The 225,184-nt window shown below is 55.7% G+C and carries 227 protein-coding genes, 2 tRNA genes, 1 other RNA gene, 1 pseudogene and 1 other annotated feature (2 of these 232 running past the window's edge); of the genes and pseudogenes, 123 read left to right on the plus strand and 108 right to left on the minus strand.

Annotated features, from left to right (window positions below; all coding sequences use genetic code 11):
* The 4 genes from abgT to uspE all read left to right on the plus strand — a co-directional run.
* Window positions 1–884 carry the 3' portion of a p-aminobenzoyl-glutamate transporter gene (gene abgT, locus F153LOC_RS03500; RefSeq protein WP_102103593.1) on the plus strand. 643 nt of this gene lie to the left of the window's left edge, so the window shows 884 of its 1,527 coding nt (coding positions 644–1,527); the start codon falls outside the window, past its left edge; its stop codon occupies window positions 882–884.
* Window positions 885–894: 10 nt separating this feature from the next.
* Window positions 895–1,407, plus strand: a complete 513-nt coding sequence (ogt, locus tag F153LOC_RS03505; RefSeq protein ID WP_100780345.1) for a methylated-DNA--[protein]-cysteine S-methyltransferase — start codon at window positions 895–897, stop codon at window positions 1,405–1,407.
* 184 nt (window positions 1,408–1,591) lie between these two features.
* A complete protein-coding gene (gene fnr / locus F153LOC_RS03510) occupies window positions 1,592–2,344 on the plus strand; it encodes a fumarate/nitrate reduction transcriptional regulator Fnr (protein WP_014070017.1) in 753 nt (250 codons plus the stop codon).
* Window positions 2,345–2,480: 136 nt separating this feature from the next.
* Complete coding sequence (gene uspE / locus F153LOC_RS03515; protein WP_100780346.1) at window positions 2,481–3,431, plus strand: universal stress protein UspE; 951 nt, start codon at window positions 2,481–2,483, stop codon at window positions 3,429–3,431.
* A gap of 111 nt (window positions 3,432–3,542) precedes the next feature.
* On the opposite strand, the gene pntB is transcribed toward uspE, so the two are convergent.
* The gene (gene pntB / locus F153LOC_RS03520) at window positions 3,543–4,931 is read right to left on the minus strand and encodes a Re/Si-specific NAD(P)(+) transhydrogenase subunit beta (RefSeq protein ID WP_100780347.1); all 1,389 of its coding nucleotides are present in this window, start codon (window positions 4,929–4,931) and stop codon (window positions 3,543–3,545) included.
* A 10-nt stretch (window positions 4,932–4,941) separates the two neighbouring features.
* Entirely contained in the window at window positions 4,942–6,471 is a 1,530-nt protein-coding gene (gene pntA, locus F153LOC_RS03525; protein ID WP_100780348.1) for a Re/Si-specific NAD(P)(+) transhydrogenase subunit alpha, read from the minus strand.
* Window positions 6,472–7,003: 532 nt separating this feature from the next.
* On the opposite strand from pntA, the gene ydgH reads away from it, so the two are divergent.
* From ydgH to folM, 3 genes are all read left to right on the plus strand, one after another.
* Window positions 7,004–7,948: a DUF1471 family protein YdgH gene (gene ydgH, locus F153LOC_RS03530; protein WP_100780349.1), complete on the plus strand. Its 945-nt coding sequence runs from the start codon at window positions 7,004–7,006 to the stop codon at window positions 7,946–7,948.
* A 184-nt stretch (window positions 7,949–8,132) separates the two neighbouring features.
* On the plus strand, window positions 8,133–9,515 hold the full coding sequence (locus F153LOC_RS03540) for an amino acid permease (protein WP_100780351.1): 1,383 nt from the start codon (window positions 8,133–8,135) through the stop codon (window positions 9,513–9,515).
* A 40-nt stretch (window positions 9,516–9,555) separates the two neighbouring features.
* The gene (folM, locus tag F153LOC_RS03545) at window positions 9,556–10,278 is read left to right on the plus strand and encodes a dihydromonapterin reductase (RefSeq protein ID WP_102103592.1); all 723 of its coding nucleotides are present in this window, start codon (window positions 9,556–9,558) and stop codon (window positions 10,276–10,278) included.
* Here the strand turns inward: folM and F153LOC_RS03550 are convergent.
* Window positions 10,275–10,610 carry a GlpM family protein gene (locus tag F153LOC_RS03550; RefSeq protein ID WP_102103591.1) on the minus strand — a complete coding sequence of 112 codons (336 nt, stop codon included), beginning with the start codon at window positions 10,608–10,610 and terminating at the stop codon, window positions 10,275–10,277. The two genes, folM and F153LOC_RS03550, sit on opposite strands and share 4 nt — an antisense overlap.
* Window positions 10,611–10,737: 127 nt before the next feature.
* Here F153LOC_RS03550 and rstA point away from each other — a divergent pair, with 127 nt between their 5' ends.
* On the plus strand, window positions 10,738–11,454 hold the full coding sequence (gene rstA, locus F153LOC_RS03555) for a two-component system response regulator RstA (RefSeq protein ID WP_100780354.1): 717 nt from the start codon (window positions 10,738–10,740) through the stop codon (window positions 11,452–11,454).
* Here the strand turns inward: rstA and F153LOC_RS03560 are convergent.
* Window positions 11,421–12,074, minus strand: coding sequence for a CatB-related O-acetyltransferase (locus F153LOC_RS03560; RefSeq protein WP_102103590.1), 654 nt, complete (start codon window positions 12,072–12,074; stop codon window positions 11,421–11,423). The two genes, rstA and F153LOC_RS03560, sit on opposite strands and share 34 nt — an antisense overlap.
* A gap of 606 nt (window positions 12,075–12,680) precedes the next feature.
* Window positions 12,681–12,854 (minus strand): GnsA/GnsB family addiction module toxin, encoded by a 174-nt coding sequence (locus F153LOC_RS03565; protein ID WP_100780891.1) that lies wholly within the window; start codon window positions 12,852–12,854, stop codon window positions 12,681–12,683.
* Window positions 12,855–13,128: 274 nt separating this feature from the next.
* Between F153LOC_RS03565 and rstB the strand changes: the two genes are divergently transcribed.
* A complete protein-coding gene (rstB, locus tag F153LOC_RS03570; RefSeq protein ID WP_102103589.1) occupies window positions 13,129–14,427 on the plus strand; it encodes a two-component system sensor histidine kinase RstB in 1,299 nt (432 codons plus the stop codon).
* Between the two features lie 5 nt (window positions 14,428–14,432).
* Here the strand turns inward: rstB and nikR are convergent, their stop codons facing one another.
* From nikR to nikA, 6 genes are read right to left on the minus strand one after another with little or no spacing between them, the layout of a single operon-like run.
* Window positions 14,433–14,834 (minus strand): nickel-responsive transcriptional regulator NikR, encoded by a 402-nt coding sequence (gene nikR / locus F153LOC_RS03575; RefSeq protein WP_100780361.1) that lies wholly within the window; start codon window positions 14,832–14,834, stop codon window positions 14,433–14,435.
* Window positions 14,835–14,845: 11 nt separating this feature from the next.
* Entirely contained in the window at window positions 14,846–15,622 is a 777-nt protein-coding gene (gene nikE, locus F153LOC_RS03580) for a nickel import ATP-binding protein NikE (RefSeq protein WP_102103588.1), read from the minus strand.
* Window positions 15,619–16,383, minus strand: coding sequence for a nickel import ATP-binding protein NikD (nikD, locus tag F153LOC_RS03585; protein ID WP_102103587.1), 765 nt, complete (start codon window positions 16,381–16,383; stop codon window positions 15,619–15,621). Before nikD ends, nikE begins: the two co-directional genes overlap by 4 nt.
* Window positions 16,383–17,216 (minus strand): nickel ABC transporter permease subunit NikC, encoded by an 834-nt coding sequence (gene nikC / locus F153LOC_RS03590; protein WP_100780364.1) that lies wholly within the window; start codon window positions 17,214–17,216, stop codon window positions 16,383–16,385. Before nikC ends, nikD begins: the two co-directional genes overlap by 1 nt.
* A complete protein-coding gene (gene nikB / locus F153LOC_RS03595; RefSeq protein WP_102103586.1) occupies window positions 17,213–18,157 on the minus strand; it encodes a nickel ABC transporter permease subunit NikB in 945 nt (314 codons plus the stop codon). The genes nikC and nikB overlap by 4 nt, the downstream gene beginning before the upstream one ends.
* Window positions 18,157–19,728, minus strand: coding sequence for a nickel ABC transporter substrate-binding protein (nikA, locus tag F153LOC_RS03600; protein WP_102103585.1), 1,572 nt, complete (start codon window positions 19,726–19,728; stop codon window positions 18,157–18,159). Before nikA ends, nikB begins: the two co-directional genes overlap by 1 nt.
* Before the next feature lie 239 nt (window positions 19,729–19,967).
* Between nikA and tus the strand changes: the two genes are divergently transcribed.
* Window positions 19,968–20,897 (plus strand): DNA replication terminus site-binding protein, encoded by a 930-nt coding sequence (gene tus, locus F153LOC_RS03605; protein ID WP_102103584.1) that lies wholly within the window; start codon window positions 19,968–19,970, stop codon window positions 20,895–20,897.
* On the opposite strand, the gene fumC is transcribed toward tus, so the two are convergent.
* Together fumC and fumA are read right to left on the minus strand one after the other, a co-directional pair.
* Entirely contained in the window at window positions 20,898–22,292 is a 1,395-nt protein-coding gene (fumC, locus tag F153LOC_RS03610; protein ID WP_102103583.1) for a class II fumarate hydratase, read from the minus strand.
* Between the two features lie 146 nt (window positions 22,293–22,438).
* Complete coding sequence (fumA, locus tag F153LOC_RS03615; protein ID WP_100780369.1) at window positions 22,439–24,085, minus strand: class I fumarate hydratase FumA; 1,647 nt, start codon at window positions 24,083–24,085, stop codon at window positions 22,439–22,441.
* Window positions 24,086–24,285: 200 nt separating this feature from the next.
* Between fumA and manA the strand changes: the two genes are divergently transcribed.
* Both manA and F153LOC_RS03625 read left to right on the plus strand, forming a co-directional pair.
* Window positions 24,286–25,461, plus strand: coding sequence for a mannose-6-phosphate isomerase (gene manA / locus F153LOC_RS03620; RefSeq protein ID WP_102103582.1), 1,176 nt, complete (start codon window positions 24,286–24,288; stop codon window positions 25,459–25,461).
* Window positions 25,462–25,546: 85 nt separating this feature from the next.
* The gene (locus F153LOC_RS03625) at window positions 25,547–27,073 is read left to right on the plus strand and encodes a YdgA family protein (protein WP_102103581.1); all 1,527 of its coding nucleotides are present in this window, start codon (window positions 25,547–25,549) and stop codon (window positions 27,071–27,073) included.
* Window positions 27,074–27,147: 74 nt separating this feature from the next.
* Here the strand turns inward: F153LOC_RS03625 and F153LOC_RS03630 are convergent, their stop codons facing one another.
* Window positions 27,148–27,663 (minus strand): phospholipase D family protein, encoded by a 516-nt coding sequence (locus F153LOC_RS03630; protein WP_102103580.1) that lies wholly within the window; start codon window positions 27,661–27,663, stop codon window positions 27,148–27,150.
* A 273-nt stretch (window positions 27,664–27,936) separates the two neighbouring features.
* Between F153LOC_RS03630 and F153LOC_RS03635 the strand changes: the two genes are divergently transcribed.
* Window positions 27,937–29,043 carry a serine hydrolase domain-containing protein gene (locus tag F153LOC_RS03635; protein WP_369804779.1) on the plus strand — a complete coding sequence of 369 codons (1,107 nt, stop codon included), beginning with the start codon at window positions 27,937–27,939 and terminating at the stop codon, window positions 29,041–29,043.
* 9 nt (window positions 29,044–29,052) lie between these two features.
* Here the strand turns inward: F153LOC_RS03635 and F153LOC_RS03640 are convergent, their stop codons facing one another.
* Window positions 29,053–30,081 carry a Mal regulon transcriptional regulator MalI gene (locus F153LOC_RS03640; protein ID WP_100780374.1) on the minus strand — a complete coding sequence of 343 codons (1,029 nt, stop codon included), beginning with the start codon at window positions 30,079–30,081 and terminating at the stop codon, window positions 29,053–29,055.
* Window positions 30,082–30,259: 178 nt separating this feature from the next.
* Between F153LOC_RS03640 and malX the strand changes: the two genes are divergently transcribed.
* From malX to add, 3 genes are all read left to right on the plus strand, one after another.
* Entirely contained in the window at window positions 30,260–31,852 is a 1,593-nt protein-coding gene (malX, locus tag F153LOC_RS03645) for a maltose/glucose-specific PTS transporter subunit IIBC (protein ID WP_100780375.1), read from the plus strand.
* Window positions 31,853–31,902: 50 nt separating this feature from the next.
* The gene (locus tag F153LOC_RS03650) at window positions 31,903–33,075 is read left to right on the plus strand and encodes a MalY/PatB family protein (RefSeq protein WP_102103578.1); all 1,173 of its coding nucleotides are present in this window, start codon (window positions 31,903–31,905) and stop codon (window positions 33,073–33,075) included.
* Window positions 33,076–33,171: 96 nt separating this feature from the next.
* The gene (add, locus tag F153LOC_RS03655; RefSeq protein ID WP_102103577.1) at window positions 33,172–34,170 is read left to right on the plus strand and encodes an adenosine deaminase; all 999 of its coding nucleotides are present in this window, start codon (window positions 33,172–33,174) and stop codon (window positions 34,168–34,170) included.
* A gap of 35 nt (window positions 34,171–34,205) precedes the next feature.
* Here the strand turns inward: add and F153LOC_RS03660 are convergent, their stop codons facing one another.
* Complete coding sequence (locus F153LOC_RS03660; RefSeq protein ID WP_102103576.1) at window positions 34,206–35,246, minus strand: oxidoreductase; 1,041 nt, start codon at window positions 35,244–35,246, stop codon at window positions 34,206–34,208.
* Between the two features lie 245 nt (window positions 35,247–35,491).
* Between F153LOC_RS03660 and blr the strand changes: the two genes are divergently transcribed.
* From blr to gstA, 12 genes are all read left to right on the plus strand, one after another.
* Window positions 35,492–35,617, plus strand: a complete 126-nt coding sequence (gene blr / locus F153LOC_RS03665) for a division septum protein Blr (protein ID WP_181827939.1) — start codon at window positions 35,492–35,494, stop codon at window positions 35,615–35,617.
* A 228-nt stretch (window positions 35,618–35,845) separates the two neighbouring features.
* Window positions 35,846–36,061, plus strand: coding sequence for a transcription modulator YdgT (ydgT, locus tag F153LOC_RS03670; RefSeq protein WP_064325909.1), 216 nt, complete (start codon window positions 35,846–35,848; stop codon window positions 36,059–36,061).
* Window positions 36,062–36,147: 86 nt separating this feature from the next.
* Window positions 36,148–36,588, plus strand: a complete 441-nt coding sequence (locus F153LOC_RS03675) for a DUF2569 domain-containing protein (RefSeq protein ID WP_100780380.1) — start codon at window positions 36,148–36,150, stop codon at window positions 36,586–36,588.
* 76 nt (window positions 36,589–36,664) lie between these two features.
* Complete coding sequence (gene rsxA, locus F153LOC_RS03680) at window positions 36,665–37,246, plus strand: electron transport complex subunit RsxA (RefSeq protein ID WP_100780381.1); 582 nt, start codon at window positions 36,665–36,667, stop codon at window positions 37,244–37,246.
* Window positions 37,246–37,821 carry an electron transport complex subunit RsxB gene (gene rsxB, locus F153LOC_RS03685; protein ID WP_100780382.1) on the plus strand — a complete coding sequence of 192 codons (576 nt, stop codon included), beginning with the start codon at window positions 37,246–37,248 and terminating at the stop codon, window positions 37,819–37,821. The genes rsxA and rsxB overlap by 1 nt, the downstream gene beginning before the upstream one ends.
* Window positions 37,814–39,922, plus strand: a complete 2,109-nt coding sequence (gene rsxC / locus F153LOC_RS03690; RefSeq protein ID WP_102103575.1) for an electron transport complex subunit RsxC — start codon at window positions 37,814–37,816, stop codon at window positions 39,920–39,922. Before rsxB ends, rsxC begins: the two co-directional genes overlap by 8 nt.
* Window positions 39,923–40,975 (plus strand): electron transport complex subunit RsxD, encoded by a 1,053-nt coding sequence (rsxD, locus tag F153LOC_RS03695; protein ID WP_102103574.1) that lies wholly within the window; start codon window positions 39,923–39,925, stop codon window positions 40,973–40,975. It abuts the gene before it with no gap.
* A 10-nt stretch (window positions 40,976–40,985) separates the two neighbouring features.
* A complete protein-coding gene (gene rsxG, locus F153LOC_RS03700) occupies window positions 40,986–41,606 on the plus strand; it encodes an electron transport complex subunit RsxG (protein ID WP_100780385.1) in 621 nt (206 codons plus the stop codon).
* A 2-nt stretch (window positions 41,607–41,608) separates the two neighbouring features.
* Window positions 41,609–42,295 carry an electron transport complex subunit E gene (locus tag F153LOC_RS03705; protein ID WP_102103573.1) on the plus strand — a complete coding sequence of 229 codons (687 nt, stop codon included), beginning with the start codon at window positions 41,609–41,611 and terminating at the stop codon, window positions 42,293–42,295.
* Window positions 42,292–42,927, plus strand: coding sequence for an endonuclease III (nth, locus tag F153LOC_RS03710; protein ID WP_102103572.1), 636 nt, complete (start codon window positions 42,292–42,294; stop codon window positions 42,925–42,927). Before F153LOC_RS03705 ends, nth begins: the two co-directional genes overlap by 4 nt.
* Window positions 42,928–43,547: 620 nt before the next feature.
* Window positions 43,548–45,056: a dipeptide/tripeptide permease DtpA gene (gene dtpA / locus F153LOC_RS03715; protein ID WP_100780388.1), complete on the plus strand. Its 1,509-nt coding sequence runs from the start codon at window positions 43,548–43,550 to the stop codon at window positions 45,054–45,056.
* 109 nt (window positions 45,057–45,165) lie between these two features.
* The gene (gstA, locus tag F153LOC_RS03720) at window positions 45,166–45,771 is read left to right on the plus strand and encodes a glutathione transferase GstA (protein WP_100780389.1); all 606 of its coding nucleotides are present in this window, start codon (window positions 45,166–45,168) and stop codon (window positions 45,769–45,771) included.
* A gap of 49 nt (window positions 45,772–45,820) precedes the next feature.
* On the opposite strand, the gene pdxY is transcribed toward gstA, so the two are convergent.
* The 5 genes from pdxY to anmK all read right to left on the minus strand — a co-directional run bounded on the left by pdxY (window position 45,821) and on the right by anmK (window position 50,404).
* Entirely contained in the window at window positions 45,821–46,681 is an 861-nt protein-coding gene (pdxY, locus tag F153LOC_RS03725; RefSeq protein ID WP_102103571.1) for a pyridoxal kinase PdxY, read from the minus strand.
* Window positions 46,682–46,746: 65 nt separating this feature from the next.
* Entirely contained in the window at window positions 46,747–48,021 is a 1,275-nt protein-coding gene (tyrS, locus tag F153LOC_RS03730; protein ID WP_100780391.1) for a tyrosine--tRNA ligase, read from the minus strand.
* Window positions 48,022–48,146: 125 nt separating this feature from the next.
* Complete coding sequence (gene pdxH / locus F153LOC_RS03735; RefSeq protein ID WP_100780392.1) at window positions 48,147–48,803, minus strand: pyridoxamine 5'-phosphate oxidase; 657 nt, start codon at window positions 48,801–48,803, stop codon at window positions 48,147–48,149.
* Window positions 48,804–48,860: 57 nt separating this feature from the next.
* The gene (gene mliC, locus F153LOC_RS03740) at window positions 48,861–49,184 is read right to left on the minus strand and encodes a C-type lysozyme inhibitor (protein WP_100780393.1); all 324 of its coding nucleotides are present in this window, start codon (window positions 49,182–49,184) and stop codon (window positions 48,861–48,863) included.
* A 95-nt stretch (window positions 49,185–49,279) separates the two neighbouring features.
* Window positions 49,280–50,404, minus strand: coding sequence for an anhydro-N-acetylmuramic acid kinase (gene anmK / locus F153LOC_RS03745; RefSeq protein ID WP_102103570.1), 1,125 nt, complete (start codon window positions 50,402–50,404; stop codon window positions 49,280–49,282).
* Between the two features lie 255 nt (window positions 50,405–50,659).
* Between anmK and slyB the strand changes: the two genes are divergently transcribed.
* A complete protein-coding gene (gene slyB, locus F153LOC_RS03750) occupies window positions 50,660–51,127 on the plus strand; it encodes an outer membrane lipoprotein SlyB (protein WP_100780395.1) in 468 nt (155 codons plus the stop codon).
* A gap of 203 nt (window positions 51,128–51,330) precedes the next feature.
* On the plus strand, window positions 51,331–52,692 hold the full coding sequence (locus F153LOC_RS03755; RefSeq protein WP_102103569.1) for a GGDEF domain-containing protein: 1,362 nt from the start codon (window positions 51,331–51,333) through the stop codon (window positions 52,690–52,692).
* A gap of 36 nt (window positions 52,693–52,728) precedes the next feature.
* Here the strand turns inward: F153LOC_RS03755 and slyA are convergent, their stop codons facing one another.
* Window positions 52,729–53,169: a transcriptional regulator SlyA gene (gene slyA, locus F153LOC_RS03760; RefSeq protein WP_100780397.1), complete on the minus strand. Its 441-nt coding sequence runs from the start codon at window positions 53,167–53,169 to the stop codon at window positions 52,729–52,731.
* 176 nt (window positions 53,170–53,345) lie between these two features.
* Here slyA and F153LOC_RS03765 point away from each other — a divergent pair, with 176 nt between their 5' ends.
* Genes F153LOC_RS03765 through F153LOC_RS03775 form a run of 3 tightly spaced genes read left to right on the plus strand, consistent with a single transcriptional unit; the run spans window position 53,346 to window position 56,478 of the window.
* Window positions 53,346–53,582 (plus strand): DUF1656 domain-containing protein, encoded by a 237-nt coding sequence (locus F153LOC_RS03765; protein WP_100780398.1) that lies wholly within the window; start codon window positions 53,346–53,348, stop codon window positions 53,580–53,582.
* A gap of 2 nt (window positions 53,583–53,584) precedes the next feature.
* Window positions 53,585–54,445 carry an HlyD family secretion protein gene (locus F153LOC_RS03770; RefSeq protein WP_100780399.1) on the plus strand — a complete coding sequence of 287 codons (861 nt, stop codon included), beginning with the start codon at window positions 53,585–53,587 and terminating at the stop codon, window positions 54,443–54,445.
* A complete protein-coding gene (locus F153LOC_RS03775; protein WP_102103568.1) occupies window positions 54,445–56,478 on the plus strand; it encodes an FUSC family protein in 2,034 nt (677 codons plus the stop codon). The genes F153LOC_RS03770 and F153LOC_RS03775 overlap by 1 nt, the downstream gene beginning before the upstream one ends.
* Here the strand turns inward: F153LOC_RS03775 and sodC are convergent.
* The 3 genes from sodC to F153LOC_RS03790 all read right to left on the minus strand — a co-directional run bounded on the left by sodC (window position 56,457) and on the right by F153LOC_RS03790 (window position 58,240).
* On the minus strand, window positions 56,457–56,975 hold the full coding sequence (sodC, locus tag F153LOC_RS03780) for a superoxide dismutase [Cu-Zn] SodC (protein WP_102103567.1): 519 nt from the start codon (window positions 56,973–56,975) through the stop codon (window positions 56,457–56,459). The genes F153LOC_RS03775 and sodC overlap by 22 nt on opposite strands.
* 80 nt (window positions 56,976–57,055) lie before the next feature.
* On the minus strand, window positions 57,056–57,952 hold the full coding sequence (locus tag F153LOC_RS03785; protein WP_100780402.1) for an aldo/keto reductase family oxidoreductase: 897 nt from the start codon (window positions 57,950–57,952) through the stop codon (window positions 57,056–57,058).
* 48 nt (window positions 57,953–58,000) lie between these two features.
* Entirely contained in the window at window positions 58,001–58,240 is a 240-nt protein-coding gene (locus F153LOC_RS03790; RefSeq protein ID WP_100780403.1) for a DUF1289 domain-containing protein, read from the minus strand.
* A gap of 148 nt (window positions 58,241–58,388) precedes the next feature.
* On the opposite strand from F153LOC_RS03790, the gene eptA reads away from it, so the two are divergent.
* The 5 genes from eptA to rnt all read left to right on the plus strand — a co-directional run bounded on the left by eptA (window position 58,389) and on the right by rnt (window position 63,060).
* Window positions 58,389–60,017: a phosphoethanolamine transferase EptA gene (eptA, locus tag F153LOC_RS03795; protein WP_102103853.1), complete on the plus strand. Its 1,629-nt coding sequence runs from the start codon at window positions 58,389–58,391 to the stop codon at window positions 60,015–60,017.
* Between the two features lie 39 nt (window positions 60,018–60,056).
* Window positions 60,057–60,656 (plus strand): TetR/AcrR family transcriptional regulator, encoded by a 600-nt coding sequence (locus F153LOC_RS03800; RefSeq protein WP_102103566.1) that lies wholly within the window; start codon window positions 60,057–60,059, stop codon window positions 60,654–60,656.
* A 53-nt stretch (window positions 60,657–60,709) separates the two neighbouring features.
* Window positions 60,710–61,807, plus strand: a complete 1,098-nt coding sequence (locus F153LOC_RS03805) for an alkene reductase (RefSeq protein ID WP_102103565.1) — start codon at window positions 60,710–60,712, stop codon at window positions 61,805–61,807.
* 99 nt (window positions 61,808–61,906) lie between these two features.
* Entirely contained in the window at window positions 61,907–62,314 is a 408-nt protein-coding gene (gloA, locus tag F153LOC_RS03810; protein ID WP_012017189.1) for a lactoylglutathione lyase, read from the plus strand.
* A gap of 95 nt (window positions 62,315–62,409) precedes the next feature.
* Window positions 62,410–63,060, plus strand: a complete 651-nt coding sequence (gene rnt, locus F153LOC_RS03815) for a ribonuclease T (protein ID WP_102103564.1) — start codon at window positions 62,410–62,412, stop codon at window positions 63,058–63,060.
* A gap of 46 nt (window positions 63,061–63,106) precedes the next feature.
* Here the strand turns inward: rnt and grxD are convergent, their stop codons facing one another.
* Window positions 63,107–63,454: a monothiol glutaredoxin 4 gene (gene grxD / locus F153LOC_RS03820; RefSeq protein ID WP_095281803.1), complete on the minus strand. Its 348-nt coding sequence runs from the start codon at window positions 63,452–63,454 to the stop codon at window positions 63,107–63,109.
* A 340-nt stretch (window positions 63,455–63,794) separates the two neighbouring features.
* On the opposite strand from grxD, the gene F153LOC_RS03825 reads away from it, so the two are divergent.
* Together F153LOC_RS03825 and sodB are read left to right on the plus strand one after the other, a co-directional pair.
* Window positions 63,795–64,577 (plus strand): C40 family peptidase, encoded by a 783-nt coding sequence (locus F153LOC_RS03825; protein WP_102103563.1) that lies wholly within the window; start codon window positions 63,795–63,797, stop codon window positions 64,575–64,577.
* Window positions 64,578–64,699: 122 nt separating this feature from the next.
* Complete coding sequence (sodB, locus tag F153LOC_RS03830) at window positions 64,700–65,281, plus strand: superoxide dismutase [Fe] (protein ID WP_102103562.1); 582 nt, start codon at window positions 64,700–64,702, stop codon at window positions 65,279–65,281.
* 38 nt (window positions 65,282–65,319) lie between these two features.
* Here the strand turns inward: sodB and F153LOC_RS03835 are convergent, their stop codons facing one another.
* Window positions 65,320–66,486 carry an MFS transporter gene (locus F153LOC_RS03835; RefSeq protein ID WP_102103561.1) on the minus strand — a complete coding sequence of 389 codons (1,167 nt, stop codon included), beginning with the start codon at window positions 66,484–66,486 and terminating at the stop codon, window positions 65,320–65,322.
* A gap of 169 nt (window positions 66,487–66,655) precedes the next feature.
* Window positions 66,656–66,745, minus strand: coding sequence for a YnhF family membrane protein (locus tag F153LOC_RS03840; protein WP_100780411.1), 90 nt, complete (start codon window positions 66,743–66,745; stop codon window positions 66,656–66,658).
* Between the two features lie 296 nt (window positions 66,746–67,041).
* Here F153LOC_RS03840 and purR point away from each other — a divergent pair, with 296 nt between their 5' ends.
* Window positions 67,042–68,067 carry an HTH-type transcriptional repressor PurR gene (gene purR, locus F153LOC_RS03850; RefSeq protein WP_100780412.1) on the plus strand — a complete coding sequence of 342 codons (1,026 nt, stop codon included), beginning with the start codon at window positions 67,042–67,044 and terminating at the stop codon, window positions 68,065–68,067.
* Between the two features lie 16 nt (window positions 68,068–68,083).
* Here purR and punR read toward each other — a convergent pair whose 3' ends face one another.
* Window positions 68,084–68,995 (minus strand): DNA-binding transcriptional activator PunR, encoded by a 912-nt coding sequence (punR, locus tag F153LOC_RS03855; RefSeq protein WP_102103560.1) that lies wholly within the window; start codon window positions 68,993–68,995, stop codon window positions 68,084–68,086.
* 116 nt (window positions 68,996–69,111) lie between these two features.
* On the opposite strand from punR, the gene punC reads away from it, so the two are divergent.
* Window positions 69,112–70,311 carry a purine nucleoside transporter PunC gene (gene punC, locus F153LOC_RS03860; protein ID WP_102103559.1) on the plus strand — a complete coding sequence of 400 codons (1,200 nt, stop codon included), beginning with the start codon at window positions 69,112–69,114 and terminating at the stop codon, window positions 70,309–70,311.
* Window positions 70,312–70,607: 296 nt separating this feature from the next.
* Entirely contained in the window at window positions 70,608–71,756 is a 1,149-nt protein-coding gene (gene cfa, locus F153LOC_RS03865; protein ID WP_102103558.1) for a cyclopropane fatty acyl phospholipid synthase, read from the plus strand.
* A gap of 31 nt (window positions 71,757–71,787) precedes the next feature.
* Here the strand turns inward: cfa and F153LOC_RS03870 are convergent, their stop codons facing one another.
* Entirely contained in the window at window positions 71,788–72,429 is a 642-nt protein-coding gene (locus F153LOC_RS03870; protein WP_100780416.1) for a riboflavin synthase subunit alpha, read from the minus strand.
* A 227-nt stretch (window positions 72,430–72,656) separates the two neighbouring features.
* On the opposite strand from F153LOC_RS03870, the gene mdtK reads away from it, so the two are divergent.
* From mdtK to F153LOC_RS03890, 4 genes are all read left to right on the plus strand, one after another.
* On the plus strand, window positions 72,657–74,030 hold the full coding sequence (mdtK, locus tag F153LOC_RS03875) for an MdtK family multidrug efflux MATE transporter (RefSeq protein ID WP_102103557.1): 1,374 nt from the start codon (window positions 72,657–72,659) through the stop codon (window positions 74,028–74,030).
* Between the two features lie 153 nt (window positions 74,031–74,183).
* Window positions 74,184–74,260, plus strand: a tRNA-Val gene (locus F153LOC_RS03880).
* A 19-nt stretch (window positions 74,261–74,279) separates the two neighbouring features.
* A tRNA-Val gene (locus F153LOC_RS03885) sits at window positions 74,280–74,356 on the plus strand.
* A gap of 403 nt (window positions 74,357–74,759) precedes the next feature.
* Window positions 74,760–76,370, plus strand: coding sequence for an FAD-NAD(P)-binding protein (locus F153LOC_RS03890; protein WP_102103556.1), 1,611 nt, complete (start codon window positions 74,760–74,762; stop codon window positions 76,368–76,370).
* 32 nt (window positions 76,371–76,402) lie between these two features.
* Here the strand turns inward: F153LOC_RS03890 and hisD (F153LOC_RS03895) are convergent, their stop codons facing one another.
* From hisD (F153LOC_RS03895) to F153LOC_RS03910, 4 genes are all read right to left on the minus strand, one after another.
* Entirely contained in the window at window positions 76,403–77,713 is a 1,311-nt protein-coding gene (gene hisD / locus F153LOC_RS03895) for a histidinol dehydrogenase (protein WP_102103555.1), read from the minus strand.
* On the minus strand, window positions 77,713–78,855 hold the full coding sequence (locus F153LOC_RS03900) for an ester cyclase (RefSeq protein ID WP_102103554.1): 1,143 nt from the start codon (window positions 78,853–78,855) through the stop codon (window positions 77,713–77,715). The genes hisD (F153LOC_RS03895) and F153LOC_RS03900 overlap by 1 nt, the downstream gene beginning before the upstream one ends.
* 151 nt (window positions 78,856–79,006) lie before the next feature.
* Entirely contained in the window at window positions 79,007–79,978 is a 972-nt protein-coding gene (locus F153LOC_RS03905) for a nuclear transport factor 2 family protein (protein WP_102103553.1), read from the minus strand.
* Window positions 79,975–81,045: a LacI family DNA-binding transcriptional regulator gene (locus tag F153LOC_RS03910; RefSeq protein WP_102103552.1), complete on the minus strand. Its 1,071-nt coding sequence runs from the start codon at window positions 81,043–81,045 to the stop codon at window positions 79,975–79,977. The genes F153LOC_RS03905 and F153LOC_RS03910 overlap by 4 nt, the downstream gene beginning before the upstream one ends.
* Before the next feature lie 341 nt (window positions 81,046–81,386).
* Here F153LOC_RS03910 and F153LOC_RS03915 point away from each other — a divergent pair, with 341 nt between their 5' ends.
* From F153LOC_RS03915 to F153LOC_RS03940, 6 genes are all read left to right on the plus strand, one after another.
* The gene (locus tag F153LOC_RS03915; protein ID WP_102103551.1) at window positions 81,387–82,622 is read left to right on the plus strand and encodes an MFS transporter; all 1,236 of its coding nucleotides are present in this window, start codon (window positions 81,387–81,389) and stop codon (window positions 82,620–82,622) included.
* Window positions 82,623–82,698: 76 nt separating this feature from the next.
* A complete protein-coding gene (gene hisD / locus F153LOC_RS03920; protein ID WP_102103550.1) occupies window positions 82,699–84,021 on the plus strand; it encodes a histidinol dehydrogenase in 1,323 nt (440 codons plus the stop codon).
* Window positions 84,022–84,023: 2 nt separating this feature from the next.
* A complete protein-coding gene (locus tag F153LOC_RS03925; RefSeq protein ID WP_102103549.1) occupies window positions 84,024–84,788 on the plus strand; it encodes an SDR family NAD(P)-dependent oxidoreductase in 765 nt (254 codons plus the stop codon).
* 8 nt (window positions 84,789–84,796) lie between these two features.
* Window positions 84,797–85,534 (plus strand): alpha/beta fold hydrolase, encoded by a 738-nt coding sequence (locus F153LOC_RS03930; protein WP_102103548.1) that lies wholly within the window; start codon window positions 84,797–84,799, stop codon window positions 85,532–85,534.
* Window positions 85,521–86,312, plus strand: coding sequence for an HpcH/HpaI aldolase/citrate lyase family protein (locus F153LOC_RS03935; RefSeq protein ID WP_102103547.1), 792 nt, complete (start codon window positions 85,521–85,523; stop codon window positions 86,310–86,312). The genes F153LOC_RS03930 and F153LOC_RS03935 overlap by 14 nt, the downstream gene beginning before the upstream one ends.
* 13 nt (window positions 86,313–86,325) lie before the next feature.
* Window positions 86,326–87,495 (plus strand): cupin, encoded by a 1,170-nt coding sequence (locus tag F153LOC_RS03940; protein ID WP_102103546.1) that lies wholly within the window; start codon window positions 86,326–86,328, stop codon window positions 87,493–87,495.
* A gap of 38 nt (window positions 87,496–87,533) precedes the next feature.
* On the opposite strand, the gene F153LOC_RS03945 is transcribed toward F153LOC_RS03940, so the two are convergent.
* Both F153LOC_RS03945 and F153LOC_RS03950 read right to left on the minus strand, forming a co-directional pair.
* On the minus strand, window positions 87,534–88,169 hold the full coding sequence (locus tag F153LOC_RS03945) for a carbonic anhydrase (RefSeq protein ID WP_102103545.1): 636 nt from the start codon (window positions 88,167–88,169) through the stop codon (window positions 87,534–87,536).
* A 72-nt stretch (window positions 88,170–88,241) separates the two neighbouring features.
* A complete protein-coding gene (locus F153LOC_RS03950; protein ID WP_102103544.1) occupies window positions 88,242–89,033 on the minus strand; it encodes an MBL fold metallo-hydrolase in 792 nt (263 codons plus the stop codon).
* Window positions 89,034–89,159: 126 nt separating this feature from the next.
* Here F153LOC_RS03950 and F153LOC_RS03955 point away from each other — a divergent pair, with 126 nt between their 5' ends.
* Window positions 89,160–89,300: a hypothetical protein gene (locus F153LOC_RS03955; RefSeq protein WP_095281773.1), complete on the plus strand. Its 141-nt coding sequence runs from the start codon at window positions 89,160–89,162 to the stop codon at window positions 89,298–89,300.
* A 66-nt stretch (window positions 89,301–89,366) separates the two neighbouring features.
* Here F153LOC_RS03955 and F153LOC_RS03960 read toward each other — a convergent pair whose 3' ends face one another.
* The 4 genes from F153LOC_RS03960 to F153LOC_RS21655 all read right to left on the minus strand — a co-directional run bounded on the left by F153LOC_RS03960 (window position 89,367) and on the right by F153LOC_RS21655 (window position 92,162).
* Window positions 89,367–89,846: a heme-binding protein gene (locus tag F153LOC_RS03960; RefSeq protein ID WP_102103543.1), complete on the minus strand. Its 480-nt coding sequence runs from the start codon at window positions 89,844–89,846 to the stop codon at window positions 89,367–89,369.
* A gap of 88 nt (window positions 89,847–89,934) precedes the next feature.
* The gene (locus F153LOC_RS03965; RefSeq protein WP_102103542.1) at window positions 89,935–90,546 is read right to left on the minus strand and encodes a response regulator transcription factor; all 612 of its coding nucleotides are present in this window, start codon (window positions 90,544–90,546) and stop codon (window positions 89,935–89,937) included.
* The gene (locus F153LOC_RS03970; protein WP_102103541.1) at window positions 90,539–91,867 is read right to left on the minus strand and encodes a sensor histidine kinase; all 1,329 of its coding nucleotides are present in this window, start codon (window positions 91,865–91,867) and stop codon (window positions 90,539–90,541) included. Before F153LOC_RS03970 ends, F153LOC_RS03965 begins: the two co-directional genes overlap by 8 nt.
* A gap of 130 nt (window positions 91,868–91,997) precedes the next feature.
* Complete coding sequence (locus F153LOC_RS21655) at window positions 91,998–92,162, minus strand: hypothetical protein (protein WP_164971748.1); 165 nt, start codon at window positions 92,160–92,162, stop codon at window positions 91,998–92,000.
* A gap of 244 nt (window positions 92,163–92,406) precedes the next feature.
* On the opposite strand from F153LOC_RS21655, the gene F153LOC_RS03975 reads away from it, so the two are divergent.
* The 4 genes from F153LOC_RS03975 to F153LOC_RS03990 are packed head-to-tail and all read left to right on the plus strand — an operon-like array spanning window position 92,407 to window position 95,510.
* On the plus strand, window positions 92,407–93,237 hold the full coding sequence (locus tag F153LOC_RS03975; protein ID WP_102103540.1) for an ABC transporter substrate-binding protein: 831 nt from the start codon (window positions 92,407–92,409) through the stop codon (window positions 93,235–93,237).
* A 1-nt stretch (window position 93,238) separates the two neighbouring features.
* On the plus strand, window positions 93,239–94,054 hold the full coding sequence (locus tag F153LOC_RS03980; RefSeq protein WP_102103539.1) for an amino acid ABC transporter ATP-binding protein: 816 nt from the start codon (window positions 93,239–93,241) through the stop codon (window positions 94,052–94,054).
* Window positions 94,054–94,827 (plus strand): amino acid ABC transporter permease, encoded by a 774-nt coding sequence (locus F153LOC_RS03985; protein WP_102103538.1) that lies wholly within the window; start codon window positions 94,054–94,056, stop codon window positions 94,825–94,827. The genes F153LOC_RS03980 and F153LOC_RS03985 overlap by 1 nt, the downstream gene beginning before the upstream one ends.
* A complete protein-coding gene (locus F153LOC_RS03990) occupies window positions 94,824–95,510 on the plus strand; it encodes an amino acid ABC transporter permease (RefSeq protein ID WP_102103537.1) in 687 nt (228 codons plus the stop codon). The genes F153LOC_RS03985 and F153LOC_RS03990 overlap by 4 nt, the downstream gene beginning before the upstream one ends.
* Here the strand turns inward: F153LOC_RS03990 and fumD are convergent.
* From fumD to F153LOC_RS04010, 4 genes are all read right to left on the minus strand, one after another.
* Window positions 95,491–95,700, minus strand: a complete 210-nt coding sequence (gene fumD, locus F153LOC_RS03995) for a fumarate hydratase FumD (protein ID WP_014069945.1) — start codon at window positions 95,698–95,700, stop codon at window positions 95,491–95,493. The two genes, F153LOC_RS03990 and fumD, sit on opposite strands and share 20 nt — an antisense overlap.
* Window positions 95,701–95,805: 105 nt before the next feature.
* The gene (locus F153LOC_RS04000; protein ID WP_006174916.1) at window positions 95,806–96,618 is read right to left on the minus strand and encodes a MetQ/NlpA family ABC transporter substrate-binding protein; all 813 of its coding nucleotides are present in this window, start codon (window positions 96,616–96,618) and stop codon (window positions 95,806–95,808) included.
* Window positions 96,619–96,638: 20 nt separating this feature from the next.
* Window positions 96,639–97,307, minus strand: a complete 669-nt coding sequence (locus F153LOC_RS04005; protein ID WP_100780438.1) for a methionine ABC transporter permease — start codon at window positions 97,305–97,307, stop codon at window positions 96,639–96,641.
* Window positions 97,300–98,322 carry a methionine ABC transporter ATP-binding protein gene (locus F153LOC_RS04010; protein ID WP_102103536.1) on the minus strand — a complete coding sequence of 341 codons (1,023 nt, stop codon included), beginning with the start codon at window positions 98,320–98,322 and terminating at the stop codon, window positions 97,300–97,302. Before F153LOC_RS04010 ends, F153LOC_RS04005 begins: the two co-directional genes overlap by 8 nt.
* 399 nt (window positions 98,323–98,721) lie before the next feature.
* Here F153LOC_RS04010 and F153LOC_RS04015 point away from each other — a divergent pair, with 399 nt between their 5' ends.
* The 4 genes from F153LOC_RS04015 (at window position 98,722) to F153LOC_RS04030 (ending at window position 103,595) form a co-directional block, all read left to right on the plus strand.
* Window positions 98,722–100,092 (plus strand): cystathionine beta-synthase, encoded by a 1,371-nt coding sequence (locus F153LOC_RS04015; protein WP_102103535.1) that lies wholly within the window; start codon window positions 98,722–98,724, stop codon window positions 100,090–100,092.
* A gap of 12 nt (window positions 100,093–100,104) precedes the next feature.
* Window positions 100,105–101,250, plus strand: a complete 1,146-nt coding sequence (locus tag F153LOC_RS04020) for a PLP-dependent aspartate aminotransferase family protein (protein ID WP_102103534.1) — start codon at window positions 100,105–100,107, stop codon at window positions 101,248–101,250.
* A gap of 378 nt (window positions 101,251–101,628) precedes the next feature.
* The gene (pykF, locus tag F153LOC_RS04025) at window positions 101,629–103,050 is read left to right on the plus strand and encodes a pyruvate kinase PykF (protein WP_100780441.1); all 1,422 of its coding nucleotides are present in this window, start codon (window positions 101,629–101,631) and stop codon (window positions 103,048–103,050) included.
* Between the two features lie 308 nt (window positions 103,051–103,358).
* Window positions 103,359–103,595: a major outer membrane lipoprotein gene (locus F153LOC_RS04030; protein WP_095281761.1), complete on the plus strand. Its 237-nt coding sequence runs from the start codon at window positions 103,359–103,361 to the stop codon at window positions 103,593–103,595.
* A gap of 59 nt (window positions 103,596–103,654) precedes the next feature.
* On the opposite strand, the gene F153LOC_RS04035 is transcribed toward F153LOC_RS04030, so the two are convergent.
* The 7 genes from F153LOC_RS04035 to sufA form a co-directional block, all read right to left on the minus strand.
* Entirely contained in the window at window positions 103,655–104,674 is a 1,020-nt protein-coding gene (locus F153LOC_RS04035) for a L,D-transpeptidase family protein (protein ID WP_100780442.1), read from the minus strand.
* A gap of 97 nt (window positions 104,675–104,771) precedes the next feature.
* Window positions 104,772–105,188, minus strand: a complete 417-nt coding sequence (gene sufE / locus F153LOC_RS04040; RefSeq protein ID WP_102103533.1) for a cysteine desulfuration protein SufE — start codon at window positions 105,186–105,188, stop codon at window positions 104,772–104,774.
* Window positions 105,189–105,200: 12 nt separating this feature from the next.
* Complete coding sequence (gene sufS, locus F153LOC_RS04045; protein WP_102103532.1) at window positions 105,201–106,421, minus strand: cysteine desulfurase SufS; 1,221 nt, start codon at window positions 106,419–106,421, stop codon at window positions 105,201–105,203.
* Window positions 106,418–107,689: a Fe-S cluster assembly protein SufD gene (gene sufD, locus F153LOC_RS04050; protein ID WP_102103531.1), complete on the minus strand. Its 1,272-nt coding sequence runs from the start codon at window positions 107,687–107,689 to the stop codon at window positions 106,418–106,420. The genes sufS and sufD overlap by 4 nt, the downstream gene beginning before the upstream one ends.
* Entirely contained in the window at window positions 107,664–108,410 is a 747-nt protein-coding gene (sufC, locus tag F153LOC_RS04055) for a Fe-S cluster assembly ATPase SufC (protein WP_095281756.1), read from the minus strand. Before sufC ends, sufD begins: the two co-directional genes overlap by 26 nt.
* A gap of 9 nt (window positions 108,411–108,419) precedes the next feature.
* Window positions 108,420–109,907 (minus strand): Fe-S cluster assembly protein SufB, encoded by a 1,488-nt coding sequence (sufB, locus tag F153LOC_RS04060; RefSeq protein WP_102103530.1) that lies wholly within the window; start codon window positions 109,905–109,907, stop codon window positions 108,420–108,422.
* A gap of 8 nt (window positions 109,908–109,915) precedes the next feature.
* Window positions 109,916–110,284 (minus strand): Fe-S cluster assembly scaffold SufA, encoded by a 369-nt coding sequence (gene sufA / locus F153LOC_RS04065; protein WP_095281754.1) that lies wholly within the window; start codon window positions 110,282–110,284, stop codon window positions 109,916–109,918.
* 409 nt (window positions 110,285–110,693) lie between these two features.
* On the opposite strand from sufA, the gene F153LOC_RS04070 reads away from it, so the two are divergent.
* Window positions 110,694–110,966, plus strand: a complete 273-nt coding sequence (locus tag F153LOC_RS04070; RefSeq protein ID WP_102103529.1) for a YqjD family protein — start codon at window positions 110,694–110,696, stop codon at window positions 110,964–110,966.
* A 60-nt stretch (window positions 110,967–111,026) separates the two neighbouring features.
* Here F153LOC_RS04070 and F153LOC_RS04075 read toward each other — a convergent pair whose 3' ends face one another.
* Both F153LOC_RS04075 and F153LOC_RS04080 read right to left on the minus strand, forming a co-directional pair.
* Window positions 111,027–111,758, minus strand: a complete 732-nt coding sequence (locus F153LOC_RS04075; protein ID WP_100780448.1) for a MerR family transcriptional regulator — start codon at window positions 111,756–111,758, stop codon at window positions 111,027–111,029.
* Between the two features lie 157 nt (window positions 111,759–111,915).
* Entirely contained in the window at window positions 111,916–113,133 is a 1,218-nt protein-coding gene (locus tag F153LOC_RS04080; protein ID WP_102103528.1) for a diguanylate phosphodiesterase, read from the minus strand.
* A gap of 344 nt (window positions 113,134–113,477) precedes the next feature.
* Here F153LOC_RS04080 and ycgZ point away from each other — a divergent pair, with 344 nt between their 5' ends.
* The 4 genes from ycgZ (at window position 113,478) to fdhF (ending at window position 116,940) form a co-directional block, all read left to right on the plus strand.
* Complete coding sequence (ycgZ, locus tag F153LOC_RS04085; protein ID WP_100780450.1) at window positions 113,478–113,717, plus strand: regulatory protein YcgZ; 240 nt, start codon at window positions 113,478–113,480, stop codon at window positions 113,715–113,717.
* Between the two features lie 170 nt (window positions 113,718–113,887).
* Window positions 113,888–114,208, plus strand: coding sequence for a hypothetical protein (locus tag F153LOC_RS04090; protein ID WP_100780451.1), 321 nt, complete (start codon window positions 113,888–113,890; stop codon window positions 114,206–114,208).
* Between the two features lie 35 nt (window positions 114,209–114,243).
* A complete protein-coding gene (locus F153LOC_RS04095) occupies window positions 114,244–114,522 on the plus strand; it encodes a biofilm development regulator YmgB/AriR family protein (protein WP_100780452.1) in 279 nt (92 codons plus the stop codon).
* Window positions 114,523–114,789: 267 nt separating this feature from the next.
* Complete coding sequence (fdhF, locus tag F153LOC_RS04100) at window positions 114,790–116,940, plus strand: formate dehydrogenase subunit alpha (RefSeq protein ID WP_102103527.1); 2,151 nt, start codon at window positions 114,790–114,792, stop codon at window positions 116,938–116,940.
* 68 nt (window positions 116,941–117,008) lie between these two features.
* On the opposite strand, the gene F153LOC_RS04105 is transcribed toward fdhF, so the two are convergent.
* The 3 genes from F153LOC_RS04105 to F153LOC_RS04115 all read right to left on the minus strand — a co-directional run bounded on the left by F153LOC_RS04105 (window position 117,009) and on the right by F153LOC_RS04115 (window position 120,761).
* A complete protein-coding gene (locus F153LOC_RS04105) occupies window positions 117,009–117,203 on the minus strand; it encodes a YdiH family protein (protein WP_100780454.1) in 195 nt (64 codons plus the stop codon).
* A gap of 94 nt (window positions 117,204–117,297) precedes the next feature.
* Entirely contained in the window at window positions 117,298–117,708 is a 411-nt protein-coding gene (gene menI / locus F153LOC_RS04110; RefSeq protein WP_102103526.1) for a 1,4-dihydroxy-2-naphthoyl-CoA hydrolase, read from the minus strand.
* Complete coding sequence (locus F153LOC_RS04115) at window positions 117,705–120,761, minus strand: FAD-binding and (Fe-S)-binding domain-containing protein (RefSeq protein WP_102103525.1); 3,057 nt, start codon at window positions 120,759–120,761, stop codon at window positions 117,705–117,707. The genes menI and F153LOC_RS04115 overlap by 4 nt, the downstream gene beginning before the upstream one ends.
* Before the next feature lie 254 nt (window positions 120,762–121,015).
* Here F153LOC_RS04115 and ydiK point away from each other — a divergent pair, with 254 nt between their 5' ends.
* Window positions 121,016–122,131 (plus strand): AI-2E family transporter YdiK, encoded by a 1,116-nt coding sequence (ydiK, locus tag F153LOC_RS04120; protein WP_100780457.1) that lies wholly within the window; start codon window positions 121,016–121,018, stop codon window positions 122,129–122,131.
* Window positions 122,132–122,307: 176 nt separating this feature from the next.
* Window positions 122,308–122,415, plus strand: an RNA gene (gene rprA / locus F153LOC_RS04125) — antisense sRNA RprA.
* 17 nt (window positions 122,416–122,432) lie between these two features.
* On the opposite strand, the gene F153LOC_RS04130 is transcribed toward rprA, so the two are convergent.
* The 3 genes from F153LOC_RS04130 to ppsA all read right to left on the minus strand — a co-directional run bounded on the left by F153LOC_RS04130 (window position 122,433) and on the right by ppsA (window position 128,816).
* A complete protein-coding gene (locus F153LOC_RS04130) occupies window positions 122,433–124,808 on the minus strand; it encodes a glycoside hydrolase family 3 N-terminal domain-containing protein (protein ID WP_102103524.1) in 2,376 nt (791 codons plus the stop codon).
* Between the two features lie 3 nt (window positions 124,809–124,811).
* Window positions 124,812–126,212, minus strand: coding sequence for an MFS transporter (locus F153LOC_RS04135; protein ID WP_102103523.1), 1,401 nt, complete (start codon window positions 126,210–126,212; stop codon window positions 124,812–124,814).
* Between the two features lie 225 nt (window positions 126,213–126,437).
* Entirely contained in the window at window positions 126,438–128,816 is a 2,379-nt protein-coding gene (gene ppsA, locus F153LOC_RS04140) for a phosphoenolpyruvate synthase (protein WP_100780460.1), read from the minus strand.
* A 335-nt stretch (window positions 128,817–129,151) separates the two neighbouring features.
* On the opposite strand from ppsA, the gene F153LOC_RS04145 reads away from it, so the two are divergent.
* From F153LOC_RS04145 to F153LOC_RS04180, 8 genes are all read left to right on the plus strand, one after another.
* Entirely contained in the window at window positions 129,152–129,985 is an 834-nt protein-coding gene (locus F153LOC_RS04145) for a pyruvate, water dikinase regulatory protein (protein ID WP_100780461.1), read from the plus strand.
* A gap of 152 nt (window positions 129,986–130,137) precedes the next feature.
* Window positions 130,138–131,184 carry a 3-deoxy-7-phosphoheptulonate synthase AroH gene (aroH, locus tag F153LOC_RS04150; RefSeq protein ID WP_102103852.1) on the plus strand — a complete coding sequence of 349 codons (1,047 nt, stop codon included), beginning with the start codon at window positions 130,138–130,140 and terminating at the stop codon, window positions 131,182–131,184.
* Window positions 131,185–131,365: 181 nt separating this feature from the next.
* Window positions 131,366–131,554 (plus strand): hemin uptake protein HemP, encoded by a 189-nt coding sequence (gene hemP, locus F153LOC_RS04155; RefSeq protein WP_100780463.1) that lies wholly within the window; start codon window positions 131,366–131,368, stop codon window positions 131,552–131,554.
* Between the two features lie 79 nt (window positions 131,555–131,633).
* The gene (locus F153LOC_RS04160) at window positions 131,634–133,619 is read left to right on the plus strand and encodes a TonB-dependent hemoglobin/transferrin/lactoferrin family receptor (RefSeq protein ID WP_102103522.1); all 1,986 of its coding nucleotides are present in this window, start codon (window positions 131,634–131,636) and stop codon (window positions 133,617–133,619) included.
* A 47-nt stretch (window positions 133,620–133,666) separates the two neighbouring features.
* Window positions 133,667–134,695 carry a hemin-degrading factor gene (locus F153LOC_RS04165; RefSeq protein WP_102103521.1) on the plus strand — a complete coding sequence of 343 codons (1,029 nt, stop codon included), beginning with the start codon at window positions 133,667–133,669 and terminating at the stop codon, window positions 134,693–134,695.
* Window positions 134,692–135,513, plus strand: a complete 822-nt coding sequence (locus F153LOC_RS04170) for a hemin ABC transporter substrate-binding protein (protein WP_102103520.1) — start codon at window positions 134,692–134,694, stop codon at window positions 135,511–135,513. Before F153LOC_RS04165 ends, F153LOC_RS04170 begins: the two co-directional genes overlap by 4 nt.
* Window positions 135,513–136,505, plus strand: a complete 993-nt coding sequence (locus F153LOC_RS04175) for an iron ABC transporter permease (protein WP_102103519.1) — start codon at window positions 135,513–135,515, stop codon at window positions 136,503–136,505. Before F153LOC_RS04170 ends, F153LOC_RS04175 begins: the two co-directional genes overlap by 1 nt.
* Entirely contained in the window at window positions 136,498–137,277 is a 780-nt protein-coding gene (locus tag F153LOC_RS04180) for a heme ABC transporter ATP-binding protein (RefSeq protein ID WP_102103518.1), read from the plus strand. Before F153LOC_RS04175 ends, F153LOC_RS04180 begins: the two co-directional genes overlap by 8 nt.
* On the opposite strand, the gene selO is transcribed toward F153LOC_RS04180, so the two are convergent.
* The 14 genes from selO to thrS form a co-directional block, all read right to left on the minus strand.
* Window positions 137,274–138,716, minus strand: a complete 1,443-nt coding sequence (gene selO / locus F153LOC_RS04185; protein ID WP_102103517.1) for a protein adenylyltransferase SelO — start codon at window positions 138,714–138,716, stop codon at window positions 137,274–137,276. The two genes, F153LOC_RS04180 and selO, sit on opposite strands and share 4 nt — an antisense overlap.
* Window positions 138,717–138,777: 61 nt before the next feature.
* A complete protein-coding gene (locus F153LOC_RS04190) occupies window positions 138,778–139,491 on the minus strand; it encodes an EAL domain-containing protein (protein ID WP_102103516.1) in 714 nt (237 codons plus the stop codon).
* Window positions 139,492–139,776: 285 nt separating this feature from the next.
* The gene (locus F153LOC_RS04195; protein WP_100780471.1) at window positions 139,777–140,241 is read right to left on the minus strand and encodes a C40 family peptidase; all 465 of its coding nucleotides are present in this window, start codon (window positions 140,239–140,241) and stop codon (window positions 139,777–139,779) included.
* A 74-nt stretch (window positions 140,242–140,315) separates the two neighbouring features.
* Entirely contained in the window at window positions 140,316–141,071 is a 756-nt protein-coding gene (btuD, locus tag F153LOC_RS04200) for a vitamin B12 ABC transporter ATP-binding protein BtuD (RefSeq protein ID WP_102103515.1), read from the minus strand.
* Window positions 141,071–141,622, minus strand: a complete 552-nt coding sequence (locus F153LOC_RS04205) for a glutathione peroxidase (RefSeq protein WP_102103514.1) — start codon at window positions 141,620–141,622, stop codon at window positions 141,071–141,073. Before F153LOC_RS04205 ends, btuD begins: the two co-directional genes overlap by 1 nt.
* Before the next feature lie 35 nt (window positions 141,623–141,657).
* A complete protein-coding gene (btuC, locus tag F153LOC_RS04210; RefSeq protein ID WP_102103513.1) occupies window positions 141,658–142,638 on the minus strand; it encodes a vitamin B12 ABC transporter permease BtuC in 981 nt (326 codons plus the stop codon).
* Window positions 142,639–142,739: 101 nt separating this feature from the next.
* Window positions 142,740–143,039 (minus strand): integration host factor subunit alpha, encoded by a 300-nt coding sequence (ihfA, locus tag F153LOC_RS04215; RefSeq protein WP_003857805.1) that lies wholly within the window; start codon window positions 143,037–143,039, stop codon window positions 142,740–142,742.
* A 4-nt stretch (window positions 143,040–143,043) separates the two neighbouring features.
* Window positions 143,044–145,431, minus strand: a complete 2,388-nt coding sequence (pheT, locus tag F153LOC_RS04220; RefSeq protein WP_102103512.1) for a phenylalanine--tRNA ligase subunit beta — start codon at window positions 145,429–145,431, stop codon at window positions 143,044–143,046.
* Between the two features lie 15 nt (window positions 145,432–145,446).
* Window positions 145,447–146,430: a phenylalanine--tRNA ligase subunit alpha gene (gene pheS / locus F153LOC_RS04225; protein ID WP_100780476.1), complete on the minus strand. Its 984-nt coding sequence runs from the start codon at window positions 146,428–146,430 to the stop codon at window positions 145,447–145,449.
* A gap of 40 nt (window positions 146,431–146,470) precedes the next feature.
* Window positions 146,471–146,594 (minus strand) — a sequence feature (Phe leader region).
* Window positions 146,545–146,589, minus strand: a complete 45-nt coding sequence (gene pheM, locus F153LOC_RS04230; protein ID WP_001386830.1) for a pheST operon leader peptide PheM — start codon at window positions 146,587–146,589, stop codon at window positions 146,545–146,547. Its footprint overlaps the feature before it by 45 nt.
* Before the next feature lie 74 nt (window positions 146,595–146,668).
* Window positions 146,669–147,025 carry a 50S ribosomal protein L20 gene (rplT, locus tag F153LOC_RS04235; protein ID WP_012017122.1) on the minus strand — a complete coding sequence of 119 codons (357 nt, stop codon included), beginning with the start codon at window positions 147,023–147,025 and terminating at the stop codon, window positions 146,669–146,671.
* A gap of 54 nt (window positions 147,026–147,079) precedes the next feature.
* A complete protein-coding gene (rpmI, locus tag F153LOC_RS04240; RefSeq protein WP_001124225.1) occupies window positions 147,080–147,277 on the minus strand; it encodes a 50S ribosomal protein L35 in 198 nt (65 codons plus the stop codon).
* 96 nt (window positions 147,278–147,373) lie between these two features.
* Window positions 147,374–147,916: a translation initiation factor IF-3 gene (gene infC / locus F153LOC_RS04245; protein ID WP_071818735.1), complete on the minus strand. Its 543-nt coding sequence runs from the start codon at window positions 147,914–147,916 to the stop codon at window positions 147,374–147,376.
* Window positions 147,917–147,919: 3 nt separating this feature from the next.
* Window positions 147,920–149,848 carry a threonine--tRNA ligase gene (gene thrS, locus F153LOC_RS04250; RefSeq protein ID WP_100780477.1) on the minus strand — a complete coding sequence of 643 codons (1,929 nt, stop codon included), beginning with the start codon at window positions 149,846–149,848 and terminating at the stop codon, window positions 147,920–147,922.
* Between the two features lie 314 nt (window positions 149,849–150,162).
* On the opposite strand from thrS, the gene yncL reads away from it, so the two are divergent.
* Window positions 150,163–150,255 (plus strand): stress response membrane protein YncL, encoded by a 93-nt coding sequence (yncL, locus tag F153LOC_RS04255; protein ID WP_102103511.1) that lies wholly within the window; start codon window positions 150,163–150,165, stop codon window positions 150,253–150,255.
* Window positions 150,256–150,323: 68 nt separating this feature from the next.
* Complete coding sequence (gene yniD, locus F153LOC_RS04260) at window positions 150,324–150,434, plus strand: small membrane protein YniD (protein WP_100780479.1); 111 nt, start codon at window positions 150,324–150,326, stop codon at window positions 150,432–150,434.
* A gap of 197 nt (window positions 150,435–150,631) precedes the next feature.
* On the opposite strand, the gene F153LOC_RS04265 is transcribed toward yniD, so the two are convergent.
* Both F153LOC_RS04265 and F153LOC_RS04270 read right to left on the minus strand, forming a co-directional pair.
* Window positions 150,632–150,865 (minus strand): hypothetical protein, encoded by a 234-nt coding sequence (locus tag F153LOC_RS04265; protein ID WP_100780480.1) that lies wholly within the window; start codon window positions 150,863–150,865, stop codon window positions 150,632–150,634.
* Between the two features lie 266 nt (window positions 150,866–151,131).
* Window positions 151,132–151,890, minus strand: a complete 759-nt coding sequence (locus F153LOC_RS04270) for a YdiY family protein (protein ID WP_100780481.1) — start codon at window positions 151,888–151,890, stop codon at window positions 151,132–151,134.
* Between the two features lie 293 nt (window positions 151,891–152,183).
* Here F153LOC_RS04270 and pfkB point away from each other — a divergent pair, with 293 nt between their 5' ends.
* From pfkB to F153LOC_RS04285, 3 genes are all read left to right on the plus strand, one after another.
* Entirely contained in the window at window positions 152,184–153,116 is a 933-nt protein-coding gene (pfkB, locus tag F153LOC_RS04275; protein WP_102103510.1) for a 6-phosphofructokinase II, read from the plus strand.
* A 99-nt stretch (window positions 153,117–153,215) separates the two neighbouring features.
* A complete protein-coding gene (ghoS, locus tag F153LOC_RS04280) occupies window positions 153,216–153,506 on the plus strand; it encodes a type V toxin-antitoxin system endoribonuclease antitoxin GhoS (RefSeq protein ID WP_100780483.1) in 291 nt (96 codons plus the stop codon).
* Between the two features lie 105 nt (window positions 153,507–153,611).
* Window positions 153,612–154,472 (plus strand): fructosamine kinase family protein, encoded by an 861-nt coding sequence (locus tag F153LOC_RS04285; protein ID WP_102103509.1) that lies wholly within the window; start codon window positions 153,612–153,614, stop codon window positions 154,470–154,472.
* A gap of 36 nt (window positions 154,473–154,508) precedes the next feature.
* On the opposite strand, the gene F153LOC_RS04290 is transcribed toward F153LOC_RS04285, so the two are convergent.
* Entirely contained in the window at window positions 154,509–155,045 is a 537-nt protein-coding gene (locus tag F153LOC_RS04290) for a YniB family protein (protein ID WP_102103508.1), read from the minus strand.
* 147 nt (window positions 155,046–155,192) lie between these two features.
* Between F153LOC_RS04290 and hxpB the strand changes: the two genes are divergently transcribed.
* The 4 genes from hxpB (at window position 155,193) to F153LOC_RS04310 (ending at window position 158,974) form a co-directional block, all read left to right on the plus strand.
* Complete coding sequence (gene hxpB / locus F153LOC_RS04295) at window positions 155,193–155,861, plus strand: hexitol phosphatase HxpB (protein ID WP_102103507.1); 669 nt, start codon at window positions 155,193–155,195, stop codon at window positions 155,859–155,861.
* A 147-nt stretch (window positions 155,862–156,008) separates the two neighbouring features.
* Window positions 156,009–156,770 (plus strand): 2-dehydro-3-deoxy-D-gluconate 5-dehydrogenase KduD, encoded by a 762-nt coding sequence (kduD, locus tag F153LOC_RS04300; RefSeq protein ID WP_102103506.1) that lies wholly within the window; start codon window positions 156,009–156,011, stop codon window positions 156,768–156,770.
* A gap of 94 nt (window positions 156,771–156,864) precedes the next feature.
* The gene (locus F153LOC_RS04305) at window positions 156,865–157,455 is read left to right on the plus strand and encodes a metal-dependent hydrolase (protein WP_100780488.1); all 591 of its coding nucleotides are present in this window, start codon (window positions 156,865–156,867) and stop codon (window positions 157,453–157,455) included.
* Window positions 157,456–157,582: 127 nt separating this feature from the next.
* A complete protein-coding gene (locus tag F153LOC_RS04310; RefSeq protein ID WP_102103505.1) occupies window positions 157,583–158,974 on the plus strand; it encodes an L-cystine transporter in 1,392 nt (463 codons plus the stop codon).
* 57 nt (window positions 158,975–159,031) lie between these two features.
* Here F153LOC_RS04310 and cedA read toward each other — a convergent pair whose 3' ends face one another.
* Complete coding sequence (cedA, locus tag F153LOC_RS04315) at window positions 159,032–159,268, minus strand: cell division activator CedA (RefSeq protein WP_100780490.1); 237 nt, start codon at window positions 159,266–159,268, stop codon at window positions 159,032–159,034.
* Between the two features lie 221 nt (window positions 159,269–159,489).
* Between cedA and katE the strand changes: the two genes are divergently transcribed.
* Window positions 159,490–161,751, plus strand: coding sequence for a catalase HPII (gene katE / locus F153LOC_RS04320; protein WP_102103504.1), 2,262 nt, complete (start codon window positions 159,490–159,492; stop codon window positions 161,749–161,751).
* A gap of 37 nt (window positions 161,752–161,788) precedes the next feature.
* On the opposite strand, the gene chbG is transcribed toward katE, so the two are convergent.
* From chbG to osmE, 7 genes and pseudogenes are all read right to left on the minus strand, one after another.
* Window positions 161,789–162,547: a chitin disaccharide deacetylase gene (gene chbG, locus F153LOC_RS04325; RefSeq protein ID WP_102103503.1), complete on the minus strand. Its 759-nt coding sequence runs from the start codon at window positions 162,545–162,547 to the stop codon at window positions 161,789–161,791.
* 11 nt (window positions 162,548–162,558) lie between these two features.
* Window positions 162,559–163,908 carry a 6-phospho-beta-glucosidase gene (locus tag F153LOC_RS04330; protein ID WP_102103502.1) on the minus strand — a complete coding sequence of 450 codons (1,350 nt, stop codon included), beginning with the start codon at window positions 163,906–163,908 and terminating at the stop codon, window positions 162,559–162,561.
* Window positions 163,909–164,022: 114 nt separating this feature from the next.
* Window positions 164,023–164,856 (minus strand): annotated as a pseudogene (gene chbR, locus F153LOC_RS04335) (transcriptional regulator ChbR); the annotation flags it as partial.
* Between the two features lie 12 nt (window positions 164,857–164,868).
* Window positions 164,869–165,216, minus strand: coding sequence for a PTS N,N'-diacetylchitobiose transporter subunit IIA (chbA, locus tag F153LOC_RS04340; RefSeq protein WP_100780495.1), 348 nt, complete (start codon window positions 165,214–165,216; stop codon window positions 164,869–164,871).
* A 45-nt stretch (window positions 165,217–165,261) separates the two neighbouring features.
* Entirely contained in the window at window positions 165,262–166,620 is a 1,359-nt protein-coding gene (chbC, locus tag F153LOC_RS04345) for a PTS N,N'-diacetylchitobiose transporter subunit IIC (RefSeq protein ID WP_100780496.1), read from the minus strand.
* A 79-nt stretch (window positions 166,621–166,699) separates the two neighbouring features.
* A complete protein-coding gene (gene chbB / locus F153LOC_RS04350; RefSeq protein WP_100780497.1) occupies window positions 166,700–167,020 on the minus strand; it encodes a PTS N,N'-diacetylchitobiose transporter subunit IIB in 321 nt (106 codons plus the stop codon).
* Window positions 167,021–167,279: 259 nt separating this feature from the next.
* Window positions 167,280–167,624: an osmotically-inducible lipoprotein OsmE gene (osmE, locus tag F153LOC_RS04355; RefSeq protein ID WP_100780498.1), complete on the minus strand. Its 345-nt coding sequence runs from the start codon at window positions 167,622–167,624 to the stop codon at window positions 167,280–167,282.
* Between the two features lie 231 nt (window positions 167,625–167,855).
* On the opposite strand from osmE, the gene nadE reads away from it, so the two are divergent.
* Both nadE and cho read left to right on the plus strand, forming a co-directional pair.
* On the plus strand, window positions 167,856–168,683 hold the full coding sequence (gene nadE, locus F153LOC_RS04360; protein WP_100780499.1) for an ammonia-dependent NAD(+) synthetase: 828 nt from the start codon (window positions 167,856–167,858) through the stop codon (window positions 168,681–168,683).
* Between the two features lie 134 nt (window positions 168,684–168,817).
* Window positions 168,818–169,723: an excinuclease Cho gene (gene cho, locus F153LOC_RS04365; protein ID WP_100780895.1), complete on the plus strand. Its 906-nt coding sequence runs from the start codon at window positions 168,818–168,820 to the stop codon at window positions 169,721–169,723.
* On the opposite strand, the gene ves is transcribed toward cho, so the two are convergent.
* The 7 genes from ves to F153LOC_RS04400 form a co-directional block, all read right to left on the minus strand.
* A complete protein-coding gene (gene ves, locus F153LOC_RS04370; protein ID WP_102103501.1) occupies window positions 169,701–170,258 on the minus strand; it encodes an environmental stress-induced protein Ves in 558 nt (185 codons plus the stop codon). The two genes, cho and ves, sit on opposite strands and share 23 nt — an antisense overlap.
* A 297-nt stretch (window positions 170,259–170,555) precedes the next feature.
* A complete protein-coding gene (spy, locus tag F153LOC_RS04375) occupies window positions 170,556–171,044 on the minus strand; it encodes an ATP-independent periplasmic protein-refolding chaperone Spy (protein WP_102103500.1) in 489 nt (162 codons plus the stop codon).
* A 327-nt stretch (window positions 171,045–171,371) separates the two neighbouring features.
* On the minus strand, window positions 171,372–172,337 hold the full coding sequence (gene astE / locus F153LOC_RS04380) for a succinylglutamate desuccinylase (protein WP_102103499.1): 966 nt from the start codon (window positions 172,335–172,337) through the stop codon (window positions 171,372–171,374).
* Window positions 172,338–172,346: 9 nt separating this feature from the next.
* Entirely contained in the window at window positions 172,347–173,672 is a 1,326-nt protein-coding gene (gene astB, locus F153LOC_RS04385; RefSeq protein ID WP_102103498.1) for an N-succinylarginine dihydrolase, read from the minus strand.
* Window positions 173,659–175,146: a succinylglutamate-semialdehyde dehydrogenase gene (gene astD, locus F153LOC_RS04390; protein ID WP_102103497.1), complete on the minus strand. Its 1,488-nt coding sequence runs from the start codon at window positions 175,144–175,146 to the stop codon at window positions 173,659–173,661. The genes astB and astD overlap by 14 nt, the downstream gene beginning before the upstream one ends.
* Complete coding sequence (gene astA, locus F153LOC_RS04395; protein WP_102103496.1) at window positions 175,143–176,177, minus strand: arginine N-succinyltransferase; 1,035 nt, start codon at window positions 176,175–176,177, stop codon at window positions 175,143–175,145. Before astA ends, astD begins: the two co-directional genes overlap by 4 nt.
* Window positions 176,174–177,394, minus strand: coding sequence for an aspartate aminotransferase family protein (locus tag F153LOC_RS04400; RefSeq protein ID WP_102103495.1), 1,221 nt, complete (start codon window positions 177,392–177,394; stop codon window positions 176,174–176,176). The genes astA and F153LOC_RS04400 overlap by 4 nt, the downstream gene beginning before the upstream one ends.
* Window positions 177,395–177,827: 433 nt before the next feature.
* Between F153LOC_RS04400 and xthA the strand changes: the two genes are divergently transcribed.
* The 6 genes from xthA (at window position 177,828) to F153LOC_RS04430 (ending at window position 184,010) form a co-directional block, all read left to right on the plus strand.
* The gene (gene xthA, locus F153LOC_RS04405) at window positions 177,828–178,634 is read left to right on the plus strand and encodes an exodeoxyribonuclease III (RefSeq protein WP_102103494.1); all 807 of its coding nucleotides are present in this window, start codon (window positions 177,828–177,830) and stop codon (window positions 178,632–178,634) included.
* A 6-nt stretch (window positions 178,635–178,640) separates the two neighbouring features.
* On the plus strand, window positions 178,641–179,321 hold the full coding sequence (locus tag F153LOC_RS04410) for a TVP38/TMEM64 family protein (protein ID WP_102103851.1): 681 nt from the start codon (window positions 178,641–178,643) through the stop codon (window positions 179,319–179,321).
* A gap of 21 nt (window positions 179,322–179,342) precedes the next feature.
* Entirely contained in the window at window positions 179,343–180,506 is a 1,164-nt protein-coding gene (locus F153LOC_RS04415; RefSeq protein WP_233210347.1) for an ABC transporter substrate-binding protein, read from the plus strand.
* Complete coding sequence (locus F153LOC_RS04420) at window positions 180,479–182,014, plus strand: ABC transporter permease subunit (RefSeq protein WP_102103492.1); 1,536 nt, start codon at window positions 180,479–180,481, stop codon at window positions 182,012–182,014. Before F153LOC_RS04415 ends, F153LOC_RS04420 begins: the two co-directional genes overlap by 28 nt.
* Window positions 182,014–182,631, plus strand: coding sequence for an ATP-binding cassette domain-containing protein (locus tag F153LOC_RS04425; protein WP_100780510.1), 618 nt, complete (start codon window positions 182,014–182,016; stop codon window positions 182,629–182,631). Before F153LOC_RS04420 ends, F153LOC_RS04425 begins: the two co-directional genes overlap by 1 nt.
* A gap of 77 nt (window positions 182,632–182,708) precedes the next feature.
* Window positions 182,709–184,010, plus strand: coding sequence for a sulfurtransferase (locus tag F153LOC_RS04430; protein ID WP_102103491.1), 1,302 nt, complete (start codon window positions 182,709–182,711; stop codon window positions 184,008–184,010).
* Here F153LOC_RS04430 and F153LOC_RS04435 read toward each other — a convergent pair.
* Complete coding sequence (locus tag F153LOC_RS04435) at window positions 184,007–184,624, minus strand: CDP-alcohol phosphatidyltransferase family protein (RefSeq protein ID WP_102103490.1); 618 nt, start codon at window positions 184,622–184,624, stop codon at window positions 184,007–184,009. The two genes, F153LOC_RS04430 and F153LOC_RS04435, sit on opposite strands and share 4 nt — an antisense overlap.
* A complete protein-coding gene (locus F153LOC_RS04440) occupies window positions 184,617–185,186 on the minus strand; it encodes a carboxymuconolactone decarboxylase family protein (protein ID WP_100780513.1) in 570 nt (189 codons plus the stop codon). The genes F153LOC_RS04435 and F153LOC_RS04440 overlap by 8 nt, the downstream gene beginning before the upstream one ends.
* 75 nt (window positions 185,187–185,261) lie before the next feature.
* Between F153LOC_RS04440 and F153LOC_RS04445 the strand changes: the two genes are divergently transcribed.
* Window positions 185,262–185,678, plus strand: a complete 417-nt coding sequence (locus F153LOC_RS04445) for a pyrimidine (deoxy)nucleoside triphosphate diphosphatase (RefSeq protein ID WP_102103850.1) — start codon at window positions 185,262–185,264, stop codon at window positions 185,676–185,678.
* Here F153LOC_RS04445 and F153LOC_RS04450 read toward each other — a convergent pair.
* On the minus strand, window positions 185,638–185,910 hold the full coding sequence (locus F153LOC_RS04450; RefSeq protein WP_102103489.1) for a YnjH family protein: 273 nt from the start codon (window positions 185,908–185,910) through the stop codon (window positions 185,638–185,640). The genes F153LOC_RS04445 and F153LOC_RS04450 overlap by 41 nt on opposite strands.
* Window positions 185,911–186,226: 316 nt before the next feature.
* Here F153LOC_RS04450 and gdhA point away from each other — a divergent pair, with 316 nt between their 5' ends.
* The gene (gene gdhA / locus F153LOC_RS04455) at window positions 186,227–187,570 is read left to right on the plus strand and encodes an NADP-specific glutamate dehydrogenase (RefSeq protein ID WP_102103488.1); all 1,344 of its coding nucleotides are present in this window, start codon (window positions 186,227–186,229) and stop codon (window positions 187,568–187,570) included.
* Window positions 187,571–187,653: 83 nt separating this feature from the next.
* Here gdhA and F153LOC_RS04460 read toward each other — a convergent pair whose 3' ends face one another.
* The 3 genes from F153LOC_RS04460 to F153LOC_RS04470 all read right to left on the minus strand — a co-directional run bounded on the left by F153LOC_RS04460 (window position 187,654) and on the right by F153LOC_RS04470 (window position 191,276).
* Window positions 187,654–189,561, minus strand: a complete 1,908-nt coding sequence (locus F153LOC_RS04460) for a DNA topoisomerase III (protein ID WP_102103487.1) — start codon at window positions 189,559–189,561, stop codon at window positions 187,654–187,656.
* Between the two features lie 4 nt (window positions 189,562–189,565).
* The gene (gene selD / locus F153LOC_RS04465; protein WP_102103486.1) at window positions 189,566–190,609 is read right to left on the minus strand and encodes a selenide, water dikinase SelD; all 1,044 of its coding nucleotides are present in this window, start codon (window positions 190,607–190,609) and stop codon (window positions 189,566–189,568) included.
* 115 nt (window positions 190,610–190,724) lie between these two features.
* The gene (locus F153LOC_RS04470) at window positions 190,725–191,276 is read right to left on the minus strand and encodes an NAD(P)H nitroreductase (protein WP_100780518.1); all 552 of its coding nucleotides are present in this window, start codon (window positions 191,274–191,276) and stop codon (window positions 190,725–190,727) included.
* A 167-nt stretch (window positions 191,277–191,443) separates the two neighbouring features.
* Between F153LOC_RS04470 and sppA the strand changes: the two genes are divergently transcribed.
* The 5 genes from sppA to F153LOC_RS04500 all read left to right on the plus strand — a co-directional run bounded on the left by sppA (window position 191,444) and on the right by F153LOC_RS04500 (window position 196,941).
* The gene (sppA, locus tag F153LOC_RS04480) at window positions 191,444–193,300 is read left to right on the plus strand and encodes a signal peptide peptidase SppA (protein ID WP_102103485.1); all 1,857 of its coding nucleotides are present in this window, start codon (window positions 191,444–191,446) and stop codon (window positions 193,298–193,300) included.
* A gap of 62 nt (window positions 193,301–193,362) precedes the next feature.
* A complete protein-coding gene (ansA, locus tag F153LOC_RS04485; RefSeq protein WP_100780520.1) occupies window positions 193,363–194,379 on the plus strand; it encodes an asparaginase in 1,017 nt (338 codons plus the stop codon).
* A gap of 10 nt (window positions 194,380–194,389) precedes the next feature.
* A complete protein-coding gene (gene pncA / locus F153LOC_RS04490; RefSeq protein ID WP_102103484.1) occupies window positions 194,390–195,031 on the plus strand; it encodes a bifunctional nicotinamidase/pyrazinamidase in 642 nt (213 codons plus the stop codon).
* Between the two features lie 42 nt (window positions 195,032–195,073).
* Window positions 195,074–195,418: an HNH nuclease YajD gene (gene yajD / locus F153LOC_RS04495; protein ID WP_100780522.1), complete on the plus strand. Its 345-nt coding sequence runs from the start codon at window positions 195,074–195,076 to the stop codon at window positions 195,416–195,418.
* A 269-nt stretch (window positions 195,419–195,687) separates the two neighbouring features.
* Complete coding sequence (locus F153LOC_RS04500) at window positions 195,688–196,941, plus strand: glycoside hydrolase family 18 protein (RefSeq protein ID WP_102103483.1); 1,254 nt, start codon at window positions 195,688–195,690, stop codon at window positions 196,939–196,941.
* A 40-nt stretch (window positions 196,942–196,981) separates the two neighbouring features.
* On the opposite strand, the gene F153LOC_RS04505 is transcribed toward F153LOC_RS04500, so the two are convergent.
* Both F153LOC_RS04505 and msrB read right to left on the minus strand, forming a co-directional pair.
* Window positions 196,982–197,260 (minus strand): YeaC family protein, encoded by a 279-nt coding sequence (locus F153LOC_RS04505; protein WP_102103482.1) that lies wholly within the window; start codon window positions 197,258–197,260, stop codon window positions 196,982–196,984.
* Window positions 197,261–197,301: 41 nt separating this feature from the next.
* Window positions 197,302–197,715: a peptide-methionine (R)-S-oxide reductase MsrB gene (gene msrB, locus F153LOC_RS04510; RefSeq protein WP_100780525.1), complete on the minus strand. Its 414-nt coding sequence runs from the start codon at window positions 197,713–197,715 to the stop codon at window positions 197,302–197,304.
* Window positions 197,716–198,055: 340 nt separating this feature from the next.
* Here msrB and gapA point away from each other — a divergent pair, with 340 nt between their 5' ends.
* Entirely contained in the window at window positions 198,056–199,051 is a 996-nt protein-coding gene (gapA, locus tag F153LOC_RS04515) for a glyceraldehyde-3-phosphate dehydrogenase (RefSeq protein WP_100780526.1), read from the plus strand.
* 74 nt (window positions 199,052–199,125) lie between these two features.
* Window positions 199,126–200,010 carry a D-hexose-6-phosphate mutarotase gene (locus F153LOC_RS04520; RefSeq protein ID WP_100780527.1) on the plus strand — a complete coding sequence of 295 codons (885 nt, stop codon included), beginning with the start codon at window positions 199,126–199,128 and terminating at the stop codon, window positions 200,008–200,010.
* Between the two features lie 37 nt (window positions 200,011–200,047).
* On the opposite strand, the gene F153LOC_RS04525 is transcribed toward F153LOC_RS04520, so the two are convergent.
* Together F153LOC_RS04525 and F153LOC_RS04530 are read right to left on the minus strand one after the other, a co-directional pair.
* Window positions 200,048–200,902, minus strand: a complete 855-nt coding sequence (locus F153LOC_RS04525) for an aldo/keto reductase (protein ID WP_102103481.1) — start codon at window positions 200,900–200,902, stop codon at window positions 200,048–200,050.
* 92 nt (window positions 200,903–200,994) lie between these two features.
* The gene (locus F153LOC_RS04530; protein WP_102103480.1) at window positions 200,995–201,741 is read right to left on the minus strand and encodes a MipA/OmpV family protein; all 747 of its coding nucleotides are present in this window, start codon (window positions 201,739–201,741) and stop codon (window positions 200,995–200,997) included.
* 435 nt (window positions 201,742–202,176) lie between these two features.
* Here F153LOC_RS04530 and yeaG point away from each other — a divergent pair, with 435 nt between their 5' ends.
* The 3 genes from yeaG to F153LOC_RS04545 all read left to right on the plus strand — a co-directional run bounded on the left by yeaG (window position 202,177) and on the right by F153LOC_RS04545 (window position 206,310).
* On the plus strand, window positions 202,177–204,111 hold the full coding sequence (gene yeaG, locus F153LOC_RS04535; protein WP_100780530.1) for a protein kinase YeaG: 1,935 nt from the start codon (window positions 202,177–202,179) through the stop codon (window positions 204,109–204,111).
* 121 nt (window positions 204,112–204,232) lie between these two features.
* Window positions 204,233–205,513, plus strand: coding sequence for a YeaH/YhbH family protein (locus F153LOC_RS04540; protein ID WP_102103479.1), 1,281 nt, complete (start codon window positions 204,233–204,235; stop codon window positions 205,511–205,513).
* A gap of 296 nt (window positions 205,514–205,809) precedes the next feature.
* Window positions 205,810–206,310: a YbaK/prolyl-tRNA synthetase associated domain-containing protein gene (locus tag F153LOC_RS04545; RefSeq protein ID WP_102103478.1), complete on the plus strand. Its 501-nt coding sequence runs from the start codon at window positions 205,810–205,812 to the stop codon at window positions 206,308–206,310.
* Window positions 206,311–206,331: 21 nt separating this feature from the next.
* On the opposite strand, the gene yoaI is transcribed toward F153LOC_RS04545, so the two are convergent.
* The gene (yoaI, locus tag F153LOC_RS21735) at window positions 206,332–206,436 is read right to left on the minus strand and encodes a small membrane protein YoaI (RefSeq protein WP_228483420.1); all 105 of its coding nucleotides are present in this window, start codon (window positions 206,434–206,436) and stop codon (window positions 206,332–206,334) included.
* A 286-nt stretch (window positions 206,437–206,722) separates the two neighbouring features.
* Here yoaI and F153LOC_RS04550 point away from each other — a divergent pair, with 286 nt between their 5' ends.
* From F153LOC_RS04550 to F153LOC_RS04560, 3 genes are all read left to right on the plus strand, one after another.
* Complete coding sequence (locus F153LOC_RS04550; protein WP_102103477.1) at window positions 206,723–208,057, plus strand: glycoside-pentoside-hexuronide (GPH):cation symporter; 1,335 nt, start codon at window positions 206,723–206,725, stop codon at window positions 208,055–208,057.
* 15 nt (window positions 208,058–208,072) lie between these two features.
* The gene (locus F153LOC_RS04555) at window positions 208,073–210,109 is read left to right on the plus strand and encodes a TIM-barrel domain-containing protein (RefSeq protein WP_102103476.1); all 2,037 of its coding nucleotides are present in this window, start codon (window positions 208,073–208,075) and stop codon (window positions 210,107–210,109) included.
* Window positions 210,110–210,216: 107 nt separating this feature from the next.
* Window positions 210,217–210,663, plus strand: a complete 447-nt coding sequence (locus F153LOC_RS04560) for a DUF441 domain-containing protein (RefSeq protein ID WP_003857881.1) — start codon at window positions 210,217–210,219, stop codon at window positions 210,661–210,663.
* On the opposite strand, the gene F153LOC_RS04565 is transcribed toward F153LOC_RS04560, so the two are convergent.
* On the minus strand, window positions 210,647–211,438 hold the full coding sequence (locus F153LOC_RS04565) for a helix-turn-helix transcriptional regulator (protein ID WP_102103475.1): 792 nt from the start codon (window positions 211,436–211,438) through the stop codon (window positions 210,647–210,649). The genes F153LOC_RS04560 and F153LOC_RS04565 overlap by 17 nt on opposite strands.
* A gap of 99 nt (window positions 211,439–211,537) precedes the next feature.
* On the opposite strand from F153LOC_RS04565, the gene F153LOC_RS04570 reads away from it, so the two are divergent.
* Window positions 211,538–212,725: a CynX/NimT family MFS transporter gene (locus F153LOC_RS04570; protein WP_102103474.1), complete on the plus strand. Its 1,188-nt coding sequence runs from the start codon at window positions 211,538–211,540 to the stop codon at window positions 212,723–212,725.
* A 30-nt stretch (window positions 212,726–212,755) separates the two neighbouring features.
* On the opposite strand, the gene F153LOC_RS04575 is transcribed toward F153LOC_RS04570, so the two are convergent.
* Entirely contained in the window at window positions 212,756–213,463 is a 708-nt protein-coding gene (locus F153LOC_RS04575; protein WP_102103473.1) for a CTP synthase, read from the minus strand.
* A gap of 157 nt (window positions 213,464–213,620) precedes the next feature.
* On the opposite strand from F153LOC_RS04575, the gene F153LOC_RS04580 reads away from it, so the two are divergent.
* Both F153LOC_RS04580 and F153LOC_RS04585 read left to right on the plus strand, forming a co-directional pair.
* On the plus strand, window positions 213,621–214,124 hold the full coding sequence (locus F153LOC_RS04580) for a DUF523 domain-containing protein (protein ID WP_102103472.1): 504 nt from the start codon (window positions 213,621–213,623) through the stop codon (window positions 214,122–214,124).
* The gene (locus tag F153LOC_RS04585) at window positions 214,111–214,464 is read left to right on the plus strand and encodes a DUF488 domain-containing protein (RefSeq protein WP_102103471.1); all 354 of its coding nucleotides are present in this window, start codon (window positions 214,111–214,113) and stop codon (window positions 214,462–214,464) included. Before F153LOC_RS04580 ends, F153LOC_RS04585 begins: the two co-directional genes overlap by 14 nt.
* On the opposite strand, the gene F153LOC_RS04590 is transcribed toward F153LOC_RS04585, so the two are convergent.
* On the minus strand, window positions 214,450–214,755 hold the full coding sequence (locus tag F153LOC_RS04590; RefSeq protein WP_100780540.1) for a hypothetical protein: 306 nt from the start codon (window positions 214,753–214,755) through the stop codon (window positions 214,450–214,452). The genes F153LOC_RS04585 and F153LOC_RS04590 overlap by 15 nt on opposite strands.
* Window positions 214,756–214,837: 82 nt before the next feature.
* A complete protein-coding gene (locus tag F153LOC_RS04595; RefSeq protein WP_102103470.1) occupies window positions 214,838–215,080 on the minus strand; it encodes a DUF333 domain-containing protein in 243 nt (80 codons plus the stop codon).
* A 308-nt stretch (window positions 215,081–215,388) separates the two neighbouring features.
* Between F153LOC_RS04595 and F153LOC_RS04600 the strand changes: the two genes are divergently transcribed.
* From F153LOC_RS04600 to yoaJ, 3 genes are read left to right on the plus strand one after another with little or no spacing between them, the layout of a single operon-like run.
* On the plus strand, window positions 215,389–216,417 hold the full coding sequence (locus F153LOC_RS04600; protein ID WP_102103469.1) for a sensor domain-containing diguanylate cyclase: 1,029 nt from the start codon (window positions 215,389–215,391) through the stop codon (window positions 216,415–216,417).
* A 42-nt stretch (window positions 216,418–216,459) separates the two neighbouring features.
* Window positions 216,460–216,558, plus strand: coding sequence for a YoaK family small membrane protein (locus tag F153LOC_RS04605; RefSeq protein ID WP_041689378.1), 99 nt, complete (start codon window positions 216,460–216,462; stop codon window positions 216,556–216,558).
* Entirely contained in the window at window positions 216,559–216,633 is a 75-nt protein-coding gene (gene yoaJ, locus F153LOC_RS21860; RefSeq protein ID WP_107704291.1) for a protein YoaJ, read from the plus strand. It abuts the gene before it with no gap.
* Between the two features lie 54 nt (window positions 216,634–216,687).
* On the opposite strand, the gene F153LOC_RS04610 is transcribed toward yoaJ, so the two are convergent.
* A complete protein-coding gene (locus tag F153LOC_RS04610; RefSeq protein WP_100780542.1) occupies window positions 216,688–216,936 on the minus strand; it encodes a GlsB/YeaQ/YmgE family stress response membrane protein in 249 nt (82 codons plus the stop codon).
* Window positions 216,937–217,421: 485 nt separating this feature from the next.
* On the opposite strand from F153LOC_RS04610, the gene F153LOC_RS04615 reads away from it, so the two are divergent.
* The 3 genes from F153LOC_RS04615 to F153LOC_RS04630 all read left to right on the plus strand — a co-directional run bounded on the left by F153LOC_RS04615 (window position 217,422) and on the right by F153LOC_RS04630 (window position 221,148).
* Window positions 217,422–218,990: a methyl-accepting chemotaxis protein gene (locus tag F153LOC_RS04615; RefSeq protein ID WP_233210340.1), complete on the plus strand. Its 1,569-nt coding sequence runs from the start codon at window positions 217,422–217,424 to the stop codon at window positions 218,988–218,990.
* A gap of 570 nt (window positions 218,991–219,560) precedes the next feature.
* The gene (locus tag F153LOC_RS04625; protein WP_199174632.1) at window positions 219,561–220,148 is read left to right on the plus strand and encodes a TetR/AcrR family transcriptional regulator; all 588 of its coding nucleotides are present in this window, start codon (window positions 219,561–219,563) and stop codon (window positions 220,146–220,148) included.
* Window positions 220,141–221,148, plus strand: a complete 1,008-nt coding sequence (locus tag F153LOC_RS04630; RefSeq protein WP_199174630.1) for an NAD(P)-dependent oxidoreductase — start codon at window positions 220,141–220,143, stop codon at window positions 221,146–221,148. Before F153LOC_RS04625 ends, F153LOC_RS04630 begins: the two co-directional genes overlap by 8 nt.
* 203 nt (window positions 221,149–221,351) lie before the next feature.
* Here F153LOC_RS04630 and icd read toward each other — a convergent pair whose 3' ends face one another.
* Entirely contained in the window at window positions 221,352–222,602 is a 1,251-nt protein-coding gene (icd, locus tag F153LOC_RS04635) for an NADP-dependent isocitrate dehydrogenase (RefSeq protein ID WP_102103468.1), read from the minus strand.
* Window positions 222,603–222,710: 108 nt separating this feature from the next.
* Between icd and rluE the strand changes: the two genes are divergently transcribed.
* The 4 genes in view from rluE to hflD are tightly spaced (at most 40 nt apart) and all read left to right on the plus strand, a layout consistent with a single transcriptional unit that may run on beyond the window.
* On the plus strand, window positions 222,711–223,373 hold the full coding sequence (rluE, locus tag F153LOC_RS04640) for a 23S rRNA pseudouridine(2457) synthase RluE (protein WP_102103467.1): 663 nt from the start codon (window positions 222,711–222,713) through the stop codon (window positions 223,371–223,373).
* Between the two features lie 9 nt (window positions 223,374–223,382).
* Window positions 223,383–223,856, plus strand: a complete 474-nt coding sequence (locus tag F153LOC_RS04645; RefSeq protein WP_100780546.1) for an NUDIX hydrolase — start codon at window positions 223,383–223,385, stop codon at window positions 223,854–223,856.
* 40 nt (window positions 223,857–223,896) lie between these two features.
* Complete coding sequence (gene mnmA, locus F153LOC_RS04650; protein ID WP_102103466.1) at window positions 223,897–225,009, plus strand: tRNA 2-thiouridine(34) synthase MnmA; 1,113 nt, start codon at window positions 223,897–223,899, stop codon at window positions 225,007–225,009.
* A 27-nt stretch (window positions 225,010–225,036) separates the two neighbouring features.
* On the plus strand, window positions 225,037–225,184 hold the beginning of the coding sequence (hflD, locus tag F153LOC_RS04655; RefSeq protein ID WP_100780548.1) for a high frequency lysogenization protein HflD. The gene runs 482 nt beyond the window's last position; the window shows 148 of its 630 coding nt (coding positions 1–148); it begins with the start codon at window positions 225,037–225,039; its stop codon lies off the right edge, out of view.

Raw genomic sequence — 225,184 nt, forward strand, 5'->3', positions numbered from 1 at the left:
ACTTTATGGCAAGCTCAGTGATTGTGCTGACGATTGTGGGCGGCCTGATCACCGATAAGATCGTCGAACCGCGTCTGGGTCAATGGGAAGGCAGCCGTGATGAAAAGCTGGAGGCACTGAGCAAGGAACAGCGCCACGGCCTTCGCGTCGCCGGAGTCGTCTCGCTGCTATTTATCGCGGCGATTGCGCTGATGGTGGTGCCTGAAAACGGTGTCCTGCGCGATCCGGTAAAACATACGGTCCTGCCGTCGCCGTTTATTCAGGGCATTGTGCCGCTGATTATTCTGTTCTTCTTTATCGTTTCTCTCGCCTACGGCATTGCCACCGGCAAAATTCGCCGTCAGGGCGATCTGCCCCAGCTGATGATCGAGCCGATGAAAGAGATGGCGGGTTTTATCGTGATGGTGTTCCCGCTGGCGCAGTTTGTGGCGATGTTTAACTGGAGCAACATGGGCAAATTTATGGCCGTTGGCCTGACCGATGCCCTGGAGTCCGCCGGACTGAGCGGCGTACCGGCGTTTGTCGGGCTGGCGCTGCTGTCATCCCTGCTGTGTATGTTTATCGCCAGCGGGTCCGCCATCTGGTCGATTCTGGCGCCGATCTTTGTGCCGATGTTTATGCTGCTCGGCTTTCATCCGGCGTTCGCCCAGATCCTGTTCCGCGTGGCCGATTCGTCGGTAATCCCTCTCGCCCCGGTGTCGCCGTTTGTGCCACTGTTCTTAGGCTTCCTGCAACGCTATAAGCCCGAGGCGAAACTGGGTACCTACTATTCGCTGGTGTTACCGTATCCGCTTATCTTTTTAGGGGTATGGCTGGTGATGTTAATCGCATGGTATCTTGTGGGGCTGCCAATTGGACCGGGGATTTACCCACGGCTTAATTAAGGGACAAAGGATGCTGAGATTACTCGAAGATAAGATTGCCACGCCGCTTGGCCCGCTGTGGATCATTGCCGATGAGCAGTTCAACCTGCGCGCGGTGGAGTGGGAAGAGCATAGCGACCGAATGGTGGAACTGCTGAATATCCACTATCGCGACGGCTATGAGCGCATCAGCGCAACGAACCCTGGCGGGTTGAGCGCGAAAATGGCGGACTACTTCGAGGGCGATCTCGGCATCATTGATACCTTACCGACCGCCACGGCAGGCACGCCTTTCCAGCGCGAAGTGTGGCAGGTGTTGCGCACCATTCCCTGCGGGCAAATTATGCATTACGGTCAGCTTGCCGAACAGTTAGGCCGCGCGGGTGCCGCGCGTGCCGTCGGTGCAGCCAACGGCTCAAACCCGGTCAGCATTGTGGTGCCCTGCCATCGCGTGATTGGCCGTAACGGCACTATGACCGGCTATGCCGGTGGTGTGCAGCGTAAAGAGTGGTTATTGCGCCACGAAGGCTATTTGCTGTTGTAGAAATCCAGGCTTTTAGTGCTTAATTTTCTATGATTTAGGTCATTATTCCACAATCAAACTGTGGAATTTCAAGAAGATGGCGACACAATGTCGCCACTTGCCGCTATTGATGGTTTCCCAGGCTTACGCACACTCCAAAAAGATGTTAAAATTGACCAATATCAATTAAGGCTTGAGCAGACCTATGATCCCGGAAAAGCGAATTATACGACGCATTCAGTCTGGCGGTTGTGCTATCCATTGCCAGGATTGCAGCATTAGCCAGCTCTGTATCCCGTTTACCCTGAATGAGCATGAACTCGATCAGCTTGATAATATCATCGAGCGCAAAAAGCCTATTCAGAAAGGGCAAACGCTGTTTAAAGCGGGAGACGAACTGAAATCGCTCTATGCGATCCGCTCTGGCACCATTAAGAGCTACACCATTACCGAGCAAGGGGATGAGCAGATCACTGGCTTCCATCTGGCGGGCGATTTAGTGGGCTTTGACGCTATCGGCACCGGCCATCACCCGAGCTTCGCTCAGGCGCTGGAAACCTCCATGGTTTGCGAAATCCCGTTTGAAACGCTGGACGATCTGTCAGGCAAAATGCCTAACCTGCGTCAGCAGATGATGCGTCTGATGAGCGGTGAGATCAAAGGCGATCAGGACATGATCCTGCTGCTTTCCAAAAAGAATGCGGAAGAGCGTCTGGCAGCCTTTATCTATAACCTGTCGCGTCGCTTTGCTGAGCGTGGTTTCTCCCCGCGTGAATTCCGTCTCACCATGACCCGTGGCGACATCGGTAACTACCTGGGCCTGACCGTTGAAACCATCAGCCGCCTGCTGGGACGTTTCCAGAAAAGTGGCATGCTGGCGGTGAAAGGCAAATATATCACCATAGAAAACGGTGAAGCACTGGCGGTTCTCGCCGGTCACTCCCGCAACGTCGCTTAAGCCTCGCTTCTCTTCAGCCGGATCGATAAATTTTCGTGATTTATTGATCTGGCAAAACCTTATCCCCTGTTTCATTCAACATATATAGGTTACTCTTTTAATTACAGACTGTGGTGACAGTAGTAAGGAGACCTGTATGGCAAAGTATCAAAACATGCTGGTGGCCATCGATCCTAATCAGGACGATCAACCGGCGTTACGGCGAGCTGTCTATTTACATCAACGGATTGGCGGCAAAATCAAAGCGTTTTTGCCGATCTATGACTTCTCATATGAGATGACCACCCTTCTGTCGCCTGACGAGCGCACTGCTATGCGTCAGGGAGTGATCAGCCAGCGGACCGCGTGGATCCGCGAGCAGGCTAAATATTACATTGATGCCGGGATCCCCATCGACATCAAAGTCGTGTGGCATAACCGTCCTTTCGAAGCCATTATCCAGGAAGTGATCAGCGAAAAACACGACCTGCTGCTGAAGATGGCGCACCAGCACGACAAGCTGGAAGCGGTGATTTTTACCCCAACCGACTGGCACTTGCTGCGTAAATGCCCTTGCCCGGTGTGGATGGTGAAAGACCAGCCGTGGCCAGAAGGCGGTAAGGCGCTGGTGGCCGTAAACCTCGCCAGCGAAGAGAATTATCACAACGCGCTGAACGAAAAACTGGTTAAAGAGACAATCCAGCTTGCCGAACAGGTTAACCATACGGAAGTCCATCTGGTCGGTGCGTATCCGGTTACCCCTATCAATATCGCTATCGAACTGCCTGAATTTGACCCGAGCGTCTATAACGACGCTATTCGCGGTCAGCACCTGCTGGCCATGAAATCCCTGCGCCAGAAATTTAGTATTGACGAGAAAATGACGCACGTAGAAAAAGGGCTGCCTGAAGAGGTGATCCCGGATCTGTCGGAGCATTTGCAGGCGGGGATTGTGGTGCTTGGCACCGTTGGGCGCACCGGTATTTCCGCAGCGTTCCTTGGTAATACGGCGGAACAGGTGATCGATCATCTGCGCTGCGATCTGTTGGTCATCAAACCGGATCAGTATCAAACCCCGGTGGAACTGGATGACGAAGAAGACGATTGAGTAGTGTTAGACAGAAAAAGCCGCCAACGATGGCGGCTTTTTTATGCCGGTTTGTCCGGCACTGAGGTTCGTCAAAGGCCCGGCAGCTAGCGCCGCCAGGCAATAGCACCATTACAGCGCTTTCAGAATCGCATCCACGCTGGCTTTCGCATCGCCAAACAGCATGTGGGTGTTCTCTTTGAAGAACAGCGGGTTTTGTACGCCAGCGTAACCAGTGTTCATCGAGCGTTTGAAGACGATAACGTTCTGCGCCTTCCACACTTCCAGAACCGGCATACCGGCAATCGGGCTGCCTGGATCATCCTGCGCCGCCGGGTTCACCGTATCGTTGGCGCCAATCACCAGTACTGTGTCGGTGTCGGCGAAATCATCGTTGATCTCGTCCATTTCCAGCACCACGTCATAAGGCACCTTGGCTTCCGCCAGCAGCACGTTCATGTGACCAGGCAAGCGCCCTGCCACCGGGTGAATACCGAAACGCACTTTGATCCCACGCGCACGCAGCTTCTCGGTGATTTCTGCCACCGGATACTGCGCCTGCGCTACCGCCATGCCGTAGCCTGGGGTGATGATCACTGAATGGGAGTTTTTCAGCATATCCGCCGTGTCTTCCGCCGTGATTTCACGGTGCTCACCCACTTCTTCGTCACCGCTGGATGACGCGCCGTCCGTACCAAAACCACCGGCAATAACGCTGAAGAACGAACGGTTCATCGCCTTACACATAATGTAAGACAGAATCGCACCCGACGAGCCCACCAGTGCGCCGGTAACGATCAGCAGGTCGTTGCTGAGCATAAAGCCCGCTGCCGCCGCTGCCCAACCGGAGTAGGAGTTCAGCATCGATACCACGACAGGCATATCCGCACCGCCGATAGAGGCCACCAGATGCCAGCCAAACGCAAGCGCGATGACGGTCATCACCAGCAGCGCCAGCACCTGCATGCCGGTGCTTTCGGTACGCACGAACACCACCAGCAGCAGGAAAGAGACCACCAGCGCCGCGAGGTTCATTTTGTGACGGTTTGGCAGCATCAGCGGCTTAGACGAGATTTTGCCGCGCAGTTTGCCAAAGGCCACGATTGAGCCGGTAAAGGTCACCGCACCGATGAAGATCCCGAGGAATACTTCGGTCAGATGGATATTGACCAGAATCGGTTCCATGCCCGGTTCGTGGTACAGATAGCTGTTAAAGCCGACCAGCACCGCCGCCAGACCGACAAAGCTGTGCAGAATCGCCACCAGCTCTGGCATTTCGGTCATTTCGACGCGTTTTGCGAGGCGAATACCAATCGCCCCACCGATAATCATCGCCACTAGGATCCACGCGACGTTGCCGGTATCTGGCCCGAAGATGGTGGCAATCAGCGCAATCGCCATCCCCGCGATACCGAAGTGGTTCCCGCGCTGCGACGTTTCGTGCTTGGAAAGCCCCGCCAGACTGCAAATAAACAGGATTGCGGCAACAATGTATGCAGCTGTTACTAATCCTCCAGACATATGCTACCCCTTAGCCTTTACGAAACATTTTCAGCATGCGCTGAGTCACGGTGAAACCACCGAAAATATTGATACTGGCGATAAGCACCGCGATGAAGCTCAGGAAGCTGATCCAGCCGCCGTGACCAATCTGCAGTAACGCCCCCACCACGATGATCCCTGAAATGGCGTTCGTTACCGACATTAAAGGCGTGTGCAGTGCGTGAGAGACGTTCCACACCACGTAGTAACCGACAACGCAGGAGAGCGCGAACACGGTGAAGTGGCCGAGGAACTCTTTCGGTGCCACGTCAGCGAGCCAGCCGAACAGAATAATCACCAGCGCCATCAGCGCGTATTTACGCCATGGAGAGACCGGTTTCGGCGGCTCTTTGGGTGCCGGTGCGGCTTTCTGCGCCGCCTGAGGCTGCGCGGAAACCTGAATTGGCGGAGCCGGCCAGGTGATTTCGCCGTCACGAATCACCGTCACGCCGCGCACTACCACATCGTCAAAATCAACGACCACGTTGCCGTCTTTCTCTTTACACAGCAGCTTTAGCAGGTTCACAAGGTTCGTGCCGTACAGCTGGGAAGACTGCGTTGGCAGGCGACCTGGCAGATCGGTGTAACCGATGATTTTCACACCGTTTGCGGTGGTCATCACTTCGTTCGGTACGGTGTATTCACAGTTGCCGCCGTTCTGCGAGGCCAGATCGACAATCACGCTCCCGGCTTTCATGGAATCGACCATTTCACGGGTGATTAGCTTCGGCGCGGGTTTGCCAGGGATCAGCGCCGTGGTGACGATAATATCGACATCTTTCGCCTGCGCCGCGAAGAGTTCCATTTCCGCTTTGATGAACGCTTCGGACATCACCTTAGCGTAGCCATCTCCGCTGCCCGCCTCTTCCTTGAAGTCCAGTTCAAGGAACTCGGCGCCCATACTCTGCACCTGCTCTTTCACTTCAGGACGCGTATCAAACGCACGTACGATCGCACCGAGGCTGTTCGCCGCACCGATCGCCGCAAGACCCGCGACACCCGCACCAATCACCATCACTTTTGCCGGTGGGACTTTCCCTGCCGCCGTGATTTGACCGGTAAAGAAGCGACCAAATTCATGGGCAGCCTCAACGATGGCACGGTAGCCAGCGATGTTCGCCATAGAACTCAACGCATCCAGCGACTGCGCGCGGGAGATACGCGGCACGGAATCCATCGCCATGACGGTGACGCCACGCGCGGCCAGTTTCTCCATCAGCTCCGGATTTTGCGCAGGCCAGACGAAGCTCACAAGCGTGGTGCCCGGATTTAACAGGGCGATTTCGCTCTCGGTTGGCGCATTCACCTTCAGAATTACCGGTGCCTGCCAGATCTCAGACCCGCTCACCACCTCAGCGCCCGCCTGAATAAATGCCTCGTCATCGAAGCTCGCCAGTTTGCCCGCGCCGCTTTCAACCGCGACGGTAAAACCCAGTTTAAGCAGCTGCTCGACCGTTTTCGGCGTGGCAGCAACGCGGGTTTCATTGGCTAACCGTTCTTTTGGTACCCCAATACGCATAGTTTTCCCTTCCATCGGTTCTTGATGATGGTTTGTCGATAAATGACCGCGATTTGCATAAGCGTCGTCAGGGAGAGCCCTGACGGGTAAATAACCACGGAAAATAAAACAGTAACAAACTTTCTATAACCTACTGAAAATACCGCTTGTGATCTACAGCAAGAAAACACTATTTCTGACTTTATCTGTGAAAAATAAGTGATCGCGGTCTCTGACAGCGATATTTACCTTATTTTCCTCGCCAGGGCCGATAAATAGCTCAAGCGAAGCGGTAAAACATGATATAGCGCCGTATTAGAACAACCCATTAACATTAAATTAACTTGTAAAAGTCATATGCTTAATCAGTTTTACTGCTCAAACGCTTGTTTACTCGACATATCAGTAAATGTTATCGAATTTGATCCTGTCGTGAGCACAGGGAGTGAAAAATCGCGCAGACAGCGACGGGTTTTAAATGCCATAATCGGCGACGAATTCAAATTAACAACAACACCAGTACCTGGTTTGCGCAAGGCGAAGGATTATTTTTATGAAGCTTAAGAACACTCTCCTGGCGTCCGCACTCCTTTCTGCGATCGCCCTGTCCGCTAACGCCGCGACAGAGTTAACGCCGGAGCAAGCGGCAGCGTTGAAACCTTACGATCGTGTGACGGTTACCGGTCGTTTTAACGCCATTAGCGATGCAGTGCGAGCAGCGTCACTTCGCGCTGATAAAGAGGGTGCCGCCTCTTTTTATGTCGTTGATACATCTGATTACGGTAGCGGCGGCAACCTGCGCGTCGTGGTCGATCTCTACAAGCAAGATGCGAAAAAAGCGGATGCGCCGAAAAACCGCGTCATTAATGGCGTGATGGAGTTGCCCAAGGATCAGGCGATTGCGCTTGAGCCGTATGACACCGTGACCGTCCAGGGCTTCTACCGCAGCCAGCCTGAAGTGAACGATGCCATCACCAAAGCCGCGAAAGCGAAAGGGGCTGCCTCTTTCTATATCGTGCGTCAGATTGACGCTAACCAGGGCGGTAACCAGCGTATTACCGCTTTCCTGTACAAAGCCGATGCTAAAAAACGCGTTCTGCAAAGCCCGGATGTGATCCCTGCGGATTCTGAAGCCGGTCGCGCAGCGCTGGCAAAAGGCGGCGAAGAAGCGAAGAAAGTGGAAATCCCGGGCGTGGCAACCACCGCGACCCCAAGTGCTGACGTCGGTCGTTTCTTTGAAACTCAGACCACCAAGGGCGGCCGTTACACTGTCACCCTGCCGGACGGCACCAAAATTGAAGAGCTGAACAAAGCCACTGCCGCGCAGATGGTGCCTTTCGACAGCGTCAAATTCACCGGTAACTACGGCAACATGACCGAAGTCTCCTACCAGGTGGCGAAGCGTGCAGCGAAGAAAGGTGCGAAGTATTACCACATCACCCGCCAGTGGCAGGAACGTGGTAACAACGTGACCATCAGCGCAGACCTGTACAAGTAAATCAGCAGGTGTGAAAAGGCGGCGCAATGCCGCCTTTTTTGTAACTTTTCTCTAATTTCTGCCTCACATCATTGCATGCCTGCAAGACACTCCGTAAAATCCCGCGCCTTAGTGTGATCCACCATTTTTATGCGCTTGTGCGAAATAATTATTCTGGATTTGGACCTTTCATAACAGGAAGCCAATGGAAAAGAAACTTGGCCTGAGCGCTTTAACTGCGCTCGTTTTAAGCTCCATGCTGGGTGCAGGCGTATTCAGTTTGCCGCAGAATATGGCGGAAGTCGCCAGCCCCGCGGCGTTGCTCATCGGCTGGGGGATCACCGGTGTCGGGATCCTGCTGCTGGCCTTTGCCATGTTATTGCTCACGCGCATCCGCCCGGATCTGGACGGCGGAATATTCACCTACGCCCGCGAGGGGTTCGGCGAGCTGATCGGCTTCTGCTCGGCCTGGGGCTACTGGCTCTGCGCGGTGATCGCCAACGTCTCCTATCTGGTGATCGTCTTCTCTGCCCTCAGTTTCTTTACCGATACGCCTGAACTGCGCTTCTTTGGCGATGGCAATACCTGGCAATCCATCGTCGGAGCGTCGGTGCTGCTGTGGTTAGTTCACTGGCTGGTGCTTCGCGGCGTGCAGACGGCGGCGAGCATTAACCTGGTGGCGACGCTGGCTAAGCTGGTTCCGCTGGGCCTGTTTATCGTGCTGGCGTTTATCGCGTTTCGTCTTGATGTTTTCAGCCTCGATTTCAGCGGTGTCGCGCTTGGCGTACCGGTCTGGGAGCAGGTGAAAAACACCATGCTTATCACCCTGTGGGTGTTTATCGGCGTCGAAGGCGCAGTGGTGGTCTCGGCGCGCGCCCGTAATAAGCGCGACGTAGGCCGTGCCACGCTGCTGGCGGTACTGGCTGCGCTGAGCGTCTATCTGCTGGTGACGCTGCTCTCTATCGGCGTGGTGGCGCGTCCTGAGCTGGCTGAGATGCGTAACCCGTCGATGGCGGGCCTGATGGTCAGAATGATGGGTTCCTGGGGCGACGTGGTGATTGCGGCTGGGCTGATTGTTTCTGTCTGCGGCGCTTACCTGAGCTGGACCATTATGGCGGCAGAAGTGCCCTTCCTGGCCGCGACGCATAAGGCTTTCCCGCGCCTGTTTGCGCGTCAGAACAAAAACAGTGCACCGTCGGCGTCCCTGTGGCTGACCAACATCAGCGTGCAGGTCTGTCTGGTGCTGATCTGGCTCACAGGTTCTGACTATAACACCCTGCTGACCATTGCCTCCGAGATGATTCTGGTACCCTATTTCTTAGTCGGGGCTTATCTGTTAAAAATAGCCAGCCGCCCGGCACATTACATGGTCGGTGTTGGCGCTTGTCTCTACGGATTATGGTTACTCTATGCCTCAGGCCCTATGCATCTGCTGCTCTCTGTGGTGCTGTATGCGCCGGGTCTGCTGGTGTTTATCTACGCTCGCCGCACGCATCAGTTAGGTCACGCGCTCAAGCGTCGTGAAATGGCGTTGATTGGCATGTTACTGGTTGCTGCCGTACCGGCAACGTGGATGTTGATGGGATAAGCGCGATTTTTCCCATCGTTGAACTCTCAAGGAAAATACGATGGGAAATGCACCGCAACGCCCGATTCTGATTACTGGCGCTGGCCGACGCATCGGCCTCGCCCTTGCTCACCATTTTCTTAGCCAGCATCAGCCGGTGATCGTCAGTTACCGAACAGAATACGACGCTATTGAAGGACTGAGAAAAGCCGGTGCCGTCTGCATCCAGGCAGATTTCGCCACCGACGACGGGATTCTGGCGTTTGCCGACAAGGTAAAATCAACCACCGACGGTCTGCGCGCCATCGTGCATAACGCCAGTGCCTGGCTGGCGGAAACCCCGGAAACCTCGCTGAGCGAAACCCTCGCGGCGATGATGCAGATCCACGTCCACGCCCCCTATTTGCTCAACCACGCCCTGCAGGATTTGCTGTGCGGGCACGGTCACGCCGCGAGCGATATTATTCATTTCACCGACTATGTGGTGGAGCGCGGAAGCGACAAACATATCGCCTATGCGGCGAGTAAAGCGGCGCTCGACAACATGACGCGCTCGTTCGCCCGCAAGCTCGCGCCAGAGGTCAAGGTGAATGCTATCGCCCCGTCGCTGATTATGTTTAACGATCATGATGATGCGGAATACCGCCAAAAAGCGCTCAATAAATCACTGATGAAAATCGCGCCGGGCGAGAAAGAGGTGATCGATCTTATCGACTACCTGCTGAGCAGCCGCTACGTCACAGGCCGTTCTTTTGGCGTAGATGGCGGTCGCCCGCTGAATTAGTGAAAGCGGCTCCAGAAGAAGATCAACACCCAGGCGCTGAGGCTCCAGCATACTACCGCCCCGCCAAGCGCCAGGGGTAAGCGCATCATGGCCGTGAAATACCACAGCGACAGAAGATAGATAAAATAGGGAATGATGGACCACATGCCAAAAACGATGGTGGTGCGCAGCGCGTCAATGCCACGCTCTGACGCCACGATATAGTGGGCAATGAGCGCAAAGGTCGGGAATAACGGAATCAGCCCGGCGATATAGTAATTTTTCGTCTTCGCTAAAATGCCAATCAGCACCACGACCAGCGCACCCAGCGCGGCTTTGATTAAGAGCGCCATTCTTTTCCCTTAACAATCAACTAACAATACCGGTCAGAATAACGGAACTCGGGTTAATTTAGAAAGATTAATGGAAGGTTAAGGTTACGCGGTGTATGTTGGCTTTTTTCACGAAAACAGACGTTGTATGAATAAGATCGTTTTTGTTGAGGACGAACCCGAAGTCGGCCAGCTGATTGCCGCTTATCTGGGAAAACACGATATGGACGTTATCGTTGAGCCGCGTGGCGACCGCGCTGAAGAGGTGGTGCTCCGCGAGAAACCGGACCTGGTCCTGCTCGACATCATGCTGCCCGGCAAAGACGGGATGACCGTGTGCCGCGACTTGCGCGCGCAATGGGACGGCCCGATAGTGCTGCTCACCTCCCTCGACAGCGACATGAACCATATTCTGTCGCTTGAAATGGGCGCGAACGATTATATTCTCAAAACCACGCCGCCAGCGGTGCTGCTGGCCCGTCTGCGCCTGCATCTGCGCCAGCGCGTTGCCACGGAAAACCAGACAGCCTCTGCCGCACTCACGCCCCACAAAGCCATGCGCTTTGGCACCCTGTCGATCGATCCCGTTAACCGCCAGGTGCTGCTTTCCGGGGTAGATATCGCGCTGTCGACCGCTGATTTTGACCTGCTATGGGAACTGGCTACCCATGCCGGGCAAATTATGGATCGCGATGCGCTGCTGAAAAACCTGCGCGGCGTCAGTTACGACGGTATGGACCGCAGCGTCGACGTCGCCATCTCGCGGCTGCGTAAAAAGCTGCTGGATAACGCCACCGAGCCGTACCGCATCAAAACTGTGCGTAACAAAGGCTATTTGTTTGCGCCGCATGCCTGGGAAACCTGATAACCCGACACGCCCCGTTCGAGCGCTGAAATATCCCCAGACGACAACAGCGGCTGCAGTTCCATCAGCGTCTCTTCCGGCAGCTGATACAGATTCAGCGCCAGCAGCCGCGCAATATCCTCTTCCGGCAGTCGATATTTCAGTATTTTTGCCGGATTGCCACCGACCACGGCGTACGGCGGCACATCCTTCGTCACAACCGCTCCCGCCGCGACCACAGCCCCTTCGCCGATGGTGACGCCAGGCATGATCATGGCCCGCATTCCCAGCCAACATCCATCCTGCAGCACCGTATCCCCACGCGGCTGATAGGCCTCTTTGATGGATTCCATAAACGGGTAGAGGCTGAGCCAGTCCAGACGATGGGTGCTGTTCCCGCCCATCAGAATCACACACTCCGCACCGATACAGACAAAGTTACCGATGAAGAGCTGGTCCAGCTCTCCAAGCGGTTCCCAGTTTCTGCTTACCTCATCGCCGAGCAGATACCGCACCACCGAGCGCTCAAAACCCTTGTCCCAGCAGTCGCTGTAATAACTGTGCGTGCCTTTGATGTGAATATTGGGGTTCGTCACCGTCTGGTGAAGATATTCCGTCCTCGACCAATGTTTATCTGACATGTTTGACATCCTTTTCTGATGATATGAATGGCCTGATTATGCGCGATGGCGCTGTAACCGACTATCAACCACCCTCTAAACCACGGAAATAAAAAACCGCCCGTAGGCGGTTAGTAGCAAGCTACCTGAGCGGTGGATCAACATCATCAGGTATGATGGGGTCAACGGGGTCAGTATCACCCGGCAGAGGGTCATCTACCGGTACAGGATCAACCCAATCTCGACGTTCAGTCACATTAACCTCCGACGAACGGTGTGTCAGGCACAGCCTGAGTCACTACTTTTTGCTTTTCTGCGGGCTCTTATCGTTGTCTTTCGGCGTATTATCCGGTTTTTTCGGCGTGTCTTTGTTGACTTGCGTAGAATAGTTTTTCACGGCTTACTCCAGTAGGGTATGCAGCCATTCACTGCAGACTAAGTATAGGTCGGTGACCTCAATAAGCCATGCGAAGCGGCACTTCAGGCGGGTTCTGACCCCTTCAAAAATCCCCCGCGTGGAGGGCGTTGATAAAAAAAAGCCACCCGCCGAAAGCAAGCAGCTTAACTGTTATCTGTGATGTGATGATGCTAAAAAGCGAGGAATAGCAAAGTCATGTCGCGTGGTCATCAGAGAAGATTGATCTTTACCTCGTAACCTTCCAGACCGGTCATTGTTTCACGCTCAGTAAAATCTATGCCAGACACCTCTTTCCCGGTTTTTTTCCGAAGCTCTATGATTTTCTTTGAGATAAGTGCAGAAATCTCTTCCTCGGCTTTTCTTTTAAGATCATCAGCAGTCATAATTTCACCTCTTCTGTCCATCTACAGTGTCATATGGTAAATATGAGGCCCATCCCTGACAGTTTCAAGTAACTCTATAAAAATTATAGACTATTCTGGTCTAGTTTTGCGCGTCATCGTATTTGGACCACGCCATGCGTTTGCATGTTGTCAGCCGGGGCAAACCCTGCTTTCATAGCCACTTACCTGGGGCATTGATGAACACAACACTGCCGGCCTGGTGCCCCAAAGGTAAAATCAGTTAGCTAACTCATTGTGTTAATGGTGTGATTTCATGAAAAAGCTGTTTGTGCAGTTTTATCTTTTGCTGTTTGTCTGTTTTCTGGTGATGACCATGCTGGTCGGGCTGGTTTACAAATTCACCGCCGAGCGTGCGGGCAGGCAGTCGCTTGATGACCTGATGAAAAGCTCGCTCTATCTGATGCGCAGCGAATTACGTGAAATCCCCCCGCACGACTGGGCGCGAACGCTGAAAGAGCTGGATCTGAATCTGTCGTTTAATATGCGCATCGAGCCGCTCAAGAACTACAATTTAGACCCCCAGACCACGCAGCGCCTGCGCGATGGCGATATCGTGGCATTAGACGATCAGTACACCTTTATTCAGCGTATTCCGCGCAGCCATTACGTGCTGGCGGTCGGCCCGGTCCCTTATCTCTATTTTTTGCATCAGATGCGCCTGCTGGATATCGCGCTGCTGGCGTTCATCGCCATCTCGCTGGCCTTTCCGGTATTAATCTGGATGCGGCCCCACTGGCAGGATATGTTGCGTCTGGAAGCGGCGGCCCAGCGTTTTGGCGACGGTCACTTTACCGAGCGCATCCACTTTGACAGCACCTCCAGCTTCGAGCGCCTGGGTGTGGCCTTTAACCAGATGGCCGATAACATCAATGCGCTGATCGCCAGTAAAAAAGCGCTGATTGACGGCATCGCCCACGAACTGCGCACGCCGCTGGTGCGTCTGCGTTATCGCCTGGAGATGAGCGAAAACCTGACGGAAGCAGAATCCCTTGCGCTCAATCGCGATATTGGCCAACTGGAAGCGTTGATCGAAGAGCTGCTCACCTATGCCCGTCTGGATCGCCCGCAGAATGAACTTAAGCTCAGCTCACCCGATCTGTCGGCATGGATACGTAGCCATATTGACGATGTGCAGAGCGTGAATCCGCAGCGCACATTGCTGCTGGATAACAGCCCCGGTGATTACGGCGCGCTGGATATGCGTCTGATGGAGCGCGTGCTGGATAACCTGGTGAATAACGCCCTGCGCTACAGCGAAAGCAGGCTTCGCATCAGCCTGCATCTGAACGGCAGCGAGGCCAGTTTAGCGGTGGAAGACGATGGCCCTGGTATCGCCGCCGCCGAGCGTGAACGGGTGTTTGAACCCTTTGTGCGTCTTGACCCCAGCCGCGACCGTGCCACCGGCGGCTGCGGGCTGGGGCTGGCGATTGTCCACTCTATCGCTCAGGCGATGGGCGGGCGCGTCAGCTGCGACGAAAGCGATCTCGGCGGTGCAAAATTCTGTTTTAGCTGGCCGATCTATCGCCACATCACCCTGCCTGTCACGGCCTGATGACGTTACTTCTCATCAGGTAACGCCTGTAGATGCCCATGCCGCACGCCGCGCTGGGCAATCACATCATCGGCGAAATGCTGAATGTCTCCCATATCGCCTTTCAACACCGCGATCTCCAGGCAATCTTCGTGGCTGACATGGACATGCAGCGTAGCGACCGAAAGATCGTGGTGATGGTGCTGCGTCGAGACCAGACGCCGGGCCAGATCGCGTTTCTCGTGCTCATACACGTAAGAAAGTACCGCGAATCCCTGCCTGCCGTGCTCCTGGGTGGTCTCCTGTGCCAGCGTGCCGCGCAAAATATCACGGATGGCCTCTGAACGGTTATTGTAACTACGGCGCTGACTAAGACTGTCCAGCATCTCCAGCAAATCATCATCAAGCGTAATTGTGACACGTTGCATCTGATGTAACCTCAAAGTCTGGCGCGACGGCGCACGGGAAATGCGGGAAGGACCGCGTTTTGTAGTGTTTGTCCGGCAGCGGACGCAAAGGTTAATCGCTCACCGACGGTTTGCGTCTCCACGATGTTCCCGGCCTCCATCACCATTACCCGGTCGCAAAAGCGCTCGACCAGGCGTAAATCGTGCGTGATAAACAGGCAGGCGGTACCGAACTGCTGCTGGAGTTTTTTGAGCAGGCGAATCACGTTTGCCTGCAGCACCAGATCGAGATTCGACACGGCTTCATCAAGGATCAACAGCCTTGGTTCAACGGCCAGTGCCCGCGCCAGGCACACGCGCTGAAGCTGGCCGCCGCTTAGCTGCGGCGGGCGCTGAGTGAGTAGCGTGTCATCCAGCTCAACCGCCCGCAGCAACTCACGGGCGCGGACCATCTGCTCTACTTTAGACAGGGACAAAAGATGGCGCATCGGTTCGCGCAGGATTTCACTCACCGTTTTACGCGGATTCACCGCGCTGATGGCATCCTGAAACACCATCTGAATTTCACGGCGAAACGCTTTTTTCCGGGATCGGTTGAGCTGTGAAAGCGGTGCGCCCTGCCAGAAGACGTCGCCCTGGCTCGGGGATTCCAGCCCTACCAGCAGGCGCGCAAGCGTACTTTTCCCGCAGCCGCTGCGGCCCAGTAGCGCCACGGTTTCACCGGTTTTAAGACTCATGGCGACGTTGTTCAGCACCCACTCTGAGCGAGCGTATTGATGTGAAAGCGCAGATACGGAAAGCAGTGTCATTGGGTCAACTCCATGCCATACAGGGCCAGATGAGCCGACACCAGCCCGCGCGTCACCGGATGCTGTGGCGCGCGAAACAGCATCTCCACGTCGCCCTGCTCAACGATGACGCCGTTGTCCATCACCGCCACGTCATCCGCAAGGCGCGCCACGACGCCCATATCGTGCGTCACCAGCAGCATACCGGGCGCGCGGGTTTGCATGATGTCATCCAGCAGATTCAAAATACGCGACTGGGCCACGGCATCGAGATCGGTGGTCGGCTCGTCGGCGATGATAAACGGCGCATCGCACAGCACGGCCATGGCGATCATCATCCGTTGCAACATGCCGCCGCTCATCTCGAAGGGATAGAGCTTCAGCACGCGTTCCGCCTCGTCCAGCCCGACGGCCTTTAATGCGGCGATAAGCGCGGTGTCATCGGAATTTTTACCCAGCGCCTGACAGGTCTCCCTGGCGTGGGTAGCCATGGTATGCAGCGGATTAAAGGCGCTGCGCGGGTTTTGCATAATGGTCGCGATCTTCATCCCTCGCAGGGACGCTGGTGCCACCGTCTCGCCGTCGGCCAGAATCCGTCCTGCCGTCTGACGCACACCGGCAGGCAATACGCCGAGCGCGGCGGCACAGGTCAGGGATTTCCCGCTGCCGCTGCCCCCCACCAGCGCCAGCACCCGCCCGCGTTTGAGCGTCAGCGAGACGCCGTTGACTAACGTGCGATCCGCCTCGAGTACGATATTCTTCAAATCAATCTGCTTTGGCATCAGTGGGCATGCTCCGTGACCAGATGAGGATCGAGGTGATCGCGCAGGGCGTCACCCACCAGATTAAACGCCATCACGCTGATAAACAGCGCCAGCCCCGGCCAGAACATCTGTAACGGCTGCGTCCAGATATACTGACGTGCATCGTTGATCATCACGCCCCACTCGGGCGTCGGGGCCGTCACGCCCAGTCCGAGAAATGACATCCCCGCGACGTGCAGCATCATATGACCGATATCAAGCGTCGCCAGCACCAGCAGCGACGGCAGCGCCGCCCCTGTCAGGTGGTCGACAAAAATACGCACATGCCCGGCCCCCGACAGCCGCGACGCAAGGACAAACTCCCGCTGACGCAGCGCGATCACCAGGCTGCGCACCATCCGCGCGTACCAGGCCCAGTGGGAAAGCGCGATGGCGATGATGACGTTAGTCAGCCCCGTCCCCAGCACGCCCACGAGAAAGAACGACAGAATCGAGGTTGGAAAGGTCATGAACATATCTGCGATGCGCATGGTGAACTGATCCACGCGCCCGCCAAGCAGCCCAGCCGCCCCGCCGATGGTCATTCCCAGAATCAGCACCAGCAGCAGACAGGCCATCACCGACCCCAGAGAGACGCGCGTTGCCGCCAGCAGACGCGAAAAGATATCGCGCCCCAGATGGTCGGTGCCGAGCCAGTGCTGGCTGTCGGGTGACAGAAGCCGCGACGGCAGATCAATCGCCTGCGGATCGTACGGCAGCCACCACTGGCTGGTGAGGGCAATCGCCGCCAGCAGGGCAATCATCATCATCGCCAGCCGGACAGGCCAGCGTGCAGAACGGTAAAAATTCACGCGTGCGCTCCTTCATGACGACGAATGCGCGGGTCAAGCGCTGCATTCAGCACATCCACCGCCAGATTGCAGAGGACAAAAACCACCACCATGATCAGCGTAAAACACTGAATGACCGGATAGTCGCGGTTAAAAATCGCCGAGACGGCGTAACGCCCTACGCCCGGCCAAGCGAAGATGTTCTCGATGATCATCGTCCCGCCGATCAGCTCGCCGATGTGCATTCCCACCGCCGTGATCATCGGCAGCGAGGCGTTGCGCAAAATATGGCGGCGCTCGGTCTGTTTATGGCTCAGGCCGCGCAGACGCGCCCAGGTGACGTGCCGCTGCCCGGCAACATCCAGCATGCTGGCGCGCAGCAGCCGGGCGTTAATCGCCAGCGACATAAAGGCAATCGACACGGCGGGCAGAATCAGATGCTGCCAGTCGCCGTAGCCCATCGCCGGGAGCCATTTGAGATAAACCGAAAAGAACATCACCAGCAAAAACGCCAGCCAGAAGTTGGGCATAGAGACGCCCAGGAAAGAGATCACCCGGACGATGAAATCCGGCAGCCGATCGCGATGGCGCGCGGCCCAAATACCCAGTGGCACGGAGGTAAACAGGATCAGCACCAGCGCCGCACCGGCCAGCAGTAGCGTCGCGGGCAAAAAGTGCATAACGTCGTCCAGCACCGGGCGCTGGGTGGCGAAAGAGATGCCAAAATCCAGGTGCATCGCCCGCCACAGCCAGGTGCCGTACTGCGCGATTAACGGCTGATCCAGGCCAAGCATCACGCGGGTAGAGGCCACCATCTCCGGCGTGGGCGGCAGATTAGAGAGACGCAGATAATCCAGCGCCGGATCGCCGGTGCCGAGTCTCAGCATCAGAAAGATAATCACCGAAGCGGCGAACACCATCGGGATCAGCAGCAGTATGCGCCGCAATATATAGCGCCACATCAGGGTTTCACCGGCTGGATAAGTTCAAATGGAATGTCGGACGCAATGGGCGCAAACGGGATCACCCCAAGTTCAGGCTTCGCTACCACCATCATCGACACATAGCTAATCGGCAGATAGACCGCGTCGTTGTGCAGGCGGGTCAAAATATCGCGGTATAACGCCTGACGCTGTGATTCATCGCGGGTGGAAAGCACTTCACCAATCTCTTTATCAATGACGGGCTTATCTGCGAGCCCCAGCTGCGCCTGATAATCGGCGTGGGACGGCACGCGCATCGAGCTCATAAAGGCATGCGGATCATAAGGCGCGCCCCAGGTGCGGTTGAAAATCATGCCGAATCGACCGTCACGCTGGCGGGCGTAGATACTGCTCTCCTCTTCCCCCACCAGCGCCACATCGACGCCCACCTGACGCATGTCGGCCTGAATGATTTCCGCCATCGATTTGCTCAGGGCATCGGTGCCGATATAGGCAAGCTCAACCCGCAACGGCTGACCATTTTTCTCGCGGATGGCTTTTCCGCTCACAGTCTTCCAGCCCGCCTGTTCCAGCAGCGTTGTAGCCTGCTTTGGATCGTACTCGCGCGGCTTGAGACCGATGTTTGCATAAGGCACTGACGGTGCGAACAGCGTGTCCGCCACTTTTTGCGTACCGTACAGGGCGTTATCGATCAGGGATTTTTTGTTCACCGCATAGTTCAGCGCTTCGCGCACCGCCAGATCGTCCGTCGGCGCTTTGGAGGAGTTCAGCGCCAGCATGACCGTTTCAACGGGCTGGGATAGCTGGGTGCGGTATTGTGGGCTTTGGCTGAAGCGGGCGAAGGTATCGAGAGGCAGCAGCCCTTCGTTACCATACAGCAGGTCAATATCACCTGTTTCAAACGCCACGGCGCGAGTCGTCGGGTCCGGAATCACCTTCACGGTGATCTGTCGGATGGCGGGCTTTTTACCCCAGTAGCGATCGTTGCGCACCAGCACATCAATCTGGTTAAGCCTGGATTCTTTCAGCACCCACGGTCCGGTTCCGATTGGCGCGTTAATGCCGTTCATCGTTTCATTATTTTTAAACTGCGACGGGGCGATAAAGCGGAAAGGACGCGGCAGCGCGAGTTCCTGTAAGAAAGGGTAATAGGCGCTTTTCAGGGTGATTTGCAACTCAGAGTCGCTCAGGGCTTTAACATCCGTGATCTGCCGGGCCAGCTCCAGCCAGGCGTGGCGCTGGCGGTTATCGAGCACAGCGCGGAAGTTCTCGGCGGCGGCCTGCGCGTTAAAAGGTTCGCCGTTGGAAAACGTGACACCGTCACGAAGCGTAAATACCCAAGTTTTGCCATCCGCCGTGTGGGTCCAGCTTTTCGCAAGCCAGGGTATGACCGAACCATCGGCCTGATACTTCACCAGCGGTTCGTACACCATGCTCTGGGCGAACATTTGATTGGGTGTATAAAGATGGGGATTGAGCGGTCCTACATTGACGGGCCACGCGGTTGTCAGTTCGTCGGGGGCGGCTGCCTGTGCGAAGAAAGACGCGCACGCCAGCAGCGCGCAGACAATACGGCCAGGTCTGGACAAGGATTGCCTCTTACCATTTAGGGGTAGATAAAACGTGTGACGATTTTAGGTTTTCATCATACTTTTTACCTGTTCTGGATCAACCGAGGGGCCGCAAGAGACGGGAAGTATACAAATTTCGTATATTTAACCCCCAATTGATAAGCATCCATTGCCCCTGCCAGACCCATTCCGCACCGTAGCCTGACCCGGCGCACTGTGCTATATAATAAGTATGTTGTAACTACTGCGAGCGTTTTATGGCGACCTATGATCTTCTCGAGCGGCTGAACTCCACCTTTCACCAGATAGAACACGAACTGATGAGCCTGAGCGAACGGCTAAAAACCTGTCGGCTGCTGGCCGCACGGGTTTTCACCCTGCCGGACGTGGTAAAAGGCGCAGAGCACGATCCGCTGGATGTGATTGAGGTGAAACAGCACATCGGCAAGGAGGCGTTGGATCTGACGCTGGCGCATTATCGCCATCTGTTTATTCAGCAGCAGTCAGAAAACCGCAGCAGTAAAGCCGCCGTGCGTCTGCCTGGGGTAATTTGTCTCCAGTGCGACAAACCCCTGCGAGAACAGCTTGAAAGCCAGATTGCGCACATTAATTCCCTTAAAGCCGCGTTTGAGAAGATCGTAACCGAAGAGTCGGGTCTGGCCCCTGCCGCGCGCTTTGAGTGGGTGCATCGCCAGTTGCCGGGCCTGATTACCCTCAACGCCTACCGCACGCTGACGCTGCTGCGTCATCCGGCGACCCTGCGCTTTGGCTGGGCGAACAAACATATCATCAAAAATTTCACCCGCAATGAGGTGCTGTCACTGCTGGAGAAGAGCCTGAAATCGCCGCGCACCATGGCACCCTGGTCGCGCGAGCAGTGGATTGAGCGGTTAGAGCAGGAGTACGAGAATATCGCCGCGCTGCCTGCCGATGCGCGCCTTAAAATCAAACGTCCGGTAAAGGTGCAGCCGATTGCACGCGTCTGGTATGCGGGGGAGCAAAAGCAGGTGCAGTACGCCTGCCCGACGCCGCTGATTGCCCTGTACGATGCAGACCAGGGAGCGATGGTGCCAGACATTGGCGAACTGCTGAATTATGATGCGGACAATATTCAGCATCGTTATAAACCTCAGGCGCAGCCGCTGCGCTTGATCATTCCACGGCTGCACCTGTATGTGGCGGAGTGATTACTTCAGGCTGCCTACCATCTCTTCCGGGCGCACCCAGGTATCGAACTCGGCCTCCGTCAGATAGCCCAGCGCCAGCGCTGAGGCTTTCAGCGTCAGTCCCTCTTTGTGCGCTTTTTTGGCGATTTCAGCCGCTTTGTCGTAGCCGATATGCGTGTTAAGCGCAGTCACCAGCATCAGCGACTCATTCAGTAGCTGGCTGATACGGTCGCGGTTCGGCTCGATGCCGGTCGCGCAGTGCTCGTTGAAACTCTCCATGCCGTCCGCCAGCAGGCGCACCGATTGCAGGAAGTTATGGATCACCATCGGGCGATAGACGTTCAGCTCAAAGTTGCCTGACGCCCCGCCGAGATTCACCGCGACGTCGTTGCCGATCACCTGACAGCAGAGCATGGTCATGGCTTCGCACTGAGTCGGGTTCACTTTGCCCGGCATGATGGAGCTGCCCGGCTCGTTTTCCGGAATGCTGATTTCACCGATCCCGCAGCGCGGCCCGGAGGCCAGCCAGCGCACGTCGTTGGCGATTTTCATCAGCGAGGCCGCCAGCCCTTTCAGCGCACCGTGGGCGTGGACAAGCGCATCGCAGGTACCGAGCGCTTCAAATTTATTCGGCGCGGTCACAAACGGCTGCCCGGTGATCGCGGCCAGCTCTTTCGCCACGCGTACGGCATATTCCGGATGGGTGTTCAGCCCCGTCCCCACCGCTGTACCGCCCAGCGCCAGCTCCGAGAGGTGCGGCAGGCTATGGTCGATATGCTTGAGGTTGTGTTCCAGCATCGCTACCCAGCCGGAGATCTCTTGTCCGAGGGTCAGCGGCGTGGCGTCCTGCAGATGGGTACGACCAATTTTGACGATGTCAGCGAACGCCTGCGATTTTGCCGTCAGGGTCTGAGTCAGCACTTTCAGCTGTGGAATGAGATGCTCGCGCAGGCCGATGATCGCCGCCACGTGCATCGCGGTCGGGAATACATCGTTAGAACTTTGGCTTTTATTGACGTCATCGTTCGGGTGTACTTTGCGCTCCATCCCGCGTACGCCGCCCAGCAGTTCGCTCGCGCGGTTCGCCAGCACCTCGTTCATGTTCATGTTGCTTTGGGTGCCGGAGCCGGTCTGCCAGATGGCAAGGGGGAATTCGTCCGGGTGTTTATCGGCCAGCACTTCGTCGGCGGCGCTGATGATAGCGGTGGCTTTTTCGGCGGACAGCAGGCCCAGATCCTGGTTAACCTTCGCGGCTGCGCGTTTGGTGAGCGCCAGGGCGTGGATCAGCGAGACGGGCATTTTCTCCGTCGAGATGCGGAAATGTTCCAGCGAGCGCTGAGTTTGCGCGCCCCATAGCTTGTCAGCCGGGACGTCGATTGCGCCCATGGAATCTTTCTCGCGGCGTTGCGTTGTCATTACTTTCTCCTTGATAACAATGAAATGGGGGACATTGCTCACATGCTGGATTAAGTATTGTTTGCTTCAGGAAAACGGTATGGCGCTTTGTGCGCTCTTGTGGTGAGTCATGCCGGGTGAAGCGAAATCGCCACCCGGCACAAAAACTACTTAACGCACGCTGAACACTGGGACGACTGGATCTGTTTGAAGAAGTCGTTGCCCTTGTCATCCACGAGGATAAACGCCGGGAAATCTTCCACTTCAATTTTCCAGATGGCTTCCATCCCCAGTTCCGGATATTCCACGCACTCCAGGCTCTTAATACTGCCCTGTGCCAGCACCGCTGCCGGGCCGCCGATGCTGCCGAGATAGAATCCGCCGTGTTTGTGGCAGGCATCCGTCACCTGCTGGCTGCGGTTGCCTTTGGCCAGCATGATCATGCTCCCACCGTTGGCCTGCAGCTGATCCACATAGGAATCCATGCGCCCTGCCGTTGTCGGGCCGAGTGAACCAGAGGCATAACCTTCCGGGGTTTTCGCCGGCCCTGCGTAGTAGATCGGATGATCTTTCACGTACTGCGGCAGACCTTCGCCCTTATCCAGACGCTCCTGCAGTTTCGCGTGAGCGATGTCGCGGCCAACGATAATGGTGCCGTTCAGCGACAGACGCGTGGAGACCGGGTATTGCGACAGCTGGGCCAGGATTTCACTCATCGGACGGTTGAGATCGACATGCACCGCTTCACCTTCACCGGCCTGACGCAACTCCTGCGGAATGTATTTCCCCGGATTGTTTTCCAGTTTTTCGATCCAGATACCGTCGCGGTTGATCTTCGCTTTGATATTACGATCCGCAGAGCAGGAGACGCCCATCCCGACCGGACAAGACGCACCGTGGCGCGGCAGGCGGATGACGCGGATATCGTGAGCAAAATATTTGCCGCCGAACTGAGCGCCTAAGCCTAAGTTCTGCGCTTCTGTCAGCAACTCCTGTTCGAGCTGAACGTCACGGAATGCCTGACCGTGTTCGTTCCCTTCCGTTGGCAGGCCGTCATAGTATTTGGTCGATGCCAGTTTGACGGTTTTCAGGGTGCTTTCCGCCGACGTCCCGCCGATAACAAACGCGATGTGGTATGGCGGACAGGCTGCCGTGCCAAGCGTGCGCATCTTCTCGACCAGGTAATTTTTCAGCTTGCCCGGCGAAAGCAGCGCTTTGGTTTCCTGGTACAGATAGGTTTTGTTCGCGGAGCCGCCGCCTTTGGCGATGCACAGGAATTTGTACTCGTCGCCATCGACGCTGTAGAGGTCGATTTGCGCCGGCAGGTTAGTGCCGGTGTTCACCTCTTTATACATATCCAGCGCCGCGTTTTGCGAATAGCGCAGGTTATCTTCGATGTAGGTGTTGTAGACACCGTGCGCCAGCGCCGCTTCGTCACCGCCGCCGGTCCAGACGCGCTGGCCTTTTTTACCGGTGATGATCGCCGTGCCCGTGTCCTGGCAGGTCGGCAGAATGCCTTTCGCAGCAATATCGGAGTTACGCAGGAACTGCAGCGCGACATATTTGTCGTTTTCGCTGGCCTGCGGATCGCTCAGGATATCGGCAACCTGCTGCTGATGCGCGGGGCGCAGCATAAAGGAGGCATCGTGGAAGGCGTGCTGCGCCAGTAAGGTCAGCGCCTGCGGGTCAACTTTGAGAATCTCCTGCCCTTCGAATTCAGAGACAGAGACGTGATCGGATGTTAACAGATAGTATTCGGTCTGATCCTTTGCCAGCGGGAAAGGATCTTGATAATGAAAGGGTTTGTTCGACATTGTTCTCTCACTTACTGCTTCGGTCTGGTTATTTAAGAGCAGATGTTCCGCTGCCCTGCTTAAAAGCGAGTTTGCTTATCCTACACAATTTTTTAACAAAAACTGAGACTAGTACGACTTTTTACATGCGCAGGTTACTTCCGGGCGGTTTATTGCTTTAATACGCGAAGATAATTCCACATTTGAAACAGGGCTTGATAATGCAAAAACTCATCAACTCAGTGCAGAACTATGCCTGGGGAAGTCAAACTGCGTTAACGGATCTCTACGGTATCGCCAATCCTGACAACCTGCCGATGGCAGAGCTGTGGATGGGCGCGCATCCGAAGAGCAGCTCAAAAATTGAAGACGCCAGCGGCCAGGTACGCGCTCTGCGCGAGGTGATCGACGCGGACAAAGCGACGCTCCTGGGCGATGCCGTGGCGCAGCGTTTCGGCGAACTGCCGTTCCTGTTCAAGGTGCTTTGCGCCGCGCAGCCGCTCTCCATTCAAGTGCACCCGAACAAGAAAGCGTCTGAAATAGGTTTTGAGAAAGAGAATAAAGCCGGTATCCCACTGGATGCCGCCGAACGTAACTACAAAGATCCGAATCATAAGCCAGAGCTGGTGTTCGCGTTAACGCCGTTCCTGGCGATGAACGCCTTCCGCGAGTTCTCGGAGATTGTTTCGCTGCTGCAGCCGGTCGCGGGCGCCCATCATGCTATTGCCCATTTCCTCGAAAACCCGGACGCCGCAGGCTTAAGCCAGCTGTTTGCCAGCCTGCTGAATATGCAGGATGACGAGAAATCCCACGCGCTGGCAGTGCTGAAAGCCGCTCTCAATAACCAGCAGGGTGAACCCTGGCAGACCATTCGCCTGATTTCTGAGTTCTACCCGAACGACAGCGGCCTCTTCTCTCCGCTGCTGCTGAACGTGGTGAAACTGAATCCGGGCGAAGCGATGTTCCTGTTTGCGGAAACCCCACATGCCTATCTGCAGGGTGTGGCGCTGGAAGTGATGGCGAACTCCGATAACGTACTTCGCGCTGGACTGACACCAAAATATATTGATATCCCGGAGCTGGTGGCAAACGTCAAATTCGTCGCCAAACCTGCCGCAGAGCTGCTGACTCAGCCGGTGAAAAACGGCGCAGAGCTGGACTTCCCGATTCCTGTCGACGACTTCGCTTTTGCGCTGCACGACCTGAGCGCGACGGAAACCGCGGTCTCACAGCAGAGTGCGGCAATCCTGTTCTGTGTTGAAGGCGAAGCGGTGCTGAGCAAAGGCGAACAGCGCCTGGTGCTCAAACCTGGTGAGTCGGCGTTTGTCGCGGCGAATGAGTCCCCGATCGCTATCAGCGGAAATGGCCGCCTGGCAAGGGTCTTCAATAAGCTATAAGTTTATCGACTCTCTTGCTAAGCTAGTGGAAGACTTAATCACCAGGCGGTTTTTACCGCCTGGTTTCATTTTATGGACAATCATGATGAAAAAATCGGTTATAGCGGTTGGTGTTGTTGTCGCATTAGGGGTGGTCTGGACGGGCGCCTCCTGGTTTACGGGCAAACAGCTGGAGAGTCGTCTGGCAGAGATGGTGGCGCAGGCTAACAGCGAAATCAAACGCACGGCGCCGGAAGCCGGGCTGGAATTAAGCTATCAGAACTATCAGCGCGGCGTCTTCAAAAGCCATATGCAACTGGTGGTTAAACCCGTTGCGGGCACCGAAAATGGCTGGCTGAAAGACGGTCACAGCGTGGTATTGGACGAAGTTGTCGATCATGGCCCGTTCCCGCTGGCACAGCTGAAGCATTTCAATCTGATTCCGTCCATGGCGTCGGTAAAAACCACTCTGGTCAACAACGAAGCGTCTAAACCGCTGTTTGAACTGGCGAAAAATGAGTCGCCGTTTGTGGTGGATACACGCATCAGCTACGCCGGCGATACAAGCTCCGATATCGCCCTGAAAGCGCTGAATTATGAAAAAGGCGACGAAAAAGTGGCCTTCAGCGGCGGCGATTTCAAACTCGACGCGGATCGCGACGGTAACGTGTTTACCCTGAGCGGCTCGGCAGAAAGTGGCCTGGTCAACGCGGTTAACGAATACAATCAGAAGGTTCAGCTGACCTTCAATAATCTTAAAGCCGACGGCAACAGCCGTATGACCACCTTTGGCGAGCGCATGGGCGACCAGCAAATCAGCCTGGGTAAAATGGCGATTGCCGTGGAAGGCAAAGAGATGGCCGTTCTGGAAGGTATGGAATTGGTCGGTAAATCCGATCTCTCCAAAGACGGTAAGAGCGTCAACAGCCAGCTGGATTACAGCCTGAATAGCCTCAAAGTGCAGAGCCAGGATCTGGGTTCCAGCAAACTGACCCTGAAACTCGGTAACATCGACGGCCAGGCCTGGCATCAGTTCAGTCAGCAGTATCGTGCGCAAAGCCAGGCACTGCTGGCCGATAAAGAGCTGATGACCAAAAATCCTGAGCTGTATCAGCAAAAAGCAATGGATGCCCTGTTAAGCAACCTGCCGCTGCTGCTGAAAGGCGAGCCGGTTATCACGATCGCCCCACTGAGCTGGAAAAACAGCAAAGGCGAAACCAACTTCAACCTGTCCCTGTTCCTGAAAGATCCGGCCACCGCGACCGGTGAAGCGCAGACGCTGGCGCAGGAAGTGGATCGCAGCGTGAAATCCATCGACAGCAAACTGACGATCCCGATGGATATGGCGACCGAGTTTATGACCCAGATTGCGAAGCTCGAAGGTTATAACGACGCCGATGCGGCTAAGCTCGCCAGCCAGCAGGTGAAAGGCATGGCGGCCATGGGCCAGATGTTCCGCATCACCACGCTTGAAGACAACGTGATTAGCACCAGCCTGCAGTATGCGAATGGTCAGGTGACGTTAAACGGTCAGAAAATGCCGCTGGAAGACTTTGTCGGTATGTTTGGTATGCCAACGCTTGGGATGCCAGAACCGGCTGAACCTGCGGCTCCAGCAGTACCGCAGCAGTAATACAGGCATTTCCCGGCTCGTTGTTCGCCGGGCATTTGCCTTACCCGCCGGGTGCGCTGTGCCACCCGGCAGTTTTACGCAGAGAAATCCACCCCTTGCTGCCAGCGGTTTTCCCAGTGCGCAAGATACTCCGCCACCAGATCCGGCGCGTTGTGAATCACAATCACGTTTTCCGAATTCTTAGACTCCGCCGTTTTGGCAAAATTAAATGACCCGGTTTCGACCGTACTCCCGTCTACAATAATCACTTTATCGTGTTGAATACGGTAGTGATTATCCGTTCTGAGCTTAACACCGTTGTGTGCCACATAGCGCATCGCCTGCAGGCTTTTCCCACTAACGTTGCCGTTCTGATCAATCACGATTTGCACATCGACGCCGCGCTTCTGCGCCGCCACCAGCGCGTTCATGATATCCGGGGCGCTAAACGAAAAGGCCATCATGCGGATCGATTTTGTCGCGTCATTGATGGTTTTGAGCACCAGCTCCTGGGCGCCCCCTTCCGGTGAAAAACCGACTTCTATATTGCTGGCGGCAAAGGAGATGGCGGGAACAATGGCTAAAGCGAGCAGGGTTTTACAGAGTTGCATGGCGGTAATCGTTTTACAGAACTTAACAGGAGCGCAGAATATGCCTCGTAAGGCGGGCAAAGCTCTTGATCTGGATCACCGCCTCCTGATGCCCTCTGCCTAAAAGCGTGAAAAACAGGCGCCTGCCGGGCCGCATTTTTGTATACTGCGCGCTCTATTTTTCCTGGACAGCGGCACAGTCAGCTTTTAAGAATGAACATTAAAACACCATTACTGCTTTTGTCCCTGTTGGTGTTAGCTGGCTGTGGAAACAGTACGTTATCGCAAATGGATATGCCGGAACAAAAGAGTACCCGCGTTGTAGTCGGATACTACGGTCGCGGGATCGACCCGATGATCCAGCAGTACATGCAAGAAAAAGAGGTGACCGGGATGATTGTCGCCATTATTCAGCATAACGGCCCCACCGAATTTCACAGCTACGGCGTAACCGACGCAAAAAACCAGTACCCCGTCACCCCGGATACCCTCTTTGCACTCGGCTCACTGAGCAAAGGTGTCACCGCCGAAGTCACGACCCTGCTGGTCAATGAGGGCAAACTCCGCTGGACGGATACGCTCGCGACCCTACTGCCTGAAGGCACACCCTTAAGTGCTGACGCGCAAAACATCACCCTGTTGCAGCTGGTCACTCACACCTCTGGTTTACCGCGCCAGCCGATGGATCTGTTGACCCTCGAAAATCTTGTGCGCTATTTCAGCACCGGCGAGAACTTCTATTCAGAACTCGACAGCAATAACGTGCTCAATTACCTGCGCGATTTCTCTGCGCCTGACTCACACGAACCGCAGTATTCAAACATCGGCTACGCCCTCCTCGGCTATATTCTGCACAGAAAGACGGGGGAATCGATCGAAGCCCTGGCCCAGCGGCTGATTTTTCAGCCACTCGACATGCAAAACTCCAGCTATACGCCGGAAATACTGGCGGCATACCCGAGGCGTGCGCTCGGCCACGCAGGGGATCAACCCAAATTTATACGCCGTGGCGAACTGACGCCGGACTGGCATTTTCAGCACAACATGACCGCAGCGGCAAGCCTCTACAGTAGCGCCCGCGATCTGGCGGCCTACGCCCGGGCGCACATCAGCGCGACGCAGGATAAGGCGATCAACCACGCTTTCAAAGACGTCACCCGTACTTACTATTATCGGCACAAAGAGGCCGCCAATATCGCGTGGGTGAGTGACGAGACGGACGGCCATAAAATGACCTATCAGGTGGGGTATATTGGCGGGTATTCCAGTTACATTGGCTTTGATAAACCAAATCAAAATGCGGTGATTGTGCTGCAAAACAGTTTCAACTGGAGCAATTACATCGGCCAGACGATTTTGACTCATCTGGCGAAAAAGCCGCAAAACCGTGCGGTACGTTGATTCACATCGTTATTTCGTCGTGACCAGTCGCGCCGACACGATCTGATGCCCGGCCTGGACGTCTGATTTCTCAATTCGCTGCATCATGCGGTCTGCCAGGGTGTAACCCATCTCCCGCGCGGGCGTTGTCGCCCAGACAATAGGCAGATCGTCCAGCGCGTTTTCCCCGACATCCGCAAAAGCACCAAGCGCCACCTGCTGGTCGAAGAAGGTCTCTACGCCACCCTCACCGCTCTGACGTCCGGCGCGGAGCAGGCCAAACCAGGCCCCCATGGCGATAATATCGTTGTAACAGATCACCGCGCTGATGGTGGGATTACTGCGCAGCAGCGCGCCCATCGCTTCGGCGGCTTTTTTCTGGCTTGATTCGCACTCAACCACCCATTCGCTGTGGAAAGGCAGACCGTATTTGATCAGCGTCGAGCAGTAACCGCCCACGCGTTCCGCGCGCGTAAGGGACGAACTCTTGCCGCCCAGCCAGGCGATGCGCTGATGCCCGCGACGAATCAGATGCTCGGTCAACATTTGTGCGGCCTGCATGTTATCGGGGCGCAGGGTATCGGCTTCATCGAGATAGCTGGCGCGTGAGGCAAATACCAATGGAACGCCCTTCTGTGCCGCGCGCTCGCACAGCTCGCTCCCCACGCCAGACGCCCCCGCGATAATCACGCCGTCCACGCCCTGCGTCAGCAGCATATCCAGCCGGGAGAGCAGTTGATCCGCTTCGCGCCCGCCGTGGAGTAAAAAGACCATCCGCCCCTGCGCTTCCAGTGCTTCTGTTAGCCCGGCGGTGAGTTCTGCATAAAACGGCGACGTCAGATCGCGCACGATCAAGCCAATCACGCCGCTCTGCCCGCCGCGCAGAGACGCTGCCTGGCGATTACGCACAAACCCCAGTTGCTCAACCGCCTCGTTCACGCGCTGGCCCGTCGCGGGAGAAATGCGCCCTTTTCCGCTTAAGACCAGCGAAACGGTGCTCACCGATACCCCGGCCGCCAGCGCAACATCATTGATGGTGATCTTCTTCGCAACAGACATGTGAACGCGCAACTCCCTGATGTGCAGTCAGATAAAACGTTTTATCAATAGGTTCTATTTATACTGCTAATTAAAGCATGAGAATGTGATTCAGCGCGCACTAAAGTTTGGTAAAACGTTTTATCTTCTCGCCACAGTGAAACAGATAAAACCCTTTTAACCATCAAGGAGTCGTTTTATGACGGCGAAAGCAGCACAAAAAATATCGCTGTGGGAGTTTTTCCAGCAACTGGGTAAAACCTTTATGTTGCCGGTGGCTCTGCTCTCTTTTTGCGGGATCATGCTCGGGATCGGCAGCTCACTCAGCAGCCATGATGTCATTACCCTGATCCCCTTCCTCGGCAACCCGGTGCTGCAGGCGATCTTCATCTGGATGAGTAAAGTCGGCTCCTTTGCCTTTAGCTTCCTGCCCGTCATGTTCTGTATCGCTATCCCGCTGGGGCTGGCACGCGAGAACAAAGGCGTGGCGGCGTTTGCCGGTTTTGTCGGCTACGCGGTGATGAACCTGGCGGTGAATTTCTGGCTGACCGCTAAAGGCATTCTGCCCACCACCGACGCGGCAGTGCTGAAAGCGAACAACATTCAGAGCGTGCTGGGTATTCAGTCGATCGACACCGGGATCCTCGGTGCGGTTATTGCCGGTGTGATTATCTGGATGCTGCACGAGCGCTTCCACAATATCCGTCTGCCGGACGCCCTGGCCTTCTTCGGCGGTACCCGCTTTGTGCCGATTGTCACCTTGGTGGTCATGGGTCTGTTTGGTCTGGTGATCCCCCTGATCTGGCCGGTCTTCGCGATGGGGATTACGGCGATTGGCCGCATCATCAACAGCGCAGGCGATTTCGGCCCGATGATTTTCGGTACCGGTGAACGTCTGTTGCTGCCGTTCGGTTTACAGCACATTCTGGTCGCGCTGATTCGCTTTACCGAAGCGGGCGGCACGATGGACGTCTGCGGCCACGACGTGAGTGGCGCGCTGACTATCTTCCAGGCGCAGCTGAGCTGCCCGACCACCCACGGCTTCTCTGAAAGTGCGACCCGCTTCCTGTCCCAGGGTAAAATGCCGGCCTTCTTGGGCGGCCTGCCGGGTGCGGCGCTGGCGATGTACCACTGCGCGCGTCCTGAAAACCGTCATAAAATTAAAGGCCTGCTGATCTCCGGCGTCATCGCCTGCGTGGTAGGCGGAACGACTGAGCCAATCGAGTTCCTGTTCCTGTTCGTTGCACCGGTGCTGTATCTCATTCACGCGGTACTGACCGGTCTGGGCTTCACCGTGATGGCGGTGCTGGGTGTGACCATCGGTAACACCGACGGCAACGTGATTGACTTCGTGGTGTTTGGCATCCTGCACGGTCTGTCGACCAAGTGGTATCTGGTACCGGTTGTGGCGGCTATCTGGTTTGCGGTGTACTACGGTATCTTCCGCTTCGCTATCACCCGCTTTAATCTGAAAACACCGGGCCGCGATACCGATACCGCCAGCAGCGTGGAACAAGCCGTTGTGGGTACCGTCGGTAAATCCGGCTACAACACGCCAGCGATTCTGGCGGCACTGGGCGGCGCGGATAACATCACGTCTCTCGATAACTGCATCACCCGCCTGCGTCTGTCGGTGAACGATATGTCGAAGGTGGATACCAACGCCCTGAAGGCCAACCGGGCCATCGGCGTGGTACAGTTAAATCAGCATAATTTGCAGGTGGTGATTGGGCCGCAGGTCCAGTCGGTTAAAGATGAGCTATCGACGCTGATGCGTACGGTAGAAGCCTGACACCTCACCCCCTTCTGCCGAAGGGGGTTTTGACTTTAAGGACGAGCGCTATGTTTGATTTTTCAACCGTCGTCGATCGCCACGGGACCTGGTGTACCCAATGGGATTACGTTGCCGACCGTTTCGGTGCCGACGATCTGCTGCCCTTTACCATTTCCGATATGGATTTTGCCACCGCACCGTGCATCATCGACGCACTGAATCAGCGCATCAGTCACGGCGTGTTTGGCTACAGCCGCTGGAAAAATGACGAATTTCTCGCCGCCGTTGCGCACTGGTTCCAGCAGCGTTTTCACAGCCAGATTGATACGAACACCCTGGTGTACGGTCCGTCGGTCATTTATATGGTTTCCGAGCTGATTCGCGTGTGGTCGAAACCCGGCGACGGCATCGTGGTGCATACCCCCGCCTACGATGCATTTTACAACGCCATCCAGGGCAACGATCGCAACGTCGTTCCGGTCGCAATGCAAAAAAACACAGCCGGCTGGGAGTGCGATATGGCCAGCCTGGAAGCCGCGCTGGCGAAACCGGAAAACACGATTTTATTGCTGTGCAGCCCGCAAAATCCGACCGGTAAAGTCTGGACGCGCGACGAGCTGAACACCATGGCCGAGCTGTGCGCGCGCTACGATGTGGCGGTGATCAGCGACGAAATCCACATGGATATGGTGTGGGGCGATCACCAGCACACGCCATGGAACGAGGTGGCGCGCAGCAAATGGGCGCTGCTGACATCAGGCTCCAAGAGCTTTAATATTCCGGCGCTTACCGGGGCGTACGGGCTGATCGGTGACGATGAAAGTCGCGCAAGCTATCTTAACGCCCTGAAGGGCCGCGACGGGCTTTCATCTCCGTCCGTGCTGGCACTGACGGCGCATATCGCCGCCTATCAGCAGGGCGAGCCGTGGCTGGATGCCCTGCGCGCCTATCTGGAGGCGAATTTGCGCTATGTGGCTGAGCAACTCAACGCTGCATTCCCGCAGCTGAACTGGCAGCCACCGGAAGCGACCTATCTGGCATGGATTGATTTGAGCGCGCTCGGTATCGACGACAAAGCGCTGCAGAACGTACTCATTGAGCAGCAAAAAGTCGCGATCATGCCAGGTTACACGTACGGCGTGGAGGGTAACGGGTATGTACGCCTGAATGCCGGATGTCCACGCAGTAAACTGGAACAGGGCGTTGAGCGGCTGATTGCGGGGATTCATTCTCTGCTCTGACAGGTTGCGCAATGGAATATTCCATTGCGCAAATAGCTTTTTCCCCGCAAATGTTTTTATAATGTGGCGCACTTTAACCAGAAAATGAGTGCGACCATGATTGATACCCGCCTTCCCCTTACCGATATTCACCGTCACCTTGATGGCAACATTCGTGCCCAAACCATTCTCGATCTTGGCCGCCAGTTTAATTTGTCCCTGCCCGCTCAAACTATTGAGACACTTATTCCCCACGTCCAGGTGACGGCGAACGAACCGGATCTGGTGAGCTTCCTCAGCAAGCTGGACTGGGGCGTGAAAGTGCTGGCGTCGCTAGATGCCTGCCGTCGCGTGGCGTTCGAGAATATCGAAGATGCGGCGCGCAATGGCCTGCATTATGTCGAGCTGCGTTTTTCTCCAGGCTATATGGCGATGACCCACAATCTGCCCGTCGACGGCGTGGTGGAAGCGGTTATCGCAGGCGTGCGCGAAGGCTGTAAGGCGTTTAACGTTCAGGCGAATCTGATTGGCATTATGAGCCGTACCTTCGGTGAAGCGGCCTGTCTGCAGGAGCTGGAAGCGCTGCTGGCCCATCGCGATCAGATCACCGCCGTCGATCTGGCGGGTGATGAACTTGGCTTCCCCGGCAGCCTGTTCCTCTCTCATTTCAACCGCGCGCGCGACGCGGGCTGGCATGTTACCGTTCATGCGGGCGAAGCGGCCGGTCCGGAAAGCATCTGGCAGGCAATTCGTGAGCTGGGTGCCGAGCGTATCGGCCACGGTGTGAAAGCCGTTGAAGACCGCGCGCTGATGGATTTCCTGGTCGAGCAGCGCATCGGCATCGAATCCTGTCTGACGTCTAACATTCAGACCAGCACCGTAGCGTCACTGGCGCAGCATCCGCTGAAGACGTTCCTCGCGCACGGCGTGCTGGCAACGCTGAACACCGACGATCCGGCCGTTCAGGGTGTCGATATTATTCATGAGTATAATGTTGCCGCGCCGCAGGCGGGACTGAGCCGCGAAGAGATTCGACAGGCGCAGATCAACGGCCTGGAAATTGCGTTCTTGAGCGCAGCTGAAAAACAGGCCCTGCGCGATAAAGTCGCAGGCTAAGAAGTAAAAGGCCGGCAAATTTGCCGGCCTTTTTATTACGCCAGACAGAGCGTCGAGCGGTGTTTCGCTGATTCGATGCCCAGCTCAATCAGTTCCATAATCTGAATCGCCTGGCTTGCCGGAACCGGGTTTTCGCCCGTGCCGTTCAGGGCATCGCGGATCGCCGCATAATAGGCCGGATAGTTCCCCGGCAGGGTCAGCCAGGTTTCCTGCACCTGCTCCTCCCCTTCGACACGCGTTAACACGCCGTCACGCATATCGTAGCCCCAGTCTTCCTGCGGCAGGCGTTCGCCGTTTTTCAGACGGTCTTCCTGCGGGTCCAGACCAAACTTCACGTAGCTCCCGCGCGTGCCGTGCACGATATAGCGCGCAGATTCGGCCGCCGCCAGCATGGTGCCGTGCAGCACCACTCGACGCTGCGGATAGGTCAAAATCGCGTGGAAATAGTCCGTGGCCTGCGCACCCGGGCGCAGCTGTGCCAGATCGACCGTCACGCTGACCGGCAGACCAAACAGATTCACCGCCTGATCCAGCAAATGCGGGGCCAGATCGTACCAGATACCGCTGCCCGGACCGGCCTGCTCGCGCCAACGGTTACGTACCTGTGGGCGGAAACGATCGAAATGGGATTCGAAGTACGCCACTTCACCCAGCGTCCCTTCGTTCATCAGCGCCTTAAGTGTGAGGAAATCACTGTCCCAGCGACGGTTGTGGAACACCGACAGCAGACGTCCCAGACTTTTTGCCAACGCGTCCAGTTCGCGTGCCTGAGACAGCGTCACGGTAAAGGGCTTATCCACCACCACATGCTTACCGGCTTCCAGCGCCGCTTTTGCCAGCGGGAAGTGGGTGTCGTTTGGCGTGGGGATCACGATTAAATCGATATTCGGATCGTTAAACAGGTGCTTAGGTTCAGACACTACCGGAACCGCAGGCCAGTCGGCATGCACTTTCGACGCATCGCTGCTTGAAACCGCCGCCAGCTCCATTCCAGGCGTACCGGCAATCAGCGGCGCGTGAAACGTCTTGCTCGCATAACCATAACCAATTAATCCGACGCGGATTTTGTCACTCATGTCGTTGCCTCTCGTCTTGTCTTTCACTCATTTCACACTATCAACAAGCCTGTCACAACCGTTTTGTAATGGATTACAAAAAGTAAAACAGCACGACTGACCAGCGGTCTTTGTTACAATTATATAACCTGCTGAATTCATACATAGAAACCGTTCCCAAAGGACTTGCGATAGCGGAAATCGCGCTGTAACATTCTCAATCTGTATTTATGGATAAATCACAAACAAGAATCATGACGTCAATTATCAATCGAATCGTTGAATTAGCAGGATGGGTTGTCCTGGGTGTTTCCGTCATTTTACTCGGCGTTGCCAGCCATATTGATAACTACCAGCCACCAGAACCGGTTGCGGCGTCTCAGACCAAATAAGTTCTGCTGGCAAAAGAGTGACATATCCTGTCAGTTGCCGGTTGCCAGCCACGGTCATCAGAGTTAACCTTCTTCTGCAGGCGTCGTCCGACGCCTGAAACTTTCAAAGAAAACTCCTAATTTAGTCTTAACCCTTAAGTGGGTTGTTTACGTCTTTATTTATCCGTTTATTATTCGAGCGAATTACCCTACTGATAAAATTTACTTTTAAAAATGGAAGCTTATTAAATGACAGTTCAGGATTATTTATTAAAATTTCGCAAGATCAGTTCTCTCGAGAGCCTGGAAAAACTGTTTGATCATTTGAACTACACGCTGACCGATAATCAGGACATCATCAATATGTACCGCGCTGCCGATCATCGTCGCGCAGAGCTGGTTTCCGGCGGTCGTTTGTTCAATATCGGCGAAGTCCCTAAATCAGTTTGGCGCTACGTGCTGTAAGACGGTAGCCATCGGCGCGAAATGTTATATACTCACGCCCCGGTAAATTTGCCGGGTATCATTTCGTGCAGACTGAGGGAGATAACATGACCGCATCGCCTGGAGAAAAAATCGGAGGCTGGTTACTCGCCCCGCTCGCCTGGTTACTGGTGGCTTTGTTAAGCGCATCGCTTGCGCTGCTGCTGTATACAACGGCTCTCGTGACGCCGTATGCGCTTAAGAATCTGACCTCCCAGAGCACAATGAATATTGCGCTGTGGTTTATCTCCTTCGGTTTTGCCATTGCCATGTGGTATTACACCCTTTGGCTGACCATTGCGTTCTTTAAACGCCGTCAGAAAGTGCCTAAGCACTATATTATCTGGCTGCTGATCTCTGTGCTGTTGGCGATCAAGGCCTTTGCCTTTTCACCGGTTTCAGACTTACTGGCTGTGCGCCAGCTGCTGTTCCCGCTGCTGGCCGCTGCGCTCTTCGCGCCCTACTTCAGGCGTTCCGCCCGGGTCAAAAAGACCTTCGTGAACCCGTAATAACCCTACAGTTATCCTGTTGTCGCCCGTTGTGGTTTATCCGATAATAGGCGGCTTTTTTATTTCAGGCTAAATAATGACCGATTACTTACTGCTCTTTGTCGGAACTGTGCTGGTGAATAACTTCGTGCTGGTGAAGTTCCTTGGCCTGTGCCCGTTCATGGGGGTTTCCAAAAAGCTGGAAACCGCAATGGGCATGGGACTGGCAACCACCTTCGTGATGACACTGGCCTCTATTTGCGCATGGTGGATTGACACCTGGATATTGATCCCCCTCGGCCTGATCTATCTGCGCACGCTGGCGTTTATTCTCGTGATTGCCTTTGTGGTGCAGTTTACGGAAATGGTGGTGCGCAAAACCAGCCCGGCGCTCTATCGCCTGCTCGGCATTTTCCTGCCGCTGATTACCACCAACTGCGCCGTGCTCGGCGTGGCGCTGCTCAACATCAACCTTGGGCATAATTTCCTGCAATCGGCCCTGTACGGTTTCTCCGCGGCGGTCGGTTTCTCGCTGGTCATGGTGCTGTTTGCCTCTATTCGTGAACGCATGGCCGCTGCCGATATTCCGGCGCCTTTTCGCGGTAACGCCATTGCACTGGTCACCGCGGGTTTGATGTCTCTGGCCTTTATGGGCTTCAGTGGTCTGGTGAAGTTGTAATGAATGCTATCTGGATTGCCATCGCCGCCATCAGCGTGTTGGGGCTGTTTTTTGGCATTATTCTGGGTTACGCCTCGCGCCGTTTTGCGGTTGAAGGCGATCCTGTCGTCGAAAAAATCGATGACCTCCTGCCGCAAAGCCAGTGTGGGCAATGCGGCTATCCTGGCTGCCGTCCCTATGCTGAGGCGGTAGGCAACGGTGAAAAAATTAACCGCTGTGCGCCGGGTGGCGAAGCCGTGATGTTAAAAATCGCGGCGCTGCTTAACGTCGATCCGCAGCCTGTTGATGGCGACGAGAGCGCACAAGAACCTGCGCGCGTGCTGGCGGTCATCGACGAAGAAAACTGCATCGGCTGCACCAAGTGTATTCAGGCCTGCCCGGTGGACGCCATTGTTGGCGCAACCCGCGCGATGCACACCGTGATGGCGGATCTCTGTACGGGCTGCAATCTTTGTGTGGCCCCCTGCCCGACGCAATGCATCGAGCTGCGTCCGGTCGAAACGACTCCCGACAGCTGGAAGTGGGATCTTCAAACCATTCCGGTTCGTATAATTCCTGTGGAACACCATGTTTAAGTTATTTTCTGCGTTCAGAAAAGAGAAGATTTGGGATTTCGACGGCGGGATTCATCCGCCAGAGATGAAAACCCAGTCCAGCGGCACGCCGCTGCGGCAGATCCCATTAGCAAACCGGTTCGTCATGCCGCTGAAACAGCACATCGGTGCGGAAGGCGAGCTGTGCGTGAAAGTCGGTGACAGCGTGCTGCGCGGTCAGCAACTGACCTTTGGACGCGGGCGTATGCTCCCGGTCCACGCACCAACCTCCGGAAAAGTGGTGGCGATTGCCCCTCACACGGTTCCCCACCCTTCGGCACTGGCCGAATTAAGCGTCATGATCGAGCCGGACGGTGAAGACCGCTGGATCGACCGCGACGGCTGGAGCGATTACCGCGCCCAGAGCCGCGAAGCCCTGATCGAGCGCATCCACCAGTTCGGCGTGGCCGGTCTTGGCGGCGCAGGCTTCCCGACCGGCACCAAGCTGCGCGGTGGTGGCGATAAAATTCAGACCCTGATTATCAACGCCGCAGAGTGCGAGCCTTACATCACCGCTGATGACCGCCTGATGCAGGACTGCGCCGCGCAGGTCGTCGAAGGGATTCGCATCCTCGCCCATATTTTACAGCCGCGCGAAGTGCTGATCGGCATTGAAGATAACAAACCGCAGGCGATCTCCATGCTGCGTGCGGTGCTGGCGGGCAGCCACGACATTGGCCTGCGCGTTATTCCCACTAAATACCCGTCCGGCGGCGCAAAACAGCTGACGCAAATTCTGACCGGGAAACAGGTTCCGCACGGCGGCCGCTCTTCTGACATTGGCGTGCTGATGCAGAACGTCGGTACGGCTTACGCGGTGAAACGCGCGGTGATCGACGGGGAACCGTTGACCGAACGCGTAGTGACGCTGACAGGCGAGTCCGTTTCGCAGCCGGGTAACGTCTGGGCGCGGCTGGGTACGCCAGTGCGCCATTTGCTGGAGCAGGCCGGGTTCTGTCCGGGCAGCGATCAAATGGTCATCATGGGCGGGCCGCTGATGGGCTTTACCCTGCCCTGGCTGGACGTTCCGGTCGTCAAAATCACCAACTGTCTGCTGGCCCCTTCAGCAAGTGAGATGGGCGAAGAGCAGGAAGAAAAAGGCTGTATCCGCTGTAGCGCCTGCGCCGACGCCTGTCCGGCCGATCTGCTGCCGCAGCAGTTGTACTGGTTCAGCAAAGGCCAGCTGCACGATAAAGCCACAGCCCACAATCTGGCCGACTGCATTGAGTGCGGGGCCTGTGCCTGGGTCTGCCCAAGCAGCATTCCGCTAGTGCAGTATTTCCGCCAGGAAAAGGCCGAGATCTACGCCATTTCGCTGGAAGACAAACGTGCCGCCGAAGCCAAAGCCCGCTTTGAAGCGCGTCAGGCGCGTCTTGAGCGTGAGAAACTGGCGCGTCAGGAACGTCACAAAAAGGCTGCCGTTCAGCCAGCCGAAAAAGATCAGGATGCAATTAACGCCGCGCTGGCGCGGGTGCGTGAGAAGAAAGCCTCTGCCGCACAGCCGGTGATTATTCCGGCCGGTGAAAAACCAGACAACAGCGAAGCCATCGCCGCACGTGAAGCGCGCAAAGCGCAGGCCCGCGCCCGTCAGGCAGAAAAAGCTCAAGACGCACAGCCGAACGCTGAGAGCGATCCGCGTAAAGCAGCGGTTGAAGCGGCGATTGCTCGCGCCAAAGCGGAGCAACAGGAAAAGAGCGTCGAACAGGAACCGCCTGTCGATCCGCGCAAAGCCGCCGTTGAAGCAGCCATTGCCCGCGCCAAAGCGCGCAAAGCGGAGCAACAGGAAAAGAGCGTCGAACAGGAACCAACTGTCGATCCGCGCAAAGCCGCCGTTGAGGCCGCTATTGCCCGCGCCAAAGCGCGTAAAGCAGAGCAACAGGAAAAGAGCGTCGAGCAGGAACCGTCTGTCGATCCGCGCAAAGCGGCCGTTGAAGCCGCCATTGCTCGCGCCAAAGCGCGTAAAGCGGCCCAGCAGGACCCCGAACCCGCCGCCAATGACGACCCACGCAAAGCCGCAGTCGCCGCCGCGATTGCACGCGTTCAGGCTAAGAAAGCCGCACAGCAGGCAGTAAACGAGGATTAAATGGTTTTCAGAATCGCAAGTTCCCCTTACACCCATAACCAGCGCCAGACGTCGCGCATTATGATGCTGGTCTGCCTGGCAGCCTTACCGGGCATTGCCGTGCAGTTCTGGTTTTTTGGCTGGGGGACGCTGTTTCAGATTGTCCTCGGCTGCGTCAGTGCGCTGGCCGCCGAAGCGCTGGTGCTTAAGCTTCGCAAAATGCCTGTTCCCCGCATTCTCGCCGATAACTCAGCCCTGCTCACCGGTCTGTTACTGGCGATCAGTATTCCGCCGTTTTCACCCTGGTGGATGGTGGTGCTGGGCACCGTTTTCGCGGTTATTATTGCCAAACAGCTGTACGGCGGCCTGGGGCATAACCCGTTCAACCCGGCGATGATCGGCTATGTGGTCTTACTGATCTCCTTCCCGGTGCAGATGACCAGCTGGCTGCCGCCGCACGAGATTGCCGCGACGGTACCGGGATTTATGGATGCGCTTCAGGTGATCTTCACCGGCCACACGGCAACGGGCGGCGACATGACCACCCTGCGTATGGGCGTGGATGGTATCAGCCAGGCGACGCCGCTGGACACCTTTAAAACGTCGTTGCATGCCGGTCACAGCGTAGAGCAGATCATGGCGTACCCAATCTACAGCGGCATGCTGGCGGGCGCTGGCTGGCAGTGGGTTAATATCGCCTATCTGCTGGGCGGCGTGTTCCTGCTGTGGAAGAAGACGATTCGCTGGCACATTCCGGTGAGCTTCCTGGTGACGCTGACGATCTGCGCCACGCTCGGCTGGATGTTCTCGTCCGAGCCGCTGCCAAGCCCGCAGATGCATCTGCTCTCCGGTGCAACCATGCTGGGTGCCTTCTTTATTCTGACCGACCCGGTGACCGCATCGACCACCAACCGTGGACGCCTCATTTTTGGCGCGCTGGCGGGGCTGCTGGTCTGGCTGATCCGCAGTTTTGGCGGCTATCCGGATGGCGTGGCGTTCGCCGTACTGCTGGCCAATATCACGGTGCCGCTCATCGACTACTACACGCGTCCTCGCGTGTATGGCCACCGCTAAGGGATTCGCCATGCTGAAAACAATGCAAAAACACGGCGTGACGCTGGCGATCTTCGCCGCTGCCCTGACGGGGCTGACCGCGCTGGTGAATGAAATGACCAAAACGACGATTGATGAACAAGCATCGAAACAGCAAAAGGCGCTGTTCGATCAGGTGATTCCGTCAGATTTCTACGATAATGACCTGCAGAAAAGCTGCTTTATCGTGCAGGCGCCGCAGTTAGGCAAAGGTGAACACCGCGTTTTCATCGCCCGTAAAGGGGATACCGCCGTGGGTGCCGTGATGGAAGCGACCGCACCGGACGGCTACTCTGGCGCGATTCAACTGCTGGTCGGCACCGACTTCTCTGGTACGGTTCTCGGCACCCGTGTGACGCAGCACCACGAAACGCCTGGTCTGGGGGATAAAATCGAGCTTCGCCTCAGCGACTGGATTTTACATTTTGCCGGAAAAGTGATTCATGGTGAGAATGACACCGCCTTTGCCGTCAAAAAAGACGGCGGTGAGTTCGACCAGTTTACCGGCGCGACCATCACGCCACGCGCCGTGGTGAATGCGGTGAAACGCGCGGGGCTGTACGCCGAAACGCTGCCTGCGCAAATCAACAATCTTCCTGCCTGTGAGGAGTAATCATGAGCCAGGTTAAAGAGGTTATTGTCCAGGGTCTCTGGAAGAACAACTCCGCGCTGGTCCAGCTGCTGGGGATGTGCCCGCTGCTGGCGGTGACATCCACTGCCACGAACGCCCTCGGCCTTGGACTGGCGACCACGCTGGTGCTGACCCTGACCAACCTGTCGATCTCCGCCCTGCGTCGCTGGACACCGTCGGAGATTCGTATTCCGATTTACGTGATGATCATCGCCTCGGTGGTGAGTATCGTGCAGATGCTGATCAACGCCTACGCGTTCGGCCTTTATCAGTCGCTGGGGATTTTTATTCCGCTGATTGTGACCAACTGTATCGTCGTGGGCCGTGCGGAAGCTTTCGCGGTGAAGAACGATCCGCTGATCTCGGCGCTGGATGGCTTTGCCATCGGCATGGGTGCCACCTGCGCGATGTTTGTGCTGGGCTCGATGCGTGAGATCCTCGGTAACGGTACCCTGTTTGACGGCGCTGACGCACTGCTGGGCGGCTGGGCGAAGTCCCTGCGTATTGAAGTCTTCCACACGGATACGCCGTTCCTGCTGGCGATGCTGCCACCGGGCGCATTTATTGGCCTTGGTATGATGCTGGCGTTAAAATACCTCATTGATGAGAAACGTAAACGCCGCGCTGCAGAGCGTAGCGTGCAGGAAGGACTCCCAGAGAAGGCTGTATGAATAAAGAGAAACGCATCACGATCCTGACTCGTCTGCGTGATAACGACCCGCATCCGACAACGGAGCTGAATTTTAACTCCCCTTTTGAGCTGCTGATCGCGGTGCTGCTCTCCGCCCAGGCCACCGACGTGAGCGTCAACAAAGCGACGGCGAAGCTCTATCCTGTCGCCAATACGCCGCAGGCGATGCTGCAGCTGGGCGTGGACGGTGTGAAGTCGTACATCAAAACTATTGGCCTGTTTAACAGCAAGGCCGAGAACGTGATTAAAACCTGCCGTATCCTGCTGGAACAGCACGGCGGTGAAGTACCGGAAGACAGAGCCGCGCTGGAAGCGCTGCCTGGCGTGGGGCGTAAAACCGCCAACGTGGTGCTCAATACCGCTTTCGGCTGGCCGACCATTGCCGTGGATACGCATATTTTCCGCGTCTGTAACCGCACGAATTTCGCACCGGGTAAGAACGTCGAACAGGTCGAAGAAAAGCTGCTGAAGGTGGTGCCGGCGGAGTTTAAGGTGGATTGCCACCACTGGCTGATCCTGCACGGACGTTATACCTGTATCGCCCGTAAACCCCGCTGCGGTTCGTGTCTGATCGAAGATTTATGCGAATATAAAGAGAAAGTGTACGCCTGAATTTCCGTCACCTGCCTCCTCTGCTCAGTATATCAATCCCTTACTAAAGGAAGGTCTAACCGTAAACCTTCCTTTTGCCCATTTATTATCCGCTTCGTTCACTTTCAGACCTCTTGATTGTTCGGTTCATTAACACCCTGGCAGGTTAATTGTTTTTTCGTCAGCGAAATTTTCTATACATCTGTGATCGCGATCACTCTGATAACGTCATGTTGGATTTTTGTATATAAAAACCCACTAAGCCCTTGCGCGAACAAGCTATGACCGATCGTTCACAACAGATTAAACCAGTTGATTTTCAGAATATGGACCATATCACTGCCACAATGACCATATAGCAGAACATATCGCCATACAGCCCTTTTTTACGGGTCTCAGTAGTGAAAAAAACCACCAATTCTCATGCTGAAAGATTTAACGCTAAATAACATTTGTCTGACCCGCGTATTATACCGCCCTGGTTATATGTAACAGAGTATTACAAACACCTTGCCAGATGGGTCAGGATAGTGAACATTACCCGCCGTTTCCCCTCCCAATATAACTATAAGGCGAATGGACTCCGGTCAATTACGCTATGAACAGCCCCGTTAATATGGGATGTAAAAAAAGAGGTATATGTGTCTACTGCAAACAATAAACCAACAGAAGAGAGCGTAAGTTTAAACGCTTTCAAACAGCCTAAAGCGTTCTATCTCATCTTCTCTATCGAGTTATGGGAGCGTTTTGGCTTTTACGGCCTGCAAGGGATTATGGCTGTTTACCTGGTTAAACAACTGGGTATGTCCGAAGCGGATTCCATCACGCTGTTCTCCTCTTTCAGTGCACTGGTTTACGGCCTGGTCGCCGTCGGCGGCTGGTTAGGCGATAAAGTTCTTGGCACCAAACGCGTGATCATGCTCGGCGCCATCGTTCTGGCTGTCGGCTATGCGCTGGTTGCGTGGTCCGGTCACGATGCTGCGGTTGTCTACATGGGTATGGCGACAATTGCCGTTGGTAACGGGCTGTTCAAAGCAAACCCGTCCTCCCTGCTTTCTACCTGCTACAGCAAAGATGACCCGCGTCTCGACGGTGCATTCACCATGTACTACATGTCGGTGAACATCGGTTCCTTCTTCTCTATGCTGGCAACACCGTGGCTGGCAGCGAAGTTCGGCTGGAGCGTAGCGTTCTCACTCTCCGTTGTCGGTATGCTGATCACCGTGGTTAACTTTGCCTTCTGCAAACGCTGGGTCAAAGACTACGGTTCTAAACCTGACTTCGAACCGGTTCACATGGGCAAACTGCTGGCGACTATCGTGGGCGTTGTGATCCTCGCTACCATCGCCACCTGGCTGCTGCACAACCAGGGCGTTGCTCGCGCGGTACTGGGCGTGGTTGCTCTGGGTATCATCTGCATCTTCGCGAAAGAAGCGTTCGCTATGCAGGGCGCTGCGCGTCGTAAGATGATTGTGGCCTTCATTCTGATGCTGCAGGCGATTGTCTTCTTCGTGCTGTACAGCCAGATGCCAACCTCCCTGAACTTCTTCGCCATTCGTAACGTTGAGCACGCCATTCTGGGTATCGCGTTCGAACCTGAGCAGTTCCAGGCACTGAACCCGTTCTGGATCATGATTGGTAGCCCGATTCTGGCCGCTATCTACAACAAGATGGGCGACCGTCTGCCGATGCCGCACAAATTTGCCATCGGTATGGTGCTGTGCTCTGGCGCATTCCTGGTACTGCCGCTGGGCACCAAGTTCGCGACCGACGCGGGTATCGTGTCTGTTAACTGGCTGATTCTGAGCTACGCGCTGCAGTCTATCGGTGAGCTGATGATCTCGGGTCTGGGTCTGGCAATGGTTGCACAGCTGGTTCCACAGCGTCTGATGGGCTTCATCATGGGTAGCTGGTTCCTGACTACTGCGGGTGCCGCTATCATCGCAGGTAAAATTGCAAACCTGATGGCCGTTCCAGAAAACGTCACCGACCCTCTGGTCTCCCTGGAAGTGTACGGTCGCGTATTCATGCAAATCGGTATCGCCACCGCAATTATCGCCGTGCTGATGCTGCTGACTGCACCTAAACTGAATCGTATGACCCAGGACGACGACAAAACCGCTAAAGCGACGGATACCGCTACCGCGTAATTGTCATCGGGAAACGACTGAAGAGAAGCCGCTAACTGTGCGTTAGCGGCTTTTTTTTTATTCTGCCGCGCATTACCATGACCTTAATCTCAGCAAAAAGGAGTTACCGATGAAACTGTTCTACAAACCAGGCGCATGCTCTCTTGCTTCACACATCACCCTTCGCGAGAGCGGCAAGGATTTCACGCTCGATAGCGTCGACCTGATGAAAAAGCGTCTGGAGAATGGCGAGGATTATTTCGCGATTAACCCGAAAGGACAGGTTCCGGCTCTGGCGCTGGACGACGGCACGTTGCTCACTGAAGGCGTCGCCATTATGCAGTTCCTGGCCGATTCAGTACCCGATCGCCATCTGCTGGCACCGACGGGCAGCATTTCCCGCTATAAAACCCTCGAGTGGCTGAACTACATCGCGACTGAGCTGCATAAAGGCTTCACGCCGCTGTTCCGCCCGGATACCCCTGAAGAGTACAAACCGACCGTTCGTGCCCTGCTGGAGAAAAAACTGCAGTACGTTAACGACGCTCTTAAAGACGATCAGTGGATTTGCGGCCAACGCTTCACCATTGCTGACGCTTATCTGTTTACGGTTCTGCGCTGGGCGCGGGCAGTGAAGCTGAATATGGAAGGATTAAGCCATATTGCGTCGTATATGGAACGCATGGCGGCACGTCCGGGCGTGGCGGCGGCGCTGAAAGCGGAAGGGTTGAACTAAGATATCTCTGCATTGCCCGGCGGCGCTGCGCGCTTGCCGGGCACTGTTTTTAAAGCTGCGTCGCGCTAAAGTAGTGCTCCGGCTTCGCAATACGCTCCTGCGCCGCCACAACCTGCAACTCATACTCATCCATCTGTTTCGTCGCGATCATGATTTCATAGACCGCTGCGGTCACATGCTCCAGCGCGTCGCGCAGGGATGCGCCCTGCAACAGTTTCACCAGCAGTAATCCACTCGTCACATCGCCCACGCCCACCGGCTGGCGAGCGCCAAAGTCCACCAGCGGACGGCTGATATGCCAGGCGTCGTCTTTCGTCACCAGCAGCATTTCAAAGCGGTCCGGGCTAAACCCCGCGCGCGCCAGATGTTTTACCAGCACAATCTCCGGTCCCTGAGCTATCAGCTCACGTGACGCCGTCACGGCTTCTTCAACGCTGTTCACCGGATGCTCGCAGAGAATTTCCAGTTCGATGAGATTTGGCGCGATGATATCGCTTGCCGGCATCGCATGACGCAGATGAAACTCCGCCACACCCGGCGCCACGATGCACCCTTTTTCGGGATGGCCCATCACCGGATCGCAGAAAAATTTGGCCGACGGGTTTGCCGCTTTAACCTGACGTACGATACCCAGGATATGTTCGCCCTGCTCCGCCGATCCCAGATAACCGCTTAAAACGGCGTCACAGCGCTTTAGCTGATCGATATCCGCGATACCCTGCACAATCTCCGTCAAATGCGATGCAGGCAGCACGCAGCCTGTCCATTTACCGTATTGTGTGTGATTGGAGAACTGAACGGTGTTGAGCGGCCAGACGTTGGCCCCAAGGCGGCGCATCGGGAACTCTGCGGCGCTATTGCCGGCATGGCCAAATACAACGTGGGACTGAATGGCGAGGATGTTATTCATTTTTCTTACCACAACCCTGAAAAAATAAAGGGGCGTGGTTTCCCACGCCCCTCAAACACTTGTGATTACTTCCAGCAAACCAGACAGTAATTCTTCTTACCGCGACGCAGCAGGGTGTAGCGCCCGTACAGACGATCGCTCTCAGCGAAAGTGTATTCCGGATCGGCCTGCTTCTCACCGTTGATGGTGATGGCATTGGAGGCGATGGTCTTACGCGCCTGACCACGGGACGGCTGCAGCTCGGAATCGACCAGCGCCTGCATCAGATCGGCGCCCTTTTCCATCTCAACCATTGGCACGCCATCCTGCGCCAGCTGCTCGAAATCTTCCACGCTCAGATCGCTCAGGGTGCCGTTGAACAGACTGGCAGTGATACGTTTCGCCGCCGCCAGACCTTCTTCACCGTGAACCAGGCTGGTGACCTGATCGGCCAGCACGTACTGTGCGCGAGGCGCTTTACCGCTGTTCTTGTCTTCTTCTTCCAGAGCATTGATCTCTTCGATGTCCATGAAAGTGAAGAACTTCAGGAAGCGATAAACGTCCGCATCGGCGGTGTTGATCCAGAACTGGTAGAATTTGTACGGGCTGGTTTTCTTCGGATCCAGCCAGACTGCGCCGCCTTCGGTTTTACCGAACTTGGTGCCATCAGCTTTGGTGATAAGCGGTACGGTCAGACCGAATACCTGGTTCTGATGCAGACGACGCGTCAGGTCGATACCGGACGTGATGTTGCCCCACTGGTCAGAGCCACCAATCTGCAGCGCTACGCCGTGCAGTTTGTTCAGACAAGCGAAGTCATAACCCTGCAGCAGGTTGTAGGAGAACTCGGTAAAGGAGATGCCCTGATCGTCACGGTTCAGACGCTGCTTCACCGCTTCTTTGTTGATCATCTGATTAACGGAGAAGTGCTTGCCGATATCACGCAGGAAGGTCAGCACGTTCATGTTGCCAAACCAGTCGTAGTTGTTGGCAGCAATCGCAGAGTTTTCACCGCAATCGAAGTCGAGGAATGGCGCAACCTGCTTGCGAATTTTGTCCACCCACTCCTGAACGGTATCTTCCGTATTCAGTTTACGCTCGGCGGCTTTAAAGCTTGGGTCACCAATCAGACCGGTTGCACCACCCACCAGCGCCACAGGCTTGTGGCCCATCTGCTGGAAGCGTTTCAGGCATAACAATGGAACAAGATGCCCCAAGTGCAAGCTGTCAGCGGTGGGATCGAAGCCGCAATAGAGCGCGATCGGGCCTTGCGCCAGTCGCTCTGCTAACGCTACTTCGTCCGTCACCTGGGCCACCAGGCCCCGCTCTTGCAATTGTTTAATCAAGTTACTGCTTGCCATCAAATTCTCCATGTATAAACGACTGCACCTCTGTCGGTACACGACTTTTCGCCTAGCGCGAAAGAGACATAGAATAAAGCGCCAGCCCATCCAGCGCTAGCGCTTAAAACAACAAATTTCGAGGATTACGGGGCCAGTCGGTCGATTTTCCACGCGTCGTTGTCGCGCTGGTATAAAAAGCGGTCATGCAGACGGTGTTCGCCCCCCTGCCAGAACTCCATCTGCTCGATGGGAACGCGGAAACCACCCCAGAAGCTTGGCAGAGGCACTTCGCCCTGCTGGAATTTTTGTTTTAGCTCGAGGAATTTGCTCTCCAGCACGCCACGTGCCGAAATGCGGCTCGATTGTTTCGAGACCCAGGCGCCAATCTGGCTGTCGCGAGGACGGCTGTGGAAATATTTCAGCACTTCGAGCGTTGAGAGGCGTTCAACTTTACCGGTGACCATCACCTGACGCTCCAGCATATGCCACGGGAACAGCAGGCTGATGCGCGGATTGTTTTCCAGATGGTGAGCTTTACGACTGCCGAGGTTGGTATAAAACACCAGCCCTTTTTCGTCGTAATGTTTCAGCAGGACGATACGCTGGTAGGGCTGGCCGTTCTCATCGACGGTGGCGACGACCATTGCGGTCGGATCGGCCAGTTTGGCCTCACAGGCCTGTTTCAGCCAGCGCTCAAAAAGTACGAGGGGTTCAGCGGGAAGATCCTGGCGACGCAGGCCGCCTTTGGTGTACTCACGGCGCAGATGCGCAATTTGCTGCAATTCATCGTTATCTGACATGGCGTTAGCTGAAATTAGAATTGGGTGGCGCTATTGTGCGCCGCCCCTGTAAAAATCTCAACGCTTCGGATTTTGCAGCACGCAGTTGTTGAGCACTACGCGGTCGCGTTTGTAGACGGTGGCATCGTCACCTTTGGACCAGAATACGTAGATTCCGTCCGTGTAGCGCGCGCCGGAGGCGGACATACCCTGTTTCAGGTTTAGCATTTTATTGTCGTAGATGAAACTGGCTTCCTGACGCGGATTATTGAGCTTCACGGTCAGTGGTTTTTCATCACAGCGATACTCGAGGGTGTCGGTATTGAGGCGATCGACAACCTGGTTGTAGTAGCTACAGCCCGCGAGTAAGAGAGGGGCAAACGTAAGAAGAAGTTTTTTCATGAGCCTGTTCCGAAGACTATCCTGGTCATGGAGGGTGAAGTCACCCTCCTGTATTCCTTTCGATTTTAACGGCAACGGGCAGGGCTGGAATTCAGTTAACTCTGATTATGCCGTGGATTGGCCGGAAAAATCGCCCCCAGTACGCTGGCTTCGCGCGCACCGGTAACGGAAGGCAGATTCCCCGGCAGACCGGCGACCGTGCGCCAGGCAAGCCAGGCGAAGGCCAGGGCTTCCATATCGTCGCCGCTGATGCCTGCCGCATCGGTAGTGGTCACCTCGGTGCCCGGTAACAGCCCGGCGAGGCGCGCCATCACCAGCGGATTTCGGCTGCCACCGCCGCACACCAGCAGTCGCTCGCAGCCGCCGCTCAGCAAAACTTGCTCCGAAATCGAGATTGCCGTCAGCTCCACCAGCGTCGCCTGCACATCCTGCGGGGCCAGCGCCGGGAACTGCGCCAGCTGGCGCTCAAGCCAGCCGTAATTAAAATATTCGCGCCCCGTACTTTTTGGCGCAGGCGCGGCGAAATAAGGATCACTCAGCATCGTTTGCAGCAGCGGAATAATGACTTTTCCCTCGCACGCCCACTGTGCGTCTTTGTCGTACGCTTTGCCACGCTGACGCCAGATCCAGGCGTCCATCAGCATATTGCCAGGCCCGGTATCGTAACCGCGCACCGGTCGCCCAGGAATGAGCATCGACAAATTAGCGATGCCACCAATGTTCAGCACCATGCGACGTTCATCCGGATGTGCCAGCAGCGCCTGGTGAAACGCAGGAACCAGCGGCGCGCCCTGCCCGCCAAGGGCGATGTCGCGACGGCGGAAATCCCCCACGACCGTCACACCCGTTTTGGCGACGATCTGGTTATTATCGCCAATTTGCATCGAATTCGGCGCGTCGCCAAGCGGTTCATGCCACACGGTTTGCCCATGACAGCCAATCGCCACGATGTCCTTTGGCTGAAGATTTTCCTGTTGCATGAGTGCCAGCACCGCATCGGCAAACAGCGATCCGAGCTGCACATCGAGCCGCCCCAGTTGCGAAAGGGTCAGCTGCTGTCCCTGGCAAATGCTCAGAATCGCTTCTTTCAGTTCAACGGGAATCGGCCAGCTCAGGCTTGCCTGCTGCGCCACCATGTTTTCATCAATTGCAGCAAGGACAACATCGACTCCGTCAAGACTGGTGCCTGACATGACACCGATATAACGACCCGATTTCATGCGCTTTCCTTAGGTTATCTGGGCTTGGGGTCACCACTCCACCATAAATGAAGGGGTATTTCTATGACCGGCTAATATTTTTTAACAATGTCCGATCTCAAGCACCCCGCCTCTTCCGTTTATGTCTCGTTAAGTCAAATTCAAGTACAATTTTCCTATTGTTAGTGCAAAGATATGATCTATGGCTCTCAATGCCATATAATTTAGCCATAACGGATGCTCAGTTTGAGCGTTGTTGGTGAACAGGAGATTCAAATGATTTTACGTGTACTGGGCGTTTCACTGATTGGTTTAACACTGGCTGGCTGCGTGAATAACGATTCCCTTTCGGGTGATGTTTACACCGCCTCCGAAGCCAAGCAAGTTCAGAACGTCACTTACGGTACTGTTGTTAACGTTCGCCCGGTTCAGATCCAGGGTGGCGATGACAACAACGTGATTGGCGCGATTGGTGGTGCTGTGCTGGGTGGCTTCCTGGGTAACACCGTCGGTGGTGGCACCGGACGTTCTCTGGCGACTGCCGCAGGTGCTGTTGCGGGTGGCGTAGCGGGTCAGGGTGTTCAGGGTTCAATGAACAAAACCCAGGGCGTTGAGCTGGAAATCCGTAAAGACGACGGCAACACCATCATGGTTGTGCAGAAACAGGGTAAAACCCAGTTTGCTAGCGGCCAACGTGTGGTCCTGGCAAGCAACGGTAGCCAGGTGACTGTATCCCCACGCTAATGCCATAATGGATGTGGCCTCAGGGTCACATCCATTACTCTTGAATGCAATCTGATTAATTAATCCGCTAAAACACATTCACCGTGTGAATTAATTACTTCCCCTTCTCTTGTTCCCGCGCAAAGTATTTTATCTCTTATTACATTATCCTCCGCGTTCATCTTCTTTTCTTAATAACGCATTATCTGTCAGTTAACAACCGTATGATCGTGATAAACCGATATCTGGGAAACCGCTACGTTTCCTTCTTGCTTGCCTGTCTGGTCTTTTATGGAATATTACATACTCTTTATTTAAAAACAGAGAGTATTATTCCGAGCCTTTCGCCATTAATTTTTCCTACGCTAACGATATTTCTTTTAGTCTTTCATCTGTTTATTGCCTTTTTTATGCTGATGAAATACTGGTGCGATAAAAACCGGATTTTCCTGCTCGCCATCGCCTTTGCCTTCGCGGGCTCCGCGGTGCTGATGCTGGGGACGCTGAGCAGTTTCCCGGCGTGGCTCACCTCGTTCGGCCTGCATCGCATTAATTATAACGACGCGATGATTTTCTTCATGTTCCGCAACGTGATGATGGCCTTCCTGATCACATGCGCGGCGGTACTTTACACCCTGCGCCATCATGTATTACCGCGCCGTGTACATGTAATTATTATTATCTGTTTATTTCTGTTTACCGTTTCAATGATTACTCTGGCGTGGATTTATTCGAGCCACAGCACATTACTTTCGATAGATCTGGTCAGTGATGACACCCGGCAGATGACAATATTATGGAATCAAGTGATTAATCTCATTCTGATTATTTTCTGGATTGTCACATTAATCACCATGCTGGTCATCACGCGTCTGCGTAATGAATTTTGGGTCAGCGGCAGCTTTTTGTGTGTCTGCTATATGATTACGCTTGTCACCCTGTTTGCCAGTGATTATGTGGGGGGATTTGCCTGGTACAGCTCGCGTCTGTTTGAAACGACCGCTACGTTGCTGATTATTTTTACCCTGCTGCACGATGTCTTCAGTCTGTACCGCGATTCTCATCTTAAATATCAGCAGTCTTATCAGAACTCGATTCGCGATGCCCTGACGCGTCTCTACAACCGCAGCTACTTCTACGAATCCTTGAACCATTTGCTCAGAACCACCAGCGCCAGTAAACCCGTGTCGGTGATTGTCAGCGATCTCGATCGCTTCAAGCGCATCAACGACACCTACGGTCACCTGCAAGGCGACAAAGTACTGCAGTTTGTTGCCAATCTGCTGATGGATTCGGTCCGTCCTCAGGATATTGCCGCGCGCATCGGCGGTGAAGAGTTTGTCTTGCTGCTGGCGAATACCCCGTCAGAGGCGGCACGCCAGGTGGCCGAGCGGATCCGTATCCTGCTGAGCAGTTTCGATCGTGAAACCACCCACGGGCAGCTTCCGGAGCCAATTACTATCAGCATGGGCGTGTATACCGCGACGTCATCTGCGGTTACAGCTGAAGAGTGCGTCGAGCGTGCGGATAAGGCGATGTATGAGGCTAAGGAGACGGGGCGCAACCGGGTGGTGGTGTACCGCTAAAAAGAAAGCCTTGCGATGCAAGGCTTTGTCATGACGTCAGTCGCGGGTTTGCAGCTCATTGATGTTTTGCTCAAGGCGAGCAATCATATCAATCAGCTGTTCCAGCTCGGCCGGTGAAATCCCGGAGAGGATCTCGCCACGCGTTTTGCTGATCACCGCTTCCATCTCAGTGATGATAGGCGCTGCCTTTTCCGTCAGTTTAATGCGTTTAGCACGGCGATCGCTGGCGCAGGTTTGCCGGGAAATCAGCCCCTTCTCCTCCAGCTGATCGAGCGTACGCACCAGAGATGGCTGCTCAATGCCAATCGCTTTGGCCAGTTGAATTTGTGACTGATCGGGCGGCAACTGATGAATGTTATGCAGCGTGACCCAATGCGTCTGTGTCAATTCCAGAGGTTTCAGGCGATGGTCAATCAGAGCACGCCAGATGCGTACCAACCTTGCCAGATCAGAACCTAATGGCGATTCCAATTTCATCTCCTTATAATTAGCTTGCTAAGTTATTATACTGATTTTAGAATAGTGTGCAGCATTTATATTGGCAAAACAAATGCAATACTGCATTCATCAATTCCGAACGGATCATTTACACTTAATGAAGACACTTCATTGTGTTAACACTGGCCCCTCACCACTGCAAAGGATCTCTGCTCGTGAAGTTCTCTACTAGCTCCGCGGGGTTACCCCTTCAGGACCTGATTGTCGGTGCGTCTGTCTATTTTCCCCCGATTTTCAAAGCCGTTATGCTGGGCTTTCTGATCTGGCTTGTGGCTCACCGGCTGCTTCGCGACTGGATGTACTCCGGCGAAATCTGGCACCCCATGCTGATGGATCTTTCGCTGTTTACCCTTTCCGTCTGTCTCGCTCTGGCTCTGTTGATTGCGTGGTGAATATGTCGCTGAAAACCCTTAAATATTTCTCCAGCCTGTTGGTTCTGGCTCTGGCACTGGTCGCGGGCTGGTGGCTATGGAATTTTTACATGCAGTCGCCGTGGACGCGCGATGGCAAAGTCCGCGCCGAGCAGGTCAGCATTACGCCGCAGGTCTCCGGGAGCATCACGTCTCTGCTGGTGAAAGATAACCAGCGGGTGAAGGCGGGAGACGTGCTCTTTCGCATCGATGAGACACCGTTTCATATCGCGGTACTGAACGCCCAGGCGCAGCTGGCAAAAGCGCAGTCCGATCTGGCGAAAGCCAACAATGAAGCCAATCGCCGCCGCCACCTGCCGCAAAACTTTATCTCTGCTGAAGATCTTGATACCGCGAACATCAACGTCAAAGCCATGAAGGCCAGCGTTGAGGTGGCAGAAGCCACGCTGAAACAAGCCCAGTGGCAGCTCACGCAAACGGTCGTTAAAGCGCCCGTTGACGGATGGGTAACCAATCTTTCCACCCGAGAGGGGAACTACGCCACTCAGGGGCAGCCGGTCTTTGCGCTGGTCGACAGCCACTCGTTCTACGTTGTCGGCTATTTCGAAGAGACAAAGCTTCGTCATATTCAGGAAGGCGCACCGGCGCAGATCACGCTTTATAGCGGCTCCACCCGGTTACAGGGTCACGTCTCCAGCATTGGCCGCGCCATTTACGATCAAAGTGTCGAGACCGACTCCGGCCTTGTGCCCGACATCAAACCTAACGTGCCGTGGGTGCGCCTCGCCCAGCGTGTTCCGGTTCGCGTAGAGTTCGACAAACTCCCGGCAGATATCACGCTGGTCTCCGGCACAACCTGCACCGTCTCGATCGGAACGCGCTGATGGACCTCTCTGCTTTCTCCTGGCGCAAAATGCCGTGGTTCAAAGCAACCCCTGCGCAGTGGCGATATGCCCTGCGCAACGGCATCGCCATGTGTCTGGCCCTTTCGGTGGCTTATTATCTGAATCTGGATGAGCCTTACTGGGCGATGACCTCAGCGGCGGTGGTCAGTTTTCCTACCGTCGGAGGGGTAATCAGTAAAAGCCTCGGGCGCGTCGCGGGCAGCCTGCTGGGGGCCACGGCGGCACTGATTATCGCCGGGCACACGCTCAACGATCCCTGGCTCTTTTTGCTAAGCATGGCCGCTTGGCTGGGCTTGTGTACCTGGGCCTGCGCCCATTTTACCAATAATGTGGCCTACGCGTTCCAGCTCGCCGGTTATACGGCGGCGATTATCGCCTTTCCGGTAGTCAATATTCTGGATACCACCGAGCTGTGGGATATCGCTCAGGCACGCGTGTGCGAAGTGATCATCGGTATCCTCTGCGGCGGCGTGATGATGATGATTCTGCCCAGCACCTCGGACGGAACAACACTTATCACCGCCCTGAAAACCATGCATGCTCGCCTGCTTGAGCACGCAAGTTTACTCTGGCAGCCTGACTCCAGCGACGCGATCCGCCTTGCCCACGAGAAAGTCATCGGGCAGATCCTGACGATGAACCTGCTGCGTATTCAGGCTTTCTGGAGTCATTACCGTTTTCGTCGCCAGAACACGTTGCTGAACTATCTTCTTCACCAGCAACTGAGGATGACCAGCGCCCTCTCCGGCCTGCGCAGGATGTTACTCAACTGGCCAAATCCGCCGGAAAACACGCGGGAAGTGATCGACCGTCTGCTGGCGGCGCTCGCTAACCCGCAAACCGATATCCTTACGGTGGCGCGGATTGTCGCCCCTCTCGCCCCGACGGATGAGTTTGACTACCGCCATCGCGCCTTCTGGCAGCGACTGCTCTATTTCTGTCGTTTATATCTGCGCAGCAGCCGCTGGATCAGAGCCGTTGAGGAAGCCACGCCCATAACCGAATTCGCGGTGCCCGGCAGCCCGGCGCTGACCCGTCATACGGATAATATCGAAGCGCTCTGGAGCGGATTTCGCACCTTTTGCGCCCTGATGCTGATGGGCGCCTGGAGCATTACCACGCAGTGGGAATCTGGCTCGGCGGCGTTGACTCTCGCGGCAATCAGCTGCGTGCTTTACTCGGTGGCAGCTTCCCCCTTTAACTCCCTCACGCTGCTGCTGCGCACGCTGGTACTGCTCTCGCTGTTCAGTTTCGCGGTGAAATTCGGGCTGATGGTGCAGGTCACCGATCTGTGGCAGTTCCTGCTGTTCCTGTTTCCCCTGCTCACGACCATGCAGTTGCTGAAATTGCAGATGCCGAAACTCGCAGGATTGTGGGGGCAGTTGATCGTCTTTATGGGTTCGTTTATCTCAGTCACCAATCCACCGGTGTACGATTTCGCCGATTTTCTGAATGATAATCTGGCGAAGATCCTCGGCGTTGGTCTGGCGTGGCTGGCGTTTGCGGTCCTGCGTCCTGGCTCCGATGCGCGCAAAAGCCGACGCCACATTCGCGAGTTGCGCGCGGGATTTGTCGATCAGCTCAGCCGCAAACCTCATCTGAGTGAAAATGAGTACGAGTCGCTGGTTTATCATCACGTCAGCCAGCTGAACAACAGTCAGGACGAATTATCCCGCCGCTGGCTGCTGCGCTGGGGCGTAGTGCTACTGAACTGCTCGCATGTGGTGTGGCAGTTGCGAGCGTGGGAAACGCGCTCAGATCCGCTCTCGCAGGTGCGCGATATCTGTATCTCTCTGCTGAGAGATGTCATGAGCAAACGGGGCGTGCAGCAACGTCCGCTGGCGGTCACGCTTGCCGAGCTGCAGCGCATCAGTGAGACGCTCGCACGCCACCCCCTTCCGGCCGCGCGCGATTTAGCGTCTCTTGTCTGGCGTTTACACTGCTCCCTGTCGCAGCTGGAACAGGCCCCGCCGCCAGGGACAATCAGCGATCAGATCACGCCGCAGGCGTAGCGTGCGCCGCCACCGCCCAAGGGTTTAGGCTGATCGGACATGTTATCGCCGCCGACGTGAATCATCAGCGCCTTGCCTTTGATGTCATCAAGTTTTTTCAGACGCGGTGCCACAACGGAGTCGGTGGCTATTCCGTCGTTGTTCACCACCAGCACAGGCAGATCGCCCTCGTGGCCTAGCCCTTCCGGACCTTCGTGTTTGCCCGTCTGATGAGGGTCAAAGTGGCCGCCAGCGGCTTCTGCCGCAGAGGCTTTACCCTCTTTCAGTGCAGGCTGACAGCTGCCTTTAGCGTGAACGTGAAAACCATGTTCACCAGGAGGAAGTGCTTTGAGATCGGGCGCAAATTTCAGCCCTTTGTCGGTTTCAGAAATCGTCACCGTCCCGATGGACTGGCCGATCCCTTGTGAGGTAACGAGATTCATGTCGACGGTTTCGCTGGCTGCCTGCGCACCTGCGCACACAACCAGCGTCACGACTGCCAGAGCAAAACGCTTCATATGACCTCCTCGGGTTTAATTTGCCCCTAAAGTTTAGACCAGGGGCAACATTTTCACCGGAAAGTCAGGCTAATGCGCGGTTAAGGTACGTCGTAGCCCAGCGCGGCCTTGCGGATGCGGAACCACTGCTGGCGCGTCATCTGCAGCTCTTCTGCCGCAATCGCCGAGCGCACACGCTCGATTTTGCCGGAGCCAATAATCGGCAGCGGCTGCGACGGCAGGCGCAGGATCCACGCATAAACGACTTGCTCAATGCTCTCGGCGTTTAGCTCGCGGGCCACGGTTTCCAGTTCATCTCGCAGCGGCTGGAAGGCCTCGTCGTTGAACAGACGTCCACCGCCAAGGCAGGACCAGGCCATCGGACGAATGCGCAGCTGTTGCAGCTGATCGAGAGTTCCGTCGAGCAGCAGCGGCTGGTGAACCGGGGAGATTTCCACCTGATTGGTCGCGAGCGTAAACGGCAGACGGGACTGGAGCAGCGCGAACTGCGCCGGTGTGAAGTTCGACACGCCGAAGTGGCGCACTTTCCCGCTCTGATGCAGCGACAGGAACGCCTGCGCCACATCGTCCGCATCCATCAGGGGATCGGGACGGTGAATCAGCAGCAAATCCAGATGGTCGGTGGCCAGATTGACCAGCGACTGCTCGGCGCTTTTGATGATGTGATCGCTGTCGGTGATGTAATGCCCGAGGGCATTTTCGGCGCGCGCGGTGGTGGCAATACCGCATTTGGTGACAATCTCCATGCGCTCACGCAGGTGTGGCGCAAGTTTCATGGCCTCACCAAACGCCGCTTCGCACAGATAGCCGCCGTAGATATCGGCGTGGTCGACAGTGGTAATTCCGAGGTCGAGGTGTTCCTCAATGAAACTGACCAGCTGGCGCGGGGACATATTCCAGTCCATCAGACGCCAGTAACCCATGACAAAACGCGAAAACTCTGGGCCCTGCGGGGCAAGGGCAATACGCTGAACCATAACAATTTCCTCAAGGAAGTGATGTCATGAGTATACGCATATCCGCCGCTAAAAAAGTGAAGGCTGCTGAGGTTCTTCCGTATCGGTCGGTTTGTTTGCGCGTAATTTGCGCAATAGACGCTGTCGGCACAGGCGTATGACGTCCTGTTTTTCCGCGTCGCTCATCTTTTGCCAGTTAAAACGCTCGTCGCGGCTGCGCATACAGCCCCGGCAAAAACCGCGTTCATCCGACTGACAAATTCCCCGGCACGGGCTCTGGATGGGGAAAAACTCCAGTTGCTCTGCCACACACACCTCCCGAAATCACTTAACACCTTCAGTGAAGACGCTAAACGCCGTGCCTGCAAGGGCTTTAGCACAGAAATGTGTCATTAAGGTTTCTCTAATCTTCGCTCCCTATACTCGCCTCATCAATATAACAAATGGTTTCTTAATGATGTGGTCCGCGAAAAAGTTACAGTGTAATGATATTAAATTTACCCTCGGTTGCGCCCTGTTCTTTACTCTCCTCAATGCCCTGTTTATTCAGCGCAGCTGGCAGATTATTGCCCCGTCGCATCTGCACGATTTCCTGTTTGCGGCGTCCGTGCCGCTGGTTCTGTTTTGTGGCTGGGTGATTATTTTCAGCCTGCTTAATATCCCCTTTATCCGTAAACCGCTGATGATTCTGTTGACCCTGGGCTGTGCCGGGGCCACGTACTTTATGTTCACCTATGGCGCTGTCATCGATCAGAACATGATGGTGAATATTTTCGAGACCAACTCGCAGGAAGCCACCGCGCTGGTCACGCCGCAAATGCTACTGTGGATCGCGGCGATCGGGTTGATTCCCTCCATTGCACTGCTGTTTATTCGTATTCGTTCCGGGAAATGGTGGTACACGCTGCTTACCCGCGTCGCAGCCATTCTGGGTGCCCTGATGGTGATTATTCTGGTGGCCTCGGTCTTCTATAAGGATTACGCCTCGCTGTTTCGCAATAACAAAAGCATCGTCAAAATGGTGACGCCTGCTAACTACGTCAGCGCCATCGCCAAATACAGCAAAAACCGCTGGTTTGCAGGCGATCAAACGCTGGTACGCATCGGCCAGGACGCCCAGAAAGGGCCAGTCATTCTGGCGCAGAAGAAAAAAACGGTGCTGGTGCTGGTGATTGGCGAAGCCTCTCGCGCGGAAAATTACTCTCTCAACGGCTACGGGCGCGACACCAACCCGCAGCTCAAAAAAGAGAACATGATTAACTTCCCACAGGCGTCTTCGTGCGGAACAGAAACGGCGGTTTCAGTGCCGTGCATGTTCTCCGGTATGCCGCGCAAAAAATATGATGCCGATCTGGCGCGTCATCAGGAAGGTTTACTGGATGTGCTGGCCCACGCAGGTATTAATCTGCTGTGGCGTGAAAACGACGGCGGCTGTAAGGGCGCCTGCGATCGCATTCCGCACACGGATATGACCCAGTGGAAACTGGATCAGTTCTGCAAAGATAAATCCTGTATCGATGACGTCAACCTGCACCGTCTGGACAACGTGCTCGACGGCCTGAAGCAGGACTCGGTTCTGGTGATCCACCTGATGGGTAGCCACGGCCCGGCCTATTACCAGCGCTATCCAAAAGCGTATCGCCAGTTTACCCCGACCTGCGACACCAACCAGATTCAGGACTGCGATCATCAGGCGCTGATGAATACCTACGACAACACCATCCTCTATACGGATAGCGTGGTCAGTAAAACCATTGATGCACTGAAAGCGCGTCAGACGACGATGAACACCGCGCTGATTTATCTCTCCGATCACGGCGAATCGCTCGGCGAAAATGGGCTGTATCTGCACGGCACGCCGTACATGCTGGCGCCGACACAACAGACGCACATTCCGTTTATGTTCTGGCTCTCGCCGGATTACGTGAACAATTACAGTATCAACGAGCCGTGCTTACGCGATCGGGCGGCGAAAACAGAGGTGTCTCAGGATAATTTGTTCTCGACTGTGCTCGGGATGATGAACATAAAATCAGCGGTTTATCATCCGCAGATGGATCTCATCAGTACCTGTCGAAAATCGTGATACTTGCATTAGACCGATTGGTCTATTACAGTGAGCGCCATGAGCAAAAATACTGAACACGATACACGCGAACATCTTCTGGCCACCGGCGAGCGTCTCTGTATGCACCGCGGGTTTACCGGAATGGGGCTGAGCGAGTTGTTAAAAACCGCTGAGGTGCCAAAGGGTTCGTTTTATCACTACTTCCGCTCCAAAGAAGCGTTTGGCGTGGCGATGCTGGAGCGGCACTATGCCAGTTACCACCAGCGTCTCGCCGCCCATTTTGCCAGCGGTGAAGGGTGCTACCGTGATCGAGTGCTCAACTACTATCAGGAAACGCTGAACCAGTTCTGTCAGCAGGGCATTATCAGCGGGTGCCTGACCGTTAAATTGTCTGCCGAAGTGTGCGATCTGTCAGAAGATATGCGCACCGCGATGGACAAAGGGGCCAGCGGCGTTATCGCCCTGCTGGCTCAGGCGCTGGAAAAAGGTCGCGCTGAAAAAACGCTAAACTTTAGCGGCGATCCTTTAACGCAGGCCCAGGTGTTGTACGCGCTGTGGTTAGGCGCAAATTTGCAGGCCAAAATTTCCCGCAGCGCCGTGCCGCTTGAAAGCGCGCTGGCGCATGTGAAGAACAGTATTACGACGCCTGGCGTTTAACAGGCGTTTTTATTTATTCATCTACTAGTCGACCGGTCTACTCAGGAGTCATGATGTCAACTGAAAAATTATTTACCCCACTGAAAATCGGTGCGGTTACCGCACCTAATCGCGTTTTAATGGCCCCTCTCACCCGTCTGCGCAGCATCGAGCCGGGCGATATCCCCACGCCACTGATGGGTGAATACTATCGCCAGCGCGCCAGCTCCGGCCTGATCATTTCCGAAGCGACCCAGATCTCCGCTCAGGCGAAAGGTTATGCGGGCGCACCGGGCCTGCACAGCCCAGAGCAGATCGCAGCATGGAAAAAAATCACCGCCGGTGTTCATGCCGATGATGGTCGCATCGCGGTCCAGCTGTGGCATACGGGCCGTATCTCCCACAACAGCATCCAGCCTGGCGGCCAGGCACCGGTTTCCGCGTCTGCCCTGAACGCCGGAACCCGCACCTCGCTGCGTGACGAAAACGGCCATGCCATTCGCGTGGATACCTCTACCCCACGCGCGCTGGAACTCGATGAGATCCCAGGCATCGTCAATGATTTCCGCCAGGCCGTCGCGAATGCACGTGAAGCCGGTTTCGACCTGGTCGAGCTGCACTCTGCGCACGGTTACCTGCTGCACCAGTTCCTCTCCCCGTCTTCTAACCAGCGTACCGATCAGTACGGCGGCAGCGTGGAAAACCGCGCCCGTCTGGTGCTGGAAGTGGTGGATGCGGTGTGCCAGGAGTGGAGCCCGGACCGTATCGGTATCCGCGTCTCACCAATTGGATCGTTCCAGAACGTGGACAACGGCCCGAACGAAGAAGCCGACGCGCTGTATCTGATCGAAGAGCTGGCGAAACGCGGCATCGCGTATCTGCACATGTCCGAGCCGGACTGGGCGGGCGGTCAGCCGTACTCTGAGGCATTCCGTGAGAAAGTGCGTGCACGCTTCCAGGGCGTCATCATCGGTGCGGGTGCGTATACCCCAGAAAAAGCGGAAGATCTGATCGGCAAAGGTCTGATCGACGCCGTGGCCTTTGGTCGCGATTACATCGCCAACCCGGACCTGGTGGCACGTCTGCAGCGTAAAGCCGAGCTGAACCCACAGCGTCCAGAAAGCTTCTATGGCGGCGGCGCTGAAGGCTATACCGACTACCCTTCCCTGTAATTCCTCGGTTGTCCATTGATAGCGGCGATGATTCGCCGCTATACTAAAACATCGTTTCTGTTCAAAAAGATAAGCCATTGAGTTGGTCAAGAGGAAAATATGCGCCTACTTCATACCATGCTGCGCGTTGGCAACCTGCAACGTTCTATCGATTTCTACACTAACGTACTGGGCATGCAGCTGCTGCGCACCAGCGAAAACCCGGAATACAAATATTCCCTGGCGTTCGTCGGTTACGGCCCGGAAAGCGACGAAGCAGTTATCGAGCTGACCTACAACTGGGATGTCGATAGCTACGAGCTGGGCACCGCTTACGGCCACATCGCGCTGGAAGTGGATAACGCGGCAGAAGCGTGCGAGCGCATTCGCAGCAACGGCGGCAACGTGACGCGCGAAGCGGGTCCGGTCAAAGGCGGCACCACCGTGATTGCCTTCGTGGAAGATCCTGACGGTTACAAAATCGAACTGATTGAAGCCAAAGACGCGGGTCGCGGTCTGGGCAATTGATCCCTCCGGGCGCGTTCTGCGCCCGTTGTTTTACTGCATCGCCTCGCAAAATTTGTCATAATACGCACTGCTTTTTTCCCTTGTAAGAGACCCTGATGTCCGATAACGCTCAACTTACCGGTCTGTGCGACCGTTTTCGTGGTTTTTATCCTGTTGTGATTGACGTAGAAACAGCCGGATTTAACGCTAAAACCGATGCGCTGCTTGAGATTGCAGCCATTACGCTGAAAATGGATGAACAGGGCTGGCTTACACCGGACACCACGCTGCATTTCCATGTTGAACCCTTTGAAGGCGCGAACCTGCAGCCAGAAGCGCTGGCCTTTAACGGCATCGATCCTACGAACCCACTGCGTGGCGCGGTGAGTGAATATGACGCCCTGCACGCCATTTTTAAAATGGTGCGCAAAGGTATGAAGGACAGCAACTGTAATCGCGCGATCATGGTGGCGCATAACGCCACGTTCGATCACAGCTTTACGATGGCCGCCGCCGAGCGCGCGTCGCTCAAGCGTAACCCGTTCCATCCGTTCGTGACCTTCGATACCGCCGCGCTGAGCGGGCTGGCACTGGGCCAGACCGTGCTCTCCAAAGCCTGTATTACTGCGGGCATCGATTTCGACGGTACTCAGGCCCACTCGGCGCTGTACGACACTGAGCGCACATCTGAACTGTTCTGTGAGATTGTGAACCGCTGGAAGCGTCTGGGCGGCTGGCCGCTGCCGATGGGCGACAGCGAGGAATAAAAAAAGCGACCGAAAGGTCGCTTTTTTTTGCCTGATGCAAAAGAATTTATTCTGCGTCTGGCTCTTCGGTTTTGTACTTGGCAGCGGTTTCTTTGATCAGCTGCTGCAGTTCGCCACGCTGATACATTTCGATCAGAATGTCGCAACCGCCGACCAGCTCACCATCAACCCACAGCTGCGGGAAGGTTGGCCAGTTAGCGTATTTTGGCAGCTCAGCGCGGATGTCCGGATTCTGCAGAATATCAACGTAAGCAAAACGCTCGCCACAGGCAGACAGCGCCTGCACGGCTTGTGCAGAGAAACCGCAGTTTGGCAGCTTCGGTGAACCTTTCATGTACAGCAGAATCGGGTTTTCAGCGATCTGGCGCTGGATTTTTTCAATAGTCGTGCTCATGTCTTGCTTCCTTTAACTTCTGTTACGGCGATCGTCTGACATTGTAGCGGGTCAGAGAGACATCGGAAAATAACATTTTCGTCACCTGCTTATATCTTAACGGTTGTCGGCTAAAGTTGCATTCCAAAGATAGCTTACCCCCTCACCCGGTGTGGTTTTGTTCAGGGAGTGAACAACGCGGCAACAATCTGACTTTTTTTTTTGCACTCGCTAACGAAACAGACTTTTAGACCGATAAATGCTATTAACTTCTCGCAGATTTTTAGATTAGAATCGACGGGCTTTGTAAATCATACGTGGGTACTATTGATGACCCACATCTAATTCAGGGGAATGCTCAGTGGCGCGGATAACAAAAATCTCGATCACGCTCTGTGCTTTACTGTTTACATCACTCGTTTTCACGCCAGCGGCTAACGCCTCGGAGCAGGCGCGGCACTCTGCCGTGCAGAAGTCACATCTGGCGAAAACCACAGAACGTAAGAAAAAAACACCTACCAGCACCCGTAAAAGCGAAAAGAAAAAAACCACTACCGCACGAAAGCAGTCCACCTCCAGTAAGGCCCTCACCAGTAAAACCCGCAGCAAACCCACCCGCACTGCCGCAAAAGTTGCAAAAGTGGCTCCGGAAAAATGCACCGTACGTAAAGGCCACAAAACGAACTGCCTGAAAGTGGGTAAAACTGCGAAGCTCTCTGAGGTGCATAAAGTGCGTGTGCAGAAAGCGCAGAAAACCGCGATGAACAAGCTGATGGGGCAGATTGGCAAACCCTATCATTGGGGCGGCACCTCCCCGCGCACCGGTTTCGACTGCAGTGGTCTGGTCTATTATGCCTATAAAGATCTGGTGAAGTTCCGCATCCCGCGTACGGCGAATGAGATGTATCACCTGCGCGATGCAGCAGCCGTGAATCGCGGTGAGCTGGAGAGCGGAGATCTGGTCTTCTTCCGCACGCAAGGCCGCGGCACCGCCGATCACGTTGGCGTTTACGTTGGCAACGGCAAGTTTATCCAGTCGCCTCGCAGCGGCCAGGATATCCAAATCACCTCCCTGAGCGAAGATTACTGGGTTCGCCACTACGTTGGCGCCCGCCGCGTAATGACCCCGAAAACCATTCGCTAATCCCTGCCCTGCCGCACCGTCGGCAGGGTAAGTTCCTCTTTTGCATACCCTTTCAATTTGCTACTCTATCCTTGCACTCAATAGGGTTATTGCAGTGCAACACTATAATAAGGAGAGAAGCAATGTCGTTCGAATTACCTGCATTACCGTATGCAAAAGACGCCCTGGCTCCGCACATTTCGGCGGAAACCCTGGAATACCACTACGGCAAACACCATCAGACCTATGTCACTAACCTGAACAATCTGGTTAAGGACACTGCGTTTGAAGGTAAAACGCTGGAAGAGATTGTGCGCAGTTCTGACGGCGGTGTGTTCAATAACGCCGCTCAGGTCTGGAACCACACGTTCTACTGGCACTGCCTGGCACCGAACGCCGGTGGCGAACCAACCGGTGAACTGGCGGCTGCCATTAACGCCGCATTCGGCAGCTTTGCAGATTTCAAAGCGAAGTTTACTGACGCAGCAATTAAGAACTTCGGCTCTGGCTGGACGTGGCTGGTCAAAGAGGCCGACGGAAAACTGGCTATCGTCTCAACGTCAAACGCGGGAACCCCACTGACCACCAGCGCGAAACCGCTGATGACCGTTGATGTGTGGGAACACGCGTATTATATCGACTACCGTAACGCTCGCCCGAACTACCTTGAGCACTTCTGGGCGCTGGTGAACTGGGAATTTGTGGCGAAGAACTTCGCGGCATAAATGAGACGCAGAAGGGGCAGCCCTTCTGCGTTTTTTGATTACTCTGTGACGCGAACAGGTTCCGGCTGTTTACGGCCCGATGTCAGGACCAGCAGCAGACCGAGCGCCGCAATAATCGCCCCCATCACCGGTACAAAAGCGTATCCCAGCCCGCCTGAAATCACCGCCCCACCGGCTGCCGCACCCAGCGCATTCCCGAGATTAAACGCCCCGATATTCACGGAAGAGGAGAGGCCCGGCGCTTCGTACGCCACACGCATGACGCGCATCTGCAATGGCGGAACCACGGCAAAGGTTGCAGCGCCCCACACCACCATCGCGATGGCCGCCCCAAACTCGTTGCGCGCAAGCCAGGGAATCGCGAGCATAATCACAATCAGCAGCGTTAAGAAGCCTTTCAGCGTCCCGGTGACCGAGCGATCCGCCAGTTTACCGCCGAGATAGTTGCCCAGAGAGAAACCGACGCCAACCAGCACCAGCATCGCCGTCACGAACAGCGGTGTGGCGTGGGTGATATCGTGCAGAACTGGTGAAATGTAGGTGTAGAGCGTAAACATCGCGCCCGCCCCGAGCACCGTGGTTAACAGAGCAGACAACACCTGTGGACGAACCAGCACCGACAGCTCTTTACGCACGTCCGGGCGCTCGCCCGCCTCGCCTTTCGGAAGCGAGAAGAACAGGGCAATCATCGCCACTACGCCCAGCCCTGCGGTTGCCATAAACGACATCCGCCAGCCAATGACTTCACCTAGCCAGGTCGCCGCCGGTACACCGCCAATATTGGCGATGGTTAGCCCCATAAACATGGTTGCCACCGCGCTGGCCTGCTTGTGTTTTGGCACCACGCTCGCCGCCACCACTGAGCCTAAGCCAAAGAACGCGCCGTGGTTCAGGCTGGTCAGAATGCGTGACAGCAGCAGCGTGGTGTAATCCGGTGACAGCGCCGAGAGCACGTTACCGAGGGTAAAAATCGCCATCAGGAAGATCAGCGCATTGCGACGGGCACGATGGGATAACAGCAGCGTCATGAGCGGCGCACCAATCATCACGCCAATGGCGTAGGCGCTGATCAGCATACCTGCGGCCGGAATAGAGACATCTACCCCTTTTGCGATAACCGGCAACAGCCCCATCGGGGAAAACTCGGTGGTGCCGATGCCGAACGCGCCAATCGCCAGGGCCAGCAGGGGAAAATTGATTTTCATTGATTAACTCCGGATGCCGTGTCGTCACGCGACACGGGACTAAGATGTCAAAAGCATGACATTAATCACAAAAAATGAGAAGTTAACAAATTAGCAAAAGATTTTTGCCGTGCGGGTAACAATCAGGGAACGGGCAGGAGACGAGGGAGAGAACTCTCCCCCGCTTAAATCAGTGCAGCGCAGCGGTCAGACCCGCAGCGACAATCAGAGCCAGAACAATAATGGTTGTCGTCAGCGAAAACTTCAGATCGGTACTCATCAATTTTTCTCCTTTTAATAACCCCACGAAAAGTGAGCTTGCTCATTTTTACACAGTTTACCCCAAAAATCTTCCTGGATTTAGGCTGATAACCGTTTTTGCTCTTCCCCTTTTCATCAAGATAAGACAAAATTCCACGCTAAATTTATAAGCGTACCGGCCACTGACCCCCTCCTGACGTTCTGAGTCGTTTTCCCGGCGTATCGCAATTCACATTGCGAGATAAGGGTGAGAGAAGGCAAACGTTTACCTTTAAGTATTTCAGGAGTTTAAGATATGGTCTGGAGTGACATGTAATGGCAACAATTAAAGATGTGGCGAAACGCGCAAACGTTTCCACTACAACCGTATCACATGTAATTAACAAAACGCGTTTCGTTGCGGAAGAGACGCGCAACGCCGTATGGGCCGCCATCAAAGAGCTGCACTACTCCCCGAGTGCCGTGGCGCGTAGCCTGAAGGTGAACCACACCAAATCGATCGGCCTGCTGGCGACCAGCAGCGAAGCCGCCTATTTTGCCGAGATCATCGAAGCGGTTGAGAAAAACTGTTTCCAGAAGGGCTACACCCTGATTCTCGGCAACGCCTGGAACAGCCAGGAGAAACAGCGCGCTTACCTGTCTATGATGGCGCAAAAGCGCGTTGATGGCCTGCTGGTGATGTGTTCTGAATACCCGGAGTCCGTGCTCTCCATGCTTGAAGAGTATCGCCACATTCCGATGGTGGTAATGGACTGGGGTGATACCCGCGCTGATTTTACCGATTCCGTCAACGATAACGCCTTTGAAGGCGGCTACATGGCAGGTCGCTACCTGATTGAGCGCGGTCACCGCGAAATCGGCGTCATTCCGGGTCCGCTGGAGCGCAACACCGGCGCAGGCCGTCTGGCAGGGTTCATGAAAGCGATGGAAGAAGCGCTGATTACGGTGCCAGAAAACTGGATCGTGCAGGGCGACTTCGAGCCGGAATCCGGCTACCGCGCGATGCAGCAGATCGTCTCCCAGTCGCACCGCCCTACCGCGGTCTTTATCGGGGGTGACATTATGGCGATGGGCGCCCTTTGCGCAGCCGATGAGCTGGGTTTGCGCGTGCCGCAGGACATTTCCGTGATCGGGTACGATAACGTGCGCAACGCACGCTACTTCACCCCGGCGCTGACGACCATTCACCAGCCGAAAGACTCGCTGGGCGAAACGGCGTTCAATATGCTGTTGGACCGCATCGTCAGCAAGCGTGAAGAGTCGCAGTCGATTGAAGTCCACCCGCGCCTGATTGAACGCCGCTCCGTGGCCGACGGTCCGTTCCGCGACTACCGCCGTTAATCCCCCGAGGGGCCGGTTATTCCGGCTCCCTCAGCCACTCTTTGTTCAGCGTTTCGCTATCCCCCAGATAATCCAGCAGCCACGCCAGCGCCGGTGACATATCGTTTTGCTGCCACGTCAGGCAACAGGCCGCATCCGGGAACGGGTTTTCCAGCGTCAGAGCCACCCATTCACCGCGATCGATGCGTGGACGTGCAAAATGCACCGGCACCATTCCCACGCACAGCCCCGCAGAAAGACAGGTCGCCGACGTCTCCCAGTCCGGGGCGACCACACGGCGCTGGTTATCCAGTAACCAGGTAATCCGTTTTGGCAGCGATCGTGAGGTATCTTCCAGCACCAGCGACGGCCAGTTGCGCAACGTATCATCGCTCAACGGACCTGCAATGGCGGCCAGAGGATGATCGCGGGCGACAACGCAGGTCCAGCTCAGGGCTCCCATATCGCGAAACGCATAGCGCCCCCCCACCGGGATCGCCTGGGTCGCGCCGATCGCCATCTCCACCCTGCCGTCAGAGAGCGCATCCCACACGCCGTTGAACACCTCCTGCGAGACGCGCAGCTCCACATCAGAGAAGTGGCGATAGAAATCGACGACCATCTGTCGGGTGCGTTCGGGTTTGACGATGTTATCCACCGCAATGGCGAGATGCCCGCGCCAGCCGTTCGCAATCTGCTGGCACTGCTCGCGGGTGATCATCATTTTTTTGATAACAGATCGCCCTTCTTTCAAAAACCAGACGCCCGCTGGCGTCAGAACCACGTCGCGGTGACGGCGCTCGAACAGCGGAACCGCCAGCCACTCTTCAAGCTGACGCACCGTATAGCTCACCGCAGAGGGGACGCGGTGGAGTTCCTGGGCCGCACCACTAAAGCTGCCGTTACGCGCGACCGCATCCACCACTTCTAACGAATATTCTGACCACATTTTCTGCCTGCAAAATTTTTGAATGCAATCACCAAATATTAGCGTTTCACAAGGCAGTTTGCACTCCCTACACTTTGCGCCAGTGATTACCTGCCCTCTTTAGGAAATAAAAAATAATGCAACCCAACAAAGGATTCCTGGTCTGGCTCGGCGGTTTAAGCGTGCTGGGCTTTTTGGCGACCGACATGTACCTGCCCGCGTTTGCCGCGATGCAGGCCGATTTACAGACTCCTGCCGCCGCCATCAGCGCCAGCCTGAGCCTGTTCCTCGCCGGTTTTGCCTTCGCACAGCTGTTATGGGGCCCGCTCTCTGACCGTTACGGTCGCAAACCGATTCTGCTCCTCGGTCTGGCGATTTTCGCCGTCGGCTGCCTGGGGATGCTGTGGGTGCGTGATGCAACCTGGCTGCTGGTGCTGCGATTTATCCAGGCATTCGGTGTGTGTGCCGCCGCCGTCACCTGGCAGGCGCTGGTGACGGACTATTATCCCGCGTCTCGCGTGAACCGCATTTTTGCCACTATTATGCCGCTGGTCGGTCTCTCTCCGGCGCTGGCTCCCCTGCTCGGTAGCTGGATCCTGGTGCATTTTGACTGGCAGGCGATTTTCGCCACCCTGTTTATCATCACGCTGGTGCTGATGTTACCGGCCTTCACGCTAAAACCTGCCCAGCCGAAACCGGCTGAAAACCACGATAATCGCGTCACTTTCCTGTCGTTGCTGCGTTCACGCGCGTATCGCGGCAACGTGCTGGTCTACGCCGCCTGTTCCGCCAGCTTCTTTGCGTGGCTGACTGGTTCGCCGTTTATTCTGCATGATATGGGCTACAGCCCGGCGGTGATCGGCCTGAGCTATGTTCCACAGACCATCGCGTTCCTGGTGGGGGGTTACGGCTGCCGCGCCGCGCTGCAAAAATGGCAGGGACAGCAGATGCTGCCGTGGCTGCTGGTGCTTTTCGCCGTAAGCGTCATCGGTACCTGGGCGGTTGGCTTTATTCCACACGTCGGGCTGACTGAAATTCTGATCCCATTCTGTGTGATGGCCGTGGCAAACGGGGCGATTTACCCGATTGTAGTGGCTCAGGCACTGCGTCCTTTCCCTCATGCAACGGGCCGTGCGGCGGCGCTGCAAAATACCCTGCAGCTCGGTCTGTGCTTCCTCGCAAGCCTGATTGTCTCTGCGTTAATCGCTACGCCGCTGATGACCACGACCAGCGTGATGCTGGCTACCGTGGTTCTCGCCGCGCTGGGTTATCGCATGCAGGCCTCAGTGAAGACGCTGGCGGAGGACACCGCCGAGGCGAAATCGTCGCAGGCGTAATCGCGTGAGCAATTATGTTACATTTCAGTCATTAGGCTGCTAACAACTTTCAGTTGAATCGCTCTTTTTTGCGGCCTATACTAAATTTGGTTCATATAAATACGATAAATATTATGTGTTAACGGGAGCCGGAGTGCTCCCGTTTTACCATGGAAGGCCTTTCGGTAAGGGTTATCTCCCTTCCTCTGTTCTACGTCGGATATTAGCCTCACGGAAAAACCGTGGGATTTCTCACAAACCATAAAAAGCGGCTACGCTGTTTGAAGGTTCTGATCACACAACGTGATGGAGAAGCTATGAGTTCATCGTGTATAGAAGAAGTCAATGTTCGGGACAATAACTGGTTCCGGATCGTCAATGAATTACTGAGTCGGGCGGGCATCGCGATTAACGGGTCTGCCCCTTCAGATATTCAGGTAAAGCATCCCGATTTTTTCAAACGCGTGTTGCAGGAAGGTTCGCTGGGTTTAGGCGAGAGCTACATGGACGGCTGGTGGGAATGCGAGCGGCTGGATATGTTTTTCCATAACGTTCTGCGCGCCGGGCTGGAAAACCAGCTCCCCCACCACCTGAAGGATACGCTGCGGATCGCCTCTGCACGATTGCTGAATCTGCAAAGTAAAAAACGGGCATGGATTGTCGGGAAAGAGCATTACGATCTTGGCAACGATCTTTTCAGCCGCATGCTTGACCCGCTGATGCAATATTCCTGCGCCTACTGGAAAGAGGCCACCACGCTCGAAGATGCACAGCAGGCGAAACTGCGTTTAATCTGCGAAAAACTGCAGCTTCAGCCCGGTATGCGGGTGCTGGATATCGGCTGCGGCTGGGGTGGGCTTGCCTGGTACATGGCGAAACACTACGGCGTGAGCGTCGTGGGTGTGACCATTTCGGCTGAACAGCAGAAACTGGCGCAAGAACGCTGCGCGGGGCTGGATGTGACCATTCTGCTGCAGGATTATCGCGATCTGGACGATCAGTTCGATCGTATCGTCTCCGTGGGAATGTTCGAACACGTCGGGCCAAAAAATTACAACACCTATTTCACGGTTGCCGATCGCAACCTGAAACCGGAAGGTCTTTTCCTGCTACACACCATTGGTTCCAAAAAGACCGATCATTCGGTCGATCCCTGGATCAATAAATACATCTTCCCGAATGGCTGTTTACCTTCGGTTCGCCAGATAGCCGATGCCAGTGAGTCGCACTTTATTGTCGAAGACTGGCACAATTTTGGTGCCGACTACGATACGACACTGATGGCCTGGCACGAACGTTTTCTGGCGTCATGGCCGGAAATTGCGGAGAACTATTCTGAACGCTTCAAGCGGATGTTTGTCTATTACCTGAATGCCTGTGCGGGCGCATTTCGTGCCCGGGATATTCAGCTCTGGCAGGTCGTGTTCAGTCGTGGCGTGGAGCATGGTTTGCGGGTCGCGCGATAAAAAAATAAACCCCGGATATCCGGGGTTTATTTTATTCGTCTTCCGACGTCAGTTTACTCGCTAATTCTTTCGCCGCCAGCACCCGTTCTACGGTATCCACTACCGCCTGGGTCTGGGGATCAATTTCGATATTAATGCGATGGCCGAGTTTTTTCGCCCCCAGCGTCGTGCGCTGCAACGTTTCCGGAATTAAATGTACGCAGAAACGGGTTGGCGTCACTTCACCCACCGTCAGACTAATCCCATCCACGCCAATAAATCCTTTGTAAAGGATGTATTTCATTAATGACGCGTCTTGAACCTTAAACCAGATCTGACGGTTATTTTCTGAAGTCAGGATTTTCGAAATCTCGGCGGTCGTCATAATATGACCCGACATTAAATGTCCGCCAATCTCATCGCTGAACTTCGCCGCGCGCTCAACGTTAACCATGTCGCCCACCACCAGCTCGCCGAGGTTGGTAATACGCAGCGTCTCTTTCATCAGATCAAAGCTAATACGGTTGCCGTTAATTTCTGTCACTGTCAGACAGCAGCCGTTGTGTGCCACCGATGCCCCGGTCTCCAGACCGTCGAGCATATATTCCGGCAGCTCGACCACATGGGTACGGAAATTAGGTTTTTCATCTATGGACACCAGTTTTGCAGTGCCCTGCACGATACCAGTAAACATGCTTACCACTCCTGTATTATCCCAACGGTAGTGACACCGTTTAATCGCAACACAATAACAGTTGGAAAAACAGGTTGCCAGCGGAGCGCATTTTCTGGCGATTTTTTCACTAGATAAATAGAGAAACCCCGCTACAATAGCTGGCATTCCCCCTGTTTTTTCTTCTTGCTGCCAGTTTCGGCGGGTTTTTTAGTCTCTCAAATAACAACAAAACAAAAGGTGTTCACGTGCAGAAGTACATGAATGAAGCGCGTCAGTTATTAGCGCTGGCAATACCGGTGATCATCGCGCAGGTCGCTCAAACCGCAATGGGATTTGTGGATACGGTTATGGCGGGCGGTTACAGCGCCACCGATATGGCCGCCGTTGCTATTGGTACCTCTATCTGGCTTCCGGCTATTCTTTTCGGCCACGGACTGCTGCTGGCCCTAACGCCGGTTATCGCCCAGCTTAACGGCTCAGGCCGACGCGATCGTATTGCCCATCAGGTGCGTCAGGGCTTCTGGCTCGCCGGATGTGTCTCCGTTCTGATCATGATTGTGCTGTGGAACGCGGGCCATATTATTCGCTCGATGCACAATATCGACCCGGCCCTGGCCGATAAAGCCGTCGGCTATCTGCGTGCCCTGCTGTGGGGTGCGCCCGGCTACCTGTTCTTCCAGGTGGCGCGTAACCAGTGTGAAGGACTGGCGAAAACCAAACCCGGCATGGTGATTGGCTTTATCGGGCTGCTGGTAAACATCCCGGTGAACTATGTCTTTATCTACGGTCATTTCGGCATGCCAGAGCTGGGCGGCGTGGGCTGTGGCGTCGCGACAGCGGCGGTCTACTGGGTCATGTTTGCCAGCATGCTCTCTTACGTCAAACGCGCGCGCTCAATGCGCGATATCCGCAATGAGCCGGGTTTCGGCAAGCCGGATATGAGCGTGGTGAAACGTCTGGTGCAGCTCGGTCTGCCTATCGCGCTGGCGCTGTTCTTTGAAGTGACGCTATTTGCGGTCGTCGCCCTGCTGGTCTCCCCGCTGGGGATTGTCGACGTGGCGGGCCACCAGATTGCGCTGAACTTTAGCTCGCTGATGTTCGTACTGCCGATGTCCCTTGCGGCAGCGGTAACGATCCGCGTCGGCTATCGTCTGGGGCAGGGTTCGACGCTCGATGCACAGACGGCGGCGCGTACCGGCCTGATGGTGGGCGTGTGCATGGCGGCCTGTACCGCCATCTTTACCGTGTTGCTGCGCGAGCAGATCGCCCTGCTTTATAACGACAATCCGGAGGTGGTGATCCTCGCCTCACAGCTGATGCTGCTGGCGGCGGTATATCAGATTTCCGATTCGATTCAGGTGATCGGCAGCGGTATTCTGCGTGGGTATAAAGATACGCGTTCGATCTTCTTTATCACTTTCACCGCCTACTGGGTGCTCGGGCTGCCGAGCGGTTACGTGCTGGCGCTGACGGATCTGGTGGTCGACAGAATGGGTCCGGCCGGTTTCTGGATGGGCTTTATCATCGGATTAACCTCCGCCGCGATCCTGATGATGCTGCGTATGCGCTTCCTGCAACGTCAGCCATCGAATGTGATTTTGCAACGCGCTGCGCGTTAATTACCCGCTAGCCGTCTACGGGCGGCTACTTTCTCTTCATTTTGCGCGGGAATGAAGCAATCGCGTGAAATACGGAAGAAAATTGCATTTTCCCTCTTGCCTCATCCCGTCACTGTCGCTAATATTCGACCCCGTTGTCACAGACAACATGATGCGTCCGTAGCTCAGTTGGTTAGAGCACCACCTTGACATGGTGGGGGTCGGTGGTTCGAGTCCACTCGGACGCACCATCAAAAAAATCTGTACAGTGCGTCCGTAGCTCAGTTGGTTAGAGCACCACCTTGACATGGTGGGGGTCGGTGGTTCGAGTCCACTCGGACGCACCATTTCAGGTTACACCTCTTCAGCTTTACCTCCCTTTTCAACATTCCAGAATATCCCTGATTAGCCCGTTAATAACAGGCATTGCGGCTCTCTCTCGACCAAGTTTCCCGTTTTACATTTTCACCGCTTAACCCTCTGCTTCTCTGCGCGAATCCTGTTTCATCCCCTGACGTAATGTATCCCACAGGCGAGATCCTGACGAATAACGGCTTTCTGATGGCGCTCCCGCTTCTGCTATAGAAATAGTGACAGCGTATATACTGTTTGATGTACGGGAAATCCGGCACTAAAAGCGGTGATGACTCAGAAATGGACGAGGGCAGACGGGCGATAGGCGTTAACGCCCGGCGAAGTCGGCGCCCGGTTGCCCTCCAGGAATCAAACAATAATAACGGGTGAGAATGGATGAAAAAGATTGCGATTATCGGTGCCGGCCCCACTGGCATTTATACCCTTTTCTCTCTGCTGAAAAATCAGACGCCACTGGCCGTGGATATTTATGAGCAGGGTGACGAGGCCGGTGTTGGCATGCCCTACAGCGATGAAGATAACTCGCGGATGATGCTCGCTAATATCGCCAGCATCGAAATTCCCCCGCTCTTTTCGACCTATCTCGACTGGCTGCTTACCCAGAGCAGCGAACACCTGGCACGCTACGGTGTACAGAAATCCTCCCTTCATGACCGCCAGTTCCTGCCACGCATTTTGTTGGGCGAGTATTATCGCGACCAGTTTTTACAGCTGATCGCACAGGCGAAACAGCGCGGATTTAGCGTCAAGGTGCAGGAATCCTGCCAGGTGACGGACCTGGAGGTGACGCCTCAGGGCGTCAACGTCTGGACGGAGAACCGGGCAGAACCCGTGACGTACGATCTGGCGGTGATCGCCACCGGTCACGTCTGGCCGGACGAAGAGGAATCAACGCGCTCGTTCTTCCCAAGCCCCTGGTCGGGATTGATGGAAGCCACTATTCGCGCCTGTCGCGTTGGCATTATGGGCACCTCCCTCAGCGGGTTAGATGCGGCGATGGCGGTCGCCATTCAGCACGGTGAATTTATCGAGCCGGAAAATCAGCCCGTGGAATTCAGGCTCGACAAAGGGAGCGATGCGCTCGACATCGTGCTGATGTCCCGCTCGGGCATTCTGCCAGAAGCCGATTTTTACTGCCCTCTCCCCTACGAACCGCTCACCCTCGTCACGGAACAGGCCATCGAAAAAGCGATCGCTGCAGGATCTGAGGGGCTGCTCGATCGCGTGTTCACTCTGATGACGCAGGAACTTGAGCTGGCCGATCCGCAGTGGAGCCACGCCATTGGCCTTGAAGCGCTGAACGCCGATACCTTCCACGACGCCTATTTTGCCGAGCGCCACAAACACGATCCCTTCAGCTGGGCGCAATCCAATCTCGATGAGGTCGAGCGCAACAAACGTGATAAACGCACGGTGCCCTGGCGCTACACCATTTTGCGGATGCATGAAGTGGTACAGGAGATCGTCCCGCATCTGACGGATAAAGACCGCAAGCGTTTTGACGCCGGGCTGTCGCGCATTTTTATCGACAACTATGCGGCCATTCCCTCCCAGTCTATTCGTCGGCTGCTGGCGCTGCGCGAGGCCGGCATTATCAGCGTGCTAGCGCTGGGCGCAGATTATAAAAGGGATGTGCAGGACGACAGGACGATCATTATGGCGAAGGGAGAGCGTTATGAATTCGATCTCTTTATTGATGCCCGCGGGCAAAAACCGCTGAAGACCAAAGATCTGCCGTTCCCGACGCTGCGCCAGCAGTTACAAGAGAACGGCGATGAGATCCCGGACGTCGGTGAGGATTACACCCTGCTGGCACCCGACAGCGTGCGCGGGCGCATCGCTTTTGGTGCACTGCCGTATCTGATGCACGATCAGCCCTTTGTGCAGGGGCTGACCGTGTGTGCGGAGATTGGCGAGTCGATGGCGAAAGCGATCACCCAACGCGCATCGCGCGCGCGTCGTCGCCTGCCATTCAGCGAGGAGTAAGGCCTGGCCCGGAGCCAGGCCAGGCTGCTGATTTAATCGCGCGTGCCCGAGGTGATTGCGTCAATCGCCTCAGGCCGCAGACGAATCTCCGCCGCGCGCCGGTGCCCCTGCATCCCTTCCGTGCGGCTCTGGCGTATCGCCGGTTCCGCAATTGCTGCAATCCCTTTGTCATCAATCCACTGGTGGGTACAGATTTTCACATAGGCGCCCACCCACAGCCCGCCGGTGTAGCGCGCCGCCGCCATCGTCGGCAAGGTGTGGTTGGTCCCACAGCATTTGTCCGAAAACACCACGCTGGCGTTCTGGCCGATAAACAGCGAACCGTAATTGCGGATCTTCGCCGCCGTGCCGTGCGGATCGCGGGTGTGCACCTGCAGATGCTCCGTCGCCATAAAATCGGCAAACGCGATAAGTTGCTCCTCGGTGTCACACAGCACGATTTCGCCCTGACGACGCCAGGCTTCACCCGCCGTGGCCGCCGTCGGCAGCGTGGTCAGCTGACGTTCGATCTCCATCAGCGTACCTTCGGCAATGGCGCGACTGGTGGTCGCCAGCCCGACGCGGGTATGGACGTCATGCTCAGCCTGCGCCAGCAGATCCGCCGCCAGAATACGCGGATCGGCGCTGTCATCGGCGACGGTGAAGATTTCGCTTGGCCCGGCCAGGGCATCAATCCCCACTTTGCCAAACACCTGACGCTTGGCTTCGTTCACAAAGGCGTTGCCCGGCCCGACGATTTTATCCACCGCCGGAACACTGTCGGTTCCCCAGGCCATTGCCGCAATCGCCTGGGCACCGCCAATTTTGAAGATCCGATGTGCGCCCGCCAGATGGCAGACAGCAATCATCGCCGGATGAGCGGCGGGCGGCAGACAGGCGATAATCTGCTCGCAGCCCGCGACCGTTGCCGGAACAATCGACATCACTGGCGCCGAAAGGATCGGATAGCGCCCCCCCGGTACGTAGCAGCCGACGGTCTGCACGGGAATAATGCGGTGTCCGAGATGCACGCCCGGCAGGGTTTCCACCTCCAGCGGCTGCATGGTCGCCAGCTGCGCCTGGGCAAAACGGCGGACCTGCGCAATGGCGAACTCGCTGTCGCGCCGCGTCTGCGGGTCCAGATCGTTCAGCGCGTTTTCAATCTCCTGCGCCGTCACTTCAAACTGCTCTGGCACCACGTTGTCGAACTGCTGCGAAAATGCCCGCAGCGCCGCATCGCCTTCCGTTTTCACGCGCTCGATGATGGCGCTGACTTTATCCGTTAATGTACGGTCGGCCTGCGCATCCTGCCCCTGCGGCCGCTTGATCCAGCGCACCTGTTCCGTAATCGCTTGTGCAGACATTACGCCTCCTCCATCTGGCCAAGTTTGATTTGCGCCAGCAGCGCCAGGTGGTCGTACACCACCCATTCATCGACGATTTTGCCGTTGACGATGTGGTAGTGGGACATGCCCATCACGAACAGACGCTCGCCCGTCGGTTTGCCCAGCGCGCCGTAGCCCAGGTGGTGGCCTTCGATAATCCAGCGCACCGCCACTTTCACCCCGCCCTCATCGCATGGATTCGAGCAGATATGCTGCGGCAGCCATGCGCCATCAGGGATCATGCCGATCAGCGCCAGAGTCTGGTGCGTCACCGCCGCCGTGCCGTACAGCTCTTTCATTAACGGGCCGTGCCACTGCACGGTCGGGGCGTACACCTCTTTGATTTTGCCCAGCATCCGGCGGTTATAGATCTCATGCAGCCAGCGCAGAAGCTGCTCTTCGGTGTCCGTGTGGGCGATAGAGACGTCACAGGCCACATCCGGCGGATACTGGCCGAGCATCCGGCCGTTCTCGCCAATATCGGTGACGCGAAAACCTTTATCGAACTGCTCTTTCGCCATGTTAAAGGCGATTTCATCGGTGTTCAGCCCAAGCTGCTTCATCAGCGACATGTTGTCGCTCACCACCCACTCACGGTAAATTTTGTTTTCGTGGATCATACAGTCGGCGACGGTACGGTTCACAAAGGTGCGATTGGTCGGTTTGCCCAGATGGCTGTACTGGGTGTGACGCCCGCTGCCGGTCACCAGATGCGAGGTATAGAAACCGTCCACGTCATTACCGTTCCAGATAACCTGGGTCGCCATGCCGCGACGCTCCGGGAACGCAATTAAACGCTGGAGCGTATCCTGCACGACCTGCTCACGGTTATAGAGGGTTCCCAGCGCGTTATATAACACGCAGTTGTGGGTGTAATGGGTGTAAATTAATCCGACATCACGCTCATCCCATATTTTATGGGTACAGCGGACAATATAATCGACAATATCCGTATAACAATCATCGAAACCTCGCAATGATTGGGCGCGCGGGCGTTTTTCCGGAACCAGATCAATAAAGTCACGACGTTCGACCTGTAATACCGGCTCGTCTCGCGCGGGTTTGCTATTATTTTTCTCGGGTACTGCTGGAGCTTTATTGGTTGCTTCAGTTGAAGACATATGACCTCCTGCATTTCTTTTCAGACAAAAGGATCCCGCACCCGGAATGGATGGAGAAATTAACCGCAGAACCAAATACGGCGATGTAGACAGCGTTAATAAAAGAAGAATAGCGGGAGACGAACCTCCCTTTTTTATTTCACAATCTGATTTATTTCACAATCTGCGACCAGATCGCTAATTCATCAACACCCAAGTATTCGCGAATAATTAAACCATCACGTAATTCGAGCTGGGTAATACCGGTAATTGAAATGGGTTTACGGGTGGGCGCGCCAAATTTACCGTAGCCATCGTGCCAGGTCAGCAGAGACCAGCGCAGGGAGATGCGCACCGGCTCGTTCGGATCTTTGCGCACAATCAGGTGGTGCAATTGGGTTTCACTGTCCGCAAACGACGCGCGATAGCCCGACAGCCAAGCGCCGATCTCCTGCTCGCCCGTGGCCATACAGTGCCCTGGCCCGTAGAGCGTCGCGGCAGGATGGTACAACCCCGGCACCGTGCCGCCGTTGCCGCCCGCCCACATGGTCAGATAGCGTTCCACCACTCCCGCCAGCGGCCCGTCGATATCATCACCTTCCGGGCCACCCGCCCAGCGTGCGTCGAGGGTTTCGGCCGATTCCGGCTCAATACCAAGCTGCTGCTGCGTGGCAGAAAGGCTGCGGGCGAACTCGCGAATATCCAGCCCCAGCTGAGAGACAATCGCCGCCCGATCCTGGAGCAGCCACTCCTGGCGCACCGCGCCGTCGGCGCAAATGCGGTCTGCCCAGGTGCGCACCCAGACATTTTTCCCGGTCGGCGCACCGAAAAATCCCTCCCCCTGATGGCGAATCGACGCCACCGTGCGCTGCGCCGCGTAATACTCCTCGCCCGGCGTATGGCTGCACAGGATATCTTCCGTCAGCACAGAGCGTTGCGGGAAGCTGTGCATCGCCTCCAGGGTCAGGCGCATAAATTGCGACAGTTCGTTAAGCTGTTTTTCCGGCGTAATAAACACCACCGGCGTGGCGTAGAAATCCGCCAACTGACCGATATCCTTCTGCTCCCAGACCACGTGGGTCAGCGTCAGAATAAATTGCTGAATAGAGTCGAACTGGGGGCTGAAGCCCGGCAATCTGCTCATTTGACCTCCTGAGGCTGGAACAGAGATAAACCGTCTTTTTCGATGACTCCCGTGCGCGGGCGACGCGCCGAATGGCGAACCACCAGCATACCGGGCAGCGTAATTTGTTCAGGCTCGATGTTGCCGCTATCGATCTGCTTCATCAGTAATTCCACCGTCGCTGTCACCATCGCCTCCACCGGCTGCGAGGCCGAGGTTAAGGCGTAGGACGGCCAGCCGGACGGTCCGATGTCGTCGTAGCCAATAATCGACACATCCTCCGGCACCCGCAGGCCAAATTCGTAGCGCGCCACGTCCATCACCATCACCGCCATATGATCGTTGGCGACAAAAATGGCGTCTGGCGCAGGCGTCTTAGTGAAAAGCGAATATGCCGCGCGGGTGGTTTGCTGCGCGTCATAGTTGCCGTTCACCACTTCTACGTCTGTGACGCCGTGTTCCGCGAGCGTGTCGAGATACCCCCGCTGGCGGGCGATATTCACCGACGAATCTGCGACGCCGCCCACATAGGCGAAGCGCTTGTGATCTCCGGCGAGCAAGAATTCAGCAATCTGCCGCGCGGCGGCTTCGTTGTTGCTGTTGACGCTCGACGCCATTCCGCTCTCTTCGCTGCGATTGAACAGCACCACTGGAATGCCGGCGGCAAGACACTCCTGAGAGAGATCCAGCGACAGCGTCACCGACGCCAGCACAATCCCGTCGACGCGATACTGCATAATCTGGTCGAAAATGCGATCGACGTTGCCGTCCCTGTCGCCGACAAACAGCAGCAGGTGGTAGTTAAGCGTATCCAGCTTCTGCGCCAGCGCTTCCAGCACCTGCGGATAAAACTGGTTATCAAAATAGGAGATCACCACGCCGATAATGCGCGACCGGGCCGTGTTGAGCGAACGGGCAATCGCATTCGGGCGATAGCCCAACTCACGCGCCGCTTTGAGCACTTTTTCACGCGTGGCGGGCGAAATGCTCGCCCCCGGCGTGAAGGTGCGGGATACCGCTGACTGCGACACCCCTGCCAGCTGTGCCACCTGCTGGCTGGTCACCGCCGCAAACGTCTTACGCTTCATTACCCTGGGTTCCTTATCCTGTCACTTCCACATTCAGGCCATGTGTTTCAAAGAGATAACATACCATCTTCGACAACCACCCCGTTAAAAGCGCCTCAGGAAGTGAGTGCTTTTTAGTCTTACACCACTTTTGCATGCGTATGCAACAGCCTAAATTATTTTTTTCACAATGGTGATATTGAACCTTTACAAAATTGAAACCTTTTCGTAACTTCAATTTTTGAATACGTATGCATGCCGTCAATTGTACCGGGCAAATTGGGATGTCATCAGAGGGACTGAGCCGGTAAACGTTGTACTTGATTGGTTATAACCCATTAATTTTTAAGAGGTTCACAACCATGTTTCGAGCACTGTTGCGCCGACCGGAAGCCCGGCTGTTTTTTATCATTAGCGTATTGTTTTATATCTGTATTCACAGCATCGATGCGTTTCTGGCCCCCATGATGATCAATCAGGGCATCGAACCGCAGGTGATGGGCATCATCATGGGTGCCAGCGGTCTGGCGACGCTGATGATTCGTTTTCCGCTGGGGATCATCTCTGACGTGGTGAAGAGCCGCAAAATCTTTATCCAGATAGCGCTGGTTCTGCCAATCATCGCCTGGCCGATTGCCTGGCTTGAGCCGAATGCCATTACCCTGTATCTGGCGAAAGCCGCCGATGGCGTAACCGCCGCCACCTGGGTGCTGTATAACATTCTGTTTATTCGCTACTTTGATCGCAAAGAAGCCCCGGCGGCTGTCGCCCTGCTGGCACTGGCTGGCCCCATCGGCGTGTTTCTCGGCAACTGCATCGGCGGCGTGCTGATTCACTATTTTGCGAACAACATCGCATTTTTCGTCTCCTGTGTGTCTGCTCTCCTCGCCCTGTTCCTGACCACCCGCATTCGCGACGTCCACGATCCGGTGCAGGCGCCGTCACTGAAAGCCTGTATCGCCGGGGCAAAACTTCAGCTTGCTGACCGCTCCGTCTGGCTGCTCGGTATTCTGGCAACCATCGTGATTCTGGTTCCTTTTGCCACCCGCGACACCCTTACCCCCATCTACGCAGAACAGCTCGGCGCCCGCGCCGGAATTCTGACGCTGTTGAGTAACATCCATCTGATCTTCTACGCCCTGGCGATTGCCCTGTGCAGCTCGGTGTTTTATCAGCGACTGGGGCTGGTCAAAACCGCGGTGCTGGGGATTTTGCTCCAGGTGATTTCGTCGTTTGGCATTCCGTTTACCAGCAATCTGTACCTGATTTATCTTCTGCAGGCGCTGGCCGGTTTCTCGTTCGGCATGGCGTTCGCGGCGTTCATGTCCCTGAGCGTGGTCAACACGACTTCCGATGAGCAGTCCACCCGCATGGGGTTATTCCAGACTATTTACTCCTGCGGCATGTTTGCCGGGCCGGTAATCATGGGCGTCATGATGCAACACATTAATCTCTCGTCCGGGTATCTGTTTATTGCCGGGCTTTCGATTATTGCCGCCATCGCCACCCCGCTGTCGGTGCGCTGGGTCTATTCCCGCAAAACCCGTCAGCCGGTGGAATTATCCACCAACAGTTCCCTCGCCTCCGCGCGAGAATAATTCCCGCTCATTATGTAATAACTATCCCGGTTCGCCGGGAGGGCATCTGTCATTTCGAGTATTAAAGGAGAATATTGTGGCTTATCAACTTAAATCCAGTAAACCGGTACAGGAACGTCAGGAAGCGCAGCGACAAATACGGGAAACCGTTGAGCTGATTCTGGCGGATATTGAAAAACGCGGGAATAAAGCGATCCGTGAATTATCGATAAAATTCGATAACTACGACCGTCGGGATTATCGCCTGACGGACGCCGAAATTAATAGCTGCATGAAAAAACTCAGCCGCCAGGATATTCACGATATCGAATTCGCCCAGCAGCAGGTGTTTAATTTTGCCCGCGCACAAAAAGAGTGTCTGCGCGATCTGGAGATCGAAACGCGCCCCGGCGTTATTCTCGGCCATAAAAATATTCCGATTAACGCCGTCGGCTGTTATGTCCCGGGCGGTAAATATCCGCTGCTGGCATCGGCGCATATGTCGATTATCACCGCCAACGTCGCGGGCTGCTCGCGCATTATCAGCTGTGCCCCGCCGTTTGGCGGTGAACCGGCGCCAGCGATTGTCGCGGCGCAGAAAATGGCGGGTGCAACGGAGATCTTCGCCCTCGGCGGCATTCAGGCAATTGGCGCGATGGCGCTCGGCACCGACACCCTCGCACCGGTTGATATGTTGGTTGGGCCGGGCAACGCCTTCGTCGCCGAAGCCAAGCGCCAGCTGTTTGGCCGCGTAGGGATCGATCTGTTCGCCGGTCCGACGGAAACCCTGGTGATCGCCGACGACACCGTCGATGCGGAAATGTGCGCCACCGACCTGCTGGGCCAGGCGGAGCACGGCGTTACAACACCGGCAATTCTGCTGACCAACTCGCTGACGCTGGCAAAAGAGACGCTGACGGAGATCGAGCGCCTGCTGGCAAAACTCCCGACCGCCGACGTCGCCCGTCAGTCCTGGCAGGATTACGGTGAAATCATCGTCTGCGACAGCTACGACGAGATGCTGGCCGAAGCGGATCGTATCGCCTCCGAGCACGTGCAGGTGATGACGGATCGCGACGACTGGTTCCTCAATAATCTCACCAACTTCGGTGCTCTGTTCCTCGGCCCGCGCACCAACGTGGCCTATGGCGACAAGGTCATCGGCACCAACCACACCCTGCCGACGCAAAAGGCAGCGCGCTACACGGGCGGCTTGTGGGTCGGCAAGTTCATGAAAACCTGCACCTGGCAGAAAGTCCTCAGTGACGAAGCCACCGCCGAAATCGGCAGCTACTGCTCGCGTCTGTCGCTGTTGGAAGGTTTTGCCGGGCACGCGGAGCAGGCCAACATTCGCGTACGCCGCTACGGGAATACAGACGTGCCTTACGCCACGCCTGCGCCGGTTCGGGAAAAGGTGTAATCATGACTCTTCCCCAGACTCCCTCTTTTCATCTTACGGGAAAACGGGCACTGGTCACGGGCGGCTCCAGGGGGCTGGGCTTCGCCTGCGCCGTGGCGCTCGCCCAGGCGGGTGCAGAGGTGTGGATTGCCGCCCGCGATCGACACACGCTGGAGCACGCCGCCGCGCTTGCGGCTGAAGGCGGGCTGACGCTGCATTCGCTGGCGCTGGATATCACCGATATCTCGCGCGTCGATGCAGTGCTCGCAGAGCTGCCCGCCTTCGACATTCTGGTCAACAGCGCCGGGCTGGCCCGTCACGAGCCTTTCCTCGCCGTCAGCGAAACCCATTTTGACGCGGTGATGACCCTGAACCTGCGCGCCACTTTTTTCCTCAGCCAGCGGGTGGCGCAGCGGATGCGGGAGCACAACATGACAGGTTCCATCATCCATATCTCCTCGCAGATGGGCCACGTCGGCGGTCCGAATCGCAGCGTCTACTGCGCGTCAAAATTTGCACTTGAGGGGTTAAGCAAAACCATGGCGCTGGAGCTGGGTGGCGCGGGTATCCGGGTCAATACCCTGTGCCCGACCTTTATCGAAACCGAGCTGTCGCGCCAGTCCCTCGACGACCCGGATTTTCGCCGCTATGTGCTGGAGAACATCAAGCTGCGGCGTCTTGGACGCGTCGAGGATGTGATGGGACCGGTGGTGTTTTTGGCCTCCGATGCGGCGGCGATGATCACCGGCACTGCGCTGCTGGTTGACGGCGGCTGGACTGCCACATGAGAGGCCAAATGGACAAAACAGTGTGTGATAACACCGCGCTCCCGCTGGTGTTGATCGGCGGAACGCTCTGCACGGCGCGTATGTGGCAGCCGCTGATAGAGCGCCTGGCGCTCACTTCCGTGATGTGCGTGAGCCTTACCGGGTCGGATTCCGCACCGCAGGCCGCGCAGCGCCTGCTGCAAAACCTGCCGCCGCGCTTTCTGCTGGCCGGGTTTTCCCTTGGGGCTATCGTGGCGCTACAAATAGCGGCCGATGCCCCGGGTCGGCTGGCCGGGCTTGCACTCATGTCGGTGAATCCCCTTGCCGATGCGCCGGAAAATGCCGCCGTCCGACGGGAATCCGTTCGCGCTGCGCGTGAGCAAGGGCTGGCGAACTGGCTGTCTGCCACCCTGTGGCAAAAGTATGTCGCCCCCGAGCGGCGCGCTGACGCGTCACTCCAGGCGCTTGTCTGCCAGATGGCGCATGAGAGCGGCCACGACACCTTTGCCAGCCAGACGGAGATCGCCCTCTCCCGGCGGGATAATCGCCAGGCGCTGAGCGCGCTCTCCTGCCCCATTCTTATCATCAACGGCGCGCACGATCCCATCTGCACGCCCCACCATCACCAACTGGCCTCGGCAAGTGCGCCCCACGCCCAACATATAACGGTTCCAACAGCCGGGCATTTCGTGGTGCTCGAAGCGCCCGATGAGGTCGCCCCGCCGCTGCGCCAGTGGATTCAGGAGTCCCTTCATGCGACGCAATAAACTCAAACAATTGATTCAGGAACAGTCCCCCATCATCAACGGCTGGCTGGCGATCCCTTCCAGCTACAGCGCGGAGATCGTCGGTCATCAGGGCTATGACGCGGTGACGGTCGATTTGCAGCACGGAATGATCGATTTCGCCAACGCCCTGACGATGCTTCAGGCCCTGTCAGCCACGCCCGCGGTGCCGTTGGTACGCGTCCAGCATAACGATCCGGCACAGATCATGCGCATGCTCGACGCCGGGGCCTACGGCATTATCTGCCCGATGATTTCCACCGCCGAACAGGCCGCGCGCTTCGTCGCCGCCTGCCGCTATCCGCCGTTTGGCGTGCGTTCGTTTGGCCCGGCGCGCGGGCTGCTGTACGGCGGAGCGGATTATCCGCAGCACGCCTGCCAGGAGATCCTGACGCTGGCGATGATTGAAACCCGCGAAGGGCTGGCGAATCTCGACGCCATTCTGGCAACCGACGGGCTGGACGGCGTGTTTATCGGCCCGAACGATCTGTCGTTAACCCTCACCGGCAGCGCCAGCGCGGAATCCCAGCACCCTGAGATGCTCGCCGCCGTCGAACGGGTGGTCAGCCGCTGTCGCCAGCAGCAAAAACTGGCCGGAATTTTTTGCACCTCCGGCGACGCCGCACGCCTGCGTATCGACCAGGGTTTTCAGTTTGTCACCCCCGCCAACGACGTGATGCAGCTTGGCCGCGCCGCGCGGGAAGCTATCGCCCTGGCGCGCGGAGCCTCCGCTCCCACCACGGGCGCATCCGGTTACTAACAGGAGAAACATTATGAAAGCACAACATATCACTCCGGCGCAGGCCAAAAGCCGCGTCATCACGCCCGATGAGATGGTGTCCTGCAATCTGGCGTTTATCGACTGCAAACTGCCCGGCTCGCACCTCAAGCAGAACTACTCCTTCATCGGGCCGGGTGTCACCCAGTCATCGGCGCAGGTGGTCAATATTCCGGAACCGCACGGCTTTAATATTGGCGCAGCGGCGATGCCGAAAGGGGTCACCAATAACCTGCATCTGCACTTCACCGCTGAGGTGTTTTTGATTCATGAAGGCACCTGGCGTTTTCGCTGGGGCGCGAACGGCGAAAACGAGGCCGAGTTCAGCGCGCCGGCCATTCTGTCGATTCCGACGTGGATTTTCCGTGGCTTTACCAACGTTAGTCCGCAAGAGACCTGCGGCATGGTCTACACGGTGCTTGGCGGGAATAACACCGGGGGGATCATCTGGCATCCGTCCATTCTGGCGGCAGCCAGCGAATACGGGCTGTATCTGAGCAAAGACAATATGCTGATCGACGTGAACGCGGGCGATACGCTGCCGGATGCCTCACAGCTGTTAACGCCGCTGCGGCCGGAAGAGATCGCCGCCCTGCGCCACTATTCTGTCGAAGAGATGCGTCAGCGTGCCGTCACTGGCGACGATCGCCGCTGGTCAGAGGACGGCCTGCTGGATTCAGTTCTGCCGGGCCACGGCGGGGAGATCGCGCCGGTGATTGGTTTTGGTATGTCGCAGGACCGCCACTCGGCACCGGCGATTGTGAATCCGCACGGGTTTTCCGTCGAATGGCTGCGCCTCGCCGCTGAGCATGTGGTCGGGCGTCATCTCTGCCCGGACGTGCAGGTGATTATGGTGTTCAAAGGGTCGCTGAAGGTGACGTGGAATCAGGCGGGCGAAGAGGTCAGCGTGATCGCCCCGGAGCGCTCGGTAATTTCCGTTCCGGCCAACAGCTGGCGTCAGTATTGCGCGGTCGGGGGTGACGTGGAGTGCATTCTGACCACTCAGGGCGATCAGCGTAAACGCGTCTACTGGGACGACGAGATTCTGGCGCAAGCTAACAGCTATAACCGCTGTCTCGATCCGGACGGATATGTGGCGGCGGTTGATTTGCTGCCAGTGACGGCGCGTAAGGCGGGTGTAAAGCTGGAAGTGTTGCCGGGCTAACCGGCGATATAGGGCGGGTCTGTCCCGCCCTGAAAGCGTTATTCGAAGTAGACCTGAGGGTTGTCAGACAGGGAGATAAAGGTTTTGCTCTCTTTATCCAGCGCGAGGATCTCGCCGCTTTCGATGTCATACACCCAGCCGTGCAGGCGGATGGCGTTATTGCGCAGCCCCACTGCCACCGATGGATGGGTTTTGATGTTGCTTAGCTGGGCAAACACGTTCTCCTGCACCATGCCATGCACTTTATCAGTCGGGGTGGCCCAGGTTTTCTTTTCTACAACGGCTTTGGCCGCATCGGAATAGCGCAGCCAGTGGGACACCGCAGGCATCGGGTCCAGATTCGCATTGTCGGCAATGGCCTTCATTGCACCGCAGTTGGAGTGGCCGCAAATCACAATATCGGTCACGCCCAGCGCCACCACCGCATACTCAATCGTCGCAGAGACACCGCCTGGCTCAGGGCCAAACGGCGGCACAATGTTGCCAGCATTTCGAATGACAAAGAGCTGTCCAGGTTCCTGCTGCGTCACCAGTTCGGGGACCAGACGGCTGTCTGAGCAGGAGATAAAAAGCGCTTTGGGATTCTGGCTGGACGCTAAACTGCGGAAGAGTTCTTTACGTTGCGGGAAAATCTCTTTTTGAAAGCTGAGAAAACCTTCAATGATATGTTGCATAGCAATGTCTCTTTTATCTGTTTTAGTTTAGGCATGATCGCGATCACGCTTGTGAAGTTTACCCACCGCGCTTTACTTCATACAAGAAATATATTTCTGCCCTGATTGCATGACGATGTCGTGTGCGTTTTCGGTGATGTTTTGTCCTTCAAAGGCGCCGTAGAGCCGCTGGAACGGGACCTCCCGCAGTCGATCGGTTATCGCACTGACCGCCGCCCCCGGCAGAGGAAGCATATTCGGGTAGCTCCACATAAACGACACCCGATCTGCGCCGGGCGTCACCTGCAAAATATCCCCGGCGAGCAGGACGCCGCTACCGCTATCCCAGTGCAGCACCGTTCCGCCCGCAAAATGGCCGCCCAGACGCAGCAGCCGGATACCGGGTAGCAGATCCTGAGTTTCCCCCTCCCAGAAGCGCAGCGCCGGGCTGTCGCGCATCACCCACTCCCGGTCGCTGGCATGGAGATAAACCGGCGCGTCAAACGCCGCCGCCCAATCCTGCATGGTGGTGTAGTAATGGGGATGGGAGATTGCAATGGCGTGCAGGCCACCCAGCGCGTCAATCAGCGTGCGGGTGACAGGGTCCAGCGTGGCGATGCAATCCCATAGGATATTGCCGTGCGGTGTGGTCAGGAGGATCGCACGCTGGTTGATGGCAAATTTGGGTACGGTTTTAAGGCTTAGCAGGCCTGGCTCAAGCTGCTGCCATTTGTTGGTGTGGCTGGCGACAACGGTGTCAAAATCCACCCACTGTTGCCCGCCAACGGGAACATACTGGCGCTCGTCTTCACAAATCGCGCAGCGCTCCACGGCGCCCGTGGTGGTGTCATAGGATGTCCCGCAGGTTTTGCACAGTGTGATCATTTTCCCTCCTCTCAGCCGTCAGAGAAAGAGTATGGCAGGGATTGGCGTTACGTGCGGTGAGGTACTTTCACCGACTTTTTTATCCTATACTCTGCCAACAGCAAAACTGAACTCAGCAGGTACATAATGGAAATTGATCTCGATAATCTGGTGTTTAACGGTCTGGAAGAGGCACAAGAGCGCAACGCGGAACGTCTGGAAGATGCAGACAAGAAAGCGCAGGCGGTTGTCGCCGACGATGATTGCGGCGATGCCTGCAAGATCTGACCGTCAAGGCCGGGTGGCGGCTTCGCCCTACCCGGCTTTTTTAACGTCTACACCGTAGAGCGTTTGTTACTTGTTCACACTGTCCAGCGCCTGCTGTGCACAGGCTTCATCTAACTGACCACCCGGCGCACCGCCGATACCGATTGCACCAATCACCTCGTCGCCCTCTTTCACCGGCAAACCACCTGCCAGCAGCAAGAAGCCTGGAACGTCACGCATATTCTGTGCGCCCGCGTTGCTTTGTGCGGCTTCCATCACTTTGCCGGAGGCATTTTTGGTGCTGAGCGCGGTAAACGCCTTCATCTCACTGGCTTTTACCGTATGCGGACCGGCGTTATCGGTGCGCTGCACGGCTTTCACCACGCCCGCACGATCCACTACCGTCACGCTGACCTGGTAATTTTTGGCGCTACAGGCCTGAATCGCCGCGCTCGCCAGGGCATTCGCCTGGGTGAGGGAGATATTTTTCTGCGCCAGGGTTTCTGCCTGCGCGGATACCGACATCATTCCTGCCACCAGCGCGGCTACCGTCATTAACGTTTTCATCGCAATTCCTCAAATGTGGGAGACAACGCGATGCTATCGGGATGCGCGGTTAAGCGGTATTCGGTTGATTACGCAGCCCACCTGGTAGTTATACGGATTGCAATTTGTCGTACTCACGGATGGCCTGCACCAGACTGCTCACGCCGAGCTTGGCAAACAGGGCCGCGCGGTGCGCTTCAACGGTTCTGGGTGATAAATTCAGGCGCGCCGCCACCTCTTTATTGCTGCGCCCCTCCATCAGTTCGCAAAGCACTTCGTGCTCCCGCGCCGTCAATTGTTCAAACAGCGCTTTAACCCGCTTTACCTCCTGCCAGTGGGTCGTGCGGCGCTGGCTCTCCTCAAACGCGCGAGCGAGGGTTTCGATAAGCTTATCGGCATCCAGAGGCTTGGTGAAAAACTCGAAAACCCCTTGATGAAACGCCCGACGGCAGGCATCAACGGTGCCGTGCCCGGTCATGACGATCACCGGCAGCAGCGGCCACGGCCACGCCCCCTCTTCCAGCCAGGTCAGCCCACCTTTGCCCGGCATGCGCATATCCAGCAGCAGACAGCCCGCGAGCGCCCGGTCGTTGCTATACCTTTCGGTAAACGCCTCGATGCTGGCAAAGGTTTTCACCTCCCAGTGCATGCCCGAGAGAAGAAAGGCCATTGACTCTCTGATGGCGGCGTCGTCATCAATCAAATAGACCACATTACCCATGTGCGGCTCCGTTACCCGGTTCCAGTTGCAACACGATCTGCGCTCCGCCCTCCGGGGTGTTTGCAAGCGCGATGGTGCCATTCATGCGCATCATTAGCGATTCCGTGAGCGTCATTCCGAGACCAATCCCCTTTTCTCTGCCGCTGTAGAACGGCATAAACGCCTTCTCCAGCGCCTCCGGGCTGAACCCCGCCCCGCCGTCGGTCATGATAATTTCGATGACCCTGTTTTTACGCTGGCTGGTGATATGTACCCAGCCGCGCGCGTTCTCCTGCTGGGCCTGAATCGCATTGCTGAGCAGGTTGTGTAACACCTGCTCCAGCCACAGCCTGTCGGCCAGCACGGTGGCGGCGTCGGACGGGAAAGCGTGGCTGACGGTGATGTGCTCCGATTTGCGCTCATGCTCCAGCAAATTCACCACATGCTGCCAGCACTGGGCTAAATCGATCTCGCTCGGCGTGACTTTTTCCTGCACCACGTGTTCACGAAAGCGCGCCAGCAGTTCGCCGATGCGCTGAGTCTGAATCAGCGCCGCGCCGAGCGCATGGGCCACCGCCTGCGGATTCTCCTGCGCCAGCTGTCGCTGCGCCCCCTGAATCCAGGTCTGCGCCGCCGTCAGCGGCTGGTTGATCTCATGCACAATGCCGGCGGTGATCTCGCCGAGCGTATTCAGCCGCGCGTGCTGATAATACCAGGCTCGCTGCTCGGCGTTTTGCCGCTGCAAGCGTTGCCAGAGCACACCGCTCCCTGCTGCAACGATGGCTGCCCAGCCGACAAACAGCAGCGGGAATAACGCCCAGGAGATTTGCAGCCAGTGCGGTTCAGCATCCGCCGTCAGGGTAAAGGGCTGCGTATGCTGAGGGAATGCCCGTTGCCAGTACCAGAACGCCGTCGATGAGGGATGCGCTTCGGCTGCTGACAGGCTGATAGAGAGATGGGAAAAACGGTGCGTGGCGGCGAGCAGCGGACGCAGATCGATCCGCACCCGGATCTGCCGCCACGGATTGTACAGCCAGTACTGGTCGTCACTGAGCGGCTCAACGCGAGCAGCATCCAGCGCACGGCCTGCTGTTTTTTCCAGGGCCAGAATGTGGGGGAATTTTTTGCGCAGCGCCGTCAGATCTTCGTCGCCATTGAGCAGGGGCAAAACAGATTCGTTTTGCGTCAGCACCGCGCTGATGGCGGAAAAGAGCGCGGTAAATTCACGATCGCGGTCCCAGAACTGGCGGCGGATCTGTTCGGCATACAGCAGGACGCTGCTCAGCAGGCAGACGATTATCCACACCACCAGGGCACGCCGGATCAATTTTTGGCTGTTCATTCAGTCTTCAGGCGAGGTGATTTTTGCCTTAGACCTTAGCAGGTTGACGGATTAAGAACAAAAAAAAGCCGATACGTTCAGGTATCGGCTGCACAGCTCGTTCCAGTAGGTCATGCGCGTGTGGCGCAGCTCAGCGTGGTGTTTTGTCATGGAACCACTCCGGGTCGATGTTAGCGACGTCGACGCCGTACAGACTGGCGATCGGCAGCACCGATTCAATAACACGTTGCGCGCTGTTCTCCGTCTCTGATTTGGCGACAAAAAACCGCCGTAACGTATTCACCCAGTTTTGCATGGTCCCACTCCTCTCGATGGCGTCTGAATTCAGTTAACCCCCAAACTGGACTTAACGGAAATACCAATATCAGCTGACTATTTTCAGAATTCGCAAATACATCGCCTCTCGTCACTTACCCGTAACACGCTGTTCACTAATACCTTTTTGCATATAGCAAAGAACATTTTCTTATTTGGCGATAGATAACGCTTATGGGAGCGTATCCGGACAAAACAAAAACAACGGGATACTTGAGGGAACTATGGCTACACATAAAAAGCACTATCACACACTCGCACTGGCGCTCGGTTTACTGACCACAGGCGGCCTTTTATCGACCCAGGCGCAGGCCGATCAGCTGGCGGATATCAAAGCCGCTGGCGTGGTAAAAGTCGCCACGTTTGATGCCAACCCGCCGTTCGGCTCCATCGATGCCAAAACGCACGATATCGTTGGCTATGACGTCGATTTCGCCAAAGCGCTGGCCAAAAAACTTGGCGTGAAGCTGGAGCTGGTCGCCACGAATCCGGCGAACCGCATTCCGCTGCTGCAGTCGGGGAAAGCCGATCTGATCGTCGCCGACATCACTATCACTCCGGAGCGTGCTCAGGTGATTGATTTCTCCACGCCCTATTTCGTGACCGGTCAGCAGTTCCTTGTTCCGGCAAAATCGGCGGATAAGCTGGATGATTACAGCAAAGCGCGCATCGGCGCGGTGAAAGGCACCACCGGCGAGCAGACGCTGCACCAGCGTTTCCCGCAATCCCGCGTGCTCTCTTACGACGATATTCCACTGGCGTTAACCGCCCTGCGCAACGGTAACGTGCAGGCGATTACCCAGGACAGCACCATTCTGGCCGGTTTACTGGCTCAGGCGCCGGATAAAGCCGATTTTAAAATCCTGCCGGATTTGCTCAGTAAAGAGGAGATCGGCGTGGGGGTGAAGAAAGGTGAAACCGCGCTGTTGAACGTGGTGAATGACGAGCTGGTGAATCTTGAGAAAACCGGCGACGCCGCCAAAATTTATGACGTCTGGTTCGGCCCGCAAACCGCCTCACCTCAGCCTCGCGCCTTTACAATAGAAGCCCAGTAATATGCTCTCAGCGCTTTTTTCACGCTCCGCGGCCCGTGCCGCGGATTTTTCACATCTGGAGCAGGCAAGCGTTGAGTTCCGCGATGTGGTCAAACGCTACGGCGATCATCAGGTGCTGAAAGGCATTTCACTTCGCATTGATCCGGGGGAAGTGGTGGCAATTCTGGGGCCGTCCGGTTCCGGTAAGTCCACGCTGATTCGCCTCATCAATCAGCTGGAGTCCCTCAACGGCGGCGAGATCCTGATTGACGACAAACCCACCCGCAAGCTGACCGGCCCCGCCCTGCGCCAGCTTCGCAGCCGGGTGGGATTTGTGTTCCAGCAATTTAACCTTTACGCCCATCTGACCGCCAGCCAGAACATCAGTCTGGCGCTCGAGCATGTTCACGGCTGGAAAGCGCCGCAGGCGCAGGAGCGTGCCCTGACGCTGCTGGAGAAAGTAGGGATGGTGGAGAAAGCCAGCCACTACCCGGCCGAGCTTTCCGGCGGGCAGCAGCAGCGCGTGGCCATTGCCCGAGCGTTGGCCTCATCGCCGCAAATTATCCTGTTCGATGAGCCGACGTCAGCCCTTGACCCGGAGATGATTGGTGAGGTTCTGCAGGTAATGAAGGCTCTCGCCCACAGCGGGATTACGATGATTGTGGTGACGCACGAGATGCAGTTTGCCCGCGAAATCGCCGACCGGGTGGTGTTCATCGACGGTGGACAGATTCTGGAGACCGCGCCGCCGGAGCAGTTTTTCCGTCATCCTGAACATCCTCGCGCCCGCCAGTTCCTGCAAAAGGTGCTGAACCCGCTGCATCAGGAGCCATCCTGATGCCCGCCCTCGACTGGCAAGGGGTACTGACCGGACAGCCCTTGCAGTGGATTTTATCCGGCTTTCTGACCACCCTGTGGGTGACGCTCGCGGGGATGATCATCGCCAGCGTCTTCGCCGTTCTGCTTTTGCTTCTCCGTCTGGCGGGCGGGAAAACGGGGAACGCTCTCGTGGCGGCGTGGGTCTCTCTGTTTCGCAACACGCCGTTACTGGTGCAACTGCTGTTTTGGTATTTCGCGGCCTGGAACGGGCTGCCGCAGGCACTTCGCAGCTTCATCAACGCCGATCACAGTTGGTCGATTCTGCCGGGGGATGTCTGGTGGTTTACACCGGAGTTTCTCTGTTCCGCGTGGGGGCTGGGCGTGTTTACCTCCGCGTTCTTAATCGAGGAGATCGCTTCGGGATTGCAGGCGGTGCCATCGGGGCAGCGACAGGCGGCGCTGGCGCAGGGGTTCTCCTCCTGGCGACTGTTCCGCTACATCCTGCTGCCTCAGGGGCTGGCAAACGCCTGGCAACCGGTGGTCGGGCAGTATTTGAACTTAATGAAACTCTCCTCTCTTGCCAGCGGCATCGGCTTTGCCGAGCTGACCTATCAGGTGCGCCAGATTGAGAGCTATAACGCCCACGCGCTGGAAGCTTTTACCGTAGGCACCGTGCTGTATCTGCTGACGGGCGTGTTGCTGGGGCTGCTGCTGGTGAGGCTTGGGCCATCCACCAAACGCCGCCCGCGTACGCGTCATGCGGCTATCAACGCCGGGAGGGAACACGCATGATCGCCGGGCTGAATGTCATTATCGATAACCTGGATTATCTGCTCTGGGGACGGATGTCCGCCGGTCAGCCTGGCGGGGTGTTGCTGACGCTGCTGATGGCGCTGGGCGCTGCCGTGCTGGCGCTGCCGGGCGGCATTGCGCTCGCGGCGCTCGCCTGGCGGTTTCCAGGCATCGTGCGCAACACGCTGTTTTTGTGGGCCGAGCTGATTCGCGGTATCCCGCTGATCTTCGTGATTTTCTGGATGTGGTATTTACTGCCGCTTTTAACGGGTGGCGATCTCCCCGGCGCGTTGACCGTAACCCTGGCGCTGGCGTGGTTTACCGCGGCCGCCGTGATGCACTCCGCGCTGGCCGGGCTGAGGGCATTGCCGGACGGGCAATTTGAGGCGGCGTTAACTCAGGGATTTGGTACGCAGCAGACGCTGTGGCTGATCCTGCTGCCGCAGGTGTTGCGCAATATACTGCCGTCTCTGCTGGGGATTTTTATCAGTCTGCTGAAAGACACGTCGCTGGCTTTTATTGTCAACGTGCCGGAACTGACCACCGTCGCCGGCCAGGTGAACAACCGGGTGCAGATTTACCCGGCGGCCATTTTTATCTTTACCGGCGTGGTCTATTACCTGCTCTGCTGCTCGCTTGAGCAGATCGCTAAACGCTGGCGTTTCACCCCGCCAGCGCTTTAACCACCGTTTCCATCGCTTGCGTTGTCAGTTCACTGCGTTTCACGCGCTGGTTCGCCAGCGCGGTACGCAGCACGCCCGCAATGACGATATGCTTAGGCTCCTGCCCTAAATCCCGCATCTCAAGAACGACCTTCCCTACTACCCGGCACATTTCCTGATAAAGCGCGTCGTCTTTGGTCACATTGCCCATTGCTACCACTCCATTGCTTTAAAGGAGCAGCTTAAATGATTAACAGAATGGATACAAAAAAAGCCCGGCGATCGCTCGCCGGGCCTGGGTCTTTTATCCAGGGGATTAGTTGTTTACCGGAATCACAGCGCCTTTATATTTGGTGCGGATCCAGTCCTGAATCTCTTTGGAGTGCAGCACGTCCACCAGCGCCACGATATCTTTCTTCTTCTCGTCGCCGCGATGCACGGTGATGATGTTCGCATACGGGTTGTTCTCACCGCTCTCGACCGCGATCGGGTCGTGAACCGGGTCCAGACCTGCATCAATGGCGTAGTTGGCGTTAATCACGACCGCCGCGCCTTCGTCATTGTTATACATCTGCGGCAGCAGAGAGGCTTCGACGTTCGGCGTGAACTGCAGTTTTTTCGGGTTTTCGACGATGTCGCTGATGCGCGCGGTCACTTTATCGATGCCTGGCTTCAGTTTGATCACGCCCTCTTTCTCGAAGATAGAGAGAATACGCCCCTCTTCGGAGACCGCATCACGCATGATGATTTTGCCGCCTTCCGGCAGATCTTTCAGGGATTTGTATTTTTTGGAGTAGATACCAATCGGCTCGATGTGAATCGCACCGGCACTGACGAAATCATAATCTTTGTCGCCCGCATGATCTTTCAGCACGCTGTTCAGGTAAGGAATGTGCTGGAAGTAGTTCGCGTCGATATCACGGCCTGCCAGCGCGGTGTTGGGCAGGATGTAGTCCTGGAAAGGTTTGATCTCCAGATCGATACCCTGTTTCGCCAGAATCGGCTTCGCCTGCTCCAGAATTTCAGCATGCGGGGTGTTGGAGGCGCCTACGGTCAGCGTATCCGCCCAGGAGGCAAAGCTCAGGGCGCTCAGGGTTGCGGCGGCAATCAGTGTCAGTGTCTTTTTCATGATGTGGTTTCCTGTGTGTTTTATCGTTTATCTAACAGTGAAGTAATGACGTCGCCGCAGAACTGGATAATGAAAACGATGATCAAAATAGTCACCGTTGCCACCAGCGTGACATCACCGTGGTTGCGCTGGAATCCTTCCAGATAAGCCAGATTTCCCAAACCACCGGCGCCAATCACCCCTGCCATTGCGCTGTAGCTCACCAGTGCAATCAGCGTCACCGTAATGCCTGAGACCAGTGCAGGTGATGATTCCGGCAGTAAAACCCGAAAAATTAAGGTGCTCAGACGTGCGCCCATCGAACGCGTCGCCTCAATGACCCCTTTGTCCACTTCGCGCAGGGCGATCTCCACCAGACGCGCATAAAACGGTGCCGCGCCAACAATCAGCGCCGGGAGCGCGGCGTTGGCCCCGAGAATCGTCCCGACGATGGTCTTGGTGAACGGGATCAGCAGGACAATCAAAATGATGAACGGAATCGAGCGGAAAACGTTCACCACAATCGAGATGACGCTGTAGACGGTGCGGTTGTGGAACAATCCGCCGCGCGCCGTCAGGAACAGCGCCAGCCCCAGGACAATCCCCAACACAAAGGTCGCGACGCCGGAGATCGCCGTCATGTAGAGCGTTTCCAGGGTGGCGGCCCATAGCTGGTCCCATTTCAGGTGCGGAAAAAGCGTCTCAGCCATGTTTAATTACCTCGCCATCAATATCGCTATGCTTCAGGTCGGCGAGGATATTGTTCAGTTGCTCTTCGGATGCCACGACGTGCACCCATAATTGGCCGAAAACGCCGTGTGCCGTTTGCGTCATTTTGCCGTGCAGAATGTTAAACGGCAGGCCGTAACGCAGGGTCAGCTCCCCGACAATCGGCTTGTGGGTGCTGTGCCCGGTGAAGGTCAGGCGGATCACCGTGCCTTCCAGCTCGTTCGCCAGCTCCGGATTAAAAGCCTCTTCTTCGGTGTACTGGCTCACCTGGCGCACAAACTGCTGGGTGATCGGTTTTTGCGGATGAGTGAAAACGCCGAGGACATCGCCCTCTTCCACCACTTTGCCGTTTTCCATCACCGCCACGCGGTCGCAGATTTTACGCACCACGTGCATTTCGTGGGTGATCAGCACGATGGTGAGATTAAAACGACGGTTAATGTCGAGCAGCAGATCGAGGATCTGATCCGTCGTTTGCGGGTCGAGGGCGGAGGTCGCTTCATCGCACAGCAGTACGTCCGGGCTATTTGCCAGCGCCCGGGCAATGCCCACGCGCTGTTTCTGTCCGCCGCTGAGCTGCGACGGATAAGCATTCTCGCGGCCTTTCAGCCCCACCAGATCCACCAGCTCTGCAACGCGGGCGTTAATTTTGGCTTTCGGCACGCCCGCGATTTGCATTGAGAAAGCGATATTCTCCCTGACCGTGCGCGACCAGAGCAGGTTAAAGTGCTGGAACACCATGCTAATTTTCAGGCGCGCCTGGCGCAGTGCTTCGCCTTTGGCCGAGGAGATCTCCTGGCCGCTGATGGTCACGCTGCCAGAGGTCGGCTTTTCCAGGCCGTTCAGCAGGCGAATCAGCGTACTTTTTCCGGCGCCGCTGTAGCCGATAATCCCGTAAATCTGCCCCTGTTCAATCGTCAAATTGACGTTATCAACGGCGGTAAGTGCCACTTTTCCGTTGTCAAAAACCTTCGAAATATTCCTGAGAACAATCATTATTTTTCGTTATCCGTTACGCATATAGCGGTTTAGCAGTATGGATGTCCAAACGATAGTAATCAGACGTTATGATGTTTTAAATGAACAAAATCGAATGTCTTATAACGCTGAGGAATATGTGGCATGGCGACTGGGCGCAGGATGATTAGCTTATTTTCAGCAATGATTATCTGCACAATGCATATGTGGCAGCGCCTGAGGCGCAAAAACGGTCATTTTTGCCGCATTTTCTCCTTATATAGCCATCCTCACATCCAGAGCACTTTACGGCTTGCTGTCTTAACTGCCAAATCAGCGATTTATATTACTTTCCGTTCTAACAGGCAGTGAAACGTTCTTTCTTGAGGAAATTTCATAGTCCTATCATCCAGCCATGTCTCTGTTAAGGAAAAGACCATGGCGATTTATCACTCCGTGACTGAACTGATTGGCCGCACGCCGCTCATCCAGTTGCACAAGCTGGATACCGGCCTGTGCTCGCTGTTTTTAAAACTCGAAAACCAGAATCCTGGCGGCTCGATTAAGGACCGCGTGGCCCTGTCGATGATCAACGAAGCCGAGCGCAAAGGACTACTCGCACCGGGCGGCACCATTATTGAGGCCACGGCGGGCAATACCGGGCTGGGGCTGGCACTGATTGCGGCGCAAAAAGGCTATGCGCTGGTGCTGGTGGTGCCGGACAAAATGAGCCGCGAGAAGATTTTTCATCTGCGCGCGCTGGGCGCTCAGGTGGTGCTGACGCGCTCCGACGTCAACAAAGGCCACCCGGCCCACTATCAGGACTACGCGAAGCGGCTGGCGCAGGAGATCCCTGGCAGCTTCTATATTGACCAGTTCAATAACGAGGCCAACCCGCTGGCGCACAGCACCTCTACTGCGCCCGAGCTGTTTGAACAGCTGGACGGCAGGATCGATGCGATTGTGGTTGGCGTAGGGTCCGGCGGTACGCTCGGCGGGCTGCAGGCGTGGTTTGCGAAGCACTCTCCGCACACGGAGTTTGTGCTGGCCGATCCGGCCGGTTCAGTGCTGGCGGATCAGGTGGAGTCGGGCCGTCACCATGACGCGGGTTCGTGGCTGGTCGAGGGGATCGGCGAAGACTTCATTCCGCCGCTGGCGCACATCGAAGGCGTGCATCAGGCCTATCGCGTCACCGACCGCGAAGCCTTCACCACCGCCCGCGACCTGCTAAAAACCGAAGGCATTCTGGCCGGTTCCTCCAGCGGCACCCTACTGGCGGCGGCGCTGCGTTATTGCCAGGCGCAAACCACCCCGAAACGGGTGGTGACCTTTGCCTGCGACAGCGGGAATAAGTACCTGTCGAAAATGTTCAACGACGACTGGATGCGCCAGCAGGGGCTGATCTCCCGCCCGCAAACCGGCGATCTCTCTGATTATATCGCCCTGCGTCACGACGAAGGCGCGACCGTTACTGCAGCCCCGGATGACACCCTGGCGACCGTGCTGGCGCGTATGCGGCTGTACGATATCTCTCAGCTGCCGGTTTTAGAGAACGGTCAGGTGGTGGGCATTGTCGACGAATGGGATCTGGTCAGCCATATCGCGGGGGACGGCGAGCGTTTCGCCCTGCCCGTCACCGAGGCAATGACCCGCAACGTCGAGGTGCTCGACAAACATGCGTCTGAGAGCGCGCTGAAACCGATCTTTGACCGCGGTCTCGTGGCCGTGATTAACGACCGCGATCGCTTTCTGGGCCTGATTACGCGCAGCGATGTCCTCACTGTGTGGCGCAACCGTCTCCAACACTAAGGAATAATAATCATGAAAAACCTGGCAACCTTGAGCGTCCACAGCGGCGAGTTTAACGATCAGCACGGCGCGGTGATGCCGCCCATTTACGCCACCTCGACATTTGCGCAACCGTCTCCCGGCGAACATACGGGTTACGAGTATTCCCGCAGCGGTAATCCGACGCGCCATGCGCTGGAAACGGCGATTGCCGAGCTGGAGAGCGGAACGCGCGGCTATGCCTTTGCCTCCGGTCTGGCGGCGATCTCTACCGTGCTGGAGCTGCTGGATAAAGATAGCCACATCGTCGCCATCGACGATGTCTACGGCGGCACATATCGCCTGATTGAAAACGTGCGCAAACGCAGCACGGGATTGCAGGTGAGCTGGGTGAAACCTGGCGATTTATCGGCGCTTGAAGCGGCAATCCGCCCCGATACCAAAATGATCTGGGTGGAAACCCCGACTAACCCTTTGCTGAAACTGGTGGATCTCGCGGCTATCGCAGAGATTGCGCGTCGCCATCGCATCATCAGCGTGGCGGATAATACCTTTGCCTCGCCGGTGATCCATCGTCCGCTGGAGTTGGGTTTTGATATCGTTGTTCATTCCGCGACGAAATATCTCAACGGCCACTCTGACGTGGTGGCGGGCCTGGCGGTGGTGGGCGACAATCGCGAACTCGCTGACCAGCTGGGCTATCTGCAAAACGCCGTCGGCGGCGTGCTCGACCCGTTTAGCAGCTTCCTCACCCTGCGTGGCATTCGTACCCTCGCCCTGCGCGTCGAAAAGCACAGCGCCAACGCGCTGGCGATTGCGCAATGGCTGGAGCAGCACCCGGCGGTCGAAAAAGTGTGGTTCCCGTGGCTGGAATCTCATCCGCATTACCAGCTGGCGCGCAAGCAGATGGCCCTGCCGGGCGGGATGATTTCTGTGGTCGTCAAAGGTGATGCGCAACTGGCCACCGCGATCATCCGCAAGCTGAAACTCTTTACCCTCGCCGAGAGCCTGGGCGGCGTGGAAAGCCTGGTCAGCCAGCCCTACAGTATGACCCACGCGTCGATTCCGCTGGAACAGCGGTTAGCCAACGGCATCGTTCCGCAGCTGATTCGTTTGTCTGTCGGGATTGAAGATGCCAACGATCTGATCGCAGACCTCGAACAAGCGCTGAAAAATTAAGCGAAATGCGGCAGACGTTACCTCTGCCGCAACAAGATAGCGTTTAGCCTTAACGCGTTGATAACAATCTTTTGTGAAACTGCACAGAATCTTTTTGAAACACCGTTTCCATTTTCCTTTTATCTGAAAATCAGCGTATAATGCGCGCCTAATCCCTGGGTGAATGGTTTCAGCGCTTGGAATACAAAAAACAACGTACAACTTCTCCTCTCCTTCGTTGGGCCAAGACTCAGGCACACTTTCTTCTGCACGCTCATTTGATGTCACCTATCCTTAGTGCGTGTCATTTAAAATTTCGCTACACAGGTTTGACTCTGCGGCAGTGCGCCCCCGGAGCGAGATTTCCATATCCTTCCCAACTTAAAGACTAAGACTGTCATGAAAAAGACGAAAATTGTTTGCACCATCGGCCCGAAAACCGAATCTGAAGAGATGCTGAGCAAAATGCTGGACGCCGGCATGAACGTAATGCGTCTGAACTTCTCTCACGGCGACTATGCTGAACACGGCCAACGTATTCAGAACTTGCGCAACGTGATGAGCAAGACCGGTAAAAAAGCAGCGATCCTGCTGGATACCAAAGGCCCGGAAATCCGTACCATCAAACTGGAAGGCGGCAACGACGTCTCCCTGAAAGCGGGCCAGACCTTCACCTTCACGACCGACAAATCCGTTGTGGGTAACAACGAAATCGTTGCTGTGACGTACGAAGGCTTCACCACCGACCTGTCCGTTGGCAACACCGTGCTGGTGGATGACGGCCTGATCGGTATGGAAGTGACCGCTATCGAAGGCAAAAACGTTGTTTGTAAAGTGCTGAACAACGGTGACCTGGGCGAGAACAAAGGCGTTAACCTGCCAGGCGTTTCCATCGCACTGCCAGCGCTGGCGGAAAAAGACAAACAAGACCTGATCTTCGGTTGCGAGCAAGGCGTTGATTTCGTTGCAGCGTCCTTTATCCGTAAACGTTCCGACGTGACCGAAATCCGTGAGCACCTGAAAGCCCACGGCGGCGAGAAGATCCAGATCATCTCCAAAATCGAAAACCAGGAAGGCCTGAACAACTTCGACGAAATCCTCGAAGCGTCTGACGGCATCATGGTTGCTCGTGGCGATCTGGGCGTTGAAATCCCGGTTGAAGAAGTGATCTTCGCGCAGAAGATGATGATCGAGAAGTGTGTGCGTGCACGGAAAGTGGTTATCACTGCCACGCAGATGCTCGACTCTATGATCAAAAACCCACGCCCTACCCGCGCAGAAGCCGGTGACGTGGCGAACGCTATCCTCGACGGTACCGATGCAGTAATGCTGTCTGGCGAATCCGCGAAAGGTAAATACCCGCTGGAAGCCGTGACCATCATGGCCACCATCTGCGAGCGTACCGACCGCGTCATGACCAGCCGTCTGGATAACAGCAACGACAGCCGTAAACTGCGTATCACCGAAGCCGTTTGCCGTGGTGCCGTTGAAACCGCTGAGAAACTGGATGCACCGCTGATCGTGGTGGCGACCCAGGGCGGTAAATCCGCTAAAGCCGTGCGTAAATACTTCCCGAACGCCACCATCCTGGCGCTGACCACCAATGAAACCACTGCTCGTCAGCTGGTTCTGAGCAAAGGCGTGATCCCACACCTGGTGAAAGAGATCGCGTCTACCGACGATTTCTACCGTCTGGGTAAAGAAGTGGCTCTGCAGCTGGTTGATTGTGGTCTGGCACGTAAAGGTGACGTTGTGGTGATGGTTTCTGGTGCGCTGGTACCAAGCGGAACGACCAATACAGCGTCTGTTCACGTCCTGTAATCATTATCAAACGAATTGATTTGCTAAAAAAGCGCCTCCGGGCGCTTTTTTTATTTATGGCATTAGCCATGTTTATTCAAAATGCAAATCGAGTTTTTCTATTTAAGAGCGATTTATCTAAGATGAATCCGATGAAAAATGTCTTTTTTAACATAGCTTTTTCGGCAAAAGGGGCAGATTCGTTGTTTCTTTGAGCGAACGATCAAAAATAGGTGTATTCCCATCAAAAAAATATTCTCAACATAAAAAACTTTGTGTAATACTTGTAACGCTACATGGAGATTAACTCAATCTAGAGGGTATTAATAATGAATCGTACTAAACTGGTACTGGGCGCGGTAATCCTGGCTTCTACTATGCTGGCTGGTTGTTCTAGCAATGCTAAAATCGACCAACTGTCTTCTGACGTTCAGACTCTGAACGCTAAAGTTGACCAGCTGAGCAACGACGTGAACGCAATCCGTTCTGACGTTCAGGCTGCTAAAGACGACGCAGCACGCGCTAACCAGCGTCTGGACAACCAGGCTACTAAATACCGTAAGTAATAGTACCTGTTAATAAAATGGCGCACATTGTGCGCCATTTTTTTTGCCTGTTATTCGCCCTACTGCATGACCACCTCTTTCTCGCCTTCAGACACCGCGTCTGATGCGCGACTGTTCTGCACCGACAGCACCGGATTCGCCACCGAGGCGGATGGGCCGTTTCCCGCAGAGACCGCAACCGGAATGCCCGCGCGGCGCGACAGCGCTTTATCAATCAGCACTTTGTCATTACCCTCTAGCGACGCAAATGACGCAAAGCCCGCGTTGTGCACGATTGGCGTGGTTTGCGGATTCTCCCCTTCGACCTGAGCAAGCGGGCGATGTACTTCTACATAGCGTCTGCCATCGGGTTCAACGGAGAACTTCACCGGTTCGTTGATGATCTGCACGCGGGTCCCCACGCGCGCCTGAGCGAACAGCGCTTTAATGTCCGGCGCATTCATGCGCATACAGCCGGAGCTGACGCGCAGCCCGACACTGTCCGGTGCGCTGGTGCCATGAATCAGATACTCCCCGTTGCCTATCCCCAGACGCAGCGCAAAGCGCCCCAGCGGGTTGTTAGGCCCTGCCGGGACCACAGGCGGCAATTTGATACCTTGCGCCAGAGAACGCGCTCTGATGCCCGGTGTAGGCGTCCAGGTTGGATTCGGGATTTTCTGGCTCACGCGCGTGGTGCTGACCGGCGTCTCCAGCCCTAACTGGCCAATGCCTAAAGGATAAACCTGAACGATGTTCTCTCCCGGCGGGAAATAGTAGAGCCGTAGCTCGGCCAGATTCACCACAATGCCCTCGCGCGGCGTATCCGGCAGCAGCATTTGCGACGGAATAGTAATCACCGTCCCCGGCGCGGGATAGACCGGTGCAATCGTATTATTGGTTTCGAGGATCAGTTGCGCCGCGGTATTAAATCGACGGGCAATCGCCTGCAAATTTTTGTCCCCTTCCTGGATGGCGTAGGTTTGATTTTGACCAATAAGGCGGCTGCCCGCTGGCGGCAACGGATAATCCATCGCGCTGGCAGAATTAAGGCCACCGAAAGTGCTGAGCAGTAAAAGTGTAATTATCGACGCGCGCTTCATGCTGAGATTCCTTATTCACTGACAGAACGCCAGAAAGCCGAAAAACCAGCGAGGTGGGAGCCACCTCGCGTAACAGAATGAATGCAGTCTTTTTAGTTTAGCTAATGTTGGACGCTTTGGAGCGGATTGCGCGGATCATCGCTTCCAGCCCCTGGGATCGGGAGGGGGTTAAGTGTTGCGCCAGTGACATTTTTTCAAACCAGGGGCGCACGTCAAAGGCCACAATATCCTGAGCGGACATCTGGTGATACAGAATAAATACGACGGCAACCAGCCCTTTCACAATGGCAGCATCGCTGTCGCCCTGCAATTCAATCACGCCGTCGTCGGTCTGGCGCATCACAATCCAGACCTGGCTCTGACAGCCCTGGATAATGTTCTCCGGGCTGTGTGCTGCTTCGCTGAGCACAGGCAAACGCTGTCCCAGCTCAATGATGTACAGGTATTTCTCTTCCCAGTTGGCGCAACGGGTAAAGTTACGCAACAGTTTGTCTCTGTCCGGCAACGCGGCCATGTCTTGCCTCTCTTAGCCCAGCAGGTGATGGATACGTTTCAGTCCCGTCACCAGCCTGTCGATCTCTTCCGTTGTGTTATACATCACCAGCGACGCGCGGCACATGGCCGGGACCTGGTAAAACGCCATCAGCGGCATCGCGCAGTGGTGCCCGGTGCGCACGGCCACGCCGTAGTTATCCAGGAAACTCCCCACGTCGTAGGCGTGATGTTGACCCAGATTAAAGGCAATAACCCCTTTGCGCGAATCCGGTCCGTAGAGCGTCAGATCCGGCACGCTGGCCAGCTCCGCCAGCGCATAGCGCATCAGCATCTGTTCGTACTCGGCAATCGCATCCAGCCCAATCGCTGATACGTACTCAACTGCCGCGCCCAGCCCGATAATCCCGCCCGTGTTCGGCGTCCCGGCCTCAAAGCGCCACGGCGCTTTGGCGTAGGTCGTGCCCTGCGTCAGGCTGACGGTGGCGATCATCGACCCGCCCCCTTCCCACGGCGGCATCGCCTGCAGGATATCCTCTTTCACGTACAGCACGCCTATCCCGGTCGGGCCATACAGTTTATGACCGGAGAAGACGTAAAAATCGCAGTCCAGCGCCTGCACGTCGGTGGCGTGGTGCATCACCGCCTGCGCGCCATCCACCAGCACTTTCGCACCGGCCTGATGCGCTTTGGCGATGATCTCGGCCACCGGGTTTTCGGTGCCAAGCACGTTGGAAATCTGGGTAATCGCCACCAGCCGCGTACGATCATCGAGCAGGGTATCCAGCAGCTCCAGTTGCAACGTCCCGTCCTGATTGAGCGGGATCACGCGCAGTTGTGCCCCCACACGCTCGCAGAGCATCTGCCACGGCACGATATTGGCGTGATGCTCCATCTGGGTGATGATGATGTTGTCACCCGCATGCACCTGCGCACTGCCCCAGCTGTTGGCCACCAGATTGATGCCTTCGGTGGTGCCGCGCACGAACACCAGCTCTTCCGGTGAACGGGCGTTGAGGAAGGTCGCAAGCTGCGTGCGCACGTTTTCCATCCGCTGCGTCGCTTCGGCGCTGAGGGTATGAATACCGCGATGCACCGCCGCATAGCCGTGGCGATAAAACTCCGCCTCGGCGTCGATCACCTGATTCGGCTTCTGCGCGCTGGCCGCGCTGTCGAGATAGGCAAGCGGCAGACCGTTCACTTCACGGGTCAGGACAGGAAAATCCGCCCGCACTTTCTCTACGGGAAAACTCATGCTTCGCCTCCTGGCAAACGCTGACCAATGCGTGCCAGCACCTGCTGTTTCAGGGTTTCATCGCGCAGCGCTTCCGTCAGCTCCGCGGCGAACGCGTAAATAATCATCTTCTGCGCCGCCTGCTTGTTGATACCACGCGAGCGCAGATAGAACATCTGTTCATCGTCGATACGTCCAACCGTCGCCCCGTGGCTGCACTTGACGTCATCGGCATAAATTTCGAGCTGCGGCTTGGTGTCCACTTCCGCCAGACGGCCCAACAGCAGATTGTTGTTCGTCATCTGCCCGTCGGTTTTGATGGCGTGTTGCGCCACGTTAATCAGGCCGTTAAACACCGCCCGCCCTTTGTCATTGGCGATGACTTTATGCATCTGGCGACTGTTACAGTAGCCTTTGTTGTGCTCAAGCCAGGTACGGGTATCGCACACTTCCGACTTCACCGGCATCGCCAGGCTGTTCATGCGCAACGTAGTGTTCTCGCCGTTAAGCTGCGTGCTGGTGTTGTGGCGCAGCACCGCCCCGCCGAGCAGGAAGCTGTGGCTGTACGCCGCCGCGTCCGGGCCGATGAGCATGTCGTTGTGGGCAAAGTGATGGCTCACCGGGTTTTCAAACGCCAGCTTGATGTGATGCAGCTGGGCATTGGCCGCCACGTTCATCGTCAGGCGTGCGCCGGTAAAGTGTCTGGTCTCATTCAGGCTGACGTAATGTTCAATGAGGGTCGCTTCCGCCCCCTCAGCCAGGTCGAGATGATGACGATAGTGGGCTGTATTAACCTCTTCGCCCTCCAGCCCCTGCGTGATGTGTAAAAGCAGCAGCGGTTTCGCCGGGCGCTGATTACGCTTCACGCGGATATGCGTCACGCCTGACGCCAGGCTTTCGGTCAGATGCAGGAACACTTCCGGCTGCACCGGCGCAGGCAGTGACTGGCGCTGGTCATTGATCTCAACGTCAAACCCGCTGCCCTCAGTGCTGTCGCTCAGTTCCGGGTTATAACGCCCATCAACAAACACCAGACGTACGGCGTCAATATTCAGCGCCAGCGCATCGCGCTGGGCTGGCGTGACATCCGCCAGACGCGTGACAAACTGACTGTTGAGCAAGCCGTCCAACGGCGTGTACTTCCAGTTTTCATGTTTGCGCGTCGGCAGACCGAGACGCAGCATCTGCTGCAGGTGCTGTTGCGCCTGTTCAGATCGCGTTTCGCCCTGGGTTTCAAACAGGCGATGCCACTGCTGCAGTGCGTTACTGCTGTTCGGTAAGCCAGCCATAGCCCTGCTCCTCCAGTTGTTTGACCAGAGTAAAATCGCCGGATTTAACGATGCGGCCCTGATACAGAACGTGGACGTAATCCGGTTTGATATAGTCAAGAATGCGCTGATAGTGGGTGACGATAATGAACGAACGTTTGCCGTCGCGCAGGGAGTTCACGCCGTCAGCAACAATTTTCAGCGCATCGATGTCCAGACCGGAGTCCGTTTCATCCAGAATACACAGCTCCGGCTCCAGCACCGCCATCTGCAGGATATCGTTACGTTTTTTCTCGCCACCGGAGAAGCCGACGTTCACAGAACGGGTCAGCAAATCTTCCGGCATTTTCAGCAGTTTGATCTTCTCTTCCATCAGATCCTGGAAGTCAAAGCGGTCCAACTCCTCTTCTCCACGGTATTTGCGCACCGCGTTAAGGGAGGTTTGCAGGAAGAACTGGTTGCTGACGCCCGGGATTTCGACCGGATACTGGAAGGCCATAAAAATGCCTTCACCGGCGCGATCTTCCGGGGAGAGTTCCAGCAGATCTTTGCCCTTAAACTCGACGGACCCGCCGACTACTTCATAATCTTCACGCCCGGCCAGCGTCGCGGAGAGCGTACTTTTCCCGGAGCCGTTTGGCCCCATAATGGCGTGCACTTCACCCGGACGGACGTCAATATTCAGCCCACGCAGGATCGCTTTATCTTCCACACTGACCTGTAAATCTTTAATGCTTAACATGTTTTTTCCTTAACCGACGCTGTGCTCAAGGCTAATCGCGAGTAATTTTTGTGCTTCTACGGCAAATTCCAGCGGCAGCTCAGAGAACACGTCCTTGCAGAAGCCGTTCACAATCATCGAAATCGCATCTTCTTCGCTGATCCCGCGCTGCAGGCAGTAGAACAGCTGGTCTTCGCCGATGCGCGAAGTGGTGGCCTCGTGCTCAAGCTGGGCGCTGTTGTTGCGACACTCCACGTACGGGAAGGTGTGCGCCCCGCAGTCGGTGCCGATCAGCATCGAATCACACTGGGTGAAGTTACGGGCGTTTGTCGCTGTCGGCATGATTTTCACCAGGCCGCGATAGCTGTTCTGGCTGTGCCCGGCAGAAATGCCTTTCGAAATGATCGTCGATTTGGTGTTTTTACCGATATGGATCATCTTGGTGCCGGTATCGGCCTGCTGATGACCGCTGGTCAGCGCCACGGAGTAGAACTCACCGATCGAGTTATCGCCGCGCAGAATACAGCTTGGGTATTTCCAGGTGATCGCCGAACCGGTCTCGGACTGGGTCCAGGACATTTTGCTGTTTTCACCTTCGCACAGGGCGCGCTTGGTCACGAAGTTCAGGATGCCGCCCGTATTACCGTCACCAGGGAACCAGTTTTGCACCGTGGAGTATTTCACTTCGGCGTCTTTGTGGATGATCACCTCTACCACCGCCGCGTGCAGCTGATAGCTGTCGCGCACGGGCGCAGAACACCCTTCGATATAGCTCACGTAGCTGCCTTCGTCGGCCACCAGAATGGTGCGCTCGAACTGGCCGGTTTTTTCCGCGTTGATGCGGAAATAGGTCGACAGCTCCATCGGACAACGCACGCCTTTCGGCACGTAGATAAAGGTGCCGTCGGAGGCGACCGCCGCGTTCAGCGCCGCAAAGAAGTTATCGTTGCTCGGCACCACGGTACCGATGTATTTCTTCACCAGTTCCGGGTGATCGTGAATGGCTTCGCCAAAGGAGCAGAAGATAATGCCCTGCTCGGCCAGCTTGCCTCGGTAGGTGGTGGCAACGGAAACGGAGTCAAAAATGGCGTCGACGGCCACTTCACGTCCTTCGCGCACCGGCACGCCGAGCTGCTCGAAAGCCTCTTCCACCTCTTTGCTCAGGAACGTGTTGGTGCCCGTCTGCTGTACGGCACCCGGCTGAGACGCGCAGGTGTCATCACAGCTGCCGCAGGATGGCGCGGAGTAGTAGCTGTAGTCCTGATAGTTGAGCTTATCGTAATGTGCTTTCAGCCAGTGGGGTTCTTCCATTTCCAGCCAGGCGCGAAACGCGCTCAGGCGAAACTCGAGCATCCACTCCGGCTCATTACGTTTGGCCGAAATCGCGCGCACCACCTCTTCGTTGATGCCTTTCGCCAGTTCGTCCGTCTGCAGATGGGTGAAAAAGCCCTCTTTATAGTTGAGGTGCCCGCCACTCCAGGTGTTCACATCGTCAGTTGCTTCAGTATTACGAGACATAGTACCGCCTATACCCCAAAGCTTTCGCCGCAGCCGCATTCATTCTGCGCTTTCGGGTTATTGAATTTGAATAACTGGTTTAAGCCTTCGCGCACGTAATCGACTTCGGTGCCATCGATAAACGGCATCGCCTGCAGTGCGACAAACAGCTTCGCCCCGTCGGTTTCGAACACCAGATCGTCTTTTTCGGGCACGCTCACCGTGTCCAGCACGTAGCCGAAGCCGGCGCAGCCAGTCTGTTTAACGCCGAGACGCAAGCCCACAATATCCGGCTTCTTCGCTATCAGCTCGTGAATATGCGCCGCCGCCGTGGGCGTCAGCGTCAAACCACGCCAGGCAAAATCAGCGGGATTAAAGGTTTCTGAATGCAATTCCATAGGTCCACCTCATCTGTTAAGCCACCAGGGGCATTACACCATGTTAGTGATAACGATTATCACTTCAACCCCCTGACAGCAGGGGCTTTCGGCTAAACCGCCCTTTTTGGCTACTTTTATTAAGCATAGACCCTGCGACGCAGGTTATTAGCCTATGAAAAAATTGTTTAATGCTTTGATGTATAAAGCATTTGATGGGCTAAAACCGTAAGAACAGCGCAAGGGGAAAATATGTATCGGGAATACCTATTTATTTAATCGGTTTTAGAAAATCTTCAGAATCAACCGACTACCCGAAAATCAGGGCGTTATGTGATTTACGCAAACAGGGCATTCCAGGAAAACACCGAATCATCAGCGCGTCAGGGATAAGGGACTAAACTTTATGTGACACCAAAAGGAGATAAGTATGTCATCACATGATTTTGAGAATGAAGCCGATCGCCTGGCGAAAAAAGCCCTGAACAAAGCCGATGAATTTGCAGGCGAAGCGCAGTCCCAGTTTGGCGATGCGGTTGATTCACCGAAACATCAGCTGAAAGGCGCCGCACGCAAATACGCAGCACAAGCATCAGACGTCGCTTCAGAGGTCTCTGACAAAGTTCGTGATAATCCATTGACCGGGCTGATGGCGGCAGGCGCAATCGGGCTGATCATCGGTTTATTGGTCGGCAGGAAATAAGCCGCGAATAAGCAGCAAATATGACAGGCCCGAAAGGGCCTTTTTAGTCTTGTCAGGCGATTAGCCGTTGATAAATGAGACGGAAAAACCTTGTTCGCGCCAGTGATCTAACTGCTCCTGCTGACGCATTGACGGGGCATGGCCCGTCCAGACAAATATTTTTTGCCCCGGGAACAGCTCGGGTTTCGGCGAGTCAATTGGCTCAGCCAGCACATCAATATGCCAGCCCTGCTGCGACAGGCGCCCGGCTTCCAGCCATAAACGCGTACGATCGTCCGTATCCCACCCAATCAGCAACGCTTCGTTGCCCGGTTTTTTGCGCGCTTCAGCCAGAAGCATCGCAATGAAATCGATCAGCACCCCATCCAACAGGCTGGACATGTGTCGGGCGGTGTTGTGATCCAGGCTTAAACGCTGACGAACCGGAATGAAAATGTGATCGATGAGAACTTCTATGGCGTGGTCGCGACGGAATTCAGAAATTTTAAGTCGCAGTTTCGCGGGACTGGCAAACCGCAGCACCGTCATCATCTCTTCCTGAAGAGAGATCCAGTTGCTGTCCACCAGAGGAACGCCGACTTCCAGTAACGCCTTTACCTTGCCAACCGAAATGCCGGTTTTCATGAGGCGTTTAATCTCCTCGATGCGCTGGATATCCTCTTCGTCAAACTGACGATGGCCCCCTTCACTGCGCTGCGGCTTCAACAAACCGTAGCGTCGCTGCCAGGCGCGCAGTGTGACGGGGTTGATTCCGCATCGTTCGGCGACTTCGCCGATACTGTATAAGGCCATTAACTCCCTCATGCTTAAACGCAATACTTCCATACCAAACCTGATCAACTTTAGCAGATTGTATAACCTGATTGTATAACTAACAATTGACCAGGGTACAAGTCGATTTTGTACAAGATGACGTGTACCTGGTCTGATTTGTACAACCTTTACGACGCTATCCCTGTTTTTTCTCCGGCCACGCCACGGCTGGAATCCCGCCAAAACGCGGGCTGGCAAACAGATGTCCCTGGAACTGGGAGATCCCCGCCGACTCAAGCCACATCCACTCTTCCGCCTTTTCGACACCCACGGCACACACCAGGATTTCAAGGGATGTACAGCATTTGATGATGGCCTGAATAATCGCCTGTCGCGGACCGCTGCGATGGACGTCCGCCACCAGATCGCGATTAATCTTGATTCGGTCTGGCTGGAACTGTGCCAGCAGTAATAGCCCGGCGAAACCCGCGCCAAAGTGATCGATTGCCACGCTGATACCGGCACTTTTGAGCTGTCGGACGGCGTCTTTAAATTCATCAAAGCGCGAAATCACTTCGCTCTCGGTGAACTCGACCACAATCTGCTCTGGCACCAGACCGTTGGCTTCAATCTCATTTAACAGAAATCCCACCGCGCCGGGCACATTCACCAGCGTCATCGGCAGCAGGTTGACGGATAAGGCCTGCTCCTGAAGGCGTAACTTGCCGGCCATGGCAAACGCCACTTTCTTACTCTGCAGATCCGCCTCGTAAATCTCGTTGCCGGAGAATTTTTTGAAGTAGGCATCCGGAGAGCCGCCGTCAGCGGTGCGGATCAGGGCCTCATAGGAGACCAGTTCCCGGGCAAAGGGATCGACAATCGGCTGAAAGGCAAAGCCGCAATCAGCCGATGCGTCGAGCGCCAGAGGTTCTGCAGGTGCAACGTCGTCATCCGGGATAAAGTCCCAGCTATCGCCGTCAGGAATTTCGTAATAGTTGGCTTTTTCCGTCGCTTCAACGAAGGTGCGAAAGAACTGCAATGCGCGATCGTTGTAGGTCAGCTGGTACTTGGTTGTCCCTTTATCAAGCACCTTCTGGAGCACTTCCTGGCGATCATAAGTGCGTAAATCAAACAGCTCCATTCCTGCTTTGCCAAAACGTCGCGACGGCGCGTAATCGCACAGCAGCTCCACCAGATTGTAGTGGCGCGGGTCTTTGCAAATGTCGGCGTAAATGCGGAAAACGCTCTCTTCCGGCCCTTCCAGCAGCTGGAAAAAGTGCGTTCCATTGAACAGTAAAATCCCGGTGACGTCGGATTCCCCGTTCTTAATGTTCGCTCCCGCGACCATCTCTTCCAGCGCTTTCACCGGAACGTTTTCGCAGAGATGGCTGCGGTAGATTATTGTCGTGAGCATAGTCGTCCTGGTGAGTAGAAGGGTTACCCCCGCGGCGTGTCGCGGGGGTCAGGTCATTGTTATACCACATTAATTGATTAACAAATAATTCACATTTCAAACGGTTCAGCCGGATTCCACAGCCTCCCGCGCGTTTGTACAGAAATTTCAGAGTGAAACATCTTGTACAATATATTCTGTACTGACATCGAATCAAACACATTGTAACTTACTGATAAAAAACAAATAGCACTTTTTGCTTAAAATTAAGGTAAAAAACTGTACATCAAAAATGTACAACTTTTTAAAAAACGTATAACTTAAATCGTAACTTAGCTGACTACTTAATTTTACAGGAGTGATACATGCGTCAGAACAGCTACATTCCCGATAGCGGTAATGCGATTGTCCAGTACTTCGAGAAAGCTGCGCTACCTACTCAGCAAGAAACCCTGGGACAGATCGTAGTAGAGATCCTGAGCGATGGCCGTCATTTGAATCGCAAAAACCTGTGCACCAAGTTACTCAGCCGTCTTGATAAGGCGTCCGGTCCAGAAGAAGAGAGCCACTACCATGCATTGATTGGTTTGCTATTTGATCGCTGAGATCCAATAGCAAACCCATTTAACAGATCACCTGGTTTTTAAGTCAATTCTGACGAAGGAACGTTTCAGGCACAAAAAGACCTGGCAATCTTCAGCAGACCCCCTTAAAAGGGGATCTGACTTAATGCCGCACGGCGTGACGTCACCCTGCGGCAATCAGAGATGCAGTTATGAACAGAAGTGAAATAGAGCAATTAACAGATGAATTAATTGGAGAGGCGGTTTTATCTCTTCTGAAAGAGCACGGCCCTGTCAGCAAGCAGTCTCTCGTGCGGAGACTGCGGGACATGGAGGCGAGTGAGGCCGACCCTCGCCGTCGCGAAGCCCTCGCGGCGGTGATAGCCGAAATCAGCGCCAGCGGTACGCCGTTCGCACAACGTAAGAGAGCCCGCCCTCAGAGGGATCTGAACGGTCTAAAAAGCGAGCAAAGCGATAATGTTTTCCCGCTGTTTGGCGATGGCAAGCCCAGCGGTTCAAAAAACATACACTAACAGCAACCGATCAATAACCCTTACGGTGAGAATAAATGAGACAAAATATTCAAGTTCAACCCGCTGCGTATACTGGTTTTCATGATACCGCGCTGTCTGAATATTTCCGTAATGCAGGCGACAGACTGGCCGATGAATCCGCGCTTTTCGCCTCTGCGGTGAGCTGTATCATGGCGTCAGAAGGGCATCTGACCAACAAAGCCATTATCCTGTGGCTGATTAACGCCCTTGAAACCACCGACGATGTGGTGATGGCAGACGTGATCCGCAAAACCCTCGAAATCGTGGTTGGCTATACCATGGACGATATCTAAAAAAACGATTTGCCCCCGAAGGCCAGAAGAGCATCGCACCCTGCTGCGTTTTCTCACTGGCCTTTTCTTTTGTCGACACTTTTGTCGAATGTCATGTCGAGCCAGGCGCTCAAAACCAAACAACTCCTGTTAAATCAATGAAATGAAATCTGGCACAGAACCTGCTAAGCAGGAATGTCAGATGACGCACATTCAACATATTGAATCGCATGATGTATTGCGGACCTCCGTAATACCTTAATTCATTTCTTAACAGGTCTGTTATTGATGAAAAAAATCGCAAGCGTCTGCCCCTACTGTGGCGCAGGCTGTAAATTAAATCTCGTTGTAGAAAACAACCGTATCCTCCGTGCCGAAGCCGCTGAAGGCGTCACCAACCAGGGCACCCTGTGCCTGAAAGGCTTTTACGGCTGGGACTTTCTCAACGATACCCGTCTGCTCACCCCTCGCCTCACCCAGCCGATGATCCGCTATAACAAAGGAGACAAATTCACCCCTGTCACCTGGGAAGAGGCAATCCGCTACACCGCCAGCAAACTGAAAGCCATCAAAGAGCAGCACGGCCCACGCGCGATCATGACGACCGGATCGTCACGCGGTACCGGCAACGAAACCAACTACGTGATGCAGAAGTTTGCGCGCGGTGTGCTTAACACCAATAACGTGGATTGCTGCGCCCGCGTCTGCCACGGCCCGTCAGTGGCCGGCTTGCAGGAGACGCTCGGCAACGGCGCAATGAGTAACTCCATAAACGATATTGAGAACTCAACATGTCTGCTGGTGTTCGGCTATAACTGCGCCGATTCGCACCCGATCGTCGCCCGTCGGGTGCTCAAAGCCCGACAAAACGGTGCCAAAATCATCGTCTGCGATCCGCGTCGCATAGAAACTGCGCGCATCGCCGATCAGCATTTGCAGCTCAACAACGGCAGCAATATGGCGCTGGTCAATGCCTTTGGCTACGTTCTGCTGGAAGAGGAGCTGTACGACAAAAACTACGTCGCGCGCTTCACCGATGGCCTCGACGATTATCGTAAAATCGTCCAGGATTACGCGCCTGAAAAGGTCGAGCATCTGACCGGCATCCCGGCCCGCGACGTGCGTCAGGCGATGCGCACTTTCGCCGCCGCGCCGTCTGCCACGGTGATGTGGGGCATGGGCGTGACCCAGTTCGGCCAGGCTGTGGATGTGGTGAAAGGCCTGTCGAGCCTGGCGCTGCTGACCGGCAATCTCGGCCACCCTGCCGTCGGCGTCGGCCCGGTTCGCGGGCAAAACAACGTACAGGGCGCGTGCGATATGGGCGTGCTGCCGAACATGTTCCCTGGCTATCAGGACGTGACAGATGCCGCCGTGCGCACGAAGTTTGCCGACGCCTGGGGGATTGACGTCAACACCATGGACGATCAGGTCGGCACACGCATCACCGAAGTGCCGCACCTGGCGCTGGAAGGCAAAATCAAAGCCTACTATATCATGGGGGAAGACCCGCTCCAGACCGAAGCGGATCTGGGCCTGGTGCGTCGCGGCTTTGAGGCGCTCGATTTCGTGGTGGTGCAGGACATCTTCATGACCAAAACCGCCGAGGTCGCCGATGTGCTGTTACCGGCGACCTCCTGGGGTGAGCACGGCGGCGTGTTTACCTGTGCAGACCGCGGCTTCCAGCGCTTCGGTAAAGCAATCGAGGCCAGCGGCAACGTGAAACGCGACTGGGAGATCATCAGCCTGCTTGCCAGCGCGATGGGCTATCCGATGCATTACGACTCCAACCAGCAGATCTGGGACGAAATGCGCGAACTCTGCCCGCTGTTCTTCGGCGTCACCTACGAAAAAATGGGCGAGATGGGCCACGTGCAATGGCCATGTCCGACGCTGGATCACCCCGGCACCCCCTACCTGTACAAAGACAATCAGTTCGATACGCCCAATGGTAAAGGCCAGCTGTTTGCCGCTCCGTGGCGCGCGCCTGCTGAAGTACCGGACGCAGACTATCCGTTAGTGCTGTGTACAGTACGTGAAGTCGGCCACTACTCCTGCCGTTCGATGACCGGCAACTGCGCCGCGCTGCAAAGCCTGGCCGATGAACCGGGACGGGTGCAGATGAATCCGGCGGATGCCAACGCGCTGGGGGTAAGAGATGGACAGCTGGTGTGGGTGCGTTCGCGTCGCGGGAAAGTGATCACCCGGGCGAATATCAGCGAGCGAATTAATCCGGGCGCGGTGTACATGACTTACCAGTGGTGGATCGGAGCCTGTAACGAACTGACCCAGGATAATCTGGACCCGACGTCGAAAACGCCGGAAACCAAGTACTGCGCGGTTAAACTGGAGGCCATCGACGATCAACGCTGGGCGGAAGATTATGCCGCCTCTGCCTATCAGTCGATGAAAACCCGGCTGATTGACGCGGTGAACGTTTAGCCACCTGATCGCTCAACGTATAAACACAAAAAAGGCCGCATGAGCGGCCTTTTAAACAAGCGGGAGTATTAATGGACGTGAACGCCTAACCGCCAGGCAAAGTAGATCTCTTCTTTCAGTTCGTTTGAAGAGAGCGCGAGCAGGTCGGCAAACTCCAGTTCAAGCTGTTTCAGCTTTTTCAGGTACTGCGCCGGGGACAGGTTGCTCTTATCGCGACGTAAAAACTCTACTGCCAATTGGGTGGGGCTCATTTCGGTATCCATAACATCCTCTCTATGTACAAAACCTGACCAGTATAGCACGTCTGACTGACCAATTTTTGACCAAAAACAATTCCTCAAGGATGTTTACCTTTATTTAAACCACCGCCGTCGTCAGGCGCGACGAACAGCACAGCCTCTCCTGCTCGTCAAAAATATCGATTTGCCACACCTGATGACGACCGCCCGCATGGAGCGCGCGACAGACGCCGCGCACGCGCCCGCTGCGCACGGAGCGAATGTGGTTGGCATTCACTTCCAGCCCCACCACCTTTTGCTCCCCGACGGTACAGAGGTAACCCGCCACCGATCCCAGCGTCTCCGCCAGCACCACGGACGCGCCGCCGTGCAGCAGGCCAAACGGCTGATGCGTGCGGCTGTCCACCGGCATGGTGGCTTCAAGGACGTCTTCGCCGATACGGGTAAACTGAATATCGAGCAGCCCGACCATATTCCCTTCGCCCATGGCATTGAGCACCTCAAGCGTCACGGTACGTTTCCAGATCATCCCATAATCTCCAGTAAAGCCTGCAATGGATGGCGCACGCCGCTTCCTTCAACGCGTTTCACCTGGCTGCGACAGGAGTAACCCGTCGCCAGACAGCGGTTTCGCGGCAAACGCTGCATGGCCTGATGCCATGACAACTCGTAGATCCCAAGCGAATTCGCGTGGTTTTTCACTTCGTGCCCATAAGTCCCGGCCATCCCGCAGCAGCCGACGCTGACGTTTTCCAGCTTCGCGCCAAAGCGGGCAAAAATAGAGGCCCATTGCGCTGGGGCACCTGGCAGCGCGGTCACTTCCGTACAGTGTCCGAAGAGATACCAGGCTTCACCGCTGACCTCTTTTGTCTCGGCAGAGTGCAGCGCCGCAGGCAGCCATTCATGCACCAGCATAACGGTGAAATCCCCGCGCTTGTCGCCCAGAGTCTGTTTGTACTCATCGCGATAACAGAGCACCAGCGCCGGATCGACGCCCACCATCGGCATGCCCAGCTGCGCGATACGGTTCAAAAAGTCCGACGTTTTCTGCGCCGTTTTCGCAAAGCGCGTCAGGAACCCTTTAATGTGCTGCGCTTTACCGTTCGGCGAGAATGGCAGCACCACCGGCTGATAGCCGACGCGCTCCACCAGCCGCACGAAATCGGCAACCACCTGCGCCTCGTAGTAGCTGGTAAACGGGTCCTGCACCACCAGCACGGTTTTCGCTTTTTGCTCGTCGCTCAGGGCCTCCAGCTGTTCCAGCGTCATATTGGCCGAACGGTGGCCCACCAGCTGGCGTTGCAGAGAAGGCGTGGAGAGCAGCGGCAGATCGACCATGCCGATATGTTTTTCGGATAGTTTGCGCACCAGCGGCTGATTGATAAAGAAGTTGAACGTCTTCGGCGCACGCGCCATCAGCGGAGCGTAGCTTTCGACCGTCGCCACCAGGTGATCGCGCACCGGGCGCAGATAGCGGGAGTGATACAGCTGCAGGAAGCGCGAGCGGAACTCCGGCACGTCGATCTTGATCGGACATTGCGTCGAGCAGGCTTTACAGGCCAGGCAGCCGGACATCGCCTCTTTCACTTCATGGGAAAAATCATACTCACCTTTACTGGCGTGCCAGCTGTTCCTGGAACGCTCAATCAGCGTGCGCAGGCTGGCGCGTTTTTCCGGTAGATCGCTTTCGAGTTTCAGCGGGTCCACGCCGCGATCGGCCAGCAATCGCAGCCACTCGCGCACCAGCGTCGCTCGCCCTTTCGGGGAATGAATGCGGTTGCTGGTGATTTTCATCGACGGGCACATCGGGCTTTTCACGTCGAAGTTAAAGCACAGACCGTTGCCGTTACACTCCATCGCCCCGCGCCAGGAGGAGCGCACCGCGATCGGGATCTGGCGGTCATACGTGCCGCGCTTCACCGCGTCGACCTGCATCATCGGATCGTCCACACCCACAGGCGGACAGATTTTGCCTGGGTTCAGGCGGTTATTCGGGTCAAACGCCGCTTTGATTTTGCGCAGTTCGCCGTAAAGCTGCTCGCCGAAAAACGCCGGGCTGTACTGGGCGCGGAAACCTTTCCCGTGCTCGCCCCACAGCAGGCCGCCGTATTTTGCCGTCAGCGCGACCACGTCGTCGGAGATCTGCTTCATCAGCATCTCCTGCTGCGGGTCGCACATATCCAGCGCCGGACGCACGTGGAGCACACCGGCATCCACGTGACCAAACATGCCGTAGCTCAGGCCGTGGCTGTCGAGTAACGCGCGGAACTCCACAATGTAATCCGCCAGATGTTCCGGCGGCACGCAGGTATCTTCCGCAAACGGAATCGGTTTGGCCGCGCCTTTTGCATTCCCCAGCAGGCCGACCGCTTTTTTACGCATCGCGTAAATGCGCTCAATGCCCGCGAGATCGTTGCACAGCTGCCAGCCAATCACGCCGCCCTCGCCCTGCGCCATCAGTTCGTCGAGTCGGGTACAGAGCGTCTGCACCTGTGAGTCGATAAGCTCCGCATCATCGCCAGCAAATTCAACAATGTTCAGCCCCAGCATCTCTTTATCAGGCACATCGGTGATCAGCTCGCTGACCGAATGCCACACGATATCTTCCCGCGCCAGATTGAGCACTTTCGAGTCGACGGTTTCCACCGACAGCGCGCGCGCCTCGACCATAAACGGCGCGTTGCGCAGCGCCGCATCGAAGGAGTTGTATTTGACGTTCACCAGACGGCGCACCTTCGGCAGCCGGGTGATATCCAGACGGGCTTCGGTGATAAAGGCCAGAGTGCCTTCCGAGCCGGTCAGAATACGGGTGAGATTGAACTCGCTCAAATCGTCATTAAAGACGTGGCGCAGATCGTAGCCCGTCAGGAAGCGGTTCAGTTTCGGGAATTTATCGACAATCAGCTGGCGGTTATCGCGACAGCTTTCGAGCACGCTGCGATAAATGCGCCCGACCGCCGTGTTGTCCTGCCCGAGGGTTTCGGCAAGCTGTACCGGTATCGCCTGGGTGTCGAGAATGTCCCCGCCCAGCAGCACCGCGCGCACGCCCAGGACGTGATCGGAGGTTTTACCGTAAACCAGTGACCCCTGGCCGGAAGCATCCGTATTGATCATCCCGCCCAGCGTGGCGCGGTTGCTGGTGGATAATTCCGGAGCAAAGAAGTAGCCGTAGGGTTTCAGGAACTGATTGAGCTGATCTTTAATCACCCCCGCTTCGACGCGCACCCAGCCCTCTTCCGGGTTGATCTCGATGATACGGTTCATATAGCGCGACATATCAATGATGATGCCCTGATTCAGGGCCTGCCCATTGGTGCCTGTCCCGCCCCCGCGCGGGGTGAAGACCAGCGACGCAAATCGCTCCTGCGCGGCCAGACGGGAAAGCAACGCCACATCGGCGGTGGAACGGGGGAAAACGACGGCATCGGGAAGTAACTGATAGATACTGTTGTCGGTCGCCATCGTCAGCCTGTCGGCATAATTGGTGGCGGTATCACCTGTAAAACCCTGTTGCTCCAGTGCTTGCAAATAAGTCAGCACCAGCTGAACGACGCCAGGTGCCTGAGAAATCAATGGGATCATTACGGAAGACCCTAAATAGTGTTGTTGCCCTCTCGATAATCCGCAATGCGACAAGGCCGCAAATGCGCGAATTATGACGGGGATAATCGTTTGCGTTGTGTTTGAATTGTTGTATCACATTTTTTTCTTATACGCCCATCAGTTTTACGGGCAGAATTCGCCTGTCAAAAATCGCTGAAATCACTAATGATTAAGGGATGCGATTTTCTGTTTCGGCCAGCCGGTCTGGTCTTCATGTAAGGTAAATTTCATTTATGGTCACTTCTCGTCAGCCCAGGGACGTTGCGCAAATACTGCTGTCGGTGCTGTTTTTAGCCATCATAATTGTTGCGTGTCTATGGATAGTTCGCCCCTTCGTCCTCGGTTTTGCGTGGGCAGGTACGGTGGTCGTTGCCACCTGGCCACTGTTGTTACGTCTGCAGAAACTGTTTTTTGGTCGTCGTACTCCCGCCGTTCTGGTGATGACGCTGCTGCTGTTTCTGGTCTTTATCATTCCGATTGCGCTCCTGATTAACAGCCTTGTCGATACCAGCGGGCCGGTGATTCGCGGGATCACCAGTGGTGAGATGACCGTGCCGGATCTGGCGTGGCTTAACAGCATTCCGCTGGTCGGCGCGAAGCTTTACAGCGGCTGGCACAGTCTGCTGGAGATGGGCGGCAGCGCGATCATGGCGAAAGTTCGGCCATATGTCGGCACTACGACCACCTGGTTTATCGCCCAGGCGGCCAATATCGGCCACTTTATGATGCACTGTACCCTGATGCTGCTTTTCAGCGCCCTGCTCTACTGGCGCGGTGAACAGGTGGCACAGGGCGTACGTCATTTTGCGACCCGTCTCGCAGGGACACGCGGTGACGCGGCGGTGCTGCTGGCAGCACAGGCGGTTCGCGCAGTGGCGCTGGGTGTGGTTGTCACGGCGCTTGTGCAGGCGCTACTTGGCGGGATTGGTCTGGCGATAAGCGGCGTTCCGTACGCGACCATTTTAACCGTCATCATGATCCTCACCTGTCTGGTCCAGCTTGGTCCGTTGCTGGTGCTGGTCCCTTGCATTATCTGGCTCTACTGGAGCGGTGATACTACCTGGGGTACGGTGCTGCTGGTGTGGAGCTGCGTGGTGGGCACCATGGATAACGTCATCCGTCCGATGCTCATTCGTATGGGCGCGGATTTGCCGTTGATTCTGATCCTCTCCGGCGTCATCGGCGGGTTGATTGCCTTTGGAATGATTGGGCTGTTTATTGGCCCTGTGCTGCTGGCCGTGACCTGGCGTCTGTTCTCCGCGTGGGTGCATGAAATTCCACCGCCAGGCACCGACCCTGAAGTGGCGCTGCATAATCTCGAAGAGCTTGACGGCAAGAACAACCCGTAATGTATCGTCAGGCGAGGTCACTCGCCTGACACTTAAGCACACCTAATCTTTATTAAGACTTTTCTCAGGTCCAGCCCGCTTCGTCTGGTCTCGCCCCGCGTTAAATCTTCATAGTTCTTAAACTATTGAGACGAATCTGATCGACGCTAAAACGTCGCATGTCCTACTATTAAGTCACGGTTATGAATCAACGCATTGATTTATAAGCATGGAAATCCCCTGAGTGAAACAACGAATTGCTGTGTGTAGTCTTTGCCCATCTCCCACGATGGGCTTTTTTTTGTCCTGCTTACGCTCGTTTTTACGCTCGTTCGATTTCACACGAACTCAGCATCCGCCACTTCTCCGGCAGTACCCGCGTCTCGCCAGTGACATTCACCGTCACCGCAGCGCGAATATCCGCTGAAGACAGCCCGACCTGCAGCTCAAATTCGCCTGGCTCAACCACTCTTTTACCGTCGCGGCGGGTGAAATTAAACATATCCACCGGCAGGCTGAAGGTGAGCGTCGCCTTTTCGCCCGGTGAGAGCGTGACGCGCTGGAAGGCTTTAAGCTCCTGTAACGGTCGCACCATAGAGGCCACGCGGTCGCGCACATAGACCTGCACCACTTCGCTGCCGCTACGTTCGCCGCTGTTTTGCACCGTCACGCTCAGCGTCACCTCGCCCTCGACCGGGACTGACGTTTTCGCTAAGCGCAGTGCATCGCAGGAAAATGTCGTCCAGCCGAGACCAAAACCGAAGGGATAGCGCGAGCCAAAGTGAAAGGCGAACGGCGTACCGCCGCTTTTCAGCTTGTGATTGTAATAGTACGGCATCGCACCCGCGCTTTTCGGCACACTCACCACCAGCCGTCCCTGCGGTTCCGCGCGCCCGGTCAGCACATCGGCTATCGCCCAGCCGCCCTCTTGTCCTGGTGCCCAGGCCAGCAGCAGCGCCGCGACCTTATCTTCCAGCCCCTGCAGGTTGTACGGACGCCCGCCCGTCATCACCACCACGACCGGCTTACCGGTTTCCACCAGCGCTTCCAGCAGGTGTTGCTGCACGCCGGGCAGGTTCAGGCTGTCGGTGTCGGAGCCTTCACCCACGGTACCGCTCTGGAATAATCCCGCCAGATCGCCCACGCAGGCGATGACGATGTCGCTGTCCTGCGCCGCCCGCACCGCCTCTGGAATCAGGCGGGTATCGAATGACACCGGCGATTGTTGCATCGGTTTGCCGCCGCTGTCACCGGGGAATACCGGCGCGCCCGCCATGCGGTGCTCAATGATGTGACAGCCTTTGGCGTAACGCACCTGGGCATCGCCCAGATAGTGTTTCAGCGCGGCAAGCGGTGTGGTTACCTGCGACGTCTCTTCCACCATATCGCTGATGATCAGATGCACCGGGAAGCTGTAGCCGCTCAGCAGCGCCAGCGGATCGTCTGCGGTTGGCCCTATCACAGCCACACGCGGTTTACCCGCAAGCGGCAATACGCCGTTGTTCTCCAGCAGCGTCAGCGAGCGAGTTGCCACGTCGCGCGCCACCTGTCGGGTTTGCGCATTTTGCAGATCAATATTCTCTTCGCGCGCATACGGCTGCTCAAACAGACCGAGGCGGAATTTTTCGCTCAGCACACGCGCAACAATTTCATCAATTTTATTCATCGAAATCAGCCCACGCTCGACGGCCTCCGCCAGATGACGAGCGCAGTCGTCTTTCGGCAGCTCGACGTCCAGCCCGGCGTTGAACGCCAGCGCCGCAGACTCCGCCGCATCGTGGGAAATGCCATGATGTTGATGCAACAGGCTGACTCCGCCGTAGTCGGCCACCACAATCCCGTCGAATCCCCACTGCTCGCGCAACACCGTAGTGAGCAAGAAGGCGTCGCTGTGGCCGGGCTGATTGTCGATATCATGATAGGCCGGCATCACGGAACCGGCGTTGGCCAGTTTGACCGCCATTTCAAATGGCAGCAGGAACGTATCATTCAGCTCGCAAAAACCGAGATGCACCGGAGCATGGTTACGCGCCCCCTCGCTGAAAGAGTGGCCGACATAATGTTTGAGGGTCGCCAGCAGATCGCGTTTTTCGCCCTGCAATCCGTCGACATACGCGGTCGCCATGACCCCGACCAGCCACGGATCTTCACCGAAGGTCTCCTCGGTACGCCCCCAGCGCACGTCGCGAGAGACATCCAGCACCGGGGCCAGCCCCTGCTGACAGCCCACCGAGCGCGCCTCAGCGCCGATCTGTTGTGCCGCACGCTTAACCAGCTCCGGGTCCCAGGTCGAACCGTAGTTGAGGGAGGACGGAAACAGCGTCGCGTCTTTGCACAGCAGGCCGACCAGGCACTCCTCATGGAACAGCGCGGGGATCCCCAGCCGGGTCTCTTCCATCATCATCCGCTGCAGGCGGTTTGCCGCGCGCACGCCGGTGTGCGCATCCACAATGTGCGTCCCCAGCGGACGGGTAATTTGTCCGACGCCCAGTTTGAGCCGCTCGCTCAACGCCGCCTGTTCGCTCACGCCTGCAAATTCGTCGCTAAGATCGCTACGCTCACGGTGGTTGCCGCCCTCATCCAGAACCAGCCAGTAGGCATGCATCTGCGCGAATTTCTCTTCCGGGGTCATACGTGCCAGCAGATCGGCGACACGCTCTTGCACGGGATATCCCGCATCCTTGTAGATGGCAGTCATGTTTTACTCCTGTGTAGCAGAATGAAATGCCGGGCTGGTCTGCCCCGCATCAGTGCGAGCTTCGCGCTTGCGGGCAAGCTCTTGTGCAATGGAATCCACCAGGCGGCTGTTCAGTTTGTAAATAGCGAGCAGCACCACCATGGCGATAAACAGCACGCAGGGGATCAGGGTGAACAGCGCGTTGATCGTGGTCAGTACCTGCGGGCTTTGAATTGCCTGCCCGGGGACATAACTCACGATTCCCAGTACCCAACCAACCACCGCGCCGCCGAGGGCGAGGCCGAATTTAATGGCGAACAGCGCAGTGGAAAAGACCAGCCCGTCCAGACGGCGGCCACTGCGGTGCTCTTCGTAATCCACCACATCCGAGAACATGGTCCACTGCAGCGGCGTGGTGAGGTTCTGGATAAAGCTAAAGATGATGTTCAGGCCGAAAATCAGCCAGATTTGCGTCGGCGGCAGGAAGAAAATCATCGCGCCAAATATCACGAAGGAAATAATCGTCCACTGATAGGCACGCACCCGGTCAAATTTACCCAATAATCGTTCAGATAATAAGGCTCCGCTTAAAGAGGCCACCATTCCGGAAACGATAAAGGCAAAGACTAAATCCGGGCGCAGCAGCACATAATTGACGTAATACATCGTGGCGGAGCCGCGTGTGACGACTGCCGTCAACAGTAAAATATTAAACACAAAAACAATGCGCCATTGGCTGTTGGCGGCCAGTAATTTTAAATCCGTGAGCATCGAGCCGGAGGTATCATTACGCGGAGAATAACGCTCGCGGGTCATAAAGAAGCAGATGAAGAATAAGATAATGCCTAACAGGCCCATCAGACTCATGGCATAGAAATAGCCTTTCTGCACATTCCCCTGGCCTAAATGGGAGACCAGCGGCAGGGCGATGACCGTGACGATCAGGCCGCCAATAAAGGACAGCCCGAAACGCCAGGATTGCAGGGAATGGCGCTCACGCGGGTCCATCGTCAGGGCACCCGGCATCGCGCAGTACGGCACATTAATCGCGGAATAGATCAGGCTCAGCAAGGTGTAAGTCACGCAGGCATAGGCAATTTTCGCCGTTGGCCCGACATCGGGGACATAAAAAGTAATCAGACAGCTTACGCCAAACGGAATGGCGAACCACAGCAGCCACGGACGGAAACGCCCGTGCCGGGTCTGGGTGCGATCCACCAGCGCGCCAATGCACGGGTCGACAAAGGCATCCACCACGCGCACCACCAGAAACATGGTGCCCATGATCGCGGCGGGCAGGCCAAATACATCCGTATAGAAATATGCCAGAAATAAGGTGGCCGTTTGCCAGACCAGCGCACTGGCCATATCACCCAGGCCGTAACCTATTTTATCTTTGGTACGTAATACAGAGGAGATTGTCATTGTTAATTGCCTTTTATCGGTTAAAACGTATTTCAACCAGTTGCGCAAGATGTAGGGTAATGCGCAGTAAGGCTCAATTATTAGCAGCGCTTCGCTGGCTAACAATTGTAGAAATTAACAGACTGATTACGATATTTGGTTAATTGCGCTAAGTGTGACGGGGAGCATAGTGGGGGAAATTATGTCGCCGTCCCTTTAAGAATAAAAGGGACGGCGCGATCAATACTACTTATTCAGTTCAGCCAGGCTCAGCCAGGTTTGCACCACGGTGTCCGGGTTCAGGGACAGGCTATCGATCCCCTCTTCCATCAGCCATGCGGCAAAGTCTTCGTGGTCCGATGGACCCTGACCACAAATCCCGACGTATTTACCCTGTTTCTTCGCGGCGCGGATGGACATCGACAGCAGCGCTTTCACCGCTTCGTTACGTTCATCGAACAGCTCAGACACTACGCCGGAGTCGCGGTCCAGACCCAGCGTCAGCTGCGTCATATCGTTAGAGCCGATAGAGAAGCCGTCGAAGTGTTCCAGGAACTGCTCTGCCAGCAGAGCGTTGGACGGGATTTCGCACATCATAATGATCTTCAGCCCGTTCTCGCCGCGCTTCAGCCCCTGACGCGCCAGCTCTTCGACTACCGCTTTCGCCTGATCCACAGTTCGCACGAACGGGATCATGATTTCGACGTTAGTCAGACCCATTTCGTTGCGCACGCGTTTCACCGCGTCACATTCAAGGGCGAAGCAGTCGCGGAAGCTGTCCGCCACGTAGCGACCCGCGCCACGGAAGCCGAGCATTGGGTTCTCTTCTTCCGGTTCGTAGCGCTCGCCGCCCACCAGGTTGGCGTATTCGTTGGACTTGAAGTCCGACAGACGCACGATCACCCGCTTCGGATAGAATGCCGCACCCAGGGTGGCAATCCCTTCCGTCAGACGGCCGACGTAGAACTCTTTCGGTGAGTCGTAGCCCTTCATCATCTCGCGGATTTCGTTTTGCAGCTGAGGCGTCTGGTCGTCAAACTCCAGAAGCGCACGCGGGTGCACGCCGATCATGCGGTTAATGATAAATTCCAGACGCGCCAGGCCGACGCCTTCGTTCGGCAGACAGGCGAAATCGAACGCACGATCCGGGTTGCCGACGTTCATCATGATTTTCAGCGGCAGATCCGGCATGGTATCGACGCTGGAACTTTTCACGCTGAAGTCGAGAATATCGGCGTAAACGTAGCCGGTGTCGCCTTCGGCGCAGGAGACGGTGACTTTCTCATCGTCTTTCATGCGTTCGGTGGCATCACCGCAGCCGACCACCGCCGGAATGCCCAGCTCGCGGGCGATGATCGCCGCGTGGCAGGTACGGCCACCACGGTTGGTCACAATCGCCGCCGCTTTCTTCATGATCGGTTCCCAGTCCGGGTCGGTCATATCTGTTACCAGCACATCACCCGGCTGAATACGGTTCATCTCGCTGATATCGTGGATCACTTTAACCGGGCCGGCACCGATGCGGTGACCAATCGCACGCCCTTCGGCGACAATTTTGCCCTGGGCATGCAGGGTGTAACGCTCCATCACCTGGCCGCGGGAACGCACGGTTTCCGGACGCGCCTGCACGATAAACAGTTTGCCGGTGTGGCCGTCTTTCGCCCATTCGATATCCATCGGACGTGCGTAGTGTTTTTCAATCTGAACGGCCTGTTTCGCCAGCTCCTGGACTTCCGCATCGGTCAGGGAGAAGCGGTCGCGCTGCTCCTGCGGCACGTCCTCGATTTCCACCTGTTTGCCGTGTTCCTGGCTTGGGGCGTAAATCATGCGGATTTTTTTAGAGCCCATGGTACGGCGCACAATCGACGGACGGTTGGCCGCCAGCGTCGGTTTGTGGACGTAGAATTCGTCAGGGTTAACCGCGCCCTGCACCACCATCTCACCCAGACCCCAGGCGGAGGTGATAAACACCACCTGATCGAAGCCAGATTCCGTATCGATGGAGAACATCACGCCGGAGGAGCCGATGTCGGAGCGCACCATGCGCTGCACGCCCGCAGAGAGCGCGACGCCGCGGTGGTCATAGCCCTGATGCACGCGATAGGAGATCGCGCGGTCGTTGAACAGGGAAGCAAAAACATGCTTCACCGCCACCAGCACCGCGTCGTAGCCCTGAACGTTCAGGAAGGTTTCCTGCTGACCGGCAAAAGAGGCGTCCGGCATATCTTCTGCGGTGGCAGAGGAACGCACGGCGAATGAGGCCTGCGCGTCGTCAGCAGAGAGTTGGTTATAAGCGTCGTGAATCGCTTTTTCCAGCTCCGGCTGGAAAGGTGTGTCGATAATCCACTGGCGGATCTGCGCACCGGCTTTGGCAAGCGCGGTCACGTCATCAATATCCGTTTGGTCCAGCAGGTCGTAAATGCGCTGGTTAACACCGCTCTGGTCTAAAAAATAGTTAAACGCGTCGGCAGTTGTGGCAAACCCGTTCGGTACGGAAACACCCATACCCGACAGATTTGTAATCATTTCACCCAGGGAGGCATTTTTGCCTCCAACTCTGTCTACATCATTCATGCCGAGTTGGTTATACCAAAGCACCAGCGGTGACGAGCCATTGTTGGACATCGAAACAATCCTTTTGTGATATTTAAACGGAGTAAGTAACGCCTGACTTCGTATTTATACTGGCATATTTATTCCCGGCAAAAAAACGGTGAATCGTGTAAGCACTTTTATTTTTCTGTTTTTCGGACACTTTCCCATCATTCGCTAACCCGATGATTCCTATAGATTCGTGCTAAAACCCTTAAAACAAAGTGACTAATTTAAAAATGAAATCCACTTTTCAGTAAAATCAAAAACACCGTTTCATTTATAAATCAGACAAGTTCTTTGCTGTGTATTTTACTTTTTTAATTTATGCTTTCAGACAATTACGTACGATATTCAGGGTGGATAAAATGGATAATGCTGTGGATCGCCACGTTTTTTATATTTCTGATGGTACGGCGATCACCGCCGAAGTGCTGGGGCATGCGGTGATGTCGCAATTCCCGGTTGCGATTAACAGCATCACGCTGCCGTTTGTCGAAAACGAGAGCCGCGCAAAAGCGGTGAAAGAGCAGATCGATGCGATTTATCAGCAGACCGGGATTCGTCCGTTAGTCTTCTATTCCATTGTTATCCCCGAAATTCGCACTATTATTTTGCAAAGCGAAGGTTTCTGTCAGGACATTGTGCAGGCGCTGGTCGCTCCGCTGCAAAGCGAGCTAAAACTCGATCCGACACCCGTTGCCCATCGCACCCACGGCCTGAACCCCGGAAACCTGGTGAAGTATGACGCGCGTATTGCCGCCATCGATTACACCCTCGCCCACGACGACGGAATTTCGATGCGCAATCTCGATCAGGCGCAGGTGATTTTGCTCGGCGTGTCGCGCTGCGGCAAAACCCCGACCAGCCTCTATCTGGCGCTCCAGTTTGGTATTCGCGCCGCGAACTACCCGTTTATCGCCGATGATATGGACAACCTCGTGCTGCCCGCCGCCCTGAAACCGCTGCAACATAAGCTGTTCGGTTTGACGATAAACCCCGAGCGTCTGGCCGCCATTCGCGAGGAGCGCCGCGAAAACAGCCGTTACGCCTCGATGCGTCAGTGCCGCATGGAGGTCTCCGAAGTGGAAGCGTTGTACCGCAAAAACCAGATCCCATGGCTGAACAGCACCAACTATTCGGTGGAAGAGATCGCCACGAAAATCCTCGACATCATGGGGTTAAACCGTCGCATGTACTAATATGCTAGTACGATGGTTTATTTTCAGTTATCATCGCGTTCACGCTTCGGGGCAGAGTGGCCCCGAACTTGAATTCAGCAGGGATTGGTTTAAGGTGATGCCCATCACTTCCCGGTAGTCTGCCGATGAAGCAAAAAATTCTGAGAACTTCCATGAACAAAACTGACGAACTTCGCACAGCGCGTATCGAAAGTCTGGTTACGCCCGCCGAACTGGCCCAGCGCCATCCTGTCTCCGCAAGCGTGGCGGAACACGTGACAGCGTCACGTCGACGCATTGAAAAAATCCTCAACGGGGAAGACCGCCGTTTACTGGTGATTATTGGTCCCTGCTCCATTCACGATCTCGATGCGGCGATGGAGTACGCTCAGCGCCTGAAAGTGCTGCGCGATAAGCACCAGGATCGCCTTGAAATCGTGATGCGCACCTATTTTGAAAAGCCGCGCACCGTGGTGGGCTGGAAGGGTCTGATCTCCGATCCTGATCTGAACGGCAGCTACCGTGTGAACCACGGTATTGAGCTGGCGCGTAAACTGCTTTTGCAGGTCAACGAGCTGGGCGTGCCGACCGCGACCGAATTTCTGGATATGGTGACCGGGCAGTTTATCGCCGATCTCATCAGTTGGGGGGCCATCGGGGCTCGTACCACGGAGAGTCAGATCCACCGCGAGATGGCCTCGGCGCTCTCCTGCCCGGTGGGCTTTAAGAATGGCACCGATGGCAATACGCACATCGCGGTCGACGCGATTCGCGCCTCGCGCGCCAGCCATATGTTCCTCTCGCCGGATAAAAACGGCCAGATGACCATCTACCAGACCAGCGGCAACCCGTACGGCCATATCATCATGCGCGGCGGTAAAAAACCGAACTACCACGCGGAAGATATCGCGGCGGCGTGCGATACGCTGCACGAGTTTGATCTGCCTGAGCATCTGGTGGTGGATTTCAGCCACGGTAACTGTCAGAAACAGCATCGTCGCCAGCTGGATGTTTGCGATGAGATTTGCCAGCAGATCCGCAGCGGATCCACCGCAGTGGCCGGGATTATGGCCGAGAGCTTCCTGAAAGAAGGTACGCAGAAGGTAGTGGCCGGTCAGCCGATCGTGTACGGCCAGTCGATTACCGATCCGTGTCTGAGCTGGGAAGATAGCGCGTTGTTGCTGGAAAAACTGGCGGCAGCGGTCGATACCCGGTTCTGATCTCCCTGCCCCATTGTGCCGGGTGGCGCTATGCTTACCCGGCCTCTCCTCGTTTCTGCATAACGTCCTCAATCCGCAAGAATTGATCTCGTCACAAAATTTTCACAAAAACGCTTGCCGTGAAATTTCACTTTGTTGATAATGATTATCATTGTTACATTGATTGTTATTTATAAACACTATGTCACGCATTACTAACAGCACGGCAACGCGCGTACAAGAAGACACACAGCCAAAACCTGCTCCCCTGGAACGTCGTATCGACAGCAAGACTCTGCTGGGCGACGAGGGACGGGTCATTATTGAGCATGACGGCCAGCACTACCTGCTGCGCCAGACACATGCCGGAAAACTTATTCTCACTAAATAAACAATACCCAAACTATTCGCCAGCCACCCAGGTGATCCCCAGGCAGCCAGCGCTTTCGATTTCCAAATGGAGAGTTGCTATGCCATACCTGCATTCCGCGTCTTTGCGCCCCTCGCTGCTGGCGCTGGCCGTTGTCAGTGCCCTGCCGGGCGCTGCGTTTGCCGCCTCAGAAGAGATGACCGTCACCGCCACGGGTAACGCCCGTAGCACCTTTGAAGCGCCAATGATGGTCAGCGTGATCGACGCGACCTCCCCTGATAAACAGACCGCCAGCTCTGCCGCCGACCTGCTGCGCAATGTCCCAGGCATTACGCTCGACGGCACAGGGCGCACCAATGGTCAGGACGTTAACCTGCGCGGTTACGATCGCCGTGGCGTGCTGGTGCTGGTGGATGGCGTGCGTCAGGGGACTGACACCGGCCACCTGAACAGCACCTTCCTCGATCCTGCGCTGATCAAACGTATTGAAGTGGTACGCGGCCCGTCTGCCCTGCTCTACGGCAGCGGCGCGATGGGCGGGGTGATCTCCTATGACACCGTCGATGCCAAAGATCTGCTCGAAAACGGTAAAAACAGCGGTTTCCGCGTCTTCGGCACCGGTGCCACGGGCGATCACAGCATTGGCATGGGTGCCAGCGCGTTTGGTCGTACCGATACGCTGGATGGCCTGGTGGCCTGGTCCAGCCGCGATCGCGGGGATTTACGTCAGAGCGACGGGTCCACCGCGCCTAACGACGAATCTATCAACAACATGCTGGCGAAAGGCAGCTGGAAAATCGACAGCGCCCAGACCCTGGGCGGTGCCCTGCGCTACTACAACAACGCCGCGCAGGAGCCTAAAAACCCGCAGACCCTCGATGCGGATGACAGCAGCAACCCGATGACCGACCGTTCCACCATCCAGCGCGACGCTCAGCTCTCTTACGCTCTCGCGCCGGAGGGGAACGACTGGCTGAATGCCAACGCAAAAGTGTACTGGTCCGAGGCACGCATTAACGCCCAGAACGTCGACCGCACCGCTGAATTCCGCAAGCAGACGACCAAAGGCGGGAAAGTCGAGAACCGCACGCGCCTGTTCACCGACTCCTTCGCCTCGCATCTGCTGACCTACGGCGGAGAGTATTACCGTCAGGAGCAGAATCCAGGCGGGTCTACCACCGGCTTCCCGGACGCGAAAATCGACTTCAGCTCCGGCTGGCTGCAGGACGAAATCACCCTGCGCGACCTGCCGGTGACCCTGCTCGGCGGTACGCGCTATGACAACTACCGTGGCAGCAGCGACGGTTACGAAGATGTGGATGCAGATAAATGGTCATCCCGTGCGGGCTTAACCGTGACGCCAGCCGACTGGCTGATGCTGTTCGGCTCCTACGCGCAGGCGTTCCGCGCGCCAACGATGGGCGAGATGTATAACGATTCCAAACACTTCTCCATCGGCAGCTTCTACACCAACTACTGGGTGCCGAACCCGAATCTGCGTCCGGAAACCAACGAAACGCAGGAGTACGGTTTTGGCCTGCGCTTTGACGACCTGATGCTTGCCAACGATGAGCTGGAGTTCAAAGCCAGCTACTTCGACACCAAGGCGAAAGATTACATCTCCACCACCGTCGACTTTGCGGCCGCCACCACCATGTCCTATAACGTACCCAACGCCAAAATCTGGGGCTGGGACGTGATGGCGAAATACTCGGCTGATCTGTTCAGCCTGGATATGGCCTACAACCGCACGCGCGGGAAAGACACCGATACGGGCGAATACATCTCCAGCATTAACCCGGATACCGTCACCAGCAAACTGAACGTACCGGTGGCGCAAAGCGGCTTCTCCGTGGGCTGGATCGGTACCTTCGTCGATCGCTCCACGCACATCAGCAGCTCATACAGCAAGCAGCCTGGCTACGCGGTGAATGACTTCTACGTCAGCTATCAGGGTCAGGAGCAGTTGAAAGGCGTCACCACCACGCTGGTGCTCGGCAACGCCTTTGACAAAGAGTACTGGTCCCCGCAGGGCATCCCGCAGGATGGACGCAACGGCAAGATTTTCGTCAGTTATCAGTGGTAATCACCTTGCCCCGGCTCGCCGGGGCGCTTATCTGGAAGGAAGAGACAATGAATCACTACACACGCTGGATTGAGCTAAAAGAACAAAACCCTGGCAAATACGCACGCGACATCGCCGCCATGATGGGCATCAGCGAAGCTGAACTGACCTCCGCACGCGTGGGCCACGACGCCTGGCGCCTGCACGGTGAAGTGCGAGAGATCCTCAGCGCGCTCGAAGCGGTAGGCGAAACCAAGTGCATTTGCCGCAACGAATACGCGGTACATGAGCAGGTCGGCAGCTTTACCAATCAGCATCTCAGCGGCCACGCCGGGCTGGTGCTGAACCCGGGTGCGCTCGATCTGCGCCTGTTCCTGAATCAGTGGGCCTACGTGTTCCACATCAGCGAAGCCACCGCGCGCGGCGAACGCCAGAGCATTCAGTTCTTTGACCATCAGGGCGATGCGCTGCTGAAGGTCTACACCACCGACAACACCGATGTCTCGGCGTGGGGTGATGTTTTGACCCGCTTTATCTTTGCCGATAACCCGCCGCTGGCGCTGAAAGCCGCCGACGCAGTGGCTCACGCCGCTGAAGTGGACGGAAATACGGTGGACAGCGAATGGCGGGCGATGACCGATGTACATCAGTTCTTCAGCCTGCTGAAGCGCCATAACCTGAGCCGTCAGCAGGCGTTCCGCCTGGTCGGAGACGATCTGGCCTGCAAAGTGGATAACAGCGCGCTGGGGCAACTGCTGGAAACCGCGCGTCAGGACGGCAACGAAATCATGGTCTTTGTCGGTAACCGTGGCTGCGTGCAGATCTTCACCGGTGCCGTGCAAAAACTGGTCCCGATGAAAGGCTGGCTGAACATCTTTAACCCGACTTTCACCCTGCATCTGCTGGAAGAGACCATCGCTGAGACCTGGGTCACGCGTAAACCGACCGCCGACGGGCACGTCACCAGTCTGGAGCTGTTTGCCGCAGACGGTACGCAAATTGCCCAGCTTTACGGCCAGCGCACCGAAGGCCAGCCGGAACAAACCCAGTGGCGCGCACAGATCGACGCGCTGGCGCCAAAAGGGCTGGCCGCATGAGAAAACTGCTTGCCCTGATTGTCGCGCTACCGCTGACGGCTTTTGCCGCTGCGCAGGAGAAAATTGTCTCGCTGGGCGGTGACGTGACGGAGATTGTGTACGCCCTGGGCGCAGAGTCATCGCTCGTCGCCCGCGACAGCACCAGCCAGTGGCCGCAACCGGCCACAGCGCTGCTGGACGTGGGCTATCTGCGTCAGCTGAACGCCGAAGGGATTCTGGCGATGCGCCCGACGCTGGTGCTGGCAAGTGCGCAGGCTCAGCCGTCGCTGGCGCTCAAACAGGTCGAGCAGAGCAACGTCCGGGTCGTCACCGTGCCGGGCAGTAACGATCTCAGCGTCATCGACGAAAAGGTGCGGGTGATTGCTGAAGCGACCCATCGCGTTGAGCAGGGTGATGCTCTGCGTAAAAACCTGCGTCAGGCACTGACGGCGCTGCCGTCGTCACCGCTCAATAAACGGGTGCTGTTCATCCTCAATCACGGCGGGATGACCGCCATGGCGGCGGGCCAGCAGACCGGCGCGGATGCGGCGATCCGCGCCGCAGGGTTGCAGAATGCGATGCAGGGTTTTGCGCGCTATCAACCGCTTTCGCAGGAGGGTGTGATTGCCAGCCAGCCGGATCTGGTGGTGATTTCGCAGGATGGCGTGAGCGCGATGGGTGGCGAAGACAATCTCTGGAAGCTGCCAGGCCTGGCGCAAACCCCGGCGGGCAAAAATAAGCAGGTGTTGCAGATTGACGATATGGCGCTGCTCGGGTTTAGCGTGCGCACGCCGCAGGCTATTCAGCAGCTGCGCGACAAAGCGGAGCAACTCCCCTGATGCCTCGCCGGATCACCCTCTCCCTGTGGGGGCTGGCGTTGACGCTGGCGCTGATGACGCTGCTGGCGACCGGTTTTGGCGCGTTGCGCCTGCCGATCACCCTGCTGTGGAACGGCACCGATGAAGCGCTGCGCCAGATCTGGTTCACCATTCGCCTCCCCCGCGTGCTGCTGGCGCTGGTGATTGGCGGGTCGCTGGCGCTGGCAGGCTGTGTGATGCAGGGGCTGTTTCGTAACCCGCTCGCCGACCCCGGTCTGCTGGGTATCAGCAGCGGTGCGGCCTGCGCCGTGGCGCTGTGGGTGGTATTGCCCGTGACGCTGCCGGCGCTGCTGATGCTTTACGCTCCGATGCTGGCGGCGTTCCTTGGCGCGCTGGCGGCGACACTGGTTATTTTTCTGCTCAGCCAGCAGCGTGACAGCTCCCTGTCGCGCCTGCTGCTGGTAGGCATTGCCATCAACGCCCTGTGCGGTGCGGCGGTTGGCGTGTTGTCGTGGGTCAGCAATGATGCGCAGCTCCGCCAGTTGTCCCTGTGGGGGATGGGCAGTCTGGGGTCGGCGCAGTGGTCGACGCTGCTGGCTGTCACCTCGCTGATGATCCCGACGGTGCTGATTATCTGGCGGTTAGCGGGTGCGCTGAATTTGCTGCAGCTGGGCGACGAAGAGGCGCACTACCTGGGGGTGGACGTCCGCGTGGTGCAGCGTATTTTGCTGCTGTGTAGCGCGTTGCTGGTCGCCTCTGCGGTCGCCGTCAGCGGCGTGATCGGCTTTATCGGTCTGGTGGTTCCGCATCTGATGCGCATGTGGCTGGGATCGGATCATCGCGCGGTGATCCCCGGTTCGGTGCTGGCGGGCGCATTTTTACTGCTGATCGCCGACACTCTCGCCCGGACGGCCGTCGCCCCTGCGGAGATGCCGGTCGGCCTGCTGACCAGTCTCCTTGGCGCTCCCTGGTTCCTGTGGCTCATTTTCCGTCGCGGAGGACACCATGGCTGAACAATTTAGCGCGCGGGCACTGACCTACCGCACAGCAGACAAGACCGTGATACGTGAGGTGTCGCTCTCGCTGGAGCCGGGTGAACTGGTGGCGCTGATCGGCCCTAATGGCGCAGGGAAATCGACGCTGCTGCGTCTGCTGACCGGCTTTCTGAAACCCGCGTCGGGAGAGTGCATGCTGAACGGAAGACCGCTGGAGGCCTGGAGTACGCAGACGCTGTCCCGCCATCGCGCGGTGATGCGCCAGCAGACCCAGCTGGGCTTCGACTGGCCGGTTGAAGCGGTCATTGGCATGGGACGTGCGCCCTGGACGCCGCAGCCGGAAGGCGCAGTGATCCATCAGGTGATGCAGATAACCGGCTGTCTGCCGCTGGCGGGAAGGCGTTACGCCTCCCTGTCGGGCGGTGAGCAGCAGCGGGTGCAACTCGCCCGCGCCCTGGCGCAGTTATGGTGCGACGGCGCGCCGCGCGGCTGGCTGTTTCTCGATGAACCGACCTCGGCGCTGGACCTTTATCACCAGCAGCATTTGCTGCGCCTGATGAAATCCTTAACCGCACAGGGCGATCTGCACGTCTGCGTGGTGCTGCACGATCTCAATCTGGCCGCCCTGTGGGCCGACCGGATTGTGTTATTGCACGAAGGAGAGATTGTGTCGCAGGGGTCGCCGGAAAGCGTGTTACGCGCACAGGATCTGGCGCGCTGGTACGGGGCGCAGGTGCACGTGGGCCAGCATCCGGTGAATGCGGCCCCGCAGGTGTTTCTCGCGCCTTAGCTTGAACAGCTCACTTCCAGCCGCTTGCCCCAGTCCGGTGGGCGGCTGACATAATCATCGCTGCGATCCGCATACGGCGTGCGTAGGGCATCGTGCAGACGGTGCAGCTCTGCGTAGTCCCCCTGCTCTGCCTGTTCAATCGCCCGCTGCGCCAGCCAGTTGCGCAGAACCATCGCCGGATTAACGGCTTTCATCTGCGCCTGACGGTCGTCGTCCTGAATTTCCTCACGCTGCAAGCGCTCACGGTAGGTGCCAAACCAGCTGTCAAAAGCCGCTCTGTCGATAAACTCATCGCGCAGCGGCGAGGCTGCACTCTGCTGTTCCGTCTGACTCAGCATGCGGAAAGTGCGGGTGTAATCACTACCCTCTCGGGCCATCAGCGCAAACAGTGCATTCAGAATATCGTTATCGCCCTTCTCCTGCGTCGTCAGCCCAAGCTTGCGGCGCATCAGCTTGCCGTATTCCTGCATCAGAACCTCCTGATAGAGATCCAGCGCATCGTTCAGGGCTTCCACATCAATAAACGGCGACAGAGACTGGGCGAGGCGCTGCAGATTCCACAGGCCCACCGCTGGCTGGTTTTCAAAGCTGTAGCGCCCCTGATGATCTGAGTGATTGCAGATAAAATCTGGCTGATAGTCATCAAGGAAACCGTACGGGCCGTAATCCATGGTCAGGCCCAGGATCGACATGTTATCGGTGTTCATCACGCCGTGGGCAAAGCCGACGGTTTGCCAGCAGGCCATCAGCGACGCGGTGCGCGCCACGACATCACGGAACCACAGGATGTATTTGTCCGCGTCATCCTGCCAGTGCGGCCAGTGATGACGAATGACAAAATCTGCCAGCTGGCGGACTTTTTCCGGCTCACGGCGATAGTAGAAGTGCTCGAAATGGCCGAAGCGGACGTGGCTTTGCGCGATGCGCATCAGCATCGCGCCCGGCTCGTAGGTTTCGCGGGCAATCTGCGTATCGCTGGTCACGATGGATAAGGCGCGCGTGGTGGGAATACCAAGCGCATGCATCGCTTCTGAGGCGAGACTTTCGCGGATCGTCGAGCGCAGCACCGCGCGTCCGTCGCCCATGCGGGAATACGGCGTCAGTCCGGCCCCTTTCAGGTGCCAGTCGACGGTCTGGCCGTTCGCAAGCTGCTGTTCACCCAGCAGAATGCCGCGACCGTCGCCGAGCTGACCGGCCCAGACGCCAAACTGATGACCGCTGTAGACCTGTGCCAAAGGCTGCATGCCCGGAAGCAGCGCTTCGCCGCCCCAGACGCCAGCGCCGGTCGCGGGCTGGAATAGCGATGGCGGAATGCCTAACTCGCTGGCAAGGCTGTCGTTATGCCAGATGATCCGGGCGTTGGTCAGCGGCGTTGGATTAAGTGCGGTGTAGAAATCTGGCAGTTCATCGTGCCAGTGAGCAGTAAAAGACAGGGTCATAAGTCCTCCTGCCTCTAGTGTAGAGGGTTTACCCGTGCTTAAACACGGGCGAATGGCAGGGTTATCGTTGAACGAGCGTGGTGACCTGACTCGCGGGGACTGCGGACCACAAATTCCCTTGCATGGCACTAAAACGGAAAGGTATCACCCGTCGCAGAACCTCTTCATCATCCACTCCCGCGATCATCACCGACAGGCAGTACGGCGAGATTTGTGCAAGGATCGCGCGCATAAATGGCTCGAAGGAAAACTCCGCGACACGCTGCTGGATAAACCCTTTATCCAGCGCAACGCGGGTAAACAGCCCGTCAAAAATGGCTTTATTCGACGCGGCACCGGCACCGTAGTCGGCCAGCACCATCGGGAAATGGATCGCCATTCTCGCCAGCATGAGATCATCTTTGCCGTTATTTAAACCGGGATAATTCTCATTAACCGTGAACTCAAGAAAAGGATAACGATCTAATATTGCCCCGGCATTTCTATCCGTTAAAAGATACTCACTAATGACCGGCGTAATATTTATCCATGCAATAAGCTGATGCTGCACAAAAAAAAGTTTGCAGGAATCCAGCAGGTCGAGTTTCTCTTTAAACAGCGTTAACTCGTCTTCTGCAGTGAGATGAGGCTTCACCAGCTCAGTAGGGATGCGGACGTCAGACCCCACGCTAACAAAGTTAGCCAGGATCTCTAAACCCTGTAGCTCCCCTGCGATATTGCGCGCCGGGAGTAATAACAGTTCAGATTGATAAGGATTATTCAGGGTGACAATCATAGAGCCTGCCCCGCGTTAACGACGATATCTTGCATCCTGGAGCAACGGCTAAAACAATTCAACTTTATTGATTTTAATAGAGTTAATTTCATTCTTTCCTTTTATATTTTAAGATTTTTCCCTCAATCTAAAAATAATCTTATCCTGGATATCAAATAATATCCAGTATTCACGAATTCAGGGACTTACAGAATTAATTAATGTTACGTAATGTATCAAAACAGCAATGAGTCAGAAAACAGCGCGACTTAACCAAAATCGCGCTTAAGAAAGAAGAGAGTGGGGCTATATACGGCGCGCCTGCCAGAAGTTTTTCCGCCAGTAAACATTATCTAAGGAAGACCTCATCACACCGCGACTGGTCGAGGCGTGAATAAACTGGTTGTCGGTATCATAAATGCCAACATGTAAGCCACTTTCTCCCGAACCCGTTTTAAAGAATACCAGGTCACCGGGAAGCAGATCGTCTTTGTCTATTTCAGTGCCAATTTTGGCCTGCGTGCGGGTATCGCGCGGGAGTTGCAGATCGAATTTATCGCGGAATGTCATCAGCACAAAGCCAGAGCAATCTACTCCGCCCCGGCTCATGCCGCCATAGCGATAGGGTGTCCCGCGCCAGTTTTGCAACTGATCGTTCAGGTTGGCTATCACGGTTATTGAATCCGATAACCGCGGATTAGGGGGTGGCGCACGATGGCTACTGCATCCTGCAAGTAATAACATGCCCACGATCAGAAACCAGAATCGCATTTCCAGACGAATCCTCTGCTTTTTTTGTCCTTTCCGTAATTTAGCCTGTGATTACACAACCTTGCAAGAAACGCTTATTCCTGGACGGTAGAAATCAGCATTCTGTGCCCTTCGATGTCCAGCCGCCGGAAAGGCATTCCGTAAGCTGTCGCCAGATTGGGCGGTGTGAGCACGGTGTCACGCGGGCCGCTGGCGAGCAGTTTTCCGCGCGCCAAAAGCCACACGCGATGGGCGTGACGCAGCGTATGGTTCAGGTCATGGCTGCTCATCACCACGGCAATGCCCCTGCCAGACAGCAGGCTGAGCTGCTTATCCAGCGCCGCCTGCTGCGCGACGTCCAGACTGCTCATCGGCTCATCCAGCAGCAGCAGACTACCGTGTGGGTTTCCCGCCGGATGGATTTGCAGGATCACCGCCGCAAGCCGCACGCGCTGCCACTCCCCGCCAGAAAGCTGGTTGACGTTGCGCGTAAGCTTATCAGTCAGCCCAAGCGCTCCGGTGAGGTCATCCATAAGTGATGACGAGGATTTATCATGCTGATGCAGCGCCAGATAGTGCCAGACAGGCATGGCGAAGGGCGGCGTTTGCTGTTGCACCAGATAACTGCGCCGGTGCGCCAGCGACACAGGCGACCATTCATGAAGAGAATGCCCGTGTAACAGGATATCGCCCTCGCCTGACGTCAGCCCGGCCATCCGCGCGAGCAATGTGCTTTTCCCGGCACCGTTTGGCCCCACGAGGTGCACGATCTCACCCACGTGGATTTCCGCGCTGACCGGTTCCAGTCTTCCCTTCTCCGCGACGCCCGCGAGCTGCATCAGCTGTGTCATTACTTCGCCAGCGCCAGTTTAATGGACTCCATCACGATCGGATCTTCCGGCGTCATATCTGGTGCAAAGCGCTGCACCACCTGACCATCACGGCCAATCAGGAATTTTTCGAAATTCCACAAAATATCGTCTGGATAGAGCGGAGCGCGCCCTTTGCTCGCCATCCGCTCGTAGAAACCGCTGCCTTCCGGCGCGACGGCTGCAGGCGCTGCGGCGACCAGTTTTTCATACAGCGGATGGCGGTTTTCGCCGTTGACGTCGATTTTGCTGAACATCGGGAATGTCACGCCATAAGTGGTGCTGCAAAAGGTTTTGATCTCGTCTTCGCTGCCCGGCTCCTGACCCAGGAACTGGTTGCAGGGGAATCCGAGGACCACAAATCCGTCTTTTTCCCAGGCTTTCTGGATGTTCTCCAGCTGTTCGTACTGCGGCGTCAGACCACATTTCGAGGCGACGTTGACCACCAGCAGAACCTTACCTTTGTAACTTTCAAGCGTCGTGTTTTCGCCATCAATGGTCGTGACTTCGGTATTCAAAATATCGTAATGCATAGCGTCCCCTTAGATTGTCTTACGGTTGGGCGGATCTAACGTCCGGCCTTTAATAGTAGCCAGATAAATACGGGCGCGCCCAGTGTTGCGGTTACGACCCCAATCGGCAGCTCGGCGGCACTCATGGCCAGACGGGCAATAATATCGGCAATCAGCAGCGTTGCCGCGCCTGCAATGGCGGCGGCGGGCAGTAAAGTACGATGATCGGTAATTCCGCCGAGGCGCAGCATATGGGGAATCACCAGGCCAATAAAACCTATGGCCCCGGCCAGCGCGACGCTGACGCCAACCATCCAGCCGATAGCGACCACCAGCACATTGCGCCACAGGCCGATCGACAGGCCCAGCTGGCGGGCAGAGATCTCACCCAGCGCCAGCATGTTTAGCGGTTTCGCCTGGAAAGCGGCCCACAGGATCGCCGGAATCAGTAGCGCCATCAGCCAGCCTTGTCGCCAGTCCACGCCGCCAAAACCGCCCATCATCCAGTACATCAGCTGGCGCAGGTCGAATGAGGTGGAGAAATAGACCGCCCAGGTCATCAAAGCGCTGCAGATAATCCCCAGCGCGACGCCGGCCAGCAGCAGACGGCTGGTGGATAAATGCCGTCTGGCGAAGCGCAGTAAAATCACGGTGATAAGCAGCGCACCGGCGATCGCGCTAAGGCTCACACCCCAGCCAGAAAGACTTCCACTGACCAGCATCGTTGCGGCGATAAGGCCGACGCCTGCGCCATTGGAGACGCCGAGCAGCCCCGGTTCCGCCAGTGGGTTTTCAAATAAGGCCTGCATGATGGTGCCACACAGCGCCAGCGCCGCACCGACCAGCACGACGGCTACCGTACGCGGCAGGCGAATTTGCCAGACAAACAGTTTACCCTGATCGCTCAACCAGTGTTCTGGCCCGATCCACTGCTCTCCAGCACACAGGCTCACGGCAAAAATGGCGAGCAGAATTGTCATCAGTGCCAGCAGCCAGCGCAGATCGGAATGGTGTTGTTGACGGGCAAAATCGAGCATGGGTTCGGTTTTCGTGTGAGTGATGATGTTGATTTTACGGTGGGTATGCCTTCGCGCAAAGAAAAAAGGCCGCGATTGCGGCCTTTTTGGGTTAGTTCATATTACTCTGCTTTGGGCGTTGCGTTTTCGACACGGCTTTTTAACTTCTGGCCGGGTCTGAAGGTCACCACGCGGCGGGCTGTAATGGGAATATCTTCCCCCGTCTTCGGGTTGCGACCCGGACGTTGGTTTTTGTCTCGCAAATCAAAATTGCCAAAACCGGAGAGTTTTACCTGCTCACCATTTTCCAGAGCACGACGGATCTCTTCGAAAAATAGCTCTACCAGCTCTTTGGCATCCCGTTTGCTAAGCCCAAGCTTATCAAACAGATATTCTGACATTTCAGCTTTTGTAAGCGCCATAGGTTCAATCCCTCAATGATGCCTGGAATCGCTCTTTTAATGCCTCTACACATCTGGCAACGGTAGCGGCAATCTCCTCTTCTTCGAGTGTACGGCTGGTATCCTGAAGGATAAGGCTAATAGCGAGGCTCTTAGAACCTTCTGCTACGCCCTTGCCGCGGTACACGTCAAATAAGTTTACGCCAACTACCTGATTTACGCCAACTTTCTTACATTCGGCCAAAATATCTGCTGCGGGCACATTTTCAGCGACCACAACGGCGATATCGCGGCGGTTCGCCGGGAAGCGCGAAACGTCCTGAGCCTGAGGAACCACGCGGTCTGCGACCTTGTTCCACTCCAGCTCAAACACCATGGTGCGGCCATTCAAGTCCAGTTTGCGTTCCAGCTCAGGATGAACAACACCAACGAAACCAACGCGTTCACCGTGTAAATAAATGGCAGCGCTCTGGCCCGGATGCAGGGCTGGAATGGCTTCTGCGCGGAACTCAATTTCAGAAAGTTTACCGGTCAGTTCGAGAACTGACTCCAGATCGCCTTTCACATCGTAGTAATCAACGCTGTTTTTGGTCAGATCCCAGTGCTCTTCATAGCGGTTGCCGCAGATAGCGCCAGCCAGCATCAGATCCTGACGGATACCGAGATTTGCCTGGGTATCAGGCACAAAGCGCAGACCGGTTTCGAAGATACGTACGCGGCTCTGCTGACGGTTCTGGTTATAAACGATGGTGCCAAGCAGACCGGTCCACAGGGAGAGGCGCATCGCGGACATTTCGCTGGAGATCGGGCTTGGCAGGATCAGGGCTTCCTGGCCTGGGTGGATCATCTGCTGCAGTTTCGGATCCACGAAGCTGTAGGTGATCACTTCCTGATAGCCTTTGTCGTTCAGCATGGTTTTCACACGCTTAAGAGACAGGTTGGCTTCGCGATGGGTGCCCATCATCAGGCCGGCCTGTACAGGCTCGTCAGGGATGTTGTTGTAGCCGTAAATACGAGCCACTTCTTCCACCAGATCTTCTTCGATTTCCATATCGAAACGCCAGCTTGGTGCAACGGCCTGCCACTGGTCCTGGCCTTCGGTAACCTCACAGCCCAGACGGCGCAGGATATCGCTCACCTGCGCATCCGCAATGTGATGGCCAATCAGACGATCCAGCTTGCTACGACGCAGCGTGATAGTCGCACGCTGAGGCAGCGCAGACTCATTGGTCACATCAATCACTGGACCCGCTTCACCGCCGCAGATATCGATCAGCAGGCGAGTGGCACGTTCCATCGCTTTGTACTGCAGTGCCGGATCAACACCGCGCTCGTAGCGGTGAGAGGCATCAGTATGCAGACCGTGGCGACGCGCGCGGCCGGTAATGGACAGCGGGCTGAAGAATGCACACTCCAGCAGAACATTTTGCGTGTCGTCGTTAACGCCTGAGTGCTCGCCACCGAAGATGCCGCCCATAGCCAGCGCTTTGGTGTGGTCAGCAATGACCAGCGTATCGGCATTCAGTTTGGCTTCGCTGCCGTCCAGCAGAACCAGCGTTTCACCCTCTTTCGCCATACGCACGACGATCCCGCCTTCGATACGATCTTTATCGAATGCGTGCATCGGCTGGCCGAGTTCAAGCAGAACGTAGTTGGTTACGTCAACCACCGCATCGATAGAACGTATTCCGCAGCGACGCAGTTTTTCTTTCATCCACAGTGGCGTTGGCGCTTTGACGTTGATGCCTTTAACCACACGGCCAAGGTAGCGCGGGCATGCATCAGCGGCTTCGACCTGAATCGGCAGCGTGTCGGTGATGGTTGCCGCAACGGGCGCGATGTCCGGCACGTTCAGTTCGGTCTGGTTCAGCACCGCAACGTCGCGCGCCACGCCGATAATCCCTAAGCAATCGGCACGGTTTGGCGTCACGCTGATTTCGATGGTGTTGTCATCCAGCTTCAGGTATTCGCGGATGTCAGTGCCAATCGGCGCATCAACAGGCAGTTCGATAATGCCGTTGTGATCGTCGGAAATACCCAGCTCGGAGAACGAGCACAACATGCCTTCTGACGGCTCGCCGCGCAGTTTGGCGGCTTTAATTTTGAAATCGCCCGGCAGAACCGCGCCGACAGTGGCGACAGCCACTTTCAGACCTTGTCGGCAGTTTGGTGCGCCGCAGACGATATCGAGAAGACGTTCGCCGCCAACGTTCACTTTTGTCACGCGCAGTTTGTCGGCGTTCGGGTGCTGGCCGCACTCGACCACTTCACCGACAACCACGCCGTTGAATGTGCCGGAAACTGGCTCAACACCGTCCACCTCAAGGCCAGCCATGGTGATTTGGTTAGAGAGCGCTTCGCTGTCGAGCGTGGTGTTCACCCATTCGCGTAACCACAGTTCACTGAATTTCATTGTTCTGTCCTGCCCTTATTTAAACTGTTTGAGGAAACGCAGATCGTTTTCGAAGAATGCGCGCAAATCGGTCACGCCGTAACGCAGCATGGTCAGACGCTCCATGCCCATACCGAAGGCGAAGCCGGAATAGACTTCCGGATCGATACCCACGTTACGCAGGACGTTTGGATGCACCATGCCGCAGCCAAGCACTTCGAGCCATTTGCCGTTTTTACCCATCACGTCCACTTCCGCAGAAGGTTCGGTGAACGGGAAGTAGGACGGACGGAAACGAATCTGCAGATCTTCTTCAAAGAAGTTACGCAGGAAGTCGTGCAGCGTGCCTTTCAGGTTGGTAAAGCTGATGTTCTTATCAACGATCAAGCCTTCCATCTGATGGAACATCGGGGTGTGCGTCTGGTCGTAATCGTTACGATAGACGCGGCCCGGCGCGATAATGCGGATCGGCGGCTCTTGCTCTTTCATCGTGCGGATCTGCACGCCAGAGGTCTGGGTGCGCAGCAGACGGGTGGCATCAAACCAGAAAGTGTCGTGGTCAGCACGTGCCGGATGATGGCCAGGAATGTTCAGGGCATCGAAGTTATGGTAGTCATCTTCGATTTCCGGGCCAGTCGCCACGGTAAAGCCGAGCTCACCGAAGAAACTTTCAATGCGGTCGATGGTACGCGTGACCGGGTGCAGACCACCATTCTCAATGCGACGACCCGGCAGGGAGACGTCAATGGTCTCTTCGGCCAGACGGGCATTCAGCGCGGCGCTTTCTAAATCGTATTTGCGCGCATTCAGTGCCTGTTGAACCTGCTCTTTGGCTTCGTTAATCACCGCACCCGCTGCCGGGCGCTCTTCTGGCGGCAATTCACGCAGGGTGGTCATTTGCAGGGTCAGATGCCCTTTCTTGCCCAGATATTCGACGCGGACATTGTCTAATGCGGCAACATCTGAGGCCTGATTAATGGCTGCCGTTGCACTGGCAACCAGCTCTGCGAGATGTGACATGGTTTTCCTCGTTATGTGGCGATATTCATAAGCGGTAGAAACAAAAAAAGCCTCCATCAGGAGGCTTTCTGGCGCTGTTTTTCGTTTCATCTTTCACGCGCAAGCCCCCTGAATTCAGGTGCTAAAGTAAAAGAAGAAGCGGAAAATAGCAGCATTCATGCTTGCGTTACCTTATGTGTTCATTCATCCCGAAGGGGTGGAAATGAAAGAGGGAGCAAAGCCCCCTCTCTCAACTGGCTTATGCCAGTGCTGCTTTCGCTTTTTCGACCAGAGCGGTGAACGCTAATTTGTCGAATACTGCGATGTCAGCCAGGATCTTACGGTCGATTTCAACAGAGGCTTTTTTCAGGCCGTTGATGAATTTGCTGTAAGAAATACCGTTCTGACGTGCTGCTGCGTTGATACGCGCAATCCACAGTTGACGGAACTGACGCTTACGTTGACGACGGTCACGGTAAGCATACTGACCAGCTTTGATAACAGCCTGGAAGGCAACGCGGTATACGCGAGAACGCGCACCGTAGTAGCCTTTAGCTTGTTTCAAAATTTTCTTGTGACGTGCACGGGCAACTACACCACGTTTTACGCGAGCCATATGTGCTCTCCTGTATCTATTCTAAGTTAAAAAAGGTTAATAAACGTTTACGACTTATGCGTACGGCAGGCACGCGATTACCAGGCCCAGATCGCCTTTGGAAACCATGGCTTTAGGACGCAGGTGACGTTTACGCTTGGTAGCTTTTTTAGTCAGAATGTGACGCAGGTTAGCGTGCTTGTGCTTAAAACCACCTTTACCGGTTTTTTTGAAGCGCTTAGCAGCACCGCGTACGGTCTTAATTTTTGGCATTTTAATAACTTCCACTTCGCATTGTTAATAAACGAAACATAGGCGAACAAAACCTGCGAAGCCCTTAGGCTCCACAGGAATTGCTACTTGAAGGCCTTACTGTTTCTTCTTAGGAGCGAGCACCATGATCATCTGGCGGCCTTCGATCTTCGATGGGAAGGATTCGACCACTGCCAGTTCACTCAGATCGTCACGGACGCGATTAAGCACTTCCATACCGATCTGCTGGTGAGCCATCTCACGACCGCGGAAACGCAGCGTGATCTTAGCTTTATCACCCTCTTCCAGAAAGCGTACCAGGCTGCGGAGTTTTACCTGGTAATCGCCATCGTCGGTGCCAGGTCGGAATTTAATTTCCTTAACCTGAATAACTTTTTGCTTTTTCTTCTGTTCCTTAGAAGACTTGCTCTTTTCATAGAGGAATTTGCCGTAATCCATGATACGACAAACTGGCGGCTCGGCGTTAGGGCTGATTTCGACCAAGTCTACTCCGGATTCTTCAGCTTTTTCCAGAGCTTCTCTCAGACTCACAATACCAAGCTGCTCGCCTTCCAGACCTGTTAAGCGAACTTCTTGCGCGCGAATTTCGCTGTTGATACGATTCGGGCGCGCCGTTTGAACTCGTTTTCCGCCTTTAATACCTTATTCCTCCAGTTGTTGAAGACTGCGGCTGCGAATCTCTTGTCGCAGCTTCTCAATCACTTCACTTACGTCCAGGCTACCCAGGTCTTTACCACGGCGGGTGCGAACGGCAACTTTGCCTGCTTCCACCTCTTTATCACCACAGACCAACATGTAAGGTACCCGACGTAAAGTGTGCTCGCGGATTTTAAAGCCAATCTTCTCATTTCTCAAGTCCGCTTTTACGCGAATGCCCGCATTTTGTAGTTTCTGCGTCAATTCTTTAACGTAATCGGCCTGAGAATCGGTGATATTCATGACCACGACCTGCACCGGCGCGAGCCAGGTTGGGAAGAAGCCTGCAAACTCTTCAGTCAGAATGCCGATAAAGCGTTCGATAGACCCAAGAATTGCACGGTGAATCATTACCGGCACCTGACGCTCGTTGTCTTCGCCCACATAGGAGGCGCTTAAACGCTGCGGCAAGGAGAAGTCCAGCTGGACTGTTCCGCACTGCCATGCGCGATCGAGGCAGTCATACAGTGTAAATTCAATTTTCGGACCGTAGAATGCGCCTTCACCCACCTGATACTCAAACGGGATATTGTTCTCTTCCAGCGCAACTGCCAGATCCGCCTCTGCACGATCCCAGGTCTCGTCGCTACCGATACGTTTTTCCGGACGAGTTGAGAGTTTGACGACGATTTTCTCGAAGCCAAAGGTGCTATACATATCGTAGACCATACGAATACAGGCGTTGACTTCATCACGCACCTGATCTTCGGTACAGAAAATGTGCGCATCATCCTGAGTAAAGCCACGAACACGCATCAAACCATGCAGTGCGCCTGATGGCTCATTACGATGGCAACTGCCGAACTCCGCCATACGCAGCGGCAGATCGCGGTAGGATTTCAGACCTTGGTTGAAGATCTGAACGTGGCCCGGGCAGTTCATTGGCTTGATGCAGTATTCACGGTTCTCAGAAGAGGTGGTGAACATCGCATCTTTGTAGTTGTCCCAGTGGCCTGTTTTTTCCCACAGTACACGGTCCATCATGAACGGGCCTTTCACTTCCTGATACTGGTACTCTTTCAGCTTGGAGCGCACGAAAGTTTCCAGCTCACGGAAGATAGTCCAGCCGTCGTTATGCCAGAAGACCATACCCGGCGCTTCTTCCTGCATATGATACAGGTCGAGCTGCTTACCGATTTTACGGTGGTCGCGTTTTGCGGCCTCTTCTAGACGCTGCAGGTAGGCGCTCAGGGCCTTCTTATCTGCCCACGCGGTACCATAAATACGCTGCAACATCTTGTTGTTGCTGTCGCCGCGCCAGTAAGCGCCAGCGGTTTTCATCAGTTTGAAGTGATGACAGAAACGCATGTTCGGCACGTGCGGTCCACGGCACATGTCGACGTATTCTTCGTGATGATACAAGCCAGGCTTGTCATCATGCGCGATGTTCTCATCAAGAATAGAAACTTTATAGTTCTCGCCACGCTTCACGAAGGTTTCACGCGCTTCGTGCCAGCTGACTTTTTTCTTGATGACATCGTAGTTGGTCTCGGCGAGCTCGTGCATACGTTTTTCGAGCGCGTCGATATCTTCCTGGGTCAGGGTGTGGTCAAGGTCAACGTCATAATAGAAGCCGTTGTCGATCACCGGGCCGATCGCCATTTTGGTGTTTGGCCAGAGCTGTTTGATGGCATGGCCTAACAGGTGCGCACAAGAGTGACGAATGATCTCAAGACCTTCATCGTTCTTCGCGGTAATGATGGAGAGCTGAGCGTCGTTTTCAATCAGATCGGAGGCATCAACCAGTTCACCATTAACACGGCCAGCGATGGTCGCTTTTGCGAGTCCAGGACCAATGTCCAGGGCAACATCCATCGGGCTAACGGCGTGGTCGTAATGGCGTTGGCTGCCATCAGGAAGAGTAATTACAGGCATTTTATATCCTTATTTGCAGTGATGCCCCACACATAAGAGCATATACAAAGAAAATAATCGTATTTTATCAATAGATTGCAACACCATCTGACCAACAATCGTCAAATTGGCTCGCAGTCTGGAACAGTGACGAATCAGACAAAGGCTGATTTACGTTCTGCACCCTGATGGTAACACTAAAAAAAGGGTGAATGCACCCTCTGCGACCAGATTGATGTCTCTCATACATTTGTATGAGTTTTAGGGGGTAGCGCTCGCAATCCCATTTTGCTGAGCTAATCTTGAACTGGTCCTGACAACGTAAGGGGCGTTACATGAATGTTTCCAGTAGAACTGTAGTGGTACTGAATATTGTTTCAGCAGCGGCGCTGGTCATGATCCTGGCTGATAAGTTTCACTGGTTTTGACCCCCAAGGCTGACACTGCATAACAGCTTTTGATAGACTCACGTTATCAACTGACGAGGGAACGGGTTATGCCAACAAAACGCTTTGCACAAAAACACTGGAAAATGGTGGTGGTATTAATCGCCATCTGCGGTGCGATGCTTTTATTACGCTGGGCAGCAATGATCTGGGGCGTGTAGCGTGCTGGGGTATTAATTCACGTTAGTGACGTGTAGTGAGTAACATGCAGTGGTGCGGCATTTATTAATATGACAGCAATATTGTCCATTCGCATGTAAGCGCTGTTTCCGACATAAAATAATTTTCAGGTTCGCATAATGCGAAAAACCGGTACATCTTCATCCGGTTTTTTCACTGCTGGCGTGATCCAATAATATTAAGACCACTCACCCGCAACCAGTTTGTGCACATCAAAGGCGTCATTCATTGACTGACCGGTAGACTGAGAGCCCGGCGCGATGTTAGAACCCGCTTCAACATCAGAAGCGCGGGTGATACCGATTTGGTTGGTGGTGTCACTGGCAGGTTGGGTTACTGAATCAGCAGCAAATACACCAAATGACAGTGCGGAGAGCACCATTGCTGCTGCAGCATTTTTGATTTTATTCATAATGATTCTTCTCTATATCTGAATTAATGCAGTACAACGTGAGGCAATTAATGCCTGTATTCACAGTGTAGATCTGGATCACACTTTTGCCTAGTCAATTTATTTATCAAATCGTGTCAAATAAATTGAATGTATATCTCTGAGGGGAATTATGAAGAAATTATGGAGAATAACGCTGTGGTATTAATTTAAAACGCTGTTCAATATTTAATAGCACGCTTTGTTAAAATAAATATACGGGCCGATAATATATCGGCCCGCGAATATTACATTTTATAGCCTAAAGAAACGGTCGTTCTGCGATCGGTATGTTCTGGTGCGGATGCCGGTGGCTCCGAGTTCCAGGTCACGTTGTACGCCACTTTTAAACCAAAGTGTTCGTTGATCGCCACGTTCAGCGCGGTTTCAGAGTTCAGTGTCGTATCATCAGCCCCAAACACAGAGACGCCCTGGGTAAATTTGGCGTTATCGGTGAACTGCCAGGCATAGGTGCCGGATGCATAACCCAGCGGCTGCGTTTTGGTATCGCCGTCAGTGTACTCGTCGTAACGTACACCCGGACCGAATTCAAAACGGAAGCTGTGAACCGGACCATTCAGGAACTGACGACCATAACCCGCAGTGAAGACGTCACGCTGGCGATAGCCATTGTAGCGGTCAGTTAACCAGCTTGCCTGGCCGAAAAGATAGTCATAATCCGTCATGTTGTAACGGCTACGGCCACCCACTGCATATTTCTCAGAGGAGCGCTCGTCATTAGATGAGGTGTTACTGGCGTTACCCCACAGGGACCAGGCGGTGGTATTGCCGTACCAGGTCATTGTGGTGTCTGCGGTCAGGGAGGAGCTTTTGGTGTTACCTGATTGCGCCAGATAGCCCGCGTTAAGGTTACCTTCAAACGGTTTCTGCGCAGTGGATGGGTCATCCATGACAGTAAAAACGGTATCGTCAGCGGCTGCGTACATCGAGGCAAACACGCCACCCGCCAGCATCAATGCGGCAGGTACTGTCTTCAAGAGCTTCATTTATAAAGGAGTCCGTACAACAAAAAAAGAGACCATCACGGTCTCGGAAACTTTCTTGAGGATCAATGACAAGGCATCCATAGAAAGGTAACAAATTATAAAAAGGCTCATATAACATAGCAATGATTTCTTATTTCATTTTTTGAATAAGAACGATCTCAAATCGTTAATTAATTCATATTAAAAACGCACATAACGTCTAAACATTTATATTTAAAATCATACTGTTATTTACTTTCCCTTCTCGTCTTTTGTGCCATGCTTACCTGAGCCAATGCTAAAAGGAGGTCACAATGGTCAAGATTTATACACTGACGCTCTCCCCTTCCCTCGACAGCGCCACCCTCACGCCGCAGATTTATCCTGAAGGTAAACTCCGCTGTAGCACCCCCGTCTTCGAACCTGGCGGCGGGGGTATTAATGTGGCGCGCGCCATTACCCATCTTGGTGGTCAGGCCACAGCGATCTTCCCGGCGGGCGGTGCCACCGGTGAACATCTGGTGGCGCTGCTGGCGGATGAACAGGTGGCCGTCGATACCGTCGACGCAAAAGACTGGACGCGTCAGAACCTGCATGTCCACGTCGAATCCAGCGGCGAGCAGTACCGTTTCGTCATGCCCGGCGCCATGCTGGATGACGATGAATTCCGCCAGCTGGAACAGAAAGTGCTCGCCATTGAAAGCGGTGCCCTGCTGGTGATTAGCGGCAGCCTGCCCCCTGGCGTGCAATGTAAAAAACTGACCCAGCTGATTCGTGCGGCGAAAGAGAAAGGCCTGCGCTGCATCGTCGACAGTTCGGGCGATGCGCTGACAGCCGCTCTGGAATCCGGCGGTCTGGAACTGATCAAACCGAACCAAAAAGAGTTGAGCGCGCTGGTCAAGCGCCCGTTAACGCAGCCCGATGATGTTCGCTCCGCCGCTCAGGAACTGGTGCGCAGCGGGAAAGCGCATCGCGTGGTGGTCTCATTGGGGCCGCAGGGTGCCCTCGCCGTCGATGAAACCGGTTCAGTGCAGGTCGTTCCACCGCCGATGAAAAGCCAGAGCACCGTCGGTGCCGGTGACAGTATGGTCGGTGCGATGACCTTAAAACTGGCGCAAGGCGCATCGCTGCTGGAGATGACGCGCTACGGCGTCGCGGCGGGTAGCGCGGCCACCATTAATTACGGCACGCGCCTGTGCTCCCTCGAAGACACGCAAAAAATCGTGAATTATCTTTCCCAGAGCTAAAAATGGCTTCCCTCCATAACGGAGGGAAGCGCATTAAGTCGCCAAACTGGCGCGATCGGCTATGCTAAGAAAACTTTCAAGATAACAAAGAGGTGAAATATGAGCAGTGGTGACATCACCCGCTACGTCGTGACCATCAAATTTCATGAAGACTCGCTGACCGAACTCAACGAGATCAATAACCACCTGACGCGTGGCGGCTTCCTGCTGACGCTGACGGATGACGAAGGCAACGTCCACGATCTGGGCACGAATACATTCGGGCTGATCAGTCCCCTCAGCGTTGATGAAGTGAAAGCGCTGGCAAGCGGTCTGATTGAGAGCGCGATCGGTAAACAAGCAGACATTGACGTGAAAACCTGGGAAGAGTGGCAAAAAAGAGAACAATAAATGCCCTAAAGTGATCCTGACGGCTCAGGTGTGCGTTAGCTCGTATTATTGAACAGCGTTTATGCGCTAACTTTATGATCTGGCGGACAACATGGGAGAATCATCATGTGGCAGGCTATCAGTCATCTTTTAAACGAGCAACTGGGCGACGGGGAGATCGAGCAGCGTAACGAGCTGCCAGGCGGTGAGATCCACGCTGCATGGCATCTGCGCTTCGCGGGACGCGATTTCTTCGTGAAATGTGATGAACGGGAATTGCTTCCCATCTTCACCGCCGAAGCCGATCAGCTGGAATTACTGTCGCGCAGCAAAACCGTCTCCGTGCCGCAGGTCTGGGCGCTGGGCAGCGATCGCGATTACAGCTTTCTGGTGATGGATTATCTCCCTGCCCGTCCGCTGGACGCGCACAACGCCTTTTTATTAGGTCAACAGATTGCCCGCCTGCATCAGTGGAGCGATCAGCCACAGTTTGGTCTCGATTTTGACAACGACCTGTCGACGACCCCTCAGCCCAACGCCTGGCAGCGTCGCTGGTCCACCTTCTTTGCCGAGCAGCGCATCGGCTGGCAGCTGGAGCTTGCGGCGGAGAAAGGGCTAGAGTTTGGCAATATTGATGCGATTGTGGAGCATGTCCAGCAGCGCCTGGCTTCTCACCAGCCGCAACCGTCGCTGTTGCATGGCGATCTGTGGTCAGAAAACTGTGCGCTGGGGCCGGACGGGCCTTATATCTTTGATCCTGCCTGCTACTGGGGCGACCGCGAATGCGATCTGGCTATGCTGCCGCTGCATCCGGAACAGCCTCCGCAAATCTACGACGGCTATCAGTCCGTTTCGCCTCTGCCGTCAGGCTTCCTCGAAAGACAGCCTCTCTACCAGCTCTATACCCTGTTGAACCGTGCAATTCTGTTTGGCGGTGAACATCTGGTGAATGCGCAACGTGCGCTGGAGCGTGTTTTAGCGGCGTAACAGCGTATACGGGTGGCCAGGGCCACCCGCAGCGCGTTACAAAAAACCGAGTAACGAAAAGAAGAAGTAACCGCAGACGATAATAATCACCGGCAGTACGTAGAGCGGGAAAATCTGCAGAAAAATGGTGTGATGCGGAACCACAATTCGCGATTCAATCTGCTCGCGGGTCAGCCCTTCAGTGCCCTTCGCCTGTTCCAGTATCAGCTGATCTTCCACCCCTTCTCGCAGAAAACGCGTCTGACGGCTCATTCGCGCGCCAGAGGCCTGCAGGGCGAGGGCGATAAAGATCAGCGCAAAGATTATCCAGAACGCGATGTTCAGGCTTTGGTGAAAATTGGGCGTCGGCGAGTTGTACCAGAAGAAGTTAAGAAATGGCGTGTTAAAGCGCATCATCTCAATCATAACATGAGCAAAATCAAGCATAACCGCATTGATACCTGCCTGCTTTTCGCTGTGCTCATACATGAATTTCAGCACGGAGATTAGCGTGGAAATCACCGCCGGAATAAAAATTACCCATCCGGCAATACGTTTTAGCACCGCGATGCGTCCAGCTTGTTGATACGTCATCAGTTCCCCTTCAGTAAGACGCTCACTTAGAGCCTAAGTTTACCTTCTGCTTACGAATTTCGCCCGTTCTTTAAGGCCAATTATGCTAAATTGCTGCTTAACTTTAGAGTGACTTTATGCTGAAAACGTATGAATGGAGATAGCGTTATGACGACCCCGCGCCAGATTGTTGCTGCCATTTTCGATATGGATGGATTGTTAATCGATTCCGAACCGCTTTGGGATCGTGCCGAACTGGATGTTATGGCCAGCATTGGCGTGGATATTAGCCGCCGTAACGAGCTGCCGGATACGCTGGGGCTGCGCATTGATATGGTTGTTGAGCTATGGTTTGCCCACCAGCCGTGGAATGGCCCAAGCCGTCAGGACGTCACCGACCGCATTATCACCCGCGCCATCGCCCTCGTTGAAGAGAGCCGCCCCCTGCTGCCGGGCGCGCGCGAAGCTGTCGCATTGTGTAAAGCACAGGGGCTGAAAGTGGGCCTGGCGTCCGCATCACCGCTGCACATGCTGGAAAAAGTGCTGGAGATGTTCGACCTGCGCGACAGCTTCGACGCGCTGGCCTCGGCGGAAAAACTGCCCTACAGCAAGCCCCATCCGCAGGTTTATATGGACTGCGCTGCAAAACTGGGCGTCGACACACTCGCGTGCGTGGCGCTGGAAGATTCTGTTAACGGCATGATTGCCTCGAAAGCAGCCCGTATGCGCTCCATTGTGGTCCCTGCCGAAGAAGGCCAGCACGATCCACGCTTTGCACTGGCGGACGTCAAACTGGCCACCCTTGCCGATTTGACCGCAGAGCATTTGCGCGGGTAATCCCTCTGGTTCGGGCAACGCCCTGTTGCCCGAAAACATGACCACCATAATATTTTTGAAACATCATTTCATTTTTATTTGTAATTCCTGCTAACGGCTCCTATTCTTATCTTCAGAATGACAATAACCCTACACTCTGAGGTTGATATGATACTGGATGCCTTTAATCTGGCGGGAAAAGTAGCCATCGTCACCGGCTGCGATACCGGTTTAGGCCAGGGAATGACGCTGGGACTGGCGCAGGCGGGATGTGACATCGTGGGGGTGAACCGTAAAATCCCCGAAGAGACCGCAAAAAAAGTCAAAGCCCTGGGCCGCCGCTTTATGGCGATTCAGGCCGATCTTAGCCAGCAGGACGCGATTGAAACGATTGTGACAAAAGCGGTCGCCGAAATGGGCCGTGTCGATATTCTGGTCAACAACGCTGGAACCATCCGCCGGGAAGATGCGCTGTCATTCAGCGAAAAAAACTGGGATGACGTGATGAATCTGAACCTGAAATCGGTCTTTTTCCTCTCTCAGGCGGTTGCGCGTCAGTTTATTGCTCAGGGCGAAGGCGGCAAAATTGTGAATATCGCCTCGATGCTCTCTTTCCAGGGCGGGATCCGCGTCCCGTCTTATACCGCTTCGAAAAGCGGTATATTAGGGATTACGCGCCTGCTGGCAAACGAGTGGGCAGCGCACGGGATCAATGTCAATGCGATTGCACCGGGGTACATGGCGACCAACAATACCCAAGAGTTACGTGACGACGACCAGCGCAGTAAAGAGATTCTGGATCGTATCCCCGCTGCGCGCTGGGGAAATCCTGAAGACCTGCAAGGCCCGGTGATTTTCCTTGCCTCAAACGCCTCTGACTATATCAATGGCTATACGCTCGCCGTCGATGGGGGCTGGCTGGCGCGCTAGCGCCAGTTTGTGACAAAGAGTTACACCGTAACCTCTTCCGCCTACTGTACAAAAACCCTATACTGTATGAATTGACAGTTTCGTGGGTTTTATCATGACGGCGGAAGGCCACCTCCTTTTTTCTATTGCCTGCGCAGTGTTTGCTAAAAACGCTGAGCTTACCCCTGTTCTGGCTCAGGGCGACTGGTGGCATATTGTTCCTTCTGCGGTCCTAACCTGTTTACTGCCAGATATTGATCATCCCAAGTCATTTCTCGGCCAGCGCCTGAAATGGATCGCCAAACCTATCGCCAGAGCCTTCGGTCATCGCGGGTTCACCCACAGCCTGCTGGCGGTCTTTATTCTGCTGACCTTTTTCTATCTTAAGATCCCTGAAAGCTGGATTGTTCCCGCCGACGCGATTCAGGGGATGGTGCTCGGCTACCTAAGCCATATTCTGGCCGATATGTTAACCCCCGCCGGCGTTCCGCTGCTTTGGCCCTGCCGCTGGCGTTTCCGTTTTCCGATTCTGGCCCCGCAAAAAGGTAACCAGCTGGAGCGCGTCTTGTGCATGGCGCTCTTCGCCTATTCAGTCTGGATGCCTCAGACGCTGCCCGAAAATGGTGCAGTTCGCTGGTCGTCACACATGATCAATTCCCTGCAATTTCAGTTCAATCGCTTTATTCATCACCAGATTGAACAATAAACAGACAAAATAGTTGCATTTGTCATAATCCATTCCATTTGGATATAAGCGCCACATCACACTTCTGATAATCTTGCGCCAACATGATCGGAATATACCGGTCGGATTATAAATCAGGAGAACGGGGATGAATTTTCCACTTATCGCGAACATTGTGGTGTTCGTTGTCTTGCTATTGCTGCTGGCGCAGACGCGTCACAAGCAGTGGAGCCTGGCAAAAAAAGTACTCGTCGGTCTGGGAATGGGTGTGGTATTTGGTCTGGCACTGCAGGCGATCTACGGCTCTGATAACCCGGTTCTGAAAGATTCTATTCAGTGGTTTAACGTGGTCGGTAACGGCTATGTGCAGCTGCTGCAAATGATCGTCATGCCGCTGGTCTTCGCCTCTATTCTGAGCGCGGTTGCTCGTCTGCATAACGCCTCTCAGCTGGGTAAAATCAGCTTCCTGACTATCGGCACTCTGCTGTTCACCACGCTTATTTCCGCGCTGGTCGGTGTGCTGGTCACCAATCTGTTTGGCCTGACCGCAGAAGGTCTGGTACAGGGCACTGCGGAAACCGCGCGACTGGCCGCTATTCAGACCAACTACGCCGGTAAAGTGGCCGATCTGAGCGTGCCTCAGCTGCTGCTCTCCTTCGTGCCGAAAAACCCGTTTGCCGACCTGACAGGCGCAAACCCGACGTCCATTATTAGCGTCGTGATTTTTGCTGCCTTCCTGGGTGTGGCCGCGCTGAAACTGCTGAAAGACGATGCGCCAAAGGGCCAGCGCGTGCTGACCGCCATCGACACCCTGCAGAGCTGGGTGATGAAGCTGGTGCGTCTGGTTATGCAGCTGACGCCGTACGGTGTGCTGGCTCTGATGACCAAAGTGGTTGCCGGTTCTAACCTGCAGGACATCATCAAGCTGGGCAGCTTCGTGGTCGCTTCTTACCTCGGCCTGTTGATCATGTTTATCGTCCACGGCATTCTGCTGGGTGTGAACGGTGTTAGCCCACTGAAATTCTTCCGTAAAGTGTGGCCAGTGCTGACGTTTGCCTTCACCAGCCGCTCCAGCGCCGCGTCTATTCCGCTGAACGTTGAAGCGCAGACCCGTCGTCTGGGTGTACCAGAATCAATCGCGAGCTTCTCCGCCTCTTTCGGCGCGACCATTGGTCAGAACGGCTGTGCGGGTCTGTACCCGGCAATGCTGGCCGTCATGGTTGCTCCTACCGTCGGGATTAACCCGCTCGACCCAATGTGGATTGCGACCCTGGTCGGTATCGTCACCGTAAGCTCCGCCGGTGTGGCCGGTGTTGGCGGTGGTGCCACCTTCGCCGCGCTGATCGTGCTGCCTGCGATGGGCCTGCCGGTGACGCTGGTCGCGCTGCTGATCTCCGTCGAACCGCTGATCGACATGGGCCGTACCGCGCTCAACGTCAACGGTTCTATGACTGCCGGGACGCTCACCAGCCAGTGGCTGAAGCAGACCGACAAAGCTGTCCTCGATAGCGATGAGAACGCCGAACTGGCGCATCGTTAATCGTTTACCGCACCCAATAAAAAAACCGCCTCTGGCGGTTTTTTTTTATCTCTGCGTTTACTCAATATCCCCCTCCTGGCGGATTTGCATGGCCCAGCGCTGGGCCGATTCCGGAACCGTAAACGTCGGGGAACGGCGAAAATGCTCCCCCATCAGGACAAAGGCCACGTATTTTCCCCGCAGCTGCCAGACGTCGCGAAAACCATCCACTTTCAGGGCATGGTCTGGCGGCGCTGGTTCGACGCGGGGTACGTAGCTGATGACACGACGGTTTTGTTGACGAAATGGTTTCATAAGCACTGGTTCACTAAAGCAAATTCTGGAAGCAGGAAATTCCTATCATAGCCGATTCCCCCCTGACGCGTCGCGCTTTGGATGCGGTATGACTGCTCTCGCGGTGCCATTAACCCGAAAAGTCTCAGTCTGGCAGGTTGTTTGTCACATTGTTCTATAGTTAATGGGGCTTTTCGCCACAACGACCGTATTTCAGCAATGAAACCCAGGAGACGAGTGCAATGTCGCATCAAAAAGACAAGACCGATAAACATCATCAGTCACCGATCCACGGCGACGAAGAATCAAAACCCGGTATGGACTCGCTGGCCCCGGAAGATGGCTCCCATCGCCCTTCGCCTTCGCCGTCAGCCCCAGGAGAGCAACCTACCGCGCCGGGTAGCCTCAAATCCCCGGATACGGGCAACGAAAAACTGCATTCACTGGAGCCGCATCGCAAAGGCGGCGAGAGTTTCCCGCTCACCACCAATCAGGGCGTGCGCATCGCCGATGACCAGAACTCCCTGCGTGCAGGAAGCCGTGGCCCGACCCTACTGGAAGATTTTATCCTGCGGGAGAAAATCACCCACTTTGACCACGAGCGAATCCCGGAACGTATCGTTCACGCACGCGGTTCTGCCGCCCATGGCTATTTCCAGCCTTATAAAAACCTGAGCGATATTACCAAAGCGGATTTCCTCTCCGACCCGGATAAAGTGACCCCGGTCTTCGTGCGATTCTCCACGGTACAGGGCGGCGCCGGTTCAGCCGACACCGTGCGCGATATCCGTGGTTTCGCCACCAAGTTCTATACGGAAGAAGGTATTTTTGACCTTGTCGGCAACAATACCCCGGTGTTCTTCATTCAGGACGCCCACAAGTTCCCGGACTTCGTCCATGCGGTTAAACCTGAGCCGCACTGGGCTATTCCGCAGGGGCAAAGTGCCCACGACACCTTCTGGGACTATGTTTCGCTCCAGCCGGAAACCCTGCACAACGTGATCTGGGCGATGTCCGACCGTGGTATTCCCCGCAGCTATCGCACCATGGAAGGCTTTGGTATTCACACCTTCCGTCTGATTAACGCCGAAGGCAAAGCAACGTTCGTGCGTTTCCACTGGAAGCCGGTGGCGGGTAAAGCCTCTCTGGTGTGGGACGAAGCGCAAAAGCTGACCGGTCGCGATCCCGATTTCCATCGTCGTGAACTGTGGGAAGCCATCGAAGCGGGCGATTTCCCGGAATACGAACTGGGGCTACAGCTGATTCCGGAAGAGGATGAATTCAAGTTTGATTTTGATCTGCTCGACCCTACCAAACTGATCCCCGAAGAATTGGTGCCCGTGCAGCTGGTGGGCAAAATGGTGCTCAACCGCAATCCGGATAACTTCTTTGCGGAAAACGAACAGGTGGCGTTCCATCCAGGGCATATCGTCCCAGGGCTGGATTTCACTAACGATCCTCTGCTGCAGGGGCGTTTGTTCTCCTATACCGACACGCAAATCAGCCGTCTCGGTGGGCCGAACTTCCACGAAATTCCGATTAACCGCCCGACCTGTCCGTACCATAACTTCCAGCGCGACGGGATGCACCGCCAGGATATCGACACCAACCCGGCGAACTATGAACCGAACTCGATCAACGATAACTGGCCGCGCGAAACCCCGCCAGGGCCAAAACGCGGTGGCTTCGAGTCCTATCAGGAGCGCGTGGAAGGGACCAAAATCCGCGAGCGCAGTCCATCGTTTGCCGAGTATTACGCCCATCCTCGCCTGTTCTGGAACAGTCAGACGCCCGTTGAGCAGGAACATATCATCGGCAGCTTTAGCTTTGAGTTAAGCAAAGTGGTGCGTGAATACATTCGTGAACGGGTGGTCGATCACCTGGCGCATATTGACATTAAGCTCGCCCAGGGCGTGGCGGATAATTTAGGGCTAACCCTCACCGATGAGCAGCGCAATACGGCGCCGCCGAAAGAGGTTAACGGCCTGAAAAAAGATGCCTCCCTGAGTCTTTACGCCGTGCCGGGCGGGACAATTAAGGGCCGCGTGGTGGCGGTACTGCTTAACGACAACCCCATCGCCAAAGATGTGCTGGCGACCCTGAAAGCGCTGAAGTCGAAAGGCGTGCACGCGAAACTGCTCTACTCCCGCATGGGCGAAGTGAAGGCTGACGATGGCTCTGTCCTGCCCATCGCCGCAACATTCGCCGGATCACCGTCCCTCACCGTGGATGCCGTGATTGTGCCGGGCGGCGATATTAAGAGCCTGCTCACCAATGGCGATGCGGCCTACTATCTGCTGGAGACCTATAAACACCTGAAACCAGTCGCGCTGGCGGGCGATGCGCGTCAGTTTAAATCGCTGCTGAAAGTGGCAGAAAAAGGTGAAGAAGGGATTGTCGAAGGCGATAAAGTCGGCGCACCGTTTATGGATCAGCTGTTCGATCTGATGGCGGCGCACCGGGTGTGGTCACGAAGCGCTAAAATTTCAGCGATTCCGGCATAACAAACTACCGGGTAGGCTGATGCCTACCCGGCTATTCTTATAAATCGCTAAACGTCCCTAAACGATAACCACGTTCCGCAATCGCATACTTCAGCGAGGGCGACGTCAGCACGTCCAGTTCCGCCAGACGCGGCCAGCAATAGGCGCTTTTATGCACCGTATTATCGACAAACGCCGGGTGCGCCATGATCTCCAGCGAACGTTCACCGCGCGAAGCCGAGCCATCCAGTACCTGCAACAGCAGCACTTCGCTGATCGCATCGCCATAGAACTCGCTGCTGAAACCCTCGGTAGTCGGCGCACGGCCGAGCGGCAAATCGTGCAGGGCCAGCACCTGACGGTCCACACGCATCGCCACGCCCTTACGCGCCGCAAATTCGGCCACCAGCGGGAAAATCGCCGGGATCATATGCACATGATGATGGCTGTCGAGGTGCGTCGGTTCGCGGCCAAAGAGATCGACGAAGCGATTGAACTGACAATCCAGTTCGCGGGCGATTTCGTCGAGCGGCAGCGCCCCCTGCTCCGCCATCTCCCAAATCCATTTCCCCAGCACCCCGTCGCGCGTTAGCCCCGGCATGGGTGAGAGCGGCATCCCGAGCGTCAGCACGAAATGCATCCCTACGCCCAGCTTCGGCAGATCGCGGCTTAACGCTGCGGCATGTTCAATCGCCTCGCCGTTGACCAGCGCGGTGGTCGATGTGACCACCCCGTGGCGACAGGCTTCGATGATGCCGTAGTTTTGCCCTTTGGAGAGTCCAAAATCATCGGCATTCACGATCAACAGATTTTCCATCTCTGTTCCTCTCAGCGTTGTTTAAGCTTCTCAGCCGTGGTCGCAAAGTTTGGCAGCCATTTTTCATGGGCGAGAATCATTTCGCGGGCCAGGGATTCTGCGTCGCGGTCGGAGTGGACCAGCGGACTCAGGTTCAGGGCCAGCAACACGTCGTTAAATTCCCCGCTCAGCGCCGCATGGCTGGCTGCGATTTCGAAACCTTTGATGGTGTGAATCAGGCCCATCACTTTGTCGTCGAAATGGGTGATGCGAGAGTGCGGTTTCGCCCCGTCCCGGCCAAGAATACAGGTCATTTCAACCGCCCAGTCTGCCGGGATGTTGTCGATATGCCCGTGGTGCGGCACGTTCACGTAATGCTCAGCCTGTTTGTCATTGTAGATGGCGTTAATGACTTCACAGGCCGCATCGGAGTAATACGCCCCGCCGCGCTGCTCAAGCTCTTTCGGTTTGACGTTAAGATGAGGATCTTTATACAAATCAAAGAGCTGTTTTTCGACTTTCTGCACGACCTGCGCGCGAGCCCCGCCTTTATAATACTCGCCCATTTCGATGGCCAGCATCTCTTTCTGCTTGAAGTAGTAGAGCAGATACGAGCACGGCAGCAAATTCAGGGAGCGAATCAGCCCTTCGCTGAACGGCAAATCGAAGATGTTTTTCACCGAGCCGGCGGTCAGTCGGCCCGAGGCCACGCCGTCCAGCAGTTCGGCAAAGCGTGACTCTCCGTTGACGATCACATCTTTGATAAAGACCATGTGGTTCAGGCCGAAAAGATCGATGGAGAGATCGTCGCTGTCGGTCAATTTCAGCACATCGCGGATAAACATTTTCATGCCAATCGGAATGTTGCACACGCCGATGAAACGTTTGAATCCGGTGTGGCGATAAACCGCTTCCGTGACCATCCCGGCCGGGTTGGTAAAGTTGATCACCCACGCCTGCGGGCAGATCTCTTCCACGTCTTTGATGATGTCAAAAATCACCGGAATGGTGCGCAGGCCTTTAAACAGACCGCCCGCACCGTTGGTTTCCTGCCCCAGATAGCCGTGGCTCAGCGGAATACGCTCATCAAGTTCACGGGCTTTCAGCTGGCCAACGCGCAGCTGGGTGGTCACGAAGTCGGCATCTTTCAGTGCCTGACGACGATCTAACGTTTTGTGTACGGTTAACGGGACACCGGCTTTCTGCACCATGCGCTGGCACAGCTCGAAAATAATATCGAGCTTCTCCTGCCCTTCTTCCACATCCACCAGCCATAATTCGCTGACCGGCAGTTCATGATAACGTTTCAGAAAACCTTCGAGCAATTCCGGGGTATAACTGCTGCCGCCGCCGATGGTTACGACTTTCAATTTCTTTTGCATAATATCTCCCTTAGCGTATCAGGTTAACCGCCTGCAAAGTATAGCGTGGCATTCCCGCTATTTTGGGCAAGCGTTTAAGTCAATATCCTGGCGAGTTACTTCGCCGTGAGTCAATTAATTATTCATTACCGTTAAATTTTTACGGTAGCTATTAGGCGTGAATGAAGTGAATTTCTTAAAGGTTTTAATAAACAGGCTCGGGCTACTGTAACCCGATTCATAAGCAATGTCGGTGACCGAATAGTTGGTTATTTCCAGCTGCTTTTTGGCGAAATTAATACGAATACCGTTAATGATTTGCACCGGTGTTTTTTGGTAATAACGCTGGGTGGCGCGGGTGAGATATTCCTGCGATTTACCCGACAGGGCAATCATGTTCTCCAGCGCATTATCGCCAAACTGATGTTTGTCGTGCATTAACTCTACGGTAGTCCGCAGCCACTGCGGAATATCATCGATCACCTGCTGCTCATCGCGATGGTGGCGCAGGCGGTTCATCACATAAAACGTGACCGTTTCAATAAACTCATCGAATTCGCTGTCCCGGAAGTTCAGCGAGGCGATAACCGTTTCGATCCAGGTCATAAACTCGTTTTTAATGCGATACACCTGCGATGCCACGAAGCAGAACGGCACCAGGGGTAAGTAGTGTTTCTCGAAGAAACGTCTGCTCACACCGACGTTCAGAATGCGCGTCGCCCCGAATTCATAAAAGCTCTGGTGATACGACCCCATCGGCAGAAAGACAAAGTCGCCGCGCTCCAGCAGCACGCGCTTGCCGTTGATCTCCTGGTAGTAGCGCCCGGTCAGAACAATCGTGAACTCGTAGTAGTCATGCTGATGCAGACCGCTCACGCTTTCCGTTTTGTTGTAGATAACCACGTGAAAATTCTTGCCGTTAAACAGTTGCTGCTCAAGTGCGGTTTTAATTTCCATCGTGTTTACCTCCGGCGGCCTGACTTATTGCATCTTCTCGTGAAGCTCAATGAGCTCAGCAACCAGCTCGCGAGCCAGCATTGAGGTCATCAAATGATCCTGGGCGTGAACCAGCACCAGACTCACCTTCATTTTACCTTCTCCCTGGTCGCCTTCAATCAGCTTGGTTTGTACCAGGTGAGCTTCGTTCAGCGCCGTGCGCGACTGATCCATCATGCGTTTCGCTGCGGCGAAATCGCCCTGCTTGGCTTGTTTGAGTGCGCCGTACGCCAGGCTGCGTGCCTGTCCGGAGTTAATGATAAGCCCCATCACTACTTCTTCAAGATCGTTCTCAACGGCCTCGTCTGCCACGATAGTATCCAAATCAAACATCATTTCTCTCCTTTTACAGGCGCGGGTTTCCCCGCGCCGGACCTCTTAGAATTTCAGTGCGTTAGCGATGTCTTCTTCGCTTTCCTGCTCATCAATGACCGCCTGAGCCTTGTTCGACACCGCCACGAATGGCAGGTAAACCAGCGTCGATACACCCAGGTTGAACAGTGCCACGCAGAGTGCGGCGATGCTGCCGTTACTGTTGAAGAAGGCGCCAAGACCGGTTGGCATCGTCCACGGTGCCAGGTTCGTTACCGGCGGGATAATGCCCATCGAGTAAGCAGCCAGGGTAATGGCGGCCAGAATCGGCTGAATCAGCACAAACGGGATAAACATGACCGGGTTCATGATGATTGGCAAACCAAACAGAATCGGTTCGTTAATCTGGAAGATACCTGATGGCAGTGCCAGTTTCGCTACCTGACGATGATCCGCGCGACGTGAGCCGATGAAGATAGCGATAATCAGACCGAGCGTCGCCCCTGAACCACCCAGCAGGATGTAGGAATCCAGCATCGGTTTCGCCCAGAAGTGGAACTCTTTACCGGCAGCAATCGCCGCTTCTACGGAACCGTACTGGTTATACAGTGCGATGTTTTCCAGTGCCCATGGGGTCATGATGCCGTTATCCAGCGCGGTGAGCGCCAGTGAGCCGTGCACGCCGAAGAACCACAGCAGGGAGTTAAAGATAACGTAAGCCCAGCCCACTACGCTGCCCATTGATGCCAGCGGCGTGGAGATAGAATCCATAATGATCTGGTGGAAGTTGCTGCCGTGGTTGGCCAGCAGCCAGGAGAGCACACCGAAAATGGACAGGATCAGGAAGCCTGGGATTAACGCCGAGAAAGAGCGCGATACGGAAGACGGCACGCTATCTGGCAGGGTAATGACCCAGTTGCGACGAATCACAAAGGTGAACATTTCCGCCACGATCAGGCCAATCACCATCCCGGAAATAATGTTCTGACCGCCCAGCCAGTTTGCACCGACGGCATAGGCTTCACCAACGCTGTAAGGTGTCACAGTCATAAAGGCCGCCACCGCCAGCAGACCGGCTGCCATCGGGTCGACTTTACGCTCTTCCGCTAACGCAGAACCAATGAAAAAAGGCGCCATCAGCGACATAATGCCCAACGTACCGTTGTACACGTTGCCGCCGATGGCTTTAAAGCCATTCAGGGTTTCAATGGTGGAAGCGTCTAACCGAATGCCCATAGAATAGAAAAACGAGCCTTCGCCAAAACTTAAAAAGACGTTATTAATTAATACGAACATGGCACCGGCCAGGGTCAACGGCATTAATTTAATAAAGCCATTTTTAATCGCATTAATGTGGGGCTGCTTTCCTATTTTAACAGCAAAAGGAAGGAGTACCTTTTCAAGAGAGCTAATAACTTGACTCATAGAAATTACCCTTAAATGCCGCAACAAATATTGCGGCGTAAGTGTGTGAAATAACTCTTTGACGGGAAAAATTTAAATTTTAATTAGCGGCAGCTTTTTTAATTGAGGCGACTGCAGCTTTAAGTACACCTAAACCATCAATTTTGCCGTACAGCACAGAATCGATCACTTCTACAGGTTTGTTCGGTAATAAACGCTGGATTTCTGGCAACATATACGCAATCTGTGGACCCAGTAAAATCACGTCCGCGGCCTGACCTTTTTCGCCTGCCAGCGTTTCGGGAAACGCTTCGATAACGACAGGAACTTCATACTTTTCTGCCTGCGCACGCATCTTGGAAACCAGTAGTGACGTTGACATGCCCGCAGAGCAGAACAGGTAGATATGTTTCTTTTCCATAGCAACTTCCCTCTTGTATGACCCTCACCATCGCCCTTCAGCCCGCTGATGAGTGTTACTTTTGTTTGTCATTGAATGGAGTATACGGCAAGGCATAGGGAGCGGATAATTCAGCACGAGTCACAATTGTCTCTCCTTGACCTGTCGTTTTGACTGCCCTCACAGTTTAGGCAAATAATTCGCGCAAAGAAATAAGATTATTGCAGGCATAAAAAAACCGGCACATTGGCCGGTTTGTTACATCGCTCAGGCAAGCAGGTTATTGCGCCTTAGGTGCCTGTGGGTCGGTGTCGTACTCAGCACAGGTCTGATAACCTGAGTTGATCACGTGTCCTGTATCGTCCAGAGCCACAAAGTAGGTCTCTGCTTTACCATCACGTTGACCCAGAATATAAGTCTGGCAGGTCCCACGTGCGTGGATCATAGTGACTTCGGAAGAAGGTTTGCCAGCCACCTGCGCTACCTGCGCACGGCTCATCCCTTTCTTCACATCTTTAACTACCGGCTGTGTGAACTGATCGGTTGTGCGATCGTAAGCTGTACAGCCCGCCAGCATAGTCAATACCGCCGCTGCACTTAAAATTCCCGCTACATTCTTGTTCATTTTCCGTCCTCTTGTTTATCAGCGTGTTATCTAAGCATGGGATAAAAAATTCGATTCTTCAACTTTGTCTGCGAAGCGGGATGTTTTTCGGAAAATTCTAATAAAACAACGATAACCTGCTAAATAGTCGCAATTTGCCGCACTCGAAACTGTGATCCTTGTCGTTTTACGCCCAAAGGGTTAGTTTTAACGGATACTCATTCTGCTTCGTTTTTGCTAATGGAGGGCGTAATGGCTCTGCAACAAGAGATTATTCATGCGCTTGGCGTAACGCCTGCGATAGATGCTCATCAAGAAATCCGCCGCAGCGTCGATTTTTTGAAATCCTATCTGAAAACGTATCCGTTCCTGAAGTCACTGGTACTTGGCATCAGCGGCGGTCAGGACTCTACCCTGACCGGTAAACTGTGCCAGCAGGCGATCTCAGAATTACGTCAGGAAACGGGTGACGACGCGCTGCAGTTTATCGCCGTGCGCCTGCCTTATGGCGTCCAGGCCGACGAGCAGGATTGCCAGGATGCAATCTCCTTTATCCAGCCCGATCGCGTGCTCACCGTGAACATCAAAGGCGCGGTATTAGCCAGCGAACAGGCGCTGCGCGAGGCCGGCATTGAGCTGAGCGATTTCATTCGCGGCAACGAAAAAGCCCGCGAGCGCATGAAAGCCCAGTACAGCATCGCCGGAATGACCAAAGGCGTGGTGGTCGGCACCGATCATGCGGCGGAAGCGGTCACCGGTTTCTTCACCAAATACGGCGACGGCGGTACCGATATCAACCCGATTTTCCGTCTCAATAAACGCCAGGGTAAGCAACTTCTTGCCGCGCTGGGCTGCCCGGAGCACCTTTATAAGAAAGCGCCGACCGCCGATCTGGAAGACGATCGCCCTTCCCTGCCGGATGAAGCGGCGCTGGGAGTGACGTACGACAATATCGACGATTATCTGGAAGGCAAAACGCTCGATGAGAGTATCGCCCGCACTATTGAAGGCTGGTATCTGAAAACCGAGCACAAGCGACGCACGCCGATTACCATCTTCGACGACTTCTGGAAACGCTGATTCCCAGAGCGCATTGCCGGGTGGCGCTACGCTTACCCGGCTGTTTTTATCCCTGCGATGACTGCAACCCCTACGCACACAGCCCGCCAGACGAAGCCGCCTCTTTTTTAACCACTCACTCTTTGCTACACTGTATGCCTGAACAGTATCAGGAGTCTTTTGTGAGCAGGCGTCAATCTGCCCCGCGTCTTGAATTTGAAGCGGGGGCTATCTACGAATATCCCGAACATCTTCGCCCCTGGCTGGAGGCTCTGCCGAAACAGCCTGGCGTCTATTTCTTTCATGGCGAAAGCGAAGCGATGCCGCTCTATATCGGTAAAAGCGTCAATATCCGCAGCCGGGTGTTATCGCATTTACGCACGCCCGACGAGGCCGCGATGCTGCGCCAGTCGCGGCGCATCACCTGGACGCAAACCGCCGGGGAGCTGGGCGCGCTGCTGCTCGAAGCCCGGTTGATCAAAGAACAGCAACCGCTGTTCAATAAACGTCTGCGCCGCAACCGCCAGCTGTGCTCGCTGCAAATCACCGACGGCAAACCGCAGGTGGTTTACGCCCGTGAGATTGATTTCTCCCACGCGCCGAATTTATACGGCCTGTTTGCCAACCGCCGCGCGGCGTTACAGGCGCTGCAATCTCTCGCTGATGCAGAGAAACTTTGCTACGGGTTATTAGGTCTGGAGTCGCTTACGCGCGGGCGCGCCTGTTTTCGTTCCGCGCTGAAACGCTGCGCCGGGGCGTGCTGCGGCAAGGAGAGTGTGGAAGATCATCAGATGAGATTAAAGGCCGGGCTGGCGGCGATCAGCGTAACCTGCTGGCCGTGGCAAGGCGCCATTGCGCTGAAAGAGACCAGCAACGCCATCACCCACTACCACATTATTCACAACTGGCTGTGGCTGGGGGCCGTCGACACGTTAAACGACGCCGCGGCCCTGCTGCGCACGCCTGCCGGGTTTGATCAGGACGGCTACAAAATTCTCTGTAAGCCGCTGCTCTCCGGGCAGTATGAAATCATTGAACTTAGTGACCCGGCAGCCACGTAATCTCACTGAACAGCAGCGTTCCTTCTGATTCCAGTAAGCGCAGGGTGTGAATGCCATCCTGCCAGCTGGCGCCCTGATCGGCGGTGAGGAATTTGTCACCCAACTGCCAGGCACCGCTCAGAACGAACACCACACCGCCGCGCGAGGCGAAGGTGGTAAAGGTGCGATCCGCCACCCGCACGTTGGCCTTGCAGCGATCGCGCTTCGTCATGATATTGAAATCCATCGACATCTGCCCTTCCGTGAGCTTCGCCTTCACCGGATGGTCGCCCGCAAAACTGAATGGCTGATGACGCTTCAGGGTATGACAAAAGGTCTGGCCCGCATCGAGGGTCACTTCCCCGCCCTCAATCAGGGTAATCACCCGATCGACGCCGGGAAAGAGAGAGAATTCGCCGTTGCTGGCGATAGAAGCAATACTGGCGCGCCAGTGAAAATCACGGGTCGCAGTGGGAAAGCAACAAATCTCACGGGTTTCACCCGCGCCATTACGCCAGAGATTCACCGGCATTTTGCGGATATCAAAAAACTCCATCACCACTCCTGAAAGGCGCAATCGCACCAGAGCGACAATATCAATAGCGTCGCTGTCTTGATTGTTATCGTTAGGTAATCACAGACGTATTATCGGCAGCAATGCAAAGGGGCCTTAGGCTCATGGTGAAAAAAACTCTAACGCCCTGACTCTGTTAAGCATTCTCTGAACCGACTACAGGAGCATACCGTGATGGCAGCGCGAGACAAGAGGGTGTGAAAGAAAAAACCGCCGGACCTGTCCACAGCGAATGCGCTTTTGTGAACAGGTTTCCGGCGGTCTTAATATGTTGTGCTGTTATTCAGCAGGCGGAGCCATTTTACCTTCTGGCGCCGGACGTTCTGTCAGACGCTTCTCAAAATTGGCATTAAATTGCTTTTTCTGTTCCGGGGTCAGAATGTTGTAGATCTTGTTCTGAGTTTCCATGCGGGCCAGCATACCGGCTTTGTGCTGCTCGGTCATTTTGTCGATCTGCGCTTCGGCTTTCGCTTTATCGAAGCTGTCGCTGGCAATGATGTCATGCATTGCGCGGCGTTCTTCCAGCGGTGGACGTTTCATCTGGTCGCGCTGGCTTTTCATGATGTCACGCACCTGCTGTTTCTGTGCATCCGTCAGGTTCAGGTCTTTAAACATCATGTCGTGATGCATACCCGGCTTGCCTTTGTGATGCATCATCTTGCCTTCAGCAGGTGCTGCGGCCGTGGTCGCGGTATCCGCAGCGAACGCCATGCTGGTAGCGCCCAGAGCCAGGGTAGAAGCAACAAACAGTGCAGTTAATTTACGCATAATTGTTTTCCTTACTTTCAGTTATTCTTCGGCGCTATGCCGTGTTGACGAGATTAACTTTACGGGGTTTATCGTCAATTAGTCAGAGCAACGGTAAAACAATGAAAGTGTAAAAAACAATTTATAACCAAATGTGGAGGAATTAAGGATAAAGCGTGGAGAGTTGAAACAAAAATATTCAATTAGCTGATTTTAAAGAGATTGTGAAAGAGTATAGCGAACTGGAGATTAATAATAAAGCAGGTATCCAGGAATAATCTGTAAACTTTACACGATCGCCATAATAGATAATTTCCCGCCCCCCTGTCGGACGCGGGAAATTATGCCTCAGCCTATTTTTTCCAGCATCAGTCCCGCCCGCAAACCAAAGGCCACAGACGGATTGGGGAACAGCACGTACTCCGTCGTTTTCTGCACCTCGTAGCGCTCATCGCCATCTTCTGCCAGCAAAATCCCCTGGCGGAACGGCGTGAAGTTAAGGGTATGTGCCGCCATGTGCAGCCGGAATGCGTCGCTGCGACGGGTGATTTGTTGCACCACCCGATAGCGCTCAACCACTTCGGCATGCGGCTCAGGCTCAACGCCCGCGAGCAGCGCCCGCAGCGCCAGGTGCGTTGGGGCAAATCGCGTCAGATCGTTATGGCCAAATGGCAGCGCTTTGCCCAGTTCCAGCGTGCAGGCCAGCGCGCCGAAATGCTCACAGGTGAAATGGGTAAAGGTTCCGCCCGGCGACTGATGGAACACCAGCGCTTCGAGTCCTGCATCGCCCAGCCATTGCAGGAACCGTTCATCCCAGGGCTGCTCGCGCTGGGGCAACACGCCAAAGCGAACGTGATACGACGCCCGAATGGCGGTATGCAGATCCAAATGCCAGCGGTCCGGGCCGGCTGCGGCGTAGAACTCGCTGACGGCGTTTTCCAGCACCGGCACGCGTGCCGTCTCCTCACAGGGTGCAAACTGCGCCGCGCGACCGCCAAACATCCGATTGATATCACTCACCAGATAGCGTTTGTTGTGCGCCAGCGCCGCAGGGTTCCCGAGCACCACCAGCACACGGCAGCGCAGGGAAATATCCCCGTGATACAACGCGCGGATCAGCAGATCGACAATCTCCACCGGCGCGGTTTCATTGCCGTGAACACCTGCCGAGAGCACCAGCGCGCGGCCGCTCTCGTCAAACGGGGTCAGTTCCAGCAGCCCGCGCCCATGCCATTTCCAGTGAAACGACGCCCCTTCACCCTCTTTTTCAGCGGGTGTTTCATCGGCCAGCGTCAGCGCCAGTAAATTCTCCATGCTCTCTCCTTAGCGCTGGAACGGATAAACCGAACCGAGCTGCAGGATCGTGGTCAGGGCGTCCAGCGCCTCGCGCCCTTCGCGCAGCAGCTGCGGATCGACCAGATCCGCCTGCGTCAGCTGGTCGCGGTAATAGCGGTCCACCCAGTTATTCAGCGTGTTAAACAGCGCGTCATTCATCATTACAGCGGGGTTTACTGCCTGCATCTCTGCCTGTGTCAGGACGACGCGCAGACGCAAACAGGCTGGCCCTCCGCCGTTGGCCATACTTTCACGCAGATCGAAAACCTTCAGCTCGCTGATGGGATTATCGGCCTTCACCAGCTCACTCAGATAGCGCCATACCCCCTGATGGTTGTGCGACTCTTGCGGCAGCACCAGCATCATGCTGCCATCGTCACGGCTCAACAGCTGGCTGTTAAAGAGATAGGTTTCCACCGCATCCTGCACGCTCACGGCGCGCGTCGGGACCTGAATCGGCATAAAGCCCGGAACGCGCTCCGCGAGATTTGCCAGCAATTTATCCTGCTGTGCAAACGCCTGTTCATGACAGAACAGCACCTGACGGTTCGACACGGCGATCACGTCGTTGTGGAACACACCCTGATCGATCACCTGAGGATTCTGCTGGGCAAACACCACCTGCCCCGGATTCACCTGATTGAGCCGTGCCACCGCCTGGCTTGCCGCCAGCGTCTGCCGCGCCGGATAGCGCACGGGGGCATGATGACCGCTCTCGTCGCGGCCATAGATAAACAGCTGCGTTGCCGGATCGCCATAATCGCCGCCCAGACGGTTATGGTTGGCCGCCCCTTCATCGCCAAACATGGCGACTTGCGGCAGTGCCTCGTGGACGCTAAAACGTTCCGCATCGCTGAAAATGGCGCGCAGCACGCGCTCGGTGGTCACCGCCTCCGTCGCGCGATGGAATTTGTTATTGAGGTTGGCGACGGTGAGATGCATTTTGCCATCCAGGGTATCCGCCGAGGGTGCGACGGTGGCCGCGTTCGCGACCCACATCGACGACGCCGAACTGGCCGCCGACAGCAGATGCGGCACCTGAGTACCGGCTTTTTCCACCACCTGTTCATCGCTGCCGCTAAACCCAAGCTGGCGCAGGACCTCGACGTTCGGGCGCTCCTGCGGCGGGATCACCGCCTGCGGGAAACCGGCATCGGCCAGGGCTTTCATCTTTTGCAGCCCCTGCTTCGCCGCAAGCTTTGGGTTCGACACCTGGAAGCGGTGTTTCGTCGAGGCTTCGTTACCAAATGACAGCCCGGCATAGTGGTGGGTCAGCCCCACCAGCCCATCAAAGTTGACCTCACGCGCTTTCATGGCCATCCCCTTTGCTAAAATCAAGCCCCGGATTGAGGGTTTCTGGCAGAGTCAGCGCTGGAGTTTCGAGGCTCGCCATCGGCCACGCGCAGTAATCTGCCGCATACCAGGCGCTGGCGCGATGGTTGCCGGAGGCGCCCACGCCGCCAAACGGCGCAGTGCTCGCCGCACCGGTCAGGGGTTTATTCCAGTTCACAATTCCGGCGCGCGCTTCAATCAGCAGCGTGTCGAATTTCTCGCGATCCGGTGAAATCAGGCCGCTCGACAGGCCATAGCGCGTATTGTTCGCAAGCGAAATCGCGCTGTCGAAATCGTCATAGCGCCAGACGCACAGCAGCGGCCCAAAGGTCTCTTCATCCGGCACATCGCTCGCCGCGCTCATTTCCACAATCCCCGGCGTCAGTAGCGACGTGCCTGGCTGGATAAGCTTTGGCTCGAGCAGGCTTTTCCCGCCGCGCGCCACGTGATCGCGCCAGGCGTTGACCACGTTCTGCGCCGCCTGTTCGGAGATCAGGCCGCCGATAAAGGGCTGCGGCTCGGCGTCCCACGCATCAGGTTTTATCCGCGCGCTCACTTCCACTAAGCGCGCCAGAAACGCATCGCCCTCCGCGCCGCGTTTAACCAGCAGACGGCGCGCGCAGGTACAGCGCTGCCCGGCGGTGACAAACGCCGACTGGATAGCCAGATGCACGGCGGCATCGATATCATCAGGATCTTCAACGATCAGCGGATTATTGCCGCCCATTTCCAGTGCCAGAATTTTTTCCGGCTGGCCCGCCAGTTGGCGATGCAGCTGATAGCCGGTCCCCGCGCTGCCGGTAAACAGCAGCCCGTCGATATCACTCAGCGCGCTCAGCGCCTGACCGGTTTCACGCCCGCCCTGCACCAGGTTCAGCACGCCCGGCGGCAGACCCGCCTGTTCCCACAGTTTCACCACCGCTTCGCCACTCCAGGGCGTCAGCTCGCTCGGTTTGAAGATCACGGCGTTTCCCGCCAGCAGCGCAGGCACAATGTGGCCATTCGGCAGATGGCCGGGGAAATTATAGGGGCCGAAGACTGCCAGCACGCCGTGCGGGCGATGGCGCAGAGTGGCCGCGCCGTCGGCCATCTCCGTGTGCTGCTCGCCGGTGCGGGTGTGATACGCCTTCACCGAAATCGCGATTTTGTTAATCATCGCCGTGATTTCCGTCGCCGCTTCCCAGCGCGGTTTGCCGGTTTCACGGGCGATAATGCTGGTCAGCTCGACTTTATTGGCCTCCAGCAGTGACGCGAATTTCTCAACGACCGCCTGACGCAGGCTAAACGGCTGTTTGGCCCACGCCGGGAACGCAGCGCGTGCGGCTTTGCAGGCCTGTTCCACCTGCGCGGCGCTGGCATCTGACCCCGTCCACAGCGCCTCTTTACCTACTGGGTTGGTTTTCACGCGGCGTTCGCCTTCACCCGTCACCCAGTCGCCATTAATCCATAAACTCATGCTGTTTTCTCCTCGGGGCAGAGTCGCACCAGGCGCACCGTGTCGCCTGCACTACATTTCAGGGCATCAAGCTGGGCTGCGGTCAGCACCAGTCGTTCACATTTTGGATTCGCGTGCACCAGCATGGCGCGAAAATGGTCGTATTGTTCATTCGCCACCAGGCAGGCTGGTAATTCGCCTGGCGCAGGCTGCCCTTCAGCGACCGTCACCAGACGGCTTTTACGGATGGCGCGCACGCGATCGATATCGCACTCAAGCGTCGGGCCACCGTCAAAAATATCGACATAGTTCCGATAGCGGAAACCCTCTTTCTCCAGCACCGCACGCGCGGGTGCCGTCTGCGGATGGACTTCGCCAATCACCGCCTGCGCTTCGGGGGTGAGGAAATGGGTGTAGATCGGATGTTTCGGCATCAGCTCGGCGATAAACGCCTTCTGCCCGGTGCCGCACAGATAGTCCGCGCGGCTGAACTCCATCGAGAAGAAGCGCTCGCCGAGGCTTTCCCAGAACGGGGAGTAGCCGGTTTCGTCGATCACGCCGCGCATCTCCGCCACCACTTTTTCATTAAAGCGGTCGCGGAAGGCAGCCATAAACATAAAGCGCGATTTAGAGAGCAGATAACCATTGCCCTCTTTGCGCCAGGCCGGGTCGAGAAACAGGGTGCAAAGTTCGCTGCTGCCGGTGTGATCGTTGCTCAGTGAAAGCGTCGGCAGCGCGTTATAAATATTCAGCTCTTTCGACGCGTGAACCAGCGTCCCCACGCGATAGTTGTACCAGGGTTCATTCAGGCCGACCGCCACTTCAATGGCGCAGATCCCGGCCACGGTTCCTGTATCTGTCTCTTCCAGAACAAAGACGTATCCCTGTTCGCTTTTCGGCACCGTCCCTTGCCAGGTATGGATGGCGCGCTCGATGCGCGCCGACAGCGTTTTTTCGTCGGCAGGAAGCGAGGTCAGCCCGCCTCCCGTCTTACCGGCAAGCTCCATAAGCCCGGCGAGATCGCCGCGCTCAACGGGACGGATGACCATCATGATGACACCCCGGATTTCACCTGTTCACAGGCCAGCGCAAAGCGATCCAGACCAGTGGTGATCTCTTCTTCACTGACGATCAGCGCCGGGGCAAAACGCACCACGTTTGCGCCTGCGATCAGCACCATCACGCCCGCTTTTGCTGCTTCCTGTGAAATAAGTTTAGCTTTTCCGGCAAATTCAGCGGTCAGTTCGCAGCCAATTAACAGCCCCAGCCCACGAATTTCTTTGAACATGCCGACCTTGCTGTTGATGGCATTCAGGCGCTCAACAAACCAGTCGTGACGCTGTTTCACACCGTTTAACACCGCTGGCGTATTGATGATATCCAGCACCTGGCCTGCCACTGCGGATGCCAGCGGGTTACCGCCGTAAGTGGTGCCGTGGGTGCCGACGACCATCACGCTGGCACATTTATCGGTGGTGAGCAGCGCGCCAATCGGGAAGCCGCCGCCCAGGGCTTTCGCCGTCGACAGCACATCCGGCGTCACGCCGTAGTGCATGTAGGCGTAAAGTTCGCCCGTACGGCCAACGCCCGTTTGCACTTCATCAAAAATCAGCAGCGCGTTGTGCTGATCGCACAGCTCGCGAAGCCCCTGCAGGAATGCTTTATCTGCCGGAACCACACCGCCCTCACCCTGCATCGGCTCGACGATCACCGCACAGGTGTCGTCATTAATCAGCGCTTTGGCGGACTGCAGATCGTTATACACCGCGTGACGAATGTCCGGCGGTAACGGGGCAAAATCCTGGGAGTAAGCGGGCTGCCCACCGGCGCTGACGGTAAACAGCGTGCGCCCGTGGAAGGCATTTTTGAACGCCACGATCCCGCTTTTCTGCGCGCCGAAGTGGTCGTGGGCATATTTGCGCGCCAGCTTCAGGGCCGCTTCGTTGGCCTCAGCACCGGAGTTACAGAAGAAAATTTTCTCGGCAAAGGTCGCGTCGATCAGCTTTTTCGCCAGGCGCAGCGCAGGCTCGTTGGTGTAGCCGTTACCGGTATGCCAGAACTTCGCCGCCTGATCGTTGAGGGTCTGACGCAGCGCCGGGTGTGCGTGCCCCAGCGCGTTCACGGCAATACCGCCCGCAAAATCAATATACTCTTTACCCTGCTGATCCCACAGGCGTGAGCCTTCCCCGCGTACCGGAATAAAAGCCGCCGGAGCGTAAACCGGCATCATCCATTCATCAAAATTTTCACGCGTAATTGACAGAGACATAGCGACCTCATCCGGTAAATAATAAGTTGTTTAAATGTTAAATATTTGAGTGTTTGCACTGTGAATGTAGATTGCAGAGTTCGTGCCAGCCAGCGATAAAAATGCATAAACGGGTTGTCGGGACAGAATATCAATGAGTTAGGATATGGAGTTATTCACTGTTAATGCATATTAAGTGAATATTTTTACGATAAGCGGCGGTTCGCGGGACGAAAACGAGAAATATTATTCACAAGCAAAATATAATTCTGGAATTGTGATCGCTCGCGAAATTTATTGACCGTTTACGCCCCTTTTGGGGGCAAGGCGCGTCGAAATGGTGCAAAAATTGCACCGTCGGCAGGATCTGTTGCAGTTATTGGTCTAACCCGGTAACAGGCGGCGCAAATTCTGCTACCATCCATGCACTATTCACCTTGCACTGGCAGCGACTATGAAATTTGTCTCTTTTAATATCAACGGCCTGCGCGCCCGCCCTCACCAACTGGAAGCCATTGTTGAACAACATCAACCTGACGTGATCGGCCTGCAGGAGACAAAAGTTCACGACGATATGTTCCCGCTGGAAGACGTTGCGAAGCTGGGTTACAACGTCTTTTATCACGGTCAGAAAGGCCATTACGGCGTGGCGCTGTTAACCAAAGAGACGCCTGTCTCGGTCCGTCGCGGCTTCCCTGGCGATGACGGTGAAGCGCAGCGCCGCATTATCATGGCCGAGATCCCGTCCCCGCTGGGTAATATCACCGTTATTAATGGCTACTTCCCGCAGGGCGAAAGCCGCGACCACCCGACCAAATTCCCGGCAAAAGCGAAGTTCTATCAGGATCTGCAGGATTACCTGAACACCGAGCTGAACAAAGAAAATCCGGTATTGATCATGGGCGACGTGAATATCAGCCCGACGGACCTGGATATTGGCATTGGCGAAGACAGCCGCAAGCGCTGGCTGCGCACCGGTAAATGCTCCTTCCTGCCGGAAGAGCGCGAGTGGATGGATCGCCTGATGAGTTGGGGCCTGGTCGACACCTTCCGCACCGCCAACCCAGAAACACAGGATCGCTTCTCATGGTTTGATTACCGCTCAAAAGGCTTCGATGATAACCGCGGCCTGCGCATCGATCTGCTGCTGGCAAGCCAGCCTCTGGCCGAGCGCTGCATCGAAACCGGGATCGACTACGATATTCGCAGCATGGAAAAACCGTCCGATCACGCGCCGGTCTGGGCGAAATTCAAGCTGTAAGTGCCGGTGAACGCGTCAAAAATCCTCTTCCTGTGCGCCCTTTTGGGCGCATTTGCTTTGCTCATCACGCAACTGCCGCCGGGATTTCTCTCCCTGGATGCGATCCGCGCCCATCGGCTGATGCTGCTGGATAACGTCGACCGCGCCCCGGTGCAAAGTGCCGCGCTCTATTTCGCCCTGTATGTGCTGATTTCTGCCTTTTCGATTCCTGGTGCGGCGCTGTTAACGCTGCTTGGCGGCGCGTTATTCAGCTTCTGGGAGGGGATGGTGCTGGTCTCTTTTGCCTCGACGCTGGGGGCGACACTGGCGATGCTTGCCAGCCGCTATGTGCTGCGCGACTGGGTGCAGCGCCGCTTTGCGAAACCGATGCAGACGGTGAATGAAGGGGGGAAACGCGATGGCGCGTTTTACCTTTTTGCCCTGCGCCTGATGCCGGTGTTCCCGTTTTTTCTGGTTAATCTGCTCTGCGGGCTGACCCCTCTCGGCGTGGCGCGTTACTGGTGGGTTAGCCAGCTGGCGATGCTGCCCGCGACCGTGGTTTTCCTCAACGCCGGGCGCGAACTGGGGCAACTGACCTCTCTGCGCGATATTCTGTCGCCGGGAGTGCTGATCGCCTTTACACTGTTAGGGTTATTGCCGCTGATCGCTCGCTGGCTGTTTTCTCGCTTCACCCCTTCATCTCATTAACAGGGAGGCATTATGCGCCGTGTGCGTTATTGCGTGTTTCTGACCGGGCTGCTGCTGGCAACCCCGGTGCTCGCCGCCAGCGACTGGCAAACCGTTCAACAGGAAGCCAAAGGGCAGACCGTCTGGTTTAACGCCTGGGGTGGCGATCCGGCGGTGAATCGATATCTCGACTGGGTAAGCGATGAGATGAAAACTCACTACGCCATTACCCTCAACATCGTGCATCTGGCGGATGCCGCCGATGCGGTCAAACGTATCCAGACGGAATCCCGCGCCGGGCGGACCACCCAAGGTTCGGTCGATTTACTGTGGGTCAACGGCGAGAACTTCCGCACACTGAAACAGGCGAATCTGCTGCAAAGCGGCTGGGCGCAAATGCTCCCCAACTGGCGGTATGTCGATACCACCAAACCGGTGACTGAGGATTTTGCCATCGCCACCGACGGCGCCGAATCCCCGTGGGGCGCAGCGCAACTGACGTTTATCTCGCGACAGACTTTGCTGCCTGAGCCACTGCGCGATCCTTCCGCCCTGCTCGGGTACGCGAAACAGCATCCCGGTAAAGTGACCTATCCGCGCCCGCCCGATTTTACTGGCACGGCGTTTCTGGAACAGCTGTTACTGAACCTGACGACTACACCCGACGCGCTAAAAACCGCGCCCGATCCCCATACATTTGACGCGGTAACCGCCCCTCTGTGGCGCTATCTCGACCAGCTTCATCCCCTGCTCTGGCGCGAAGGGAAAGATTTCCCGCCGTCACCAGCACGAATGGATGCCCTGCTCGCCAGCGGCAATCTGAATATCTCCCTGACCTTTAACCCGGCGCATGCCCGGCAGAAGGTGGCCAGCGGCGAGTTACCTGCTGACAGCATAAGTTTCGGCTTTGCCAACGGAACAATTGGCAATGTCCATTTCGTGGCGATTCCTGCCAACAGCAGCGCCAGCGCCGGAGCAAAAGTGGTGGCGAATTTCCTGCTGTCACCACCCGCGCAACGTCGCAAAGCCGACCCGAAAATCTGGGGCGATCCGAGCGTGCTGGACCCGCAAAAACTGCCTGATGAGCAGGCTCATGCCCTGCACCAGTTTATCCCGGTCGGTTTACCCGCCATGCTGCCTGAGCCGCACGCGGCGTGGGTGAATGCTCTGGAGCAGGAATGGCTGCGTCGCTACGGCACCCGCTAGGCTGGCTGGTGTGGCTGGCAATGGCGGCCATTTACGCGCCGCTGTTTCCCGCCACCGCCATGCTCCTGTCCCCTGCATTTTCTGCCGCCGGGTGGCAATCCCTGTTTCGCGATCCGCAGCTGCCGCAGGCGCTGATCGCCACCCTGGTTTCAACGACCCTCGCCACCCTCGGTTCGCTTTTTATTGCGCTCTGTATCCTGTCTGCCCTCTGGCCCGGCAAGCGCTGGCAGCAGATGAATGGCCGCCTGCCATGGTTACTCGCCGTGCCGCATGTCGCCTTCGCCACCAGCGTGCTGCTGCTCTTTGCCGAAGGCGGTGCCGTTTATCAGCTTTGTAGCGCCTGTTCGCCAGTGCTTGATCCCTATGGAATAGGCCTTGGCATGACAATGGCAGTAAAAGAGAGTGCCTTCGTGCTGTGGGCGATTTACGCAGTGCTGCCGGAAAAGACCCTGGCGCAGAAAATGGTGGTGCTGCAAAGCCTCGGTTATTCGCGCACTCAGGGGCTGTTCTGGCTGGTTCTGCCGACCATTGCCCCGGCACTGGGTGCCGTGATGCTGGCGGTGGTGGCCTGGTCCCTGTCGGTGGTGGATATCGCCATCATTCTCGGGCCGGGCAATCCGCCGACACTGGCGGTGCTGGCCTGGCAGTGGCTGAGCCAGGGCGATGCGGAGCAGCAAATCAAAGGCACGCTGCTGTGTCTGGTTTTGCTGCTCCTGCTGGCATTGTTTGCCGCGGTGGGGTTTACGCTCTGGAAAGCCTGGCGACGCACGCTGCCCGCCACGTCCGGTCACCGCCACAACGCCGGGCCGCCCGTCACGGGAACGGCGCTTGGCTGGCTGCTGCCGCTCTGTGGGCTGCTGTGTGCCGGAGCGCTGCTCCTGCTGGCGCAGCACCGCGAGTTTGATCTCGCGCCGTTTCACGCCAGCCTCTCGTTTGCTCTGTTTTCCGCCCTGATTGCACTGGCGATTATTTTGCTCTGGCTGGAGTGGGGTCCGTCGCGCGAAGCGCTCTGGCTGTGGCTGCCGCTGGCATTGCCCGCCCTGCCCCTCGTCGCCGGCCAATACCGTCTGGCGCTCGCGCTGGGCGTTGACGGCGGCTTTCTGGCGGTGCTGTGGGGGCATCTGCTGTGGGTACTGCCCTGGACGCTGCTGGTGCTGCAGCCGGCCTGGCGCAGGCTCGATCCGCGCCTGATCCTGATCGCTAAAACCCTCGGGCTGTCGCGCAGTCAGCTGTTTTTTAAAATCAAATGCCCGCTAGTGGTGCGCCCGATCCTGATTGCTTTTGCCACCGGATTTTCCGTGAGCATGGCGCAGTATCTGCCAACACTGTGGCTCGGCGCCGGGCGATTCGCCACGCTGACCACCGAAGCGGTGGCCCTTAGCAGCGGCGGCAGCAGCGCTATTCTGGCGAGCCAGGCCTTATGGCTATTGGCGCTTACCGCCGCCGCGTTTGGGCTGGCGGCCGGTTTATCGCGTCTCGCTGGTTACTATCGACAGGGGTTACGGTAATGTTGACGGTCAAAAATCTCACCCTCGAACCGCTGCTGCGCAACGCCAGTTTCAGCGTTGCGCGCGGGGAAATTCTGACGCTGATGGGCCCCTCCGGCAGTGGAAAATCGACCCTTTTTGCCTGGCTGGTGGGCGCACTTTCCGCCGATTTTCACGCTCATGGCGAGCTGTGGCTTGACGATCAGCGGCTCGATACTCGCCCGGTTGAAAAACGCGGGATCGGCATTTTGTTCCAGGACGCGCTCTTGTTCGATCACTTTAGCGTTGGGCAGAACCTGATGCTGGCGCTTCCCGCGCAGATCCGCACGGCGCGCCGCGAGCGGGTTGAGCAGGCGCTTGCCAGCGCCGGTCTGGCCGGGTTTTATGCCAGCGATCCGGCCACCCTGTCGGGCGGTGAACGCAGTCGCGTCAGTTTGCTGCGCGCCCTGCTGGCGCAGCCGCGCGCGCTATTGCTGGATGAGCCTTTTAGTCGTCTGGATAAATCCCTGCGCGTGACGTTTCGGGAGTGGGTATTCGCTGAGGTTCGTGCCCTGAATATCCCGGTGGTGCTGGTTACGCACGATGAAGAGGACATTCCGGCGGGCGGACGCGTGATTCAGCTGTCCGACTGGCAGTAAACCCTGTGCTAACGCAAGGAATTCTGTTTAGGGGGAGACGAAAATGACGCACCTTTTATATGATGTCAGGTTTTTCGATGAAACGTGTTTCTCAACTGACCGCGCTGGCGCTCTGTCTTGCCAGTGTTTCCACTTTTGCCGCTAATATGGCCTCTTCTCTGACGCTGGCACAGCTGCAACAGCAGCACGGCGCGGTGATCGATACCCGCGCCAGTGCATTTTTTAACGGCTGGCCACAAACCCTGTCTGGCACCTCCGGGCATGAACCCGCCGCGCTGAATCTGTCAGCCAGCTGGCTGAATGTGATGAGCGATGAGCAGCTCAGCGACTGGGCAAAACAGCATAACCTCACCCCGACAACCGCTATCGCCCTGTACGGCAGCGATACCGACAACCAGGCCGTGAAAGCGCGCCTTGCCAAAGCCGGTTATCAACACATTTCAGTGCTTGGCGATGCGCTGCAAAGTGCCGATCGTCTGCAACGTCTTCCTCATTTCGAGCAACTGGTCTATCCCGAATGGCTGCATCAGATGATGCAGGGCAAAAAGGTCGCGGCGGCGCCTGCGGGCGATTATAAAATTATCGAAGCCGCCTGGGGCGCACCGAAATTTTATCTGTTGAATCACATTCCGGGCGCGGGTTATATCGATACTAACGACGTCGAAAGCGAGCCGCTGTGGAATAAAGTCTCCGACGACAAACTGAAAGCGCTGCTGGCAAAACAGGGCATTCGCCACGACACCACCGTGATCCTCTATGGTCGTGACGTCTATGCGGCGGCGCGCGTCGCGCAGATCATGCTCTACGCGGGTGTAAAAGATGTGCGTCTGCTGGATGGCGGCTGGAAAACCTGGTCCGATGCCGGTCTGCCGGTCGAGCGCGGATTGCCTGCGAAAGTGACGCCTGCGAATGATTTCGGCGCACCGATCCCGGGGCAGCCGCAGCTGATGGTGGATATGGAACAGGCGCGCGGGATGGTGCATCGCCAGGATGCCTCGCTGGTGAGTATTCGCTCCTGGCCGGAATTTACCGGCGAAACCAGCGGCTACAGCTACATCAAGCCAAAAGGTGAAATCGCAGGCGCGCGCTGGGGCCATGCGGGCAGCGATGCGACGCATATGGAAGATTTCCACAACCCGGACGGCACCATGCGCAGCGCCGATGATATCGCTGCGATGTGGAAAGCCTGGAACATCCTGCCGGATCAGCACGTCGCCTTTTACTGCGGCACCGGCTGGCGCGCGTCAGAAACCTTTATGTACGCCCGCGCCATGGGCTGGAAAAACGTCTCGGTTTACGACGGCGGCTGGTACGAGTGGAGCAGCCATTCACAAAATCCGATCACCACGGGTCCGCTGACGCCGGAAAGCACGCTTTAAGATTTCAGGGTTTTCAGCGTCTGATACCCGCTCCAGATGCGCGTTGTGGTGGTGAGCCAGCACAACGCGCCAAAGATCCAGGCGAATAACGCAAAGTGCGCCGGAAACAGGCAGCAGAGCACAAACAGCGCAATGGTCTCCGTCCCCTCCGTTAACCCCCCGATGTAATAAAACGACTTATGCGCATAGCCAGGGTTGTCGATATTGTGTTTCGCGGCCAGCGCCGCAAATGCCAGAAAACTGCTCCCGGTGCCGATAAACGCAAACAGCAGCCAGGCGGCGGCAAGCGAGTTTTCCATCGGTGCCGCCAGCGCAAAGCCAAAAGGGACCAGGGCATAGAACAGAAAATCGAGGGCGATATCGAGAAAACCGCCCGCGTCCGTCAGGCCGCGCCGCCGCGCCAGTGCGCCGTCCAGCCCGTCGAACAGGCGGTTCAGCGCGATCGCGACCAGCGCCGCCGGATACCAGCCGAGGGCCAGAAACGGCAGTGCCAGTACGCCGAGGGCAAAGCCCGCAAGCGTTACGCCATCCGGCGTGATAAATGGCTTATCGATGACCGCCACCAGGCGGTTGAGCGCAGGTTTAACGCGCGGATGCAGATGTCTGTCAAGCATGAGGCTGACCTTTGAAGGCGTCACAAAGCCCCTGTGACGGGATCTCCAGCGCAGCGTTAAAACGCGCCGAGAGATTCTGAAACGCAATCAGGGCTGTCATTTCGGTAATGGTTTCGTCGTTGTAAAAGCGCTTTAGTTCGGATTTTATCGCTTCCGTCACCTGCGGCGGCGTGGCCGTCGTCGCCTCGGCATAGTCCAGCGCGGCACGCTCTTCTGCCGTGAATAACGCGGATGTACGCCACTCGCTGACCGCCTGGACTTTATCCAGCGCGCCGCAGCGCTCGGCGAGGCGCAGGCTGTTAGCGTCGATACAAAATGCGCAGTGGCAGAGCTGCGAAATGCGGGTCATCAGCAGTGCGCGCAGGGCCGGGTTCAGGCGCGCTTTTTTTCTCTCCAGAAAACCGACAAACAGCGCCACCAGCCAGAAAAGACGCGGCATTCTTCCCCACCAGCGGGTGGGATTGAGCACCACGCCAAAATGTTTTTTCTGCATGGCGGCGATGGGTTTCAGACTGGCGGGAAGGGATTCTACGGGCTGGACCCAGGCGGATGTTTCTTTCACCGGACTCTCCTGATGGCTGGACTCTTTGAAAGGCGACGATAATATGTCGTTTTCCATCTGTAATTATTGACGACCATGCTGAAAACTCTCGATGTTGTTGCCGCTATCCTTGAAAAGGATGGCAAAATTCTCCTCGCGCAACGCCCCGCGCAGGCCGATCAAGCGGGAATGTGGGAGTTCGCCGGAGGTAAAGTCGAAGCCGGTGAGACGCAGCCCGAAGCGCTGATCCGCGAGCTGCGCGAAGAGCTGGGGATTGAGGCACTCCCTGTGCAGTATGTCGCCAGCCATCAGCGCGAAGTGTCCGGGCGGCTGATTCATCTCCACGCCTGGCACGTTCCGTCCTTTAGCGGCGACGTGGTCGCGCACTATCACAGCCGGCTGGTGTGGTGTACGCCGCAGGAGGCGTTCGCCTATGATTTAGCGCCCGCCGATATTCCCCTGCTGGAAGCCTTTATCCTTTTACGCGCCGCCACACCAGCGGGTTCGTGCTGATGGTTTTTTCATCGCGCTGACACTGCAGCAGCACGCCGTCGGCCTTCACCACCGCACCTTCCGAATAGTTTTGATCCTGATAGATGCAGCACTGATTGCAGGGCTGCGCACGCTGACCGCCGGAGCTGAACACCTCTGGCGGCACATTGACCTCCACGTCCGGGCGAATACGATCAGCCTGGGCCCCTGCGGATAACAGAGCAAACAGAGCGGTTACTAGGTAGCGGTTCATAAAGATTCCTTTTATCTGCTGATCATGACTATACACAAAATCATTCAAGTTGCATCAGGCCAGCAAACCGGAGCGTACCCAGGAGCTGACTCGCGTAGGTGCCTGAAGGATGATCTGTATATAACGGTTGTTTGCCGCTGAATCTTTAACGCATCATCGTTTTTAGTTATGACACAAGGCCGCTGATTAATTTCACTTTCCCGGTAAATTTTCCCTTGCCACGCAAAGCGGTACGGGTGGTATAGTCGAAAACGACCACAAATCACCCACACAACACACAAAATTAAAAAAATCGTCATAAGAGGCTCTTATCGCTATGGAACAGACACGCTCTCTGGAATCATTTCTTACCCATGTTCAACAACGCGACCCGCATCAGAGCGAGTTTGCACAGGCCGTTCGTGAAGTCATGACCACCCTGTGGCCATTCCTCGAAGAAAACCCGCGTTACCGTCAGATGTCTCTGCTTGAGCGTCTGGTTGAACCTGAACGTGTGATTCAGTTCCGCGTGGTCTGGGTGGATGACAAAAATCAGGTGCAGGTGAACCGCGCGTGGCGCGTACAGTTCAACTCCGCCATCGGCCCGTTCAAAGGCGGAATGCGTTTCCACCCTTCCGTGAACCTGTCGATCCTGAAGTTCCTTGGCTTTGAACAGACCTTCAAAAACGCCCTCACCACCCTGCCGATGGGCGGGGGTAAAGGCGGCAGCGATTTTGATCCGAAAGGTAAAAGCGAAGGCGAAGTGATGCGTTTCTGCCAGGCGCTGATGACGGAGCTGTATCGTCACCTCGGCCCTGATACGGACGTGCCTGCGGGTGATATTGGCGTGGGCGGGCGCGAAGTGGGCTTTATGGCCGGGATGATGAAAAAATTGTCTAACAACAGCGCCTGCGTGTTTACCGGCAAAGGACTCTCCTTTGGCGGGAGTTTGATTCGCCCGGAAGCGACGGGTTACGGGCTGGTGTACTTCACTGAAGCGATGCTCAAACGCCACGGTCTGAGCTTTGAAGGGATGCGCGTGGCGGTGTCCGGCTCAGGTAACGTTGCGCAGTATGCCATTGAAAAAGCGATGCAGTTTGGTGCGCGCGTAGTGACAGCCTCGGACTCCAGCGGCACGGTGGTAGATGAGGCCGGTTTCACGGCGGAAAAACTGGCGCGTCTGTGCGAAATTAAAGCCAGCCGCGACGGTCGCGTCGCCGATTACGCCCGCGAGTATGGCCTGACCTATCTGGAAGGCAAGCAGCCGTGGTCGGTGCCGGTGGACATCGCCCTGCCGTGCGCCACGCAGAACGAACTGGATGTGGACGCCGCCCGCACGCTTATCAAAAACGGCGTGAAAGCCGTGGCGGAAGGCGCGAATATGCCGACAACCATCGAAGCGACCGATCTGTTCCTGGAAGCCGGGGTGCTGTTTGCGCCAGGTAAAGCGGCCAACGCCGGTGGCGTGGCGACGTCTGGGTTAGAGATGGCGCAGAACGCCGCGCGTATGGGCTGGAAAGCTGAAAAAGTGGACGCCCGTCTGCACCACATCATGCTGGATATTCACCACGCCTGCGTGGAGTACGGCGGAGAAGCGGAGCAGACCAACTACGTGCGCGGCGCGAATATTGCCGGGTTTGTGAAGGTCGCCGATGCAATGATCGGGCAAGGGGTGATTTAAACCGTTACTGGCCTGTTGATAAAAGCAAAACGGCAACAGAGTTGCCGTTTTTTATATCTTCGCCCGCGTCTTGTGAGAGGACGTCAGGCCGCACTCTTCTTCTTAAACTTTTTCTTCGCGTCCCCACCGCCCGGCGCCACCATTCCTCTGAAGGATTTCACCGGCGTATTGCGCGCCTGATTGATCAGCTCAAACAGCGTACCAACCAGCGGCTGCATAAAGTCCTGATAGCGGCACTGCTTCTCACTGATTTGGGTCAGGATAGATTCCCAGTGCGCCGTCATATCCGGTCGCGCTGCCAGCTCAGGCAGCGAATGGATCAGCGCCCGGCCCGGATCCGTCGAGTGGATATAGCGCCCTTTTTTGATCAGGAAACCGCGCTTGAACAGCAGCTCAATAATCCCTGCGCGCGTCGCTTCTGTGCCTAATCCGTCGGTCGCACGCAGGATCTTTTTCAGATCTTTATCCTGCACAAAACGGGCAATCCCGGTCATGGCAGAGAGCAGCGTGGCGTCCGTAAAGTGGCGCGGCGGCTGCGTTTGTCGCTCAATCACTTCGCCCTTTTCGCACAGCAGTTCGTCATCTTTTGCAACCACGGGCAGCGGCGTGCCATCGTTCTCTTCATCGCGCTCTTTGTTGCCGAGCAGCGTGCGCCAGCCCGCTTCCGCCAGAAAACGCGCTTTGGCGACGAACTTACCTTTGGCGATCTCCAGCTCGATCACACATTTGCGGAACACCGCGTCCGGGCAAAATTGCATCAGATACTGGCGCGCCACGAGGTTATAGACCTTCGCTTCGTTCTCGCTCAGATTGACATTGCTGGCGCGCGCCGTCGGGATAATCGCGTGGTGCGCGTCGACTTTTTTATCATCCCAGCAGCGGTTGCGCGTTTCCGGGTTCACGGCGGGCTGCGGGAGCAGATCCGGGGCGTGAACGCCGATGGCATTCAGCACCGCATGTCGCCCGGCGAAATGCTCTTCCGGCAGGTAGCGGCTATCTGAACGCGGATAGGTAATCAGCTTGTGGGTTTCGTACAGCTTCTGGCAGATATCGAGCACGTTCTGCGCGCTCATACCAAAGCGCTTAGCCGCTTCAATCTGTAACGACGACAGCGAAAACGGCAGCGGCGCGGGTTCTGATTCCCGTTTATCGTTATAGCTGGTGACCATCGCTGGCTGGCCGCTGATGCGGTTGACCACGTGATCCGCCAGCGGACGATGCAGCAACCGCCCCTCTTCGTCCTGGTAAGATTCACAGGCGTCGCTCGGCTGCCAGGTCGCGGTAAAACGTTCATCCTTCGGGGTGACGATATGCGCTTTCACCTCGAAGAAATCTTTGGCGACGAAGTTTTCAATCTCTTCGTCGCGACGCACCACCAGGCCCAGCACCGGCGTCTGAACGCGCCCGACTGAGAGCACGCCCTGATACCCGGCGTTACGCCCGAGAATGGTGTAGGCGCGCGTCATGTTGATGCCATACAGCCAGTCGGCGCGGGCACGCGCCAGGGCAGATACGCACAGCGGGATGAACTCGCTGTTGGCGCGCAGACGCGTAATGGCGCGCTCCACCGCCTGCGGGTTAAGATCGTTAATCAGACAACGCTGCACCTGCTGACGCTTTTCCGGCGCCAGCTCAAGGTAGTCGAGCACTTCGTCCACCAGCAGTTGCCCTTCCCTGTCCGGGTCACCCGCGTGAACCACTTCTTGTGCGTCATGCAGAAAGCGTTTGATGACGTTGAGCTGTTTGGTGACCGAAGGACGTGGCTGCAGTTTCCACTTCTCCGGCACGATCGGCAGATCGTTGAGATTCCAGCGCGCATAGCGGCTGTCGTAGACATCCGGCTGCGCTTGTTCCAGCAGGTGACCGATACACCAGGTGACCACCTGCCCGTTACCGCATTCGATAAAGCCGTCGCCCTTGCGATGCGGCTTGGGCAGCACATCGGCAATGGCTCGGGCGAGACTCGGCTTTTCCGCAATAAACAAACGCATTGAATTAACGGATCTCAATCATCGGACGGCCGCCGCGCGCGCTGACCAGCTCGCCGATGGCGCTCAGGGTAATGCCAAACTCTGCGGCGGTGGCTTTGACATCGGCTTCCGCTTCAGGTGTGACCGCCAGCAGCAGGCCGCCGGAAGTTTGTGGATCGCACAGCAGATCGCGCCACTCCGTCGGCATATCGCCCATCAGATGGCCGTAGCTGGCAAAGTTACGCTGCGTTCCCCCCGGCACCGCCCCCTGTGCTATGTACTCTTCCACGCCCGGCAGTTTTGGAATGTCCTGATACCAGAGCTGCGCCTGCACGCCCGCGCCCTGGCAAACTTCGCTCAGGTGGCCGAGCAGGCCAAAACCGGTGACGTCGGTCATCGCTTTTACGCCGTCGATATTCGCGAACGCCGCCCCCGCCAGGTTCATCTGACACATCACGTCGGTAGCAAGACCGATATGCTCGGGCTTGAGCAGGGATTTTTTCTCAGCGGTGGTGAGCACGCCAATGCCCAACGGCTTGGTAAGGAACAGTTTGCACCCTTCCTGCGCGGTGCTGTTGCGCTTCACGCGTTCGGTCGGTACGACGCCGGTGACGGCGAGGCCGAAGATCGGTTCCGGCGCATCAATAGAGTGCCCACCCGCCAGAGCGATCCCCGCCTGTTGGCAGGCAAAGCGGCCGCCCTCGATGACGTCGCGGGCAATTTCCGGCGCCAGGGTGTTGATCGGCCAGCCGAGAATAGCAATCGCCATGATCGGTTTACCGCCCATCGCGAAGATGTCGCTGATGGCGTTGGTTGCCGCGATGCGCCCGAAATCAAACGGGTTATCGACAATCGGCATAAAGAAGTCGGTGGTGCTGATAATGCTGGTGCCGTTACCTAAATCGTATACCGCTGCATCGTCACGCGTTTCGTTGCCGACAAGCAGGTTCGGGTCGACAAACTTCGCCTGTTCGCTATGCAGAATGGTTTCCAGCACTTTCGGGGAAATTTTACAACCGCAACCCGCTCCGTGGCTGTATTGCGTTAAACGAATGGTTTGCTCGCTCATGGACATCTCCTGTCATTGCAATCGCGCTATGGTAGCGCTCATTCCGTGATGAGGTAAGTATGACTGTCTGAATTATGCGACGCTTGCTCATAATCCAGACAGTTTAGTGTGATTATCAGAAACGGGTGACGAACGGGGCGGTATCGGGTGCTGTAATGGTGGTCGAGGCTTTCAGCTGCGGCGTGCCTAAGTAGAGGAAGCCAACGATTTTATCGTGCTGGGCGCAGGAAAGCCCTTCGCGCACCACCGGGCTGTCGGTCAGCGGGCCGGTGCGCCAGATGCCGTTAAAGCCCTGAGCCACAGCCGCCATTTGCATCGCCATCACCGCGCAGCCTGCAGACATCTCCTGCTCCCAGACCGGTACTTTGTGTTCCGGCTGACATTTCGCCACCACCGCGATGATCATCGGCGCGCGAAACGGCGCATTGCGCGCTTTATCAATCGCTTTTTCATCCTGCTCGGCGGCCATCGCCCCATTCTCAAGCAAGGTGCTGAAACGGTCGCGCCCTTCGCCTTCAATAATAAAGAAGTGCCACGGCGAGAGCGTACCGTGATCCGGGGCGCGCATACCGGCGCGCAGAATGTTTTCCAGCTGTTCGCCCGCAGGCGCAGGTTCCGCCAGGCGAGAAGCGCTACGACGGTTAACAAGCAGTTCAAGTGCGTCCATTGATTCACTCCTGTCTTCAAATTTGCTCACAAAATTAACACGACAGCAGAATTTGTTACAGCGCAGTGGGCGATTCCTGCTGACAAGTGACGGTTGGGTCATTACGATAACCCCACATTGCCGTCCAGTCGCGACGGAAACGGTCATTATCTGGTTTGGGAGAATACATGCGAACCCTTTGGCGAATTTTTGCCGGTTTCTTTAAATGGACGTGGCGGTTGCTCAATTTTGTCCGCGAACTGGTGATGAATATCTTCTTCATCTTCCTGATTCTGGTGTGTGTGGGCCTGTGGATGCACATCAGCAGCAGTAACCAGGCGCAGCATTCCGAGCGCGGCGCGCTGCTGCTCGACATTACCGGTGTGATTGTCGATAAGCCGTCCACCAGCAATCGTCTGGGCGTGATTGGCCGTCAGCTGCTTGGCTCCACCTCCGATCGTATGCAGGAAAACTCCCTGTTTGATATCGTCGACGCTATTCGTCAGGCGAAAGACGATCGCAACATTACCGGCATTGTGCTGGACCTGAAAAACTTCGCCGGGGGCGATCAGCCGTCGATGCAGTACATCGGTAAAGCGCTGCGTGAATTCCGCGACAGCGGTAAACCAGTGATTGCCGTGGGCGACAGCTACAGCCAGGGGCAATATTATCTGGCGAGCTTTGCCAACAAGATTTGGCTCTCCCCGCAGGGCACCGTCGATCTGCACGGTTTTGCCACCAACGGGCTGTACTACAAATCGCTGCTGGATAAGCTGAAAGTGACCACGCACGTGTTCCGCGTCGGGACCTATAAATCGGCGGTTGAGCCGTTTATTCGCGATGATATGTCCCCTGCCGCCCGTGAAGCGGACAGCCGCTGGATCGGCGAACTGTGGCAGAACTATCTCGCCACCGTCGCCGCGAACCGTCAGATCACCCCTGAGCAGGTCTTCCCAGGTGCACAGGCGATGCTGGATGGCCTGACTAAAGTTGGCGGCGATACGGCGAAATACGCGCTCGATAACAAACTGGTCGACACCCTCGGCTCCAGCGCAGAGATCGAAAAAGCGCTGACCAAGCAGTTTGGCTGGAGCAAAGAAGACAAGAACTACAGCGCCATCAGCCTCTACGATTACACGCCGAAAAAACCGAGCGAGACGGGTGACAGCGTGGCCGTGGTCTTTGCCAACGGCGCGATCATGGACGGTGAAGAGACGCCGGGGAACGTGGGCGGTGACACGACCGCGTCGCAGATCCGCGATGCGCGTCTGGACCCGAAAGTGAAAGCCATTGTCCTGCGCGTCAACAGCCCTGGCGGCAGCGTCAGCGCTTCGGAAGTGATCCGTGCGGAACTGGCCGCCGCGCGTGCTGCAGGCAAACCGGTGGTGGTGTCGATGGGCGGTATGGCGGCATCCGGCGGCTACTGGATCTCCACACCAGCGAACTACATCGTGGCGAACCCGAGTACGTTAACCGGCTCTATCGGTATCTTCGGCGTCATTAATACCGTTGAAAACAGCCTTGATTATCTGGGTGTGCATACGGATGGCGTTGCGACGTCACCGCTGGCGGATGTGGCCGTGACCAAATCCCTGCCACCGGAAGTGTCGCAGATGATGCAGCTCAGTATTGAGAACGGTTATAAGCGCTTTATCACGCTGGTGGCGGATTCCCGTAAATCCACGCCGGAGCAGGTGGATAAAATCGCGCAGGGCCATGTCTGGACCGGCCAGGACGCGAAGAACAATGGGCTGGTCGACAGCCTGGGCGACTTCGATGACGCCGTCGCGAAAGCCGCCGAACTGGCAAAACTGAAACAGTGGCACATTGCGTATTATCAGGATGAGCCGACGTTTGTGGATATGGTGATGAACAGCATGTCCGGTTCAGTGCGCGCGATGCTGCCTGCTGCAATTCAGGCCTATCTGCCTGCGCCAGTGGCGAGCGCGGCAAGCGTCGTAAAAGCCGAGAGCGATAAGCTCGCCGCCTTTAACGATCCGCAAAACCGTTACGCGTTCTGCCTCACCTGCGCTAACGTTCGCTAAAAACCCTGTCCCCTCTTCTCGCGAAGGGGGGATTTTTCTTTGAAGCACAAGAACACACTATCATGCAGAAGAAATCGATTTATGTGGCGTATACCGGCGGGACCATCGGTATGCAGCGCTCTGAAAATGGCTATATTCCTGTCTCCGGCCATCTCCAGCGCCAGCTCGCGCTGATGCCCGAGTTCCACCGCCAGGAGATGCCAGACTTCACCATTCACGAGTACGATCCGCTGATGGACTCCTCAGATATGACGCCGGAAGACTGGCAGCATATCGCAGAAGATATCAAAGCCCATTACGACGAGTACGATGGCTTTGTGATCCTGCACGGTACCGACACCATGGCGTTTACGGCCTCTGCGCTCTCCTTCATGCTGGAGAACCTCGGCAAGCCGGTGATCGTGACCGGCTCGCAGATCCCGCTGGCGGAGCTGCGCTCCGACGGGCAGATCAACCTGCTCAACTCCCTGTATGTCGCCGCCAATTACCCGATCAATGAAGTGTCGCTGTTCTTCAACAACCGACTTTATCGCGGGAACCGCACCACCAAAGCACATGCCGACGGTTTTGATGCCTTTGCGTCGCCAAACCTGCAGCCGTTGCTGGAGGCGGGTATTCATATTCGTCGTCTGGGCACACCACCGGCACCCCACACGGCGGGCGAGCTGATTGTTCACCCGATCACCCCACAGCCGATTGGCGTGGTGACGATTTATCCGGGGATTTCTGCCGACGTGGTGCGCAACTTCCTGCGCCAGCCGGTGAAAGCGCTTATCCTGCGCTCCTACGGCGTGGGCAATGCGCCGCAGAACGGCGAGTTCCTGAAAGAGCTGCAGGAAGCGAGCGATCGCGGCATTCTGGTGGTTAACCTCACCCAGTGCATGTCCGGTAAAGTGAATATGGGGGGATATGCCACGGGCAACGCGCTGGCGCATGCCGGGGTGATCAGCGGGTTCGATATGACGGTCGAGGCCACCCTGACTAAACTTCATTACTTACTCAGTCAGGATCTGGACGTGCAATCGATGCGTACCGCGATGATGCAAAACCTGCGCGGCGAACTGACGCCGGACGAATAAGGAGAGTGTTATGAAGCAACGTGCCCTGCTGCTGGTCGATCTGCAAAATGATTTTTGCGCCGGTGGCGCGCTGGCGGTAGCCGGTGGTGATAGCACCGTGGATGTTGCCAATACGCTGATTGCGTGGTGTAAAGCGCGCGGTGAGGCGGTGGTGGCAAGCCAGGACTGGCATCCGGCGGATCACGGCAGCTTTGCCAGCCAGCACAATGTTGAGCCGTTTACCCGGGGCGAGCTGGACGGTCTGGCGCAAACCTTTTGGCCCGATCACTGCATTCAGCAGACCGAAGGGGCTGAACTGCATCCGCTGCTGAATCAAGCGGCCATCGACGCGGTGTTTCATAAAGGCGAAAATCCGAATATCGACAGCTACAGCGCCTTTTTCGACAACGGCCATCGACAGAAAACCGCGCTCGATGAGTGGCTGCGCCATCATGAGATCGGCGAGCTGATCGTGATGGGGCTGGCGACGGATTACTGTGTGAAGTTCACTGTCCTCGATGCGCTAAAACTGGGGTATAACGTCAGCGTCATCACCGATGGCTGTCGCGGCGTGAATATTCAGGCGCAGGATAGCGCGCTGGCGTTTATGGAGATGTCGACGGCAGGTGCGACGCTGTACACCCTCTCCGACTGGCAAGAGACGCAGGCGTAAGCGCGGTTCCCATTTTTTATCTTTTTCAGGAGGGCCACTCGTATGGCTTTTATCCCAAAAAACTATGCCCGGCTCGAAGTCGGTTACCGTGAAAAGGCGCTGAAGCTTTTTCCGTGGGTATGCGGTCGCTGTAGCCGCGAATTTGTCTATTCCAACCTGCGTGAGCTGACGGTTCACCATATCGATCACGATCACTCCAATAACCCGGAAGACGGCAGCAACTGGGAGATGCTATGCCTGTTCTGCCACGATCATGAGCATTCCAAATACACGGAAGCCGACCTGTACGGTTCCACCGTCGTCGCGGGTGAAGATGCGCAGAAGAGCGTCGGGGAAGCGAAATACAACCCGTTTGCCAATCTGAAAGCGATGATTGATAAAAAGTAATCCTGCATTCCTGGCCGGGCATGACAATGCTGCCCGGCCAAATTTTCTACTCCTCATCGTTTCCCACGCCTCACGATAGCTTTAGTCACCCTTTACGCTTCCGGACAGTTACGCGCTGCGGTGCCTGCCGTTAACAGCCTTTTGTTTCCCGTATAACAAAAATTCAACCTCTCTCGCAGTTTCAGCGAAGCGGCACTGCTATCCTCGTTTGGCTATTTTTTGTCACATCCCTGATGTGACGTACTTTTTTTAGTCAAAGAGGATACGTTATGAAGCTATTGCCTGTGATGGCAGCCTTACCCCTGCTCTGCGCTCCAGCCCTTTTTGCGGCTGACCTGATGTCCGTCGGCTACTTCAACGGTGGCGGCGATGTGACTGCCGGGCCGGGAGGTGACATCGATAAGCTGGATGTTCGCCAGATTACCCACCTCAACTACTCGTTTGGTCTTATCTATAACAACGAAGCGGGTGAAACCAACGCCGCGCTGAAAGACGCCAGTAAGCTGCACCAAATCTGGCTCTCGCCGAAGGTCACCGCCGATCTGCATAAAATCCCTGAACTGCGTAAGCAAAACCCACAGCTTAAAGTCCTGCTCTCTGTTGGCGGCTGGGGCGCGCGCGGATTCTCCGGCGCCGCAGATAGCAAAGAGAGCCGCGCCGTGTTTATTCGCTCCGTGCAGGAGATCGTCACGACCTACGGACTTGATGGCATCGATCTCGACTGGGAGTACCCGGTGAACGGTGCGTGGGGTCTGGTGGATAAGCAGCCCGCCGATAAAGACAACTTCACCGCCCTGCTGAAGGAGATCCGCGAAGCGCTGCCGAAAGAGAAGCTGGTGACTGTCGCCCTGGGGGCGAATGCGGAAAGTCCAAAAAGCTGGGTCGACGTCAAAGCGATCGCGCCGTATCTGAACTACATCAATCTGATGACCTACGATATGGCCTACGGCACGCAGTATTTTAACTCGAACCTGTATGACTCCACTAAATGGCCAACTGTGGCCGCCGCGGACAAATACAGCGCTGATTTTGTGGTCAACAACTACCTGGCTGCCGGGCTGAAACCTGAGCAGATGAATTTAGGGATTGGTTTTTACGGGCGCGTGCCAAAACGCAGCGTGGAGCCTGGCATCGACTGGACAAAAACAGATGCTGAGAAAAACCCAGTGACACAGCCGTACTTCGGTGCGCAGGAGATCGGATTGTTCAAGGCGTTGGGCTATGACCTCACCAAAGATACCTACGTGAAGTACAACGATATTGTCAGCAAGCTGATTAACGATCCGCAGAAACGCTTTACCGAGCACTGGGACGATCAGGCGAAAGTGCCGTGGCTGTCGGTGAAATCGGCGGAGGGCAAGGAACTGTTCGCTCTGTCGTACGAAAACCCGCGTTCGGTCGACCTGAAGGCGCAGTACATCAAAGAGAAAGGTCTGGGTGGCGCGATGTTCTGGGAGTATGGCGCGGACGACCACAACCAGCTGGCGAAGCAGTTAGCGACGTCGTTAGAGATTAAGCACTAACTCATTTGCCGGGCAGCGTTAGCGCTTGCCCGGCCTACGGTTACTGCATTTTCATCGTCGCAATCGGTTTTGGCGTGATGCCAAAATCTTCCTTCAGCTCGCGCTTACTCTTCATCACCATCTGGCCTTTGGTGTCGATGGTCATGTGCTGTGCGTCGCTGTTATTGCGCGCCTGCCACAGCATCACCAGCTGCAGGCTGTTCTCTTTTTGCTCTGTCGTCAGCGCCACGCCATCCGGCCATTTCCCCAGTTCTACGGCTGTCACCAGACGCTGATACACGTCCGGCGTCATACTGTTAATCATGTCATCAATATTCATGAGAAATCCGCTGTGATGGAATAATTTGCTGAATCGGTTTTTCAACCTTTGGTCTGGTCGCCATTTTCGTCATCAGAGAAGCTCATCGACGCCGAATTTACACAGAAACGCTCACCCGTGGGCTGTGGGCCATCCGGGAAAACGTGTCCGAGATGAGCATCGCAGTTTCCGCAGCGGATTTCTGTGCGCTGCATACCGTGTGAAGAGTCCGTTAAATAGCGGATGGCCTCGTCGCTGACAGGCTCGTAAAAGCTCGGCCAGCCGCAGCCAGAATCATATTTTGACTGGGAATTAAACAGCGGTGCATCGCACACCAGACAGTGATAGACGCCATCGCGCTTATTGTGCAGCAAACGCCCGGTGAATGGGGGTTCAGTTCCGTGGTTCTGCGTCACGTAGAACTGCATTTCTGTTAGATTTTTTTTGAGTTCGTCAGGGTTACGTTGATTCGACATATGCTCAGATCTCGCTGTAGAAACAGATACCTTTCATCGCGAATTCTAACAAAACATTAACACTGAAGTGTGAACTTTTGTTCTAAACTTATGCGTTGCGGTACGGCAGTCAGGCAATTGTGATCTTGCTCACATATTTATCCTGATAGCCCTTTAAAATCCCGGGCGCAGCCCCCATGTGGTTGCTAGCTCAAAGGGAAAGTGAGGCTGTCAGTCGCACAAAGGTTATGCGCAGGATTGATTTGTCGCAATGATTGACACGATTCCGCTTGACGCTGCGTAAGGTTTTTGTAATTTTACAGGCAACCTTTTATTCACTAACAAATAGCTGGTGGAATATATGACTATCAAAGTAGGTATCAACGGTTTTGGCCGTATCGGCCGTATTGTTTTCCGTGCTGCTCAGGAACGTTCTGACATCGAAATCGTTGGTATCAACGATCTGTTGGACGCTGAATACATGGCGTACATGCTGAAGTACGACTCAACTCACGGTCGTTTCAATGGCACCGTTGAAGTGAAAGACGGCCACCTGGTTGTTAACGGCAAAACCATCCGTGTTACTGCTGAAAAAGATCCAGCTAACCTGAAGTGGAACGAAATCGGTGTTGATGTTGTTGCTGAAGCAACGGGTATCTTCCTGACCGACGAAACTGCGCGTAAACACATCACCGCTGGTGCGAAGAAAGTTGTTCTGACTGGTCCTTCCAAAGACAACACGCCTATGTTCGTTAAAGGCGCTAACTTTGACAAATACGAAGGCCAGGACATCGTTTCTAACGCATCCTGCACCACCAACTGCCTGGCTCCGCTGGCAAAAGTTATCAACGACAACTTCGGCATCATCGAAGGTCTGATGACCACTGTTCACGCGACCACCGCAACTCAGAAAACCGTTGATGGCCCGTCTCACAAAGACTGGCGCGGCGGCCGCGGCGCAGCTCAGAACATCATCCCATCCTCTACCGGTGCTGCTAAAGCAGTAGGTAAAGTACTGCCAGAACTGAATGGCAAACTGACTGGTATGGCGTTCCGCGTTCCTACTCCAAACGTATCCGTTGTTGACCTGACCGTTCGTCTGGAAAAAGCAGCGTCTTACGAAGAAATCAAGAAAGCTATCAAAGCCGCTTCTGAAGGCGCAATGAAAGGCGTTCTGGGTTACACCGAAGACGACGTTGTTTCTACCGACTTCAACGGCGAAGTGTGCACTTCTGTGTTCGATGCTAAAGCAGGTATCGCACTGAACGACAACTTCGTGAAACTGGTTTCCTGGTACGACAACGAAACTGGCTACTCTAACAAAGTACTGGACCTGATCGCTCACATCTCCAAATAAGTTGAGATGAGATACTGATCCAAAAAGGCGACCTCGGTCGCCTTTTTTTATGCTTAAAGACAGAGGATTGCGTAATGATTCACAAAATTTTTGCACTTCCAGTAGTCGAACAACTTACCCCTGTACTCTCCCGCCGCCAGATTGATGGCGCGGATATAATTGTCGTCGACCACCCACGCGTGAAAGCCTCTGTGGCCCTCAATGGCGCCCACCTGCTCTCCTGGAAACCAGAAGGCGAAGAAGAAGGCCTGTGGCTGAGCGCGGCGACCTCTTTCAAGAAAGGGGCGGCGATTCGCGGTGGCGTACCTATCTGCTGGCCGTGGTTCGGCCCTGCCGCTGAAGCAGGCCTGCCAGCGCATGGTTTTGCCCGTAACCAACAGTGGACGCTGAAAGCGCACAACGAAGATGATAACGGCGCCGTGCTGACCTTCGAACTGCAAAGCAATGACGAAACCCGCGCGCTGTGGCCGCATGACTTCACGCTGTATGCCCGCTTCAAACTGGGTCAAACCTGTGAAATTGAGCTGGAAGCACACGGTGAGTTTGAAACCACCTCTGCCCTGCACACCTATTTCAACGTCGGTGACATTGCGGATGTGAAAGTGAGCGGCTTTGGCGATCGCTTTATCGATAAAGTGGATAACGCGAAAGAAGGTAAACTGAGCGACGGCGTGCAGACCTTCCCGGATCGTACCGACCGCGTCTATCTGAACCCGGAAGCCTGCAGCGTGATCCACGATGCGGCGCTCAACCGTGGTATTGAAGTGGTTCACCACCATCACAGCAATGTGGTGGGCTGGAACCCAGGCCCGGCGCTCTCTGTGAGCATGGCTGACGTACCGGACGACGGGTATAAAACCTTTGTCTGCGTCGAAACTGCGTGCGTCACCGCACCGCAGAAAACCAGCGCGGATAAACCTTCACGCCTGGGTCAGACCATCAAAATCGTTAAACGCTAATCCTGTTCCCCTCTCTGCCCGGAGAGGGGAAATTTCGTTACACCACGTCCAGTGCTGTTTTACGCCCCGGCGCCGGGAACGCTGCATCCAGCCGCGCAAGTTCTTCAGCCGAAAGCGTTAACGCCAACGCGCCTGCATTCTCTTTCACATGTTCAATCGACGCCGCTTTTGGAATGGCGATAACACCCTGATGGCTAATCACCCACGCAAGAAGCACCTGTGCGGCGCTGGCATGATGATGTTGCGCAATGTCATTCACGGCGGGATGGTTGAGCAGGCCAGAGCGTAGCCGTCCGGCTTGCGCCAGCGGGCAATAGGCCATCACCGGCATCGACTGCTGCTGACACCAGGGAAGGAGATCGTATTCAATGCCACGCGAGGCCAGATGATAAAGCACCTGATTGGTGGCACACTCCGCACCACCGTCGACGCCCCACATCTCCTGCATATCGTCATGGTCGAAATTAGACACACCCCAGCGGCCAATTTTGCCCTGCTGTTGCAATGTCTGCATCAGCTCAACGGTCTCGTCCAGACCGTAGTTTCCCCGCCAGTGCAGTAAGTAAAGGTCGATGTAGTCGGTGCCAAGACGACGGAGGCTGGCCTCGCAGGCCGCTATCCCCTTTTTCCCGCCCGCATTCCACGGATAAATCTTGGAGACCAGAAAGACGCGATCGCGCTGGCCTTTGATCGCCTCGCCCACCACCTCCTCGGCTCGGCCATCTGCATACATTTCGGCGGTATCGATGAGCGTCAGCCCCATATCGATGCCCGCTCGCAGTGCAGCCACTTCGTTTTGCCGCTGACCGGCGTTTTCCCCCATATACCAGGTTCCCTGCCCCATCGCCGGCAAGGTAAAACGGTCAGCAAAAGTCACGGTTTTATCTGACATGTTTCTCTCCTGTTTTTCTCCGCACCACCATAAAGCAAACGGGGCGCAAGCGCCCCGTTGTCATGCACAGAATGCACCGTAAAAGTGCACAATCAGAAGCTGTAGGTCACGCCCGCAGAGAACAGACCGGCCCAGGACTTATCAACCATTGGGCTGTCTTTCACTTCATCGCTAAGACGGGTGTAACGGGTAGAGGCGTACAGGTTCCAGTCGCTGGCAAACTTGTAGCTTGCGGTCAGTTCCAGGTACGGGTTCCAGCCGTCATCCGCGTCATAGCTGTTCAGGCCACTACGTTTAGACTCTTTATGGGACACCCCATAATAGTAGTCATTGTAGTTTTCGCTGCTGTACTCCACACCGATACCCGGCGTCAGCGTGATGCCGCCGTTGGTGTAGCGGTACAACCAGGCCAGATCCCAGATAAACCCGTTGCTATTGTCCAGCGTATCGCCCGCAAGCGAGGTACGCAGGAAACCATACTGGGTGTTGTGAACATAGGAAAGCCCCGCCATCACGCTGCTTCTGCGTTTATCGAGCTGACGCAGTGCACGGCTGTCACTGTCACCCGGTTTGAAGTGCATCGGGTTGTAGTACGCCATGATGGAGAGCTTATCTGTGTTGTCATTCCACAGGTAGTAACCGCCACCCAGGCCGCGGAACCAGAAATTATCGCCTTCATAAGTGATCACTGGCACCGGATAAACGTCGCGATCGTACTGTTTATACGGGCTGTTGATAACGCCGACGCCTGCGCCAACGGACCACTGATCGGCCGCGTGAGCGGTGCTAACGGACGTGGCGACAAGTACGCCCAATGCCAGAAGTTTGAGTTTGGTCACAATCCATTCTTTCCTGTAGTCAAATAATCAGCGAGTGAAGTGTAACCGCCCTGCCCACACATCCCAAAATTTTTTGCCCGCTAATGAGTTTAATTAACCGATTATTTTCATCATTTAAGATGACCGGAGGCTTTCATTTATGTGACGAGGCAGTGAAAGTCGACGTTTTATCCTGAATCTCGCCGCAGATTTTTTGGATGAGTTATTGATATGTCATTGAAATTAGATTCTGGAGGCATGCAAGTTTTGCAAATGCCATCTACGCTTAATTTTAGGAAGATGAATTGCTGTACGCCCGGCGGTTGAGAGCGCAAGACCTGGCACACGGGTTGCTGCTCTGGTACTGAGGTGCGGGGGTGAAGACGCTTCCAGGAGCCTCCACTATTCATACGAACGGCTCTTTTCCTGTGCTAAAAAACGAAAGGACGGCATGCCATGAATATATTCGATCACTATCGCCAGCGCTATGAAGCTGCCAAGGACGAAGAGTTCACACTGCAGGAGTTTCTTGCTGTCTGTAAGCAAGATCGCAGTGCCTATGCCAATGCGGCAGAACGGCTATTGATGGCTATCGGTGAGCCAAACATGGTCGACACTGCCCTCGAACCACGGCTCTCCCGTCTCTTTTCGAATCGTGTGGTTGCACGATACCCCGCTTTTGAAGAATTTTATGGCATGGAAGACGCCATCGAGCAAATTGTTTCGTACCTGAAACACGCGGCTCAGGGTCTGGAAGAGAAGAAACAGATCCTTTACTTATTAGGCCCGGTCGGTGGCGGTAAATCGTCCCTGGCAGAGCGCCTGAAATCACTGATGCAGCGCGTGCCGATCTATGTTCTTAGCGCCAACGGAGAACGCAGCCCGGTTAACGATCATCCGCTGTGCCTGTTCAATCCGCAGGAAGATGCCCAAATTCTGGATAAAGAGTTTGGTATCCCGAACCGCTATCTCGGCACGATCATGTCGCCGTGGGCGGCGAAGCGCCTGCATGAGTTTGGCGGCGACATCACCAAATTCCGCGTGGTAAAAGTCTGGCCATCCATTCTGCAGCAGATTGCGATTGCCAAGACCGAGCCGGGCGATGAGAACAACCAGGATATCTCCGCGCTGGTCGGTAAGGTCGATATCCGTAAACTGGAACACCACGCGCAAAACGATCCGGATGCCTATGGCTATTCCGGCGCGCTGTGCCGTGCCAACCAGGGTGTGATGGAGTTCGTCGAGATGTTTAAAGCGCCAATCAAGGTGCTGCATCCGCTGCTGACCGCCACCCAGGAAGGGAACTACAACGGGACGGAAGGTATTTCCGCCCTGCCGTTTAACGGGATTATTCTGGCTCACTCGAACGAATCAGAATGGGTCACCTTCCGTAATAACAAAAACAACGAGGCGTTCCTTGACCGTGTGTACATTGTCAAAGTGCCTTATTGCCTGCGGATCTCCGAAGAGATCAAAATTTACGAGAAACTGCTTAACAACAGTGAGCTGGTGCATGCCCCTTGCGCGCCGGGAACCCTGGAAACGCTGTCGCGCTTCTCGATTCTCTCGCGTCTGAAAGAGCCAGAAAACTCCAGCATCTATTCGAAGATGCGCGTCTACGATGGCGAAAGTCTGAAAGATACCGACCCGAAAGCGAAGTCCTATCAGGAGTATCGCGATTACGCCGGTGTCGACGAAGGGATGAACGGCTTGTCCACGCGTTTCGCGTTTAAAATCCTCTCCCGCGTGTTTAACTTCGATCACGCCGAAGTGGCGGCCAACCCGGTACATCTGTTCTACGTTCTGGAGCAGCAGATTGAGCGCGAACAGTTCCCGCAGGATCTGGCGGAACGGTATCTTGAGTTCCTCAAAGGCTATCTGATTCCGAAATACGCCGAGTTTATCGGCAAAGAGATCCAGACCGCCTACCTGGAATCCTATTCCGAATACGGGCAGAACATTTTCGACCGTTATGTCACCTATGCGGACTTCTGGATCCAGGATCAGGAATACCGCGACCCGGATACCGGCCAGCTGTTTGACCGTGAATCCCTGAACGCGGAACTGGAAAAAATTGAGAAGCCGGCCGGGATCAGTAATCCGAAAGACTTCCGTAACGAGATCGTGAACTTCGTGCTGCGCGCCAGAGCGCATAACAGCGGACGTAACCCGAACTGGACCAGCTACGAAAAACTGCGCACGGTTATTGAGAAGAAAATGTTCTCAAACACCGAAGAGCTGTTGCCGGTCATTTCGTTTAATGCCAAAACCTCAACCGACGAGCAGAAAAAGCACGACGATTTTGTCGACCGCATGATGGAGAAAGGCTATACCCGCAAGCAGGTTCGTCTGCTGTGCGAATGGTATTTGCGCGTACGTAAATCGTCTTAACAAAAGTGCCCGGTGGCTTTTCGCCATCGGGCCGACAACGACAACATTCCGTTAGCCGAATAAGCGCAGCGCATCCGGCAAACAGGGAGTGCGAAAGTTGGCAATGCAGTACGGGGGGCATATGACCTGGTTTATTGACCGGCGTCTTAACGGCAAAAACAAGAGCACGGTGAACCGCCAGCGCTTCTTGCGCCGTTATAAAGCGCAAATTAAACAGTCGATCTCCGAGGCCATCAACAAACGTTCGGTGACCGATGTGGATAGCGGCGAGTCCGTCTCTATCCCGACGGATGATATTAGCGAACCGATGTTCCATCAGGGACGGGGCGGCTTGCGCCATCGCGTACACCCAGGTAACGACCATTTCGTCCAGAACGATCGTATTGAACGCCCGCAGGGCGGTGGCGGTGGTTCAGGAAGCGGTCAGGGTCAAGCAAGTCAGGACGGTGAAGGCCAGGATGAGTTCGTCTTCCAGATTTCCAAAGATGAGTATCTCGATCTGCTGTTCGAGGATTTGGCGCTGCCAAACCTGAAAAAAAATCAGCACCGTCAGCTTAACGAGTACAAAACCCACCGCGCCGGTTATACCGCCAACGGCGTTCCGGCAAATATTAGCGTAGTGCGTTCCCTGCAAAACTCGCTGGCCCGACGCACCGCGATGACGGCGGGTAAACGTCGTGAACTGCGCGAACTGGAGGTCAGCCTTAAGACCGTTGAAAACAGCGAGCCTGCGCAACTGCTGGAGGAAGAACGGCTGCGCAAAGAGATAGCCGAACTACGGGCAAAAATCGAGCGTGTGCCGTTTATTGACACCTTTGACTTGCGTTACAAGAACTACGAGAAACGTCCGGAACCTTCCAGCCAGGCGGTGATGTTCTGCCTGATGGACGTCTCCGGCTCGATGGATCAAGCCACCAAAGATATGGCGAAGCGCTTTTATATTCTGCTCTACCTGTTCCTGAGCAGAACCTATAAGAACGTGGATGTCGTCTATATCCGCCACCACACGCAGGCTAAAGAGGTGGATGAGCACGAGTTCTTCTACTCTCAGGAAACCGGCGGGACCATTGTATCCAGCGCCCTGAAGCTGATGGATGAAGTGGTGAAAGAGCGCTACGACCCGGCGCAGTGGAATATTTATGCCGCGCAGGCGTCCGATGGCGATAACTGGGCGGATGACTCCCCGCTCTGTCACGAAATTCTGGCGAAGAAAATTTTGCCGGTGGTGCGGTATTACAGCTACATCGAAATTACCCGTCGCGCACATCAAACGCTCTGGCGGGAATATGAACACCTGCAGGCGATGTTCGATAACTTTGCCATGCAGCATATCCGCGATCAGGATGATATTTATCCGGTCTTCCGCGAACTGTTCCACACGCAAAGTACCAGTAACGCATAAACAAACAGCCAGCGCCCAAATGCTGGCTGTTTTATTTACTGACTCACATTAATACAGTCGAGGGTTTTACCCCTCGGCATAATGCACACCATTATTCCCGAGATAAGCGTCCTATCCGCCCTCCCACTCATGCATAGCCTGTTAAATGTCCGTATCTGTCATTTCCCTGGTAAATATCAAGCAGACGTAAAAATAGCCCCACGCGTGGGCATTATCGGTTTCTTGAAATTAATGCTCTTAAAATACACTGTGCTAATGTAGTCGCACGACTTAACAACCCGAGGGAAATAACGATCATGTCAGACGAGATAAAAGGCACCGCCACCCACCAGCAGCTGATCGCACTGTTATCTGACCAGGGCGCGCAATATCGCGTGGTAGAACATGCGGCGGTAGGAAAATGCGAAGCGGTGAGCGAGATTCGCGGTACGGCGCTGAGCCAGGGTGCGAAAGCGCTGGTCTGTAAAGTTAAGGGTAACGGGGTGAAAAAACATGTGCTGGCGATTCTGGCGGCGGATCAGCAGGCCGATTTGAGTCAATTAGCCAGCCATTTTGGCGGGAGCAAAGCTTCGCTTGCAAGCCCGGCGGAAGTGGACGTTTTAACGTCCTGCGTCTTCGGGGCAATTCCCCCGTTCAGCTTTCATCCGGACCTGACGCTGGTTGCCGATCCCCTGCTGTTCGAGCGTTACGATGAGATTGCCTTTAACGCCGGTCTGCTGGAAAAATCGGTCATTATGAATACCCACGACTACCTGCGCATCGCCCAGCCTGAGCTGGTGGCGTTTCGCCGCGTCTGAGCATCCCGGCTGGCAGTTCTGTCAGCCGCGTTTTTCCAGAAACATCACTGAGGCCACCAGTATTATCGCAATGGTAAAAAACGACGACGAGATAATCAGCGTTTCAACAAACATGTGATCGTTCATGTTGATTCCCCTTTTGCTGCGTTTGTCCCTTTTTAATCCCCACAGATGACAATGATATGACAGATTCAGGTCAGCCCGATGAATACGAATAAGCTGAAACGATTCTGGTGAAAATAATCCCCTCACGTTAAATACAACCCACATCACAATAAATTGTTACCGGTATCACGAAAAAGGATTTCCATAAGTCCATTGCCAAATCTCGTAATTGTTAACCCCTCCTGCCTGCTTAACACTGCATACAAGAACACCCGCAAATAAACCTTACACTGGCAAGGTGAATAACATGAGCAATACAATTTCCCGTAAAGAGAAAATCAGTTATGGGTTAGGTGATATGGCGAGCCATATTGGGCTGGATAACGTTATTATCTTTCTGACCTTTTATTATACGGACGTCGTCGGTCTGCCCGCCGCCTTTGTGGGAACCATGTTTCTGCTGGCAAGAACGGCAGATGCGATTATCGATCCGGCGATGGGCTATATTGCCGATCGCACCCGCACCCGCTGGGGTAAATTCCGCCCGTGGATGCTGTGGCTGGCCCTGCCGTTTGGTGCCAGTTGTCTGCTCACCTACGCCGTGCCGGAGTCGCTGGATCTGCACGGCAAAATGATTTTTGCCACCATCAGCTACACGGTGATGATGCTGATGTATACCGCCATTAATATCCCCTATTGCTCGATGGGCGCGGTGATTACTCCGGACAACGAAGCGCGTATTTCCCTGCAATCGTATCGCTTTTTCCTCGCCACCCTCGGCGGTGCGTTATCCACCTTCTTTATGATGCCCCTGGCTGAATTTCTCGGCGGCGACGATAAATTACTCGGCTATCGCTGGGCGATGGCAATAATGGCGACGATTGCGGTCATTATGTTCTGGATCTGTTTTGCTAATACCCGCGAGCGTATTAACGCGCCCGCGACGCACAATAATTATCTGGCAGAGTTACGCGATTTATTGCGCAACGATCAGTGGCGCGTGGTTGCCGTTCTGGTATTAACCAATATTGGTTTTGGGGTTATTCGTCTAGGGGCGATGATGTATTTCGTCACCTATTATCTCGGCAGCGCCAGCTATTTTATGTGGATGCTCGGCGCGCATATTCTCGGTAAAGCGGCGGGCAGCGCGCTGGCAAAACGCCTGACGCGCAACTACAGCAAAGTACAGATGTTTGGCTACTGCGCGGTGCTGGCAGGCGTGCTGAGTATCGCCCTGTTCTTCGCGCCGAAAATGGTCGTCGTACTGGTGCCGCTCACCTTCATTATCTCCACCCTTTATCAGGCCACCACCACCTTTATGTGGGTGATGATGGCTGACGTCGCCGATTATGGCGAATGGAAACAGGGCAAACGCATGGACGGCGTGATCTTCTCGACCTTCCTCGCCGTGCTCAAACTGGGAATGGCCATCAGCGGTGCCATCGTCGGCTGGACGCTGGGCTTCAGCGGCTATGTGGCTAACGCACCGGAGCAAACCTCCACCGCCATGTACTGCATCATCGCCCTCTTTACCGTGGTGCCGGGCATTCTCTCCCTGTGCGCATTTGCCACCCTGCGCTGGTACAAGCTCGACGACCGCACCATGCAATCCATCAACCTTGCCAAACACAGTCTTTCGTAAAAGGACGCATTAACCATGAGTGAACTCATTCAACATACCAACAGTATCGAGTGGCGCTTTGAGCGGCAGATCCTGCGCATCGAACCGTGGGGTAAAAACAGCCTGCGCGTGAGAGCCACCTGCTCGCCGGACTTCAGCGAAGCGTTACAGGCTCTCCTGCCAGCGGCCCCCTGCACCGCGGAGATCACCGCGGAGAACGAAAGCCTGACGCTGCGCAACGGCAACATCACCGCCACCCTGAATCTGAAAGGTCAGCTGGCATTTTATAACCAGCGCGGCGAGCTGCTGCTGGAGGAGATGTGGCGTCAGCGCTCAACGGTGGGGATCGGTGCCAGCGAAAAGAGCCAGGATAAATATGTCAGCGCCCTGAAACTCGACGGTCGCGAATTCAAACCACTGGCGGGCGGCAAGTATCAGCTCACCGTGCGCTTTGAATCGCGCCCTGAGGAGCGGATTTACGGTATGGGTCAGTATCAGCAGCCCTGGCTGGATCTCAAAGGCTGTACCCTCGAACTGGCCCAGCGCAACTCTCAGGCCAGCGTGCCTTTTATGCAGTCGAATCTGGGCTACGGCGTGCTGTGGAATAATCCGGCGATTGGAGAGGTCAGCTTCGCCAAAAACCAGACCGAATGGCGCGCCCGCGTCACGGGGGAGATGGACTACTGGATCACCGCAGGCGACAGCATTGCGGAGATCACCCGCCAGTATGTCACCGCCACCGGCACTCCGCCGCCTGCCCCGTCCTTTATCAGCGGCCTGTGGCAGTGCAAATTGCGCTACCGCACCCAGCAGGAGGTACTGGAAGTGGCGCGGGAATATCGCCGTCGCAACCTGCCGCTCGCTGTGATGGTGATTGATTTCTTCCACTGGCCGAATCAGGGCACCTGGTGTTTCGACCCGGTCGACTGGCCCGATCCCAAGGCGATGGTGGATGAACTCACTGAAATGGGCATCGAGCTGATGGTCTCCGTCTGGCCGACCGTTGAAGCGCGCAGCCCACTGTTCCCGCAGATGAAAGCCAAAGGCTGGCTGGTCAGCAGCGAGCGCGGCGTGCAGGTGAATCTCGACTTTATGGGCAACACCACCTTTTTCGACGCGACCCATCCGCAGGCGCGTGAATTTGTCTGGGAGACCGTTAAGAAAAACTACTACGATCTGGGCATCAAACTGTTCTGGCTGGATGAAGCCGAGCCGGAGTACCGCGCCTACGATTTTGATAATTATCGCTATCACGCCGGCCCGGTGCTGGAGGTGGGCAACCGCTATCCGCGCGATTTTGCGCAGGGCTTCTACGAAGGCTTAACCGCTAACGGCGAGCGCGATATCGTCAATCTGGTGCGGTGTTCCTGGGCGGGCAGTCAGCGCTACGGCGTGCTGGCGTGGTCCGGCGATGTGCATTCATCCTTCCACGCGTTTCGCAACCAACTGGCCGCCGGGCTGAATATGGGGCTGGCGGGCATCCCGTGGTGGACCACGGACATCGGTGGATTCCAGGGCGGAAACGTCAACGATCCGGCATTCCATGAGCTGCTGATTCGCTGGTTCCAGTGGGCGGTCTTCTGTCCGGTACTGCGCATGCACGGCTATCGTGAGCCGCAAATCCAGCCGCCAGAGCGCTACCGCGACGGCATTCCTCAGTGCAACAGCGGCTCGCCCAACGAGCTGTGGAGCTACGGCGAAGCGAACTTCGCTATCATGCAGCACTGGCTGTCAGTGCGTGAAAAACTGCGCCCGTACATTGACGCCCTGTATGAGAATGCCCATCAGCACGGCGACCCGCTGATGCGCCCCCTGTTCTGGCACTATCCGCAGGAAAAACAGAGCTGGGAGACGGAAGATCAGTATCTGTTCGGCGAAGATCTGCTGGTTGCACCTGTGATGCACGCCGGGCAGCGCCAGCGTGACGTCTGGCTTCCCGCAGGAGATCACTGGATCGCTTTAAACGGCGAGCGATATCGCGGCGGCGAACGCGTGACGGTCGACGCGGCGCTGGAGACGATTCCGGTGTTTATTCGCGACGGTAGCCCGCTGGTGAAGGTGTTAGTGAGCTAGCCTCTGGCAGCTGCCCAAAAATGGGGGATTTGTCGATAAAAGCCTGTTTACGCTCGCCTTTGCGGGTAAAGTAAGCAGGCTTACTTTTTCTGGCAAGGATACCCCTCATGTTTGACCCTACCCTGCTGATCCTGCTGGCGCTGGCTGCGCTGGGCTTTGTCAGCCACAACACCACGGTGGCCATTTCAATCCTGGTGTTAATTATCGTACGCGTAACCCCGCTCAACACCTTCTTCCCGTGGATAGAAAAACAGGGCCTGACCATCGGGATCATCATTCTGACCATCGGGGTGATGGCTCCCATCGCCAGCGGTACGCTCCCGGCCTCGACGCTTCTACACTCCTTTGTGAACTGGAAATCGCTGGTGGCCATCGCCGTGGGGGTGTTCGTCTCCTGGCTCGGCGGGCGCGGGGTAACGCTGATGAGTTCGCAACCCTCTCTCGTCGCCGGTCTGCTGGTCGGGACGGTGCTCGGCGTGGCGCTGTTCCGCGGCGTGCCGGTCGGCCCGCTGATCGCCGCCGGGCTGGTGTCCCTGTTTATTGGGAAGTCGTAGACAGGCTGGCGATATAGCGCGCGGGTGTCTGCCCCAACCCTTTTTTGAACATCGTAATAAACGCGGTGGTGGAGTCATATCCCAGTGACTGCGCCGCCTGCTGGACCGATTTGCCGCCAATCAACAGCTGTAGCGCGACGATTAACTGCAGCTGATGACGCCAGCGGCGAAAACTCAGGCCCGTCTCCTTCACCACCAGCCGCGCCAGATTGCGCTCGCTCATGGCAAAGTGGCTCGCCCACTGGGCCAGCGTCTGCCACTCGGCGGGTTGCTCAGCCATGGTTTCGCTCATCATGCGAATTTTAGGGTGCGGTGAAACCGGCAGCTGGAGCTGCTCCTGCGGCTGCTGCGGGACTTCATCAAACAGCACATCAACCAGCCGGGAGGTGGACGGGAGCAACAGCTGCTCGCGGGTTTTGCTCGCCAGCGTCAGGATCAGCTCGCGCACCAGCGGGGAGATTTTTAACGTACAGCAGCGATCCGGAAGCGTCACCGCGCCCGGCTCAATAAACAGAAAACAGAGCTGCGCACCGGGCGTAGCTTTGTTGCTGTGAGGGATTTGGCCTGGGATCCACACCGCGTACTGCGGGGGCACCATCCACATGGCGTTTTCCACTTCGCAGGTGATGGCCCCGCGCAGGGCAAGGATCAGCTGACCTTTACGGTGCTGGTGGCGCGGAATGCGCTGTTCGTCTTCCACCACGCGGATGCGAAACGCCACGGCCGCATCGTGCTGGCTGTCGGGATCGTAGCCGTCAAGTCCGAGACCTTGCATAAAGTTGTCCGATATTAGCGATAAAGTGTCATTTTAGCTTGATTTAAACAGGGTGGAAAACGGGTATTGTGTGCCCTCGTTACGTTGTCAGAGAAAACCATGACTACTGCTATTCCCTCTTCCGGCAAAGATCGCCTGCTGTTGATTGCCGGTATTTTGATGATTGCCACCACTTTGCGCGTCACCTTTACCGGTGCGGCTCCTTTACTGGACATGATTCGTCACGACTACGGCCTGACGACTGCCCAGACCGGCCTACTGACCACTCTGCCGCTGCTGGCCTTTGCGCTGATTTCCCCTCTCGCCGCCGGTGTGGCGCGGAAGATCGGCATGGAGCGCAGCCTGTTTTTCGCCATGCTGCTCATCTGCGTGGGCATTGGCCTTCGTTCGCTGCCCTCCGCTGCGCTGCTGTTTATCGGCACCGGGGTGATCGGCTGCGGAATTGCGCTGGGTAACGTTCTGCTCCCTGGCCTGATTAAGCGTGATTTTCCAGGCCAGGTGGCAAAGCTCACCGGTGCCTACTCCCTGACCATGGGCGCGGCGGCGGCGCTGGGTTCAGCGATGATCGTACCGCTGGCCCTGAGCGGCGCGGGCTGGCACGGCGCGCTGCTGATGCTAATGGTGTTCCCGCTTTTAGCCACACTTCTGTGGCTACCCCAGTGGCGACAAAAACATACCGCCTCCTTAAGCAATGCGCGGGCGCTGCACAACCGTGGGATCTGGCGCTCGGCTCTCGCCTGGCAGGTGACGCTGTTTCTCGGCATTAACTCGCTGATTTACTATGTGATTATCGGCTGGCTGCCGGCGATTTTGCTCAGCCACGGCTACAGCGAAACCGAGGCCGGATCGATGCACGGTTTGCTGCAGCTGGCGACCGCAGCGCCGGGGCTTGCCGTGCCGCTGCTGCTGCATAAACTGAAAGACCAGCGCGGTATCGCCGGGTTATCGGCACTGATGTGCGCGGTGAGTCTCGCCGGGTTCTGGTTTGTGCCGGATCAGGCCGTGCTCTGGACGATTGTCTATGGATTTGGTTCCGGCGCGACGATGATTTTGGGCCTGACCTTTATCGGACTGCGTGCCAGCTCGGCGCACCAGGCGGCGGCACTTTCCGGAATGGCGCAGTCGGTCGGGTATCTGCTGGCGGCCTGTGGTCCACCGCTGATGGGGAAAATTCACGACACCGCCGGTGACTGGCGGATACCGCTTATCGCCTGTGCGCTGGCTGGCGTGGTGATGGCGGTCTGCGGTGTGCTTGCCGGGCGCGACCGCGAGATCACGCCCCACTGAGTCTGACGGCAGGCCGAATGGCCTGCCCGTTTAGCTGCGAGCAGCGTGCAGCATGGCCTGTACCAGCGGTACAGGACGCCCCGCCAGCGCACCGCGCTCGTGCTGGAACAGCGTGGCGACGAAGAACGGATGCGTTACCAGTTCTACCGCGCGAATCTCGCCTTGTTCATCCCAGCCCGTTACGCGCATATCGCCGCTTTCCAGCTCTTTCGCGAACGCCGGAGAAACGCCGTAGTTGCAGTGATACCCTTCTTCGATCTCTTCCCGGCCATAGGCTTTGGCGATAATCGTGTTAGCACGAAGTTCGATGGTGTCGGTTTTTTCCACCAGCGAGCAGGTCAGAGGCGCAATCACCATTCTGCCGTCGGTATCGGTTTCCGCATGCGCCGCATCGCTCCAGCCCAGCACGTTTCGCGCATATTCAATAAGCGCATGCTGGAACCCGCCGCAGGTTCCTAGAAACGGAATACTGTTTTCACGCGCAAAACGCGCAGCAATAAACGCCCCGTCGACATTTTTATACGGACTTGCCGGTACCAGCCAGATCGCGTCGTAGCCCACTAAATCTTCCGGGCTGGTCAGCTCGGTGGTGGCGATCCAGTCGTAATCCGCCGTTATATCCAGCACGGCCGCCGCATCATCGATGGATAACGGAATGGCCTGGTGAGCAATGACATCAGGGTTGTAGTCACCAACAAGTGCAATGCGAAGTGTGTCTTTTACCGGGGAGAGTTCCATGAGAGGTTCCATATGCCAAAGAATTATCAGATAACATAAGGAACCTCAGCCTACCGATCTTTTGCAGGGTTCACAATACCTTAAATTGGAGGGGCAAAAATTCAGGTGGTATAGTGATAGCGTATTATCCCCCTTATTTCGGGTAGTCTGAAACCTCATGAAAACCAAAATTCTGGTCAGCGCGTGTCTGATGGGCCACAAGGTTCGCTATAACGGCAGCGAGAAAGCGGCTATTTCTGACACCCTCAGGCGCTGGCAGCAAGAAAAACGACTGGTGACGCACTGCCCGGAGCTGGCAGCAGGATTGTCGATCCCGCGTTTACCCGCAGAGATTGTGGCAGGCGGCGGGAATGAGGTGATGGTGGGCCGCGCGCGCATTCTGGAAAGTGACGGCCGTGATGTGACCGCGCATTATCAGCTTGCCGCCTGGCTTGCGCTACGTGCAGCCCAGGAGGGGAACTGCCGCGCCGCCCTGCTGACCGACGGCAGCCCTACCTGCGGCAGCGAGCTGATTTACGACGGCAGCTTTCGCGGGCAAAAACGCGCAGGGATGGGCGTCGCCGCTGCGTTGTTACGTGAACACGGTATTCAGGTATTTTCCGATAACCAGCTTGCTGAGCTGATCGCCTGGGTTGAGGAGAGAGACAATGATTCAGTGTAAACGGGTGTATGACGCACCAGCCGAAAACGACGGCTATCGCATTCTGGTCGACCGGCTCTGGCCACGCGGCATCAAGAAAGAGGCGCTGGCTTTTGATGAGTGGTACAAAGCCCTGACGCCCTCCGGCGAGTTACGCAAAGCCTTTCACAGCGAAACCATTGATTTCGCCGCTTTTCGCGAGGCCTATCTGCAGGAGCTGGCGCAGCATCAGGACGAAGGGCAACGCGTGGCTACCCTGGCGAAAAACCAGACCCTGACGCTGCTCTACGGCGCGAAGAACACCCGGCAGAACCACGCTCGGGTCCTGGCCGACTGGCTGCACCAGTTAGCTGAAAGTTAATTCGTCGAGGATGTGTGACGCATCATCAGGCGTCAGCGGCAGCAGATGCTCCGGGCGCACAAAGGCAAAACCATGCTGATTATCAACGGCGTAAACATCGCCGGTGACCAGCCACAGGGCGCGATCGGCGCTGGCAGGCAGCTCGGTCATCACGCCGTTAACGGGGTTCAGGAAACGCAGGCCTGGCTTGCAGAGCGCAAAAAGCTCCACGGATTTGCCGATATTGCGCCGCCCGGCGGCAGTGCGGGCGCCGATGACCATGCACAGGCTGCCCGGTTTTAACTGAAACATACTTCTCTCGCGGTCTCTGTTATCAGCCACAAGGACTGAGATAATTCTTAAAGAGAAGTGTATCGCAGTCGCTCCTGCCCTGTCACGCAGCAGGCGTTGGGTGATCGCGGCGGAACAACTCCCACTCATCAATCACTTCGCCGCCCGGCAGTTTGCACTCGGTGCGCACGCCCTGCGGACTTTGTACCGGAACGCGCTCTCCGCCCTTCTTCACACAGTACACGGCAGCAGGATTAGCCATACCGATTTGCGGAGGTTTCGGCGCGTCAGGTGGGGTCGAACAGGCGCTCAATGGCAGAGCCATCGCCAGCAGCAGGTATCGCATGGGGTTGTCCTTTCTGTTTGCAAAGTCTAAAGCGTACCGGGACTTCGCCGTTTTCTCCATGATTTCTCCATTAAACCTGCACTTTTTCACCCTATAGTGGCTGCGTTCTCAATGACCAGAGAACATCATTCCGTAATCAAGATGTCTTTGCCCCGCACGCCTGTGCGGGGCTTTTTTTCGCCTGCCCTGTCACGCGTACCGCGACAATATATAAAATTTCCTGTATTCGTGTTTTACTATGCCCCAGCCGAAAAATTCAGCACAACATGCAGATACTGGCGTCTTCTGCATGGGAGTTTACCCACGTCATGTCGGATATTATTCTTGCCCGTGTTTCAGAAACCCTTGCAACAGAACAATCCCTTGAAAGCCTGGTTCGACAGCTCCTGGAAATGCTGGAGATTGTCACCGAGATGGAATCGACCTATCTGACGAAAGTCGATATCAATGCGCGTTTGCAGCATATTCTTTACGCCCGCAACAGTAAGCAGATGCAGATCCCAGAAGGGCTGAGCGTGCCCTGGGGCGATACGCTGTGTAAGCGCGCCATCGATAGCAACTCTTTTTTCAGTAATGAGGTCGCGGAACGCTGGGCCGACTGCGACGCCGCCAAAGCGCTGGGCATCACAACCTACGTGAGTATTCCTATTCATCTGGCAGATGGTTCGCTGTACGGCACCCTCTGTGCGGCCAGCACGCAAAAACAGACCTTAAGCGACCGGGCCGAGCAGGTTCTGCAGCTTTTTGCCGGGCTGATTGCGCAGTACATTCAAAAAGAGTCGCTGGTAATCCAGCTGCGCGAAGCGAACGCGGCGCTGATCGCGCATTCTTATACGGATGCGTTGACCGGTTTACCCAACCGCCGGGCGATTTTTGATAATCTCAATACCCTGTTCTCGCTGGCGCGCCACCTCAAACGCAATGCCATCATCGCCTACATCGATCTTGATGATTTTAAGCTCATCAACGATCGCTACGGCCATGAGACGGGCGATCAGTTTTTGGTTGAGGTCGGTAAGCGATTGATCGATGGCCAAACCGAAGACGACATCGTCGGGCGGATCGGCGGCGATGAGTTTTTAGTGGCCTGCCTGAGTAAGGGTGAAAAAGCGGTCGATAACGCGCAAATCAATATTCTGCGCACGCAGCTTGGCGCGTCGATTGCCGGAGAGTACTGGCTTGGAAACGTACACCTGGTCTACCCTGGCGCGAGCCTGGGCGTGGTGGCAGTGGATCCTGCCAGTACCGATGCAGACAGCGCGTTGCGCGCGGCGGATACGGCCATGTACCTGGATAAAAAAGGCAAAAGCAAAACACGCTTTCTCCCGGATGAGTAACCCCGTACACTCTGCGGGCAAGGAAACCTTAGAGGTGATGTGATGAGGATCGGAATTGTTTTCCCGGTCGTTATTTTTATAACGGCAGTGGTATTTTTAACGTGGTTTTTTGTCGGCGGTTACGCCGCGCCGGGGGCATAAATGCGTAAGACAACCATCATTATGTTGATCGTCGCGGTCGTGGCGGTGGCGGGTACCCAGCTCGGCTGGTGGTGATCCCGAAAACTAAAAAGGCTGCCCTTTGGCAGTCTTTTTTGATGGTGAACGCTGTTAGCTTTTGATTTTTCTGTAGATAAACAGAACCACCAGCGCACCCACTACCGCAACAGCAAAGCTGCCGATATTGAAGCCATCGACTTTACCAAAACCGAACAGGGTGCTGATCCAGCCGCCGACCACGGCGCCCACGACCCCCAGTATTACTGTCACGAAGAACCCACCGCCATCTTTGCCCGGCATGATCCACTTCGCCAGAATCCCCGCAATAAGCCCAAAGATAATCCAGGATAAAATTCCCATAGCTTTCCTCTCTGTATGGTTTTTTGTCATTAAATCAACGACACAGAAAAGGATAGCACAGGATCACCAAAATGATATTTGTGATAGGGATCACGCTGCCTGTTTGCACATTTTATCAGCACTTAAAAAAATCACGCACCACACAAAAGATGGGGTTGCAACTTCAGTTGAGAAAGATTATCTTTCTCAACACTGAATAGTTGAGCAAATCACTCAGGTATTCAGTACGACATTGCTCACATTGCTTCCAGTATTTCTTGCCCACTTTTTAGTGGGCTTTTTTTTGCGCCGTTGCCCCCCTCACCTGGGATACGCATCCGGATCATCAAGTTTAAATATCGCGTTTCACCTCAGAAAAAACAGTAAACATCATATTTTGGTTTTGGACTGATTTTGATGTTTCTCTCAATCAAGCCCCTTTTCCCCCTGCCGATAACCCTTCCAACATTGATGGTATTTCGTTACAGGTTATAAAGGGGTTTACTGTGAAAAATATTAAAATCAGAGTCGGGCTGTTGATCGTTCTGACGACTTTTACGCTTATGCTCATTCTTTCCAGCGGGCTGGGACTCTATTTCCTCCACCGCAGCAATAATGATATTCAGACATTAAGTTATAACGCCGGAGAACAAAAAGCGCTCAACAACGTGCGTAATGCCATTTTGCGCGCGCGGGTGATTATTGATTCGGCCTCGCAAGCGAAAACCCACGGCGATGATATTGATGAGCCGGCGATTCAGGCCAGTATCCGCAAAGAGATGCAGACCGCCGCTGAGCAATACCAGCTGTTTGTGCAAATCCCGGGGCTTTCAACCATTCATCCGGAAGTGGGTGCAAGAATGAAAGACCGTTACGATCAGCAAATAGCTGTTATTGCTCACAACTCCGGCCTGCTGATTAATATTAATGATCCGCAGGAACTGAAACTGGCGCTCGCCAAATATCTCGACACAACCCTGCAGGTGCGTCAGGCCTGGGATGATGAATATCACTCTTATATTGATACCACGCAGCGTAATCTGGATGGCGTCATTAGTTACAGCAACAGTTCTTATCAATTTGCCCTGTACGTGATGATCGCCTTGCTGATTCTTGCCGCCGTGTTGTTCTTTGTTATCAACGCCTGGATGCGGAAAATGTTAATCCTGCCGCTGCAGGAAGTGGCTGAGCATTTTGAATTTATCGGTAAAGGCGATCTGACCGGAGATATTCACGTCGCTAACAATAATGAAATTGGCTTGCTGTTCGCCTCTTTACAAACCATGCAGGCTGAACTGAACTCGACGGTGGTCTCTATCCGTCAGGGCGTTGAGTCCATCAATATTGGCACGCAGGAGATTTCATCCGGCAACAACGATCTATCTCGTCGTACCGAAGAGCAGGCCGCAGCCGTAGTGGAAACCGCGGCGAGCATGGAACAGATCACCTCCACGGTGAAAATGAATACCGATAATGCCCTTGAGGCGGCACAGATGGTGCAAAACGCCGCCGGAATTGCCAACGAAGGCGAAGAGCAGATGCGGGGCATGATGAAAAAAATGGACGCCATCAGTCAGAGCGCTCAGAAGATGGTTGAGATCATCAGCGTTATCGACAGCATTGCTTTCCAGACCAACATTCTGGCCCTGAACGCCGCCGTAGAAGCGGCGCGTGCAGGCCAGTCCGGGCGCGGTTTTGCCGTGGTCGCAGGCGAAGTCAGAAACCTCGCCCGTCGCTGTACCGACTCTGCAAAAGAGATCACCACGCTCATCAATGAATCGCGCCTGTATATTGAAGAAGGGGCTGAACTGGCCAATAAAACCAGCCAGACCATGCTGGATATCAGTGGAGCCGTCAGTAAGGTCAATGTGATGATGGAAAACATCGCGCTGGCGTCGGAAGAGCAAAGCCGTGGGGTGGAGCAAATTCGCATCGCAATCACCCAGATGGATCACGTCACGCAACAAAACGCCGCGTTAGTGGAAGAAGTGGCCACCACCGCGTCGGGGGTCAACGAGCAGGCAAACTTGCTGTCACACTCTGTGTCGCTTTTCAAAGTGAAAGAGGTTTACTAAGACGGGCTGTCCGGGAGCGGAAGCTCCCGGATCCAGCAAGAGACATCATGATGGATGATACGATGAGCAGAATATTGAAGCTCAGTGATGGTGAATTTCGCCATTGCTGTGCTTAGGCCCTATTCGTCCTGCTTCAATTAAGATTTCCTCAATTAACTCCTCAAGACACTCTCGCCCGTGATGATCGCAGACCAGGTGTACCTGTCGGGAAATCTCGTCAGTATTCATACCATCGCATAATGCCGATTTCAGCATTATCGATGCCCACCGTTTGGCTTCAGAATGAGTCAGCATAACCCCTCCCGATATCGGTTACCTGTTTAAGCGTAGCTAGCCGGGAGTGATTCACCAGGGTTTTTGATCAGTAAAATGCAACACGTTTTTACAGAGGGCTGGATGCTACTGATCACCTTCCTGCGCCAAACATTTGAGCGCGACGCCGCATCGATTTCACCGCCTGAGATTCTCGTGTTTTGCTGATCCCTAACCTTCTGTTCTCTTCAGGATATCTGTTGCGCGGCAAACGTAATGCAATTAATATCCGACCGGATGTTTAAATAAATAGGGTGAATGATGGGACGCAGAAAAGAGATCAGTACCGACAGCATTCTCGATGCGGCGGAAGCGGTAATGGCCCGAATCGGCGTGGCTAACCTGACGATTGACGCCGTCGCGCATCAGGCAGGGATTAGCAAGGCCAGCGTGCTGTACGTGCATAAAACCAAACAGGCGCTGCTGGAAGCGCTGGTGACACGCGCAATGAAGCGTGATGACAGCATTCATCAGGACGCGGAGTTGCAGTTGGGGGACGTCGACAGCTTAGCGCTAAAAGGCCGTATTGAGGTCGCTAAAACGCCACCGCCTGAGGAGTTCCGCCCGGTCGCGTTAAACCTCAGTTCTGCGCTGATCCTGAATCCTGAACTGCGAAAAACCATGCAACAGCATCAGGATGACGTTATTCAACGCATCATTACGACCTCTGCCCAGCCTCGCGGTGCGCTATTGGCCTATCTGGCGCTTGAAGGTTTTAAGTTTCTCGATTTTCTCGATTTCCATAAATGGACCGACGTAGAACGGGCGCAAATCCTCGAGGAACTCAGCTGGCTCGCGGAACAAAATGTACCTTCTTCGGCACCCCAGGAGACTTCAGATGACTAAACATCCGCACGATTTAAATGCCGCCATGACCCAACGCCGAGTATTCGTCACCGGCGGCAGTGGTTTTGTCGGCAGAAACATCATTCGCCATTATCGCGAAGCGGGGGCAGATGTCCGGGCGCTGGCCAGAAGCGAGGCTGCAGCCGAAATCATTCGCCACGTGGGTGGAGCGCCTGTCTGCGGATCACTGTGCGAAACCGACCTGGTGGATGCCCTCACGGGTTGCGACCTTCTCATTCACGCGGCTGCCGATACGTCACATGGATATGAATCGGCAGAGCAGTGGCAAGTCAACGTTGAAGGGACCGAAAAGCTGTTTACGGCAGCACGCCTGGCGGGCGTTACGCGAGCTGTACACATCAGTACCGAGTCGGTTTTATTGACTGGTGCGCCGCTGCAAATGGCCTCTGAGACACATCCCCTGCCACAAAAATTTGCCGGGGCGTATAGCCGAAGTAAAGCAGCCGCCGAGCAGGCAGCCTTTGCGCAGGCAAATGAAAATTTCTGCGTCAGCGTGGTGCGCCCACGATTTGTCTGGGGAAAAGGCGACACTACCGCTCTGCCACAGCTTGTCGCGGCGGTCTCCTCCGGGAAATTTGCCTGGATAGACGGCGGCAACTACCTGACTTCAACGACCCACATTGATAATCTCTGCGATGGCATCAGCCGTACAGCCGAATACGGCAAAAGTGGAGAGGTGTATTTCCTCACCGACGGTGAACCTCATATTTTTCGTGATTTCGTCAGCCAACTGCTCGCCACTCAGGGCATAACGGCACCGGATAAGCGCGTTCCGCGCAGACTGGTCAGGATACTTGCCCATCTGGGGGACGGCTTATTCCGCCTCACCAGGGGCCGTGTTACCAGCCCGTTAAATCTGCAAACCTACGCCACCTCTGCCGTCGAAGTGACCCTCGACATTAGCAAAGCGCGAAAGGAGCTGGGCTATAACCCTCAGATTACGTTGCATGAGGGAATGATGAAGCTGGATTCCATATAACAGGCCAGCCCCTCATCGGATCGTTCGTCCACCCGTGAAAGCGTTTTTGCGCTCAGCACCATGGAGTGGTGCTGCCCGCCCTGCCTTGGCCGTTATAAGAAAAAATCATGATCTCTTTTGATAATGAATGTTGGTAACCGTGTTAATTCGAAAAAAAAACGGGAGCCCATCGGCTCCCGCTTTCATGTAACCCAGATTCTGGATTACATGTTCGCGATAATCGCGTCACCAAACTCTGAACATTTCAGCAGTTTAGCGCCTTCCATCAGACGTTCGAAATCGTAAGTGACGGTTTTCGCGTTAATAGCGCCTTCCATACCTTTAACGATCAGGTCTGCGGCTTCGAACCATTCCATATGACGCAGCATCATTTCTGCGGAAAGGATGATGGAACCTGGGTTCACTTTATCCTGGCCTGCATACTTAGGTGCTGTACCGTGGGTTGCTTCGAACAGTGCGCACTCGTCACCGATGTTTGCGCCTGGGGCGATACCGATACCGCCAACCTGGGCTGCCAGGGCGTCGGAGATGTAGTCACCGTTCAGGTTCATACAGGCGATTACGTCGTATTCAGCTGGACGCAGCAGGATCTGCTGCAGGAACGCATCGGCGATCACGTCTTTGACCACGATCTCTTTGCCGGTATTTGGGTTCTTGATTTTCACCCATGGGCCGCCGTCGATCAGCTCACCGCCGAACTCTTCACGCGCTAACTGGTAACCCCAGTCTTTGAAAGCGCCTTCGGTGAACTTCATGATGTTGCCTTTGTGAACCAGGGTCACGGAATCACGATCGTTGGTGATAGCGTATTCGATGGCTGCACGAACCAGGCGTTTAGTGCCTTCTTCGGAGCACGGCTTGATACCGATACCGCAATGTTCAGGGAAACGAATCTTCGTCACGCCCATCTCATCACGCAGGAATTTGATCACTTTTTCAGCTTCGGCGCTGTCGGCTTTCCACTCGATACCCGCATAGATGTCTTCGGAGTTTTCACGGAAGATAACCATGTTGGTCAGTTCAGGGTGTTTCACCGGGCTTGGCGTGCCTGCGTAGTAGCGCACCGGGCGCAGACAGACGTACAGGTCAAGCTGCTGGCGCAGTGCCACGTTCAGGGAACGAATACCGCCACCGACCGGGGTAGTCAGCGGGCCTTTGATGGCAACGCGGTAATCACGAATCAGGTCCAGCGTTTCTTCTGGCAGCCAGACATCCTGGCCATAGAGTTGGGTAGATTTTTCCCCGGTATAGATTTCCATCCAGGAAATTTTCCGCTCGCCCTTATAGGCTTTCTGTACGGCGGCATCCACCACTTTAATCATGGCTGGCGTCACATCCACACCGATACCATCACCTTCAATGAAAGGAATGATTGGGTTGTGAGGGATGTTCAGTTTGCCATCTTGTAGGGTGATCTTCTTACCTTCCGCCGGAACGACTACTTTGCTTTCCATTAACCTCTCCTTCGAGCGCTTCTGGTTTTTTGTTAATGAGTTGTAATATGCGACCTCATACTACTCGAATATCTGGCTCGCGCCAATCACTCATGAATTTCCGTTATAATGCGTGAATACATTCATTCTGAAAACACTATGAACAAAACTTCTTTTAGAAATCACCAAGTTGAACGATTCAGCACCCGACGCAACGCCAAAAAAAAGCCTGACACTGGACCGAAGCGGCTGGTTATCTTCAATAAACCTTACGATGTGCTGCCGCAGTTCACAGACGAGGCGGGACGCAGCACGCTAAAAGATTACATCCCGTTACAAGGAATTTATGCCGCAGGCCGTCTGGACCGCGACAGCGAAGGGCTGCTGGTGCTCACCAACGACGGTCAGCTCCAGGCGCAGCTGACTCAGCCAGGCAAACGTACCGGCAAAATTTACTACGTGCAGGTAGAAGGCGAGCCGACGCAGGACGCGGTCGAGGCTCTGCGCAATGGCGTTACGCTCAATGATGGCCCCACCCTGCCCGCAGGCGTCGAACGGGTCGAGGAACCGCAGTGGCTGTGGCCGCGCAATCCGCCCGTTCGCGAGCGCAAAACTATCCCCACCAGCTGGTTGAAAATCACCTTATACGAAGGACGGAATCGACAGGTGCGACGTATGACAGCGCATGTCGGTTTCCCAACCTTGCGTCTGATACGCTACGCGATGGGTTCCCTGACGCTGGACACGCTGGCGTCCGGTAAGTGGCGAGAGATCCCGATCGATTCAATCTAAGGAGAACAGATGTTTAAACCACACGTTACCGTCGCCTGCGTAGTTCACGCCGAAGGAAAATTTCTGGTCGTAGAAGAGACCATCAACGGGAAAGCGCTGTGGAACCAGCCTGCAGGCCATCTCGAAGCCGACGAAACGCTGGTGCAGGCCGCCCGCCGTGAGCTGTGGGAAGAGACCGGCATTCATGCCGAGCCGCAGCACTTTGTTCGTCTGCATCAGTGGATCGCCCCCGATCGCACGCCCTTCCTGCGCTTTTTGTTCGTCGTCGAACTTAACGAAATGTGCGCCACTGAGCCGCACGATGACGACATCGATCGCTGCCTGTGGGTCACTGCTGAGGAGATCCTGAATGCCCCAAACCTGCGCTCACCGCTGGTTGCCGAAAGTATTCGTTGCTACCAGTCCGGCAGCCGCTTGCCGCTTGAGGTGATCGCGGAATTTAACTGGCCGTTTACAGAGGGTGCCAACACCGGGGGCGCGTGATAGAATACGCCGCCTTTAAGTTCAATGTCGTGAGTATTCCATGTCAGATAACAGCCAGAAAAAAGTAATCGTCGGCATGTCCGGCGGTGTCGATTCCTCCGTTTCCGCCTACCTGTTGCAACAGCAGGGTTATAAGGTGGAAGGCCTGTTCATGAAGAACTGGGAGGAAGATGATGGCGAGGAATATTGCACGGCTGCGGCGGATCTTGCGGATGCGCAGGCCGTGTGCGACAAACTCGGCATTGAGCTGCATACCGTAAACTTTGCTGCAGAGTACTGGGACAACGTGTTCGAACTCTTCCTCGAAGAGTACAAAGCGGGCCGCACCCCGAACCCGGATATCCTCTGCAACAAAGAGATCAAATTCAAGGCGTTCCTCGAATTCGCCGCCGAAGATCTGGGCGCGGACTTTATCGCGACCGGCCACTACGTGCGTCGTGCCGATGTGGATGGCAAAAGCCAGCTGCTGCGCGGTCTCGACGGTAACAAAGATCAGAGCTACTTCCTCTACACCCTGGGCCACGAGCAGATTGCGCAAAGCCTGTTCCCGGTCGGTGAACTGGAAAAACCGGAAGTGCGTAAAATCGCTGAAGATCTGGGTCTGATTACCGCGAAGAAAAAAGACTCTACCGGCATCTGCTTTATCGGCGAACGTAAATTCCGCGAATTCCTCGGCCGCTATCTGCCTGCGCAGCCGGGCAAAATTATCACCGTTGACGGCGATGACGTCGGCGAGCATCAGGGTCTGATGTATCACACCCTCGGCCAGCGTAAAGGGCTGGGCATCGGCGGCACCAAAGACGGCAGCGAAGAGCCGTGGTACGTGGTCGATAAAGACGTTGAAAACAATATTCTGGTTGTGGCTCAGGGGCACGAACATCCGCGTCTGATGTCCGTCGGCCTTATTGCCCAGCAACTGCACTGGGTCGATCGCGAACCGTTCACCGGCACCCTGCGTTGCACGGTGAAAACCCGCTATCGTCAGACTGATATCCCCTGCACCGTAACGGCCATTGATGACGAACGCATCGAAGTGCGTTTCGACGAGCCTGTCTCTGCCGTTACGCCTGGCCAGTCCGCCGTCTTCTACAGCGGCGAAATCTGCCTCGGCGGCGGGATCATTGAACAGCGTCTACCGCTGGCCGCTGTTTAAACCGATTGCACACCAAAAGGAGCCTGTGTGGCGAAGAATTATTATGACATCACCCTGGCACTGGCAGGAATTTGCCAGTCAGCCCGTCTGGTGCAACAGCTGGCGCATCAGGGTCATTGCGATGCTGACGCGCTGCATGTTTCGCTCAACAGCGTTATCGACCTTAACCCCGGCT

Origin of the sequence: Lelliottia sp. F153 (genome assembly GCF_002870005.1) — a bacterium.
Classification (GTDB): domain Bacteria; phylum Pseudomonadota; class Gammaproteobacteria; order Enterobacterales; family Enterobacteriaceae; genus Enterobacter; species Enterobacter nimipressuralis.

What these genes read in the sequence shown, in the direction of transcription:
- ogt (WP_100780345.1), top strand. Translation starts at nt 895, where the DNA reads ATGCTGAGATTACTCGAAGATAAGATTGCCACGCCGCTTGGCCCGCTG.
- fnr (WP_014070017.1), top strand. Translation starts at nt 1,592, where the DNA reads ATGATCCCGGAAAAGCGAATTATACGACGCATTCAGTCTGGCGGTTGT.
- uspE (WP_100780346.1), top strand. Translation starts at nt 2,481, where the DNA reads ATGGCAAAGTATCAAAACATGCTGGTGGCCATCGATCCTAATCAGGAC.
- pntB (WP_100780347.1), bottom strand. Translation starts at nt 4,931, where the DNA reads ATGTCTGGAGGATTAGTAACAGCTGCATACATTGTTGCCGCAATCCTG.
- pntA (WP_100780348.1), bottom strand. Translation starts at nt 6,471, where the DNA reads ATGCGTATTGGGGTACCAAAAGAACGGTTAGCCAATGAAACCCGCGTT.
- ydgH (WP_100780349.1), top strand. Translation starts at nt 7,004, where the DNA reads ATGAAGCTTAAGAACACTCTCCTGGCGTCCGCACTCCTTTCTGCGATC.
- F153LOC_RS03540 (WP_100780351.1), top strand. Translation starts at nt 8,133, where the DNA reads ATGGAAAAGAAACTTGGCCTGAGCGCTTTAACTGCGCTCGTTTTAAGC.
- folM (WP_102103592.1), top strand. Translation starts at nt 9,556, where the DNA reads ATGGGAAATGCACCGCAACGCCCGATTCTGATTACTGGCGCTGGCCGA.
- F153LOC_RS03550 (WP_102103591.1), bottom strand. Translation starts at nt 10,610, where the DNA reads ATGGCGCTCTTAATCAAAGCCGCGCTGGGTGCGCTGGTCGTGGTGCTG.
- rstA (WP_100780354.1), top strand. Translation starts at nt 10,738, where the DNA reads ATGAATAAGATCGTTTTTGTTGAGGACGAACCCGAAGTCGGCCAGCTG.
- F153LOC_RS03560 (WP_102103590.1), bottom strand. Translation starts at nt 12,074, where the DNA reads ATGTCAGATAAACATTGGTCGAGGACGGAATATCTTCACCAGACGGTG.
- F153LOC_RS03565 (WP_100780891.1), bottom strand. Translation starts at nt 12,854, where the DNA reads ATGACTGCTGATGATCTTAAAAGAAAAGCCGAGGAAGAGATTTCTGCA.
- rstB (WP_102103589.1), top strand. Translation starts at nt 13,129, where the DNA reads ATGAAAAAGCTGTTTGTGCAGTTTTATCTTTTGCTGTTTGTCTGTTTT.
- nikR (WP_100780361.1), bottom strand. Translation starts at nt 14,834, where the DNA reads ATGCAACGTGTCACAATTACGCTTGATGATGATTTGCTGGAGATGCTG.
- nikE (WP_102103588.1), bottom strand. Translation starts at nt 15,622, where the DNA reads ATGACACTGCTTTCCGTATCTGCGCTTTCACATCAATACGCTCGCTCA.
- nikD (WP_102103587.1), bottom strand. Translation starts at nt 16,383, where the DNA reads ATGCCAAAGCAGATTGATTTGAAGAATATCGTACTCGAGGCGGATCGC.
- nikB (WP_102103586.1), bottom strand. Translation starts at nt 18,157, where the DNA reads ATGTGGCGCTATATATTGCGGCGCATACTGCTGCTGATCCCGATGGTG.
- tus (WP_102103584.1), top strand. Translation starts at nt 19,968, where the DNA reads ATGGCGACCTATGATCTTCTCGAGCGGCTGAACTCCACCTTTCACCAG.
- fumC (WP_102103583.1), bottom strand. Translation starts at nt 22,292, where the DNA reads ATGACAACGCAACGCCGCGAGAAAGATTCCATGGGCGCAATCGACGTC.
- fumA (WP_100780369.1), bottom strand. Translation starts at nt 24,085, where the DNA reads ATGTCGAACAAACCCTTTCATTATCAAGATCCTTTCCCGCTGGCAAAG.
- manA (WP_102103582.1), top strand. Translation starts at nt 24,286, where the DNA reads ATGCAAAAACTCATCAACTCAGTGCAGAACTATGCCTGGGGAAGTCAA.
- F153LOC_RS03625 (WP_102103581.1), top strand. Translation starts at nt 25,547, where the DNA reads ATGAAAAAATCGGTTATAGCGGTTGGTGTTGTTGTCGCATTAGGGGTG.
- F153LOC_RS03630 (WP_102103580.1), bottom strand. Translation starts at nt 27,663, where the DNA reads ATGCAACTCTGTAAAACCCTGCTCGCTTTAGCCATTGTTCCCGCCATC.
- F153LOC_RS03635 (WP_369804779.1), top strand. Translation starts at nt 27,937, where the DNA reads ATGCCGGAACAAAAGAGTACCCGCGTTGTAGTCGGATACTACGGTCGC.
- F153LOC_RS03640 (WP_100780374.1), bottom strand. Translation starts at nt 30,081, where the DNA reads ATGTCTGTTGCGAAGAAGATCACCATCAATGATGTTGCGCTGGCGGCC.
- malX (WP_100780375.1), top strand. Translation starts at nt 30,260, where the DNA reads ATGACGGCGAAAGCAGCACAAAAAATATCGCTGTGGGAGTTTTTCCAG.
- F153LOC_RS03650 (WP_102103578.1), top strand. Translation starts at nt 31,903, where the DNA reads ATGTTTGATTTTTCAACCGTCGTCGATCGCCACGGGACCTGGTGTACC.
- add (WP_102103577.1), top strand. Translation starts at nt 33,172, where the DNA reads ATGATTGATACCCGCCTTCCCCTTACCGATATTCACCGTCACCTTGAT.
- F153LOC_RS03660 (WP_102103576.1), bottom strand. Translation starts at nt 35,246, where the DNA reads ATGAGTGACAAAATCCGCGTCGGATTAATTGGTTATGGTTATGCGAGC.
- ydgT (WP_064325909.1), top strand. Translation starts at nt 35,846, where the DNA reads ATGACAGTTCAGGATTATTTATTAAAATTTCGCAAGATCAGTTCTCTC.
- F153LOC_RS03675 (WP_100780380.1), top strand. Translation starts at nt 36,148, where the DNA reads ATGACCGCATCGCCTGGAGAAAAAATCGGAGGCTGGTTACTCGCCCCG.
- rsxA (WP_100780381.1), top strand. Translation starts at nt 36,665, where the DNA reads ATGACCGATTACTTACTGCTCTTTGTCGGAACTGTGCTGGTGAATAAC.
- rsxB (WP_100780382.1), top strand. Translation starts at nt 37,246, where the DNA reads ATGAATGCTATCTGGATTGCCATCGCCGCCATCAGCGTGTTGGGGCTG.
- rsxC (WP_102103575.1), top strand. Translation starts at nt 37,814, where the DNA reads ATGTTTAAGTTATTTTCTGCGTTCAGAAAAGAGAAGATTTGGGATTTC.
- rsxD (WP_102103574.1), top strand. Translation starts at nt 39,923, where the DNA reads ATGGTTTTCAGAATCGCAAGTTCCCCTTACACCCATAACCAGCGCCAG.
- rsxG (WP_100780385.1), top strand. Translation starts at nt 40,986, where the DNA reads ATGCTGAAAACAATGCAAAAACACGGCGTGACGCTGGCGATCTTCGCC.
- F153LOC_RS03705 (WP_102103573.1), top strand. Translation starts at nt 41,609, where the DNA reads ATGAGCCAGGTTAAAGAGGTTATTGTCCAGGGTCTCTGGAAGAACAAC.
- nth (WP_102103572.1), top strand. Translation starts at nt 42,292, where the DNA reads ATGAATAAAGAGAAACGCATCACGATCCTGACTCGTCTGCGTGATAAC.
- gstA (WP_100780389.1), top strand. Translation starts at nt 45,166, where the DNA reads ATGAAACTGTTCTACAAACCAGGCGCATGCTCTCTTGCTTCACACATC.
- pdxY (WP_102103571.1), bottom strand. Translation starts at nt 46,681, where the DNA reads ATGAATAACATCCTCGCCATTCAGTCCCACGTTGTATTTGGCCATGCC.
- tyrS (WP_100780391.1), bottom strand. Translation starts at nt 48,021, where the DNA reads ATGGCAAGCAGTAACTTGATTAAACAATTGCAAGAGCGGGGCCTGGTG.
- pdxH (WP_100780392.1), bottom strand. Translation starts at nt 48,803, where the DNA reads ATGTCAGATAACGATGAATTGCAGCAAATTGCGCATCTGCGCCGTGAG.
- mliC (WP_100780393.1), bottom strand. Translation starts at nt 49,184, where the DNA reads ATGAAAAAACTTCTTCTTACGTTTGCCCCTCTCTTACTCGCGGGCTGT.
- anmK (WP_102103570.1), bottom strand. Translation starts at nt 50,404, where the DNA reads ATGAAATCGGGTCGTTATATCGGTGTCATGTCAGGCACCAGTCTTGAC.
- slyB (WP_100780395.1), top strand. Translation starts at nt 50,660, where the DNA reads ATGATTTTACGTGTACTGGGCGTTTCACTGATTGGTTTAACACTGGCT.
- F153LOC_RS03755 (WP_102103569.1), top strand. Translation starts at nt 51,331, where the DNA reads ATGATCGTGATAAACCGATATCTGGGAAACCGCTACGTTTCCTTCTTG.
- slyA (WP_100780397.1), bottom strand. Translation starts at nt 53,169, where the DNA reads ATGAAATTGGAATCGCCATTAGGTTCTGATCTGGCAAGGTTGGTACGC.
- F153LOC_RS03770 (WP_100780399.1), top strand. Translation starts at nt 53,585, where the DNA reads ATGTCGCTGAAAACCCTTAAATATTTCTCCAGCCTGTTGGTTCTGGCT.
- F153LOC_RS03775 (WP_102103568.1), top strand. Translation starts at nt 54,445, where the DNA reads ATGGACCTCTCTGCTTTCTCCTGGCGCAAAATGCCGTGGTTCAAAGCA.
- sodC (WP_102103567.1), bottom strand. Translation starts at nt 56,975, where the DNA reads ATGAAGCGTTTTGCTCTGGCAGTCGTGACGCTGGTTGTGTGCGCAGGT.
- F153LOC_RS03785 (WP_100780402.1), bottom strand. Translation starts at nt 57,952, where the DNA reads ATGGTTCAGCGTATTGCCCTTGCCCCGCAGGGCCCAGAGTTTTCGCGT.
- eptA (WP_102103853.1), top strand. Translation starts at nt 58,389, where the DNA reads ATGTGGTCCGCGAAAAAGTTACAGTGTAATGATATTAAATTTACCCTC.
- F153LOC_RS03800 (WP_102103566.1), top strand. Translation starts at nt 60,057, where the DNA reads ATGAGCAAAAATACTGAACACGATACACGCGAACATCTTCTGGCCACC.
- F153LOC_RS03805 (WP_102103565.1), top strand. Translation starts at nt 60,710, where the DNA reads ATGTCAACTGAAAAATTATTTACCCCACTGAAAATCGGTGCGGTTACC.
- gloA (WP_012017189.1), top strand. Translation starts at nt 61,907, where the DNA reads ATGCGCCTACTTCATACCATGCTGCGCGTTGGCAACCTGCAACGTTCT.
- rnt (WP_102103564.1), top strand. Translation starts at nt 62,410, where the DNA reads ATGTCCGATAACGCTCAACTTACCGGTCTGTGCGACCGTTTTCGTGGT.
- grxD (WP_095281803.1), bottom strand. Translation starts at nt 63,454, where the DNA reads ATGAGCACGACTATTGAAAAAATCCAGCGCCAGATCGCTGAAAACCCG.
- sodB (WP_102103562.1), top strand. Translation starts at nt 64,700, where the DNA reads ATGTCGTTCGAATTACCTGCATTACCGTATGCAAAAGACGCCCTGGCT.
- F153LOC_RS03835 (WP_102103561.1), bottom strand. Translation starts at nt 66,486, where the DNA reads ATGAAAATCAATTTTCCCCTGCTGGCCCTGGCGATTGGCGCGTTCGGC.
- F153LOC_RS03840 (WP_100780411.1), bottom strand. Translation starts at nt 66,745, where the DNA reads ATGAGTACCGATCTGAAGTTTTCGCTGACGACAACCATTATTGTTCTG.
- purR (WP_100780412.1), top strand. Translation starts at nt 67,042, where the DNA reads ATGGCAACAATTAAAGATGTGGCGAAACGCGCAAACGTTTCCACTACA.
- punR (WP_102103560.1), bottom strand. Translation starts at nt 68,995, where the DNA reads ATGTGGTCAGAATATTCGTTAGAAGTGGTGGATGCGGTCGCGCGTAAC.
- punC (WP_102103559.1), top strand. Translation starts at nt 69,112, where the DNA reads ATGCAACCCAACAAAGGATTCCTGGTCTGGCTCGGCGGTTTAAGCGTG.
- cfa (WP_102103558.1), top strand. Translation starts at nt 70,608, where the DNA reads ATGAGTTCATCGTGTATAGAAGAAGTCAATGTTCGGGACAATAACTGG.
- F153LOC_RS03870 (WP_100780416.1), bottom strand. Translation starts at nt 72,429, where the DNA reads ATGTTTACTGGTATCGTGCAGGGCACTGCAAAACTGGTGTCCATAGAT.
- F153LOC_RS03890 (WP_102103556.1), top strand. Translation starts at nt 74,760, where the DNA reads ATGAAAAAGATTGCGATTATCGGTGCCGGCCCCACTGGCATTTATACC.
- hisD (WP_102103555.1), bottom strand. Translation starts at nt 77,713, where the DNA reads ATGTCTGCACAAGCGATTACGGAACAGGTGCGCTGGATCAAGCGGCCG.
- F153LOC_RS03900 (WP_102103554.1), bottom strand. Translation starts at nt 78,855, where the DNA reads ATGTCTTCAACTGAAGCAACCAATAAAGCTCCAGCAGTACCCGAGAAA.
- F153LOC_RS03905 (WP_102103553.1), bottom strand. Translation starts at nt 79,978, where the DNA reads ATGAGCAGATTGCCGGGCTTCAGCCCCCAGTTCGACTCTATTCAGCAA.
- F153LOC_RS03910 (WP_102103552.1), bottom strand. Translation starts at nt 81,045, where the DNA reads ATGAAGCGTAAGACGTTTGCGGCGGTGACCAGCCAGCAGGTGGCACAG.
- F153LOC_RS03915 (WP_102103551.1), top strand. Translation starts at nt 81,387, where the DNA reads ATGTTTCGAGCACTGTTGCGCCGACCGGAAGCCCGGCTGTTTTTTATC.
- F153LOC_RS03925 (WP_102103549.1), top strand. Translation starts at nt 84,024, where the DNA reads ATGACTCTTCCCCAGACTCCCTCTTTTCATCTTACGGGAAAACGGGCA.
- F153LOC_RS03930 (WP_102103548.1), top strand. Translation starts at nt 84,797, where the DNA reads ATGGACAAAACAGTGTGTGATAACACCGCGCTCCCGCTGGTGTTGATC.
- F153LOC_RS03935 (WP_102103547.1), top strand. Translation starts at nt 85,521, where the DNA reads ATGCGACGCAATAAACTCAAACAATTGATTCAGGAACAGTCCCCCATC.
- F153LOC_RS03940 (WP_102103546.1), top strand. Translation starts at nt 86,326, where the DNA reads ATGAAAGCACAACATATCACTCCGGCGCAGGCCAAAAGCCGCGTCATC.
- F153LOC_RS03945 (WP_102103545.1), bottom strand. Translation starts at nt 88,169, where the DNA reads ATGCAACATATCATTGAAGGTTTTCTCAGCTTTCAAAAAGAGATTTTC.
- F153LOC_RS03950 (WP_102103544.1), bottom strand. Translation starts at nt 89,033, where the DNA reads ATGATCACACTGTGCAAAACCTGCGGGACATCCTATGACACCACCACG.
- F153LOC_RS03955 (WP_095281773.1), top strand. Translation starts at nt 89,160, where the DNA reads ATGGAAATTGATCTCGATAATCTGGTGTTTAACGGTCTGGAAGAGGCA.
- F153LOC_RS03960 (WP_102103543.1), bottom strand. Translation starts at nt 89,846, where the DNA reads ATGAAAACGTTAATGACGGTAGCCGCGCTGGTGGCAGGAATGATGTCG.
- F153LOC_RS03965 (WP_102103542.1), bottom strand. Translation starts at nt 90,546, where the DNA reads ATGGGTAATGTGGTCTATTTGATTGATGACGACGCCGCCATCAGAGAG.
- F153LOC_RS03970 (WP_102103541.1), bottom strand. Translation starts at nt 91,867, where the DNA reads ATGAACAGCCAAAAATTGATCCGGCGTGCCCTGGTGGTGTGGATAATC.
- F153LOC_RS21655 (WP_164971748.1), bottom strand. Translation starts at nt 92,162, where the DNA reads ATGCAAAACTGGGTGAATACGTTACGGCGGTTTTTTGTCGCCAAATCA.
- F153LOC_RS03975 (WP_102103540.1), top strand. Translation starts at nt 92,407, where the DNA reads ATGGCTACACATAAAAAGCACTATCACACACTCGCACTGGCGCTCGGT.
- F153LOC_RS03980 (WP_102103539.1), top strand. Translation starts at nt 93,239, where the DNA reads ATGCTCTCAGCGCTTTTTTCACGCTCCGCGGCCCGTGCCGCGGATTTT.
- F153LOC_RS03985 (WP_102103538.1), top strand. Translation starts at nt 94,054, where the DNA reads ATGCCCGCCCTCGACTGGCAAGGGGTACTGACCGGACAGCCCTTGCAG.
- F153LOC_RS03990 (WP_102103537.1), top strand. Translation starts at nt 94,824, where the DNA reads ATGATCGCCGGGCTGAATGTCATTATCGATAACCTGGATTATCTGCTC.
- fumD (WP_014069945.1), bottom strand. Translation starts at nt 95,700, where the DNA reads ATGGGCAATGTGACCAAAGACGACGCGCTTTATCAGGAAATGTGCCGG.
- F153LOC_RS04000 (WP_006174916.1), bottom strand. Translation starts at nt 96,618, where the DNA reads ATGAAAAAGACACTGACACTGATTGCCGCCGCAACCCTGAGCGCCCTG.
- F153LOC_RS04005 (WP_100780438.1), bottom strand. Translation starts at nt 97,307, where the DNA reads ATGGCTGAGACGCTTTTTCCGCACCTGAAATGGGACCAGCTATGGGCC.
- F153LOC_RS04010 (WP_102103536.1), bottom strand. Translation starts at nt 98,322, where the DNA reads ATGATTGTTCTCAGGAATATTTCGAAGGTTTTTGACAACGGAAAAGTG.
- F153LOC_RS04015 (WP_102103535.1), top strand. Translation starts at nt 98,722, where the DNA reads ATGGCGATTTATCACTCCGTGACTGAACTGATTGGCCGCACGCCGCTC.
- F153LOC_RS04020 (WP_102103534.1), top strand. Translation starts at nt 100,105, where the DNA reads ATGAAAAACCTGGCAACCTTGAGCGTCCACAGCGGCGAGTTTAACGAT.
- pykF (WP_100780441.1), top strand. Translation starts at nt 101,629, where the DNA reads ATGAAAAAGACGAAAATTGTTTGCACCATCGGCCCGAAAACCGAATCT.
- F153LOC_RS04030 (WP_095281761.1), top strand. Translation starts at nt 103,359, where the DNA reads ATGAATCGTACTAAACTGGTACTGGGCGCGGTAATCCTGGCTTCTACT.
- F153LOC_RS04035 (WP_100780442.1), bottom strand. Translation starts at nt 104,674, where the DNA reads ATGAAGCGCGCGTCGATAATTACACTTTTACTGCTCAGCACTTTCGGT.
- sufE (WP_102103533.1), bottom strand. Translation starts at nt 105,188, where the DNA reads ATGGCCGCGTTGCCGGACAGAGACAAACTGTTGCGTAACTTTACCCGT.
- sufS (WP_102103532.1), bottom strand. Translation starts at nt 106,421, where the DNA reads ATGAGTTTTCCCGTAGAGAAAGTGCGGGCGGATTTTCCTGTCCTGACC.
- sufD (WP_102103531.1), bottom strand. Translation starts at nt 107,689, where the DNA reads ATGGCTGGCTTACCGAACAGCAGTAACGCACTGCAGCAGTGGCATCGC.
- sufC (WP_095281756.1), bottom strand. Translation starts at nt 108,410, where the DNA reads ATGTTAAGCATTAAAGATTTACAGGTCAGTGTGGAAGATAAAGCGATC.
- sufB (WP_102103530.1), bottom strand. Translation starts at nt 109,907, where the DNA reads ATGTCTCGTAATACTGAAGCAACTGACGATGTGAACACCTGGAGTGGC.
- sufA (WP_095281754.1), bottom strand. Translation starts at nt 110,284, where the DNA reads ATGGAATTGCATTCAGAAACCTTTAATCCCGCTGATTTTGCCTGGCGT.
- F153LOC_RS04070 (WP_102103529.1), top strand. Translation starts at nt 110,694, where the DNA reads ATGTCATCACATGATTTTGAGAATGAAGCCGATCGCCTGGCGAAAAAA.
- F153LOC_RS04075 (WP_100780448.1), bottom strand. Translation starts at nt 111,758, where the DNA reads ATGGCCTTATACAGTATCGGCGAAGTCGCCGAACGATGCGGAATCAAC.
- F153LOC_RS04080 (WP_102103528.1), bottom strand. Translation starts at nt 113,133, where the DNA reads ATGCTCACGACAATAATCTACCGCAGCCATCTCTGCGAAAACGTTCCG.
- ycgZ (WP_100780450.1), top strand. Translation starts at nt 113,478, where the DNA reads ATGCGTCAGAACAGCTACATTCCCGATAGCGGTAATGCGATTGTCCAG.
- F153LOC_RS04090 (WP_100780451.1), top strand. Translation starts at nt 113,888, where the DNA reads ATGAACAGAAGTGAAATAGAGCAATTAACAGATGAATTAATTGGAGAG.
- F153LOC_RS04095 (WP_100780452.1), top strand. Translation starts at nt 114,244, where the DNA reads ATGAGACAAAATATTCAAGTTCAACCCGCTGCGTATACTGGTTTTCAT.
- fdhF (WP_102103527.1), top strand. Translation starts at nt 114,790, where the DNA reads ATGAAAAAAATCGCAAGCGTCTGCCCCTACTGTGGCGCAGGCTGTAAA.
- F153LOC_RS04105 (WP_100780454.1), bottom strand. Translation starts at nt 117,203, where the DNA reads ATGGATACCGAAATGAGCCCCACCCAATTGGCAGTAGAGTTTTTACGT.
- menI (WP_102103526.1), bottom strand. Translation starts at nt 117,708, where the DNA reads ATGATCTGGAAACGTACCGTGACGCTTGAGGTGCTCAATGCCATGGGC.
- F153LOC_RS04115 (WP_102103525.1), bottom strand. Translation starts at nt 120,761, where the DNA reads ATGATCCCATTGATTTCTCAGGCACCTGGCGTCGTTCAGCTGGTGCTG.
- ydiK (WP_100780457.1), top strand. Translation starts at nt 121,016, where the DNA reads ATGGTCACTTCTCGTCAGCCCAGGGACGTTGCGCAAATACTGCTGTCG.
- F153LOC_RS04130 (WP_102103524.1), bottom strand. Translation starts at nt 124,808, where the DNA reads ATGACTGCCATCTACAAGGATGCGGGATATCCCGTGCAAGAGCGTGTC.
- F153LOC_RS04135 (WP_102103523.1), bottom strand. Translation starts at nt 126,212, where the DNA reads ATGACAATCTCCTCTGTATTACGTACCAAAGATAAAATAGGTTACGGC.
- ppsA (WP_100780460.1), bottom strand. Translation starts at nt 128,816, where the DNA reads ATGTCCAACAATGGCTCGTCACCGCTGGTGCTTTGGTATAACCAACTC.
- F153LOC_RS04145 (WP_100780461.1), top strand. Translation starts at nt 129,152, where the DNA reads ATGGATAATGCTGTGGATCGCCACGTTTTTTATATTTCTGATGGTACG.
- aroH (WP_102103852.1), top strand. Translation starts at nt 130,138, where the DNA reads ATGAACAAAACTGACGAACTTCGCACAGCGCGTATCGAAAGTCTGGTT.
- hemP (WP_100780463.1), top strand. Translation starts at nt 131,366, where the DNA reads ATGTCACGCATTACTAACAGCACGGCAACGCGCGTACAAGAAGACACA.
- F153LOC_RS04160 (WP_102103522.1), top strand. Translation starts at nt 131,634, where the DNA reads ATGCCATACCTGCATTCCGCGTCTTTGCGCCCCTCGCTGCTGGCGCTG.
- F153LOC_RS04165 (WP_102103521.1), top strand. Translation starts at nt 133,667, where the DNA reads ATGAATCACTACACACGCTGGATTGAGCTAAAAGAACAAAACCCTGGC.
- F153LOC_RS04170 (WP_102103520.1), top strand. Translation starts at nt 134,692, where the DNA reads ATGAGAAAACTGCTTGCCCTGATTGTCGCGCTACCGCTGACGGCTTTT.
- F153LOC_RS04175 (WP_102103519.1), top strand. Translation starts at nt 135,513, where the DNA reads ATGCCTCGCCGGATCACCCTCTCCCTGTGGGGGCTGGCGTTGACGCTG.
- F153LOC_RS04180 (WP_102103518.1), top strand. Translation starts at nt 136,498, where the DNA reads ATGGCTGAACAATTTAGCGCGCGGGCACTGACCTACCGCACAGCAGAC.
- selO (WP_102103517.1), bottom strand. Translation starts at nt 138,716, where the DNA reads ATGACCCTGTCTTTTACTGCTCACTGGCACGATGAACTGCCAGATTTC.
- F153LOC_RS04190 (WP_102103516.1), bottom strand. Translation starts at nt 139,491, where the DNA reads ATGATTGTCACCCTGAATAATCCTTATCAATCTGAACTGTTATTACTC.
- F153LOC_RS04195 (WP_100780471.1), bottom strand. Translation starts at nt 140,241, where the DNA reads ATGCGATTCTGGTTTCTGATCGTGGGCATGTTATTACTTGCAGGATGC.
- btuD (WP_102103515.1), bottom strand. Translation starts at nt 141,071, where the DNA reads ATGACACAGCTGATGCAGCTCGCGGGCGTCGCGGAGAAGGGAAGACTG.
- F153LOC_RS04205 (WP_102103514.1), bottom strand. Translation starts at nt 141,622, where the DNA reads ATGCATTACGATATTTTGAATACCGAAGTCACGACCATTGATGGCGAA.
- btuC (WP_102103513.1), bottom strand. Translation starts at nt 142,638, where the DNA reads ATGCTCGATTTTGCCCGTCAACAACACCATTCCGATCTGCGCTGGCTG.
- ihfA (WP_003857805.1), bottom strand. Translation starts at nt 143,039, where the DNA reads ATGGCGCTTACAAAAGCTGAAATGTCAGAATATCTGTTTGATAAGCTT.
- pheT (WP_102103512.1), bottom strand. Translation starts at nt 145,431, where the DNA reads ATGAAATTCAGTGAACTGTGGTTACGCGAATGGGTGAACACCACGCTC.
- pheS (WP_100780476.1), bottom strand. Translation starts at nt 146,430, where the DNA reads ATGTCACATCTCGCAGAGCTGGTTGCCAGTGCAACGGCAGCCATTAAT.
- rplT (WP_012017122.1), bottom strand. Translation starts at nt 147,025, where the DNA reads ATGGCTCGCGTAAAACGTGGTGTAGTTGCCCGTGCACGTCACAAGAAA.
- rpmI (WP_001124225.1), bottom strand. Translation starts at nt 147,277, where the DNA reads ATGCCAAAAATTAAGACCGTACGCGGTGCTGCTAAGCGCTTCAAAAAA.
- thrS (WP_100780477.1), bottom strand. Translation starts at nt 149,848, where the DNA reads ATGCCTGTAATTACTCTTCCTGATGGCAGCCAACGCCATTACGACCAC.
- yncL (WP_102103511.1), top strand. Translation starts at nt 150,163, where the DNA reads ATGAATGTTTCCAGTAGAACTGTAGTGGTACTGAATATTGTTTCAGCA.
- yniD (WP_100780479.1), top strand. Translation starts at nt 150,324, where the DNA reads ATGCCAACAAAACGCTTTGCACAAAAACACTGGAAAATGGTGGTGGTA.
- F153LOC_RS04265 (WP_100780480.1), bottom strand. Translation starts at nt 150,865, where the DNA reads ATGAATAAAATCAAAAATGCTGCAGCAGCAATGGTGCTCTCCGCACTG.
- F153LOC_RS04270 (WP_100780481.1), bottom strand. Translation starts at nt 151,890, where the DNA reads ATGAAGCTCTTGAAGACAGTACCTGCCGCATTGATGCTGGCGGGTGGC.
- pfkB (WP_102103510.1), top strand. Translation starts at nt 152,184, where the DNA reads ATGGTCAAGATTTATACACTGACGCTCTCCCCTTCCCTCGACAGCGCC.
- ghoS (WP_100780483.1), top strand. Translation starts at nt 153,216, where the DNA reads ATGAGCAGTGGTGACATCACCCGCTACGTCGTGACCATCAAATTTCAT.
- F153LOC_RS04285 (WP_102103509.1), top strand. Translation starts at nt 153,612, where the DNA reads ATGTGGCAGGCTATCAGTCATCTTTTAAACGAGCAACTGGGCGACGGG.
- F153LOC_RS04290 (WP_102103508.1), bottom strand. Translation starts at nt 155,045, where the DNA reads ATGACGTATCAACAAGCTGGACGCATCGCGGTGCTAAAACGTATTGCC.
- hxpB (WP_102103507.1), top strand. Translation starts at nt 155,193, where the DNA reads ATGACGACCCCGCGCCAGATTGTTGCTGCCATTTTCGATATGGATGGA.
- kduD (WP_102103506.1), top strand. Translation starts at nt 156,009, where the DNA reads ATGATACTGGATGCCTTTAATCTGGCGGGAAAAGTAGCCATCGTCACC.
- F153LOC_RS04305 (WP_100780488.1), top strand. Translation starts at nt 156,865, where the DNA reads ATGACGGCGGAAGGCCACCTCCTTTTTTCTATTGCCTGCGCAGTGTTT.
- F153LOC_RS04310 (WP_102103505.1), top strand. Translation starts at nt 157,583, where the DNA reads ATGAATTTTCCACTTATCGCGAACATTGTGGTGTTCGTTGTCTTGCTA.
- cedA (WP_100780490.1), bottom strand. Translation starts at nt 159,268, where the DNA reads ATGAAACCATTTCGTCAACAAAACCGTCGTGTCATCAGCTACGTACCC.
- katE (WP_102103504.1), top strand. Translation starts at nt 159,490, where the DNA reads ATGTCGCATCAAAAAGACAAGACCGATAAACATCATCAGTCACCGATC.
- chbG (WP_102103503.1), bottom strand. Translation starts at nt 162,547, where the DNA reads ATGGAAAATCTGTTGATCGTGAATGCCGATGATTTTGGACTCTCCAAA.
- F153LOC_RS04330 (WP_102103502.1), bottom strand. Translation starts at nt 163,908, where the DNA reads ATGCAAAAGAAATTGAAAGTCGTAACCATCGGCGGCGGCAGCAGTTAT.
- chbA (WP_100780495.1), bottom strand. Translation starts at nt 165,216, where the DNA reads ATGTTTGATTTGGATACTATCGTGGCAGACGAGGCCGTTGAGAACGAT.
- chbC (WP_100780496.1), bottom strand. Translation starts at nt 166,620, where the DNA reads ATGAGTCAAGTTATTAGCTCTCTTGAAAAGGTACTCCTTCCTTTTGCT.
- chbB (WP_100780497.1), bottom strand. Translation starts at nt 167,020, where the DNA reads ATGGAAAAGAAACATATCTACCTGTTCTGCTCTGCGGGCATGTCAACG.
- osmE (WP_100780498.1), bottom strand. Translation starts at nt 167,624, where the DNA reads ATGAACAAGAATGTAGCGGGAATTTTAAGTGCAGCGGCGGTATTGACT.
- nadE (WP_100780499.1), top strand. Translation starts at nt 167,856, where the DNA reads ATGGCTCTGCAACAAGAGATTATTCATGCGCTTGGCGTAACGCCTGCG.
- cho (WP_100780895.1), top strand. Translation starts at nt 168,818, where the DNA reads ATGCCTGAACAGTATCAGGAGTCTTTTGTGAGCAGGCGTCAATCTGCC.
- ves (WP_102103501.1), bottom strand. Translation starts at nt 170,258, where the DNA reads ATGGAGTTTTTTGATATCCGCAAAATGCCGGTGAATCTCTGGCGTAAT.
- spy (WP_102103500.1), bottom strand. Translation starts at nt 171,044, where the DNA reads ATGCGTAAATTAACTGCACTGTTTGTTGCTTCTACCCTGGCTCTGGGC.
- astE (WP_102103499.1), bottom strand. Translation starts at nt 172,337, where the DNA reads ATGGAGAATTTACTGGCGCTGACGCTGGCCGATGAAACACCCGCTGAA.
- astB (WP_102103498.1), bottom strand. Translation starts at nt 173,672, where the DNA reads ATGAAAGCGCGTGAGGTCAACTTTGATGGGCTGGTGGGGCTGACCCAC.
- astD (WP_102103497.1), bottom strand. Translation starts at nt 175,146, where the DNA reads ATGAGTTTATGGATTAATGGCGACTGGGTGACGGGTGAAGGCGAACGC.
- astA (WP_102103496.1), bottom strand. Translation starts at nt 176,177, where the DNA reads ATGATGGTCATCCGTCCCGTTGAGCGCGGCGATCTCGCCGGGCTTATG.
- F153LOC_RS04400 (WP_102103495.1), bottom strand. Translation starts at nt 177,394, where the DNA reads ATGTCTCTGTCAATTACGCGTGAAAATTTTGATGAATGGATGATGCCG.
- xthA (WP_102103494.1), top strand. Translation starts at nt 177,828, where the DNA reads ATGAAATTTGTCTCTTTTAATATCAACGGCCTGCGCGCCCGCCCTCAC.
- F153LOC_RS04420 (WP_102103492.1), top strand. Translation starts at nt 180,479, where the DNA reads ATGGCTGCGTCGCTACGGCACCCGCTAGGCTGGCTGGTGTGGCTGGCA.
- F153LOC_RS04425 (WP_100780510.1), top strand. Translation starts at nt 182,014, where the DNA reads ATGTTGACGGTCAAAAATCTCACCCTCGAACCGCTGCTGCGCAACGCC.
- F153LOC_RS04430 (WP_102103491.1), top strand. Translation starts at nt 182,709, where the DNA reads ATGAAACGTGTTTCTCAACTGACCGCGCTGGCGCTCTGTCTTGCCAGT.
- F153LOC_RS04435 (WP_102103490.1), bottom strand. Translation starts at nt 184,624, where the DNA reads ATGCTTGACAGACATCTGCATCCGCGCGTTAAACCTGCGCTCAACCGC.
- F153LOC_RS04445 (WP_102103850.1), top strand. Translation starts at nt 185,262, where the DNA reads ATGCTGAAAACTCTCGATGTTGTTGCCGCTATCCTTGAAAAGGATGGC.
- F153LOC_RS04450 (WP_102103489.1), bottom strand. Translation starts at nt 185,910, where the DNA reads ATGAACCGCTACCTAGTAACCGCTCTGTTTGCTCTGTTATCCGCAGGG.
- gdhA (WP_102103488.1), top strand. Translation starts at nt 186,227, where the DNA reads ATGGAACAGACACGCTCTCTGGAATCATTTCTTACCCATGTTCAACAA.
- F153LOC_RS04460 (WP_102103487.1), bottom strand. Translation starts at nt 189,561, where the DNA reads ATGCGTTTGTTTATTGCGGAAAAGCCGAGTCTCGCCCGAGCCATTGCC.
- selD (WP_102103486.1), bottom strand. Translation starts at nt 190,609, where the DNA reads ATGAGCGAGCAAACCATTCGTTTAACGCAATACAGCCACGGAGCGGGT.
- F153LOC_RS04470 (WP_100780518.1), bottom strand. Translation starts at nt 191,276, where the DNA reads ATGGACGCACTTGAACTGCTTGTTAACCGTCGTAGCGCTTCTCGCCTG.
- sppA (WP_102103485.1), top strand. Translation starts at nt 191,444, where the DNA reads ATGCGAACCCTTTGGCGAATTTTTGCCGGTTTCTTTAAATGGACGTGG.
- ansA (WP_100780520.1), top strand. Translation starts at nt 193,363, where the DNA reads ATGCAGAAGAAATCGATTTATGTGGCGTATACCGGCGGGACCATCGGT.
- pncA (WP_102103484.1), top strand. Translation starts at nt 194,390, where the DNA reads ATGAAGCAACGTGCCCTGCTGCTGGTCGATCTGCAAAATGATTTTTGC.
- yajD (WP_100780522.1), top strand. Translation starts at nt 195,074, where the DNA reads ATGGCTTTTATCCCAAAAAACTATGCCCGGCTCGAAGTCGGTTACCGT.
- F153LOC_RS04500 (WP_102103483.1), top strand. Translation starts at nt 195,688, where the DNA reads ATGAAGCTATTGCCTGTGATGGCAGCCTTACCCCTGCTCTGCGCTCCA.
- F153LOC_RS04505 (WP_102103482.1), bottom strand. Translation starts at nt 197,260, where the DNA reads ATGAATATTGATGACATGATTAACAGTATGACGCCGGACGTGTATCAG.
- msrB (WP_100780525.1), bottom strand. Translation starts at nt 197,715, where the DNA reads ATGTCGAATCAACGTAACCCTGACGAACTCAAAAAAAATCTAACAGAA.
- gapA (WP_100780526.1), top strand. Translation starts at nt 198,056, where the DNA reads ATGACTATCAAAGTAGGTATCAACGGTTTTGGCCGTATCGGCCGTATT.
- F153LOC_RS04520 (WP_100780527.1), top strand. Translation starts at nt 199,126, where the DNA reads ATGATTCACAAAATTTTTGCACTTCCAGTAGTCGAACAACTTACCCCT.
- F153LOC_RS04525 (WP_102103481.1), bottom strand. Translation starts at nt 200,902, where the DNA reads ATGTCAGATAAAACCGTGACTTTTGCTGACCGTTTTACCTTGCCGGCG.
- yeaG (WP_100780530.1), top strand. Translation starts at nt 202,177, where the DNA reads ATGAATATATTCGATCACTATCGCCAGCGCTATGAAGCTGCCAAGGAC.
- F153LOC_RS04540 (WP_102103479.1), top strand. Translation starts at nt 204,233, where the DNA reads ATGACCTGGTTTATTGACCGGCGTCTTAACGGCAAAAACAAGAGCACG.
- F153LOC_RS04545 (WP_102103478.1), top strand. Translation starts at nt 205,810, where the DNA reads ATGTCAGACGAGATAAAAGGCACCGCCACCCACCAGCAGCTGATCGCA.
- yoaI (WP_228483420.1), bottom strand. Translation starts at nt 206,436, where the DNA reads ATGAACGATCACATGTTTGTTGAAACGCTGATTATCTCGTCGTCGTTT.
- F153LOC_RS04550 (WP_102103477.1), top strand. Translation starts at nt 206,723, where the DNA reads ATGAGCAATACAATTTCCCGTAAAGAGAAAATCAGTTATGGGTTAGGT.
- F153LOC_RS04555 (WP_102103476.1), top strand. Translation starts at nt 208,073, where the DNA reads ATGAGTGAACTCATTCAACATACCAACAGTATCGAGTGGCGCTTTGAG.
- F153LOC_RS04560 (WP_003857881.1), top strand. Translation starts at nt 210,217, where the DNA reads ATGTTTGACCCTACCCTGCTGATCCTGCTGGCGCTGGCTGCGCTGGGC.
- F153LOC_RS04565 (WP_102103475.1), bottom strand. Translation starts at nt 211,438, where the DNA reads ATGCAAGGTCTCGGACTTGACGGCTACGATCCCGACAGCCAGCACGAT.
- F153LOC_RS04570 (WP_102103474.1), top strand. Translation starts at nt 211,538, where the DNA reads ATGACTACTGCTATTCCCTCTTCCGGCAAAGATCGCCTGCTGTTGATT.
- F153LOC_RS04575 (WP_102103473.1), bottom strand. Translation starts at nt 213,463, where the DNA reads ATGGAACTCTCCCCGGTAAAAGACACACTTCGCATTGCACTTGTTGGT.
- F153LOC_RS04580 (WP_102103472.1), top strand. Translation starts at nt 213,621, where the DNA reads ATGAAAACCAAAATTCTGGTCAGCGCGTGTCTGATGGGCCACAAGGTT.
- F153LOC_RS04585 (WP_102103471.1), top strand. Translation starts at nt 214,111, where the DNA reads ATGATTCAGTGTAAACGGGTGTATGACGCACCAGCCGAAAACGACGGC.
- F153LOC_RS04590 (WP_100780540.1), bottom strand. Translation starts at nt 214,755, where the DNA reads ATGTTTCAGTTAAAACCGGGCAGCCTGTGCATGGTCATCGGCGCCCGC.
- F153LOC_RS04595 (WP_102103470.1), bottom strand. Translation starts at nt 215,080, where the DNA reads ATGCGATACCTGCTGCTGGCGATGGCTCTGCCATTGAGCGCCTGTTCG.
- F153LOC_RS04600 (WP_102103469.1), top strand. Translation starts at nt 215,389, where the DNA reads ATGTCGGATATTATTCTTGCCCGTGTTTCAGAAACCCTTGCAACAGAA.
- F153LOC_RS04605 (WP_041689378.1), top strand. Translation starts at nt 216,460, where the DNA reads ATGAGGATCGGAATTGTTTTCCCGGTCGTTATTTTTATAACGGCAGTG.
- F153LOC_RS04610 (WP_100780542.1), bottom strand. Translation starts at nt 216,936, where the DNA reads ATGGGAATTTTATCCTGGATTATCTTTGGGCTTATTGCGGGGATTCTG.
- F153LOC_RS04625 (WP_199174632.1), top strand. Translation starts at nt 219,561, where the DNA reads ATGATGGGACGCAGAAAAGAGATCAGTACCGACAGCATTCTCGATGCG.
- F153LOC_RS04630 (WP_199174630.1), top strand. Translation starts at nt 220,141, where the DNA reads ATGACTAAACATCCGCACGATTTAAATGCCGCCATGACCCAACGCCGA.
- icd (WP_102103468.1), bottom strand. Translation starts at nt 222,602, where the DNA reads ATGGAAAGCAAAGTAGTCGTTCCGGCGGAAGGTAAGAAGATCACCCTA.
- rluE (WP_102103467.1), top strand. Translation starts at nt 222,711, where the DNA reads ATGCGTGAATACATTCATTCTGAAAACACTATGAACAAAACTTCTTTT.
- F153LOC_RS04645 (WP_100780546.1), top strand. Translation starts at nt 223,383, where the DNA reads ATGTTTAAACCACACGTTACCGTCGCCTGCGTAGTTCACGCCGAAGGA.
- mnmA (WP_102103466.1), top strand. Translation starts at nt 223,897, where the DNA reads ATGTCAGATAACAGCCAGAAAAAAGTAATCGTCGGCATGTCCGGCGGT.